Origin of the sequence: Pedobacter caeni, assembly GCF_900129215.1 — a bacterium.
Classification (GTDB): domain Bacteria; phylum Bacteroidota; class Bacteroidia; order Sphingobacteriales; family Sphingobacteriaceae; genus Pedobacter; species Pedobacter caeni.
The window spans coordinates 57,672-288,357 of record NZ_FQUQ01000007.1; the positions used below are offsets into that span (position 1 = coordinate 57,672).

Annotated in this window: 219 protein-coding genes and 1 tRNA gene (2 of these 220 only partly in view); 101 read left to right on the forward strand and 119 right to left on the reverse strand. The window is 41.0% G+C overall.

Features of this window, described 5'->3' with window-relative positions; translation table 11 throughout:
* From BUC20_RS29125 to BUC20_RS29135, 3 genes are all read right to left on the reverse strand, one after another.
* On the reverse strand, nucleotides 1-219 hold the 5' portion of the coding sequence (locus tag BUC20_RS29125; protein WP_073236894.1) for a radical SAM/SPASM domain-containing protein. 1,074 nt of this gene lie to the left of the window's left edge; the window shows 219 of its 1,293 coding nt (coding positions 1-219); the start codon lies at nucleotides 217-219; the stop codon falls past the left edge of the window.
* Nucleotides 220-315: 96 nt separating this feature from the next.
* A complete protein-coding gene (locus BUC20_RS29130) occupies nucleotides 316-507 on the reverse strand; it encodes a hypothetical protein (RefSeq protein ID WP_143166967.1) in 192 nt (63 codons plus the stop codon).
* Between the two features lie 100 nt (nucleotides 508-607).
* On the reverse strand, nucleotides 608-3,037 hold the full coding sequence (locus BUC20_RS29135; RefSeq protein ID WP_073236900.1) for a TonB-dependent receptor: 2,430 nt from the start codon (nucleotides 3,035-3,037) through the stop codon (nucleotides 608-610).
* Between the two features lie 335 nt (nucleotides 3,038-3,372).
* Here BUC20_RS29135 and BUC20_RS29140 point away from each other — a divergent pair, with 335 nt between their 5' ends.
* The 8 genes from BUC20_RS29140 to BUC20_RS34355 all read left to right on the forward strand — a co-directional run bounded on the left by BUC20_RS29140 (nucleotide 3,373) and on the right by BUC20_RS34355 (nucleotide 12,099).
* Nucleotides 3,373-3,579 (forward strand): hypothetical protein, encoded by a 207-nt coding sequence (locus BUC20_RS29140; protein WP_073236903.1) that lies wholly within the window; start codon nucleotides 3,373-3,375, stop codon nucleotides 3,577-3,579.
* An 8-nt stretch (nucleotides 3,580-3,587) separates the two neighbouring features.
* Nucleotides 3,588-3,770 carry a hypothetical protein gene (locus BUC20_RS29145; RefSeq protein WP_073236906.1) on the forward strand — a complete coding sequence of 61 codons (183 nt, stop codon included), beginning with the start codon at nucleotides 3,588-3,590 and terminating at the stop codon, nucleotides 3,768-3,770.
* A gap of 26 nt (nucleotides 3,771-3,796) precedes the next feature.
* Nucleotides 3,797-6,100, forward strand: coding sequence for a peptidase domain-containing ABC transporter (locus BUC20_RS29150; RefSeq protein ID WP_073236909.1), 2,304 nt, complete (start codon nucleotides 3,797-3,799; stop codon nucleotides 6,098-6,100).
* A gap of 10 nt (nucleotides 6,101-6,110) precedes the next feature.
* Nucleotides 6,111-6,836, forward strand: a complete 726-nt coding sequence (locus BUC20_RS29155) for a hypothetical protein (RefSeq protein WP_073236912.1) — start codon at nucleotides 6,111-6,113, stop codon at nucleotides 6,834-6,836.
* Nucleotides 6,837-6,878: 42 nt separating this feature from the next.
* Nucleotides 6,879-9,953 carry a lantibiotic dehydratase gene (locus tag BUC20_RS29160; protein WP_073236915.1) on the forward strand — a complete coding sequence of 1,025 codons (3,075 nt, stop codon included), beginning with the start codon at nucleotides 6,879-6,881 and terminating at the stop codon, nucleotides 9,951-9,953.
* A 1-nt stretch (nucleotide 9,954) separates the two neighbouring features.
* On the forward strand, nucleotides 9,955-11,058 hold the full coding sequence (locus tag BUC20_RS29165) for a sensor histidine kinase (protein ID WP_084529414.1): 1,104 nt from the start codon (nucleotides 9,955-9,957) through the stop codon (nucleotides 11,056-11,058).
* Nucleotides 11,051-11,803, forward strand: a complete 753-nt coding sequence (locus BUC20_RS29170; RefSeq protein WP_073236921.1) for a LytR/AlgR family response regulator transcription factor — start codon at nucleotides 11,051-11,053, stop codon at nucleotides 11,801-11,803. Before BUC20_RS29165 ends, BUC20_RS29170 begins: the two co-directional genes overlap by 8 nt.
* 161 nt (nucleotides 11,804-11,964) lie before the next feature.
* On the forward strand, nucleotides 11,965-12,099 hold the full coding sequence (locus tag BUC20_RS34355) for a hypothetical protein (RefSeq protein ID WP_262497442.1): 135 nt from the start codon (nucleotides 11,965-11,967) through the stop codon (nucleotides 12,097-12,099).
* Between the two features lie 108 nt (nucleotides 12,100-12,207).
* Here the strand turns inward: BUC20_RS34355 and aceA are convergent, their stop codons facing one another.
* Together aceA and aceB are read right to left on the reverse strand one after the other, a co-directional pair.
* Nucleotides 12,208-13,485 (reverse strand): isocitrate lyase, encoded by a 1,278-nt coding sequence (gene aceA / locus BUC20_RS29175; protein WP_073236924.1) that lies wholly within the window; start codon nucleotides 13,483-13,485, stop codon nucleotides 12,208-12,210.
* A gap of 39 nt (nucleotides 13,486-13,524) precedes the next feature.
* Entirely contained in the window at nucleotides 13,525-15,240 is a 1,716-nt protein-coding gene (aceB, locus tag BUC20_RS29180) for a malate synthase A (RefSeq protein WP_073236927.1), read from the reverse strand.
* 101 nt (nucleotides 15,241-15,341) lie between these two features.
* Between aceB and BUC20_RS29185 the strand changes: the two genes are divergently transcribed.
* Both BUC20_RS29185 and BUC20_RS29190 read left to right on the forward strand, forming a co-directional pair.
* Nucleotides 15,342-16,820: an XRE family transcriptional regulator gene (locus BUC20_RS29185; RefSeq protein WP_073236929.1), complete on the forward strand. Its 1,479-nt coding sequence runs from the start codon at nucleotides 15,342-15,344 to the stop codon at nucleotides 16,818-16,820.
* 6 nt (nucleotides 16,821-16,826) lie between these two features.
* Complete coding sequence (locus BUC20_RS29190; protein WP_073236932.1) at nucleotides 16,827-17,522, forward strand: hypothetical protein; 696 nt, start codon at nucleotides 16,827-16,829, stop codon at nucleotides 17,520-17,522.
* A gap of 99 nt (nucleotides 17,523-17,621) precedes the next feature.
* Here the strand turns inward: BUC20_RS29190 and BUC20_RS29195 are convergent.
* From BUC20_RS29195 to BUC20_RS29205, 3 genes are all read right to left on the reverse strand, one after another.
* Nucleotides 17,622-17,709: transfer RNA gene (locus BUC20_RS29195), tRNA-Ser, on the reverse strand.
* A 47-nt stretch (nucleotides 17,710-17,756) separates the two neighbouring features.
* Nucleotides 17,757-19,187, reverse strand: a complete 1,431-nt coding sequence (gene pyk, locus BUC20_RS29200) for a pyruvate kinase (RefSeq protein ID WP_073236935.1) — start codon at nucleotides 19,185-19,187, stop codon at nucleotides 17,757-17,759.
* Between the two features lie 138 nt (nucleotides 19,188-19,325).
* The gene (locus BUC20_RS29205; RefSeq protein WP_073236938.1) at nucleotides 19,326-19,745 is read right to left on the reverse strand and encodes an IPExxxVDY family protein; all 420 of its coding nucleotides are present in this window, start codon (nucleotides 19,743-19,745) and stop codon (nucleotides 19,326-19,328) included.
* A gap of 158 nt (nucleotides 19,746-19,903) precedes the next feature.
* Between BUC20_RS29205 and BUC20_RS29210 the strand changes: the two genes are divergently transcribed.
* From BUC20_RS29210 to rnc, 3 genes are read left to right on the forward strand one after another with little or no spacing between them, the layout of a single operon-like run.
* Nucleotides 19,904-20,140, forward strand: a complete 237-nt coding sequence (locus tag BUC20_RS29210) for an acyl carrier protein (RefSeq protein ID WP_008241990.1) — start codon at nucleotides 19,904-19,906, stop codon at nucleotides 20,138-20,140.
* A gap of 28 nt (nucleotides 20,141-20,168) precedes the next feature.
* A complete protein-coding gene (fabF, locus tag BUC20_RS29215; RefSeq protein WP_073236941.1) occupies nucleotides 20,169-21,422 on the forward strand; it encodes a beta-ketoacyl-ACP synthase II in 1,254 nt (417 codons plus the stop codon).
* Between the two features lie 60 nt (nucleotides 21,423-21,482).
* Nucleotides 21,483-22,211 (forward strand): ribonuclease III, encoded by a 729-nt coding sequence (rnc, locus tag BUC20_RS29220; protein ID WP_200801097.1) that lies wholly within the window; start codon nucleotides 21,483-21,485, stop codon nucleotides 22,209-22,211.
* Nucleotides 22,212-22,216: 5 nt separating this feature from the next.
* Here rnc and BUC20_RS29225 read toward each other — a convergent pair whose 3' ends face one another.
* Nucleotides 22,217-22,930: a hypothetical protein gene (locus BUC20_RS29225; protein ID WP_073236944.1), complete on the reverse strand. Its 714-nt coding sequence runs from the start codon at nucleotides 22,928-22,930 to the stop codon at nucleotides 22,217-22,219.
* Nucleotides 22,931-23,174: 244 nt separating this feature from the next.
* On the opposite strand from BUC20_RS29225, the gene BUC20_RS29230 reads away from it, so the two are divergent.
* Genes BUC20_RS29230 through nadD form a run of 3 tightly spaced genes read left to right on the forward strand, consistent with a single transcriptional unit; the run spans nucleotide 23,175 to nucleotide 25,191 of the window.
* Entirely contained in the window at nucleotides 23,175-24,038 is an 864-nt protein-coding gene (locus tag BUC20_RS29230; protein ID WP_073236947.1) for a YicC/YloC family endoribonuclease, read from the forward strand.
* Between the two features lie 6 nt (nucleotides 24,039-24,044).
* The gene (gmk, locus tag BUC20_RS29235) at nucleotides 24,045-24,617 is read left to right on the forward strand and encodes a guanylate kinase (RefSeq protein ID WP_073236950.1); all 573 of its coding nucleotides are present in this window, start codon (nucleotides 24,045-24,047) and stop codon (nucleotides 24,615-24,617) included.
* Nucleotide 24,618: 1 nt separating this feature from the next.
* Entirely contained in the window at nucleotides 24,619-25,191 is a 573-nt protein-coding gene (nadD, locus tag BUC20_RS29240; protein ID WP_073236952.1) for a nicotinate (nicotinamide) nucleotide adenylyltransferase, read from the forward strand.
* Here nadD and BUC20_RS29245 read toward each other — a convergent pair.
* Nucleotides 25,188-25,901 (reverse strand): SAM-dependent methyltransferase, encoded by a 714-nt coding sequence (locus tag BUC20_RS29245; protein WP_073237619.1) that lies wholly within the window; start codon nucleotides 25,899-25,901, stop codon nucleotides 25,188-25,190. The genes nadD and BUC20_RS29245 overlap by 4 nt on opposite strands.
* 297 nt (nucleotides 25,902-26,198) lie before the next feature.
* Between BUC20_RS29245 and BUC20_RS29250 the strand changes: the two genes are divergently transcribed.
* Nucleotides 26,199-27,593, forward strand: a complete 1,395-nt coding sequence (locus tag BUC20_RS29250) for a DUF6600 domain-containing protein (RefSeq protein WP_073236955.1) — start codon at nucleotides 26,199-26,201, stop codon at nucleotides 27,591-27,593.
* 115 nt (nucleotides 27,594-27,708) lie between these two features.
* A complete protein-coding gene (locus tag BUC20_RS29255; RefSeq protein ID WP_073236957.1) occupies nucleotides 27,709-29,289 on the forward strand; it encodes a peptide chain release factor 3 in 1,581 nt (526 codons plus the stop codon).
* Nucleotides 29,290-29,339: 50 nt separating this feature from the next.
* Here the strand turns inward: BUC20_RS29255 and BUC20_RS29260 are convergent, their stop codons facing one another.
* Nucleotides 29,340-30,593 (reverse strand): pyridoxal phosphate-dependent aminotransferase, encoded by a 1,254-nt coding sequence (locus tag BUC20_RS29260; protein ID WP_073236958.1) that lies wholly within the window; start codon nucleotides 30,591-30,593, stop codon nucleotides 29,340-29,342.
* Nucleotides 30,594-30,619: 26 nt separating this feature from the next.
* Nucleotides 30,620-31,951, reverse strand: a complete 1,332-nt coding sequence (argH, locus tag BUC20_RS29265; RefSeq protein ID WP_073236961.1) for an argininosuccinate lyase — start codon at nucleotides 31,949-31,951, stop codon at nucleotides 30,620-30,622.
* 182 nt (nucleotides 31,952-32,133) lie between these two features.
* Here argH and BUC20_RS29270 point away from each other — a divergent pair, with 182 nt between their 5' ends.
* Nucleotides 32,134-35,016 carry a S9 family peptidase gene (locus BUC20_RS29270; RefSeq protein WP_073236964.1) on the forward strand — a complete coding sequence of 961 codons (2,883 nt, stop codon included), beginning with the start codon at nucleotides 32,134-32,136 and terminating at the stop codon, nucleotides 35,014-35,016.
* A 52-nt stretch (nucleotides 35,017-35,068) separates the two neighbouring features.
* Here BUC20_RS29270 and BUC20_RS29275 read toward each other — a convergent pair whose 3' ends face one another.
* The 10 genes from BUC20_RS29275 to BUC20_RS29320 all read right to left on the reverse strand — a co-directional run bounded on the left by BUC20_RS29275 (nucleotide 35,069) and on the right by BUC20_RS29320 (nucleotide 45,217).
* Entirely contained in the window at nucleotides 35,069-36,136 is a 1,068-nt protein-coding gene (locus BUC20_RS29275; RefSeq protein ID WP_073236967.1) for a M20 family metallo-hydrolase, read from the reverse strand.
* Between the two features lie 6 nt (nucleotides 36,137-36,142).
* Nucleotides 36,143-36,961 (reverse strand): pyrroline-5-carboxylate reductase, encoded by an 819-nt coding sequence (gene proC / locus BUC20_RS29280; protein ID WP_073236970.1) that lies wholly within the window; start codon nucleotides 36,959-36,961, stop codon nucleotides 36,143-36,145.
* A 46-nt stretch (nucleotides 36,962-37,007) separates the two neighbouring features.
* On the reverse strand, nucleotides 37,008-37,796 hold the full coding sequence (gene argB / locus BUC20_RS29285) for an acetylglutamate kinase (protein ID WP_073236973.1): 789 nt from the start codon (nucleotides 37,794-37,796) through the stop codon (nucleotides 37,008-37,010).
* Nucleotides 37,797-37,886: 90 nt separating this feature from the next.
* The gene (locus BUC20_RS29290; protein ID WP_073236975.1) at nucleotides 37,887-38,849 is read right to left on the reverse strand and encodes a Rossmann-fold NAD(P)-binding domain-containing protein; all 963 of its coding nucleotides are present in this window, start codon (nucleotides 38,847-38,849) and stop codon (nucleotides 37,887-37,889) included.
* A complete protein-coding gene (locus BUC20_RS29295; protein WP_073237622.1) occupies nucleotides 38,846-39,982 on the reverse strand; it encodes an aspartate aminotransferase family protein in 1,137 nt (378 codons plus the stop codon). The genes BUC20_RS29290 and BUC20_RS29295 overlap by 4 nt, the downstream gene beginning before the upstream one ends.
* A 70-nt stretch (nucleotides 39,983-40,052) precedes the next feature.
* On the reverse strand, nucleotides 40,053-41,024 hold the full coding sequence (gene argC / locus BUC20_RS29300) for an N-acetyl-gamma-glutamyl-phosphate reductase (RefSeq protein ID WP_073236978.1): 972 nt from the start codon (nucleotides 41,022-41,024) through the stop codon (nucleotides 40,053-40,055).
* The gene (argG, locus tag BUC20_RS29305) at nucleotides 41,014-42,207 is read right to left on the reverse strand and encodes an argininosuccinate synthase (protein WP_073236981.1); all 1,194 of its coding nucleotides are present in this window, start codon (nucleotides 42,205-42,207) and stop codon (nucleotides 41,014-41,016) included. Before argG ends, argC begins: the two co-directional genes overlap by 11 nt.
* A 13-nt stretch (nucleotides 42,208-42,220) precedes the next feature.
* Nucleotides 42,221-42,928, reverse strand: a complete 708-nt coding sequence (locus BUC20_RS29310; protein ID WP_073236984.1) for an N-acetyltransferase — start codon at nucleotides 42,926-42,928, stop codon at nucleotides 42,221-42,223.
* 375 nt (nucleotides 42,929-43,303) lie between these two features.
* Nucleotides 43,304-43,873, reverse strand: a complete 570-nt coding sequence (locus BUC20_RS29315; protein ID WP_073236987.1) for a hypothetical protein — start codon at nucleotides 43,871-43,873, stop codon at nucleotides 43,304-43,306.
* Nucleotides 43,874-44,014: 141 nt separating this feature from the next.
* On the reverse strand, nucleotides 44,015-45,217 hold the full coding sequence (locus BUC20_RS29320; RefSeq protein WP_073236991.1) for an NAD(P)/FAD-dependent oxidoreductase: 1,203 nt from the start codon (nucleotides 45,215-45,217) through the stop codon (nucleotides 44,015-44,017).
* A gap of 130 nt (nucleotides 45,218-45,347) precedes the next feature.
* Here BUC20_RS29320 and BUC20_RS29325 point away from each other — a divergent pair, with 130 nt between their 5' ends.
* The 4 genes from BUC20_RS29325 to BUC20_RS29340 all read left to right on the forward strand — a co-directional run bounded on the left by BUC20_RS29325 (nucleotide 45,348) and on the right by BUC20_RS29340 (nucleotide 49,314).
* On the forward strand, nucleotides 45,348-46,508 hold the full coding sequence (locus BUC20_RS29325) for a M28 family metallopeptidase (RefSeq protein ID WP_073237625.1): 1,161 nt from the start codon (nucleotides 45,348-45,350) through the stop codon (nucleotides 46,506-46,508).
* 124 nt (nucleotides 46,509-46,632) lie between these two features.
* Nucleotides 46,633-48,168, forward strand: a complete 1,536-nt coding sequence (locus BUC20_RS29330; RefSeq protein ID WP_073236994.1) for a DUF4394 domain-containing protein — start codon at nucleotides 46,633-46,635, stop codon at nucleotides 48,166-48,168.
* Nucleotides 48,169-48,306: 138 nt separating this feature from the next.
* Nucleotides 48,307-48,612, forward strand: coding sequence for a YbaB/EbfC family nucleoid-associated protein (locus BUC20_RS29335; protein WP_073236997.1), 306 nt, complete (start codon nucleotides 48,307-48,309; stop codon nucleotides 48,610-48,612).
* 24 nt (nucleotides 48,613-48,636) lie between these two features.
* Entirely contained in the window at nucleotides 48,637-49,314 is a 678-nt protein-coding gene (locus BUC20_RS29340) for a metal-dependent hydrolase (protein WP_073236999.1), read from the forward strand.
* A gap of 134 nt (nucleotides 49,315-49,448) precedes the next feature.
* On the opposite strand, the gene polA is transcribed toward BUC20_RS29340, so the two are convergent.
* Complete coding sequence (polA, locus tag BUC20_RS29345) at nucleotides 49,449-52,262, reverse strand: DNA polymerase I (RefSeq protein WP_073237002.1); 2,814 nt, start codon at nucleotides 52,260-52,262, stop codon at nucleotides 49,449-49,451.
* Between the two features lie 229 nt (nucleotides 52,263-52,491).
* Between polA and BUC20_RS29350 the strand changes: the two genes are divergently transcribed.
* Complete coding sequence (locus tag BUC20_RS29350; RefSeq protein WP_234994622.1) at nucleotides 52,492-53,157, forward strand: hypothetical protein; 666 nt, start codon at nucleotides 52,492-52,494, stop codon at nucleotides 53,155-53,157.
* A 14-nt stretch (nucleotides 53,158-53,171) separates the two neighbouring features.
* Here the strand turns inward: BUC20_RS29350 and BUC20_RS29355 are convergent, their stop codons facing one another.
* Genes BUC20_RS29355 through trmB form a run of 4 tightly spaced genes read right to left on the reverse strand, consistent with a single transcriptional unit; the run spans nucleotide 53,172 to nucleotide 55,100 of the window.
* Entirely contained in the window at nucleotides 53,172-53,732 is a 561-nt protein-coding gene (locus BUC20_RS29355; RefSeq protein ID WP_073237019.1) for a DNA-3-methyladenine glycosylase I, read from the reverse strand.
* A 4-nt stretch (nucleotides 53,733-53,736) separates the two neighbouring features.
* Nucleotides 53,737-54,078: a carboxymuconolactone decarboxylase family protein gene (locus BUC20_RS29360; RefSeq protein ID WP_073237022.1), complete on the reverse strand. Its 342-nt coding sequence runs from the start codon at nucleotides 54,076-54,078 to the stop codon at nucleotides 53,737-53,739.
* A 23-nt stretch (nucleotides 54,079-54,101) separates the two neighbouring features.
* Complete coding sequence (locus tag BUC20_RS29365) at nucleotides 54,102-54,428, reverse strand: MGMT family protein (protein WP_073237025.1); 327 nt, start codon at nucleotides 54,426-54,428, stop codon at nucleotides 54,102-54,104.
* A gap of 21 nt (nucleotides 54,429-54,449) precedes the next feature.
* Complete coding sequence (trmB, locus tag BUC20_RS29370; RefSeq protein WP_073237028.1) at nucleotides 54,450-55,100, reverse strand: tRNA (guanosine(46)-N7)-methyltransferase TrmB; 651 nt, start codon at nucleotides 55,098-55,100, stop codon at nucleotides 54,450-54,452.
* A 95-nt stretch (nucleotides 55,101-55,195) separates the two neighbouring features.
* Between trmB and BUC20_RS29375 the strand changes: the two genes are divergently transcribed.
* Nucleotides 55,196-56,122 (forward strand): GDP-L-fucose synthase family protein, encoded by a 927-nt coding sequence (locus tag BUC20_RS29375; RefSeq protein ID WP_073237031.1) that lies wholly within the window; start codon nucleotides 55,196-55,198, stop codon nucleotides 56,120-56,122.
* 225 nt (nucleotides 56,123-56,347) lie between these two features.
* Complete coding sequence (locus tag BUC20_RS29380; protein ID WP_073237034.1) at nucleotides 56,348-57,280, forward strand: hydrogen peroxide-inducible genes activator; 933 nt, start codon at nucleotides 56,348-56,350, stop codon at nucleotides 57,278-57,280.
* A 72-nt stretch (nucleotides 57,281-57,352) separates the two neighbouring features.
* Here BUC20_RS29380 and BUC20_RS29385 read toward each other — a convergent pair whose 3' ends face one another.
* The 3 genes from BUC20_RS29385 to BUC20_RS29395 all read right to left on the reverse strand — a co-directional run bounded on the left by BUC20_RS29385 (nucleotide 57,353) and on the right by BUC20_RS29395 (nucleotide 58,851).
* Complete coding sequence (locus BUC20_RS29385) at nucleotides 57,353-57,958, reverse strand: superoxide dismutase (RefSeq protein ID WP_073237036.1); 606 nt, start codon at nucleotides 57,956-57,958, stop codon at nucleotides 57,353-57,355.
* 83 nt (nucleotides 57,959-58,041) lie between these two features.
* Nucleotides 58,042-58,515 (reverse strand): nucleoside deaminase, encoded by a 474-nt coding sequence (locus tag BUC20_RS29390; protein WP_073237039.1) that lies wholly within the window; start codon nucleotides 58,513-58,515, stop codon nucleotides 58,042-58,044.
* On the reverse strand, nucleotides 58,516-58,851 hold the full coding sequence (locus BUC20_RS29395; protein ID WP_073237042.1) for a tRNA-binding protein: 336 nt from the start codon (nucleotides 58,849-58,851) through the stop codon (nucleotides 58,516-58,518).
* A gap of 182 nt (nucleotides 58,852-59,033) precedes the next feature.
* On the opposite strand from BUC20_RS29395, the gene BUC20_RS29400 reads away from it, so the two are divergent.
* Nucleotides 59,034-59,696, forward strand: a complete 663-nt coding sequence (locus tag BUC20_RS29400) for a hypothetical protein (protein WP_200801099.1) — start codon at nucleotides 59,034-59,036, stop codon at nucleotides 59,694-59,696.
* Here the strand turns inward: BUC20_RS29400 and BUC20_RS29405 are convergent.
* Nucleotides 59,693-60,301 (reverse strand): hypothetical protein, encoded by a 609-nt coding sequence (locus BUC20_RS29405; protein ID WP_143166968.1) that lies wholly within the window; start codon nucleotides 60,299-60,301, stop codon nucleotides 59,693-59,695. The two genes, BUC20_RS29400 and BUC20_RS29405, sit on opposite strands and share 4 nt — an antisense overlap.
* 463 nt (nucleotides 60,302-60,764) lie before the next feature.
* Between BUC20_RS29405 and BUC20_RS29410 the strand changes: the two genes are divergently transcribed.
* Both BUC20_RS29410 and BUC20_RS29415 read left to right on the forward strand, forming a co-directional pair.
* Nucleotides 60,765-61,400 carry a LysE family translocator gene (locus BUC20_RS29410; protein ID WP_073237051.1) on the forward strand — a complete coding sequence of 212 codons (636 nt, stop codon included), beginning with the start codon at nucleotides 60,765-60,767 and terminating at the stop codon, nucleotides 61,398-61,400.
* A gap of 30 nt (nucleotides 61,401-61,430) precedes the next feature.
* The gene (locus tag BUC20_RS29415; RefSeq protein ID WP_073237054.1) at nucleotides 61,431-62,615 is read left to right on the forward strand and encodes a class I SAM-dependent rRNA methyltransferase; all 1,185 of its coding nucleotides are present in this window, start codon (nucleotides 61,431-61,433) and stop codon (nucleotides 62,613-62,615) included.
* On the opposite strand, the gene BUC20_RS29420 is transcribed toward BUC20_RS29415, so the two are convergent.
* Nucleotides 62,612-62,869: a DUF6814 family protein gene (locus tag BUC20_RS29420; protein ID WP_073237057.1), complete on the reverse strand. Its 258-nt coding sequence runs from the start codon at nucleotides 62,867-62,869 to the stop codon at nucleotides 62,612-62,614. The two genes, BUC20_RS29415 and BUC20_RS29420, sit on opposite strands and share 4 nt — an antisense overlap.
* 10 nt (nucleotides 62,870-62,879) lie before the next feature.
* Nucleotides 62,880-64,409 carry an MFS transporter gene (locus BUC20_RS29425; RefSeq protein WP_073237060.1) on the reverse strand — a complete coding sequence of 510 codons (1,530 nt, stop codon included), beginning with the start codon at nucleotides 64,407-64,409 and terminating at the stop codon, nucleotides 62,880-62,882.
* 202 nt (nucleotides 64,410-64,611) lie between these two features.
* Between BUC20_RS29425 and BUC20_RS29430 the strand changes: the two genes are divergently transcribed.
* Entirely contained in the window at nucleotides 64,612-65,511 is a 900-nt protein-coding gene (locus tag BUC20_RS29430; protein WP_073237062.1) for a bestrophin family protein, read from the forward strand.
* Between the two features lie 5 nt (nucleotides 65,512-65,516).
* On the opposite strand, the gene BUC20_RS29435 is transcribed toward BUC20_RS29430, so the two are convergent.
* The 6 genes from BUC20_RS29435 to BUC20_RS29460 all read right to left on the reverse strand — a co-directional run bounded on the left by BUC20_RS29435 (nucleotide 65,517) and on the right by BUC20_RS29460 (nucleotide 71,175).
* A complete protein-coding gene (locus BUC20_RS29435) occupies nucleotides 65,517-66,572 on the reverse strand; it encodes a nucleoid-associated protein (RefSeq protein ID WP_073237065.1) in 1,056 nt (351 codons plus the stop codon).
* A 9-nt stretch (nucleotides 66,573-66,581) separates the two neighbouring features.
* A complete protein-coding gene (locus BUC20_RS29440) occupies nucleotides 66,582-67,361 on the reverse strand; it encodes a TerC family protein (protein ID WP_073237068.1) in 780 nt (259 codons plus the stop codon).
* A 100-nt stretch (nucleotides 67,362-67,461) separates the two neighbouring features.
* Nucleotides 67,462-68,775 (reverse strand): hypothetical protein, encoded by a 1,314-nt coding sequence (locus BUC20_RS29445; protein WP_143166969.1) that lies wholly within the window; start codon nucleotides 68,773-68,775, stop codon nucleotides 67,462-67,464.
* The gene (locus BUC20_RS29450; RefSeq protein WP_073237070.1) at nucleotides 68,772-69,302 is read right to left on the reverse strand and encodes a hypothetical protein; all 531 of its coding nucleotides are present in this window, start codon (nucleotides 69,300-69,302) and stop codon (nucleotides 68,772-68,774) included. The genes BUC20_RS29445 and BUC20_RS29450 overlap by 4 nt, the downstream gene beginning before the upstream one ends.
* A 2-nt stretch (nucleotides 69,303-69,304) precedes the next feature.
* Nucleotides 69,305-69,850 (reverse strand): RNA polymerase sigma factor, encoded by a 546-nt coding sequence (locus BUC20_RS29455; RefSeq protein ID WP_073237073.1) that lies wholly within the window; start codon nucleotides 69,848-69,850, stop codon nucleotides 69,305-69,307.
* A 185-nt stretch (nucleotides 69,851-70,035) separates the two neighbouring features.
* Nucleotides 70,036-71,175, reverse strand: coding sequence for an agmatine deiminase family protein (locus BUC20_RS29460; protein ID WP_073237076.1), 1,140 nt, complete (start codon nucleotides 71,173-71,175; stop codon nucleotides 70,036-70,038).
* Nucleotides 71,176-71,457: 282 nt separating this feature from the next.
* Between BUC20_RS29460 and aspS the strand changes: the two genes are divergently transcribed.
* Nucleotides 71,458-73,203, forward strand: a complete 1,746-nt coding sequence (gene aspS / locus BUC20_RS29465) for an aspartate--tRNA ligase (RefSeq protein ID WP_073237078.1) — start codon at nucleotides 71,458-71,460, stop codon at nucleotides 73,201-73,203.
* A gap of 81 nt (nucleotides 73,204-73,284) precedes the next feature.
* On the opposite strand, the gene BUC20_RS29470 is transcribed toward aspS, so the two are convergent.
* From BUC20_RS29470 to BUC20_RS29500, 7 genes are all read right to left on the reverse strand, one after another.
* Nucleotides 73,285-73,728, reverse strand: a complete 444-nt coding sequence (locus BUC20_RS29470) for a hypothetical protein (protein ID WP_073237081.1) — start codon at nucleotides 73,726-73,728, stop codon at nucleotides 73,285-73,287.
* On the reverse strand, nucleotides 73,712-74,095 hold the full coding sequence (locus BUC20_RS29475; RefSeq protein WP_073237084.1) for a phage holin family protein: 384 nt from the start codon (nucleotides 74,093-74,095) through the stop codon (nucleotides 73,712-73,714). Before BUC20_RS29475 ends, BUC20_RS29470 begins: the two co-directional genes overlap by 17 nt.
* Before the next feature lie 22 nt (nucleotides 74,096-74,117).
* Entirely contained in the window at nucleotides 74,118-74,384 is a 267-nt protein-coding gene (locus BUC20_RS29480; protein WP_073237086.1) for a YtxH domain-containing protein, read from the reverse strand.
* A 59-nt stretch (nucleotides 74,385-74,443) separates the two neighbouring features.
* Nucleotides 74,444-75,490, reverse strand: coding sequence for an AI-2E family transporter (locus BUC20_RS29485; protein ID WP_073237089.1), 1,047 nt, complete (start codon nucleotides 75,488-75,490; stop codon nucleotides 74,444-74,446).
* Nucleotides 75,491-75,496: 6 nt separating this feature from the next.
* Nucleotides 75,497-76,897 carry a sigma-54-dependent transcriptional regulator gene (locus tag BUC20_RS29490; RefSeq protein WP_073237092.1) on the reverse strand — a complete coding sequence of 467 codons (1,401 nt, stop codon included), beginning with the start codon at nucleotides 76,895-76,897 and terminating at the stop codon, nucleotides 75,497-75,499.
* Nucleotides 76,898-77,071: 174 nt separating this feature from the next.
* Nucleotides 77,072-77,854, reverse strand: a complete 783-nt coding sequence (locus BUC20_RS29495; RefSeq protein ID WP_073237094.1) for an enoyl-CoA hydratase/isomerase family protein — start codon at nucleotides 77,852-77,854, stop codon at nucleotides 77,072-77,074.
* A 3-nt stretch (nucleotides 77,855-77,857) separates the two neighbouring features.
* Entirely contained in the window at nucleotides 77,858-78,277 is a 420-nt protein-coding gene (locus tag BUC20_RS29500; protein ID WP_073237097.1) for a cobalamin B12-binding domain-containing protein, read from the reverse strand.
* Between the two features lie 80 nt (nucleotides 78,278-78,357).
* On the opposite strand from BUC20_RS29500, the gene BUC20_RS29505 reads away from it, so the two are divergent.
* Nucleotides 78,358-80,019, forward strand: a complete 1,662-nt coding sequence (locus BUC20_RS29505; protein WP_073237100.1) for a glutamine--tRNA ligase/YqeY domain fusion protein — start codon at nucleotides 78,358-78,360, stop codon at nucleotides 80,017-80,019.
* Between the two features lie 81 nt (nucleotides 80,020-80,100).
* Here BUC20_RS29505 and BUC20_RS29510 read toward each other — a convergent pair whose 3' ends face one another.
* Nucleotides 80,101-80,880, reverse strand: a complete 780-nt coding sequence (locus tag BUC20_RS29510) for an N-acetylmuramoyl-L-alanine amidase (RefSeq protein ID WP_394334175.1) — start codon at nucleotides 80,878-80,880, stop codon at nucleotides 80,101-80,103.
* Nucleotides 80,881-81,072: 192 nt separating this feature from the next.
* Between BUC20_RS29510 and BUC20_RS29515 the strand changes: the two genes are divergently transcribed.
* Both BUC20_RS29515 and BUC20_RS29520 read left to right on the forward strand, forming a co-directional pair.
* The gene (locus tag BUC20_RS29515; RefSeq protein WP_073237102.1) at nucleotides 81,073-82,755 is read left to right on the forward strand and encodes a dipeptidyl-peptidase 3 family protein; all 1,683 of its coding nucleotides are present in this window, start codon (nucleotides 81,073-81,075) and stop codon (nucleotides 82,753-82,755) included.
* A gap of 255 nt (nucleotides 82,756-83,010) precedes the next feature.
* Nucleotides 83,011-85,449, forward strand: a complete 2,439-nt coding sequence (locus tag BUC20_RS29520; protein ID WP_073237105.1) for a TonB-dependent receptor domain-containing protein — start codon at nucleotides 83,011-83,013, stop codon at nucleotides 85,447-85,449.
* A gap of 3 nt (nucleotides 85,450-85,452) precedes the next feature.
* On the opposite strand, the gene BUC20_RS29525 is transcribed toward BUC20_RS29520, so the two are convergent.
* The 8 genes from BUC20_RS29525 to gltX form a co-directional block, all read right to left on the reverse strand.
* Complete coding sequence (locus tag BUC20_RS29525; RefSeq protein WP_073237108.1) at nucleotides 85,453-85,821, reverse strand: response regulator; 369 nt, start codon at nucleotides 85,819-85,821, stop codon at nucleotides 85,453-85,455.
* 17 nt (nucleotides 85,822-85,838) lie between these two features.
* A complete protein-coding gene (locus BUC20_RS29530) occupies nucleotides 85,839-86,402 on the reverse strand; it encodes a chemotaxis protein CheB (RefSeq protein WP_073237111.1) in 564 nt (187 codons plus the stop codon).
* A complete protein-coding gene (locus BUC20_RS29535; RefSeq protein ID WP_073237114.1) occupies nucleotides 86,402-87,223 on the reverse strand; it encodes a CheR family methyltransferase in 822 nt (273 codons plus the stop codon). Before BUC20_RS29535 ends, BUC20_RS29530 begins: the two co-directional genes overlap by 1 nt.
* A gap of 6 nt (nucleotides 87,224-87,229) precedes the next feature.
* Nucleotides 87,230-87,598, reverse strand: coding sequence for a response regulator (locus BUC20_RS29540; protein ID WP_073237116.1), 369 nt, complete (start codon nucleotides 87,596-87,598; stop codon nucleotides 87,230-87,232).
* A 27-nt stretch (nucleotides 87,599-87,625) separates the two neighbouring features.
* On the reverse strand, nucleotides 87,626-91,222 hold the full coding sequence (locus BUC20_RS29545) for a response regulator (RefSeq protein ID WP_073237119.1): 3,597 nt from the start codon (nucleotides 91,220-91,222) through the stop codon (nucleotides 87,626-87,628).
* A gap of 17 nt (nucleotides 91,223-91,239) precedes the next feature.
* Nucleotides 91,240-92,364: a hybrid sensor histidine kinase/response regulator gene (locus tag BUC20_RS29550; RefSeq protein WP_073237122.1), complete on the reverse strand. Its 1,125-nt coding sequence runs from the start codon at nucleotides 92,362-92,364 to the stop codon at nucleotides 91,240-91,242.
* A gap of 223 nt (nucleotides 92,365-92,587) precedes the next feature.
* The gene (ypfJ, locus tag BUC20_RS29555; RefSeq protein ID WP_073237125.1) at nucleotides 92,588-93,427 is read right to left on the reverse strand and encodes a KPN_02809 family neutral zinc metallopeptidase; all 840 of its coding nucleotides are present in this window, start codon (nucleotides 93,425-93,427) and stop codon (nucleotides 92,588-92,590) included.
* A gap of 72 nt (nucleotides 93,428-93,499) precedes the next feature.
* Nucleotides 93,500-95,008 (reverse strand): glutamate--tRNA ligase, encoded by a 1,509-nt coding sequence (gltX, locus tag BUC20_RS29560; protein ID WP_073237127.1) that lies wholly within the window; start codon nucleotides 95,006-95,008, stop codon nucleotides 93,500-93,502.
* Between the two features lie 90 nt (nucleotides 95,009-95,098).
* On the opposite strand from gltX, the gene BUC20_RS29565 reads away from it, so the two are divergent.
* The 6 genes from BUC20_RS29565 (at nucleotide 95,099) to BUC20_RS29590 (ending at nucleotide 98,932) form a co-directional block, all read left to right on the forward strand.
* Complete coding sequence (locus tag BUC20_RS29565; RefSeq protein ID WP_073237130.1) at nucleotides 95,099-96,316, forward strand: sensor histidine kinase; 1,218 nt, start codon at nucleotides 95,099-95,101, stop codon at nucleotides 96,314-96,316.
* Entirely contained in the window at nucleotides 96,294-96,800 is a 507-nt protein-coding gene (locus tag BUC20_RS29570) for a DinB family protein (RefSeq protein WP_073237132.1), read from the forward strand. Before BUC20_RS29565 ends, BUC20_RS29570 begins: the two co-directional genes overlap by 23 nt.
* Nucleotides 96,800-97,225: a hotdog fold thioesterase gene (locus BUC20_RS29575; RefSeq protein WP_073237135.1), complete on the forward strand. Its 426-nt coding sequence runs from the start codon at nucleotides 96,800-96,802 to the stop codon at nucleotides 97,223-97,225. The genes BUC20_RS29570 and BUC20_RS29575 overlap by 1 nt, the downstream gene beginning before the upstream one ends.
* Before the next feature lie 225 nt (nucleotides 97,226-97,450).
* Nucleotides 97,451-97,810 (forward strand): DUF6249 domain-containing protein, encoded by a 360-nt coding sequence (locus BUC20_RS29580; RefSeq protein ID WP_234994623.1) that lies wholly within the window; start codon nucleotides 97,451-97,453, stop codon nucleotides 97,808-97,810.
* A 58-nt stretch (nucleotides 97,811-97,868) separates the two neighbouring features.
* Nucleotides 97,869-98,450, forward strand: coding sequence for an RNA polymerase sigma factor (locus BUC20_RS29585; protein ID WP_073237141.1), 582 nt, complete (start codon nucleotides 97,869-97,871; stop codon nucleotides 98,448-98,450).
* Between the two features lie 5 nt (nucleotides 98,451-98,455).
* A complete protein-coding gene (locus tag BUC20_RS29590; protein ID WP_143166970.1) occupies nucleotides 98,456-98,932 on the forward strand; it encodes an anti-sigma factor family protein in 477 nt (158 codons plus the stop codon).
* Nucleotides 98,933-98,999: 67 nt separating this feature from the next.
* On the opposite strand, the gene BUC20_RS29595 is transcribed toward BUC20_RS29590, so the two are convergent.
* Genes BUC20_RS29595 through BUC20_RS29605 form a run of 3 tightly spaced genes read right to left on the reverse strand, consistent with a single transcriptional unit; the run spans nucleotide 99,000 to nucleotide 102,324 of the window.
* A complete protein-coding gene (locus BUC20_RS29595) occupies nucleotides 99,000-99,554 on the reverse strand; it encodes a DUF2911 domain-containing protein (protein ID WP_073237146.1) in 555 nt (184 codons plus the stop codon).
* A gap of 30 nt (nucleotides 99,555-99,584) precedes the next feature.
* Nucleotides 99,585-99,767 (reverse strand): hypothetical protein, encoded by a 183-nt coding sequence (locus BUC20_RS29600; protein WP_073237149.1) that lies wholly within the window; start codon nucleotides 99,765-99,767, stop codon nucleotides 99,585-99,587.
* A gap of 55 nt (nucleotides 99,768-99,822) precedes the next feature.
* Nucleotides 99,823-102,324 carry a bifunctional glycoside hydrolase family 9 protein/polysaccharide deacetylase gene (locus BUC20_RS29605; RefSeq protein ID WP_073237152.1) on the reverse strand — a complete coding sequence of 834 codons (2,502 nt, stop codon included), beginning with the start codon at nucleotides 102,322-102,324 and terminating at the stop codon, nucleotides 99,823-99,825.
* Nucleotides 102,325-102,453: 129 nt separating this feature from the next.
* Between BUC20_RS29605 and BUC20_RS29610 the strand changes: the two genes are divergently transcribed.
* The 5 genes from BUC20_RS29610 to BUC20_RS29630 all read left to right on the forward strand — a co-directional run bounded on the left by BUC20_RS29610 (nucleotide 102,454) and on the right by BUC20_RS29630 (nucleotide 109,829).
* A complete protein-coding gene (locus tag BUC20_RS29610) occupies nucleotides 102,454-103,080 on the forward strand; it encodes a TetR/AcrR family transcriptional regulator (RefSeq protein WP_073237155.1) in 627 nt (208 codons plus the stop codon).
* Nucleotides 103,070-104,383, forward strand: coding sequence for a TolC family protein (locus BUC20_RS29615; protein WP_073237158.1), 1,314 nt, complete (start codon nucleotides 103,070-103,072; stop codon nucleotides 104,381-104,383). Before BUC20_RS29610 ends, BUC20_RS29615 begins: the two co-directional genes overlap by 11 nt.
* 21 nt (nucleotides 104,384-104,404) lie before the next feature.
* Entirely contained in the window at nucleotides 104,405-105,448 is a 1,044-nt protein-coding gene (locus BUC20_RS29620) for an HlyD family secretion protein (RefSeq protein ID WP_073237161.1), read from the forward strand.
* 4 nt (nucleotides 105,449-105,452) lie between these two features.
* A complete protein-coding gene (locus BUC20_RS29625; RefSeq protein ID WP_073237165.1) occupies nucleotides 105,453-107,000 on the forward strand; it encodes a DHA2 family efflux MFS transporter permease subunit in 1,548 nt (515 codons plus the stop codon).
* Between the two features lie 240 nt (nucleotides 107,001-107,240).
* A complete protein-coding gene (locus BUC20_RS29630) occupies nucleotides 107,241-109,829 on the forward strand; it encodes a phosphoenolpyruvate carboxylase (protein WP_073237168.1) in 2,589 nt (862 codons plus the stop codon).
* Between the two features lie 385 nt (nucleotides 109,830-110,214).
* On the opposite strand, the gene BUC20_RS29635 is transcribed toward BUC20_RS29630, so the two are convergent.
* The 6 genes from BUC20_RS29635 to BUC20_RS29660 form a co-directional block, all read right to left on the reverse strand.
* Nucleotides 110,215-110,799, reverse strand: coding sequence for a carboxymuconolactone decarboxylase family protein (locus BUC20_RS29635; RefSeq protein WP_073237634.1), 585 nt, complete (start codon nucleotides 110,797-110,799; stop codon nucleotides 110,215-110,217).
* Nucleotides 110,800-110,877: 78 nt separating this feature from the next.
* Entirely contained in the window at nucleotides 110,878-111,423 is a 546-nt protein-coding gene (locus BUC20_RS29640) for a peroxiredoxin (RefSeq protein ID WP_069378343.1), read from the reverse strand.
* A 139-nt stretch (nucleotides 111,424-111,562) separates the two neighbouring features.
* Nucleotides 111,563-113,929, reverse strand: coding sequence for a S9 family peptidase (locus BUC20_RS29645; protein ID WP_073237171.1), 2,367 nt, complete (start codon nucleotides 113,927-113,929; stop codon nucleotides 111,563-111,565).
* A complete protein-coding gene (locus BUC20_RS29650; protein WP_084529416.1) occupies nucleotides 113,930-115,669 on the reverse strand; it encodes a M14 family metallopeptidase in 1,740 nt (579 codons plus the stop codon). It abuts the gene before it with no gap.
* An 11-nt stretch (nucleotides 115,670-115,680) separates the two neighbouring features.
* Nucleotides 115,681-117,324 (reverse strand): M14 family metallopeptidase, encoded by a 1,644-nt coding sequence (locus tag BUC20_RS29655; protein ID WP_073237636.1) that lies wholly within the window; start codon nucleotides 117,322-117,324, stop codon nucleotides 115,681-115,683.
* 107 nt (nucleotides 117,325-117,431) lie between these two features.
* A complete protein-coding gene (locus BUC20_RS29660) occupies nucleotides 117,432-118,646 on the reverse strand; it encodes an FAD-dependent oxidoreductase (RefSeq protein WP_143166971.1) in 1,215 nt (404 codons plus the stop codon).
* 143 nt (nucleotides 118,647-118,789) lie between these two features.
* Between BUC20_RS29660 and BUC20_RS29665 the strand changes: the two genes are divergently transcribed.
* The gene (locus BUC20_RS29665) at nucleotides 118,790-120,190 is read left to right on the forward strand and encodes an aldehyde dehydrogenase family protein (RefSeq protein WP_073237179.1); all 1,401 of its coding nucleotides are present in this window, start codon (nucleotides 118,790-118,792) and stop codon (nucleotides 120,188-120,190) included.
* Nucleotides 120,191-120,199: 9 nt separating this feature from the next.
* Here BUC20_RS29665 and ygiD read toward each other — a convergent pair whose 3' ends face one another.
* The 5 genes from ygiD to BUC20_RS29690 form a co-directional block, all read right to left on the reverse strand.
* Nucleotides 120,200-121,027 carry a 4,5-DOPA-extradiol-dioxygenase gene (ygiD, locus tag BUC20_RS29670; protein ID WP_073237182.1) on the reverse strand — a complete coding sequence of 276 codons (828 nt, stop codon included), beginning with the start codon at nucleotides 121,025-121,027 and terminating at the stop codon, nucleotides 120,200-120,202.
* An 87-nt stretch (nucleotides 121,028-121,114) separates the two neighbouring features.
* Nucleotides 121,115-121,687: a YceI family protein gene (locus BUC20_RS29675; RefSeq protein WP_073237185.1), complete on the reverse strand. Its 573-nt coding sequence runs from the start codon at nucleotides 121,685-121,687 to the stop codon at nucleotides 121,115-121,117.
* Nucleotides 121,688-121,770: 83 nt separating this feature from the next.
* A complete protein-coding gene (locus BUC20_RS29680; RefSeq protein ID WP_073237188.1) occupies nucleotides 121,771-122,586 on the reverse strand; it encodes a hypothetical protein in 816 nt (271 codons plus the stop codon).
* 6 nt (nucleotides 122,587-122,592) lie between these two features.
* Nucleotides 122,593-123,129 carry a heavy-metal-associated domain-containing protein gene (locus tag BUC20_RS29685; RefSeq protein ID WP_073237190.1) on the reverse strand — a complete coding sequence of 179 codons (537 nt, stop codon included), beginning with the start codon at nucleotides 123,127-123,129 and terminating at the stop codon, nucleotides 122,593-122,595.
* 101 nt (nucleotides 123,130-123,230) lie between these two features.
* Complete coding sequence (locus BUC20_RS29690; RefSeq protein WP_143166972.1) at nucleotides 123,231-123,629, reverse strand: HYC_CC_PP family protein; 399 nt, start codon at nucleotides 123,627-123,629, stop codon at nucleotides 123,231-123,233.
* A 93-nt stretch (nucleotides 123,630-123,722) separates the two neighbouring features.
* On the opposite strand from BUC20_RS29690, the gene BUC20_RS29695 reads away from it, so the two are divergent.
* Genes BUC20_RS29695 through BUC20_RS29710 form a run of 4 tightly spaced genes read left to right on the forward strand, consistent with a single transcriptional unit; the run spans nucleotide 123,723 to nucleotide 127,473 of the window.
* On the forward strand, nucleotides 123,723-124,451 hold the full coding sequence (locus BUC20_RS29695) for a peptidylprolyl isomerase (RefSeq protein ID WP_073237196.1): 729 nt from the start codon (nucleotides 123,723-123,725) through the stop codon (nucleotides 124,449-124,451).
* 32 nt (nucleotides 124,452-124,483) lie between these two features.
* Nucleotides 124,484-125,254: an exodeoxyribonuclease III gene (locus BUC20_RS29700; RefSeq protein ID WP_073237199.1), complete on the forward strand. Its 771-nt coding sequence runs from the start codon at nucleotides 124,484-124,486 to the stop codon at nucleotides 125,252-125,254.
* A 3-nt stretch (nucleotides 125,255-125,257) separates the two neighbouring features.
* Nucleotides 125,258-126,502, forward strand: coding sequence for an imidazolonepropionase (gene hutI, locus BUC20_RS29705; RefSeq protein ID WP_073237201.1), 1,245 nt, complete (start codon nucleotides 125,258-125,260; stop codon nucleotides 126,500-126,502).
* A complete protein-coding gene (locus BUC20_RS29710; protein ID WP_073237204.1) occupies nucleotides 126,502-127,473 on the forward strand; it encodes a formimidoylglutamase in 972 nt (323 codons plus the stop codon). Before hutI ends, BUC20_RS29710 begins: the two co-directional genes overlap by 1 nt.
* Nucleotides 127,474-127,665: 192 nt before the next feature.
* Here BUC20_RS29710 and BUC20_RS29715 read toward each other — a convergent pair whose 3' ends face one another.
* The 7 genes from BUC20_RS29715 to BUC20_RS29745 form a co-directional block, all read right to left on the reverse strand.
* Nucleotides 127,666-128,235, reverse strand: coding sequence for a 5-formyltetrahydrofolate cyclo-ligase (locus BUC20_RS29715; RefSeq protein WP_073237206.1), 570 nt, complete (start codon nucleotides 128,233-128,235; stop codon nucleotides 127,666-127,668).
* 198 nt (nucleotides 128,236-128,433) lie between these two features.
* Nucleotides 128,434-128,994, reverse strand: a complete 561-nt coding sequence (gene efp, locus BUC20_RS29720) for an elongation factor P (RefSeq protein WP_073237210.1) — start codon at nucleotides 128,992-128,994, stop codon at nucleotides 128,434-128,436.
* A gap of 157 nt (nucleotides 128,995-129,151) precedes the next feature.
* Complete coding sequence (locus BUC20_RS29725; protein ID WP_073237213.1) at nucleotides 129,152-129,766, reverse strand: ABC transporter ATP-binding protein; 615 nt, start codon at nucleotides 129,764-129,766, stop codon at nucleotides 129,152-129,154.
* A 10-nt stretch (nucleotides 129,767-129,776) separates the two neighbouring features.
* Nucleotides 129,777-130,562, reverse strand: coding sequence for an acyl-ACP--UDP-N-acetylglucosamine O-acyltransferase (gene lpxA / locus BUC20_RS29730; RefSeq protein WP_069378326.1), 786 nt, complete (start codon nucleotides 130,560-130,562; stop codon nucleotides 129,777-129,779).
* The gene (locus BUC20_RS29735) at nucleotides 130,559-131,971 is read right to left on the reverse strand and encodes a bifunctional UDP-3-O-[3-hydroxymyristoyl] N-acetylglucosamine deacetylase/3-hydroxyacyl-ACP dehydratase (RefSeq protein ID WP_073237215.1); all 1,413 of its coding nucleotides are present in this window, start codon (nucleotides 131,969-131,971) and stop codon (nucleotides 130,559-130,561) included. The genes lpxA and BUC20_RS29735 overlap by 4 nt, the downstream gene beginning before the upstream one ends.
* Nucleotides 131,971-133,044: a UDP-3-O-(3-hydroxymyristoyl)glucosamine N-acyltransferase gene (gene lpxD, locus BUC20_RS29740; RefSeq protein ID WP_073237218.1), complete on the reverse strand. Its 1,074-nt coding sequence runs from the start codon at nucleotides 133,042-133,044 to the stop codon at nucleotides 131,971-131,973. Before lpxD ends, BUC20_RS29735 begins: the two co-directional genes overlap by 1 nt.
* Nucleotides 133,045-133,165: 121 nt before the next feature.
* Nucleotides 133,166-134,389 carry an HD domain-containing protein gene (locus tag BUC20_RS29745; protein ID WP_073237221.1) on the reverse strand — a complete coding sequence of 408 codons (1,224 nt, stop codon included), beginning with the start codon at nucleotides 134,387-134,389 and terminating at the stop codon, nucleotides 133,166-133,168.
* A gap of 104 nt (nucleotides 134,390-134,493) precedes the next feature.
* Between BUC20_RS29745 and porX the strand changes: the two genes are divergently transcribed.
* From porX to BUC20_RS29765, 4 genes are all read left to right on the forward strand, one after another.
* The gene (porX, locus tag BUC20_RS29750; protein WP_073237224.1) at nucleotides 134,494-136,050 is read left to right on the forward strand and encodes a T9SS response regulator signal transducer PorX; all 1,557 of its coding nucleotides are present in this window, start codon (nucleotides 134,494-134,496) and stop codon (nucleotides 136,048-136,050) included.
* A 77-nt stretch (nucleotides 136,051-136,127) separates the two neighbouring features.
* A complete protein-coding gene (gene tsaE, locus BUC20_RS29755) occupies nucleotides 136,128-136,544 on the forward strand; it encodes a tRNA (adenosine(37)-N6)-threonylcarbamoyltransferase complex ATPase subunit type 1 TsaE (protein WP_073237226.1) in 417 nt (138 codons plus the stop codon).
* Nucleotides 136,545-136,606: 62 nt separating this feature from the next.
* Nucleotides 136,607-137,833 carry an alanine dehydrogenase gene (locus tag BUC20_RS29760; RefSeq protein ID WP_073237228.1) on the forward strand — a complete coding sequence of 409 codons (1,227 nt, stop codon included), beginning with the start codon at nucleotides 136,607-136,609 and terminating at the stop codon, nucleotides 137,831-137,833.
* 6 nt (nucleotides 137,834-137,839) lie between these two features.
* On the forward strand, nucleotides 137,840-138,526 hold the full coding sequence (locus tag BUC20_RS29765; protein WP_073237231.1) for a M15 family metallopeptidase: 687 nt from the start codon (nucleotides 137,840-137,842) through the stop codon (nucleotides 138,524-138,526).
* On the opposite strand, the gene BUC20_RS29770 is transcribed toward BUC20_RS29765, so the two are convergent.
* The 3 genes from BUC20_RS29770 to BUC20_RS29780 are packed head-to-tail and all read right to left on the reverse strand — an operon-like array spanning nucleotide 138,521 to nucleotide 141,391.
* Entirely contained in the window at nucleotides 138,521-139,027 is a 507-nt protein-coding gene (locus BUC20_RS29770; protein WP_073237234.1) for a phosphoglycerate mutase family protein, read from the reverse strand. The genes BUC20_RS29765 and BUC20_RS29770 overlap by 6 nt on opposite strands.
* Nucleotides 139,024-140,055 (reverse strand): aminotransferase class I/II-fold pyridoxal phosphate-dependent enzyme, encoded by a 1,032-nt coding sequence (locus BUC20_RS29775; protein ID WP_073237237.1) that lies wholly within the window; start codon nucleotides 140,053-140,055, stop codon nucleotides 139,024-139,026. The genes BUC20_RS29770 and BUC20_RS29775 overlap by 4 nt, the downstream gene beginning before the upstream one ends.
* Entirely contained in the window at nucleotides 140,042-141,391 is a 1,350-nt protein-coding gene (locus BUC20_RS29780; RefSeq protein ID WP_084529422.1) for a D-alanyl-D-alanine carboxypeptidase/D-alanyl-D-alanine-endopeptidase, read from the reverse strand. The genes BUC20_RS29775 and BUC20_RS29780 overlap by 14 nt, the downstream gene beginning before the upstream one ends.
* Before the next feature lie 29 nt (nucleotides 141,392-141,420).
* Between BUC20_RS29780 and BUC20_RS29785 the strand changes: the two genes are divergently transcribed.
* The 3 genes from BUC20_RS29785 to BUC20_RS29795 all read left to right on the forward strand — a co-directional run bounded on the left by BUC20_RS29785 (nucleotide 141,421) and on the right by BUC20_RS29795 (nucleotide 143,960).
* The gene (locus tag BUC20_RS29785; protein ID WP_073237240.1) at nucleotides 141,421-142,671 is read left to right on the forward strand and encodes an aspartyl protease family protein; all 1,251 of its coding nucleotides are present in this window, start codon (nucleotides 141,421-141,423) and stop codon (nucleotides 142,669-142,671) included.
* 62 nt (nucleotides 142,672-142,733) lie between these two features.
* On the forward strand, nucleotides 142,734-143,672 hold the full coding sequence (locus BUC20_RS29790; RefSeq protein ID WP_073237243.1) for a hypothetical protein: 939 nt from the start codon (nucleotides 142,734-142,736) through the stop codon (nucleotides 143,670-143,672).
* Between the two features lie 96 nt (nucleotides 143,673-143,768).
* Nucleotides 143,769-143,960: a cold-shock protein gene (locus BUC20_RS29795; RefSeq protein ID WP_008241764.1), complete on the forward strand. Its 192-nt coding sequence runs from the start codon at nucleotides 143,769-143,771 to the stop codon at nucleotides 143,958-143,960.
* A 64-nt stretch (nucleotides 143,961-144,024) separates the two neighbouring features.
* On the opposite strand, the gene BUC20_RS29800 is transcribed toward BUC20_RS29795, so the two are convergent.
* Nucleotides 144,025-144,822 carry a glycerophosphodiester phosphodiesterase gene (locus BUC20_RS29800; protein ID WP_073237246.1) on the reverse strand — a complete coding sequence of 266 codons (798 nt, stop codon included), beginning with the start codon at nucleotides 144,820-144,822 and terminating at the stop codon, nucleotides 144,025-144,027.
* Between the two features lie 123 nt (nucleotides 144,823-144,945).
* Here BUC20_RS29800 and BUC20_RS29805 point away from each other — a divergent pair, with 123 nt between their 5' ends.
* The 5 genes from BUC20_RS29805 to BUC20_RS29830 all read left to right on the forward strand — a co-directional run bounded on the left by BUC20_RS29805 (nucleotide 144,946) and on the right by BUC20_RS29830 (nucleotide 156,128).
* Entirely contained in the window at nucleotides 144,946-148,257 is a 3,312-nt protein-coding gene (locus tag BUC20_RS29805; protein ID WP_073237249.1) for a DUF4175 family protein, read from the forward strand.
* 10 nt (nucleotides 148,258-148,267) lie between these two features.
* Nucleotides 148,268-148,708 carry an rRNA maturation RNase YbeY gene (gene ybeY, locus BUC20_RS29810; protein ID WP_073237642.1) on the forward strand — a complete coding sequence of 147 codons (441 nt, stop codon included), beginning with the start codon at nucleotides 148,268-148,270 and terminating at the stop codon, nucleotides 148,706-148,708.
* Between the two features lie 745 nt (nucleotides 148,709-149,453).
* Nucleotides 149,454-151,313, forward strand: a complete 1,860-nt coding sequence (locus tag BUC20_RS29820) for an ABC-F family ATP-binding cassette domain-containing protein (protein WP_073237254.1) — start codon at nucleotides 149,454-149,456, stop codon at nucleotides 151,311-151,313.
* A 1,180-nt stretch (nucleotides 151,314-152,493) separates the two neighbouring features.
* Nucleotides 152,494-154,356 carry a tRNA uridine-5-carboxymethylaminomethyl(34) synthesis enzyme MnmG gene (mnmG, locus tag BUC20_RS29825; RefSeq protein WP_073237257.1) on the forward strand — a complete coding sequence of 621 codons (1,863 nt, stop codon included), beginning with the start codon at nucleotides 152,494-152,496 and terminating at the stop codon, nucleotides 154,354-154,356.
* Nucleotides 154,357-154,499: 143 nt separating this feature from the next.
* The gene (locus BUC20_RS29830; protein WP_073237260.1) at nucleotides 154,500-156,128 is read left to right on the forward strand and encodes an Ig-like domain-containing domain; all 1,629 of its coding nucleotides are present in this window, start codon (nucleotides 154,500-154,502) and stop codon (nucleotides 156,126-156,128) included.
* A 3-nt stretch (nucleotides 156,129-156,131) separates the two neighbouring features.
* On the opposite strand, the gene BUC20_RS29835 is transcribed toward BUC20_RS29830, so the two are convergent.
* The gene (locus BUC20_RS29835) at nucleotides 156,132-156,641 is read right to left on the reverse strand and encodes a gamma carbonic anhydrase family protein (protein ID WP_073237262.1); all 510 of its coding nucleotides are present in this window, start codon (nucleotides 156,639-156,641) and stop codon (nucleotides 156,132-156,134) included.
* A gap of 3 nt (nucleotides 156,642-156,644) precedes the next feature.
* Complete coding sequence (nadB, locus tag BUC20_RS29840; RefSeq protein ID WP_073237265.1) at nucleotides 156,645-158,231, reverse strand: L-aspartate oxidase; 1,587 nt, start codon at nucleotides 158,229-158,231, stop codon at nucleotides 156,645-156,647.
* Nucleotides 158,232-158,631: 400 nt separating this feature from the next.
* Here nadB and nadA point away from each other — a divergent pair, with 400 nt between their 5' ends.
* Together nadA and thiL are read left to right on the forward strand one after the other, a co-directional pair.
* Nucleotides 158,632-159,624, forward strand: a complete 993-nt coding sequence (gene nadA / locus BUC20_RS29845; protein ID WP_073237267.1) for a quinolinate synthase NadA — start codon at nucleotides 158,632-158,634, stop codon at nucleotides 159,622-159,624.
* Between the two features lie 67 nt (nucleotides 159,625-159,691).
* Nucleotides 159,692-160,732 carry a thiamine-phosphate kinase gene (gene thiL, locus BUC20_RS29850; protein WP_069378305.1) on the forward strand — a complete coding sequence of 347 codons (1,041 nt, stop codon included), beginning with the start codon at nucleotides 159,692-159,694 and terminating at the stop codon, nucleotides 160,730-160,732.
* Here the strand turns inward: thiL and BUC20_RS29855 are convergent.
* Both BUC20_RS29855 and BUC20_RS29860 read right to left on the reverse strand, forming a co-directional pair.
* Nucleotides 160,727-162,049, reverse strand: a complete 1,323-nt coding sequence (locus BUC20_RS29855) for a DNA recombination protein RmuC (RefSeq protein ID WP_073237645.1) — start codon at nucleotides 162,047-162,049, stop codon at nucleotides 160,727-160,729. The genes thiL and BUC20_RS29855 overlap by 6 nt on opposite strands.
* Nucleotides 162,050-162,110: 61 nt before the next feature.
* Nucleotides 162,111-163,250, reverse strand: coding sequence for an NAD(P)/FAD-dependent oxidoreductase (locus tag BUC20_RS29860; RefSeq protein ID WP_073237270.1), 1,140 nt, complete (start codon nucleotides 163,248-163,250; stop codon nucleotides 162,111-162,113).
* A gap of 86 nt (nucleotides 163,251-163,336) precedes the next feature.
* Between BUC20_RS29860 and BUC20_RS29865 the strand changes: the two genes are divergently transcribed.
* A complete protein-coding gene (locus BUC20_RS29865) occupies nucleotides 163,337-164,032 on the forward strand; it encodes a zinc metallopeptidase (protein ID WP_073237272.1) in 696 nt (231 codons plus the stop codon).
* Here the strand turns inward: BUC20_RS29865 and apaG are convergent.
* Together apaG and dusB are read right to left on the reverse strand one after the other, a co-directional pair.
* Nucleotides 164,029-164,415, reverse strand: a complete 387-nt coding sequence (gene apaG, locus BUC20_RS29870) for a Co2+/Mg2+ efflux protein ApaG (protein WP_073237275.1) — start codon at nucleotides 164,413-164,415, stop codon at nucleotides 164,029-164,031. The two genes, BUC20_RS29865 and apaG, sit on opposite strands and share 4 nt — an antisense overlap.
* A 34-nt stretch (nucleotides 164,416-164,449) precedes the next feature.
* On the reverse strand, nucleotides 164,450-165,457 hold the full coding sequence (dusB, locus tag BUC20_RS29875) for a tRNA dihydrouridine synthase DusB (protein WP_073237278.1): 1,008 nt from the start codon (nucleotides 165,455-165,457) through the stop codon (nucleotides 164,450-164,452).
* Nucleotides 165,458-165,510: 53 nt separating this feature from the next.
* On the opposite strand from dusB, the gene BUC20_RS29880 reads away from it, so the two are divergent.
* From BUC20_RS29880 to BUC20_RS29890, 3 genes are read left to right on the forward strand one after another with little or no spacing between them, the layout of a single operon-like run.
* Entirely contained in the window at nucleotides 165,511-166,446 is a 936-nt protein-coding gene (locus BUC20_RS29880; protein WP_073237281.1) for a CPBP family intramembrane glutamic endopeptidase, read from the forward strand.
* Nucleotides 166,415-166,627, forward strand: coding sequence for a putative signal transducing protein (locus BUC20_RS29885; RefSeq protein WP_200801101.1), 213 nt, complete (start codon nucleotides 166,415-166,417; stop codon nucleotides 166,625-166,627). Before BUC20_RS29880 ends, BUC20_RS29885 begins: the two co-directional genes overlap by 32 nt.
* A 14-nt stretch (nucleotides 166,628-166,641) precedes the next feature.
* A complete protein-coding gene (locus BUC20_RS29890; RefSeq protein WP_073237286.1) occupies nucleotides 166,642-167,451 on the forward strand; it encodes a phosphatidate cytidylyltransferase in 810 nt (269 codons plus the stop codon).
* Between the two features lie 319 nt (nucleotides 167,452-167,770).
* On the opposite strand, the gene BUC20_RS29895 is transcribed toward BUC20_RS29890, so the two are convergent.
* Nucleotides 167,771-167,983: a DUF3820 family protein gene (locus tag BUC20_RS29895; RefSeq protein WP_200801108.1), complete on the reverse strand. Its 213-nt coding sequence runs from the start codon at nucleotides 167,981-167,983 to the stop codon at nucleotides 167,771-167,773.
* A 12-nt stretch (nucleotides 167,984-167,995) separates the two neighbouring features.
* Entirely contained in the window at nucleotides 167,996-171,337 is a 3,342-nt protein-coding gene (mfd, locus tag BUC20_RS29900; RefSeq protein WP_073237292.1) for a transcription-repair coupling factor, read from the reverse strand.
* Between the two features lie 113 nt (nucleotides 171,338-171,450).
* On the opposite strand from mfd, the gene BUC20_RS29905 reads away from it, so the two are divergent.
* The 5 genes from BUC20_RS29905 to BUC20_RS29925 all read left to right on the forward strand — a co-directional run bounded on the left by BUC20_RS29905 (nucleotide 171,451) and on the right by BUC20_RS29925 (nucleotide 175,689).
* A complete protein-coding gene (locus tag BUC20_RS29905) occupies nucleotides 171,451-171,777 on the forward strand; it encodes a DUF2752 domain-containing protein (protein ID WP_073237295.1) in 327 nt (108 codons plus the stop codon).
* Nucleotides 171,770-172,129, forward strand: coding sequence for a TM2 domain-containing protein (locus BUC20_RS29910; protein WP_084529424.1), 360 nt, complete (start codon nucleotides 171,770-171,772; stop codon nucleotides 172,127-172,129). Before BUC20_RS29905 ends, BUC20_RS29910 begins: the two co-directional genes overlap by 8 nt.
* Nucleotides 172,130-172,211: 82 nt before the next feature.
* Nucleotides 172,212-173,309 carry a Nif3-like dinuclear metal center hexameric protein gene (locus BUC20_RS29915; RefSeq protein WP_073237298.1) on the forward strand — a complete coding sequence of 366 codons (1,098 nt, stop codon included), beginning with the start codon at nucleotides 172,212-172,214 and terminating at the stop codon, nucleotides 173,307-173,309.
* Nucleotides 173,309-174,052 carry a zinc ribbon domain-containing protein gene (locus tag BUC20_RS29920; RefSeq protein WP_073237301.1) on the forward strand — a complete coding sequence of 248 codons (744 nt, stop codon included), beginning with the start codon at nucleotides 173,309-173,311 and terminating at the stop codon, nucleotides 174,050-174,052. The genes BUC20_RS29915 and BUC20_RS29920 overlap by 1 nt, the downstream gene beginning before the upstream one ends.
* 140 nt (nucleotides 174,053-174,192) lie before the next feature.
* Nucleotides 174,193-175,689, forward strand: a complete 1,497-nt coding sequence (locus BUC20_RS29925) for a tetratricopeptide repeat protein (RefSeq protein ID WP_073237304.1) — start codon at nucleotides 174,193-174,195, stop codon at nucleotides 175,687-175,689.
* 1 nt (nucleotide 175,690) lies between these two features.
* On the opposite strand, the gene BUC20_RS29930 is transcribed toward BUC20_RS29925, so the two are convergent.
* The 5 genes from BUC20_RS29930 to rsfS all read right to left on the reverse strand — a co-directional run bounded on the left by BUC20_RS29930 (nucleotide 175,691) and on the right by rsfS (nucleotide 180,956).
* Nucleotides 175,691-176,527: a lipoprotein gene (locus BUC20_RS29930; protein ID WP_073237306.1), complete on the reverse strand. Its 837-nt coding sequence runs from the start codon at nucleotides 176,525-176,527 to the stop codon at nucleotides 175,691-175,693.
* 84 nt (nucleotides 176,528-176,611) lie between these two features.
* Entirely contained in the window at nucleotides 176,612-177,694 is a 1,083-nt protein-coding gene (locus tag BUC20_RS29935) for a 3-oxoacyl-ACP synthase III family protein (RefSeq protein ID WP_073237309.1), read from the reverse strand.
* A 66-nt stretch (nucleotides 177,695-177,760) separates the two neighbouring features.
* Complete coding sequence (locus tag BUC20_RS29940) at nucleotides 177,761-178,405, reverse strand: LutC/YkgG family protein (RefSeq protein WP_073237312.1); 645 nt, start codon at nucleotides 178,403-178,405, stop codon at nucleotides 177,761-177,763.
* A 56-nt stretch (nucleotides 178,406-178,461) separates the two neighbouring features.
* On the reverse strand, nucleotides 178,462-180,552 hold the full coding sequence (gene ftsH / locus BUC20_RS29945) for an ATP-dependent zinc metalloprotease FtsH (protein WP_073237314.1): 2,091 nt from the start codon (nucleotides 180,550-180,552) through the stop codon (nucleotides 178,462-178,464).
* Nucleotides 180,553-180,581: 29 nt separating this feature from the next.
* Nucleotides 180,582-180,956: a ribosome silencing factor gene (gene rsfS / locus BUC20_RS29950; protein ID WP_073237317.1), complete on the reverse strand. Its 375-nt coding sequence runs from the start codon at nucleotides 180,954-180,956 to the stop codon at nucleotides 180,582-180,584.
* A gap of 41 nt (nucleotides 180,957-180,997) precedes the next feature.
* Between rsfS and BUC20_RS29955 the strand changes: the two genes are divergently transcribed.
* From BUC20_RS29955 to pfkA, 4 genes are all read left to right on the forward strand, one after another.
* Entirely contained in the window at nucleotides 180,998-181,777 is a 780-nt protein-coding gene (locus BUC20_RS29955; protein WP_073237320.1) for a biotin--[acetyl-CoA-carboxylase] ligase, read from the forward strand.
* On the forward strand, nucleotides 181,774-182,223 hold the full coding sequence (locus BUC20_RS29960) for a protein-disulfide reductase DsbD N-terminal domain-containing protein (RefSeq protein WP_073237322.1): 450 nt from the start codon (nucleotides 181,774-181,776) through the stop codon (nucleotides 182,221-182,223). The genes BUC20_RS29955 and BUC20_RS29960 overlap by 4 nt, the downstream gene beginning before the upstream one ends.
* Before the next feature lie 231 nt (nucleotides 182,224-182,454).
* Complete coding sequence (locus BUC20_RS29965) at nucleotides 182,455-184,176, forward strand: protein-disulfide reductase DsbD family protein (protein WP_073237325.1); 1,722 nt, start codon at nucleotides 182,455-182,457, stop codon at nucleotides 184,174-184,176.
* The gene (gene pfkA / locus BUC20_RS29970) at nucleotides 184,169-185,152 is read left to right on the forward strand and encodes a 6-phosphofructokinase (RefSeq protein ID WP_073237651.1); all 984 of its coding nucleotides are present in this window, start codon (nucleotides 184,169-184,171) and stop codon (nucleotides 185,150-185,152) included. Before BUC20_RS29965 ends, pfkA begins: the two co-directional genes overlap by 8 nt.
* 62 nt (nucleotides 185,153-185,214) lie before the next feature.
* Here pfkA and BUC20_RS29975 read toward each other — a convergent pair whose 3' ends face one another.
* Together BUC20_RS29975 and BUC20_RS29980 are read right to left on the reverse strand one after the other, a co-directional pair.
* Nucleotides 185,215-185,535: a YbjQ family protein gene (locus BUC20_RS29975; RefSeq protein ID WP_073237328.1), complete on the reverse strand. Its 321-nt coding sequence runs from the start codon at nucleotides 185,533-185,535 to the stop codon at nucleotides 185,215-185,217.
* A 56-nt stretch (nucleotides 185,536-185,591) separates the two neighbouring features.
* A complete protein-coding gene (locus BUC20_RS29980) occupies nucleotides 185,592-186,125 on the reverse strand; it encodes a 5' nucleotidase, NT5C type (protein ID WP_073237330.1) in 534 nt (177 codons plus the stop codon).
* Between the two features lie 163 nt (nucleotides 186,126-186,288).
* On the opposite strand from BUC20_RS29980, the gene BUC20_RS29985 reads away from it, so the two are divergent.
* From BUC20_RS29985 to trmD, 3 genes are all read left to right on the forward strand, one after another.
* Nucleotides 186,289-186,876, forward strand: a complete 588-nt coding sequence (locus BUC20_RS29985) for a 30S ribosomal protein S16 (protein ID WP_073237333.1) — start codon at nucleotides 186,289-186,291, stop codon at nucleotides 186,874-186,876.
* A gap of 113 nt (nucleotides 186,877-186,989) precedes the next feature.
* Entirely contained in the window at nucleotides 186,990-187,517 is a 528-nt protein-coding gene (rimM, locus tag BUC20_RS29990; protein ID WP_073237335.1) for a ribosome maturation factor RimM, read from the forward strand.
* Nucleotides 187,518-187,531: 14 nt separating this feature from the next.
* Complete coding sequence (trmD, locus tag BUC20_RS29995) at nucleotides 187,532-188,209, forward strand: tRNA (guanosine(37)-N1)-methyltransferase TrmD (protein ID WP_073237338.1); 678 nt, start codon at nucleotides 187,532-187,534, stop codon at nucleotides 188,207-188,209.
* Here the strand turns inward: trmD and BUC20_RS30000 are convergent.
* Complete coding sequence (locus BUC20_RS30000) at nucleotides 188,206-188,562, reverse strand: hypothetical protein (protein ID WP_073237341.1); 357 nt, start codon at nucleotides 188,560-188,562, stop codon at nucleotides 188,206-188,208. The two genes, trmD and BUC20_RS30000, sit on opposite strands and share 4 nt — an antisense overlap.
* Nucleotides 188,563-188,685: 123 nt before the next feature.
* Here BUC20_RS30000 and BUC20_RS30005 point away from each other — a divergent pair, with 123 nt between their 5' ends.
* The 5 genes from BUC20_RS30005 (at nucleotide 188,686) to BUC20_RS30025 (ending at nucleotide 192,590) form a co-directional block, all read left to right on the forward strand.
* Nucleotides 188,686-188,991 (forward strand): hypothetical protein, encoded by a 306-nt coding sequence (locus BUC20_RS30005; RefSeq protein ID WP_073237344.1) that lies wholly within the window; start codon nucleotides 188,686-188,688, stop codon nucleotides 188,989-188,991.
* A gap of 189 nt (nucleotides 188,992-189,180) precedes the next feature.
* Complete coding sequence (locus BUC20_RS30010) at nucleotides 189,181-189,483, forward strand: hypothetical protein (protein ID WP_084529428.1); 303 nt, start codon at nucleotides 189,181-189,183, stop codon at nucleotides 189,481-189,483.
* A 187-nt stretch (nucleotides 189,484-189,670) separates the two neighbouring features.
* The gene (gene rplS / locus BUC20_RS30015; protein ID WP_008241658.1) at nucleotides 189,671-190,018 is read left to right on the forward strand and encodes a 50S ribosomal protein L19; all 348 of its coding nucleotides are present in this window, start codon (nucleotides 189,671-189,673) and stop codon (nucleotides 190,016-190,018) included.
* A 184-nt stretch (nucleotides 190,019-190,202) separates the two neighbouring features.
* Nucleotides 190,203-191,429: a Glu/Leu/Phe/Val dehydrogenase dimerization domain-containing protein gene (locus BUC20_RS30020; RefSeq protein WP_073237347.1), complete on the forward strand. Its 1,227-nt coding sequence runs from the start codon at nucleotides 190,203-190,205 to the stop codon at nucleotides 191,427-191,429.
* 9 nt (nucleotides 191,430-191,438) lie between these two features.
* The gene (locus tag BUC20_RS30025; protein ID WP_073237349.1) at nucleotides 191,439-192,590 is read left to right on the forward strand and encodes a mechanosensitive ion channel family protein; all 1,152 of its coding nucleotides are present in this window, start codon (nucleotides 191,439-191,441) and stop codon (nucleotides 192,588-192,590) included.
* Nucleotides 192,591-193,229: 639 nt separating this feature from the next.
* On the opposite strand, the gene BUC20_RS30030 is transcribed toward BUC20_RS30025, so the two are convergent.
* Genes BUC20_RS30030 through BUC20_RS30040 form a run of 3 tightly spaced genes read right to left on the reverse strand, consistent with a single transcriptional unit; the run spans nucleotide 193,230 to nucleotide 196,693 of the window.
* Nucleotides 193,230-193,889 (reverse strand): phosphatidylserine decarboxylase family protein, encoded by a 660-nt coding sequence (locus tag BUC20_RS30030; RefSeq protein ID WP_073237352.1) that lies wholly within the window; start codon nucleotides 193,887-193,889, stop codon nucleotides 193,230-193,232.
* Between the two features lie 53 nt (nucleotides 193,890-193,942).
* Complete coding sequence (gene hpt, locus BUC20_RS30035; RefSeq protein WP_073237355.1) at nucleotides 193,943-194,500, reverse strand: hypoxanthine phosphoribosyltransferase; 558 nt, start codon at nucleotides 194,498-194,500, stop codon at nucleotides 193,943-193,945.
* An 18-nt stretch (nucleotides 194,501-194,518) separates the two neighbouring features.
* Nucleotides 194,519-196,693, reverse strand: a complete 2,175-nt coding sequence (locus BUC20_RS30040) for a transglycosylase domain-containing protein (RefSeq protein WP_073237358.1) — start codon at nucleotides 196,691-196,693, stop codon at nucleotides 194,519-194,521.
* Nucleotides 196,694-196,810: 117 nt separating this feature from the next.
* On the opposite strand from BUC20_RS30040, the gene BUC20_RS30045 reads away from it, so the two are divergent.
* From BUC20_RS30045 to BUC20_RS30055, 3 genes are read left to right on the forward strand one after another with little or no spacing between them, the layout of a single operon-like run.
* Nucleotides 196,811-197,887: an Mrp/NBP35 family ATP-binding protein gene (locus BUC20_RS30045; protein ID WP_200801103.1), complete on the forward strand. Its 1,077-nt coding sequence runs from the start codon at nucleotides 196,811-196,813 to the stop codon at nucleotides 197,885-197,887.
* 36 nt (nucleotides 197,888-197,923) lie between these two features.
* Nucleotides 197,924-198,169 carry a NifU family protein gene (locus BUC20_RS30050; protein ID WP_069378271.1) on the forward strand — a complete coding sequence of 82 codons (246 nt, stop codon included), beginning with the start codon at nucleotides 197,924-197,926 and terminating at the stop codon, nucleotides 198,167-198,169.
* 53 nt (nucleotides 198,170-198,222) lie between these two features.
* Nucleotides 198,223-198,864 carry a peptidase associated/transthyretin-like domain-containing protein gene (locus BUC20_RS30055; protein WP_073237361.1) on the forward strand — a complete coding sequence of 214 codons (642 nt, stop codon included), beginning with the start codon at nucleotides 198,223-198,225 and terminating at the stop codon, nucleotides 198,862-198,864.
* Here the strand turns inward: BUC20_RS30055 and def are convergent.
* The 5 genes from def to BUC20_RS30080 all read right to left on the reverse strand — a co-directional run bounded on the left by def (nucleotide 198,861) and on the right by BUC20_RS30080 (nucleotide 203,467).
* Nucleotides 198,861-199,418, reverse strand: a complete 558-nt coding sequence (gene def / locus BUC20_RS30060) for a peptide deformylase (RefSeq protein WP_073237363.1) — start codon at nucleotides 199,416-199,418, stop codon at nucleotides 198,861-198,863. The genes BUC20_RS30055 and def overlap by 4 nt on opposite strands.
* A gap of 18 nt (nucleotides 199,419-199,436) precedes the next feature.
* Nucleotides 199,437-200,666: a M16 family metallopeptidase gene (locus tag BUC20_RS30065; RefSeq protein ID WP_073237366.1), complete on the reverse strand. Its 1,230-nt coding sequence runs from the start codon at nucleotides 200,664-200,666 to the stop codon at nucleotides 199,437-199,439.
* A 73-nt stretch (nucleotides 200,667-200,739) separates the two neighbouring features.
* A complete protein-coding gene (locus BUC20_RS30070; protein WP_073237368.1) occupies nucleotides 200,740-201,243 on the reverse strand; it encodes an HmuY family protein in 504 nt (167 codons plus the stop codon).
* Between the two features lie 68 nt (nucleotides 201,244-201,311).
* On the reverse strand, nucleotides 201,312-202,490 hold the full coding sequence (locus BUC20_RS30075) for a hypothetical protein (RefSeq protein ID WP_073237371.1): 1,179 nt from the start codon (nucleotides 202,488-202,490) through the stop codon (nucleotides 201,312-201,314).
* Nucleotides 202,487-203,467, reverse strand: coding sequence for a DUF2157 domain-containing protein (locus tag BUC20_RS30080; protein ID WP_073237374.1), 981 nt, complete (start codon nucleotides 203,465-203,467; stop codon nucleotides 202,487-202,489). The genes BUC20_RS30075 and BUC20_RS30080 overlap by 4 nt, the downstream gene beginning before the upstream one ends.
* 161 nt (nucleotides 203,468-203,628) lie before the next feature.
* Here BUC20_RS30080 and htpG point away from each other — a divergent pair, with 161 nt between their 5' ends.
* The 4 genes from htpG to BUC20_RS30100 all read left to right on the forward strand — a co-directional run bounded on the left by htpG (nucleotide 203,629) and on the right by BUC20_RS30100 (nucleotide 208,520).
* Nucleotides 203,629-205,518: a molecular chaperone HtpG gene (gene htpG / locus BUC20_RS30085; RefSeq protein ID WP_200801104.1), complete on the forward strand. Its 1,890-nt coding sequence runs from the start codon at nucleotides 203,629-203,631 to the stop codon at nucleotides 205,516-205,518.
* Between the two features lie 187 nt (nucleotides 205,519-205,705).
* The gene (locus BUC20_RS30090) at nucleotides 205,706-206,413 is read left to right on the forward strand and encodes a DUF4397 domain-containing protein (RefSeq protein WP_073237377.1); all 708 of its coding nucleotides are present in this window, start codon (nucleotides 205,706-205,708) and stop codon (nucleotides 206,411-206,413) included.
* A 187-nt stretch (nucleotides 206,414-206,600) separates the two neighbouring features.
* Nucleotides 206,601-207,170, forward strand: a complete 570-nt coding sequence (locus BUC20_RS30095) for an RNA polymerase sigma factor (RefSeq protein ID WP_073237380.1) — start codon at nucleotides 206,601-206,603, stop codon at nucleotides 207,168-207,170.
* 63 nt (nucleotides 207,171-207,233) lie between these two features.
* Nucleotides 207,234-208,520, forward strand: a complete 1,287-nt coding sequence (locus BUC20_RS30100) for a hypothetical protein (RefSeq protein WP_143166973.1) — start codon at nucleotides 207,234-207,236, stop codon at nucleotides 208,518-208,520.
* Between the two features lie 13 nt (nucleotides 208,521-208,533).
* Here BUC20_RS30100 and BUC20_RS30105 read toward each other — a convergent pair whose 3' ends face one another.
* Genes BUC20_RS30105 through BUC20_RS30115 form a run of 3 tightly spaced genes read right to left on the reverse strand, consistent with a single transcriptional unit; the run spans nucleotide 208,534 to nucleotide 210,514 of the window.
* Entirely contained in the window at nucleotides 208,534-209,151 is a 618-nt protein-coding gene (locus tag BUC20_RS30105; RefSeq protein ID WP_073237386.1) for a hypothetical protein, read from the reverse strand.
* Complete coding sequence (locus tag BUC20_RS30110) at nucleotides 209,141-209,647, reverse strand: RNA polymerase sigma factor (protein ID WP_073237388.1); 507 nt, start codon at nucleotides 209,645-209,647, stop codon at nucleotides 209,141-209,143. The genes BUC20_RS30105 and BUC20_RS30110 overlap by 11 nt, the downstream gene beginning before the upstream one ends.
* A 3-nt stretch (nucleotides 209,648-209,650) precedes the next feature.
* The gene (locus tag BUC20_RS30115; protein WP_073237390.1) at nucleotides 209,651-210,514 is read right to left on the reverse strand and encodes a TraB/GumN family protein; all 864 of its coding nucleotides are present in this window, start codon (nucleotides 210,512-210,514) and stop codon (nucleotides 209,651-209,653) included.
* A 239-nt stretch (nucleotides 210,515-210,753) separates the two neighbouring features.
* Between BUC20_RS30115 and BUC20_RS30120 the strand changes: the two genes are divergently transcribed.
* The gene (locus BUC20_RS30120) at nucleotides 210,754-212,880 is read left to right on the forward strand and encodes a M3 family metallopeptidase (protein ID WP_073237393.1); all 2,127 of its coding nucleotides are present in this window, start codon (nucleotides 210,754-210,756) and stop codon (nucleotides 212,878-212,880) included.
* 113 nt (nucleotides 212,881-212,993) lie between these two features.
* Here BUC20_RS30120 and BUC20_RS30125 read toward each other — a convergent pair whose 3' ends face one another.
* Complete coding sequence (locus tag BUC20_RS30125) at nucleotides 212,994-215,144, reverse strand: S9 family peptidase (protein ID WP_143166974.1); 2,151 nt, start codon at nucleotides 215,142-215,144, stop codon at nucleotides 212,994-212,996.
* An 86-nt stretch (nucleotides 215,145-215,230) separates the two neighbouring features.
* Here BUC20_RS30125 and BUC20_RS30130 point away from each other — a divergent pair, with 86 nt between their 5' ends.
* The 5 genes from BUC20_RS30130 (at nucleotide 215,231) to BUC20_RS30150 (ending at nucleotide 218,755) form a co-directional block, all read left to right on the forward strand.
* Nucleotides 215,231-215,815: a TlpA family protein disulfide reductase gene (locus BUC20_RS30130; protein ID WP_073237410.1), complete on the forward strand. Its 585-nt coding sequence runs from the start codon at nucleotides 215,231-215,233 to the stop codon at nucleotides 215,813-215,815.
* A 179-nt stretch (nucleotides 215,816-215,994) separates the two neighbouring features.
* Nucleotides 215,995-216,390, forward strand: coding sequence for a hypothetical protein (locus tag BUC20_RS30135; protein WP_073237666.1), 396 nt, complete (start codon nucleotides 215,995-215,997; stop codon nucleotides 216,388-216,390).
* A gap of 31 nt (nucleotides 216,391-216,421) precedes the next feature.
* On the forward strand, nucleotides 216,422-217,018 hold the full coding sequence (locus BUC20_RS30140) for a penicillin-binding protein activator LpoB (RefSeq protein WP_073237412.1): 597 nt from the start codon (nucleotides 216,422-216,424) through the stop codon (nucleotides 217,016-217,018).
* A 25-nt stretch (nucleotides 217,019-217,043) separates the two neighbouring features.
* Complete coding sequence (locus BUC20_RS30145; protein ID WP_073237414.1) at nucleotides 217,044-218,480, forward strand: COG3014 family protein; 1,437 nt, start codon at nucleotides 217,044-217,046, stop codon at nucleotides 218,478-218,480.
* Nucleotides 218,481-218,518: 38 nt separating this feature from the next.
* Entirely contained in the window at nucleotides 218,519-218,755 is a 237-nt protein-coding gene (locus tag BUC20_RS30150) for a hypothetical protein (protein WP_200801105.1), read from the forward strand.
* Between the two features lie 3 nt (nucleotides 218,756-218,758).
* On the opposite strand, the gene BUC20_RS30155 is transcribed toward BUC20_RS30150, so the two are convergent.
* The 9 genes from BUC20_RS30155 to ruvX all read right to left on the reverse strand — a co-directional run bounded on the left by BUC20_RS30155 (nucleotide 218,759) and on the right by ruvX (nucleotide 226,711).
* Nucleotides 218,759-220,297: a YifB family Mg chelatase-like AAA ATPase gene (locus BUC20_RS30155; RefSeq protein WP_073237417.1), complete on the reverse strand. Its 1,539-nt coding sequence runs from the start codon at nucleotides 220,295-220,297 to the stop codon at nucleotides 218,759-218,761.
* A 116-nt stretch (nucleotides 220,298-220,413) separates the two neighbouring features.
* A complete protein-coding gene (gene ffh, locus BUC20_RS30160) occupies nucleotides 220,414-221,754 on the reverse strand; it encodes a signal recognition particle protein (protein WP_073237419.1) in 1,341 nt (446 codons plus the stop codon).
* Nucleotides 221,755-221,838: 84 nt separating this feature from the next.
* The gene (locus BUC20_RS30165) at nucleotides 221,839-222,834 is read right to left on the reverse strand and encodes a DUF3078 domain-containing protein (RefSeq protein ID WP_073237421.1); all 996 of its coding nucleotides are present in this window, start codon (nucleotides 222,832-222,834) and stop codon (nucleotides 221,839-221,841) included.
* 71 nt (nucleotides 222,835-222,905) lie between these two features.
* Nucleotides 222,906-223,241, reverse strand: coding sequence for a hypothetical protein (locus BUC20_RS30170; RefSeq protein WP_234994626.1), 336 nt, complete (start codon nucleotides 223,239-223,241; stop codon nucleotides 222,906-222,908).
* Nucleotides 223,238-223,990: a phosphoheptose isomerase family protein gene (locus tag BUC20_RS30175; protein WP_073237425.1), complete on the reverse strand. Its 753-nt coding sequence runs from the start codon at nucleotides 223,988-223,990 to the stop codon at nucleotides 223,238-223,240. Before BUC20_RS30175 ends, BUC20_RS30170 begins: the two co-directional genes overlap by 4 nt.
* 49 nt (nucleotides 223,991-224,039) lie before the next feature.
* Nucleotides 224,040-224,939, reverse strand: a complete 900-nt coding sequence (locus tag BUC20_RS30180; protein WP_073237429.1) for a glucosaminidase domain-containing protein — start codon at nucleotides 224,937-224,939, stop codon at nucleotides 224,040-224,042.
* A complete protein-coding gene (locus tag BUC20_RS30185) occupies nucleotides 224,939-225,625 on the reverse strand; it encodes a glucosaminidase domain and LysM peptidoglycan-binding domain-containing protein (protein WP_073237432.1) in 687 nt (228 codons plus the stop codon). The genes BUC20_RS30180 and BUC20_RS30185 overlap by 1 nt, the downstream gene beginning before the upstream one ends.
* 3 nt (nucleotides 225,626-225,628) lie before the next feature.
* Nucleotides 225,629-226,264 (reverse strand): O-methyltransferase, encoded by a 636-nt coding sequence (locus BUC20_RS30190; RefSeq protein WP_073237435.1) that lies wholly within the window; start codon nucleotides 226,262-226,264, stop codon nucleotides 225,629-225,631.
* A gap of 30 nt (nucleotides 226,265-226,294) precedes the next feature.
* Nucleotides 226,295-226,711 carry a Holliday junction resolvase RuvX gene (gene ruvX / locus BUC20_RS30195; RefSeq protein WP_073237438.1) on the reverse strand — a complete coding sequence of 139 codons (417 nt, stop codon included), beginning with the start codon at nucleotides 226,709-226,711 and terminating at the stop codon, nucleotides 226,295-226,297.
* A gap of 50 nt (nucleotides 226,712-226,761) precedes the next feature.
* Between ruvX and BUC20_RS30200 the strand changes: the two genes are divergently transcribed.
* Genes BUC20_RS30200 through BUC20_RS30210 form a run of 3 tightly spaced genes read left to right on the forward strand, consistent with a single transcriptional unit; the run spans nucleotide 226,762 to nucleotide 229,824 of the window.
* The gene (locus BUC20_RS30200; RefSeq protein WP_073237441.1) at nucleotides 226,762-227,910 is read left to right on the forward strand and encodes a DNA polymerase III subunit; all 1,149 of its coding nucleotides are present in this window, start codon (nucleotides 226,762-226,764) and stop codon (nucleotides 227,908-227,910) included.
* 2 nt (nucleotides 227,911-227,912) lie between these two features.
* Nucleotides 227,913-229,352 (forward strand): PSP1 domain-containing protein, encoded by a 1,440-nt coding sequence (locus BUC20_RS30205; RefSeq protein ID WP_084529430.1) that lies wholly within the window; start codon nucleotides 227,913-227,915, stop codon nucleotides 229,350-229,352.
* Nucleotides 229,345-229,824 (forward strand): gliding motility lipoprotein GldH, encoded by a 480-nt coding sequence (locus tag BUC20_RS30210; protein WP_073237447.1) that lies wholly within the window; start codon nucleotides 229,345-229,347, stop codon nucleotides 229,822-229,824. Before BUC20_RS30205 ends, BUC20_RS30210 begins: the two co-directional genes overlap by 8 nt.
* Before the next feature lie 10 nt (nucleotides 229,825-229,834).
* On the opposite strand, the gene BUC20_RS34490 is transcribed toward BUC20_RS30210, so the two are convergent.
* Together BUC20_RS34490 and BUC20_RS30220 are read right to left on the reverse strand one after the other, a co-directional pair.
* The gene (locus BUC20_RS34490) at nucleotides 229,835-230,020 is read right to left on the reverse strand and encodes a DUF6266 family protein (RefSeq protein ID WP_073237449.1); all 186 of its coding nucleotides are present in this window, start codon (nucleotides 230,018-230,020) and stop codon (nucleotides 229,835-229,837) included.
* A 130-nt stretch (nucleotides 230,021-230,150) separates the two neighbouring features.
* Nucleotides 230,151-230,686, reverse strand: partial view of a UDP-N-acetylmuramoyl-tripeptide--D-alanyl-D-alanine ligase gene (locus tag BUC20_RS30220; RefSeq protein ID WP_073237452.1) — the 3' end only. 766 nt of this gene lie beyond the right edge of the window; only the last 536 of its 1,302 coding nucleotides appear in the window; its start codon lies beyond the right edge, outside the window; the stop codon is at nucleotides 230,151-230,153.

Below are 230,686 nucleotides of genomic sequence, written 5' to 3' on the forward strand. Positions count from 1 at the left end.
TTCATTAGCGTCATCAGTCACAATATATCTGTCTTCGAGCAGCTTCTGAAAGAAAGTAGGGTGATAATTCCCAAGACCGTCAACATCATTTTCAGCTACAGCCGCTTTATATAGATCGACCAATGCAGGCTCTAATAAAAGTACGCTATTCGTTAAAGTATTGTACAATATGTGACTATTGTCAATCAGGAGAAAATGGTTAAAAAGACTATTTTTCATAATGATGAGATTTAAGATAGAAAGGGGGAAAACGCAATCCCCCTTTAAATTGATAAGTAGATGGTTTGCAAAAAAGAATCCGTTGAAACAACAGGACTAGGAACTGCAACCTGCTACCGAGTTCGGGCCACATCCAGTGTTTTTAGTGTTACATGGCACATTGATGTCATCAATAGGCGCAAGATGGTCAATGTTAGCACTTGCGAATCCACCAGTTAACTGGTCATTTTCAGTCTCAGAAACGCTTTGTAATTCATCTTTCAGTACATCCAGTACTTTCTTTTTCATTGAGTTTTTGTCAGTTCCCATTTTGTTGGTTGTTTAGATTGTCCTTACTCTTTTCAGGGTTTTCAGGGTTCCCCTTTTTATAGGTATAAAATTTGGTTTATTACATTCTGCTTTTTTCGTCGTTATTTCCTCCGGTAATTTTCTGGACTTTTACTTTTTTTCCAAGACGGAAATTATAAGTCAGTTGTATAGAGAATCTCCTTGTTGTATATTTTTGTCTTTCTGTCAGGTTAAGGCTTCCTGATATGATTTCGTAATCATTTCTGCTGGTATTAAAAACATCGGTTACCAATGCTCTGGCAATAAACTTTTTGTTAAAAAAGCTGTTGCTTAATCCGAGATCGATATAATAACTAGGGACAAATACCTGATTGGAGGTATTGTATTTAGATTGATAGAGTCCCGAAACCTCTAACCGGAGGTCTTTATTGAGGCTTACATTCTGTGTAGTTTTTCCAGAGAAGACCGTTCTTCTGCTTTCACCGGAATCAAAATCAATAATATTTTTATAGACCATCACATTATTGATCATACTCCACCATTTTGCCACCTCAACAGGAACATAAAGGTTTAATCCCAGATATTTCTGACTCGATAAATTCTCCCAACTGTAATTTGCGACGAGGTCTCCGGGTTTATTGCTGAGCAAATACTGAGCAAAAACACCCTTTGTCTGATTTGCGAACAGGCTTAAGCTATATCGGCTCTTATAGAGATAGGATAAATTGAATGAGTGAATAAACTGAGGGTTTAAATAAGGATTTCCAGAGATATAGGTATAATCATCTACACGCCACTCAAATGGATTAAGGCTATTAAATGAGGGTCTGTCCAGTCTTCTGCTATAATTGAATGATAAGGTATTCTTATCATCAAGTGCTCTTTTCAGAAACAAGGAAGGAAATAAATTAAAGTAACTACGGTTATGGGTTTCTCCGGATGTAACAGATGAACCTTTTGTCCTTGTACTTTCAGCACGAAGCCCTACTTGAAAACTTGTTTTTCCCAGACGGAAGCTATACTGGCCATAAGCCGCAGCAATTTGCTCCTTATATTGAAAAATATTACTTCGCTCCGGATCATTTACAAACCCGTCTGTTTTATAATATTCATAGAGGACATTGTTCCGGGTATTTGTCACCGTAAACTTAAGTCCAAATTTCAGCTTCCCTCCATTTTTAAATGCTTTAACATAATTTGCTGCTGCATTATAATTGTCAATTTTTACCGGAACATTGTTGCGATAAAGGGAGTCAAAAAGTGGGGCATTTTGCTGGTCTGTATAATGTGAAAGGAAATCACCCCGGCCATTTCTTTTTGCTGTGGTATAGTCAGAAATTATACCGAAAGATGAGCCAAGCGTATCTATTTTCAAATCATAATTGAATGATAAAGTATAAATCTTATTGTCATTTCTGGTTAGAAAATCGCCTTTGATATTATTGAATTTGTTGTTTAAAGGGTCGTTCAATACCGCAATAGACTTAGCACCTGCATCCGATTTATTATTATTACCATTAAATTCAAGACCTATATATTGATTTTTGGAAATGTCATAAGCAGCCCCCAACCGGAAATTATTTGCCCTTGTGGCTGTAATGGTATTGATATTGGTTTTATAGGTTAGCTGTTCCTGAAACCGGTTATCTTCCAGCTCAGTTCCAACTTTACTCTTTGTGTAATTATGGCTCCCATAGAGTTGCCAGCCTTTATATCCATAATTTAATTGCGCCGAAGTATTATATGAGGGATTTTTAGGTGTCATTGCCCCGATGCCTATTGTTCCATCGAGCCCACCTACACGTTGCTTTTTAAGGATCACATTAATCAATCCGCCACTACCTTCTGCTTCAAATTCGGCTCCTGGATTAGGGATAATTTCTATCGACTCGACCTCTTCAGAACGAAGGTTCGTCAAATAATTTTGAACCTGATCTCTGCTTAAACGCAGTAACCTTCCATTCACCATTATTTTAGTCGCCGTATTCCCGTTAATACCAATGGAGCTACCCATTGTCATTACTCCCGGAGCATAATTCAGTAATTCAAATGTTCCCCGGCCTGATGCCAGAACACTTTCAGAAACATTCAATACATAGCGGTCAATTTTTCGGCTAACCAGTGGTTTTTTTCCGGTTATTTTCACTTCACCTAGCAACTTTGAATCCGGAAGCAGCTGAATTTTACCCAGGTTGGTATCCATATTAACTGTGATTTCCCTGGAATAGGTTTTATAACCGACTAAACTAACCTGTATTCTGTAATCCCCTGGAGTAACATCGAGTTGAAACGAGCCATTTTCATTACTTTGTGCGCCTTTAAGAGGTTTATCACCTAAAGCAGGATTAAAAAGATATACAGAAGTAAAAGGCAATGTAACCCCCTTTTCATCGTATATAATACCTTTGATTTTTAACGCTCCATCCTGACCAAAACCAGGTCCAAAAAAACCACATAACATCAGTAAACAGATGCAGTACCTGATCTTCCCCGAATAAAATGCCATATGGTTATTTGCTGTCAAAATCATATATCGAATGTAGCAGAGGAGTCAGGAGTCGTAAATTTTTTTAGACAAAGACACCCGGTTTTTCGACGAAGATTACCTCATTTAACCATGTGATTGAATTTTAGTGTAAAAACCTTTACAGATCTCCTTTTCGTTGGAAAAAACAGCGCTAAATTTGTCGAACGAGGCTTTCAGGATTCTGGCAGCAAATTTCCGTCGAAAAAGAGCCCTACTTCGTCTAAAAAAATACCTTCTTTTTTTTTTCTGCCTTAATTTCAATAATCAATGTCGGTGTTTTGAAGTGCTGATAAAATCTGCATGTCAATTCAGACAATGAAATCTAAAACGCTTGAAGTATGAAAAATTTAAAAGATTGGTTTAAAACAAAAAAGATAAGACTGGAAGATTGCTCTTCATTTGAAATGGATAAAGAACAATCAGATCAATTTTTCGGAGGATTTAAGGAATATAAACCCCCTATTTATGAGCATGAAAGTCCTGGGAAAACTCAAATTACAATCAGTGATTTGTTCATGGAAACAAATTTAAATACCCTTAAATAACTAAAGCTATGTCAAAAGAAAAAAAAAAAGAGAAACCCCTTATCAACAGTGATGAAAAGTTAAAAGCTTTCGGGATCATCAAAGAAGATGACAATGATGATATTGAAATTGACGGAGAACAGGCTACTGGCGGTAAAGATACTACAGTAGATACCCACTGGCCTACAAGACCAACCGGTGCAGGAATTTAATTGCATTTAAATACATCCAAAATAGCATGGCATTCAGAGGTAAGAAATTCAAATTTCACAGGCAGCTTGACTACATGGACTGTGGACCAACCTGTCTAAAAATGGTATCGGAGTTCCATGGCAAGGATTATTCTTTGGATTTTCTTCGTGCGAACTCTTTCATCACTAAAAATGGGGTAAGTCTACTTGGTTTAAGCGAAGCCGCCGAAAAGATTGGGTTTAAAACCTTAGTTGCCAAGGTAAGCTATAAGCAGCTAACCGAACAGGTTCCTCTTCCCTGCATCTTACACTGGAATCAGGAACATTTTGTTGTGTTGTATGACGTAGAGAAAAAATCCTTTTTTCGGGGCACAGAAAAGCTAACACTTGGTGATCCCGGTCATAACCTGGTCAAGGTAGAACGCGAAGTTTTTGAGAAATGCTGGATTAGCGCTTCAAACGACAAGGGAGTAGCGCTACTGCTTGAGCCAACACCTGACTTCTATAAAAACATTGATGAGTCTCCAAAGAGCAAAGTTGGTTTTGGATTTTTATTCCAATACTTAAAACCTTATAAAAGGTACTTTTTTCAGATTTTCTTAGGTATGTTCCTGGGCAGCCTGATCAGCATGTGTTTTCCCTTTCTAACGCAGAGTCTGGTTGATTTCGGTGTAAACAGGAAAAATTTAAGTTTTATCCATCTGATTTTATTATCTCAGCTATTGCTGTTTTTAGGTAGCATCGCTGTTGACCTGATCCGAAACTGGATACTTCTTCATGTCAGCACCAGGATCAGTATTACCATTATTTCCAATTTCCTCGTTAAGCTGATGAAGTTACCTATCAATTTTTTCGAGTCAAAGAATGTCGGAGACATTACACAGCGGATCAATGATCATCATCGGATTGAAACTTTTCTGACGGGTTCCACACTTAGTACGCTCTTTTCAGTCATTAATCTGATTGTCTTTTCCTTTGTCCTTGCCATCTACAATGTAAAACTCCTGCTCATCTTCGGGGTAGGCAGCTTGCTCTCCATTCTATGGATTTCCATTTTCTTAAAGAAGAGAAAGCACATTGATTATGCAAGGTTTCAACGCTCAAGAGAGAATCAGAATAGTCTGTATGAAATCATTACCGGCATGCAGGAAATTAAACTTTACAATAGTCAGCGGGCCAGACGTTGGGAATGGGAGCGAATACAGGCAAAACTTTTTAAAGTTAATATAAAGAGTCTCGCACTTGATCAGTATCAGGAAATTGGCTCTTCCTTTTTCACGCAACTTAAAAATATTATTATTTCTTATTCCGCCGCTGTATTGGTCATTAACCAGGAAATATCTCTGGGTGTGATGTTAAGTATTTCCTATATCGTTGGCCAAATGAATGGTCCATTAGCCCAAATCATTCAATTTATCAGGAGCATCCAGGATGCCAAAATCAGCATGGACAGGTTAGCCGAAATCCATAACAAGCCAGAGGAAGAAGCCAGTGAAGATCTTGTTGGCGATAATGAGAACGAAATAGCGCATGTTTACAACGGTGCGGATCCCGATGGGGTTTACTTCAATCACAGTCACTTTTTAAATAGCATGAAAACAGATTCCGGAGATGGAATTACAATTTCAAATCTATCTTTCAGGTACGGATCACCCAAAAGTCCCTTGATTCTGAAGGACATCAGCATGCACATTCCAAAAGGAAAAATCACAGCAATTGTAGGCGCAAGTGGAAGTGGCAAAACGACTTTGATGAAGCTGTTATTGAAATTCTATCCCCCTTCAGAAGGAAATATCTTCATAGACGGGCTAAATATAAAAGACATTTCGGCACAACTATGGCGAAATAACTGTGGAACAGTAATGCAGGATGGTTACATATTTTCAGATTCAATTGCCAGAAATATTGCCGTTGATGGGGAACGCATTCAGGAAGAGAGACTCTACGATGCCATCAGGGTGGCTAATATACAGGAATACATTTCCAAATTACCCCTGGGCTTTACCACCAGAATAGGAAACACCGGCTCTGGTTTGAGTGGAGGGCAAAAGCAACGTCTTTTCATTGCCAGAGCAGTGTATAAAGATGCAAAATATCTTTTCTTTGACGAAGCAACCAGTGCACTTGATTCAAATAATGAAAAAGTGATTATGGAAAATATGGAGCAATTCTATCAGGGAAAAACCGTGCTTATTGTGGCTCATCGCCTGAGTACAGTAAAAAATGCAGATCAGATTATCGTAATGAAAGATGGAGAAATTGTAGAACAAGGAAGTCATTATGAGCTTGCTGATCAAAGGGGTTATTATTACGAGTTGGTAAAGAACCAGCTGGAGTTAGGAAACGCTTAAGAAAAAGAACATGCCAAACGAAAATCAACCACTGGAGATCAGAAGTAATGAAATGGAAGAAATAGTTGGACAAGTTCCACACTGGATTATTCGTTGGGGGATATGTGTGCTGTTTTCAGTAGGAATCATCGGCTTTATCATCACAAAATATGTAAGCTTTCCAGACATTCTTGCCGCCCAGGTATTGGTACAAGCCAAACAACAACCAGGAAAAGTAACGGTCAGGAGGGAGGATGCCCAACAGGAGTTCAAGCTATTGATCAAAGAGGGGCAACAAGTGACCATCGGAGATACCCTTTTAATCCGTAGAGATACCAAAACAAATATCAACTATCCTATCATCACTCCAATGGAAGGAAAAATTTACATCTCCTACGGCATCGATGAAAAAAATACGCTTGACTATGTGATTTGGGTCGTACCAAAAACCTCCAGTTTCGATATTAAAATAAAATACAGTAACAGAGGGGCGGGAAATGTAAAGACCGGACAAATCGTAAAAATTAACCTGTATGATTATCCGAATAGTCAATATGGCTTCCTGGAAGGTAAAATCACCAGCATACTTCCGGTACAACTAAATGAGCAGCATCAGGCTTATGTTAAGCTGGAACACACCAAATTAATCACTTCCAACAATATGGAACTTCCAATCTTATCTACGATGCAGGGAGATGGAGAAATTTTATTAAATGACAGAAGTATCTTTCAACGAATTTTTGGAAGTATATTGTAATTTTATAAGAATGTAGAATTGAATATATTTTAAATCTGACCAATGTATCAACACTTTGGAAAAGCAATCATTAGAACCCCCTTGTTTACTTATCATGACCTGATCCGTCCGGATAGTGATCAATCATTTGATTTTGAACATCTGTTACAAAAAAAATTAAACGATCCATATTTTATGGAAGCCTTATATTGGGCTTCTCCCGGCCTCTATTCACTTTCAAAAGACCTGCAAAAAAACCTGATCAAAGACGAAAAAAAAAAAGACCGGCTTTTGCATTCTTTAAAAAAATACATCATCAGGGCAGGAAGCAGAAGTACTCCCTATGGGATATTCGCGGGTTGTGATATTGTTGAGATCAATTCTGAGGGATCCTCTTCTTCGGAAAAAAGAAGTAATCTGACTCTTTCCAGAAAGATCAGACCGGATATGAGCTTACTGGTCAACCTGGTTGAACATATCAAAACCAATTCTACCATCTGGCCTTATTTAAACTACCGGATAAACAACTCTCTTTATACTGTTCAAGAGACTTTTCGGTATATGGAGTATCGCATAAACGAAGGACAAAGGGAATATCAATTGAATGCCATTGAACGATCACCTGTTCTGGATAAAATATTAGCCAATGCCCGCAACCAATCCCTTAAAATAAGTGATTTCTTTCAGCTGATTGGTAATGACAGTGACGATCAGGAGAAATCCGTATTTATAAAAGACCTTATTGAGATGCAATTTCTAGTCAGTGACCTTGAATTGGAAGTGACAGGAAACGAACAATTGAATAAACTGAAAAACCAGTTAATACAGCTTAAAAAAAACGATGTTGATGTCGATGAGTACCTCAACCTCATTGAAAATCTGGAAAATGTTATTGATAAATTTGAACGTGCTCCGATTGGGGTAATTCCTTTCAGGGAGATTCATCTGTTAAAGCATCAGCTGGAACAGATGAAGATTCCGATCGACAAAGATTCAATAATACATGGAGACTTACTAAGGCCGGATGAAACAGGTATTAAGCTATCAGAAGCGCTAATTGAAGAGCTCTTACAAGCGATAAAAGCATTTAGTAAATTATCTGCGAAAACACCTTTTTATGAAGAACAACTTAAGCGTTTTAAAACTGCATTTATTGAAAAATACGAAACTCAGGAAATTCCGCTTTCCGAGGTTAGTGATATGGAAATGGGCATTGGATTTCCAACGATAAACGGGATTGGCAATATTGCTCACAACCCTTTCACGGAGCAGATTAAAGGGCCGGTTTTCCAGGACAAAACTGAAGTAAAATACAAGTGGCATGACTTCCTTCAAGAGAAAACCAGTCAGGCTGAACAGGCAGGCCAGAGAGGGATCGTACTAACTGATAAAGATCTACATCCATTTAAGGATAAAACATCCCTTCTGGCGAACACCATCTCCCTTCTTTTTTCCATATTACCAGATGGACAGATATTACTACAGAGCGTCGGAGGGTCAACTGCAAACAGTTTATTAGCCCGTTTTGCTTATCTATCACCTGAAATAAATAGCTTATCTAAGCACATTTCAGAGAAAGACATTAAACTTTCAAAAGAAGCTATATTAGCCGAAATTGTTCATCTACCAGAAGGCAGGGTAGGAAATGTTATCCGAAGACCTATATTAAGTCCTTATGAGATTCCTTTTCTTGCTAAATCAGGACTGGAAGATAAAAACCAAATTCAATTAGATGATCTCCTGATTTCCGTCCAGTATGACCAGGTTGTTTTACGTTCTAAAAGACTAAATAAGCAGATCATCCCACGATTGTCTTGTGCTCACAATTATAGTTTAAGTCAGCTATCTGTCTATCAATTACTCTCTGCATTACAACATCCAGGGAAACTTGGTTTTCAAGTCAGTTGGGGTACATGGGCCAGCAGCAGAAAGTTCCTACCGAGAATCTCTTATGGAAAAGTGATATTGCAACTGGCAAAATGGAACTTTAAACCTCAGGATTATGGCTTTATTCTAGAAGATGGAGATCCAGTGTGTAGCCTAAGGGAATTTTTAAAAAAATGGTCTGTTCCAAGATACATTGCAATAAGTGATGGTGACAATGATCTGTTCCTGGACATTGAAGAACAAGATTATCTGGATATTTTATTGGAAGAGCTAAGAAAAAAGAAATCCTTACGATTTGTGGAATGGCTTTATTTTGGCGATCAGCAGCAACCAATTGAAAAAACCTATGTAAATCAGTTCATTCTGCCGCTCTACAGGAATGAAGCCACACCAAAATCTATACCTGAGTTCTTTGATGACACCAGGAAAGACAAATCTATTATCAGAAGCTTTCCTCCAGGTAGTGATTGGGCATATTTCAAAATCTATTGTGGAGCTTATATTTCTGATTATATATTAACAAAAAAAATAGCTCATCTGAGCAAAAGCCTGTTGCAGGACCAATTGATTGACAAATTTTTCTTTATTCGCTACACCGATCCCAATTATCACATTCGCTTCAGGGTACAAATGAAGGAGTCTCTGTCTTCAAATTGGGGAGAAGTAGTAAAACGCACCTACCAGACACTTGAACCATATACCACCTCCAGAACAATATGGAAGATCCAACTTGACACCTATCATCGCGAACTGGAACGGTATGGAAGTGACGACATAGATGCTACCGAAGATTTATTTTTCCATGATTCCATGCTGTATTTTAAGCTACTGGAGGAGGAATCTTTCCATACGGATGATACTGTACGCTTATTAACTGCACTTAAAAACATTGATAAATGGCTAATTTTGTTTAAACTAGACCTTCAAGCAAGGATTTCCTTCACAGAACAAATGGCTCAGGCCCTGCTTAAAGAATTTGGAAATGAAGTCAAAGTAAAAATAGATATGCAATACAGAGAAATGAAACAACAGGTTGGAAGCTTTATAGCCAGCGATCAATTCGAAGATCTATTTCATATTCGGGATAAAATGATTGCTGAAGATTTGCCAAGGGAGAATCTGGCAAGTTATATACATATGAGTATCAACAGATGGTTTAAATCTGATCAGAGGTTGATGGAACTCATTTGTTATACCTTTTGTGCAAAATACTATAAAACCCAGACGAATCACCATACTTTTCGAGCATAGGATGAATAACCCTAATAAGTACTCCATTTATCCAAATCTATGGGCCAGAATCGGTCTCCATCTGCTCCTATGGCTATTGCTATATATTTTTACGATGATCATTTGCAAAGGTACTTTTGCGATCGGAATGCTAAGCGCTCCTGTTTTGCTGTATAGCTTGATTTTATCATTTGTAGTGATCTGTAATCATTACTTCCTATCCTATATCACCCTTCCTTTTCTTGAAAAAAGAACGTGGTTATGGACTGTCCCTTTACAGTTGGTTATGGTTTATATTTTCTCTGTAACTGTAATTATTCTATCCATAGCTTTTATTGCAAAATCGTTCCCCGAGTATCCGACATTAAAACTGCAAAGTGAGAGGTATTATCTTTATAACTTCGCTAACATCTTTAATTACAAATCATTTTCCTGGTTTATATCCTTTACACTTTTCTTCAACATACTTTCCTTTTTATTGAAGTTCGCAAAGAATTATTATGAAACAAACCAGGACAAGATCTCACTGATAAAAGAAAAAAATCAGATGGAGTTAAACTTTTTACGCTCTCAGATTCAGCCACATTTTTTATTTAACACTTTGAATAACATCTATGGATTGGTCATTGAGAATCAAAAAGCAAGTCAGTCAATCATTAAATTATCCGACTTATTACGATTCTCCTTATATGAAAGCAGTCAGGGGGAAATTTCACTTCAAAGGGAAATTTCATTTCTAACAGATTATATTATTTTAGAACAAATCCGCCATAAAGATGACCGGGTGAACATTGAATTTGATTTTGACAACATCGAAGAAAAATCGATAAAAATAAAGCCATTACTACTGGTGAATTTCATCGAAAATGCATTTAAGCATGGGGTAAATGCAAATATAAACTACTCCTGGGTTAAAATTATTTTGACCTCAAAAAAAAATGTTGTACATTTTACCATAGAAAATAATAAGCCGAAAAAAAAACATCCGACAAAACAGGAAACCGGCGTTGGCCTGAGGAATGTTCGCAGACGATTAGAACTGGAATATCCTGAACGTTATGATTTGAGTATTAAAGAAACATCGGAAGTCTATGAAGTTAAATTAACCCTGAGAATTAATGAGTGATCACATGACCGTTATTATCGTTGATGACGAACCAATAGCACAAGACATTATTGAGAAATTTGTAGGCATGGTCCCTTACCTGAAATTGATCAAAAAATGCGACAATGCTATTGAAGCGTTAAATGACATTCAGAAGTTTAAACCGGATCTGGTTTTTTTAGATGTACAAATGCCAGAAATGACAGGACTGGAAATGCTGAAAATTCTTCGCCACAACAGTTCCTTTATCGTCATTACAACGGCTTTTCCTCATTTTGCTATTGATGGATTTAACATGGATGTTACCGATTATCTGTTGAAACCCATCCCATTTGAACGATTTTTAAAAGCTGTAAATAAATGCTACGATTTTTTTAAGTTAAGTAAAGGTTATCATGACCATTCAGAACCCCCGATCACACCAACCGCTCCAAACAATGCCAAAACCTATATTTTTGTTAAAGAAGGAAAAAAATTAGTTCAGGTCTGTGTAGAGGACATCGTCATGGTAAAGGCGCTGAAAGATTACATGGAGCTTTTCCTGATTGATCGTAAAGTCATTGTACACATTACAATGGCCAAACTGGAAGAAATCCTCACTCCCCCACTATTCATTCGTGTAAGTCGTTCTTGTATTGTAAGAAAAACCTCCATCAAATCTATTCAGGACCTCCATATGGAAATCGACCTGAAATCTGAAGAAAGAATTGTTATTGGCAATACCTATTGGGAAGCCTTAAGATCCAATTTTAAAGAACTTTTCTAGACCCCAGAAGCTCCAATATTTTTCTATTTCAGAATAGAAATTGATATTTTTTGCAGTTTCATCGAAAAAATAACTCATTCCGTCTAAAAAATATTCCGCTTTCCAAATCGTCATCTATATTAGTATTAAACCTATTAGTATAAACCAAAAAACAAATGATTATGGAAAGTTCAAAATTACTCATCAAGAAAAAGATAGTATTTAAGCCTGCTACTAAAAATGCGACAAAAGGAAAAGTCAATTTTTTTGATACGACGACTACCATCCTTCCGCCTACCAGTACCACTCAGATATAATACAATAACGTAAATCCTGCATTAACGAGTAACTAAAATTAATCCTCATCCCTATTTCCAAAAGGCCTGGTTATGAATCCATAATCAGGCCTTCCTTTACACTGATTGTCAATGGAATTGTGCTGTTTCCGTACTGTCTTTCATCGCCATAGTTGAGGCTGTTCCCTGTTGCACTGTACTCTGTACACAGTCGAAATAACCGGTTCCAACGAAACTCTGATGTTTCACCGCTTTAAATCCATGTTCCTGCAATGCAAACTCCCTTTGTTGCAACTTAGAGAAGCCAGCCATCCCAGTTTGCTTATAAGATTGGGACAACTCAAACATAGACGTATTCAGGGCGTGGAATCCTGCCAGTGTAATGAACTGAAAACGATAGCCCAATGCAGCGAGGTCTTCCCTGAATGTTTCCATTTCCAGCTCGGTCAGGTGTTTACTCCAATTGAAAGATGGTGAACAATTATAAGCCAGCATTTTCCCCGGATAAACTGCATGGATAGCCTCTGCAAATTCCCTTGCAATAGTCAGATCAGGCTGAGAAGTTTCCATCCAGATCATATCAGCATATGGCGCATAGGATAACCCACGGGAAATACATTGCCCGAGCCCATTTCTTACCGTGTAAAAGCCTTCATTGGTGCGTTCTCCGGTAATAAATTCCTGATCCCTGACATCGATGTCAGAAGTGATCAGATTTGCTGCTTCTGCGTCGGTACGTGCAATGATAATGGAGGAAACATTCATCACGTCCGCAGCCAGCCTTGCGGCAATTAATTTATTAATGGCTTCCTGAGTTGGAACCAATACTTTTCCGCCCAAATGCCCACATTTTTTTGCTGAAGACAACTGATCTTCGAAATGAACTCCTGAAGCCCCTGCTTCGATCATTGCTTTCATCAACTCAAAGGCGTTTAAGTTGCCACCGAAACCGGCTTCCGCATCCGCAATAACCGGAGCCATCCAGTCTTTTGAATTATCTCCGTTTACAGAATCGATCTGTTCACAGCGTAATAATGCATTGTTAATTCTTTTCACCACATCAGGTACTGAGTTCACCGGATATAGGGACTGATCCGGATACATTGCTCCAGAGGAATTTGCATCAGCAGCAACCTGCCAACCACTCAAATAAATCGCGTCTAGGCCTGCTGCGACTTCCTGCACAGCCTGATTTCCTGTCAGGGCACCCAAAGCGGCAACATAAGATTGTGCTTTCAGTTTTTCCCATAATTTCTCTGCCCCGTTTCTGGCCAAAGTATATTCAATTTCTACTTTGCTACGCAATTTCAAAACTTCTTCTGCGGTGTAAGGCCGGATGATCCCATCCCATCTCGGGTTGGTCTTCCATTCGGTAAATAGTCGGGTTGCTTTAGGATCTGTTCCCATGATGGTTGATTTTTAGGTTAACATTTACATTGATTTTTTTTATACGTTTATTATTTTTTCTTCAGGTATCAGGAAGGTAGCTGTACTGCCATTTGTGCTCAGTTCTTCTTCGCAAACTTTTCTTTCATCGCTGGAAAGGATGAGTTCATAGCCTGGCAGGGTTAAAAAATCAACCCATTTATCCTGAACAATCAGTTTATTGAAAATGCAGATTGCCTGAACGTATTGACCATCCTGATAAGCTTTACTTCCTACCGTGCTTCTGATTTGCTCAATCTCATCATCCCTCATATCCTCATACAAAGTATGGTTGATGACCCTGCCATCGGCCAGTTTCGCTTTATTTTGCAACCATTGCCATATCTGCGCCCTGCAAATTTCTGCGGTAGCTGCGTCTTCCATCAGGTTGTGTATGGCTGCGGCACCATTTCCACGAAGCCAGCTTTCGAGGTACAGAATTCCAACGTTGATATTCTGTCTTAACCCTTCTTCGGTTATTGTTCCTTCCGGCAATGCGAGTAATTCATCTGCTGTACAAACAAAATCTTCCCGTTTTATATGGAGCTGGTTTGGCGTTTTCATGCCTGCATCAAATATTTCTTTAGCAATGGTAACCAACCCGGGATGTGCAACCCAGGTGCCATCGTGGCCATCGGTGACCTCCCTTAGTTTATCTGCTTTTACTTTTTTTATAGCGGCTTCATTAGCCAGTTCATTGTTCTTTATTGGAATTTGTGCCGCCATCCCTCCGATCGCATGCGCGCCACGTTTATGGCAGGTCCGTATCACCAACTGTGTATATGCCCTCATAAACGGGACAGTCATATTTACCTGTGAACGGTCAGGAAAAACATATCCGGGAACATTTCTGAATTTCTTAATGAAAGAGAAAATATAATCCCACCGCCCGCAGTTCATTCCTGCAGAATGGTCTCTCAACTCAAACAGGATTTCATTCAGCTGAAACGGGGCAAGAATGGTTTCTACCAATACCGTTGCTTTGATGCTTCCATGAGTCACACCACAATATTCCTGTGTGAATACAAATACATCATTCCAAAGTCTGGCCTCTCTATGGCTTTCCAATTTGGGCAGATAGAAATATGGTCCTGTTCCATTTTGCAATAGTGTTTTGGCATTATGGAAAAAGTAAAGTCCAAAATCCAGTAAACTTCCACTGATGGCTTCGCCATTAATTTCAATGTGTTTTTCTTCTAAATGCCAGCCTCTTGGGCGAACGAATAAAGTTGCAGTGTGCTCATCCAGTTTGTATTCTTTTCCATTATCCGGATTGACAAAACGAATGGACCGGTTAATGGCATCCCGTAAATTGATCTGGCCATCGATAATATTCTCCCATTTTGGGGAATTACTATCCTCAAAATCCGCCATAAAAACATTAGCTCCGGAATTCATTGCATTGATGATCATCTTACGATCAACCGGGCCGGTAATTTCCACACGACGGTCCTGAATATCTTCCGGTATGGGAGCAATCTCCCAGTCGCTGTTTCGGATTTCCATCGTTTCCGGAAGAAAGCGGGGCTTCCATCCGGCATCAATTTTTTGCTGCACTACATCTCTTTCTTTTAGCAGGGATTTGCGGTGCACATTAAACTGGAGGTGCAATGCCTTAATAAACTGCAGTGCATCATCCCCAAGTATTTCCTGATAAGCTTCCTGGAACGGAGCTTTAATGGTCATGCCTTCCGGGGCATGGTTCCATTTGCTGGGGTGGTTCATAATTGATGTCATGGTTGTAAGTTTTATGCAAGATACGGATTATTCTCAATTAGCGAAATATTCGCTAATATTTTTTTTTTCGTTAACCAGGTTCTTTTTCCTACTTTAGCCATATGATAACCGACAATGATAGCGTACGTCTAATTTTAGGACTGAAAGTCAAGGCTTTAAGACAAGAGAAAGGACTCTCTTATCAGCAGCTAGCTGAAAAAACAGGCATGTCACTCTCTTATGTACATGATATTGAGACTGGAAAAAAGTTCCCAAAAGCCGATAAAATACTCTCATTGGCAAAAATTCTGGGTGTTGATTATGATTATCTGGTGTCATTAAGAGCCAACAAAAAACTACAGCCGATTATAGATCTGATCAATTCTGATTTTATAAATGCAGTTCCATGGGACCATTTTGGACTCACTCCGGCATCACTTTTAGATCTTTTTTCGAACACCCCCGATAAAGTAACAGCCTTCATCAGTACACTTCTTAAAATCTCCAGGAGTTATCAGTTATCAAAAGAAAATTTTTACAATGCAGCGCTTCGCTCTTATCAGGACCTTCATGACAATCATTTTGAAGAGCTTGAAGACGCAGTAAGAAACTTCAGGGAGGAATATAAATGGGACGAGGACCTAAAAGCAGAAACTCCCCTGCTTGAAGGCATTTTAAACAAAATAGGAATTCAGGTAAACCGCAAGCGGATGAACAGCATGGAAGCCCTGCAGGGACTCCGTTCTTTTTACGCCAAAACCAGCAAAACATTTTACATCAATAAGGGCATGAGCCCTGCGCAGGAGAAGTTTTTACTGGCCAGAGAAATCGCTTTTCAATACCTGAACATCACCGAAAGACCCTATGAAACGATCATACAGCACAGTGACTCCTTCGACATCATGCTCAACAACTTCAAAGCTTCTTATTTTGGGGTAGCCCTGCTGATGCAGGAAGAAAAGTTCGTAGAAGATGTAAAACGGATCATGATGCAGTCAAAATGGGATGATAAGGCATGGCTAAACCTATGGACCGAGTATGAGGTTACCCCTGAAATGATGGTGCAAAGGCTGACCAATGTCTTGCCAAAACACTTCAGCATTGATCAGCTTTTCTTTTTGCGCATTTCGGGAGATGTTAAAAAAGATGAATTTGAGATCACGAAAGAGTTACACCTCTCCCAATTGCATAACCCCCACGCCAACGCCAGACATGAACATTATTGCCGCCGTTGGGTATCGATCAATTCCCTAAAACACACCGCCAATCTGCTGAACGCAAAAAAATACAAACACCCGATTGTGGAAGCTCAAATTTCTCAATATTGGCAAACACACAACCGGTATCTATGCATTTCCATTTCAAAACCAACAGGAAAAGGGAATGAGATGATTAGCGTAACCCTTGGGTTGTTGATAGATCAGAAGCTTCTTCAGGCCATGTCATTTGTAAATGACACTGCTATTCCAGTAAAAACAGTACACACCACCTGTGAACGCTGTGGAATCATGGACTGCATGGAAAGAGCTGCTCCCCCAACTGAAATCCTGAAAGAACAAAAACAGGAAAAAATCAATAACGCCCTAAAGCAGCTCCAATAACAAAGAATGATCTCTTACAAATCCATCCTGTTTTCATTAGTACTCTTTACCACAATTTCAATCGTAAACGCCCAAAGCAAGGCCATATTTAAAGAAAACTTCAAAAAAGACGATCTTCAGAAACACTGGTTAAGCCTCAACGGCAGCTGGGAAGTCAAAGACCAGACGATCAGGGGGAACAAGGACGCAAATTGGGCCATTCTACTCTGCAATAAGCCCCTTCCTGAAAATTACATCCTGACCTTCTCTTCTCTGGTTGAACCCGGGGCCTATTTATTTGAAGTAATGCTGAACATCAACCGTGAGCGCTTTCTTGGCATCTTGCTCAATCAATTTGAAAACAGGGTCGCAATTGAAGATCGGGGCCTGTTTGCCAATCTGGATATGCCGGGAAGTTTGATACATAGCGTGGGGCATATTGGCACCATGCCAAAAGTATCAAGGCCAAAAGTGCATACCTGGCAAGACTGGAAAATACAAAAAGCAGGAAATGAATTTTTTGTATGGATAAACGATGAAGCGATTACTTCTTTTAAAGATTCCTCTGGTTTTGTTAAAACCAGAGGGCAATTTGGCTTTGCAGTCAATGGCAAAGCTTCGATTAAAAACATAGAATTAAGAAAACTAAGGGAAGAAAGCGCTCTTCCTCCGGGGAATTTTAAAGGAAAACCTCTTATCAAACCTTTTTTTGTTTTTGAGTAGCCGGGAAGAAAAAGCGTTTCATAAGTCTCCTTCTGGAAACAAAAAAGGCTTCAAACAGAAATGTTTGAAGCCTTTTTTATCGCGTTTTGCTAAAATCTGCGGAGAGAGAGGGATTCGAACCCTCGATACCCTTTTGAGGTATACACACTTTCCAGGCGTGCTCCTTCAACCACTCGGACACCTCTCCTTTTTGCGGATTGCAAAAGTAGAAAAAAAATTGAATGCTACAGCATTTTAATCAATAACTGTAATTTTTAACATATTGGTTTTTCCTTTTCTTTCCATTGGAATAGCCGCAGTGTTAATGATCACATCACCTTTTTTGATCATTTTATGCTTTTTAAGCAGGTTATTTACGTCCTGAATGGTTTCATCAGTGCTTTCAAATTTATCGTAATAGAAGCCCTGAACACCCCATAATAAGCTCACTGTATTTAACAATGCAAGATTACTTGTAAAAATATAAGTTAATGCTTTAGGTCTGTGGCTTGAAATTTCAAAAGCAGTATATCCGCTTAAAGTCATTGACACAATACCAACCGCATTTGTTTGTTTCGATAAGAAGCATGCCGTATCACAGATTGCATCGCTCAGGAAGCTCTCAGACTTCGGTTTAAGGAACTTTTCAGGGTGGAACGGATAGTTGTTCACTTCAATGTTCTGGATGATTTTCTGCATGGTCTCAATAACGATCAGTGGAAATTCACCTACTGAAGTTTCACCACTTAACATCACTGCATCTGCACCATCAAGAACAGAATTGGCTACGTCATTTACCTCAGCACGTGTTGGTCTTGGCGTAGTGATCATACTTTCCAGCATTTGAGTCGCAATAATCACTGGTTTTGACGCTGCTCTACATTTCTGAACGATCATTTTTTGTAACAATGGAACTTCTTCCATCGGCATTTCCACTCCGAGGTCACCACGGGCAACCATAATTCCGTCCGATACAGCAATGATCTCATCAATGTTAGCAATTGCCTCAGGTTTCTCAATTTTAGCGATTACGCGGGCTGTTTTACCTCTTTGTTTGATGATATCTTTCAGTTCTACAATGTCTTCTGCATTACGAACAAAAGAAAGTCCGATCCATTCTACATCGTTTTCGAGAACGAATTCTAAATTTTTACGATCCTCCACGGTAAGAGAAGGGATAGAAACTTTAGTATTTGGAAGGTTTACCCCTTTTCTTGAAGTCAGAATTCCGCCATGAACAATTTCACAAACCACCTCATCAACAAGGTTAGTTTCAATCACACGCATCTGCAGTTTACCATCATCCAACAGGATAATTTCACCTGCTTTTACGTCCTTTGGAAAGGTATCATAAGTGATGTAAATACGTTCTTCGTTTCCGATACATTCTTTGGTTGTAATGACCGTTCTGTTTCCGTTAACTAAATGAATACCACCATCTTTCACCATTCCAATCCTAATCTTAGGTCCTTGTAAATCAGCAAGAATACCTACGTTATAATTGTGTTTTTTATTAAGACTGCGGATGGTATCTAGGACCTCCTGGTGATCTGCCTGAGAACCGTGAGAAAAATTTAATCTGCATACGTCGAGTCCGGCGTTAAACATGCTAAATAAAACTTCTGGCTTAGCTGAAGCAGGACCGAGTGTCGCTACGATTTTTGTTCTAGAATGAAATGGTTTCATTTTGGTTATTTAAATTTATATGGACCAACAAAATGAAGGTTTTGATGTCTAAAACCGATGTTGGCCTGGTTATTAATATTTTTTTTCTGATGTTGTAAAATCAAATATAGTGTATTTAATACACCTTCAATATAAAATTTACATTACCAAATTTTCACGGGACCTTAACTTACGCGGATCTATCTGCGCAGCTACCTGAATATCAGATAGTTTATTTAATCCTGCAAGAATAAAATTAAGGTCTTCTTTGTCAATATACTGATGAATAATCATAAAAAAATCAACTTTGTTCATTTCAGGAATTAAAAATCCTTCAGCGTTTCGGTTATTGATGATGTAATACTCAATTTCACCCTGTTCCACAAAAAAATAATACTTGGAAAAAGCCAGCGGATTTTCATCAATATTGAAGTAAACCTCGTGATCATCAATCTTTTCGAAGTCAAAATTCAGACTGGTATTGATTTTATGACAGAGCACATAATCCTTCAAAGAAGCCGTAATTGCGATTAAAACGAAGTCAAGATCCAGGGATAGTTTTAAATAAGTTTTGTTCAAAACACGCTTTTTTAGGGAAATACAAAATTATAAAACTAATTTTACATTGATGTTCAAAATAAAAACATTAAAATTGGAAGAGAAATAAAAACATTTGAAATGTGTAAATATTTATTTTTCTTTGCACTGAATTATTTAACCATTAAATTATAAACATTATGTCTGATATTGCTTCAAGAGTTAAGGCTATTATCGTTGAAAAATTAGGTGTGGATGAAAACGAAGTTACACCAGAGGCTTCTTTCACTAACGACTTGGGTGCGGATTCTTTAGATACAGTAGAACTTATTATGGAGTTCGAAAAAGAATTCAATGTAGCGATTCCTGATGATCAGGCTGAAACTATTGGTACTGTTGGTCAAGCAATTGCTTACTTAGAGAAAAACGTTAAGTAAAAATACGGTCTCCGTATAATCCGTATAAATGGAATTAAAAAGAGTAGTAGTTACAGGGTTGGGTGCGCTCACTCCAATTGGCAATACGATCCCGGAATTCTGGGATGGTTTGCTGAATGGCGTGAGCGGCGCTGGCCCTATTACAGGTTTTGACACATCAAAGTTCAAGACGAAGTTTGCATGTGAACTTAAAAACTTCAACCCTGAAGATTTTTTGGATAAAAAAGAAGCCCGCAAGTTAGATCCATTTGTTCAATACGCTTTAGTAGCTACAGATGAGGCTGTAAAGGATGGTAATTTTGATTTTTCTCAACTTGACACCAACCGTATAGGCGTTATCTGGGGTTCTGGTATTGGCGGTTTTAAAACATTTCAGGATGAAATGAAGAACTTCTTTTTAGGCGATGGTACTCCTCGTATAAATCCGTTCTTTATTCCCAAAGTAATTATTGACATCGTCCCTGGCCATATTTCCATAAAATATGGTTTACGCGGACCCAATTTCGCTACCGTTTCTGCTTGTGCTTCTTCTACTAACGCCATGATTGACGCTTACAACTATATTCGTTTGAATATGTGTGATGTCATCATCAGCGGGGGTTCTGAAGCAATTATCAATGAAGCGGGAATCGGAGGATTTAATGCAATGCATGCCCTTTCGACCAGAAATGATGATCCGAAAACTGCATCCAGACCATTTGACAAAGACAGAGATGGATTTGTTGCCGGTGAAGGTGCAGGAACAATTATCCTGGAAGAACTGGAACATGCGAAAAAACGTGGTGCGAAGATCTATGCCGAATTAGTAGGTGGTGGAATGAGCGCAGATGCGAACCATATTACGGCACCCCATCCGCAGGGACTTGGTGCAAAAATGGTAATGACAAATGCTTTAAATGATGCTGGTATGACTACCGGAGACATTGATTACATCAACGTCCATGGTACTTCTACCCCACTTGGAGACATCTCTGAGAGCAGGGCAATCGTCGACTTGTTTGGCGAAGATGCTTACAAATTAAACATCAGTTCTACAAAATCGATGACAGGCCATTTACTTGGCGCTGCAGGTGCTATTGAAGCGATTGCTGCAATTCTTGCGGTAAAGAACGACATAGTACCGCCTACAATAAATCACTTTACTGATGATCCTGATTTTGATCCTAAATTGAACTTTACGTTTAATAAGGCTCAAAAACGTACCATCCGTGCTGCACAAAGCAACACTTTTGGCTTCGGCGGACATAATGCATCTGTGATATTCAAAAAGTACGAAGAATAAGAATTAGTTTCTGTATAAGGAGACTATTTGCTTAGTCTCCTATAATTTTTGTAACAATTAATGCCATTATTCGACCTGTATAAGCTTTATTTTTCAACAGATAAGGTCTTTATAAAAAAGCTAAAAAACATTTTAGGCTTTGTTCCCGGAAATACTGTTTTATACAAAATGGCATTCAGGCACAGATCTGTGGCAAAAGTTCTGAAGAACGGTAGCAGAAGCAGCAATGAACGTCTTGAATTTCTGGGGGATGCTATCCTTGGCTCCGTCATCGCAGAATTGCTGTTTAAAAGCTATCCTTATAAAGAAGAAGGTTTCTTAACGGAAATGCGTTCTAAAATTGTAAACAGGGTAAACTTAAATCAGCTTGCGAGGAAAATGGGGTTTGACCAGCTTATGGTATTTGACCAGAAGGCAGTTAACATTCAAACCAAACACCATTCCATGCTTGGAGATGCTTTTGAAGCATTAATAGGTGCGGTATATCTGGATAAAGGATATAATTTCACCAAAGATTTCCTCCTTAAGAGGATTATTAAGCCCTATATCGATATCCATACCCTGGAACTGACTGAAACAAACTTCAAAAGTAAACTGATCGAATGGTGTCAGCGCCATGGAAAAGACATCTCTTTTGATATGGTACAAAACAGCGAAGGGGAAAGTGCGAAACTATTTACCATCAGTGCTGTTGTGGAAGGCGAAAGCTATGGACTCGGCCGCGATTACAATAAGAAAAATGCGGAAAAACTTGCCGCTGAAAAGGCTTGTGAAGCCTTATCGATTTAATCTTCCTATTTTTTTCTCAGGGTATCCGTGTATTTTTTGTAAGAATCTTTAATGTATTTTATGGCATCGTATTCTGCCCATTTTCTGGATTGCTCATAGTCAGGTCTGTAATCCAACATGAATTTTTCCAGGTCCTTACCTTTCAGGTCTACGGTATTCTGAATAAGGTATTCATTAAAAAAACCATCTACCTGGGTCTGCTTGATCTCATTGTCGTAATATCTTCCAAATCTTCTTGCATTTCCCGGTGTACGGCCAAATAACTCATAAAAAGCGGTCAGTGGCTGAAAAAAATAGGCCAATACAGGAGGTTTTCCCTGGTAAAAGGATCCGTTTCTTTTAAAATCTCTTTTGATGTCATTCAGTTCCTGCTTTTTCGACTGGCCTTGAATGTTCACCTCCCTCAATGTTGTTCCTCTGGATAAATATACGGACACATCTGCTGTTGTAAACACACCAACCTCTTCATCAGAAAATTCGCTTTTGATCACTAAAAGGCTATCCCCTACTGATGCCCTGATCTGAAATAACCCCAAATCACTGGTAGACACCGTAAATCCGTTTCTTTTATTTGTGACCTGCGCAAACTGTATCCGGTTATTAGTCCCACGCTCTTTTACCACCCCTCTAAGTAAAAATTCCTTCTGGGAAAAAGCATCTGGCGTAAAAGCAAAGAAAAACACAGCGAATGCCAGTGTCATGAGATAATGAGGCTTCATTTTATATAGATTTTTTGTAAACTTAACCAATGTTTTGCAATCAAATGAGTTAAAAAAAGTTAAAATAATCGCTAAAAAGGTCTGGTGCTATAACAATGTAAAGCTGAAAAAGTTACCTCAATTTTTCAATTCCACTGTAAATGTGGCATTAAAAAAACAAAATCCCGGGAGTTCTGTACCTCATTAAGCAACATAGGTTTAATCATTTTAACAATAAATTATATCTTTGCACATGATAAAATCAATGACAGGCTTTGGTCTGGCCTCTACTGATCATGAAAACGTTAAGTTTGCAGTAGAGATTAAGTCTTTAAACAGCAAGTTTTTAGAACTCAATCTAAAACTTCCAAGGGCTTTCTCCGAAAAGGAGTTGTTATTACGCAACGTCTGCAGCAAAGAAATTGAACGCGGAAAAGTCAGTGTTTCTATAAATATTGATCGTGGCGAGGAAAACCTTAAAGGGGCAACTATCAACGCAGCCTTATTGAGTAAATATTACAAGCAACTTGAAGCGATTAATGTTGATTTGGGTGCCAATTCAACTAATCTTTTGCAGGCAGTATTGACTTTTCCTGAGGTGATCAGTTATCAGGAAGAAGAAGTAAATGAAAATGACTGGGATATTTTATACAGCACTTTCAATAAAGCACTGGAAAACTTCAATCAGTTCAGGCATACAGAGGGAAATGTTTTGAAAACAGACCTCGAACTGAGAATTAAAAACATACTGCAGTTTTTTGCACAGATAGAGGTTCTGGAACCATTGAGAATCCCTCAGATCAGGACCAGATTGAATCAATTTCTTGAAGAAAACGTAGGTAAAATTAATGTGGATCAAAATCGCCTGGAGCAGGAATTGATCTATTACATCGATAAATTAGACATTACCGAGGAGAAAACGCGCCTGAAAAGTCACTGTGATTATTTCACCGAGACTTTAAAAAGCAAAGATGCCAACGGTAAAAAACTCGGTTTTATCTCTCAGGAGATTGGCAGGGAAATCAATACTATGGGTGCTAAAGCAAATGATGCACAAATACAACAATTGGTAGTAGGGATGAAAGAAGAGCTGGAAAAAATTAAGGAACAACTATTAAACGTTTTATAAGTACGCATGACACAAGGTAAACTCATTATATTTTCTGCCCCCTCAGGAGCAGGCAAGACCACTATCGTAAAACACCTGCTGAAGAAGTTTCCCACATTAAGCTTCTCTATATCTGCGACCACGCGTGAATCCAGAGGTGATGAAGAGCATGAAAAAGATTATTATTTCATCTCAAAAGAAGATTTTCTTCACAAAGTAGCCCATCAGGAATTTGTGGAATTTGAAGAAGTATATAACGGCACCTTTTATGGCACCCTGAGGTCTGAGATTGAAAGGATCTGGAACACGGGGAAACATGTTATTTTTGATATTGATGTAGAAGGCGGTTTACGTCTTAAACGTAAATATGAAGATGATGCCCTGGCTATTTTTGTTCAACCTCCTTCTTTAGAGGTCTTAAAAGAACGTTTAACCGGAAGGGGAACTGATAGTGCAGAAAAACTTCAGGAACGCTTTATAAAGGCGGAAAAAGAGTTGAACTATGCAGAGAAGTTTGATGTGATCCTTAAAAACTTTGAACTGGAAACCGCTTGCAAAGAAGCAGAGCAGCTGGTCGGAGATTTTATCAATAACAAGTAAAATGAAAACAGGGTTATTCTTTGGTTCATTCAACCCCATCCATATTGGTCACCTGATAATTGCCAACTATATGGCTGGCTTTACCGGGCTTAAAGAAGTATGGCTGGTGGTTTCACCACATAACCCTCTGAAGAATAAAAATGGACTGACGAATATGTACGACAGGCTGGAGATGGCTAAACTGGCCACCGAAACCTCCGATCATATTAAAGTTAGTGACATAGAATTTGGGCTGGCCCAACCCTCTTATACGGTGGATACCCTGGCTTTTTTACAGGAAAAATATCCTGGAAAGGAATTCGTTCTGATTATGGGTGCTGACAATCTCTCTTCCCTGAAAAAGTGGAAGAATTACGAGGTGTTACTCAAAAACTATGAGATCTATGTCTACCCGAGACCCGGAATTGACCTCAGTGAATGGGAAAATCATCCGGCGATCACCATTACAGAAACTCCTCAAATGGACATTTCTTCCACCTTCATACGCAAAGCGCTGAAGGAAGGAAGAAATGTTCAATATTTTGTGCCCGATAAGGTGCTGTCCTTTATGGACAATAAAAACATGTACCGTTAAGAAGGCCTGTAAAGCAGGAATATAGCCGGTTTTTTATGCAGATCAATCCGCTCTTTTCTCCAAAGTGCAACAGACTGTGTCTTGATATACTCTTCTTCCGCATTGATATTACATGCCACACAAAGCATCGCCTGTGGGGAACAATTCTTCAATACATCTTCCAGTAAATGATTGTTTCTGAAGGGGGTTTCTATAAATAACTGGGTTTGTTTCTTAGCTAAAGATTGCTGTTCCAGTTCTTTGATGCGTTTTCCACGCTCCACTTTATCAATGGGCAAATACCCATGGAAAGTGAAACTCTGTCCATTGAATCCAGACGCCATTAATGCCAGTAAGATCGAACTTGGCCCGACCAATGGAACGACTTTGATCCCTCTTCTATGTGCTTCTGCCACCACCTCTGCTCCCGGATCTGCAACCCCCGGACATCCTGCTTCGCTCATTAAGCCTACATCTTTACCTGCATTTAACTCTTTGAAATATGGAGCTAATGAAGCGTTGCGCTGATGTTTGCCATAGTCATGGATGAGCAGCTCACTCTGCGGCAACTTCAGCCCGGCTTCTTTTAAAAACTTTCTGGCTGTTTTTTCATTCTCCACAATATAAGCATCTATTGCATTGATGGTATCGCCTAGAAAGGGTGTAAAAGATTTCTGAGCTGCGTTTTCTGCCAGAGGAACGGGGATAAGAAATAAAGTGCCTTTTTGCATAAATTTTGTTTTGTTTACAAAAGAAGAAAATAATTTCCTGGAAAGAGCAACTCTGCACATTTAATATTCCATAAAAGCCAGATCTCAACTCCGCCATCCGGCTTTTTTTAAATATTTTTTTCGCAAATTAGGTGTTCGCCAACAGATTAAATATCGGCATATTCCGCTCTTAAACCAATATAATTAGGCAAGACTGCATAATTGTAATGTAATATTTCCAAAGTAGTTTAAACTTTTGTCATTCTTTGGAACTCAAATTGTTATATAAAAAGCGTTAGGTAAATTAAACACACACAAATGAAAAATTTAATCAAATTACCGGCAATTGTGCTGGGGCTCATGCTCCTGATGACCGGAACCGCGCAGCGCGTTATGGCACAAGACGACGACGTTTCGCTCCAATCCTTCTATGATGAGCTTTCGCCCTATGGCACCTGGATCCAGGATCCTCAGTACGGATATGTATGGAGACCAGATGTAGAGCAAGATGATTTCAGACCTTATTATAGCAATGGACGATGGGCAATGACAGAATATGGCAATACCTGGGTATCTAATTATGATTGGGGCTGGGCTCCTTTCCACTATGGAAGGTGGGTGTACAACCGTTACAGACAATGGATCTGGATCCCTGATACCGTATGGGGACCTGCCTGGGTAAGCTGGAGAAGTGGTGGTGGATATTATGGCTGGGCACCAATGGGACCAAGCATAAACATCAATATCAATTTCGGCATTCCAGACAACTGGTGGGTATTTATCCCTCAGCGGAACATCTATTACGATAGTTTCCCAAGGTATTACTCCCGCAGAAATGTTACCATTATTCACAATACAACCATTATCAATAATACGTATGAAAGGAACAGACGTACTTATTATACAGGACCAAGAATAGATGATGTCAGACGTGCGACCAACAGAGATGTAACCGTTTACAATGTAAACAGAAGCAGCAGGGCAGGGAGAAGTGAACTCAGAGGTAACGACCTGAGCATTTACAACCCCAGAACCTCCAGGGCAGACAGAGGAAGCGTTCAGGCTCCCAGAACATCCGTTCGTGGGGAGGCAAACCTGACAAGGCCTAATGGCTCAGTTGCCACCGACCGTTCTTCCAGAGAAGGGCGTAATAACACCATTACGGATAGAAATAATAGCATAGAAGACCGTAACGGAAGAACAGACCGCAGAACGATTGAAGAAAGAAATTCAGCAGGTGGCCGTACAGAAAGGATCGATCGCCGTACTGAAGGACAGGTTAATCCTTCAAGAGATAACGGTACAACAAACAGATCTGATGGAAGAACTTCCAGAGAAAATGTCAGACCTGTAAGTCCTTCAGATAACAGGAATACTGAAGTAATGCCGGGAAGATCCGAACGCAGTTCAAGAGAAGGACGTCAGGAAAGGACTCAACCAATGCCTCAGGTTCAACCGAGCCCTCAACCGATGCCTGTCCAACCACAGGCGAGACCTCAGCGCGAGGAGCGAAGAGCAGAGCCTCAGTACAGACAAGAACGTCCACAACCTCAGCCACAACAGCAAAGGATGGAAAGACAAGAGCGTTCGCAACCCCAGGCTCAGCCACAGAGAATGGAAAGACAGGAAAGGCAAAGTGCCCCTCCTGCCCGCTCTGAAAGCAGGGGAAGCGGATCAGAGGGTGGAAGATCTTCAAGATCAGGAAGAGGTTAATCCCAGATTTCATATAAAAAACCGGTCATTTGATGGCCGGTTTTTCTTTTTAGCCCTCTTTTATATATTATATTTATCTTTGCAGCCTCATCAAGCACAACAGGCTTAATTCTTTATGATTCACCCAGAAATAGAAAAACGAAAAACATTCGCTATTATCAGTCACCCCGATGCAGGTAAAACTACACTTACAGAAAAGTTTTTACTCTTTGGAGGAGCAATAAACACGGCCGGAGCAGTGAAACGCAACAAGGCCAACCAAAGCAATACTTCCGATTTTATGGAAATTGAGAAGCAGCGTGGAATCTCCGTGGCTACTTCTGTAATGGGCTTTGAATATAGCGGCAAACGCATCAACATATTGGATACCCCTGGTCACAAGGATTTTGCTGAAGACACTTACCGTACCTTATCCGCGGTAGACAGTGTAATCCTGGTGGTCGATTGTGTAAAGGGAGTCGAGGAACAGACTGAAAAGTTAATGGCAGTCTGCAGAATGCGAAATACCCCCGTAATTATCTTTATCAATAAGATGGACCGGGAAGGAAAGGATGCCTTTGACCTGTTGGACGAGATTGAAAGCAAACTGAACATCAGCCTTTGCCCGCTTTCCTGGCCTATTGGACAGGGACATACCTTTAAAGGCGTATACAGCATCTATAACAAACACCTCAACCTTTTTGAGGCCGATAAAACAAAAATAAGTGCACCGGTTATTGAAGTCAGCGACCTGAATGATCCAAACCTGAGTAACTTCTTAAAGCCAAAAGAACTGGACGGATTAAAATCTGACCTGGAACTGGTAGATGGTGTATACGGACAGATCGATAAAAGCATGTACATTGAAGGTTTGCTTGCTCCGGTGTTTTTCGGCAGTGCCATCAATAACTTTGGTATTAAAGAACTACTGGATACTTTCGTTCAAATTGCGCCTAGCCCAAAAAGCAGGGAAGCAGAACAACGTGAAGTATTGGTAAATGAGAAGAACTTTACCGGATTTGTATTTAAGATCCATGCCAATTTAGATCCGAAACACCGTGACCGGATTGCCTTTCTAAGGATCTGCTCTGGTAAGTTTGAACGTAATAAGTTTTATTTCCATACCCGTCAGAACAAGAAATTGAAATTCTCCAATCCAATGGACTTCATGGCCAACGAAAAAAGCATCGTTGAAGAAGCATGGCCCGGAGATGTGGTGGGTTTATACGATAGTGGAAACTTTAAAATCGGAGACACCCTTACAGAGGGCGAACAGTTGCAATTTAAGGGCATTCCAAGCTTCTCTCCTGAAATATTTAAGGAAGTAGAGAACAGAGACCCACTAAGAACAAAACAGCTGGAAAAAGGCATACAGCAGCTTACAGAAGAAGGTGTAGCTCAATTGTTCACTGCGCAGCCAGGTAACCGTAAAATTATCGGTGCAGTAGGTGAGCTTCAGTTTGAAGTTATCGCTTTCCGTCTGGAACATGAATATGGTGCAAAAGCACATTTCCGGACCTTAAGTTACGGCAGGTCTAACTGGGTAACCTCTACGGATAAAAAGAAATTAGAAGAATTCCTGAAAAGGAAGCAACAACATATTGGAGAAGATAAGGATGGAAATCCGGTATTTCTTGCCGATAATGACTTCATGATCAATATGACCATGCGTGATTACCCGGATATTGAGTTCCACAAAACGTCGGAATTTAAATAAACAAAAAAGGCTGCCAGATCTGGCAGCCTTTTTTGTTGAATTGTATTTCTTTATTTCAATTTGCTCAACGCAGCTTTTATTCTTGGAATCATTTTCTGAATATCGCTCAGTGAACACCCGCCAACTGATGCCCGGAACCAGGCCACAGACTCAGCTGTTCCGAAAGCAGAGAAAGGCACTAAAGCTGTCTGTGCTTCTTTAATCAGGTAAAAATTAACATCTGCACTGTTTTTCAACAAGTCGCCGGACGGTGTGGTCTTTCCAATATAATCAATCTTAAGCGTCAGGTAAATTGCTCCCATCGGAACAACTGCATCCACTGCAAAACCTTCCGATTTTAATTCCTGAAATCCATTGTAAAGTGTGTCCAGACTTTCCTGAACCTGTTTTTTAAAAGAATTTAAAAACGAATCTACCAATTCATTGTTCTTAAAGTATTTAGCAACAGCAACCTGTTCAGCTTTCGGGGCCCAGGCACCGATATGCCCCAGCAATGCTTTCATCTTGCCTACAATCTTTTCAGGACCAAATGCCCATCCTACACGCACGCCTGTTGCAGACAAACATTTAGAAATCCCGTCAATATAGATCACATAATCTTTAAGCTCCGGACGTAGACTTACGGGATTGATGTGTTCTTTCCCAAAAGTCAGCAAGGAGTAGATCTGATCATACATGATGTACAATGGCTTTTCATCGACTCCCCTGCACTCATTTTCTTCAATCACCAAATCGCAGATTTCTTCCAGTTGCTCCCGGGTAAACATTGTTCCTGTAGGATTCAAAGGAGAACACAAAGCCAATAAGGTCGCACCTTTTAAATAAGGCTTTAACTGTGCCCCTGTTGGCATAAAGTTGTTCTCAACAGTAGTTTCTACCGCAATTCCTTTTGCAGAGGAAAGGTGACAATAGTGATTGTTGTTCCATGATGGTGCAGGATAAATCACTTTATCTCCCGGATCTACCAATGCCAGGTATGTTGCATAAATTAAAGGGCGCGAACCTCCGGCTACCAGGATATCCTGCGTGCTGTAAGAAAGGGAATACCTGTTTTTAAGCACCTCGACTACAGTCTCACGTAAAGCTAAAATGCCGTCTGCAGGAGGATAATTGGTATGGTTATGATGATAAGCATCAATAATTTCATCTCTTAATTCTGCCGGAATAGGAAAAATTGAAGGATCAAAATCACCGATGGTCAGATTGGCAATCTCGGCACCCTTTCGCTTCAGTTCATTTACTTCGTTTCCAATTTTAATGATCTCTGAGCCGATAAGTGTGTTTGCTAATACTGATACATTCATTTTTTTTGATTTATAATTATTAATGGTTAAGCCAGCAATTTTTCAATTGCAGCAGTAGTTTTCTCAAATTTAAACTGCGAAATGATCGCTTCCATCATTCCTTCAATCTCAGGGTTACACAAGTTTCCTATGCTTCCTTCATGAGTATGGTTTACTTTTGTAGAAGGTGAAAAGGTACCGTTCTCTATGGTTTCACCAACGATTTTATACGCTTCCCTGAAAGGAACTCCTTTTAGTGCAAGTTCATTCACTACTTCAACGCTAAATAGATAAGCATATTTTTTATCTGCCAGAATATCGTCTTTGATCCTGATGTGCTGCAACATATAAGTGGTCATTTCCAGGCATTCATTCAAAGAGGTAATTGCAGGAAAAAGGTTCTCTTTCAGCAACTGAAGGTCACGGTGATACCCTGAAGGCAAATTGGTTGTCATCATTGCGATTTCATTCGGCAGTGCCTGAATTTTATTACATCTCGAACGGATCAGTTCAAAAACATCAGGATTTTTTTTATGTGGCATAATGCTCGATCCTGTAGTCAATTCATCGGGAAAACTGATAAATCCGAAGTTCTGATTGATAAACAGACAAACATCCATTGCCATTTTTGCAAGAGAGGCTGCAAGTGAAGACATGGCCTGTCCCAGAATACGCTCTGTTTTTCCTCTGCCCATCTGCGCATAAACCACATTATAGTTTAGGTTTTCAAAGCCCAGCAATTGAGTGGTCATCGTTCTGTTCAGGGGAAAAGAAGAGCCATAACCCGCAGCAGAGCCTAAAGGATTCTTATTACAGATCTTGTATGCAGCAAGCATCAGTTCCATATCATCAACCAGACTTTCTGCATAAGCACCGAACCACAAACCAAAAGAAGAAGGCATTGCGATCTGAAGATGTGTATATCCCGGAAGCAATTTATCTTTATGCGTGTTGCTCAATTCAATCAACTGCGAGAAAAGAGCCGAAGTATTTCCCACCATTTCCTCAATACAGCTTCTGAAATAAAGCTTCAGATCTACTAAAACCTGGTCATTACGTGAACGTCCGCTATGGATTTTTTTACCTGCATCGCCAATACGCTGCGTGAGCAACCATTCAACTTGTGAATGCACATCTTCTACCGTATCCTCAATGGTAAATTTACCCGCTTCGATTTCTGCATAAATATTTTTTAGTTCTTTTTGGATATCCAAAAGCTCTGAAGCCGTTAGTAATCCAATACTTTCCAGCATTTCCACATGGGCCAAAGAGCCTAAAACATCAAATGCTGCCATTTGCAAATCCAGCTCTCTGTCTTTGCCCACAGTAAAAGTTTCTATATCTTTATTTACGTCTACGTTTTTTTGCCAAATCTTCATTTATCAATCTATGGTTTAGGCCCCTTAAGGGCTAAAGGTATTTTGCAAAAATACAATAATTACGATAGAATGAAGGATAAACCAACAAGCCTGTTAAAAGCAATCAAGTTGCATAATATTCTTGTTATAATGAAGATATATTCAGGTAAAACAATATTTTAGCATAAAACCCTCAAACTATAATGAAAAAGATCAAATACTCTCTTCTGCTGCTGCTCTTGCCTTTTGCTGCAAGCCTTCATGCGCAGCAAAAACCGGCATTGACCTGGAAAGATGTTTCCAAATGGAATTCGATCAGAGGCAATACCTATGCATTATCACCCAACGGACAATGGCTTTCCTGGGCAAAGGGTCCGGTGGAAGGTGATCTTCAAACCGTCATTCGTAAAATTTCTGACACCACAAACTTCAGTTATCCTATCGGAGCAAACCCATCAGGGGTGATCTATTCTAAAGATTCCAAATACGCAGCTTTTAAAGTTTCCGCTAAAGAAGCAGAAGTTAAGGCTGCAAAGAAAACCATGAAACCTCTTTATGATCAACTGGTCCTTGTTTCTTTGCCAGGAAATCGAAAAACAACTTTTGAAAAAGTAAAAGCATTCGGTTTTTCCGGAGAATCTCCGGAATGGCTTGCTGTACAATTTGCCGCTTCAGAAAACGCATCAAAGGATAAAGACGCTGCAAAAGGAACAGATCTTTTGTTGTATCATCTGAGCAGCAAAAAAAGCTATAACCTCGGAAATGTAGCCGAATATTCCTTCAACAAAACAGGAAGCATTCTCGCTTATACCATTGATGCAAATGGACAAAACGGAAACGGAGTGTTCATCAGGGACATGAAAACAGGTTTAATCACCGCACTTGAAAATGATAAGGCCAATTACAAAAGCATCAACTGGAATGAGAATGGAGATGCATTCGCCCTACTCAAATCCAATAAAAACGAACAATACAAAGAAGATGTGTTCACGGTAATCGGCATCAATAAGATTGCGGGAGAGCAAAGCAATAAAGTCTCTTATACAGGCATAGGCTTAAAGAACTTCCCCAAAAACATGGGAATCAATGGAAACGGCAGCCCTTACTGGTCTGAAGACCAAACCACTTTGTTTTTTGGAATCAATACGCTTGAAAAGAAAGCCGACAGTACTTCAAAAGACAAAGCAAAAGACCAACCGAAAGCAAAACCCGGTGTCAAAACTGATAGTCTTGCAAAGGGAAAGCCTGAGGCCAAACCCGCAGCCAAAGCCGATATAGAGAAACCAGATATGATCATCTGGAACTGGCAGGACAAACGCCTTCAGTCTGCACAGCAAACTCAGGAGATGAGAGACAAGAACTATAGTTACCTGAGTTCTTACCGTGTTACAGACCAGAAATTCAGTCAGCTGGCCGACAGCACTTTGAAAAATGTCATTGTGGCGCCAAAGAATTTATACGCCATTGGCTACGACGATTCCAATTATGAATTGATGACCAACCTTGACGGGCAAAACTATACCGACATCTACCTGATCGACTTAAAAACAGGCTCCAGGAAACGTATTTTTGAGAAATTCTACACACAATCAAGGGGCGGACTCAATTTTGCTCCAAATGGAAAATGGGCAAGTTTCAATAAGGATGGCGCTTTCTATAGCATCAACCTGGAAACCTTACAACAATACAACCTCACAGAAAAAATCAAAGCCTCCTTTGTAGATGAACTGGATGACCACAATGTACTTCAGCCCGCCACTCCAAATTTCGGATGGTCATCAGATTCCAGATATGTGCTCATTAGAGACAATTATGACCTGTGGCGCATCAGCGCAGATGGAAAAAATATAACCCCACTATCAGACAACGGGAAAGCTAAAAAACAAGAAGTACGAGACAGATTCTCCATTTATCCCAAAGAGAAAGGAACAGACCTGGGCAGGGATCAATATTTTACCATCTTCAACACCAGTACAAAAAAATCAGGGATTGGATTATTGGAAGCAGGGAAAACCAGTATCAAGCCCTTATTTATGGACGATAATACTTATGGAGCTTTTCAAAAAGCAACAGATGGAAATGTATTCGTTTATGGCAAACATAACAATGAAAAATCGCCGGAAATGTACGCTGCTGCTACGGCTAACTTAGCTAACGCAAAACAAATCACCAAAAACACCCCTGATCAGGAAAAATATGCCTGGTCTTCAGGAGTAAAGCTGCTCAACTATGTCAGCGCCAATGGAGATTCTTTACAGGCGACATTGTATCTTCCGGCAAACTATCAGGAAGGAAAAAGCTATCCGACAATCACTTATATTTATGAGCGCTTAACTGATGCAATGAATATGTATGTGATGCCGGCTTTCCCTGGTGGAGGGTTTAACAAATCCATGTATACCAGTAATGGCTATGCGGTATTGATGCCCGACATCAAATATAAACTCAACGATCCGGGCATGTCTGCAGTGGCTTGTGTGGTGCCGGCAGTGAAAGCTGCCATTGCAACGGGTGTAGTAGATGAAAAACGTGTCGCCATCCACGGACATTCCTGGGGAGGGTATCAGACTTCTTTCCTGATTACTCAAACCAATATTTTCAAAGCCGCAGCCGCAGGAGCACCGCTCACCAATATGATCAGTATGTACAGCCTCATCTACTGGAATAGCGGTGGCACCAATCAGGCCATTTTCGAATCCAGTCAGGGCCGCTTAACCCCAGGTTACTGGGACAATTGGGATGCTTTCTCCCGCAACTCTCCGGTCTATCATATCAAAAAAGTACAGACCCCATTGTTGTTATTGCACAACGATAAAGACGGAGCTGTGGATTATACACAAGGCATCGAGTATTATAATGGCTTGAGAAGGTTGAATAAACCCGTGGTCATGATCACCTACCGTGGAGAAAATCATGGTATTGCCAAACTACCTAACCGAAAAGATTATGCCGTCCGGATGATGGAATATTTCGATTACATGTTAAAAGATAAACCAGCACCAGAATGGTGGTCAAAAGGGGTTAACCGTTTAGATATGGAAAAACACCTGGAGGCAAGGGCTTTTGAAAAAGCAGAAGAGCAATAAAAAAAGGCGGCTGATCATGATGATCAGCCGCCTTTTCCATTAAATACTATGATTATTTTCCTTTAATCACTGGCTTTAACATCTCGATATAAAGCACGATTCCTTCTTCGATTTCATTTACAAAGACATACTCATCTGCCATATGGGAGCGGGCTGAATCGCCAGGGCCAACTTTTAACGAGGGAATACTCAACAATGCCTGATCTGAAGTCGTCGGTGAACCGTATGTGGTCCTCCCCAAAGCAATTCCCGACTGTACCAGCGGGTGAGCTTTGTCAATAGAAGAAGGTTTCAAACGTACAGAGCGGGGAGTAACTTCACAATCCACATTTGTCCGGATGATCTTTAACACTTCCTCATTGGTATAGGCATCGGTTACCCGGACATCTACGGTAAATACACAGGTTGCCGGAACGACATTATGCTGAGATCCTGCATTGATAATTGTAACCGACATTTTCAATGGGCCAAACATTTCCGAAACCTTAGAAAAACGGTAATTACGGAACCACTCAATATCTTTCAAAGCTTTATAAATCGCATTGTCTCCCTCTTCCCTTGCCGCATGACCTGCTTTTCCGGTAGAAACACAGTCCAGCACCAATAAACCTCGTTCTGCAATCGCCAGGTTCATCAACGTAGGTTCTCCAACTATCGCAAACTCCAGCGTCCCCAAATCCGGAAGGATGCATTCCAATCCATTGTTTCCGGAGATTTCTTCTTCAGCAGTTGTGGCCAGACAAATGTTGTAACTTAAACCCTTTTGCTCATAGAAGTAAAGAAAGGTCGCCACAAGCGAAACAAGGCATCCTCCTGCATCATTACTCCCTAATCCATACAATTTGCCATCTTCAACAGTTGGCGCGTAAGGATCGCGTGTATAGCCCGTATTTGGCCTTACCGTATCGTGATGCGAATTTAAAAGCAATGTGGGCTTCTTTGAATCAAAATGCTTGTTATACGCCCAGATATTGTTCAGCTTACGCTGTGTCTTTATATTACGTTGCTGCAAAAACTGTTCAATTACATCAGCGGTTTTGTCCTCTTCTTTACTAAAGGAAGAGATACCAATCAGTTGTTTCAACAGTTCTAAACTATCTTTTTGCAGTTGTTCTATCATAATTTTTTATTCTTTGGTATATAAAGCTCCGGCTTTTGCTGCCGATAGCTTGATGCCTTTTATCAGGGAGGAGCTAAATCCGTTATGCTCCATCTCATTTAATCCGGCAATGGTACAGCCTTTCGGCGAAGTTACTTTATCTATTTCCTGTTCCGGGTGGGATTGCATCTGCAAAAGCAGGTCCGCAGCTCCTTTAGCCGTTTGAACAGCCATTTTCAAGGCTTCATCTGCATGAAAACCAATCTCTACCCCACCCTGTGAAGCCGCTCTGATCGCACGTAAGAAAAAGGCAATTCCACAGGCACACAAAGCCGTTGCGGAAGTCATCAGGTCTTCATTGATCTTCACTACGGAGCCTACAGTTTCAAACATTCTGGTTACTTCCTCCATATATTCAGCAGAAGCGCTGTCTGTAGCAATACAGGTCATGGACTGTCCTATAGCAATCGCCGTATTGGGCATTGCTCTGATGACCTGCGTTTCTGCTCCGAGTTTATTTCTGATGTCAGCACAACTGACCCCGGAGGCTACAGAAATGAAAAGGTGCTTTTTGATGTCCACAGCCGGGCGAATCTGATCCAAAAGCTGGTTTAACTGCTGCGGTAAAACGGCAAGTACAATGACATCTGAAGCGGCAACAACCGCAGCATTGTCACTACTCACACCAAAGCCTTGTTCAGCAAAGGGGCTTAAATTGGCAATATTTCTTCTGGTTAAACTGATCTGACCGGGCAAAGCATAATTTGCTTTCACTAATCCTTTGGCCAAAGAAATGCCAATATTTCCGCTTCCTAAAATGGCGATGTTGCCGTTAAACTGTTTCATCTTCTATATGGTTTGGTTGTTATAATCGGGTGGTGTTCAAAGGTAATTAAATGATGAGTCTCGTTCCAAAACCCTGTTCATTAATTTGAGGCAGTTCATCTGCTTTACCAATATATACGGCAGAAACACCGCTTTTTATTGCTTCAAAGGCATTGTGTAATTTAGGGATCATTCCTCCTGAAACGACTCCTTCCTGCTTCAGGCCTTCAAACTCCTGCATCCTGATTTCAGGAACAAGAGAATTGTCGTCTTCAATATCCCGCATCACCCCTCTTTTCTCAAAACAGTATACCAATACCGTCTCATATAAAGAAGACATGGCCACCGCTACCGCGGAGGCAATGGTATCCGCATTGGTATTTAAGAGCTGGCTTTCGCCATCATGAGTAATCGCACACAAGACCGGTGTTAGTCCCGCACTAAGCAGGCTATCCAGCGTAGCTGAAGAAACCGAAGCCTCATCCAGGTCCCCGACAAATCCATAATCAATGTCTTTTACCGGACGTTTTACTGCTTTGATGATGTTTCCGTCTGCACCTGTTAAACCGATCGCATTACAGCCCTTTGCCTGTAGCTGAGCCACCATATTTTTGTTGATCAGTCCGGCATACACCATCGTTACGATCCTCAGGGTTTCTATATCTGTAATCCGGCGGCCATCCACCATTTTAGCCTCAACCCCCAAAGAAACCCCTAATTCTGTCGCAATCTTTCCACCACCATGAATTAAAATCTTATCTCCGGGAAGGGCCTTAAAGTCCAGTAAAAACTGATGCAGTTTCTCAGAATTATCAATTACATTTCCGCCAATCTTAATTACACTTAGTCTCTTCATTTTTACATTTTATAAATGCTGAGGCCTTCCAACAGAAGGTTCAGGTATAACAAAAAAGGGATGCTGGCTTTCAACCGGCATCCCTGTAATTTATAAACTTTCAAGTACATCTTTCAGTACTGCCTGCGCGGCCCACAGCCGGTTTCCGGCTTCCTGAATGACCAGTGAATTTGGTCCATCCAGCACTTCTGAGGACAGCTCCAGGTCGCGGCGAACTGGCAAACAATGCATTACTTTCGCATCATTGGTTACTTTTAACCGCTCATTGGTCAGCATCCATCCCTCAGGATAGGTGAGTACTTTTCCATACTCCTTATAGCTGGACCAGTTTTTCACATAGATGTAATCTGCATCTTTCAATGCCTCATCTATATTATGACTGATATGGGCACCCGGAGTGAAATCTTCGTTCAGTTCATAACCCTTAGGCTGCACAATGGTAAAATCCAGCATGCCTTCTGCCTGTGCCCTGCACATCCATTCAGAAAAGGAGTTTGGTACTGCCTGCGGCAATGCTTTGATATGTGGAGCCCAGGCCAATACAACCTTAGGCTTTGTTGTTCCTTTCCAGGTCTCTTTAATCGTTACCAGATCCGCCAGACTTTGCAAAGGGTGGCGTGTTGCGCTTTCCAGACTTACGACCGGAACACCACAATACTGGATAAACTTATTAAAGAAATCTTCATTATAATCCTCATCCCTGCTGATCAGCTTAGGAAATGAGCGTAAGCCCAATACATCACAATATTGTCCCATTACGGCTGCAGCTTCACGGATATGCTCTACAGTGGTACCATTCATGACTACACCATCCTGAGTTTCCAGTGCCCAGCCTTCTTTGTCCATGTTCATCACCATCACATTCATTCCCAAATTCAATGCTGCTTTTTGGGTACTCAGGCGGGTGCGCAAACTAGGGTTCAGAAAAACCAGCCCCAGGGTTTTGTTTTTACCCAGGTCCTGATGTGCATAAGGGCTTTCCTTTAAGGCCAATGCGGCGGCTACCAATTGGCTGATGTCTTCAACATCATTTACTGAAGTGAATTGTTTCATCTTTGATTTAGCGCAATTTTAAACTGATTTAAAAACTGATCTGCCTGATCTTTAGTTAAATTTAAAGCCGGCAAAAGTCTGATTACATTTGGTTTAGCTTCTCCGGTAAAAATATGGTGCTTAAACAACAGGTCTTTCTTTACATTGGCCAGGCTTTCAGGAAGTTCAATCCCGATCATTAAACCACGTCCACGTACTTCTGTTACCTCTTTAATTTTCCTAAGCTCCGTGATCAGGTAAGTCCCCACTTCTTCAGCATTTTTCATCAGCTGATCCTGATCCATAATTTCCAATACAGCCAATGCTGCTGCACAAGCGAGGTGATTTCCACCAAAAGTGGTTCCCAGCATGCCATGCCATGGCTTAAACTTAGGAGCGATTGAGATCCCCGCTACCGGAAAACCATTTCCCATTCCTTTTGCCATCGTATACACATCTGCATTTACACCTGCTTCATCATGAGAATAGAACTTTCCTGTTCTTCCATAACCACATTGTACACTGTCAGCAATGTATAAAGCATTGTACTGATCACAAAGGGAACGGATTTTTTGAAGGAAAGAAACTGAGGCTTCTTTAATTCCACCAACGCCCTGAATGCCTTCAATAATTACCGCAGCAACTTCATTTCCGAAAGCAGCAAAAGCCTGCTCCAATGCCGCCTCATCATTATGAGGAAGGAATATGATGTTGTCTGTTTCATTTACCGGAGCAATAATTTTAGGATTATCCGTTGCTGAAACAGCCAGGGAAGTCCTGCCATGGAAAGCACCTTTGAAAGCGATCACTTTTTTTCTTCCGTTATAGAAAGAAGCCAGTTTCAGCGCATTTTCATTGGCTTCAGCGCCAGAATTACACAAAAACAGCTGATAATCCGGTTTTCCAGATACCTTACCTAGTTTTTCAGCCAGCTCCACTTGCAAAGGAATCTTCACAGAGTTAGAATAAAAGCCTACTTTATTCAATTGATCGGTTACACGTTTCACATAGTGAGGGTGTGTATGACCGATAGAGATCACTGCATGGCCACCATACAAGTCTAAATATTCCTGTCCATCGGCATCCCAGACAGTGCTGCCGGCAGCTTTAACGATTTCTATATTGTTTAACGGATATACGTCGAATAAGTTCATTTTTTTAGCGATTGAATTGTTGATTAAAAGATTAAAACGGTTTCCGGAACAGGTCCGGGACAACAGGTCATTAAAATCCTGCTGCTTTAAGCGCCAGGCCTTGCCGCTCTTCCAGTCCAAAAATCAAGTTCATATTTTGTACTGCTTGTCCGCTGGCCCCTTTTAATAAATTATCAATGATGCTCACTACAAAAAGTTTGTTGCCATGTTTTTCTACATGAACCAATCCTTTATTCGTATTTACCACCTGTTTCAAATCTATATTCTTTTTACTCACGTGAGTAAAAGGATGTCCTTCATAATACTCCTCGTATAAGGTCTGTGCTTCTTCAGCAGTCAGGTCGCTTTCCACGTACATAGCAGCAAGAATCCCTCTGGTGAAGTCTCCGCGTTGCGGGATAAAGTTCAATACCTCATCAAAATTTGCATCCAGTTGTACTAAGGTCTCTCCGATCTCATTCAGGTGCTGGTGTTCAAAAGCCTTGTATACAGAAAGGTTGTTGTTACGCCAGCTAAAATGAGATGTTGCAGCCAGACTCTGTCCTGCACCTGTAGATCCCGTAGTCGCATTGATGTGCACTTCCTTTTTAAGCAATCCTTTTGCAGCCAGAGGCAATAAGCCCAACTGGATACAGGTGGCAAAACAACCAGGGTTAGCAATAAAGTTTGCTTTTTTTATGCGTTCGCGGTTCAGTTCAGGAAGCCCATATACCCAGTCCTGCCCTGCTGCTGCTTTCAATCTGAAATCCTGACTCAAATCAATGATCTTTATTCCTGCTGCAATAGGATTTGCTGCTAAGAACTTCTTCGCATCGCCATGTCCTACACATAAAAATAAAACATCGATATCATCAGATAATTCTCCGGTAAAACGCAGGTCCGTATCTCCCAAAAGATCTGTATGAACATCAGAGATCAGGTTTCCTGTATTGCTGTTGCTATGCACAAAAGCAATTTCAACCGAAGGATGGTTGATCAGCAATCGAAGCATTTCTCCACCAGTATATCCGGCACCGCCAATGATTCCTGCTTTAATCTTCATTGCTGTTCACTTTGTGCCAGATCATTACCTGGTTGCCAAAAATCTTAGAGAAACCTTTCACATCTTCACCGCTCCATGCGTTGTTCATCTCGCCATAGCTACCAAATTTATTGCTCATCAGGTCATGTGCAGACTCGATACCAATGATTTGGAAACGGTAAGGCAACAACTCTACAAATACCTTTCCGCTCACTGTTTTCTGAGTGTCTGCAAGGAATGATTCAATGTTACGCATGATCGGATCATGAAACTGACCTTCATGTAACCAGTTGCCATAAAAAGAAGCCAGTTGCTCTTTCCAGGAAAGCTGCCATTTGGTTAAAGTATGTTTTTCCAAAGTATGGTGCGCCTTGATGATAACCATCGGTGCTGCAGCTTCAAAACCCACACGGCCTTTAATTCCGATAATGGTATCTCCAACATGGATGTCTCTTCCAATGCCGTAAGGCTGTGCGATCGCCTGTAATTTCTGAATGGCAGCTACCGGAGCTAAAGTCTCTCCGTCAATACCTGTCAGCTCTCCTTTTTCAAAAGTTAGTTCCAGTTTGCGGGGCTCAGTTACAGATACCTGTGTTGGCCATGCTTCTTCCGGCAGGGTTTCATTAGAAGTTAAGGTTTCTTTTCCTCCTACTGAAGTACCCCATAAGCCTTTATTGATAGAGTATCTTGCTTTTTCAGCACTATATTCTACGCCATGAGCAGCTAAATATTCTATTTCCGCTTCGCGGGATAATTTCAAGTCCCTGATTGGGGTGATGATTTCTACATTAGGAATGATGATGTTAAAAATCATATCAAAACGTACCTGATCATTTCCTGCGCCTGTGCTTCCATGAGCTACATAATCAGCACCAATCTTTTTTACATAATTGGCAATCGCTGTTGCCTGGCTCACACGTTCTGCACTTACAGAAAGCGGGTAAGTTGCATTTTTCAATACATTACCAAATACCAGATATTTAATACAGCCATCATAATAATTGGCAGTTTCATCAACCACCGCATGAGAAGCTACTCCTAAGGCATAAGCACGTTTTTCGATCTCCTGAAGCTCTTCCTCAGAAAAGCCACCGGTATTAACGATCACAGAATGTACTTCCAGTCCACGGTCCTGGGCCAAATAAATACAACAAAACGAAGTATCTAAACCTCCGCTAAAAGCTAAAACAACTTTTTTCTTCATCTTAATATAACAGCTATTTAAATAAAAATGTAAACAATACTAACAACAGGGCTTTTAATCCCCCTTTACCCGAAGGTTTAGGTTTTAACACCAATCTTTGTTTGATGCGCATAAAGCGCTCGTACAACTTTGGTTTCTTCTCCAGTTCTTCTGCAAATTTCTTGGCGACATCATGCTTCTGTGTTGCAGGATCGTACAACATCGCTGTACACATGCAATTTTTCCGCTCTTTCATCGTCAGGATTTCAAAGTTCACACAACTCTGGCAGCCTTTCCAGAAATCTTCATCCTGTGTCAGCTCTGAATAGGTAACCGGCTCATAACCAAGATCAGAATTGATCTTCATTACCGCCAGGCCAGTGGTCAGGCCAAAGATCTTTGCCTTTGGATATTTCTGTCTGGAAAGTTCGAAGATTTTTTCTTTGATGGCATGTGCCAGTCCCGCCTTTCGGAACTTGGGACTAACGATGAGGCCTGAGTTGGCCACAAATTGTCCATGACTCCAGGTTTCGATATAACAAAAACCTGCCCAGGTTCCATCCTTATGGAAAGCAATAACTGACTTTCCGTCGGAAATTTTACCTGCAACGTACTCCGGAGAGCGTTTAGCGATACCTGTACCACGTGCTTTCGCCGATTCGGCCATTTCTTCACAGATTTCTTCTGCAAAGACACGATGTTCAGGAAGTGCAACCTGCACTATAAAATCGTTTATATTCATTAATAGGTTAACGAAAAAATAAATGTTCTGATTAATTGTTTTTTAAGAGGCAATCCTCTAAGGAAATGTGCTGAGTTGCTGCTCAGTGATTACTCAAATCCGTGGCGTGTAATTTTGCCGATTAGTCGTCACAAAAAATACGGGTCGCAAGCGTTCAATAAACAGACTTTCGGAAGCAATATTCTTTGCTTCTAAAATAGAAAGTTTATGTGTGATTTGCTTGATCATTTTCTGTGTCTAATAATTCTTTAAAATAGTTGAGGCGCAAAGGTTTAAATAAATATTGAGTTGTGCAATATGTTTTTAATTTTTTTACATTATTTGGTGAAAAATTGTTCAAAAAAAAACCTGCTGTTTACACAGCAGGTTTTCCGGTTATTTCTTTTCCTCTACCTTGAGGTCGACCGCTACCCTGGTCTGGTCCAGAAAGAGGCTCAGTTTCTTTGGTTTAGCATTGGCAGGAACCTTAAATGTCCATTCGGCTTCAGAAGTGGTTTCAGGTGATGGATTTGTAGATCCGTTTCCATTTGTTGCCGCTACAGAAGTGTTATTATCCAACTGTAATCTTGCATCAGTATAATTAATCGAGAAAAACAACTCCTTGCCTACCGTACTTTTGTTTGTTACGGTGAGTTTTATGGTCACTTCCATCCCATCGGCTTTTCCATCGGCGTCCTGTAAAGCCACCGCTTTACTCTCCAGAATCTTAACCAGTGCTTCACTCTTCTTCCCTAAAAGAGCAGAATCAGGAATTGCGGTAATGACATAGCTCAAGGGTTCATTTCCCACCGGAGCTGGTGTGGCAGAAGTAGCAGCAGGCTCCGTATTCTGGCTCACCGCAGTACTGTCTGTTGTCTCTCCGGTTTTTTTGTCTTTGTTTTTACAGGCTGCAAAACTAAGCATGCCCAGCGCGACAATTGATAATCTTAAAAATTGCTTGTTCATGGTTTGGTATTTTAGTTCAAAAATAGGTTTCACATTAAAAAATAACGGCACAAGATATTAAGTTTTCGTTATCTTTTTACCTGAGAAAATACGTATAAAATTCCAAAAACAAAAAAACATGATCAACTAACAAACAGCACTTTACCTGCCAAACCTAAAATAATGCGACAACAAACCTGGAGCACCATTGATCATCTCAGGAATGATGTCCATTCCAAGCACAGAAAAGGTAATTCCATTCCCTCCAAAACCCAATACAAAATAAGAATTTGGAAACTTCGGATGTGCTCCTATGTAAGGAAGTCCGTCTTTTGTTTCTCCAAAAGTCCCACACCAGCAAAAATCCTCAATAAACCGCAGCTCCGGCAAAAACTTTTCAACTGTTTTCAGCAATTTATCCCTTTTACGGCTTAGCAATGCATCTCTCCTCAACGCATTCCTAAAGTTTTCATCTTCCCCACCTACCAGCAAACGGCCATCAGCAGTTGTTCTCATATACAGGTAAGGTGCATCCGTATTCCAGAACAGGGTATCGGAAATTGAAGGGGATAAGGCCTCATTTTTTTCACTAACCATCGCATAAGTGCTTTTCAAGGTCACCACCTTATCCGGAAGCATTGCCTGAGTCTCATACCCGGTACAATAAACTATTTTTCCGGCTGTGATCACTGCCCCTGTAGCCATTTCGGCCAGTATCTTTTCTTTTTCGTATCTAACTTTCTTTAATTCCGTCTTATCAAAAACACGAAGCCCTCTTTTGGCATTGTAATGAAGCAGGTCATGGGCCAGGCAAAAGGCATCTACACTCCCACCCTCTGAAGACAAAATCCCCCCTTCAGTGAGCAGTCCATATTTTTGTTTAATCTCCTTTTTTTCAAGCCATTGGACGTTAAATCCAGCAAGTTTACGGGCATCGAACTCTTTTTTAAGCCATTTTACATCTTTCGACTTGCTCGCAAAATAAAGAGAATCCTTCTGCTCAAAACCACAGGGAGAATCAATCTCCTTTACGAGTTGCTGCAACCGATCTATGGAATCCCGACAGGCTTTATAACTGGCAACCGCCCCTTGCTCCCCAATCATCCCGATCAACTCATGCAAAGGCACATCGATCTCATACTGAAGCATAGAGGTGGTAGCGGAACTACTTCCGTTCGCAATTTCCCTTTTATCAATCAGGACTGTATCGTAACCCTTTTCTACAAACGAATGAGCCATCAATGCCCCGGTTATTCCACTACCAACGATGAGAATATCGCAGCTCAGATGATCCCTGAGAGAGGGGTAAGTATATAGTAATCCATTTTTTACCAGCCAAAACGGCTCATTTGAGCGAACATCCATATAAAGGGCTTAAGTGTATAAGTACTTCCAATAACAAGATTTTTACCCATCTGTTTTAATCATCAACAGATTTCAATTCTATATATTTACCAGTATCGGGTCCTCAAATGAGGAGTATATGTCCATTTCTATGAGAAAGCAACTCTTTATCTACTTCCTGTTCGCCTGCTTCGTTACCCTGAGCCAGCCTGTTTTGTCGCAGGATATTCAAACTGCAAGAACCTTGCTGGATACCCTGACTTCAAAAACAATGTGGGGACGGGGGTACACAAAAAATGGGATGAGCAAAGCAGCCGATTTTATCAGTGCTTCCTTTAAAGCTTACGGATTAAGCCCGATGGATGGAAAGACATTCAAACAATCTTTCTCTTATGCTGCCAATACCTTTCCCGGCAAAATGTCCGTCCGACTCAATGGAAAGGCCTTAGTTCCGGGAAAAGAGTTCATTGTAATGCCGGAGAGCAAGGGTAGTAATAGTCAGGGTAAATTGGTTCAGAAAGACAGCCTCACTTTTATCCAGCCCGAACAACGGATCATCCTTGCCCTGAAAGATAAGTTAACCTGGTCTGTTGCTCCCGAACAGGCAGACTATACCGGGATCGAAGTCCTCAAAACTGTGCTATCAGGCAAACCAACAGACATCGAAGTAAATATTGAAAGTCAATTTATACCGGAATTTCAGGCGGCAAATATCTGTGGCATCGTAAAGGGAACCTCAAAACCAGACTCTGTTCTGGTGCTTAGTGCCCACTATGACCACCTTGGAGGAATGGGTGCCAATGTTTATTTCCCCGGAGCCAACGACAATGCCAGCGGCATCTCCTTTTTAATGACTCTGGCAAAGTATTATGCCCGTCATCCCCAAGCTTACAGCATTGCATTTATTTGCTTCGCGGGGGAAGAAAATGGCCTCGCAGGATCGAAATATTTCACAGAACATCCACTTCTGGAGCTCAGCAAAATCAAATTCCTGACCAATGTGGATATGGTAGGCACCGGAGAAACGGGCATAACCGTCGTTAATGCCAGCATTCATCCCAAAGAATTCGCCTTACTTCAACAAATCAATAGCAAAGAAAAGTACCTCGTTAAAATAAACCCAAGAGGTAAAGCCGCCAACAGTGATCACTATTTTTTCACAGAAAAAGGTGTTCCGGCATTTTTTATTTATACCCAGGGAGGAATCAGTGCTTATCATGATATTTATGACCTTCCCAAAACCCTTCCCTTCACAGAATACAAAGACCTTTTCAGCTTGTTTCGCGATTTCTATAAGGGGTTGATGCAATAACAGAGAAAATCCTCAACTGCAATAAAAGGTCAACCTACCTAAACAAACCAATGGACTAAGGCAGAAAAACCAGATAGGAAAAGATTTCGTAAGTCAAATTAATTCCTAACAAAACCGCTTACCTATGAAAAATCTTAACTTACGAGACTTTCGTCTGCCAAAAATGTTGTTGATATTGTTCCTCTTAGGTGCAATGAGTTCTTGCAAAAAAGATAGAAATAACAACCCGGATCCTGAACAGCCTCTATCAGGTCCCGATCAGGAATTTTATGCCTTATCGAACAACAACCTTCTGAAATTTAACGCGAAGGATGTCAGCAAATCTATTTCTTCCGTTTCCATTTCCGGGTTACCAGCAAGTGAAAAGATGTTAAGCATTGATTTTCGACCGGCTACCGGAGAATTGTATGGAGTTAGCAACGCCAGCAAGCTGTATGTCATCCGATTAAATGGATCAGCAAGGGCAATTGGCACAGGGTTCAGTCCATCAATTAACGGTACAACTGCAAGCATAGACTTTAACCCAACTGTAGACCGGATCAGGTTAATTAGTAACACCGGACAAAATCTAAGGTTACACCCCGAAACGGGTATGGTAGCTGCAAGCGATGGCAACATCAATGGCGTTAGCAATGCAATTGTATCCGGAGCAGCTTACACCAATAATAAAGCCGGAGCATCTTCCACAACGCTATTCGATATTGACATCACATCAAAAAAACTATATAAACAAGATCCTCCCAACGATGGAAAATTAATCGAGATTGGTAGCCTTGGTCTCGAAATAGGCAGCAGCAGCAGCTTCGATATCTCCCCGGATAATACAAAAGCCCTGGTAGCCGGAACAATGAATGGCACTTCCAGTATTTACAGTATCAATCTGGAAACAGGAAAAGCAACCCTTGCTGGCAGGTTTCCCGCGTCGGGACCAATCGAAGGTATAGCAATCCCTACAGATCCGGTAGCCTATGCAACAGACAATGCTAATAATTTCTTAATCTTTAACCCAATGAGCCCCGCTGCTCTGGTTTCTAAACCAATCACTGGTCTGGCAAGCTTAGAAAGCATCGTTGGTATTGATTTCAGACCAGCAAACGGGCAAATCTATGCACTGAGCAGCTCAAGCCGCCTGTACACCGTCAATGCTGCAACAGGGGCGTTGACGCCAGTTGGTTCAGGAACACTAACCACTCTGCTGTTGGGCAACAGTTTTGGTTTTGATTTCAACCCTACCGTGGACCGCATCCGTATCGTCAGCAATACCGGACAAAATTTAAGATTACATCCGGAAACAGGTGCTGTAGTTTTCATAGATGGAATTCTGAAGCCAGGAAGTCCTTCCATAAGTGCGGCTGCATACACCAATAACTTTTTGGGAGCAACCGAAACCACCCTTTTCGATATAGACCATACCACGGATAAACTCTACAAACAAACTCCTCCAAATGAAGGCACATTAATTGAAATTGGAAGCCTGGGGATAAACGTAGAAAGTACAAACGGATTTGACATCGGCAGTACTTCAGGAATAGCTTATGCAATTCTTAGTGTCGGCGGGTCGAATAAAATATATACCATTAACCTAAGCACTGGTGCAGCATCCGCTATTAGCGACTTTCCAAAAACAATCACTGCGATGACTGTAGGTTTAGGACTATAATACATCTCAACTGCTTATGATCAAAGCCATGTCCTCTGGGATATGGCTTTTTAGCTATAAATCTTTTAACAATTCTATTTCTTTAAACCAATTTGCCTTAATTTCGTTTAATCATATAACAAGTAACAAAAGACAATTATGTTCGATAAACTGATGGCCGCACAACAAAAGGCCGAGGAAATAAAAAAAAGATTAGATACAGTATCTGTATTTGCCGAAGTAGAAGGCGGTGCCATTCGTGTGACAGCTACTGCCAACAAAGCAATTACTGCGATTGAAATCGAAGAAGAGTTTTACAAAAATGCAGACAAAGAAGAAGTCGAAGAACTCCTTCTTACTGCCATTAATAAAGCTCTTGCCCAGGCAGAGGTAGTTTCAGCAACAGAGATGCAGGCAGCTACAAAAGATATGCTGGGTGGTCTTGGTGGAATGTTCGGTCAATAGTTTTAACCCTTAATTTTCATCATCATGAAATATACCTATTATGGACAATCCTGCTTTCTACTGGAAGCAGAAGGCAAAAAGTTTCTCTTCGATCCTTTTATCTCTCCAAATACACTGGCTAAAAATATAGACATCAGCAGCATTGAAGCTGATTATATCCTTGTCAGTCATGGTCATGGTGATCATGTTGCCGATCTGGTAACAATTGCAAAACAAACCAATGCATTGGTAATTGCGATGCCAGAGGTTACCCATTGGGCGGAAACACAAGGCGTAACAAACCTGCACCCGATGAATTATGGTCCTCATAAATTTGAATTCGGTAAGCTAAGAATGGTTTGGGCTGCTCATTCCAGCTCTATGCCCGATGGAAGCTACGGCGGAAATCCTGCCGGCTTCGTTCTGGAAACAGGCGGAAAGACCATTTACTTCGCAGGAGACACCTCATTGACCCTAGAAATGAAGCTTCTGGCAGACTTATATAACCTGGACTATGCGGTACTTCCTATTGGTGGAAATTATACCATGGATGTAGATGATGCCTTAATCTCCACCAAATACTTTGAATGTAATAAAGTAATCGGAGTTCACTACAATACCTTTCCTGTCATAGAAATCGACACAAAAGAAGCCATTGCCAAATTCGAAAGAGAAAACAAACTCTTATTACTCCCAGCAATCGGAGAAACAATTGAGCTTTAAACAGGAAATAAATCCTCTTTCTTTATCACCCATCCAAGGAGGAGCAGGATTTAAAAAAAATCATACATGCTAAGAGATTCCAGAATCGAATAGTATGTATGATTTTTTAAGTAATAACGGTAAGATCCGAATACCTAGTGTGCTTCCAGCCAGTTAACTCCTTCACCAATCTCTACTTCAATAGGTACAGTCGTCTTGATCGCTGTTTTCATCCGATGTGAAATGATCTTCTTCATTGCTTCGACCTCTGTCTTCAGCACATCGAACACAAGCTCATCATGCACCTGCATGGTCATTTTTGATTGTAAGCCCTGATCCTGAATGTCTTTATGAATATTTATCATGGCCACCTTGATCATATCTGCTGCAGAGCCCTGTATCGGTGCGTTAATTGCATTTCGCTCCGCAAAACCGCGTACCGTCTGATTTGCAGAATTGATGTCTCTCAGATACCTTCTCCTTCCTAAAATGGTTTCTACAAAACCGTTCTCACGGGCAAAGTTCATCGTATCGGACATGTATCGTTTAATTCCCGGATACTGGGTAAAATACTGTTCAATGATCTCCGCAGCTTCTTTTCTTGGAATGCCCAGGTTCTGGGAAAGGCCAAAAGCAGACTGACCATAAATGATCCCAAAGTTTACCGCTTTTGCATTCCTTCTCTGATTGGAAGTTACTTCTTCAATTGCAATTCCATATACCCTTGCTGCTGTTGCTGTATGAATATCGATCCCTTTACTAAAAGCATCCAGCATATTCTCTTCCTTGCTGATGTCAGCAATGATTCTAAGCTCTATCTGAGAGTAATCCGCAGAGAGTAAGACATGGTTTTCATCTCTTGGAATAAATGCCTTACGCACCTCCCTGCCACGATCGCTGCGAATCGGAATGTTCTGTAAGTTCGGGTTATTGGAACTCAGTCTTCCCGTTGCTGCTACTGCCTGATTATAGCTCGTATGTACCCTTCCTGTCTTAGGATTTACCAACAATGGAAGCGCATCAACATAAGTAGACTTCAACTTCTGTAACTGTCTGAAATCCAATATATCCTGTACAATATCGCTCTTATGTGCTAATGCCAGCAATACATCTTCTCCGGTCTGGTATTGTCCTGTCTTGGTTTTCTTGGCCTTAGGATCCAGCTGAAGTTTATCAAACAAAACTTCTCCCAATTGTTTTGGAGAAGCCAGGTTAAAGGTAACACCACATTTATCATAAACATTTTGCTCAAACTTCCTGATGTCTGTTTCCAGTTCTTTAGAATAGTTGATTAATGTCTCTATATCAATTTTAACCCCTTCTTTTTCAATATCAGCCAGCACATAGACCAGCGGATTTTCTACATCTCTGGCCAGCTCTTCTGCATTCAACTCTTTCAGCATTGGTCTGAAAACATTGGCCAGTTGTAAAGTAACATCTGCATCTTCCGCAGCATAATCTACGACCAGTTCTACCGGAACATCCCTCATATTTCCCTGATTCTTTCCTTTTGGTCCGATCAGTTTGGTAATGGACACCGGAGTATAACCTAAATAGTTTTCCGATAAGACATCCATATTGTGTCTGGTGTCCGGATCAATTAAATAATGGGCAAGCATGGTGTCAAATAACTTCCCTTTTACAGAGATGCCATACCATTTCAAAATCAGGATATCGTATTTAATGTTCTGTCCGATCTTAGCGATCTTTTCATTCTCCAATACAGCCCTGAACTCTTCTAAAATTGGTTGGACTTCCTCTATATTGGCAGACAAAGGAATATAATACCCTTCTCCTTCTTTCGTACTAAACGACAAACCGACCAATTCGGCAAGGTTTGCATCCGTACCTGTAGTTTCAGTATCCATGCAAATACTCTCCTGTTGCTGCAGGTGTCCGATCAGTGATTTCCGAAGTTCCGCAGTATCCACCAGGCGATAATCATGTGGCGTATTTTCCAATGTTTTCGATGGTGCAGACTCCTCAAATAAAGATGGAGGAGCTACAAAAACAGTCGTTTTCGCTACCGGCTGCTCTACAGCATTCCCGAAAAGATCGATTTGCTGAGATCCTGTTCCTTTAGCTTCGTTTACACTAAATCCTTCTCCAAAGACGCGTTTTCCAATCGTTCTGAATTCCAGTTCTGCAAATAACGGCTCCAGCAATTCCCTGCTAGGCTCTTCCAGGATCAAAGTATCCGGATTAAATTCTACAGGGACATCGAGAATGATGGTCGCTAATTTTTTAGAGATCAGTCCCTGCTCTGCGAAGTTTTCTACATTTTCTCTTTGTTTTCCTTTCAGTTCATGGGAATTGGCAATGATATTCTCCATTGAACCATATTGTTTGATCAGCGACTTTGCTGTTTTTTCTCCGATTCCGGGGATTCCGGGAATGTTGTCTACCGCATCTCCCCATAAGCCAAGGATGTCGATTACCTGGAGCACATTTTCAATTTCCCATTTTGCCAATACCTCAGCAACACCCAGGATTTCCATTTCATTGCCCATCCTGGCGGGCTTATAAATAAAGATATTCTCTGACACCAGTTGCGCAAAATCCTTATCAGGAGTCATACAATATACCTGAAAACCTTGTTTCTCCCCTTCTTTAGCCAGGGTACCAATGATGTCATCGGCTTCAAATCCATCTTTGGTGATGACCGGAATGTTAAAGCCTTCAATCAGCCTGAAAACGTAGGGCAATGCTGCGGAAAGATCTTCCGGCATGGCCTGTCTATGTGCTTTATAGGCTTCAAAATCTGTATGTCTTTCTGTGGGTGCTTCTGTATCAAAAACCACAGCAATATGACTTGGTTTTTCTTTTTTGAGCACTTCCATTAAGGTATTGGCAAAACCCATTACCGCCGATGTGTTGATGCCTGTAGAGGTAAACCGGGGGTTTTTACTCAATGCAAAATGCGCCCTGTAAATGAGCGCCATGCCGTCAAGAAGAAAAAGTTTTTTCATTGGAATATATTGTTTTTTAATCGATTAAATGTTAAAATTCCATGAAGCGGAAACGAGCTTTTCATTAAAAAGCAAGCTACTGAATGCTCTCCGTAATGCAGATTACACCCAACGCTTTAGTGGCTTCGGATAAAGGTACTAATACTTAAATAATTGTTTGGCATTATCCATAACAACAACAAATAAATTCCGTTATTTGAGCATGATGAGTGCCATAAAAAAAATTACGATGCTCTTAATGTTGCTGATAGGCGGTATTGGAGTCAAAGCACAGGACATTGTGGTCATTTCGCCGGGAAATTTCCTTCGGGGAACCATTCAGGCGACAGACTATGCCAGCGTGGTCCTGACCAAAGAGGATGAATCCGTAGTTCAATACAGGGCCACTGATATTCAGGAATTTGTATGGAATGGAGAAACTTACGTCAGTAAGCCGATCGTGATCAAAAAGAAAATGGAACACCGTTTCTTTAAAATTCTGGAGCTGGGCGCGGTTAACCTTTACGCAATTGGAGGAAGTACAGGCGTGGACATTCCCGCACCTAAAAGACGCCGCATCACTCCAAGCATAGGTATTGGTGCCGGAAGCGGTGGTTTTGGAGGAGTGGGTGTTGGCGGAGGAATCAGCATTGGAGGAGGCCGGAACCGTGAAGAAGCACCTGTAAGGCGGGTAATGCCTACTGCATTTTTTCTAGAGAAGGTAGGAACCGGCCCTATGTCAGAACTCCCTGTTGAAAGCGGAAATTCTGAAGGAAAGAACCAGCACATCAAAAACATCCTGTTACAAAAGCTAACCAATGACGAAGATCTGGCCGAAAGAATAAAGGCCACAGAAAGCTTTGATGGAAAGCTGATCAGGGCCTTTGTGACTGCTTATAATGCCGTGCATAAATAACGCGGCTATAAAATTTATTTGCTGATACAGCCTTCAATATGGTCATTTACCATACCTGTGGCCTGCATATGTGCATAACAGATCGTTGTTCCAAAGAACTTAAATCCTCTTTTTTTCATGTCTTTGCTGATCGCGTCTGAGATTTCAGTGCGTGCAGGGACATCTCCCAAAGAAGCCCTGGTATTTACGATTGGTTTCCGGTCGGGAATAAAGCCCCAGATATAATCGGAGAAAGAGCCAAATTCCTTTTGTATGGCAATAAAAAGCCGGGCATTATTAATAGCTGCTTTCACCTTCAGCCGGTTCCTGATGATTCCCGTATCGTTCATTAAACGTTCTTCATCAGCCTCCGTAAAAGCCGCAACTTTATCCACATCAAAATCAGCAAAAGCTGTTCTGTAGCCATCCCTTCTTCTGAGGATGGTAATCCAGCTGAGTCCCGCCTGGGCACCCTCAAGAATCAGAAATTCGAATAAGATCTTGTCATCATAGACCGGCTTTCCCCACTCTTCATCATGGTATTTTATGTATTGCGGATCGGTGCCACACCAGCCACATCTGATTGTCTCTGTCATAACCTTAAAGACTAAGTTCGTCCCAATATTCTACTGCCCTTCTATAATGGGGAATCACAATAGAACCTCCAACCAGGTTCGCGATCATAAAGACTTCATTGATCTCTGCATTGCTCACTCCTTCATTGAAACATTTTTCCAGGTGATATTTAATACAATCGTCGCAACGCAATACCATAGAAGCCACCAGCCCCAACATTTCCTTGGTCTTTACATTCAAAGCCCCTTCTGCATAGGTTGTGGTATCCAAAGCAAAAAATCTCTTGATATTGGTATTGGAGGTTTCCATAATCCTATCGTTCATTTTGGTCCGATAGTCGTTAAATTCTTCTACTAATTTCCCCATATTTTTTATACTAATTGTCTTTTTTATAACTCCAGCAAAGGATCCCAAAGCAAGGCCCTGAAATTTTGTACTTTATCATTTTTAACTGTTATTCCCTCGGCTTCGAGCAATTCCTGCATCAGCTCCGGGGTCTTGAAGTGGAATTTTCCGGTAAGCAATCCGCTGCTGTTTACGACCCTGTGGGCAGGTATTGGGGGATGTGCTGCACATGCATTGCTCATTGCATAGCCTACCATACGGGCAGAACCACCGGCACCCAAACTTTTGGCAATCGCCCCATAAGAAGAAACCCTCCCCTTGGGAATCAGCCTTACCAATTCGAAAACCTGGTCATAAAATGATTGTTCCATACTTCGGTCTTTTAACGGTTTTTATTCAAAAGAGAACTGAATATAGTTAATGTTTTTATCGTGTTTAAGGTAAATCCGCTCATAATGTGTTTTAATCTTCAAAACGTCATCGTAGAACTCAGAAGTATAAAGATGGTCCGTCTTTTTATGGCAAATTAAATTCAACTCTTCTACTTTTTCGACCGTATAAGCATATAGCCCATCGTTGTCTGTTTTCAGGTTAATTTTACCTCCTGGCTTCAGGAAGGTCTTATACATATCCAGAAAGCGGTTGTAGGTCAGTCTTTTCTTTTCCCTGCTGTCCTGAGGCTGAGGATCAGGAAAAGTGATCCAGATCTCATCTACTTCCCCTTCTCCGAAGTATTCGGCAATATCTTCTATCTGAATCCTCAGAAAGGCCAGGTTATTTATATTTTCGTCTACTCCTGTCCTTGCTCCTCTCCAGATCCGGTTTCCTTTAAGGTCAATTCCTATGAAGTTCTTTTCCGGAAAAAACTTAGCCATGTTTACCGAGTATTCGCCTTTACCACAAGCCAGTTCCAATACGATTGGTGCTTCATTCTTAAAATGTTCAGCGGCCCATTTGCCCTGCAGGACCTTTCCTTCTTCCATCTGGTATACATTGGCAAAAGTATCTATCTCTGCAAATTTTCTTAATTTATCTTTACCCACTACTAAAATATTTTTATGCAAAAATACAATTAAATCAGTCTCTTAAAGATGATGCCAACTATTTCGTATTTTTGCAGGTATAATAGAATCTCTAAGTGGAAAAGAACGCAAAAATATATGTAGCAGGTCACCGGGGTATGGTAGGCTCTGCAATTTACCGCAAACTGGTTAAGGAAGGATATACTAACCTACTTACCAGAACATCATCTGAGCTTGATTTACGCAATCAGCAAGCTGTAACCGATTTCTTTGAAGCCGAAAAGCCGGAGTATGTATTCCTGGCTGCAGCTAAGGTGGGCGGAATTGTTGCGAATAATACCTACAGAGCCGATTTCCTTTTTGAAAATCTTTCCATACAAAACAACGTCATTCATGAATCTTACAAGACTGGCGTCAAAAAGCTGATGTTTTTAGGCTCCAGCTGTATTTATCCTAAGCTGGCCCCTCAGCCATTAAAAGAAGAATACCTGCTTACCGGGTTACTGGAAGAGACCAATGAGCCATATGCCATTGCAAAAATTTCAGGAATTAAGATGTGTGATGCCTACAGGGCACAATACAATTGCAATTTCATTTCAGTAATGCCGACCAATTTATACGGATATAACGACAATTATCATCCACAAAACTCTCATGTTTTACCAGCATTGATCCGTAAATTTCATGAAGCCAAAGAAAATGGCTCAGCTGAAGTAATCATCTGGGGCTCCGGATCTCCGCTAAGAGAATTTCTCTTTGCAGACGACCTGGCAGAAGCCTGCTATTTTCTGATGCAAAACTATAATGAAGGGGGCTTTCTGAATATCGGAACCGGGCATGACCTCAGCATTAAAGACCTTGCATTACTGGTAAAAAAAGTAATTGGATTTGAGGGTGAGCTGACTTTCGACAGCAGCAAACCAGATGGCACACCAAGGAAACTAATGGATGTATCTAAGCTACATGAGCTTGGCTGGAAGCACCATATCGAATTGGCAGAAGGCATTCAACTTGCCTATCAAGACTTCCTGAGCAAACATTAGATTGCCACAAAAAGCGCTGCTCATACCTGCGTAACGGTCCTGTTTAACATAAAAGATCCTCCAAATATCTGCAGGATCTTTTATGTTATTGGCCATTCCTAAAAAACATTCTCTATAAACCGCTACATCAACTTTCGAAGTATCGTATCATACTTTTTGACACAAACTTTAAAACTATCATAGTTTAAATTGATACCTTTGGTAAAGTAAATAAACTTTAACTATATGACCTTAGTTCAACTGGAATACATCGTCGCAGTAGATACCTACAGAAGCTTTGTTGGTGCCGCAGAAAAGTGTTTTGTGACCCAGCCAACCCTGAGTATGCAGGTGCAGAAACTGGAAGAAATGCTGAATGTAAAAATTTTCGACCGCAGCAAACAACCCGTTATTCCTACTGAAATTGGTGCCCAGATCATTGAACAGGCCAGATTGGTGCTTCAGGAAAGTCAGAAGATCAAAGAGATCATCAACAGTCAGCAGCAGGATGTGGTAGGAGAATTAAAGGTCGGTATCATCCCCACAGTAGCACCGTACCTTCTTCCCAGGGTAATTTCCGGGATGATGGAGAAGTTTCCGGACCTCAAGTTACTGATCTGGGAGTACACGACAGAAGACATCATCCACCATCTGAAGACAGGTGTATTAGACTGTGGCATATTGGCTACCCCTCTTGCCGACAACAATATCTCAGAACTTCCGCTTTATTACGAGAACTTCGTCACCTATATCAGTAAAAACAGCAAACTGTTTAAAAAGAAAACCATAGATGCCAATGACCTTGAGGATGAAAACATCTGGTTGTTAAATGAAGGACATTGCATGCGTTCACAGGTATTAAATATCTGCCGTTCTACCAAAGACAGCCGTCTGCAGGGCTTAACCTATAACACCGGAAGTGTAGAAACACTGATCCGCATGGTGGATGTAAACAATGGCGCAACCCTCCTGCCCGAATTGGCATTAGCGGAACTCAGCAATAAGCAACTCAGTAAAGTCCGCTATTTCAGGTCGCCTGAACCGGTCCGGGAAATCAGTTTGGTGACCCATAAGAATTTCATAAAAAAAAGAATGCTCAATGCATTAAAAGAAGAGATTCTGGCCATCATTCCAAAGACAATGAAGCAGAAGAAGAGAAAAGATGTAGTTGGTCTTTAAAGCGCATAAAAATCATTAAACAAAGAAGGCCTGTGAGTTCATCACAGGCCTTCTTTGTTTATTGTCGCTTAATTATGCTTTTTTGAAGCGTTCAGCAACAGCATCCCAGTTTACAACATTCCAGAAAGCTGAAATATAATCAGGACGTCTGTTTTGATATTTTAAGTAGTAAGCATGTTCCCATACGTCCATACCCAATACCGGAGTACCTTTAACTTCAGCAATATCCATTAACGGGTTGTCTTGGTTTGGAGTAGAAGTAACCGCTAATTTTTTATCAGCAGTAACGATTAACCAAGCCCATCCTGAACCAAAACGGGTTGCACCAGCTTCAGCAAATTTAGTTTTGAAATCTGCAAAAGATCCAAAAGCAGCATTGATTGCTTCTGCCAATTCTCCTTTAGGCTCACCACCTTTATTAGGCGCAAGAACTTCCCAGAATAAAGAGTGATTATAGTGACCACCACCATTGTTTCTTACTGCTGCAGGAAACTTAGAGATGTTTTTAACGATTTCTTCGATGCTTTGGCTAGCTTCTGGCTTGCCTTCTAAAGCTTTATTTAAGTTGGTAACGTATGCCTGGTGATGTTTACCGTGGTGAATTTCCATGGTAAGTTTATCAATATGCGGTTCTAGTGCATCTGTTGCGTAAGGTAACGCAGGTAATTCAAAAGCCATATTATTTTATTTTAAGGTTAAAACTTATTTCTAACACAAAGATAACATTCAAACGTTAATTTTTGTTCAATACTTTGTCAAGTTTAGCCTCTTTTATTCGCAAAAAAACGCGTCATAAGGGCTCCGCATTCTGTTGCCAAAACACCGCCTACCAGTTCCGTTTTCGGGTGAAGCAATTGACTGTTTTTAGAGGTAAAGCCTCTTTTTGGCTCCGTGGCACCATAAACGAGCCTGCCGATTTGTGTCCAATAGCTGGCTCCTGCACACATCACACATGGTTCAATTGTCACATATAAAGTACAATCTTTTAAATATTTGCCGCCTAAAGTTTGTGAAGCCGCAGTAAAAGCCTGCATCTCTGCATGGGCAGTCACATCATTCAGCTGCTCGGTAAGGTTATGCCCACGGCCAACAATCCGTCCTTTGCAAACCACGATTGCTCCGATTGGAATCTCCTCTGAATCGTAGGCTTTCTGTGCCTCCTGCAAAGCCAGTCGCATATAATGCTCATCTTCAGCAACAGGGCTGTTTTCTTCTGAAAAATTATAATAACTCATCTAAACCAATTTACTGCCATTTGGCACAGTACCATTTAAAGCGGTCAATACAATATCTCCGTTTTCATCTGCAAAGCCTGTTACCAGGAATTCAGACATAAATTTTCCAATTTGTTTTTTAGGAAAGTTAACGACTCCAACAATCTGTTTTCCTACCAATTCTTCTTTTGAATAGTGTTTCGTGATTTGAGCACTACTCATTTTTACGCCAAAATCGCCGAAATCCACTTTCACTTTGTAGGCGGGCTTTCTTGCTTCCGGAAAATCGAAGACCTCCAGGATCGTCCCTGCACGAAGTTCGACTTTCTCAAAATCATTCCAGTTTATTTCTTCCATGCGCTAAAATTACAACTTATCTGCAAAATTCCATCTTTTATCCGGATCCTGGCACTCGATTAAACACAAGTCAATAGATGCCGTATCCTTTATACTTCAGGAGTCATCCTGCTTTTTTTAAGCTAAGAAATGAGTAGAAAAATGAAACTGCTTTAACTAAATTTGACCAGAAAGATTTTCAAATGATGTGGTACGATAAGTTAAATTTTTACAGCAAGGAAGCTGGTTTGGACGTTATTCCTGAAAGTGATTTCTTTTCCAGGTCACTTAGTGAAGAAGAGATCACACGGTTTCCACACCTTCTGGAACTACATCCTGATTTTCAGGATCCGACACATTTCCCTGTTCCTCCAGTACTTCATTTACCTGAAGAACTCGCCGGGCTTCTGAGTTTTTCGAACGGAGGGGCAATTATTAATGGTGAAAGAGAATTCGGTTATTTTTCCTTGCAGGAGATTCGTTACTACTATTTTGCTTACGGCTTTCCAAAATACCTGCCTGATTTTTTGCCTGTGGCATTTAATGGTGGCGGGATATTTTATGCTTACGACTTTAGCACTGCAGGGCGCTTGCCCATTGTTGCAGTAGCCTCGGGTAATCTCTCTGAGGAGGATACTGTTCTACTGGGATATTCCCTGGAGGAGGTTTTGGCGAAATCACATAACATTGAGGAAGATATGGACCAGCTTTATCCAATCCGGGAACTCAGTGATAAAGAAAAAGCACATGCAAAGCTTCTTTGGGAACTGAAAACACTGAATGAAGATAAAAACAATGGAAAAGTTGATCTTAAAACTTTTCTCCTGGCAAAAAAAAGGATTGAAGCAGAAATAAAAGCACTTTAAGGTTTTCGCCTGATTGATTCCCGATCCGGGTTCAGCGGGTAACTTTTTACCACATCACGCCAGGGTGTTGTAAATTTTAGTATTAAACTATCAGGGGTTTCTTTTATGATCCGGACTTCTTTAATCGTCTCATAACCGATCTTTAAATTGGGATTCCTGATTAAATCAGCATTATCATTGATAATTACTTCTTCCAAAAGCCCTTTGTTTTTTATGATCTGCAGAAATGGTCTGGTCACCATGCTATTCACGAGTTGAACCCTGTATCTATTATTTTTGACAGATAAGTCATCTGTCTTTCCTGCACCAGTGATTACCATCAGAATAAAAGTACCGCTCAAAACAAGAAAGGCAGTACTGGTTATCAGCACCCCCAGATATATTTTCGTCCAGATCTTTTTCCAAAACAGGCAAAGTACAACGATGCTGCCTGCTGTCCATAGCCAAAATAAAATCCGATCACTCCAATACCCGGCAAAACTCATCTTTTGATAAAGGATAAGCCAGATATCTGTTAATAACAGCAACGTGATCAAACAGTAAGTCAGGAGGACTTTTCTATGAACAGGTGGCATTACTGAGGGTATTTCGACTTCTGGGTTCATCGTTAGGCTTACTTATATTATCATTGCTTGTTTCCTGCAATTAGTCCACTCCAATATTAATAGCATTTAAAACTAGTGTTTTTTTAATTCTGTCAACATAAATCCGATTTACGCTCCATTTTTTTAAGGTCAAAGACGGATATAACAAATTCCTGATTGATGTTTACATTAATCTGTTTACGCTGAGGGTACGCTCTGTCCGTTCCTGCCCTGAGTTTACATAAGAAAGTTTTTCAAGAGAGAAAAATGAGTATGAAAAACGAACGTCCAAACAAAGGAAAAGGCGAAGCCTATACAGACCGGTTCCCAGATCCTTCCGAAAGAGAAGAATAAAAGGTTCAAAATTTCGATTTAGTCTATATTCCTAGATTGGGATTCTCCTGATTTTCTCTATTTTTGATCCTAACCGCTTTCTCCTGAATAATTTACACCTGACCCGTCAACACCATTAAACAGCTATAAAATGATCCCTCTTAAAGAAATCTCCTATTTTGCATTGGCAGCGCTTGTACTGGTGATCAGTCCCGGCCCGAATATGATTTATTTGATCTCCCGTTCGATCACTCAAGGTCGAAAATCGGGACTAATCTCTCTGGCAGGGATCATGTGTGGTTTTCTTTTTCACATCATTCTCGTCTCTTTTGGACTTACAGCGGTTCTTTTTGCCGTACCTTTTGTGTATTCGACCATTAAAACATTAGGGGTATTTTACCTGCTATACCTGGCATATCAGGCCATTAAACCCAATGGGAAAGGCCTTTTCGAAACCCGGACCGACCTCGCCAATGATAAACCAGCCAAATTGTTTAAAATAGGGATCCTCACCACCGTCCTTAACCCCAAAGTGGCTGTATTTTACCTGTCTTTCTTTCCTTATTTCATCAAACCTGAATACGGTTCTGTATTTCTTCAAAGCTTACAATTGGGCATTACACAGGTCAGTATCAGCTTTACGGTCAACTTTCTAATCGTTTTAACCGCAGCTCAGGTTTCCTTATTTTTTGCAAAAAACCCGACCTGGGTAAAAATTCAGAAATGGTTTATGGCCAGTGTACTGCTGGCTTTGGCATTAAAGATGGCCGTCAGTAAGGAAAAGTAAAAAGAACATTGTTTTTTCTAACTTTGCAGCATGATTGATGTAATACTTAAAAAAGGAAAAGAAAAGGCTGCAATGCTACACCATCCCTGGATTTTTTCAGGAGCAATTGATAAAATTAAGGGCAAGCCATTGAATGGTGAAATTGTGAAGGTTTGTGCAGCAAACGCCGAATTTCTTGCTTATGGGTATTACAACGATCAGTCAAGGGTAGCATTGAGGTTAATGGAATGGGAAGAAAGTACCACCATTGATAAACAATGGTATCAGGAGAAACTCCGGAGTGCCATCGCTTCGAGAAAACACCTCCTCAACGAAGATACCAATACTTGCCGCCTGGTCTTTAGCGAAGCAGACTTCCTTCCGGGTCTGATTGTAGATCAATATGCAGACTTCCTTTCCCTGCAAATCTTAAGTGCAGGAATAGAAAATGTAAAAGAAGAAATTATTGCCCTTTTAAAAGAAGAGTTAAATCCAAGAGGAATCTTCGATAAAAGTGATGCAGGTGCACGGAAACATGAAAACCTGGAAGCAACACAAGGCTTACTTTGGGGAGAAACGCCTCCGGAATTTATAGAAGTAAGAGAAAACGGAATTGCCTACCACATCAATATCGCTGACGGACAGAAGTCCGGTTTTTACTGTGATCAACGTGATAACCGAGAGATTCTTGCTGCATATTCCAAAGATAAAAATGTGCTGGATTGCTTCTGCTACAGCGGTGGTTTCAGCTTAAACAGTCTAAAACATGGTGCAACGCATGTAACCAGTGTAGACAGTTCTGCCCTTGCCATTGAAACGCTAGCCCATAATCTGGAATTAAACGGATTTGATGCTACCAGACAACAGAGCATTCAATCTGATGTTAACAAACAACTGCGTACATTTAAAGAAGAAGGAAAGAAATTTGACATCGTGGTCTTAGATCCGCCTAAATATGCGCCTTCCCGTTCGGCTTTAGACAGGGCTGCAAGAGCTTATAAAGACCTGAACAGACTTGGTATGCTTTTACTGGAAAAAGGTGGCATACTGGCTACTTATTCCTGTTCTGGCGCCGTAGATATGGAAACCTTCAAACAAATCATTGCCTGGGCCGCTTTAGATGCAGGTAAAGAAGTACAGATCATCAAGCAGTTTCATCAGCCGGAAGATCACCCGGTGAGGCTTTCCTTCCCTGAAGGAGAATACCTTAAAGGCTTATTGTTAAGAGTACTTTAACCTTTGGGTTCTTCGGAACCGGATGGCAATTGATCATATTCCCCTTTCAGCGCATAATAGCCAAAAATTACCAGGCCAGCGCTGATCGGGATAAAAATGAATAAAATAATTCCCCATTGGAGCGCTGTATTGGTCTTCTGCACGCCTTCCGCTGCCAGACCAACCTTTTCGTAAGCCTGCAAAAACATAAAGATAATAGAGGCCGGGCCAAGTATCATCCAAAGTAATCCTAATCCTTTTTTCAATCCGTTCATAATTTTTTATTTAGGCTTCTGTTTCAACTGGTTTTTTATTGGAAAGGTAAACCGCACCAATGATAAAGCTCAGGCTGGCGATTCCAATGGGATACCATAATCCCGATAAGGGAGTAGATCCCGAGAAACTGGCGATCAGCGTTGCGATAAAGGGAACAAGACCACCAAATACCCCATTTCCGACGTGATAAGGCAAAGACATCGAAGTATATCGGATTTTAGTTGGGAAAAGCTCCACCAAAAATGCCGCAATAGGCCCGTAAACCATGGTCACCAATAAGATTTGGAAAAAAATCAGGGCCACAAATTTCCAGAATACCATGGTCGATAATTTTTTGTCCTTGAACTGATCCGGCTGCAAGGCAACAGGTTTTCCTTTTTCTTCAAATTTGACATGTGACTGGATCTTTTGATAAGAAGCCCCGGACAATAGGGTCACGGTAGCACTGGTGGAGATCAGGCTATCGGATTTTCCTTCAATTGGCGTTCGGGTAACCACAGCGTCAGAAACCGACTGAATGTCCTGCTGTGTGACTTTAGTAAAATCGGTATCATCCAGAAAGATCTGATATATTGGTCTGTAGAAAAGAATGCCAAGCAACATTCCTGTTAGCATAATCCATTTTCTCCCCACTTTATCACTCCAGGAACCAAAGATCACAAAAAATGGGGTTGCAAAAGCAATTCCCCAAAGCAGAATATACCTGGAATCATTAAAATCAACCTTACAGGTATTTTCAATAAAAGATTGCGCATAAAACTGACCGGTATACCAGATCACCCCCTGGCCCATTGTGGCACCAAAAAGCGCCAGAAGCACCATTTTAAAATTCGCTTTGTTATTGAAACTCTCCTTTAAAGGATTTTTTGAGACCTTCCCTTCTGTTTTTAATTTGGTAAACATTGGGGATTCATGCATTTTCAAGCGGATATAAATAGAAACACCCACCAACAGAATGGACAACAGGAAAGGAATTCTCCATCCCCAATCCGCGAATGCAGAGGCTCCCATCAGATTTTTAGTCAATACAATCACCCCCAAAGAGAGGAACAATCCCCCTGTTGCTGTTGTCTGAATCCAACTGGTGAAAAATCCTCTTCTATTTCCAGGGGCATGCTCTGCAACATAGGTTGCTGCTCCCCCGTATTCCCCTCCAAGCGCTAATCCCTGCACCAGACGCAAAATCAGCACCAATATCGGTGCAGCATATCCGATACTTGAATAAGAAGGGATCAGACCGATTAAAAAGGTAGAACCACCCATTAAGACCAGCGTGAGTAAGAACGTGTATTTACGACCGATTAAATCGCCCAGGCGGCCAAATACCAGTGCACCAAAAGGCCTGACAATAAAGCCAGCTGCAAAAATCGCCAGCGTATTGATCAGTGCCGAAGCTCCTGCGTCTGCCGGAAAGAGCTGCGCCCCGATAATCGTGGCCAGACTGCCAAAAATATAGAAATCATACCATTCTATCAGTGTCCCCAGGGAGGAGGCACCAATGACTTTGAAAATACTGTTTTTTTGTAGTTCCTGGCTCATACGTTAAGGGAATATTTGGCTTCAAAAATAAATCTACTATTTATTCCCAATTATCCCTCAGGCCTTTACAGAAAAAAACAAACAGGCAATAGAAACAGCCGGAGAAATAAAATCAGAAACACCGGAAAAGATATTTTAAACGAAGCAAACAATTAAGCCCTTTTGTTTGTAAATTGAAATCAAAACATCAACCTCCATAACTATGCTCATTGCACAACACATCAAACTCAGCAGGATACTGATCAATACCTGGCAAGTCGACCTGATCATGATCGTCTCCTGTACGGTCACTTACTTCGCAAGAGAGTTTTTAATTACACATAATCTGGACATCCCTGCAATTATCCCCAGTGTTCTGGGTACTGCAATTGCCTTCTTTATCGGATTTAACAACAACCAGGCTTATGACAGGTGGTGGGAAGCCCGAAAAATCTGGGGAATGCTAGTGAACGATTCCCGTTCCTGGGCCAGAAGCCTGATCAATTATGTAGATGAACACGAAGATTCAAAACCCATCATCAAAAAGATGATTTGCAGGCATATTGCTTTTTTATACACCCTGAAAGGTGCACTACGCAATTATGATGACAATGTGTATAACAAATACCTGACAGAAGAAGAGCTATTGGAGATTCAACAGCACAAGAATATGCACAATGCGATTTTGAATATCCAATCACGCGACCTGCAAATGCTCTCCAAAAAAGGATATATTGATGGTTTCCGCTTTATGGAACTCAATGAGTTACTAGTCAACTTCTCGAACCAAATGGGCATGTCCGAGCGGATTAAGAACACGATATTTCCCACTACCTATACTTATCTTACCAAAGTATTTATCTGGCTGTTCGTTGTTTCCATCACACTTGTGATCAGCTCTTATGTAGAATATTGGTCGATCTTTATCGGCTGGTTGCTCGGATTCGTATTTGTCTCTACCCAGATTAACGGAATGCAGCTGATTAACCCTTTTGAGAACAATTCTGCTGCGATTCCTTTAAATCAGATCACAAGAACCATAGAAATTAACCTGTTGGAGATGCTCGGAGAAAGCGATATCCCCGAGCCTGTAAAGCCAATTAATGATGAGTATGTCCTGTAAAAGGACTACTCTTCTTCTCTGAAATATACTTTATAATAATTCATGGACTTGTCGTCATCGAAGCCTTTTTCGATGAGTTCCTTATCCCCATGAATATAGATATGAAAGTTTTTATCCAGCTTTAAGACACTTTTGTATACCCTTGCCTGTTTTTTCACAGCAGCGCCGGAAATGTCAAAGGTATCTGCAATAGGGGTATCAAACTCTTCCTCAAAGTTCTTTTTATAGCTTTTAAAAGACTCTATCCCTTCAGCATTACCAATCACTTCATTTGAAAATTCCTCCAGGTCAAAGCTTTCTTTCTCCTTGAAGTATTTCATAGACTTGTTCAACAGGTCGATTTTATCTGCTTTTGAAATGTCAAACTCCTGATCCAGCTTTTCGGTCACAAAGTTTTTGTAGACGCCCAGAACGCTGCTGGTCTGGTTAAAGTTATCGTTTCTGATCTTTAGCTTTAAAAATTCATCTTTCCAGTATACCGCTTCTGCACTTCTGTTGGTCTGATCGATAACCGCCACACGGTACCCTTCTTCCTTATCGGTATTAAAAATCAGGCAACCTTTGTCCAGTTTATTGATGTTAATGGCATCTTCTTCGTACCCCAGACCAAAACCACCTTCCTCAGGATAGACCTTCAGGAAGGACTCTTTTGTCTCAGATTTAAAAATCCCTATGGCATCATGAAGCTCACCTTCAATTTGCACATTTTCAAAATAAGCAAGGTATAATTCTCCCGGTTTAATCTTTGGATGGCCGGAAACATCATACAGATACTTGGCCATTTCTATGCTGTTTTCATGAAAAGTCATCCCATCTTCAAAGATTCTGGCAGCAAAATGATAGACTTCATTCAGATTCAGGTCGTTGTTAGGATGAAAGAAACGGTACACTTCATTCACTTTGGCATAAGGTCCAAGAAAGTACTGCTGTAATAAATTACTCAGCATATTGTCTTTGATTGGAATTGACTTTTCAGACAATACATAGAACTCATCCTGAGATTTGTTCCCAATACGGTGTATCGATAGTTCGGCCAGAGAGGCCTCAAAAAAAGAAATCATACGGTATTTTTACTTGTTTTCGTGCGGGGTATTTCTTAGCTCAACAGATTTTTTGCCTTTTTTCATTTTCAGGTTCAGCATTTCTACCAATACCGAGAATGCCATTGCAAAATAGATATAACCTTTAGGAATATGCTGATCTAAGCCTTCGGCCAGTAGCGAAACTCCAATTAATAACAGAAAAGATAAAGCCAGCATTTTTACTGTAGGGTGCTTATTTACAAAGTCACTGATTGCTGATGCAGACACCAACATGATTCCGACAGCGATCACCACGGCAGCAATCATGATCTCGATATGATCAGCCATTCCCACAGCAGTGATTACAGAATCCAGAGAAAACACCACATCAAGAATCAGGATCTGAATGATAATTCCAATGAAAGAATGGACCTTTCCTTTTATACCAGCCTCTTCATCACCTTCCAGCTTCTGGTGGATTTCATGTGTACTTTTATAGATCAGGAACAACCCACCAATAATGAGGATAAGGTCCCTTCCGGAGATCGCCAGTTTTTCCAGCCACCCGGCATTACTGATGCCAATCCAATCGCCTACATTAAACAAAGGGGCAGTCAGTTTCATGACCCAGGTAAGGGATAACAAGAGTAAAACCCTGGTGATCATGGCCAGCGCCAAGCCCACCTGACGGGCTTTTTTCTGTTGCTCTACAGGAAGTTTTCCTGCAAGAATGGATATAAAAACAATATTATCAATTCCCAGAACAATCTCTAATATCGTTAGGGTAAAGAGCGATATCCAGGCCTCAGGACTACTTAAAAGTTCCATTTTCTAAAAATAAATCAAGTCGCTAAGATATAAAAAAAAGCTTGCTGAATTGATCAACAAGCTTTCTCCTGATTTTATTTTTTGAACGAAAACAGTTCTTTTAATTAAAGGATACCGTGCCGTAATCAGCTTTAATGCTGATTTTAGCTCCTCCTCCATTTCCGATCTTACCGCTATATTGTTTGGTATTGTCATCATCACTAATGGTCCTGGAAGATGCCGGGCCAGGTTTAAATCCACCATAACTGGTCCTCACATCAAAATCTGCATGATAACCGCTGCCAAAGCCTAAAGAAACACCAGCATAATCCGCATCAATCATCAGATTTCTGCATCCCGATGTAACCTGATCTATAATCAATTTATTATAGGCGACTTTGAAGGTTCCATCGCCTTTCAGACTTCCCAGTTTAACGTTAGCATACTGACCTTTAATCACGAGCTTATTCACCGATGTGATCGAGATGTTGTTATACTGCTGCTTAATCGTTGCATTTCCATTAATCGTACCTATCGTCACATTAGCATATTGCGCATCTAAGTCCAGGTTATCAACTGAACCCAGGTTCAATCCCTGCCCATATTGCTGTTTAATAGTTGCATTTCCTTTCACCTTTTTGATGTTTACTCCAACATACTGCGCGTTCAGGTCCAATGTTCCCACTGTTCCAATGTTTAATCCCGAACCATATTGCTGCTTAATCGTAGCCACATTAACTTCTTCCACATCTGCTTTACCGTATTGAACGGAAATGTAATTGTTATTGCTGTTCAGGCTTCCCGCAGTAAAATTCCCATATTGAACCTTTGCATATAAAGGTCCGGAGAAATTGCCCATCGTCATGTTTCCATATTGAGTACTCATCGATAAGGAATTTGACGCCGGCATATAGACCACATAATTCACCTTAATTTCTCTTTTCCAAACGACTTTTCCATTCCGGACACGGCTTCCATAGTTACCGTCACGGTTTCCCATAATGGTTCTGAAGGAGACCACATCTCCGGTTTTCCCAGCCTCAATACTCGTTTCATCAAGTAAACGCTGTGCATCGCCATCCTGACTGCTATAGGCTTTAATCTCTACATCAACCTTAACCTCTCTTTTATCCCAGATCCTGATCAGCACATCTCCATATTTGTTGCTCAGGTTCAGTTTATCGCTGGCATCCATAGGAAAGGATTTAGAAAAAGTCTTAGACCTTGCCGGATCATTCTGATCATCCTGAATGCCTTCCTGAGCCTGATCCAAGGGAAGCGGTTCAGGAGAGATTGGTGCGGTCTGCAAATCTGTCCTTACCGGAGCCACTACAGCAAGTTTCGGGCCCTTGCTTCCTTCCCACACACTCGATTGCGCCTGAGCGAAATTTGCAGCCAATCCCAGGCTAGCCAATCCCAAAATTAATTTTTTCATATCTGATTGTCCTCTTTGTATTGATTCACTTCATTGATGATAGACAGCTGCTGATTGATCACCTGCAACTGAAGCTCCAGATTTTTGACCATTGCTTTTACCACCACTTTTTGATTTGGACTATTTTGCAGTTCTTTTTTTAATTGTTCATAGTCCTTGTCTAACTGCCCCAAATCCGCACTAAAACGGGCATACAACACTGGGTTTTTCTTTGCATACACCTGCAAACTGTCTTTTTTTTCCTCGATCAGGCTGGCAAACTTCAATTCTTTCTTTCCATACACCGGATTGATGTCTGCGATTTCCAGCTCTTTATTGCGGTCACGATAAGTATAGATAAAAGTAACCGTCATGATCAGGATCAAGGACGCAGCTATACCTAACCACAATGGCATTGCCGATTTTTTTTTTATTTTTTCTTTATCCAGTGCAGCGTCTATCCTGCCCCATAACTGGTCTGATGGTGTTTTAAAATCAAACTCCTTCTTGTGTTCTTTAATGTACTCTTCAATACCCCTATTATTCATCTTTATACTCCTCTCTTTACTAATAAGCTATTTAATTTTATTTTTGCACGCATGTACTGAGTGCGGGAAGTTCCCTCAGTGATCTTCAGAATATGAGAGATCTCTTCATGGTCATACCCTTCAAAAAGATAAAGCGTCAGCACCACACGGTACCTGTCTGGAAGTTGTGTAATCGCCTCCCGGATCTCTTCTACTTTCCATTGCAGGTCTTCCTCATCATTTTCCGTTTCATCCGCCACATCCACCTGTTCAATATTTACAAACTCCACTTTACGTTTGCGGAGATAATTGATGGATTTATTGATCACGATCTGCTTTAGCCAAAGGCCGAAAGTAGTATCCCCTCTAAAACTTTCTATCCGCGTAAATGCGTCTAAAAATGCTTCCTGTAAAACGTCTTCTGCCTCATCATCAAAATTGACGATCCTCAATGCTACGTTATACATAGCCTTAGCATACAATTTGTAGATTTCAAATTGTGCTTTCCGGTTTCCCTGCCGGCACTCGTTCACGAGTGTTACGTGTTTATCAATGTATACAGTTTCCAATGTTTTCCAGTTCGCTATAAATGACAATTGATTTTTTGAAACGTTGCATCAAAAACAAAAATATTTTTAATATCTGCTTTTATTGCCGAAAAGACAGGTATTGCCAGTTCCAAATGTATTGAAACAGGCACAAGAACAAGTATTATATCTCAGGTACAGCCCGGAATTGTCTGGTCTGTGTTTTATCACCTGGGTTGTTGTTGCGTAACGCAATGAATCATCCCGCCATTGGCATATAAATTCCTTACGTCAATCCCCACAACTTCCCGGTTTGGATATAACTTCTGAATGATGGCATTCGCGACCGCATCATTCCGATCTTTATAATTTGGCACCAAAACGACATTATTAGCAATATAATAATTGACATAAGAGCCTGGATAGTCCAGTTTTTTGCCATAAGCCGTAGTTACATTTTCTGAAGTTAGGGGTAGCTTGACAAAATTGTATTTCTTCTTGTTTTTATTTGTCGACTGATACAGTTTATTGATGTCATTCTGAGGGACCTGCCATTCCAGAAGATCATCCGGGCTCATGGTCACAATTGTGTTTTTATCTCCAAATCTGGCAAAACCATCAATGTGCATATCTGTAATCTCCAGGCCAGCCTTGCCTTCCAGCCAGATAAAATTGGTTACCCCGTAATATCTGGTAAATATCTCCTGCGCTTTTGCCTGACTCATTCCCGGGTTTCGGTTCTTATTCAGAATCGCGCTTTTTGTAGCCATCATCGTTCCATTTCCGTCAATTTCTACTGCCCCTCCTTCATTGATCATGACCTCGTTCAAATCCAGGTATTTTTTATGCTGATCATTGGCAATCCTCTCTGGTATCTCATCACAATTTTCAAATTCTGCCTTTTTGCCCCAGCCGTTGAAACCCCAGTCTTCAATCACCAAATTCCCCTTGTTATCTTTCGCGTAAATTGGCCCATTATCACGCACCCAGACATCATCAGTCTTATAGATTTTAAAATCAATGTTTTTCAGGGAGATTTTATCTTCCGCCAACATTTCCCTTACCCTTTCTTCTTCCTCTTCATCATATACGATCAGATGTACTTTTTCCCCATCAGAAAGTGCATGGGTCATCTCAATCCAGGCATCATCCAGCCGGTCTCTGTAAGCTTCACCATACTGATACTGATGCGGCCACTGTAACCAGGTCCCTTCATGCGGCATCCCCTCTTCAGGCATTGTATATAATACCTGAACGGGCTTCTTGTCTGCTGCATTCTCTTCTGTAAAAAGAGCTGTGGGACCGGATATTTCTACCCCCGAATAACAAAGAGTAACAAAAAAAGGCAATACATACAATGATTTCATAACCTGAAGATTAAGTAAATTTCACGAAAGTACAACACAGATTTATTAAATCTGTTTCAGTAAAAATACTCAAAAACAAGGAATACCAATAAGCTCATTTAAAAAGGATTACAGACTCCATTTGCAAAAAGATCAGGCTCCATTAAAACAAAAAAATACGCCCGTAAAAATCCGGAAAGGCCAGAATGCCAGCCAGATATTTTCAATATACCAAGCTAAATTCAATACAGGTTGAAATATCCGGTTCAAAATCAATATTTTTGGGACTTAATACTTTTAATAATGTTAAGAACAACTACTTGCGGAGCTCTAACCATTGAGAATTTAGGCGAAAATGTAATCTTGTGCGGCTGGGTACAAAAATCCAGGGATTTAGGAGGAATGACTTTTATTGACATCCGCGACAGATACGGAATCACCCAACTGGTTTTCAATATGGACGACAACCGGGAATTATGCGAGGCAGCACGTAGCCTGGGCAGGGAATTTGTAATTAAAGCCAGCGGACTCGTTGTAGAACGCTCTAACAAAAACCTGAAAATGCCTACGGGTGAAGTAGAAATCAAAATCACTGCATTGGAAATACTAAACGCAGCGAAATTACCTCCATTCATGATCGATGATGAAACTGATGGTGGTGATGATTTGCGTATGAAATACCGTTACCTGGATTTACGTAGAAATCCGGTGCGTAACAACATGGTTTTACGTCATAAAATGGCTCAGGCAGTTCGTCGTTATTTAGATAACCTGGACTTTATTGAAGTAGAAACTCCGGTATTGATCAAATCTACTCCGGAAGGTGCAAGGGATTTCGTGGTACCAAGCAGAATGAACGAAGGACAGTTTTATGCCCTTCCTCAGTCGCCACAAACGTTCAAACAATTGTTGATGGTATCTGGTTTCGACCGTTACTTCCAGATTGTAAAATGCTTCAGAGATGAGGATTTACGTGCCGACAGACAGCCGGAGTTTACTCAGATCGACTGTGAGATGTCTTTCATCGAACAGGAAGATATTCTGAACACTTTTGAAGGCCTGATCCGTACTTTATTCAAAGACATCAAAGGATTTGACCTCCCGGAAGTACCAAGAATGCAATATTCAGATGCCATGCGCTTTTACGGTTCCGATAAACCGGATACCCGTTTTGACATGCGTTTTGTTGAATTAACAGAGCTGGTTAAAGGAAAAGACTTCCCTGTATTTGACAATGCAGAACTCGTAATCGGGATCAATGCCACCGCTTGTGCATCTTATACACGTAAGCAACTGGACGAACTGACAGACTTTATCAAACGACCGCAAATCGGCGCAACAGGCCTGATTTATATGAGACATAACGAAGATGGCTCATTGAAATCATCTGTAGATAAGTTCTATAACGAGGAGGAACTGAAAAAATGGTCTGCAGCATTGAATACCCAACCCGGAGATTTAGTGTTGATCATGGCAGGAGTACAGGATAAAGTACGTAAACAACTGAGTGAATTGCGCCTGGAAATGGGTACACGATTAGGGTTACGTGATAAAAATAAATACAGTGCACTTTGGGTACTTGATTTCCCGTTATTGGAATGGGATGAGGAATCAGAGCGTTATCATGCAATGCACCATCCTTTTACTTCTCCAAAACCGGAAGATATTGCCTTATTAGACACCAAGCCAGGCGAAGTAAGGGCAAATGCTTACGATATGGTGGTAAATGGTACGGAAATCGGTGGGGGTTCTATCCGGATCCACGACAGAACTTTGCAGGCCCTGATGTTTAAGCATTTGGGATTCTCTCCGGAAGAAGCTCAAAAACAATTTGGCTTCCTGATGGATGCTTTTGAATTTGGTGCTCCTCCACATGGTGGAATCGCCTTCGGTTTCGATAGGTTATGTTCTATTTTCGCAGGATTAGACAGCATCCGTGATGTGATCGCCTTCCCTAAAAACAATTCAGGAAGAGATGTAATGATCGATAGCCCTTCTACCATTGACGAGAAACAACTAAATGAACTAAAAATCAAAACAACGGTTTAATCATCATTGCCCGGAGCTAAACCGGGCAATGGTTAAATGTTCAGACATAAAAAAAGGAAGCTTCAGGGCTTCCTTTTTTGTTTAATAGGTTTCACTATCCGGCGGAATGCCGTAATCCACCTCAAGCGGATCTGTATTTTTATTTTTCTTCGATTTGCTGAACCAGGATTTAACAGAATTGAATATCGCAGACAAATGCTCTGCGTCCAGCGACTTTCCTACTTTACCTGAAGCCAATCCCACCAAGGCCTTAGTTACGATGCCAGAGCCTCTGAAAAAGGTGCTGTTCATCACCAAAGGAAGGATCAGCGACATGACTTTACTACTGATGTTAAACTTATCGTCTATTTTAAGAAATGCAGATGGAGTGGCGTACTTTTTAATAAAAGCACCTACCGTAAACTGATGAAGGTATTTCTTAGAATCGCCAACCAATGCATCTCCTTTAAAACGATATTCCGCCTTAAGTAAGCGCACCTGTTGGTGAAGGTCTTCCAGGTTATTGATGTTATACTTTCTGTTCATCTTCTTCTTCCTTATCCGCTAATTTATTGAAATAGCGCTTGATTGCAAAGTTAACAATGGCCTTTTCAATATATTTTTCTTTCGTAAAATAAACGATGGTGGCCAATAAGATATAGATCAGAGCAACACAGCCAAAACCTCTTGTATAGCTACCCAGAACGTCTGATAAAAACAGGGCTAAAGTAAAGGTTCCGAACAGGAAAGCCAGCAGGAAACATATCGCAACGGTGGCATTGGTCACCATATCAGCAAACATCTTAGAACCCCGTTCTACCAGGTACAGCCGGGTATATTCCAGCCGGGTATTCACATATCCCTTTGCGTCCTCTACCAGGTCCTCCAGATCTTTTTCTTTATTTTCCTGCATTATCTTTGGTTTTAGGGGTAATTTATGCGTGTTCTACATCATCAGCAAACTCTTCTTCAGTCTGACGAAGCTTATTTTTTACAGAACTAACCACTTTATCTTTCAGGCTGCTCAGGTTATTGATCTCATCTGCGGCTTTGTCTTTAATAGAATCTCCAAGATCCTTTAACGACTGGCTCAATTTATCTCTTGTTTCACTTCCTTTTTCCGGAGCAAACAGTAATCCCAATGCCGCACCTGCAGCTAAACCGGCCAATAGCCCAATTAATACTTTTGAATTATCATTCATGACATTTAAATTTTGTGTTTAACATTTCCTTTATTGACTCTGGAATATAATGATTATAACTATTCCTGTTCAGAAATTGTTTTAATTCTTTCCAATCTTTCGGATGCCATTGCGCTGGTTTCATATATTTTGATCAGCAATATGAAGTATGACAGTAGCAGCGGACCGAAGACCAGACCTAATATCCCAAATAAGGGTATACCAATAACTACGCCAATTACTGTTATAATGGGGTGAATGTTGCCAACTTTTTTCGCAATCATAAAACGAAGGACATTGTCGATATTGATAATGACCACAAAACCAAAAATCAACATGGCCCAGGCGGCAAAATTATTTCCATTGGCCATTTGCAGCAATGCTGCGGGAACAAAAATCACAGGAGGCCCCAGAACCGGGACAAAAGAAATAAAAGTGGTCATTACACCCCAAAACAAGGGATCGGAGTAACCAAGAACATAAAAGGATAAACTCACTAATCCACCTTGCACCACTGAGATCAGGCCCTGTCCAAGCACATTTGCATAAGTAGTATTTCGCATTTCTTCCGCAAAGCGATAAGCATTCTGTTCACGGAAGGGCGCATATTTTAATAAAGAGCGCTCGAATTTCTCTCTTTCCACCAACATAAAATACAGCAGAAAGTACATGATCAACAGCCCCAAAACGATATTAAAGGCACCCGAAATCAGGGAAGGAAAGAGTTCTGTAGCCCAGGTTCCTGCTTTTTTCAGCCCATCCTCTACCAAGTTCTGGAAATCACTCCCGACCGGAACAAGGTGTTTCACTTTGAAAATCAGGTTCTTAAAATAGATATGATCGCTCTGCAGTTCAGCGATTTTTTCGATCACCATCGAGCTTAATGCGTAGAAAGGGAGGATAATGACCAGCACGGAGACAAATAAAAGCAGAAGAGCGGCAAGTCGTTTATTCCATTTTTGCTCTTCTGCCAGATATAAGAATGCCGGTCTCAAAATCGTATACAATACCAGGGTCCCTAAAATAGAACTAAAGATCCCCTGTAAGGAATAAGCGATTAAACACCCCAGAATGATGATGATCAGCAGGGTAATGTTATTCCTTTGTTTGTAGGTAAATAATGACATTGGCGCTTAGGTTTCCAGATTAATCGCCCTCATTTTATTATACAGCGTTTTCCTGTCGATATTCAGGATTTTAGCCGCTTTGGTTTTATTAAAATTAACTTCTCTCAATACTTTCAGGATCGCTTCGTACTCTGCTTCCAGAGCCGCGTTTTTCAAGTCCCTGGGTTTCTCGGTACGCGAGATAGAACTTTCCATAGCGGAAGCTTTCGCATAAGTAGAGATCTCCAGAGGAAGGGCCTTTAATTGAATTTCCTGTGTTTCGGTGAGCAATGTTGCCCGCCTCACCACGTTCTTTAACTCCCTCACATTTCCAGGCCAGTTATAAGTCAGGAAACATTCTTCTACCTCTTCGGAGAAACCCTGAACATTTCTGCTCAGCTCATGATTGGCAACCTCCAGAAAAGTATTGGCAAAGACCATAATGTCACGTCCACGCTGACTCAATGGCGGAAGTGCAATAGAGAATTCGTTAAAACGATGGTATAAATCTTCCCTGAACCTGCCTTTTTGAATGGCATTTGTCAGGTTTTCATTTGTGGCCACAATGATCCTTACATCCAGATCAATTTCTTTTGTGCTACCTATTCTCTTGATTTTACGTTCCTGTACTGTCCTCAATAAGGCCGCCTGGATTTCATAGGAAAGGTTTCCCACTTCATCCAGAAAGAGTGTTCCTCCATTGGCCATTTCAAAATGACCAATCTTGGTATAAAGAGCTCCTGTAAAGGATCCTTTTTCATGTCCAAAGAATTCGCTGCCTGCAAGCTCTTTTGTTAAAGAACCGCAGTCCATCGCTACAAATGGATTGTTTTTTCTTGGGCTATTTAAGTGAATGGCCATCGCAACAGATTCTTTTCCTGTTCCGCTTTCACCGGTCAGGATTACGCTGTATGCAGTTGGTGCCACCAACTGGATCTGCTTGAGCAGCTCTTTGGATGCCGTACTTTGTCCGGCAACGAAATTATCCGTCTGGTTATAAATCTGCTTGCTTCCCTTTTGTTTTGGTGCTTCAGCCGGCGTTTCAGCCCTATTCTCGTTTAAAGCGGTTTGGGTATCGATCGCCTTATTGATCGTATTTAATATTTCATCCGGATAGAGCGGCTTGGTGATATAGTCATAAGCCCCAAGCTTGATCAGTTCTACTGCCAGTTTAATATCAGAATAACCCGTTATGATAATAACACCGGTACCTGGATAGCTTTCCTTAATCTTGATTAGCATCTCCTTTCCGTCGGTATCCTCCAAACGATAGTCACACAACACCAGGTCGTAACTTTCCTTTGCCAGATATTCCATCGCGGAAACACCGCTTGTAGCTGTTGAGACACTAAATGAATTTCGGGTCAAAAATTTAGATAGTAATAAACCAATGTTTATTTCATCATCAACAATTAATATTTTTCTCATAGGGAAATAAAATAGTTTACTGCAAAATAATAGATAAATATAAATACATTTTTTAGTATGGGAAATATTTTCTACACTTTTAAATCATCTGGCCTATAAAAAGGTCAGTTTTTATTTATAACAAAAGCCCATCGAACAGTGTTCAATGGGCTTTAAATACGGTATAAACAGGGCTTATTTACCCAAAAACGCAGGTTTCCTTTTTTCTAAAAAAGCAGTAGTACCTTCTTTAAAATCATTTGTATCAAAACACTTACCAAACTCTTCGATTTCTGTTTCGAATCCATTTTCATCAAAAACAAGCGAGGAGTTTACTGCTCTGATGGCACTGGCAATTGCCAATGGTGCGCGTAATTTTATTTTTGCCAGAATTTCTTCCACTTTAGACAAAAGCTCCGCTGCAGGAACAGTATAATTTACCAATCCTATTTTTTCGGCATGTGCTGCAGTAATCATATCTGCAGTAGTGATCATTTCAATTGCACGGCCTTTACCAACAAGCTGCGTTAATCGCTGTGTGCCTCCATAACCGGGTATTAAACCCAATGATACTTCAGGCAAGCCCAGTCTGGCGTTTTCTGATGCCACACGAATATGACAGGCCATAGCCAGTTCCAGACCACCACCTAAAGCAAATCCATTGATTGCGGCAATAACCGGCTTAGGGCAATTTTCGATGGCATCAAATACGGTATTTTGTCCGTTTCTGGCCAAAGCCTCCCCTTGCTCTCCACTGTAGGCTGCAAATTCAGAAATGTCTGCCCCGGCAACAAAAGCTTTTTCTCCTGCTCCGGTCAGCAATACTGCCCGCACCTCATCACTACTGCTGGCAAAGGCAATCGCATCTGCCAACTCTGTTAATGTTTCTTTATTTAAAGCATTTAGCTTTTGCTCCCTGTTGATGGTTACATAAAGCACTTGTGCCCTTATTTCTGATAAGATATTCTGATATGCCATAATCTAAAAATTTCTGTTTTCGACTACCCAGCCTTTGATATAGTTTACGATGGTTTCCATGGTGGTACCTGGTGCAAACAATTCACCCACTCCAATATCCTTGAGCTTCTGCATATCGCTTTCCGGGATGATTCCACCACCAGTGAGTAATACATCTTTGACTTGTTTCTGCCTCATGATGTCCACTATTTTAGGAAAGACGGTCATGTGAGCCCCGGATAAAATAGATATCCCAATCGCATCGACATCTTCCTGTAAGGCCGTGTTTACCACCATCTCCGGAGTCTGACGCAAGCCGGTATAAATCACCTCCATTCCTGCATCTCTCAGTGAGGTTGCTATTACTTTAGCCCCTCTGTCGTGCCCATCCAATCCAACTTTAGCCACTAAAACCCTAATGGGCCTGTTTAATGTCTTGCTCATAAAATATACGAATAGTAGGCTGTAAATGTAAGTAAATTAGCGCTTTTATGTTAACTTTGAAGACTAAATTTACAGTTTTTATGAGTGAGGAAAGATCATTGAACTTTATTGAGGAGATCATTGAGAACGATTTAAGCAGCGGAAAATATGAAACGTTAATTACCCGTTTCCCGCCTGAACCCAATGGATATTTGCACATCGGACATGCGAAGGCCATCTGCCTGAACTTTGGTCTGACCAAAAAATATGGTGGCTATACGAACCTTAGGTTTGATGACACCAACCCGATAACAGAGAAAACCGAATACGTAGACAGCCAGCAGGAAGACATTAAGTGGCTTGGCTTCGAATGGAAAAATGAGCTTTATACCTCAGATTACTTCGATACTTTATACGATTTTGCCGTTAAACTGATCGAAAAAGGCCTCGCTTATGTAGATGACAGCAGTGCTGAAGAAATTGCAGCATTGAAAGGTACGCCTACTGAAGCAGGAAAAGACAGCCCATACCGTTCCCGCAGCATTGCAGAAAATCTGGACCTTTTTGCCCGCATGAAAGCAGGCGAATTTGCCGATGGCACCCGTATTTTAAGGGCTAAAGCGGATATGTCCAGTCCGAATATGATCATGCGCGATCCGATTATTTATCGCATCAAACATGCAGAACATCACCGCACAGGAAACAAATGGTGCATCTATCCGATGTATGACTTTGCACACGGACAAAGTGATAGCCTGGAAACGATTACCCATTCCATTTGTACCCTGGAATATGTGTCTCACCGGGAATTATACGACTGGTTTATCGAACACCTGGAAATTTTCCCTTCCAAACAATATGAATTTGCCCGTTTAAACCTTTCTTATACTGTAATGAGCAAAAGAAAGTTGCTGCAACTGGTAAATGAAGGTGTGGTAAGCGGATGGGATGATCCCCGCATGCCTACCATCAGCGGTTTAAGAAGAAGAGGATATACTCCGGAAAGCATCCGTGAATTCTGCGAAAGAATCGGGATTGCAAAAAGAGAAAACCTGATTGAACTTAGTTTGCTGGAATTCTGTGTTCGTGAACACCTGAATAAAACAGCGAATAGGGTAATGGCCGTATTGGATCCGATTAAGCTGATCATCAGCAATTATCCGGAAGGACAGGAAGAAATTCTTCATGGAGAAAATAATCCTGAAGCAGAAGATAAAGGCGGAATCAGAGCAATTCCTTTCAGCAATGAATTGTGGATTGAACGCGAAGATTTCATGGAAGAGCCTGCAAAAAAATGGTTCAGATTAGCTCCTGGTGCTACCGTAAGACTGAAACATGCTTATATCGTGAAATGTGAAGACTTCCGTAAAGATGCAGAAGGAAATGTGACTGAAGTTCATTGTACCTATATCCCTGAATCTAAAAGCGGTGAAGATACCAGTGGCATCAATGTCAAAGGAACCATTCATTGGGTAAGTACGAAACATGCGAAAAGCGCAGAGATCAGAACCTACGACCGTCTGTTTACAGTAGAATCTCCGGATGCTGAAGAAGGGGACTTTAAAGATTATCTGAATCCAAATAGCGTTGACATCATTAAACAAGCTTATATAGAGCCTTATTTAGCAAACGCAGATGTCGATTCCAGGTATCAGTTTATTAGAAAGGGATACTATTGTGTAGATAAGGATTCTACTCCTGAACATCTGGTATTTAACCGTACAGTCGGGCTGAAAGATGCCTGGGCAAAAGGAAATAAATAAATTGCTGGAGTATTTATAAAATTAAAAGACCTGATCAGTATAGGTACTGATCAGGTCTTTTAATTTAAACGAATCAGAAGATTACAGGTATTTCGTATATAAATTATATAAGATCAGCTTGTCTGTTGGTGTGAGTACCGGAGAGATATCGGTTTGCACAAAATGAATCTTAAAAGCAACCGTTGCTGAAGCAAGGTTACTCACATCATACCCCATCACCCTTAGTGCGAGCTCTGCATTAAAATCTACAGGGGGCATTTTCAGCACATCATCATACCATAAGCCAAATCCTTTTTTAGCTAAAACCTTCCATGGGAAGTTCAAGGGATCGATTTTTCGTCGTGGCGCAATATCTGAATGACCGATAAAATTGGCAGTAGGGATGTTATATCTTTTCTTCAGCGCCCCCAGGAGCTCTACCAAACTTCTCAGCTGAGCATCTGCAAAGGGTTCTTTTCCATTATTATCCAGTTCAATTCCTATAGAAGAGGAGTTTAAATCCGAGTCATTGCCCCATTTTCCAACACCTGCATGATTTGCCCTTAAATAGTCGTTTACCATCTGTACCACTTTTCCATCTCTTCCAACCACATAATGTGCACTCACTCCGGCCTTCTTATTGATAAAAGTTTTTACGGTTTGGTTCAACGAATCCTGCGCAGTATGGTGTATGATGACAAAATTAGGTCTGCGGATCCCAAAGTTAACAGAACCGATCCAGGACTGAACAGAAGGGTCTAAGGTGGCGACGGTCTGGTTGACCGGAGGCGTAGCCTTTACCATTTCTGCAAAGCCACTGGCCTGATCTTTATATATTTTATTCGTCGCTGCATATTTACCCGAGGAGCATGCCGCCAGCATGAACACCGAGAAAATAAACACGCCAGCTCTTTTAAATTTGCGGGGTTGTATCATAATCGAAGTTATAGAAGTGGTGAAATTACTATTTTTTACTAATTTAGTTGCCATCTTATTATCAGATCAATAAAAGGAGAGCGACGAAAATGTCTGTATTTGATGTAGCTTTGCTTCGATAAAAAACAAAAAATCAATATGAAAAACTTAAGCAAATTAACGCTTATTATTGCCGGATGTGCCCTTGTGACAGGAATTTCTTCCTGCAGCAATCCCCAGGGAAACACCACAACCTCAACTAAAGAAATCAATTCCAACGAAGATAGCTTACAACGCTATGTAAATGACCGGATTGCGATTTACGAAAAAGTGAAGTTAAGCACCAACTTAAACGAACTATCAGCAAATGAACGTAAGATTTTGCCTTTATTGATCCAGGCCGCCCAAATCATGGACGAGCTATTCTGGAAACAGGCATACCCTCAGCGTGACAGCTTATTAAGTACCATAAAAGATGAAAAAACAAAAGCTTTTGTATGGATCAATTATGGCCCATGGGATCGCTTAAACGGAGATAAACCATTTATTGCAGGGATTGGTGCTAAGCCGGATGCGGCCAGCTTCTACCCTGCAGGAATGACGAAAGCAGAGCTGGAGAAATCAGATGTAAAAGACAAACTCGGTCAATATTCAGTGGTAAAAAAAGACAGTACCGGAAAACTAACCTCTATTCCTTACCATGTATTATATGCTTCAGAGCTGCAAAATGCCTCAGCTTTGCTTAAACAGGCAGCATTACTTGCAGAAGATGCCGGTTTTAAAAAATACCTGAACCTACGTGCAGATGCGTTGGTTTCTGATGATTATACCGCCAGCGACTATGCCTGGTTAGATATGAAAACGAACAATCTGGACATCATCATCGGCCCGATTGAAAATTATGAAGATAAATTGTTCAATGCCAGGGCTTCTTATGAGGCTTATGTATTGGTAAAGGATAAGGTATGGAGCAAACGTCTTGCAAAATATGTGAGCATGTTGCCTCAATTGCAGGAAGGACTTCCTGTAGATGCGAAGTACAAAAAAGAAAAGCCAGGAACAGACTCGGAATTAAATGCTTATGATGTGGTTTATTATGCCGGAGATTGTAATGCCGGGTCAAAAACCATCGCTGTAAACCTGCCCAATGATGAGATCATTCAACAAAAGAAAGGAACAAGACGTTCGCAATTGAAAAATGCCATGAAGGCAAAGTTTGATAAAATCCTTGTTCCCATCGCGAAAGAACTGATCGATAAAGACCAACAGCAGTACATTAATTTCGATGCCTTCTTCTCCAATGTGATGTTCCATGAAGTTGCCCACGGATTGGGAATCAAAAAAACAATTACAGGAAAAGGTTTTGTAAAAGAGGCTTTGCAAGAACAATATTCATGGCTGGAAGAAGGTAAAGCAGATGTTCTGGGCCTGTATATGGTGACCGGATTACTTAAAAAAGGAGAACTGGAAGGCGACATCAAGGCTTTTTATACGACTTACATGGCTGGAATCCTTCGTTCAGTAAGGTTTGGTGCCGCAAGTGCCCACGGAAAAGCCAATATGCAATGCTTCAACTTCTTTAAAGAAAACGGAGCGTTCATCCGCAATGAAAACGGAACCTATAAAGTAGATTTTACCAAATTTGAAACAGCAATGAACAAGCTGGGTAAATTAATCATTACCCTTCAGGGTAACGGCGATAAAGCTGCAGTAGAGAAAACGCAAAAAGAAAAAGCGATCATCACCGCCGAGCTTCAAAAAGATTTAGACCGCCTGACTCAAAAAGGCATTCCTGTAGATGTGATCTTTGAACAGGGAGTAGACGTTCTTGGCGTAAAATAATCCAGCAATCAAAATAAAAAAAAAGGCCTTCAGCATAGCAATATGCTTTAAAGGCCTTTTTTTTATCTGCTGTTTTTATGCGAAAAATGTAGAAAAACTCAAAAACCTGTAACCTTTAACGGGTCTTATCGTCTTATATCCAGAAGTAACAGGAAAACATCCGTTTTCAAACAGCCCTGATTTTTCTTCATTCAATGGAGTGTAATTTTACGCTATTGGGATTTTCTTGCGCTTCTTTTAACCGGACCAGAACTCATGAAAACACTTTATTTAAACCTGCTTTTTCTTTTTATCTGCTCAGAAATGACCTTCGCACAGGATAGTGCAGTTCAAGCAACGATTAATGGGATCGTCACCGATGAACAGAGAAAACCATTGGATTATGCCACTGTCGTCTTGTTTAACCAGACAGACTCTTCTCTTGTAAAATCAGTCGTTACTGATGCTTCGGGAAGGTTTAGCTTTCTGCAAATCAATCCTGGTAATTATTATGTAAAGTCTTCTCTGATGGGCTATTCTACTTCAAAAAGCCCTCTTTTTAAGATAGACGCAAAAAGCGCTAATATCACGCTCCAGGACCTTCAGTTAAAGTCTGGCAGCAAAGACCTCACTGAAGTTAAGATCACCGCTACAAAGCCTTTATTTGAGCGAAAAACGGACAAGCTGGTGATGAATGTAGAGAACAGCAGCTTAATGACCGGAAGTTCCGCTTTGGAAGTGCTTCAAAAAGCTCCTGGTGTAACGGTAGATCAAAATGACAACATCTCCATGCAGGGTAAACAAGGTGTGATGATCCAGATTGACGGAAAACAAACTTACATGAGCAATACGGATGTCAGCGCCTTGTTGAGGAGTATGCAAAGCTCACAAATAGAAAGCATTGAGCTGATCACCAACCCTTCCTCAAAGTACGAAGCTTCAGGAAATTCAGGTATCATCAACATTAAAACCAGAAAGAGTAAAAATGGCGGGACCAACGGAACGGCTTCCGGAACACTTGGGTATGGTAAACATTTAAATGAAAATGCCAGTCTGAACCTAAACCACCGGACAGAGAAAATAAACCTGTTTGGTAATTATAATTATGGGGCATCAAAAAGAAATTCAGAGTTGAATATCGACCGCATTTCTGGCCAGGATGCTTCAAAAACCTACTTTTCACAATCCTCCACCGGTCTTCGCAAGAACAGCAGCAACAATTTTAAAGCAGGAATGGACATTTTTCTGAATAAGAACAACACCCTTGGCTTTTTATTTAATGGATATGCCAACAGTTCAGCTGAGCTCACCGACAACAATACCTGGATCGGCCCTTCCTTTAGTACACCTGATTCCGCGATTCTTGCCAACAACGATATCAGAAGTAAATATCGGAATTATGCCTACAACCTGAACTACAAGTCTGTTCTGGACACTGCAGGACAAGAAATTACTGCTGACCTGGACTATTCCCGTTACCACTCCAGCGATAACTCCAATTACATCAACCGGTTTATTTATGCCAACGGAACTGAATTAAGACCAACGGGCTTTCTCAGAAACCAAAGCCCTTCAAGAATTAACATAAAAGCTTTAAAAGTAGATTATACCCTGCCAATCAGCAAAACGTTAAAATTAGAAACGGGTATAAAAAGCAGTTCCGTGAAAACGGATAATAACTTTATTGCGGAAGAGCTTAAAGGGCTTGAGTGGCAAAACGACAAGCTCCGCAGCAACCAGTTTATTTATGACGAGAACGTCAATGCTGCTTATTTCAACCTCAGCAAGCAGTTTAAAAGCACCAATGTTCAACTGGGATTAAGGGCAGAACAGACCAATTCAAAAGGCAATTCCATCACAGAAAATAAGGTCACCAAAAGATCGTATCTGGACTTTTTCCCAAGTGTTTTTATCAACCAAACCTTAACTAAAGATCAAACCATAGGTGTATCCTACAGCAGAAGGATAGATCGCCCGAGTTATGATGACCTGAACCCATTCATCTATTATCTGGACCAGTACACCTATAATCAGGGAAATCCTTTTCTTAATCCACAGTACACGCATAATTTTGAAGCAAACTATACCTTTAAGCGCTACTCCCTTAGCCTGAACTACAGTCTGGTGAAAGATGTGATCATGCAGGTCCTATTGCCTAATGAAGAGAAAAAGGCACTTTTCCAAACGAATGAAAACCTTGCTAAGAACATCGTGTATGGCGCTAATCTTAATGTCCCTGTCAACATCTTTAAATGGTGGCAAACCAATAATAACCTCAACGTTTTCCATTTAGAATTCAGCTCCCCTGATCTTGCAGGAAAAGCCCTGAGTACCTCTAAAACCTCTTTTACCATTAAGTCACAACATACTTTCATCATCAATCCCGATCTGAATGCAGAACTAAGTGCGAGATATGAGTCTCCCCTCGATTACGGTACATTGTCTATTGGAGAACGTCATGGCATTGATGTCGGGATCAGCAAGTCGCTGATGGATAAGAAAATTAACATCAAACTGGCTGTCAGTGACGTCTTTAATACACAAGAAACAAGACTGGGCAGCACTTATCCGGGACTCAGCTATCAGCTTTACCAGAAAAACGAATCAAGGATCGCCAGAATTACACTGTCCTACAAATTTGGCAAAAATGAGCTTAAGCCCGCAAGAAGAAGAACAACCGGAGTAGAAGAAGAAAAAGGAAGACTGAAAAACTAAAGATTATAAACCCAGATGCTTGTTGATGATATTCTCCAGTTCCTGAATATCAAAAGGTTTCGACAAATACCCATCAGCCCCTGCTTGTTCGGCCAATGACTTCACATCGTTGTTGGCCGTAAAATAAATAACCGGAATGCTTTTTAAGGTTGGGTGGCTTTTCAACTCCCTCGTTGCATCAATTCCGCCAACATCCGGCAGCCAGTTGTCCATAAAGATGATATCCGGCATATAAGCCATCACCTGGTCAACGATCTGATTGGATGTTGATGATGTATTAATCTCAAATCCTGCATCTTCCAGAATGATGGTACATAACTCCAGTATATCGGCATTATCATCAAATACAAAAACCTTTTTTGAATTCCCCATGTATTGTTTTTTATAATCTATCGCAGTAAATTTATAAATTCTGCGACATCTTCAATGCGTAAAATACGATCTATTTCTACATGCTTTTTTGCCTGTTCAGGCATATAGGCTACCTGGGCAGAATCAGGATCCTGAATAACCGCCTTCCCAGCCCATGCTTTCACGGTTTTTAGTCCTTTTACCCCATCTGCGTTTGAGCCGGAAAGCAACAGACAAACCAGGTTACTTTTATAGGCTTCGGCAGCAGTTTGAAAGGTTACATCAATTGCAGGCCTGGAATAATTCACTTTTTCGGAATAATCCAGCGAAAATGTCCGGTCCATTTCTATCAATAAGTGATAGTCTGAGGGCGCAATATATATTGTTCCGGCAACAATTTTCTCCTTCTCATCGACTTCTTTCACAATGAGTTTTGTTCTGGAAGAAAGTAAATCCGGCAATAAGGAATCCGCACCATGTTTTCTGTGGATTACAATCACAATGGGAAAAGGAATATCCGGGCGGATATCAGGCAGCACCCTTAACAGTACATCCAGACTTCCCGCAGAACCTCCCACAATAAATGCTTCACATTTCCCCATTAGCTAACTTTCCTCCATATTTTATTGGCTGGCAATCGTTTATATTTTTTATTGATCTGCGAAAATTCTATCGTCTCTTTAGTTCCCAATGCCAGGTAGCCCAGGTCTTCAAGACTTTCATCAAACAATCCGAGTACATTATTCTGAAGATCGCGGTCAAAATAGATCAGGACGTTCCTGCAAAGGATCAGCTGAAATTCATTAAAGGAATGGTCCGATACCAGATTGTGCGTAGAAAAAATGATTTTCTGTTTCAGTTCTTCATCGAACTTTGCCAGAGAGTAGTTGGCGCTGTAATATCCGGAGAAATCCATTGTTCCGCCTGAGGCAATATAATTCTCTGAATATTGTTTCATTTGTCCTAAAGCAAACATACCCTGAGCTGCTTTTTCCAGCACAGATGGGTTTAAATCTGTTGCATAGATCAGCGATTTGTGCAGCAGGTTCAGTTCCTTTAAAACGATGGAGATGGAATACGCCTCTTCTCCGGTTGAACAGCCCGCCAGCCAGATCCGGATAAAAGGATAAGTCCCAAGCTTTGGAAGGACCGTTTCCCTCAGTGTTTTAAAGAATTGAGGATCCCTGAACATTTCCGTCACGTTTACAGTAATCTGCTCTACAAATCGTTTAAAATAGGTTGGATCATTATTTACTTTATACCGGAATTCGGCAAAACTCAGCGATTTATCCAGGGAATACAGCCTGATGATTCTTCTTTTTAAGGAAGCTCTAGAATATCCGGTAAAGTCGTACCCATATTGCTCCAGAAGATCTGAAAGCAGGATTTCGACTTGTTCATCATTCACAACGGGTAATTCCAAATCTGATTAGATATACTGGGTAAGTAATTTTGTTAATTCCTCTACATTGATTGGCTTGGAGACATAACCAACGGCTCCTGCATTGATACAACGTTCTCTGTCGCCAACCATAGCCTGGGCAGTCACAGCGATGACCGGGATATCTTTCAGCTCCGGATGGCCATTCATTTCAGCCATGGCCTGATACCCATCCATTCCAGGCATCATCATGTCCATCAATACCACCGCTATTCCTTTTTCATTTTTCAAAAGGTCGAGACCTTCTTCTCCTCCGGTTGCAGATACACATTTGTATCCTTTTGCTCTTAATACTGCGGACAGGGCAAAAATGTTCCTGTTGTCGTCGTCTACTATTAATATTTTGCTATCGGCCATATATTTAAAATACGGTGAATATTCTGTTTAAATCTTATCGTAAAGCCAAACCCTGAGTAAAGAAATCAACTGATCGATATCTACGGGTTTGGAAATGTAATCGGAAGCACCTGCGGCAATGCATTTCTCACGGTCTCCCATCATTGCTTTGGCAGTAACAGCCAAAACAGGCAAATGTTTGTAAGCATTGATCTTTCTGATTTCTCTTGTGCTTTCATATCCGTCCATCTCCGGCATCATCATGTCCATCAGCACAATATCTACCATTGGATTTTCTTTAAGGATCTGGAGCGCTTCTTTTCCATCCGTTGCCGCCAGCACTTTCATTTTATGCTGTTCCAAGGCTTTGGTGAGGGAAAAGATATTCCGGACATCATCATCCGCAATCAGTACCGTTTTATTATTCAGCACCTCATAAAGCCCTCCAAGCCTGTCTGAAATCGGTTTTTTAGTCTTCCCTTCAGTTTGTTTTTCTTCTACCAGATGTAGAAAAAGCCCAGCTTCATCTAAAATACGCTGATAAGAGTGGGCTGTTTTTACCACTATAGAATCGGCATATTGTTTAATTCTGATTTCTTCTCCTTTGGACAGGTTTTTACCTGTAAAAATGATGATCGGCAAATTTTCCAATCCTTCACTCTTTTTAATCGTCTCCAGGGTTTCGTAAGCATTTTTGTCGGGAATACCCATGTCCAGAATGACACAGTCTACCTCTTTTTTATGGAGTGCACCGATACTTTGTCCCACATTATTGACCACCTCAGTCTGAATGTTGTAATTACTTAAAAAATAACTCAGCGCTTCTGCATGCTGCTTATTTTCTTCTACAATCAATACCTTTTTCGGAGAGCGGCTCAACGCATCTTCCAGTTTCTGGAAAATATTCTTCATTTGTTCCAGTGCGACCGGTTTATTGATGAAGTCAACCGCTCCTTTCAACAGGCTTTCCTTTTTCACTTCCAGAGAAGACATGATGTGTACCGGGATAGGTTTGGTTGCCGGATTAGACTTCAGCTCTTCCATCACCTGCCAGCCATCTTTAACCGGCAATTGGATATCCAGCAATATGGCTAAGGGTCTATAACGGTTTGCCAGCTCGATTCCAACATCTCCCCTAACTGCCACGATGCCTTTATAGTTTCTTTTTCGGGTAAAACTTAAAAGTGTTTTGGCAAAATTGGTGTCGTCTTCAATGATCAGGATAACTTTATCCCCAGCCTGAATTTCGTGCCTGTCATCTTCAATTTCCTGAGGGATTTTATCCACCGTAAACCGCTCTTCCGGCTCTTCGGTTACTTTTTCCACATAAGGGGCCGGAGGGATCAACTCCTCTTCGGGGCTATGGCTGATGGCGTCCGATTGGCTAACTGGTAAGGTCAGGGTAAACTCACTTCCAACATGCTCTTTACTACTCAGGTCAATTTCCCCTCCCAATAGCTTGGCCAGCTCTCTGCTGATCGACAGTCCGAGTCCTGTGCCGCCAAAATTCCTGCGGGTAGAACCATCAGCTTGCTGAAATGCTTCGAAAATAAGACCTTGCTTATCGGCAGGAATTCCGATTCCGGTATCCGTAACTTTAAACAACACAAATTTATTTGTGTCATCTTTTCTGATCGTCAGGCTCACTTTTCCCTTACCCGTAAATTTAATTGCATTGGAAAGCAGGTTTTTCAGCACTTGTTCAAGCCGCATCTTATCGGTATGAATGTTTGGCAGGTTTTCTTCTACCTCCACAATCAGCTGTAATTTTTTGTTTTCTGCCACAGGTGCAAAAAGAGAACGCATGTCTGTGGAGACTTCGCCCATCGTCACTTCTGCAAACTCCAGCTTCATTTTTCCGGCCTCAATCTTAGATAAATCGAGAATTTCATCAATCAGCGCCAATAATCCCTGACCGGAGCTCTGGATCACTTCTGCATATTCAATATATTCCGCATCCAGATCTTTATTGTCAGACATCAGCTTGGAAAGCAAGAGTATGGAATTTAATGGTGTCCTTAGCTCATGAGACATATTCGCCAGGAATTCCGATTTGTATTTCGTGCTTTGTTCCAGTTGCTCAGCCTTATGCTGAATGTCCATGTTTCTTTCCTGGATCAGTTGATTCTTTTCTTCCAGTAAACTGGTCCGTTCTTCCAGTTCCTGGTTGCTTTGAAGCAATTCTTCCTGTTGTACCCTCAGTTCTTCTTCAGAGGTCTGGATCTTTTGGGTTTGTGCTTCCAGCTCCGCATTCAGTCCTTCCAGCTCACTATGTTGTGCTTGTAATTCCTCGGCCTGTGCCTGGGTTTCTTCCAGAAATTCCTGGAGTTTTTTACGGTTTTGGGACACATGAACCGCAACTCCGATATTCGTTGAAATGTTATGTAAAAACTCCAGTTGCAAGGGGCTAAAGGTATTTAAAGACCCTAATTCTATAACGCCAACCACCTGTTCATTACGAAATACAGGCACAGCAACTACGTTCCTGGGCCTCGTATGGCCTGCGGCATAACTGATCGTTAACTCCTCATTGGGAATGTCATTGATCAGGATCTGTTTTGCCGATTTCCAAACCTGTCCGGCAAGTCCTTCTCCAAGCTTCAAGTTGCTTTTTTTCTCTTGTTCCAACAGGGCATAACCTGCGATTAAATCCAGATGAGTGTCTTCTTCTAATAGATAAAAGGCCGCAACGTGGCTCTTGGTATGTATAACTATACTTTCTAAAATATCATTTGCGAGTTCAGGGACGCTTTTTTCACCCACCATCTGATCATTCAGATTTGCAATTCCTGATTGCAGCCATTCTTTGTCTTCTAAAAGGGCAAAGGAATATTGTAAAGATTCTGCCATGGAATTCAGTGAAATGGCCACCTTGCCTAAATCATCTTTCTGATCCTGGTCCAGTCTGACATGGTAATCTCCTTTAGAAATCTGCGCGGCAAGATCGCGGATCATCTTTACCCTCCGCTCAATTTCTTTATTGATATTTTTTAGATCATCTTCCAGCTTCAACCGCTCATTGAAATCTGTAGAAACCCTGCGGTAAAAGAAGATGGTAATCAGAATTGCTAATATGGCCGCAAAAACAATGAGAATCGGGGTATAACCCGCCAGCTTATTTAAATCAGCAGTACGGTCTTCGAGCAGACGTTTTTCTTCGGTTTCCATGCTCTTGATAACTGCGCGGGCACTATCCATATAACTTTTGCCATTCAGTAACTCTGCAACGGTTACGTTTCCACCACGTTTTTTAATGGCGATGGTTTCTTCAAGAATACTTAAGCGCTCTTTGATGAGTTCATTCAGCTTAACTACATTTTTTTGCTGAACAGGGTTATCCTTTGTCTGCTCTCCAACGGTTTCCAGTAAGGTCAATGATCGCCCTTTGGCCCCATCATAAGGATCTAAAAACACCTTGTCGCCAGTCAGCAAAAAACCACGCTGCCCGGTTTCTGCATCTTTTAAAGTAGAAATCACCTCTTCCAGTCCATCGATAACTTCATTGCTATGTTTAACCATCTCTGAAGTCCTGATCAGGCTTCTGATGCTATTGTAGGAAGCGAGCGAACTGATGAACAGTAAGAGCAATGACAGGCCCAATCCAACGCGCAGGTTTCCTTTTAAAGATTTTTGCTTATTTTGCATACTAAGGGTTTGTAATTTTAATCCGCCTCGGATGTAGCGTATAATGGAATACTAAAATAAAATTCTGAACCTTCTCCCGGGGCACTCCTGACTCCAACTTCACCATCGTGTCTTCTGATAATCTCCGCTGAAATATAAAGGCCAATTCCCAGTCCCTGGAAATGGATGGCTGTCTCTTCTACCCTATAAAACTTTTCAAATACATTCTTTTGCTGATCGGCATTGATCCCAATTCCAAAATCTTTAACTCCTACATAAATGTGTTCTCCCCGTTCTTCCACCTTGATATGGATCTCGTCGGTACCAGGAGAATATTTAATGGCATTGGTTAAAAAGTTAATGATGACTTGTTCTATCCGCATTTCATCTGCACAGATTTCCCTTTTGGCGGTCCCTGTTTTGATGATTTTAAATTCCGGATTTGACTGATGGATGATCTCAGTGACGCTATCCAGCAAGGTATCCATCATAAATGGCTGTTTGTTGAATTTCAGTTTGCCACTTTCGATCTTTGAGATGTCGAGCAGATCTGTGATCAGCTCATTGAGCTTTTCCAGTTGCACCTGGGCTTTCACCAGATGTTTTTTTAAAGTAGGAACATCACCTTTATCAATGCTCCTTTCCAGCAATTGCACATATCCTTTGACACTGGTTAGCGGGGTTTTCAGTTCATGACTGGCGATACTAATGAATTCATCTTTTTTCCGCTCTGCCTGTTTACGGAACTCAATCTCATCCAGTAATGCTTTCTGAATTTCGATCAATTTCCGGCTTTGTTCATAGATGCGGTAAAAGGTTTTCACCTTCAGGAGCAAAATGTCCATATCTACCGGCTTCGTGATGTAATCAAGCCCTCCGGAGGAATACCCCTTGGTAATAAATTTATTTTCGGTATTTGCCGCGGACAGAAAGATGATGGCTGTTTCCCGGGCTTTACTATAGCCCGATATCGCTTCTGCAACCTCAAATCCGTCCATTCCCGGCATTTGTACGTCAAGAATAATCAGTACATATTCATTTTTCAGAACTTTCTTTAAGGCCTCTTCTCCTGATGATGCGGTATCTACTTCAAAATTATTTTTCTCCAGAACCTTTTTTAGTGAAATCAGGTTCTCGGGGGTATCATCTACAATTAGTATCATTATTAGAAATAAATAAGGCCGCTGAATCTCTCAGTTGCCAATGCATAATTGTGCAATAGTTTAATGCTAAAGTTATACAAGTTTGAAGAATAAAAGGTGATCAACGCCCTATTATATCAAAAAACTTGCAAATAGCTTGCAGCTCTTTTTCAAAATAAACGCATGAGGGGCTATTATATGATTAGAAATCGATCCCGCTGGTCGTTTTATTTGAAAACGGGATTTAAAGCTGACTGGAATTAAAGGTATCCCCTTGTTTGATGTCGCCGGATTCAAAACCTTTCTTAAACCAGAACATTCGCTGAGCAGAGGTTCCATGTGTAAAAGCATCAGGCACAACTTCTCCCTGGGCTTGCTTTTGCAGTTTATCGTCGCCGATCGCATTTGCAGCAGTCAAAGCTTCATCAATGTCTCCTTCTTCCAGTCTGAAATCTTTTAAATTTTGTGCGTGATTAGCCCAAAGTCCGGCAAAGAAATCTGCCTGCAGCTCCAGTTTAACAGATAAACGGTTGTATTCTTTTTCACTGATCTGCCCCCTCATCCGCTGCATTTTTTCTGAGATGCCAAGCAGGTTCTGGACATGATGTCCTACTTCATGGGCAATGACATAAGCCTGGGCAAAATCACCCGCAGCTCCAAAACGGTTTTGTAAATCCTGATAGAAACTCAGGTCGATATATATTTTATGATCTCCGGGGCAATAAAATGGTCCTACTGCAGCGCTGGCATTTCCACAAGCTGAAGAGACACTATTTGTAAACAATCTCATGACTGGCTTCTCGTAAGTTTTGCCCATCTCAGCAAATTGCTGTTCCCAAACCAGATTCGTAGATTGCAATACACCATTTACGAACTTCCCTTCTGCATCTGTGGGATCACCTTTTTTTATCTCTTGCTGCCCGACTCCTTCCAGTGGCAACTGACTAACTAATCCGGTCAGGTCCTGCCCAAAAAACAGTCCAACGACCACAACCAGGATACCTATTCCACCACCGATCATCCCACCGCTAGGTTTACCCCGTCCATCTTCAATATTTCCACTTCCTTTACCGAACCACTGCATATAAATTTCGTTTAAATTGGTTTACAAAAATCTGGGACAATTGTTATACCAATTTAAACGAAAAATCCCGGATTATTCAAATGCAGTTAATGCATTCTTTATTCTTTGGGTCGTTTCTTCAGCACCTAATGCAACCGCAATATCGAATACCCCAGGTCCGAATTTACCGCCAACCAACATGATTCTAAATGGTAGCATCAGCTCTCCTGGCTTGAAATTATGCGCTGTAGCGAGCTCTTTGAACTTTTCTTCCAGTTCCACTGCTGACAAACCTTCGGAAATCAATGCGGTGTATTCGTTAAAAAACACTCCTTTTTCTACGGTCCATTTTGGCTTTACCGCAGGTAAATCATATTCCTGAGGGGCAATAAAAAAATATGCACTTTGTGGAATAAAGTCTGTTAACAGGTGGCAACGATCTTTAATCAGGTCAATGACCTTCCCAAGATAGGCATCGTCTTTAATCTCTGTCCCCTGAGCAGCAAAAGCATCTTTTACGATGGGTAATAGCTGCATGGCGTCACTCTGTTTAATCCATTCGTGGTTGTACCATTTGGCTTTTTCAAAGTCGAACTTTGCGCCTGCTTTACTGATACGTTCTACAGAGAATTTCTCTATTAAATCGGCCATAGAGAAGATTTCCTGGTCCGTTCCGTCATTCCAGCCCAGCATGGCCAATAAATTCACAAAAGCTTCCGGCATAAAGCCAAGCTCCTTAAATCCTTTAGTAAGATCTCCGGTTTTAGGATCAGTCCAGTTTTGCGCGTAAACAGGGAACCCAAGGCGGTCACCATCACGTTTGCTCAACTTTCCATTTCCATCAGGTTTCAGGATTAAAGGTAAATGTACCCATTGAGGCATCACATCTTCCCAGCCCAGGTACCTCCAGAGTAAAATATGTATCGGAGCAGATGGCAACCATTCTTCACCTCTGAAGATGTGACTGATTTCCATCGCTTTATCATCAGCAACAACAGCCAGATGGTAAGTTGGCATTCCATCTGCTTTTAGTAAAACCTTATCGTCAACAAGATTGGTATCAAAACTAACATGACCTCTGATCAGATCCGTGAAGGAAACCAATTCGTTTGCAGGCATTTTTATCCGCACAACATGAGGGGTATTTGCTGCTAAAAGTGCCGCAACTTCCGCCTCAGTTAAAGTCAGTGAGTTCCTCATTTCTCCACGGGTAGCCAATCCATAAGTAAAATTAGGGATCTCTTTACGTTTGGTATCCAGCTCTTCCGGGGTATCGAAAGCGTAATAAGCATAGCCATCAGCAATCAGCTGGTCTGCATATTGTTTGTAAGTAGATTTACGCTCGCTCTGACGATAGGGCTCAAAAGCACCTCCTGCCTGCGGACTTTCATCGGGCGACATGCCACACCATTTCAGACAAGAAACAATGTACTCTTCTGCACCTTCTACAAAGCGCGTCTGATCGGTATCTTCTACCCTTAAGACAAAAGTTCCATTGTGTTTCTTAGCGAACAAATAATTAAACAAAGCGGTACGTACACCACCCAAATGCAACCCGCCTGTTGGGCTGGGGGCAAATCTTACTCTTACTTTCTTTTCCATAATTACGATTTGCAAAGATATATTTTTTACCGCGTTACCTTTCTATTCATCAATCTTTGAATGCTATTTTGTAATTTGCCCTCATAACTTATGAATCCATACGAAAAAAAACGCCGCTGGAAATTCTTCTTACTCTTCTTTGCCATCGTGATTGGCACTGCATCTGTTTTATATAGCGACTTTTTTGTAAAAAAAATGGAACGTGAAGAGCGGATGCAATTTCAGCTATATGTAAAAGTAACGGAGAAGACTATGGCGATGTACGATGATGAGAATACAACAGACCTCATCGACCTGATTCGTACCAATACCAAATTACCGATCATCATCGTCGGTTCGGAAGGGAATATCCTTACTTATCAGGGCCTGGACTCTACCAAAACCAATTATGATCTTCAAAAAAAAGATGGAAGAATCTATGATCCGGCTTATTTTGTCAGGGAACTGAACACCATGAAGGAACAACATCCCCCTACTCCGATTATAGGCCTGGATGGCAGCAGGTGGTATATTTATTATAAAGACTCTCCCACATTAACCCAGCTACGCTATTTCCCCTACATACAGTTAGGCGTTATCGGCTTATTCTTACTTACAGCTTATGTAGCTTTCAGCTCAGCAAGAAAGGCCGAACAGGATCAGGTATGGGTGGGGATGGCCAAAGAAACAGCGCATCAGCTGGGAACCCCGATTTCTTCCCTCATGGCCTGGGTAGAATTGATGAAATCCCGTTTTAATGCAGAGGACGATCCACTGATAGCCGAAATGGAGAATGACATCAAGCGACTCGAGGTCATTACGGACCGCTTTTCTAAAATCGGCTCCAAACCTATGGTAGAAGATCATGTGGTTTATACTGTGATCTATAATTTTGTAGAATACTTCAAACTTCGCACCTCAGATAAGATCATCTTCACCATTACCGGAGATGAACAGGTCCGGGCATTACTCAATGTCCCTCTTTTCGATTGGGTAATTGAGAATCTGTTAAAAAATGCAGCAAATGCCATTGAGAATGAAGGATCAATTACCATTAACATCATTGAAAACCTCACTAAAGAGGAAGTATTTATTGATGTGACAGATACCGGAAGGGGCATTGCCAGATCAAAATTTGATGCCGTATTTCAACCTGGATATACCACAAGAAAGCGCGGCTGGGGTCTGGGACTATCCCTGACTAAAAGGATTATCGAAAATTATCATAACGGACAGATCTTTGTCAAAGATTCCGAACTGGAAAAAGGGACAACTTTCCGAATCATCTTAAAAAGCAGCATTACCTATGAACCGACCTCAAACACATGAGTATCCCGCATGGGCGGAAACTTACATCAGTAAAGTCTCAGGAGATGATATTCTGGGAATATTAGAAAAGCAAGCCACAGAATTCCCTGACTTTCTTAATGACCTGATTGAAAAAGCTGATTATGCTTACCAGCCTGGCAAATGGACGGTTAAAGAAATGGCCGGACATATTATTGATACAGAACGGATTCTTGTTTATCGTTTAACCTGTTTTGCCAGGGCAGAACAACATGCTTTACCCGGTTTTGACGAGGATGATTATGTTGCAAATGCGCATTTTTCTGACCGTAGCCTGCTTAGCCTCTCAGAAGAATTCTCCTTACTCAGAAAAGCAAATATGTACCTCTTTAAATCCCTGAACGAGCATGAACTGGACAGAAGCGGAACGGCTTCAGATCGTCAGATTTCCGTAAGGGCACTTTTATTTGTGATCGCGGGTCACCTGATGCACCACATTATGATTCTTAAAGAAAGGTATATCTGATGTGGTTCTCAGCATTTACCCCGACACAACTAAACGACCGGCCAAAAAATCATTTGGGAGGCCTGCTGGACATACAATTTACAGAAGTTGGCCCTGACTTCTTAACGGCTACCATGCCTGTGGATGAACGGACACATCAACCTGCCGGAATTCTTCACGGAGGCGCCTCTGTGGTACTCGCAGAAACACTTGGAAGCATCGCTTCCTACATGTGCATCGATCCGGAAAAATATCAGGCTGTAGGCCTGGAAATTAATGCCAACCATTTAAGGCCCGTCAAAAGCGGTCTGGTTACCGGAATTTGTAAGCCCTTACATATTGGGGCAAAAACCCATGTCTGGGAAATTAAAATCTATAATGACAAGGGAAAAATGAATTGCATCAGCCGTTTAACAGTTGCCGTAATTTCAAAACCTCAAGGATAAAACCGGAAAATCCGGTTTTATTGTAATTTATTTTATATCTTTTTTTGCTCAAATTATTGTGCCAGATCTCTCCTGATTGCCATTTAAGCCCTTACCTCTCTTTCTTTTTAAGCCTAAATTCTTTTTTTTTCAAAAGGCCTGTAACCTGATTGATTCTCATGTGGTCATAGCTTACAGAACATCAGTTCAGATAAACGGATCTTTAACAATTAAATAGAAAATAAAATGGGACCAGAAGTAATCGTACCGGTAACAATGTTTGTATGTACCACTGCCTTAGTGTTCGGCCTTAGGTACATGTCTAATAAAGAAAAGATGGCAATGATTGAACGTGGTTTGGAACCTAGCTTCAAACCAAGGGCCAGTGCCCCGAAACCTTTCGTCAGCTTAAAATTTGGCTTACTGTTGGTCGGTTTAGGCTTAGGCTTATTGATTGCACTCTTCACAGTAAGAGCAACAGGTTTAGATGATGATGAAGGAGTTGCAGTTTATTTTGGATGCCTGAGCATCTGTGGAGGTTTAGGATTAATCCTATCTTATGTAGTAGAGAAGAACTGGTTGGACAAACAAAAAGACCTCAACTAGCTTTCTCCTTAACAAACCTACAAACCTCTCTAAAAAAGACGCGCGTCTTAAAAAATATATGCAGCAAAAGCAATCGGATATCGATTTAATTACTGAAGTCCTGGCAGGCAATACCTCGGTATACTCCGAATTGGTAAAACGTCATCAGCGCTTTGTATTTACATTGGCCATGCGTTTCTCCAAGAACAGAGAAGATGCAGAAGAGATTGCACAGGATTGTTTCATTAAAGCCTACCGTGCCCTGGGAACTTATAAACAAACCGCCAAATTTTCTACCTGGTTGTATACCATCACTTATACCACTTCCATGAGTTTCTTACGCAAGAAACGTGTGGATGTACAATCTATTGATGCTGAGGACAGCCTCATTCAACTGGAAAATCACATTTCCGACTTTAACGCAGACAGCGTTGAAAAAAAATCGGGATATGTATACCTTAATCAGGCGATAGCCTTATTATCTGCTGATGATGCGAGCATCATTACCTTATTTTACCAGGGAGAACAAAGCCTGGAAGAAATCGGGAAAGCCCTGAAGATGGAAAGTAATACCGTGAAAGTAAAATTACATCGCGCCAGGATCAGGTTAAAAGAGAAATTACAATATTTGTTAAAAGATGAAGTAAAGGAGTTATTATGATAACGATGGAAGAAGAAATCTGGGATTATATTGATGGCAACAGCAGCCCTGAGCAGGCCCTTGCCATACAGGCTAAAATAGCCAATGACCCCGCTTACAGTTCTTTATACGAAGAGCTTCTTGCAATTAATGACCAGATGAACGGGCTTGATCTTGAGGAACCTTCTATGTCCTTCACCAGAAACGTGATGGACCAGGTAAAACTGGAAATCGCCCCCGTATCCCTGAAAACAAAGGTAGATACACGGATCATTTATGGCATTGCTGCATTTTTTATCCTTGCCATAGTCTCCATACTCGGCTATGTACTGAGCAACACGACCTTTACTTTCCCGGAAATGAAATTTAACATGGGCTTCCAGATGGAGCAAATTGACTTCGGAAAGTATGTAAGTCCTACATTTATAAAGATATTCCTTTTTGTGGACCTGTTACTGGCCCTGGCCTTTCTGGACAGCTACCTAAGGCGCAAAAGAGCCTAAGCAAAATCAGCTTAAATACAAAAGGCCCGGTAAATGATACCGGGCCTTTTACATATTTTATATTTTTCTATTTGACAGTTACCGGAAGTTCAACTACCGTTTTATCCCATGCAATCACCAGGTTAGCCCCTTCAGATTGAGGTGTAAAAGTCATAGACAGGGCTTCTACCGGCTGAGGTAATGTTTTAACAGGCACCTCTACCCTTACCACGTCTTTTGCTTCATTGTAGGTATAAGCACCCCAACGATCGGTTTGCTTATTAACGATCATTACCCATTTGTCTTTTTCCGGAATGGCATATAAGCTATAAGTACCTGCCTTAATCTTTTTTCCGCCAATCACTACATTTTTGAAGAATTTGATTTCGGTACATTCATTCGCTCCTAATCTCCATATCTTTCCATATTGTTCCAATACACCAAAGATTTCACGTCCTTTTCTGCTTGGTCTGGAATAAACTACTTTAATTGAAGGGCTGGAATCATCTTTTACTTTTGCCGCATTTAAGGGGAAATAAACGATGTCTGCCGGACTCGGGTCTAATGCCGGAAGTTTCATCTCCTGTGCCTGGGCAAAGGTAGAAATCAAGGCAAAAACAGCTATAAAGCTTAGTTTTTTCATTAAAAAAAAGAGTTATACGATAACCGGGAATTAATATTCGCGTCCTTTAACAATACCATTTAAGAAAATAGCACCGAAAATAAATCCGATAATACCTCCTAAAACAGACCATAGAAAGCCGCCTGAGATTATTGCTGCAGTCAAAATGCCGAAAACCAGGCCTAAAACGTAATAAACCCAATCAAAACTGTTGTTCTCTTCTTGTTTAGTCATCTTTTTAATACTTAGGCCCCAAAGATATTGATTTATTTCAAAATAGAAAGCAACACTACCTTAACAAATCAGGAACACTGACCAATTGATACCCTTTTTCCTTTAGATACAGAATCAACCGCTCCAGATGGGCGTAAAATTTATCTTTCCTTTTTTCATCCGTTCCTACATGGATCAATAACATGAACCCATTTAAAGAGGCTTTCTTTTCATAATCTACAATGGATTGATAAATTTCTTCAGTTCCCAGATATCTTGTCCCCATTTCCGGCCAGGTATAATCAGCATTAGACCGTGTTCCCGGAGAATAATTAATCAGTGTCAATCCCATTTCCTTTGTCCAGTTGCTGATGGTCTGGTTGTACCATTCGTAAGGGGGCAAAAAGAATTTAGCCTGAGTCTGAGGAATACCAAACCTCGCCATTGCCTCATAATTGGCTTTCAGGTCTTTTTCAAATGTAGCCTGATCAATGAGTAAGTGGCTTCTGTCTTTCCAATCAGCATACAAAAGATGTTCATTAGAATGTGCCCCAAGGTAATGCCCTTGCTGATGTATTTTTTTTATGTCCTCGCTAAATCCCGGATTATTATAAAATGAACCTGTAAAAAAGAAAGAGCCCTTCACATGATTTTTTTCCAAAACCTGTCTGATTTGACCTAATCCATCCGCAAATTCATGTCCGGTGAATACCAGGGCCAATTCTTTTTTTGAACTGTCTCCCCGGATAATTGCCCCCTGATCAGTTTTAAACCTGGGATTTTGGGAAAGCGTTCTGTGATCATATGCTGCCAGCAGGTAGACCAGTGAAGCGGTTCCATCCATCGTAGGCTCATTGGTACTATAATCACCAAAATCGTCATGATAAACCGCCAGGTCCGACTGAAATGCCGCATACTCATCCTCTTCGTATAGTTTAATTCCAATCAGGTTCTTATAAATACTTCCATAAACCGGTCCGTCTACCAATCCTCCGTCCAGTGGATAATTATGCAAATGACTAAATGCGGAATGTGGGTTTTCCGGAGTATCTCCCCATTCCGGCAAACCATAAACCATAGATGTCCCCCAGGGGTTGCAACCAAATAACCAGTCAAAATTTGCCTGAGCGAACTCTTCATAAGTTTCATCTCTGCTGGCGTTAACATACAAATAGCTTTGAATTGCAAAAGAGGCTGTCAGGTTGTTTGAGCACCATATAAATGGTATTCCTCTATAAAAAGCATTGTTTTTTGCCTTATTCCATACGCGTTCAATGCCTTCCTTGTAATATCCGGTAAGCAGTTCTCTTTTTTCCGGATCGTTCTTTATGGCTTCATAATGTCCAAAATTGTGAAACGGATACCATTGGTAATGTCTGGCTGTATCCGCTCCCATCCAGGGACTTACTTTTTCTCTTCCGGCATATTCCAGTGCCTGTTTACGGTATTTTTGCTGAGCGGTTTCCTGATAAAGCATGGCCGCAGCCAGTTCCATATCATCAGACCAATTGTCTTCTTCATAAAAATAAGGTGCCCGATTAGGTGCAGTCTGCTGTACCCCCAGTTTTTTCAACCCCAGAAGATACGCGGACTGCGACTTATCAAGGAGCAATTTGGCATATTTTTGATCTTTCCGGCGAAAAATACCGCTCCCCAGAGCAAAGGCACTGCTGAATTTACCGGCAATTGAAGCCACACCATTTGACCTGTTTTTAAACTTTCCAAGCCCCTGAGCTTGTCCATTGGCAAAATAAACGGGTCTTTCAGCTCCCTTACCATATGAAACGTTATCCTTATTCGGCAAACGTAATCCACTATGGTCCCTGTCGTCTGCAATCTGATGAAACAACCAGTCTTTTTTAGGATGCATTTTGAGCAGCCAATCCAGACCCCATCTTGCCTCATCCAATACATCTGCCTGCCCATTCTTTCCTGATAAACCATTGTGCTGATATCCATCGTCAAAAACATCGGGGAAATCCCGGTAAGCAGCCAGCAGGTGATAAGTTGCATTTGCTGAAGTAGTGGCATACTGTAAATAATCGGAAGCATCATGCCAGCCTCCACTTACATCTATATGTGTACTGTCGGGCATAGGTCCATACATCGTATACCCGTCCCTGGTATGACAACTGTCTTTCAGGTAAGGGTTAAATCCGCTCCTCTGCTGTCGCAGGTAGCGTAAAGCAAAGTCCGCAGCATGACGGTATACTTCATCATTAATGATCAGCTCCGGAGATTCCACATCCCCTGTTCGAATCACATAACGTCCGGGCTGTTTAAATTCGCTAAAATTCAGGCGGCATGAATTCTTAAAAGGACCGTATGCTCCGTAACATCTGACCGATTTTGAACTGAAAACGATCTTGCCTTTTTCTTTGTCCAGAATCTGAAAACTTTCAGGTATCTTTTCTGTTTTACTAAGCCAGACCGCTACTTTTTTCGATTCTTGCTGATACCCTACAAGATTTATTCGGATCCATGTTTCTTTTTCCTTTTGAAAAGATTTTCTATGAGAAGAAAGGAGAATTAACGAAATAAAGCCACAACAGCAGCATAATAACCACTTATTTTTCATACAAACCTATTTTGTTAGCTTTTTTAAAAATACATAATCTGTCAGCATTTGGTAAATTAATTGGGGAGATCTTCAGAACACCATAAACTAATCAATCGATTGATTAATTTTGTCGCGTCAAATTTAAGAATGGAAAAAATAGATAAAAAGGCGAACATCCTGGAGGCGGCTGAAAGGCTGTTTACAGAGTTGGGTTACGAGGGGACTTCTACCCGTCAGATCGCAAAAGAATCAGGGGCAAACATGTCTATGATCAACTATTATTTTGGATCAAAGGAAGGTGTATTCATGGAAATCATGTCTCAACGAATAATTGATTTCAATAATCAGCTTACCAGCATCAGTCAGGATAAGCTCTCAGGAATGGAAAAGCTGCTCAAAGTGATCGAAGGTTATGCCAAGCGCATCTTATGCAATCATGGTCTTCACAAAATGATGCATCGGGAACTCTCTCTTTCTCAGCGACCTGAAATGTTTTTAAAAGTAAAGAATACCATAGCCAGCAACCTTATTGTCATTGAACAAATCATTACTGATGGCATTGAGGATGGCAGTTTCAGACCTGTAGATGTACGGATGCTGATTGCCACCCTGATGGGAACAATTAGTCATGTGGCCATTTCTCCTTCAAAAATTACTTATGGAACCAGCCTGGACATCAATAATCCGGAAGACAGAGATCTCATTACCGTCCGTCTGATCGCCCATTTGAAAGATCTTCTCACTATGTATTTAACACCCCAAAATGATAAGTAGAATTAAATTAAGTGCCATAGCATTGCTCCTGCCGGGCATGTTATATGCTCAAAGCACAAAAAATCTGAGCTTAACCGAGGCCATACAGCTCGGTGTGGAGAACAGTAAGAACCTGAAGCGTTCCCAAAACAAGATCGACGAGTCTGTGGCCAAACTCAATATGGCTAAAGACAATGCGCTCCCAACGGCAGAAGCTTCATTTCTTTACAACCATGCTGAAATTCCAACCAATCAGCTGAGCATAGGCGGGGCAAACCCAATACACCTTCCAAACCGTGCAGATGCATTTGTGGGAACCCTGGGCGTTAAAGAACTGATCTATGGCGGTGGAAAATTAAGGTATGCAGAGGAGTCTACCAGACTGCTTACTGAGGTTGCGCGTCTGGATGCAGACAAAGACAAAGAGGAGATCAGCTACGCGGTCATCAACACTTACTATTCCCTGTTTAAAGTTCTTCAAAGCAAAAAGGTGGTTGCCCAGAACCTGGAATCTATCGCCAGTCAGCTGAAACAGGCAGAAAGATTTTTCAGCCAGGGCATCGTGACTAAAAACGACGTATTGAGGTTCCAGCTCCAGCAAGCCAACGTTTCCCTGACAGAAATGGAGATCGAAAACAACAGAAAAATCCTCAATTATAATCTGGACATTCTCCTGGGCATTAATGAAGATACAGAGGTTGTTCCGGCAGATCCTAATGACAACCTTAAAAGTGTAGGCCCCCTAACCGGTTACCTGGACATTGCCCTGGCCAATCGCCAGGAGATGAAGCAGTTTGACATCAGAAATAAAGTAGCAGATGTAAACATCAAATCAGTAAAGGCGAATACCTTACCTACTGTGGGTGTGGGTGCGGACTTATATTACATTAACCCAAGTGGCAAATTTATTCCTCCAACCAATCAGTTTATTGTGCCCATGACACTTTCGGCTAACGTTTCCTGGAATATAGGAACCCTTTGGACCAACAAACACAAGATCACTGATGCGAAGATTCAACAAAAGGATGTCGAGTTTCAAAAAGACATCTTTTCCGATCAGGTGAAAACGGAGATCAACAGAAATTATCAAAACTATCAGCTGGCTGTAAATAAGATTAAGGTGCTCGAGACTTCTATTGCACAGGCAACAGAGAACGACAAATTGCTGGCTTCCAAATATAAAAACAACGTTGCTTCGGCGATCGACAGAATCGACGCAGAAACACTGTTGTACCAGGCAAAGATCAATCTTGAATTGGCAAAGGCGGATGCCGGACTGGCCTATTATACTTTATTAAAATCCACAGGAAAAATTTCCCAATAAAAAACCTTAATACAAACTCCAATGACAACTGAAAAGAAAAAAAAGAATATAGTAATCCCCATCATATTAGCGGTATTAATCATAATTGGGGCCGTATTTGGTATCAAAGAATACATTTATTACAGCAAACACGTAGATACTGACGATGCACAGATCGATGGAGATATCAGTCCTGTGGTAGCCCGGGTTGGCGGATATGTCAAAGACATCAATTTTGAAGAAAACACGCTTGTAAAAGCCGGAGATGTGCTGGTTAAGCTGGATGACAGCGATTATAAGGTAAAACTGGAGCAAGCTCAGGCAGGTCAGCTGGGTGCAAGTGCAGGCGTTGGGGTTTCCCAGTCGCAGATTGCCGCTACTGCAGCAAATACCAGTACTGCCAAAGCCAATATTGAAGCTGCAAGGGTAAAACTTTCACTGGCACAGAAAGATTATGCACGTTATGCCAACTTAGTAAAAGACGGATCGATTACACAACAACAATTCGATCAGGCAAAAGCACAAAAAGAATCTGCTGAAGCTGCTTTCGCTGCTGCAAATGATCAATATACAGCAGCAGTAAAACAAGTAGGAACAACTCAATCGCAGTTGGCTGTAAGCCACAATGGAGTAACTCAACGCCAGTCGGATGTGGATTTTGCGAAATTGCAATTGTCTTACACAGATATCAAAGCCCCTGCAACAGGAATCGTTTCTAAAAAGAATGTTCAGAAGGGACAACTGGTACAGGCCGGTCAGTCGTTATTTTCCATTGTTAACGACAACAGCATTTATGTAACTGCAAATTTTAAAGAAACCCAGTTAGAGGACATCAACCCTGGTTTAAAGGTAAAAGTAGAAGTAGATGCCTATCCAAACGCGGATGTACAGGGGGAGGTTTACAATTTCGCACCAATTACAGGAGCAAAAGGATCCCTTCTTCCTCCGGATAATGCCACTGGTAACTTCGTGAAAGTTGTACAACGTGTTCCGGTAAAAATTAAGATCACCAACGCACCAAAAGATATTCTGGCCAAACTACGTCCAGGAATGAGTGTTAAGGTTTCGGTATCTACAAAAGATTAAAAAAATGGCCGAGAAAGGTTTAAAAAAATGGGTTATCACGTTTACGGTGATCACGGCCTCGCTATTGGAGCTGATCGATACCACCATTGTAAACGTTGCTATACCTCAAATACAAGGTAACTTAGGTGCAACCCTTGAGGATGTCGCCTGGTTGTCTACCGGTTATGCGGTTGCCAACGTAATTGTCCTGCCCATGTCGGGTTGGCTGGGCAGCCGCTTCGGACGAAAAAATTATTTCCTCTTTTCCATCATCCTCTTTACCATCGCCTCCTTCCTCTGCGGTAATGCCACCAACCTGGAAGAGCTGATCGCCTTCAGGATCCTGCAAGGGCTTGCGGGAGGTGGATTGATCTCCACAGCACAGGCAATCTTAATTGAAACCTGGCCGCGTGAGGATGTAGGTATTGCCACGGCTTTATTTGGATTGGGAGCAGTAGTTGGTCCGACGGTAGGTCCCACTATTGGTGGTTACCTCCTGGAAATCAGTTCATGGCCATGGATATTTTACGTAAACATCCCGATAGGGATTCTCGCGGCTTATTGTACCTATGCTTTTGTCAGGGAAACGCCTAAGGACGGAAAAGGAATGCCGGTAGACTGGTGGGGAATTGTACTTCTTGCCCTTGCAGTAGGAAGCTTGCAAACGGTACTGGAGAAAGGAGAAAGTGAAGACTGGTTCGCCACTCCTTATATTACGGCCCTTGCGGTGACTTCCGTACTGGGAGTCTTACTTTTCATCTGGAGAGAACTGAGTACAGATCATCCAATCGTGAATTTTAAGATCATGAGACACCGGAGCTTTTCGGTGGGAATGTTCACTTCCTTCATTTTAGGCTTCGGTTTATACGGTTCAGTATTCGTATTCCCGATCTTCTGTCAGAATCTATTGGGTTTCTCTGCCTTACAAACCGGAGAGCTCCTGTTCCCGGGTGGCCTTTGTACGATTGTGATGATGCCTTTCATTGGGATTATGCTGAAGAAAAACGTACCTGCGCAGTTTATGGCTACAATCGGGATGTTTCTTTTCTTCGTATTCTGTTCCATGCTGAGCAAATCTACATTACAATCCGGAACCGGTGATTTCTTCCTGCCATTGGTGATCAGAGGTGTCGGTATGGCACTATTATTTGTTCCATTGACAACCCTGGCCATTCAGGACCTTAAGGGTGCTGAAATCGGACAAGGATCTGGTCTGAACAACATGATGAGACAACTGGGCGGTTCCTTTGGTATTGCCGCTTTAACGACGCTGATCCACGTTCGTCAGGGCTTTCACCGCAGCAATTTACTTGTTAATGTGAATGAATATAACCCGGCATTTACGGATAGGTTTAATGGCTTTATCCATAACTTCATGGCAAAAGGATACAATTATCTTGATGCTAAAGTTCTGGCCACTAAAGCCATCGAAGGCACAGTCACAAAACAAAGTTTATTGCTCACTTATAGCGATGCTTACTGGGTCGCAGGATTGGTGTTATTGTGCTCAATTCCGCTGCTATATTTACAGAAATTCAAGAAGAATGTCGCCATTCCGGCAGATGTCCACTAATTAAAACGGGCGTTAGGATTTATCCTGACGCCCGTTTTACCCAAAAAAATAACAATTAATTTTACTTCATTTGTGGCCCTGGGCCTCAAAATCCGCACATACTTTTAAAAGGGTTTGTTTAACCTCTATAAATCTAAGATACAGAATTCTGCGAAAAAATTCAAATTAATTAATTGAGTCTTTTCGCAGTTTTTTGGATCATTTTTGGTACTTTAAGCTCGAAAAAATGATCCATATAAAATGATGCAGAAACAACGCGCAAAAGGTCAGAGAGAATCTGTTTTTAACAATGAAGTTGTATCCAGATTTGAACTTTATAACAGCCTTTTCCTTACCCTTCCCTTCTACAAAGTAAAAGACACCGGAACCCTACTTCCATTATTCATTAAATATTGTGAAGACGGTGTCAAGAATCACGAAACGCCGGCAGGAATCATTAATGCATTTTTTGAAAAGTATACTCAGCATAATTCTAAGAAAGACATTATCGATTTGCTTTTCCGCTTCATTCAATATATCGAACGTCAGGTCGTATTGTTTGATGCTGTTGAAGATGCCTCCTTCAATAAACTAAATGCAGATGAAGAACACAGTGCTTTATTGGTTTATCTGAAGAAGGGAATTGACAACAAAGCCCTGAACGAAAAAATAGAAAAATTAATTGACGAGTTTTCTCTACGCCTGGTATTAACAGCCCACCCCACCCAGTTTTATCCCGGAAGTGTGCTGTCGATCATCACCGATCTGACCTCGGCGATAAAAACCAATGATATTTCCACCATCAACCAATTGTTGCAGCAACTGGGAAAAACGCCGTTTTTCAATAAAAAATCACCTACCCCGGTAGATGAGGCGCTGAGCCTGGCCTGGTACCTGGAGAACGTGTTCTACTTCGCCGCAGCAAATATTCAATCAGAAATTGATCAAAGCCTAAACGACTATAACCTGGAATCCAAAAAGATCATAGAACTGGGCTTCTGGCCTGGAGGAGATCGCGATGGAAATCCAAATGTACATACAGACTCGACCATTCAGGTGTCTAAAATGCTTCGTCAGATACTCTTCAGGTGTTATTACAGGGATTTCAGAAACCTGAAACGCCGCATCACCTTCAGAGGAGTAGAAGACAATATTTCCCTGGTTCATGATGTGCTGTACAAAAATGCTTTTGATCCCAATATGGAGACCGAAAACATCGCCGATTTCTTAATAGAAAATCTGAATAAAATAAAAACCACCCTTGTAGAAGACCATGACGGCTTATTTTCTGACCTGGTTTCAGACCTGGTGCGTAAGGTAGAGCTGTATGGCAGTCACTTCGCCTCACTGGACATCAGACAGGACAGCAGGGTACTGAGAGATGTTCATGCCTATTGCCGCAACAACAAACCCATCAACGCCTTATATCCTGAAAACTACGATACCCTGAGCGAAGAAGAAAAAATCAAAGCCCTCGTATTTAAAAGTGCAAAGGTCAATTACACGGAACAACCCGGTTCTTTAACAAAAGATACGCTGGAAACCATTGCAGAGATCAAACAGATCCAGCAAAGCAATGGGGAGATGGCCTGTCACAGGTTCATCATCAGTAATTGTCAGCAGGCCAGTGATATTTTACAACTGATGGAACTGTTCCTGTGGAACGGATGGACAGAAGAAGATCTGAGTATAGACTTCGTTCCTCTTTTTGAGACTGTTCATGACCTTGCCGATGCTGCACAAATTATGGAAACGCTATACAGCCACCCTTTCTATAAAAAGCACCTTGCCAACAGAGGCGGGAAACAACACATCATGCTGGGCTTTTCTGACAGTACCAAAGATGGTGGTTACTTAATGGCCAACTGGTCTATTTTTAATGCAAAAGTAGCGCTTACAACTACCGCTGATAAACACAACATACAACTGGCTTTCTTTGATGGCCGAGGCGGACCTCCCTCAAGAGGAGGGGGCAAAACCCATCGTTTCTATTCCTCTATGGGGAAAGAAATTGCCAATAAAAATATTCAGTTAACGATTCAGGGGCAAACGATCAGTTCTCAATACGGTTCCATCGATAGCGCGGAATTCAATATGGAACAGCTGATCAATGCAGGGATTTCTGCAGGAATCAAAGAAAAACACAACATCCTGTTAGACCCCCTACATAAGAACTTATTAGATGAAATGGCTACAGAAAGCTACGAATCCTATGTTTCTCTTCGTAAACATCCTTTATTTCTGAGCTATCTGGAGAAATTTTCCCCTTTAACACTGCTTTCCAAAATTACCATCAGCAGCAGGCCCGTAAAACGAAATTCAGGAGGCTCTTTAAAACTGGAAGACCTGAGGGCAATTAGCTTTGTAACCGCATGGAGTCAGTTAAAACAGAATATTCCCGGTTTTTATGGAATTGGAACCGCATTAAAAAACCAGGAAAAACAAGGCAACTGGGATAAAGTCGTTAAGACCTATCAGGAATCCGGATATTTTAAAACCATTATCGACAATTGTATGATGTCGATGAGCAAAGCCGATTTCGCCATTACTGCCCATTTTGCAAACGACAAAGAGTATGGGGCTTTCTGGAAAATGCTTTATGATGAATTTGAGCTATCTAAGACGCTCTTATTAAAGCTGTCCGGACATGAGACCTTAATGGAGAATTACCCGGTTGAGAAGCGCTCTATTTCCGTTAGGGAGAAGATCGTACTTCCATTGGTCCTGATCCAGCATTACGCCTTAGAACAACTGCAGACCGAAGTCACAGAGGAAGAACAACAATCTCTGGAAAAACTATCCATCAGGACCGTCTATGGCATCGTAAATGCTGGTAGGAATCTCGCTTAACTTATAAAAAAAAGGAACTACTCTTTTCATCCCCGAATCTTTGCTGAAGGGCAAATATTCGAATGTCTTCGAAGGGTAGTTCTTTTTTATAAAATCCTGCTCCATCGGTTGGGGGCTAGCTAAAGGTAAAATCCGGGGACAGCAGATTAGTAAGTTAATACAAAGATCAAGCAGATATATCCATCAGAACTATGCTATGAAATTTTTAGGTTAGGCCGCTTCCAAAGGAACTTCATTTCACAAAAAAAGAAGCGTTCTATGAAAAGGCCTAGAAAATTTTGCGCTCCTTCAGCGTAAAAGATTTCAGCCTTTGAATAGTAATGCTTCTTTTTTAAGTAATACTTTTTTAGTGAAGACCGACTTATTCTGGCCTTAACGCGGAATACTAGTAAATCACTTTGCCTGCTGAGGTAACGATTGAGGCGATACGAACAGCATCAAACACTCTCTCTTCTGTTGCACCTAAAGCAAGGATAGATTTCTCATGTGCATTCACACACATTTCGCATCCGTTAACCGCTGATACAGCGATGCTCATCAACTCAAAGAACTCTTTCCCTGTAACAGGGCTGCTCATAATCTGCATGCGTACACGGGCAGGAATTTGCGTATATTTCTCTTTTCCTGTAAAGTGGCGGAAACGATAGAATACATTGTTCAATGCCAGTAATGAGGCACATCCTACTGCTTCAGCGATCTCTTCCGCAGTTGCTTCTTTCGTTACAGCCAGTTTTTCAAAGAAATCAGTAAGGACTTTGTTATTGTTATTTACAGCGATGCTTAAAGCAATCAGCGCGCATTCTTTATCTGTCAGGTGCCCTGAAGTAAAAGTACTGCTGAAATTTAGTTTTAAATCACGTACGTATCTGGAATTTCCTTTTTCTAAAAGGATCAGACTTTCATTTCTATAATCAGGCTCAAGGCCTACCAGGGCTAGTAATTCCTGGATGGTTTCTGTCACTTCGCTCATGGTATTCAGATTTTTTGGGTAAAAGAAATCCCTGCAAAAATGCATTTTACAGGGATTCTCATTATTTTGAACAGTAAATTATACAGTTAATGTTTCCTGACCTTTTTCCCAGTTGCAAGGACAAAGTTCGTCAGTTTGCAAAGCATCAAGTACTCTGATTACTTCTTTAACGTTACGGCCAACGCTTAAATCATTTACACTTGCCCAACGAACGATACCTTGAGGATCGATGATGAAAGTAGCACGGTAAGCGATTTTTTCATTTGGCTCTAAAATATCTAAAGCTTCAGCTAAAGATTTAGAAGTATCTGCTAACATTGGGAATTTCAAACCACGTAAATCATCATGGTTGTTTCTCCAGGCAGCGTGAACAAACTCAGAATCCGTAGATGCACCGATTAAGGTCGTATCACGGTCACGGAATTCGCCATAATTGTTGTTAAATTCAGCGATTTCTGTAGGGCAAACGAAAGTAAAATCTTTTGGCCACCAGAACATACAAGTCCATTGGTTGTTGTCGTTGATTAAAGAATCTGAAGTTAAAGTTTCGAATTCTTTACCTTTTTCTATGCTTACTACAGCGGTTTTCGAGAATGATGGAAATTGTTGACCTATATTTATCATAATGTTTTTTTTTCGTTGCACAAAGGTAAGGCTATATCCCCTCAAATGCAACCAAATTTAAGATATAACAGATACTTAATACTGATATACATATAGACAAAAACTATACTTCCATCATCCTCTTTTAGTTTCCCTCTATTTATTTTTTTAAGGTGGTTTCAAATAGCTTAAAGATCCTTTTATACTCATCCGTCCAGCCTGAAGGCTCTACAAAACCATGGTCTTCAACCGGATAAACCGCCAGTTCCCAGTTGTTTTTTCCTAATTCTATCAGCCTTTGGGAAAGTCTTACGATGTCCTGGAAGTGAACGTTCACATCAACCATACCATGACACATCAATAAATTACCTTTTAAACCATCCGCAAAATAGATCGGAGAACTGCGTTTATAAGCCAGTTCATCATTGTAAGGTTCATTTAAAATATTGGAAGTATAACCATGATTGTAATGCGCCCAGTCAGTAACCGACCTCAGCGCCCCTCCACTCGCGAAAACCTCCGGTTCGGTAAATAAGGCCATCAGGGTGATGAAACCTCCGTAGGAGCCTCCATAAAGGCCCACATGCTTAGGATTTACGTTGTACTTCTCTACGAGCATTTTCACACCGTCCACCTGGTCTGTGAGGTCCTTTCCGCCCATATGTCTGTAAATTCCTGTCCGGTGGTCTCTTCCATATCCTGAACTTGCGGTATAATCGATGTCAATTACCGTATAGCCGTTGTCTGCCAGCAAATTGTTGAACATATACTCCCTGGAATATTGGCTCCACCAGTAATGGACATTTTGCAAATATCCCGCTCCATGAACAAATACAACTGCCGGGCGGTTTGGATGCGGTTTTGCTGCAGGATAAACCCTGGCATAAACATCTGCTCCGTATCTGTTTTTGAAAGCAACCAGGTCTGGCTCTCTCCATTGATAAGAATTGAATTCTTTAGAAGAAGAGTTGGTCACCTGTATCGCTTTTGCGCCAGCTTTATTTGGCTGCAGGTATAATTCCCATGGTTTATTCATGTAAGAATGATTGATGGCCAGCCATTTCTCATCCGGAGAAAGGGTCACCTCGTTTCCTCCTTTCATATTGGTGAGCTGAACCAGGGCTCCTCCGTTTACATCAAGTTTGTAAAAATGGGTAATACCAGGATGCTCTTTATTACCGCTGATGTAAAAGGTCTTTTTATCTTTTGAAAGCTGTAGTTTTTGCACCTCCCACTTTCCTGAGGTCAGCTGTTTCTTTTCCCCGGTAGTGACATTGGCCAGGTAAAGATGGCTGTAGCCACTGGCCTCGCTTTGAAAATAGAAGCGGTTATTGTCTACCCAACCAATGTTTCTTGGCCCTATACCAGGACCACCAATCCAGGCCTCATCTCTCTGGCGATCGATGATGCTAAGGTTTCCTGTTGCGGCATCCAGTTTAAGGATCCAGAGGTCCTTATTATCCAGTGCATCAGCAACCAGAATTGCAGCAGTTCCTGACTCGTTCCAGAAAGGGCCACTTAAGTTTACCTGCCGGTCTTCATTCTTTTTCTTCCGTTCTTCCAGTTGTTTTGGATAGTCCTTTACATAATCGGGAAGGTCTTTGATCCCGGGAATCTGTTCGGTATGAACGCTATATACCGTATCCCGCTGCTGGTCGTAAATGAAGCTTTCATAAGTTGGCATTGGCTCTCCTACTTTTGTCCGGCCTGCAATGTCTTCAGTATATCCGGAGGAAGTCACGTAATTGGGAACAATCGTATTTGTAGCGCCTATAGGAGGGGTAATCAATTTATAACTGACATACCTTGCATCCGGACTGACGGTAACCCCTGACAAAAACTTTTCTCCCAGATAGAGCGCTCTCAAAGGTTTTTCCTTAGGATCATCATTCGTTTTATCAAAAATCCCTTTGGCCGGGTTATTTTCTTTATTTCTCTTTTTAATGATGTCAAACAGGTTCGCCTGGTCTCCTTTCAGCCAGATATCCTGAGCCAAAGCTTTCTTTTTATCAGTCGCTGCGGCCGGCTTTCCTTTTACAAAATTGGTAAGTTGACGCGTTTCATTGGTACTCAGGTCCAGTATAAACAAATTCTCTCCACGCTGAAACGCCACTTCCCCATTTCTAAGAAAACGGGCATTACTTTCTCTTTCCAGTGTACGCGTCAGGCGTTGCTCTTTCTTTGTTTTTGAGTTGTAGAGGTAAATATCACCATTTTTTTCTGCTATCCCCAGACTCCCATTACCGGAAAAGGTATAATTTATTCCGATTGCAGCCTCCTTGCTCTTTTCATCAGCCTTCTCTGTTTTTCCGGAAGAGACATTTACCTGATATCCTTCCACTTTTTCCTTATTCTCAGGATTCCAGTCGAAAAACACGGCCCTGCTGTCCGCCGCCCAACGGAAATTCGAGGGGGCTACACCAATCCATTTCTGGTCACGCATGATTTTCTCAACACTAAGTGGGGCAATTTGCTGTGCCTGTGCAGCGGTTCCTAAGAGCAGGAATAATGTTATTGATCTTTTCATTTAGTTTGTTTTTGAGGCCTGGCCTCCTTTTTTACTGGATACATTTACGGTAAACTTTGTCCCTCCTTTTACAATCCAACGGACGGTGACATACCCATTTCCCGGAATATTATCGACTTTTATATTCGCCACGTCTCTTTTCTGTTCCGTGCTGATGTTCAGGTCCCTGTTATTGACGATCATCGCTGCCACAACATTTCCCCCACTCAAAGAAATCACATCGGGAATTTCGATATTATTTTTGATATCCTGGCTGGAATGTGTCGGGATCATTCTTTCATTGGCAACAACTGCAGTTACCTGCGACAGCCCGCCTCCAAGCTCCTTTACTTCCAGTTCTGTGACTTTTAATTTTGGAGTATGGTAAGCATGATATACACTGAATGCCATATTCCTATGTGCATCACTTTCCAATAAAAATCCGGGGTGCAGCCTTGTGTAAGTCTTTTTGAAGCCTCCAATTTCTATATCCCCATACTGTGGGTGCTTAAAGGGGTGCCAGTCTACAAAAGCATCTTTCATCAACAGGTCCTTATCAAAGCTGTATTGCTGCGCCTGAGCCTGATTATTATCGGATTCTGTTTTATTATAAAGGGAATAATTGGTCCACAGCTCATTGGAAAAAGTGTAAATTCCCCTACCTCCATAAAACCAATCCAGCTCCCCTCCAAAAACAGAATACATGTCCTTATACACCACCAGATAGCGATACCCGGGAAGTAACTCTTCCCCTTTTTTTCCAAGTGCATCATATACCCGGGCATCCAGTGCGTTATAGGTGTCAACATCTTCTATTGCGCCAGGGCCCCTCAGGATCATGCCACCATTATTGTGGTAGGATTGAGCAGCTGCGATATTGGGATGTTTCATCGCGAACTCCGCCACTGCACGGTTTTCAGGAATAGAAAACGGGTATTTATAAGCTCCGGATTGTACATAATTTGGCTGCCAGTTCCATCCCCAATCGCGGTTTGGATCATAAAAACCTTCTCCATCCTCATTCACCTGTCCATCACCGTCATTATCGATTCCTTCCTGTCCAAGCAATTCATATTCACCCTGTTCATCCGCTCCAACCATGATCATCCTGCGGGAATCTGTTGCATCGGCCTTATACCGTCCGTTAACATTTTTCCTCCGCATCATCACAATATGGCCATCTCCATCCAGGTCATCAAATCCGTCTTCGTTTACCTCCCCATCACGGTCATTATCAACAGGCAGCAATCCGGATCGAGGAGAATGAGCCGTATTTGCCTTATGGATAAAATTATCTCTTGCATCCGGATTGATGGTAGGTGCAATATAGAAGGTCTTTTCTGCCAGTAAAGACTTCACTGCCGGATTTCCCTGCTGAAACATTTCCGCAAGATACCATGCCGTATAAAGTGCGAATTCTGCCCCCTGAATCTCATTAGAGTGGATGTTTCCATCAATATACATCGCAGGTTTATGGTCCGGGTTTCCATTTTTATGGTCTGTGATGGTCATCACCCAGAGGTCTTTTCCCTGGAACGATTTACCCATAGAGCCCAGTTTTACCAAATCCGGATGGGCCTGGGCCAGTTTCTTACAAAGGTCTGTTAACGCCGTATAATCGTAATACCGGTTCCAGCTGATGGGAACTTTCGGGTTCGACGGACTCCCCACCGCAGCGATAATATTTTCTGGTTTTTGAGCTTTAACTAATGTACTGCAAACCACTCCTGCAGCCATCAGCATTATATATTTCATTTTCATGGTTTGCAGAATTAGAGGGATACATCAATTGTTTTACTTCCTGAAGATGGGCTTCCTGCTTCGATACTTATTTTTCCGGAGCCTTTAATGAGCCAGCTCAGTTCCGTAAAACCTTTCCCTGGGATGACCTCCAGCAATTGGCTCTTTCTGCCACTGAGAACAGCCTGCCCGGTTCCTGTGTTTATTTTAACGGCAATTTTTTTCAGGAAATTGCTCTTTTCTCCGATTTTGGTTAAGGTTGGTAAAGTACCCATATTGATGACCTTTACCGAAACCCTGCTTAGTCCAGCATCTACCTTTTCTGTTTTAAGTCCGATCAGGTCAATCTGAGGGGCCATTGCAGCAAGAGAAAGCACAAAATCCGTGTGTTTTTTTACGATGCCCTCCACCATTTGATAAGGCGGGTTTGACAGCACAAAGGGATCCAGCCCCCCCACTTCTACTGTTTGTCCGGGGAAATCAGGATGTTGGACAACTTTCCATTCGGTAAAGGTATTGGTAATGCCTTTACTCTTTGCCCAACGCAGGTATTCTGCAGCAGGATCGTCTATCGCAAAGGCCTTTTGTTTCGCCAGAGTATCCGGTTTTACTTTGGGCACCCACCATCCTGGCGTACTGAAACTCAGACGTCCATAATGGAAATACGCCCATTGAGAAAAATCACCGCTCTCTGCGGATGTCTTTGGTGCATCCTTAGCGCCAATCATCTTATTGTATTTTTCTGAGACCAATGTATTTACCTTTGCATCAGCTTCTGACCAGCTGCTGATAATTCGTTTGGATAATCCTGCCTGATTGACCTGCACTGGCCATGAAAGGTTATTTTGGGGACCAAATGTAACCACAGCATATACATTAAAAGCATCATAAAGGAAATCAAACAAGGCTCTGTTTTCCAATTCAGAAACAGCAAATTCACCTGCTCCGGGTATAAAATTTTTATAGTTGTAACTCGAGTTTCTATTAAAATGAACCCCTTCAGCCCCATCCTCATTAAAAATGCCATCCTGATCATTATCCCGCCCTTCCTGCATAAAGAGATACTGCCCTGTTTCCCCTTTTGAAGGATCTGCAGGAATCAGAGAACGGGGTTCCTCCGGATTTATTCTAAATGTGCCACTTGGGTCTGCAATCCGCATCCAGCTGATCTTTCCATCACCATTCAGGTCATCAAAACCATCTTCTCCCGTTTTACCATCACGGTCTCTGTCCAGCTGCCTGGAATTTCCGCTTCTTGAATACTTTACTTTTGCAAAGTACTGCTCCGACGCATCCGGACTCATATTTGGGAACACATAAAAGGTCTGTTTGTTCAGGAGGGTTTTGACGCTGTCTGTTCCTGACGCAGCCAATAACTGCTCCGCAAATCCGACAGCCATTTCGACTCCAAGCAAATGGCTTCCTTCCACCCCGCCGACTATCGCAATGCCAGGCTTTTGTTCCGTTTTTCCGGACCCTATAGTGAGCATCCAAACCTCTTTTCCTGAAGCAGTTTTGGTTAATGTCCTGGATTTAACCCAGGAAGGGTATGTTTTGGAAAGCGCTGTGATTCTCTGCGCAAGGCGGTCGTTACTGCTGTAGTCTGCTTGTGCAAAAGCCATCTGCTGACCAGCAAACAAGAGCAGAAACCCGTTTAAAAGGTAAAGTTTCTTCATACTGAGGTTTAGGTTATTCTGCAATTTATAGAAAAAAGAAATCACATAAACCAAAGCACAACAAGGTTTTATAAATGTTACATGCCCCTTAAAACAACAGGATTTTTTTACCTTACCACCCGGCCCTTCTGATCAACATTTACATTAAACGGATTTAGATAATCATAAACCAATACTGAAAATTCCCTGCGTGTAATGTTGCGCGATGGCTCAAATTCTGTCGTAAAACCATAATTCATTTTCCATCGCTTTTTTACCTCAGACAAGGTGTTTTCCGGAGATTTGTTGCCGATCTTACAAACCAGGTCCAGGGTAGAAGAAATGGTCATTTGTGCATCCTTATGGTCATCAAACCAGATTTGTGCTTTATAGAAATATTCTTTGACCACCGCTTTGATCTCTTCCGTAGTTACGTTTCTGTTCGGTTCAAAATTTAACTGACCAGAAGAAAAATCTCCTTTCAGAAACCCGGACAAACCAACAAACTGTACTGCCTTCCAATTGCTGTCTGTATTCAGCACATCTTTAAATGGCATAACCGCCAACCTATACCCGATCAACTCTCCCTGGATTTTCTTAAGGTTAGATTGAGAAGTCTTTAAATCAAAAAATGCGGCATAAGCAGCTGTTGCTCCTGCAGCTTGCCCGGCAGCAATGCTTTGCTGATCAGGGTTCAATGCCACTATATTTTCTTGTCCGGGTATCAATAAATCGTACAATGAGAGGATATTTGTACTGGAATTATTCATAAAAAAACCAGAGGAAACACTTGTTCTGTACAGGTTATCCGGATAATTTAACCCTTTCCATTGGACCTCTTTCATTTTCGGTAACAATAAGGCCTCGTTTACTTTCCCTGAAGCATCTGCATGAACCAATACTGCTGCCCGGATGGTCCGCCCATCGTTCAACTGAATGCTCCAGCCCCCTCCCGCTCTTTTCAGCTTAGACCATTCTTTTGTTCTGATAATCGTCAGGTTTTTAGTGCTGTCGGCCCAGGTTTTAATCACGGCATTGGCACTTGTCTGATCCACATACACTTTGGTTGTGTCTTTTATCCCCTTCGCTTTCCTCATTCTTTTGAGAAATTCTCCTTCCAGACCGGAAGACAGGTTTTTATCCAGCGGATGTATTTCGCTGAGTTCAAAGTCCCGGTCCTCCATTAACAGGATGGTTTTCACTCCTGATATTGCCGACTGAAAACCTGCTCCCAATGCGTTATTTCCGTTCCCGATTACCAAAACCCCTGTTTTAACTTTCTGCCCATAACACAACTGAGCCATTAAAACCATCACAAAAACAATAACCCTTCCTTTTTTCATTCCTATATTTTTATTTTTCAGGCCCAATGCTGTTTAAGTCCGGGTCCGTTTCATTAATCTATAATTTTTTAGATGCGAAGAAAGCTTTCTTGTAGTATTAGATCGTTTCATTTTGTATATTTAAATAAACCTAAAGTCTTTCTATGATACAAACGATCAATTCCGTTTTTAAAGCTCAGCAAGCGCATAAATATACACTTAGAAATACGAATGCCACACAACGAATCAATAAATTAAGTGCATTGAAGAGTAGTATAGAAAAGCATGAAAAGGAGATTTATGCCGCGTTACAGAGTGATTTGCGTAAAAGTGAGTTTGAATCTGCGGTAACAGAAGTGATCTTCATCTATAGTGAAATTGACTTTGCCATAAAAAACTTAAGCAGTTGGATGGAACCAAGGAAAGTGGGTAAAACCATCACAGGTTTATTGGCAAAAAACAGAATTTATTATGAACCGAAGGGGGCTTGTCTGATTATTTCACCATGGAATTACCCCTTTCAATTGATGATGGCCCCACTGGTTTCAGCCATTGCTGCCGGAAATTGTGCCATTCTCAAGCCTTCGGAACTAAGTTCAGAAACCAGTTCTATTATCTGTAGGGTCATTGACGACTGTTTTACAGAAGAAGAGGTCTGTTGTTTTGAGGGGGATGCATCCGTTTCTACCATTCTCTTAAATCTTCCCTTTGACCATATCTTCTTCACCGGAAGCACTGAAATCGGTAAGGTAGTGATGGAAGCTGCAGCGAAAAACCTGACTTCAGTCACATTGGAACTCGGAGGAAAATCCCCTACCATTATTGACGATACTGCAGATCTTGAACAAGCCGCAGCGAAAATTGCCTGGGGAAAGCTAACCAACGCCGGTCAAACCTGTATTGCCCCCGATTATATTTTAATCTCCGCCACAAGGCAGGAAACTTTCATCGAACTGTATAAAAATGCAGTAACCCGGATGTTCTTTCTTGCTGACGGGAACATTGACCTCTCCAGCTATGCGAAAATCATCAATAAAAAACATTTTAAAAGAATTGAGGGCCTGATTGAAGATGCCCTGAGCAAAGGGGCTTCAATTCCCTTTGGAGGTAAAAAAGAGGCTTCCAGCCAGACCATATACCCCGCTGTACTGACCGGGCTTCCGGCCGATGCCTCGATTATGAAAGAAGAGATCTTCGGCCCGGTATTGCCCATCATCAATTTCCAGACAATTGAAGAAGCTATCGAAATCATAAACAGGATGAGTAAACCACTAGCCCTGTATGTCTTCAGTAAGGATAAAAAGAACATTCATCAGGTCATAAAGAATACCAGTGCAGGAGGAACTTGTGTAAACGATGTGCTCATCCACATCAGCAACCCAAAATTACCTTTTGGAGGGGTAAACGGCAGTGGAATGGGCAGCTGTCACGGGGAATTTGGCTTCAAAACCTTTTCTCACGAAAGAGCCGTCGTTTTTCAGTCCAGCATGGATATGAGCAAGATGATTTATCCTCCTTACGAGAAAAAAGGATGGGTTCTAAAATGGCTTAGAAAACTGATGTAAGCCCGGGTTTTAACCAATTCTTACCGAAGTCATGGTTAATGAACCCCCTACAGCCTTATCGTTAAAAAGGGACACTTCTTCCTGATCATTTTTCAAACCCAATGTATACATCAGGGGCAGATAATGTTCCGGTGTAGGAATTGCGAGCATCGCCTCCTTTCCTAAAGTTTGATAGGCCATCAATGGTTGATGCTGATCATTTAAAATGAGATTTTTAAATTTATCATTGATTTCCAGGGCCCAGTCGTATCCTCCGCCATTGATCATTTCCCAGCTCATCATCCGGAGGTTGTGTACCATATTTCCGCTTCCAAGGATCAGTACGCCTTTTCTACGCAACTCATACAGCTCCTTTGCCAAATCATAATGGTAACGCGCATCTTTTGTATAATCTATACTCAACTGAAGCACAGGGACATTGGCTTCAGGATACATGTGTCTAACCACTGTCCAGGCGCCATGGTCCAGCCCCCAGTCGTGGTCTAAACCTACATCAGCACTATGGATCAGCTTTTTCGCCTCTAAAGCCAGCTCAATGTTTCCGGGAGCAGGATATTCCACATCAAATAAGGCCTTTGGGAATCCTCCGAAATCATGTATTGTTTTCGGGAAATCCATTGCTGTGATGTGTGTCCCTTTGGTAAACCAATGGGCAGACACCACAATCACCGCCGAGGGAACAGGAATATCTTTCGCAACTGCTGCCCATTTTGAACTGAATTCATTGTCTTCAATTCCATTCATAGGGGAACCATGACCAATAAATAAAACAGGCATCAGGTAATCCTGGAATGGTAAATTCCGGCTAAAAGTATTAAACTGAGATAGATTTGACATGATCGTTTATTGAATTTTAAACAAGGTATGGGCGATGTAAACACTCCTGCTTACCATTGCCCTAACCCCATTTAAAATATGAATAGATTACTTGGCCTGGGCAAATTCAAGGTTTAAAGAGATTTTAATGTCTTTACCTACACCTGCACCTGTTGGGTCAAATTTGATGTTGTAGTCCAGACGGTTGATCGTGGTACTGGCTGCAAAACCAGCTTTTACGGTTCCTTGCTGATCTTTGGTCGTTCCACCAAAAACAACATTAAATTTCACATCTTTAGTTACGTCACGAATCGTTAATTTTCCGCTTAGCTCATAATTGTTTCCTTTTAATTTTTTGAAAGAAGTGCTCTCAAAAGTCATTTTAGGATACTTTTCCGCATTGAAGAAATCATCTGTTTTCAAATGATTGTCACGAGGTTCTACACGTGTATCTACACTGTTTACATCAATGGTAAAATTGATTTTAGCATCTGTTAAGTCTGCTTTAGCCGCTTCTACAGATCCATCAAATTTATTGAATGAACCATCTACAAAAGAGATTCCCATATGTCTTACCGAGAAATTCACGAAAGAGTGCATAGGGTCAACCGTCCATTTTGTTTGTGCGAAAGACGCAACGCTGATTGAAATGGCAACCAGGAATAAAAATACCTTTTTCATAATTTTATTTGTTAATGATTTACAAATCTATAACGAATAAGACCGCAGATTGTTGATGTATGATAAGAAATCAGTTTCGACACTTATTTCAGCACATTGAAGAAGTTAAATTCCACCCTTGCCAGGTACATATTCTTCGTATACCTGTTCGCCAGATTGCCTGCTACTTCAAAGCGATAGCCAAGATCAATCCTTGTTCTGCTATTGATCACCACCTGAACCGCCGGGGCAAGATCCAGATAAGACCTGCCATTTACAGGATTGGTTTTTCCCAGAACCTCAAAGTATAAATTGAAATTTGGCTGATTGTAATTTTTATACACGAAGGGCAATAACAGATAACCTGAAGACAGACTGTACCCCAACATCTGGTCCGGTTGTGGCATTCCGGGCAACTGCTTGCTATTTCGTTCAAAAGCCTTTGAATAACTCAATGTTGCCGACAAGGCCAGCTTATGAAGCAATTGTGTAAAAATCAATCCTCCCTGTAGCCCGCTATTGTCTCCTTCCAGGTTGATGTCTTCCGTATAAGTTGGTCTGCTGCTGCTACTGATCCGGCCAAATGCAGCAGCCCTGAAATGGCTCTTCACATCATCAATAGATAAAAACCGGTATTTTGCATATAAGCTCGCTCCTTCTGCTTTATAGCCTCCACCATTCATATCAGAGAAAAAACCCTGTGCATGAATCATCAGGTTCTTATTAAAGCCAACCATAAGCTCAGGAATGGTCCTGGTAGCAAAATCCGGGCTAAATACCCCTTCATTTGTAAGCCGTACCCCGATAGATTTTGCAGGCATATTGCTTGCCGGTTCGGAGAATACATAGAGCTCCTGTGAATGCGCAGTAATCCCCAAGGCCATGGCCATGGGGATCAATAATATTTTAAGAAATTTCATGCCTTCTTAAATGCTCAGGTGATAGATCCGGGTTTTCTTTCCGTTGATCAGTCCCGTTCCATCAGCATAGGATGCCAATTTAACCTGAGCAGCTTTTTTCTTAAAGGCTGAGCCGGAAATAAAGTTTTTGTCAACCACCGTTGCTTTTACAGCACCGTTTAAGACCTGACTTTTCGCATTTAAAAACTGATAAACATTAGTTCCCGCAGCGGCAAGGCCCTGTTCGTCTACTTTGGTATGGTTAAAGTTGAATACCGCTGTCAGGTTTCCAACAGAGAACCCCGCATCTTCCACTTTCTTTCTGATCTGGTCAATATTTACCGTTTTATCCTTTTTAAAGGTAATTGCAAACAGGTTTTTGTTTAAATCCGGTTCTATAGCGCCAATGAAGTCGAGGGTTTTTAAAGATTTTTCTGTGGCCTGAGAACACATGGAGCAGGTTAAACCTGTTACCTGAAGTTCAGCTGAAGAAATTTGTTGTGCAGACACCTTGCCTGCAAATAAAACAATTGATAATATGATTAAATTTTTGATCGTGTTCATGAGGATATAATTTATGCTTCTATTAGACATTTGACGTAATAACAGATACGTCAAGCACCATCACAGGGTATCCCTGCAACGGCAAACAAATTATTCCCGATTTAATTTCTGAACACGCAGTTGAAAGCGTGGAGGGAGAGCACCGAAGAAAGCGGCGGGGCCTTATTTTCGGCTTTACTGAACAGGTTCGGCAACAAGAGACGGAATGCTTCCGAGAGCGCCGGCCCTAAAAACAACTCCAGGCTAAAATCCTTAGGAACTGCAACTTTAACCCCTGCCTCATGGCTGTCTTTAACTTTAGCTTCTACCGAAGTGTCTTTACAGCAATTGCTGCTTTTCTTCATTTTTTCAGCCCCTTTACAAGCACCACATTTAGCAGTTTCGGTAAAGCGGACAGCGGAAAGCTTGCCCCCACAATAGTGCATATTCAATGCAATCCCGATGATACTCATCAGGTAAAATGCACATAGGCCCATTGTAAGTTTTTGTCGCAGCTTCATCTTTTGACAAAAATAAGCATAATTGTATGATAAAACGAGTCGCGCTTTTAATAAAGCAGATTTACCTTAACTTAGCCCTAAATATCAAGAATAATGAAGAGATTTTATACCCTGATCCTGTGTTTTTGCTTTAGTTTAACCTTTGCGGCAAAGCCAAAACATCAATATGTAAGAATAAAAACAGACATGGGAGAATGTATTGTGATGCTTTATAATGAAACCCCTTTACATAGGGACAACTTCCTGAAAATCACCAAAAAAAAGATTTATGACGGAACCTTATTTCATCGGGTAATCAAAGATTTTATGATACAGGGAGGGGATCCGGACTCCAAAAATGCAAAGCCCGGCGAAAAGCTGGGAAATGGGACAGTAGGTTATACCGTTCCCGCCGAATTCCGGGACAGTCTTTTCCATAAAAAAGGCGTGCTTGCCGCAGCAAGAGATAACAATCCGGAAAAAGCATCCAGCGGAAGTCAGTTTTACCTGGTTCAGGGGAAAAAATTCACCGATGAGCAGCTGGACAATGTAGAAACCAATCGTTTAAAAGCTAAAATCCCTGCCTACCAGAGAGAGGTTTACAAAACCATTGGTGGAACTCCTCACCTGGACAGAACGTATACCGTTTACGGAGAAGTTGTTCAGGGAATAGCGCTGATTGATAAGATCGCGGAAGTCAGTAAAGACGAAAATGACCGTCCGCTGAGTGATGTAAAAATGACCATCACAGTGTTAAAGCGCAGAGAAGCGAAGCGCCTCGAAAAAGAACTCCTGAAAGTTTCAAAAGAAACCGTCATCCAGGAAAATCAAATCGCTCAATAACCATCAATTATCCTCATAAAAAGAACATACGAATGAAAATTATATCCTATAACGTCAACGGGATCAGGTCTGCCACAACAAAAAACTTTATCGGATGGCTGCAAGCAACCGATGCTGACATGATTTGCCTGCAGGAAGTAAAAGCATTGCCTTCTCAGATTCCCGAAATCATTGGATTAATCGAACAATTGGGCTACCATCATTACTGGTTTCCTGCCGAAAAAAAAGGATATAGCGGTGTCGCTATTTTCAGCAAAATAAAACCCAATCATGTAGAATATGGTTGTGGAGAAGAGTGGATCGATAAAGAAGGCCGTATTTTAAGAGCCGATTTTGACACCTTCTCTTTAATGAGCTTATACATGCCATCCGGTTCCAGCGGAGACGACAGACAGGTTAAAAAGTACGAATGCATGCGTTTCTTCGATACTTATATTGAAAATCTGAGAAAGGAAGTCCCTAACCTGATCATTTCCGGAGATTATAACATCTGTCATACCGCAATGGACATTCACAATCCTAAATCCAATGCCAATTCTTCAGGTTTTCTTCCGGAAGAAAGAGAATGGATGGAATTGTTCCTGAACAACGGATTTATTGACACTTTCAGGCACTTTAATAAAGATCCCCATCATTATACCTGGTGGAGTTTCCGTGCAAACTCAAGGGCAAAGAACCTGGGCTGGCGTATTGATTACCATTTGGCAAGCCAACCGATGCTGGCACGCTTAAAGAATGTAATGATTCTTGCGGATGCCGTTCATTCTGATCACTGTCCTATTTTGTTAGAGCTAAACCCTTAAGCCATGTCTTCACTGTTAATCACCCATATCGGAACCCTTGTTGGACTTCATCCTAAAGAAACCCTCTTGCTTAAAGGACAGGAAATGGCAAGCCTTCCTCAGCTTCAGGATGCCTGGCTGCTTTGCAAAGATGGCCTGATTGAAGATTTTGGAAGGATGGACAAGTTACCGGCAGAATTGCCTAATGACCTGGAAACCACTTCTGCCAAAGGAGGCTTTGTATTCCCTTCCTGGTGTGATTCCCATACCCATATCGTCTTCGCCGCCCCCAGGGAGGAAGAGTTTGTGATGAAGATTGCAGGAAAAAGTTATGAAGAGATTGCAGCTGCTGGTGGCGGGATTCTAAATTCCGCAGGAAAGCTCCAAAAAGCCACAGAAGAAGAATTATTTGAAAGTGCCTCCATCCGTTTGAACGATATGATCAGACAGGGAACAGGAGCCATAGAGATTAAAAGTGGCTATGGTCTTTCGGTAGAAAGCGAATTAAAAATGCTTCGCGTCATCAGAAGGCTAAAAGAAAGCTTCCCTATTCCGGTAAAAGCTTCATTTTTAGCGGCACATGCCTTCCCTTTAGCGTATAAAAATGACCATGCAGGCTATATCTCTCTGATTATTCAGGAAATGTTGCCACAGATTGCTGCAGAAGGGCTTGCAGACTATATGGATGCATTCTGTGAGCAGGGGTTTTTCTCTGTAGAAGAGACGGATCAATTGCTCAGCGCCGCAGCAAAGTATGGATTACGCCCGAAGATACACGCCAACCAGCTCTCTGTATCCGGAGGCGTTCAGGTTGGGGTAAAACATCAGGCGGTTTCTGTAGATCACCTGGAAGCAACAGATGACGATGCAATTGCAGCCCTGGCGAATGGCAATACCATTGCAACACTATTGCCTTCCTGTTCTTTTTATCTGGGAATTCCATTTGCGAATGCCCGGGCCCTGATTCAGTCCAACGTGCCTGTCGCTTTAGCTACAGATTACAATCCCGGCTCTACCCCTTCAGGAAACATGAACCTGGTGGTATCCCTGGGCTGCATCAAACTAAAAATGTTGCCTGAAGAGGCCATAAATGCCGCCAGCTTAAACGGAGCCGCTGCAATGCAACTGAGCGGAGAAAGCGGAAGTATTGCAAAAGGAAAAAGGGCAAATCTGTTTATCACCAGACCAATGTCATCCCTCGCCTACCTGCCCTACAGCTTCGGACAAACACAAATTGAAACCATCATTCTAAACGGAAAAATCCAATAATGGAAGGCCTGAACATCTACGGAAAAGACGAAATTATGGCCCTTACCAGCCAGCGCGAAGGGGAAACTAAACTCGGAGAGAAAGTTCAGGTCATTTCGGCTCTTGACCAGTTAAAATCTTCTCCCGCCAGATTTGTATTACTGGGAATTCCTGAAGATATCGGCGTAAGGGCAAATCATGGGATTGGCGGAACTGCTACCGCCTGGCAGCCTGCACTCAAAGCGATATTAAATACCCAGAGCACCTCTTTCTTAACCGGACAAGAGCTACTGGTTCTGGGACACTTTTCTTTTCCGGATCCTGCAGAAACTGATATCAAATCCCTTGAAGACGCGGTTGTACAAATTGATGAGCAGGTATACCCTGTCATCAGGGAAATTGTTGAGGCCGGTAAAGTTCCTATTGTGATTGGTGGAGGGCATAACAATGCTTATCCGATGATCAAAGGGCTTTCACTTGCCCTTCAGCAGGCAGTTGATGTGCTGAATATTGATGCGCATGCCGACCTCAGACCTCCTGCCGGAAGACATAGTGGCAATGGCTTCAGTTATGCGCTTAAAAATGGTTTTTTAAAAAACTATGCCATTTTTGGACTTCATCAGAATTACAACAACACTGCAATTCTCGATCTGATCGCTGAAAATCCGAATATTCAGGCCATCTTTTTCGACGACCTCCTAAAGAACAATATCCCGGTTGTCGAACAACTGCAGCCCCTATTGAAAAATTTAGCTCCTGAAATCGGACTGGAAATAGACCTTGACTGTGTAGAAAATCTCTTGTCAAGCGCATTTACGCCTTCTGGCTTTAATATTAATGATGTCCGCAGGATAATCCTCAGTTCCGGAAAAAAAATCGCCTACATGCACCTTTGTGAAGGAGCGGTCATGCTGCAGGACGGCAGGCAAAGTGCAGGCACTGCAAAAGCAATAGCCTATCTTATTACCGACTTTATCAAGGCACAAAAATAAAAATGGGACTGTCCGGGACTGAGTATAGACGGGCTTGTGGGGGTTTGTGCCAGAGAAAAGCTGACAAAAATTGCGGAGATGAGGGTTAAGATGATCTTTTTCATAGTCGTTAATTTAAATTTCAACCAATGCCTGAAGATTAAATCACCCATACCTAGCGCTTATTGCAGCTTAAAGCTGCAAAAAACAGGCTTATGTTACAGGAAAGACATATATTTTATTTGGGGTAATGCATTTGTCTAACCTCACATCATGTTCATTTATATCATCAATCACATTTAGTTCATCAAAAAACGACAGGCCAATCTTCTGCGTGGATATCCCTTGCAAAAACCTGTCATAAAACCCTTTTCCATAACCGATACGGTATCCATTTTTATCAAATGCCAATAAGGGCACAATCACCATATCCACCTCTCCCGTATGAATTTTTGCCTTTTGAGGCTCCAGAATCTGGTAATCATTTAATTCCAGATCTTCCATTCCGTCATAGTAATGGTGGGTCATTAAAGCAGTGTCAAAATCGGCCTTTGGAACGATGATCTTAATTTCCGGGTGATGTGTACTCAGCCAGTCAATCATCAGAAAAGTATCCGGTTCTTTCTTCTGTTTAATGGGGAGAAATATATGGACAATTTTAACGCTGGAAAGGTCCAGTTTAGCAAACTGTTCAACCAGTTTAACACTAAGTGTGTGCAGCTCTTCAACTGATAACGACTGTCGCTGCTGCTGGGTTGTTTTTCTGATTTCTGATTTGTTCATTGCTTTACACTTTATGTTCAGGCTTAAGAAATGACCATTAAAGGAGCTTGAAATGTGCTTTATAAAGAATAAAGAGGGCAATCTGATGGTCCTGATGATCGGGAGCCAAGGTAAAAAAAAGCGGGTAAAAAAAGATGGCTTCGGGAACCACTCCGAAGCCACAATCAACCTAAACCTAAAACTAAACTATGAAAATTCTTATTTTACTCTTTCTATATAGTCACCTGTACGGGTATCAACCTTAACTTTATCGCCCTGGTTGATAAACATTGGGACTTTTATTTCTACTCCTGTTTCCACAGTAGCGTATTTTAATGCGTTTGTAGAGGTATCGCCTTTAACAGCGGGCTCTGTATAAGTAATCTCCAATTCAACATGCGAAGGTATCTGTGCCATAATTGGCTCTTCACTTTCGAATGCGATGATTACATTCATTCCTTCTTTTAAGAATTTAACACTTTCGCCGAACAATGTTCTTGGAATGTTAAACTGTTCAAAAGAAGTGATGTCCATTACTACCAAAAAATCGCCATCTTCGTATAAATACTGGTAATCATTGGTTTCAACACGACAAATTGTTACTTCTTCATCTGTGCGAAATCTGTATTCAACCAGTTTCCCGGTTTTAACGTTTCGCATCTTTGCCTGATAAAAAGCCCTCAGGTTTCCTGGAGTCCGGTGTAGAAATTCTTCTACTTGAATTAGTTCTCCGTTAAACCGAAGGATATTCCCACTTTTTACGTCTGATGCTTTTGCCATTTCATTTGAAATTGTGTCCGACCGTTTGGACCCTTTTTCGTGCCGCAAAGGTAAAGACTATTTATGGATTCTACAATAGTAATTTAAAAAAATATTTTATTTCTTGTTTTTCTTCGTTTAAACGCCATTCAGGGTAGATGACAAATATAAAAAAACGTTATTTATAATCCGTGATCTGGATCAAATGCTGACAAAACGAATACTCAACTTCCTGATTTGACCCTAAGATGACTAATCTTTTCTCAGTAAAATTGTCAATCAGGTCCAAATACCAACGCACTCCCTGCTGGTCAAGATTGGAAGTTGGCTCATCTAATAAAAGGATTGGGGTGTCTGCACAGAAAGCAAGGGCCAGCTTGGTCCGCTGTTTCATACCTGAAGAGAAGTATTTTAAAGCCTTGTCCTGCGACTTTGCAAGCCCGAGCAGCTCCAACACTGCATCTTTGCTCATATCGTTGTACAGCCCTTTAAATTTGAAATGGAAGTCTATGGTCTCTTCCAGTGTAAACTCTTCTATGAGGTCCAGGTATGGGGCAGCAAAACTCAGGTGTCTGTAAATGTCCTCAACGGGTACTGTTTTTTCTCCCTGATAGCTTATTGCTCCTTCCGAAGGGGATAAACTACCAAGGATTAAACTCAATAAGGTCGATTTGCCTGAACCATTCGGGCCCAGGATGGCATATTTTCCGGGAGCCTGGAAATCATAATCGAAATTTCGAAAAATCCACTCCTGATTAAACCTTCTCCCGGCCTTATTTAAGCTGATTTTCATTCATTCTCAATTAACTTCCTGAACCGAAGCCTTTCATCACACCACGGTTTGAGTTCCTGATGAAATCTACAATCTCATCACGGATTTCCGTTGGTGCAAATTCTGCTTCAATCATATCCAGGGCTTTAGTTACATTGTTATGCTTTACAAACAAAACCCTGTAAATCTCCTGAATTTCATTGATCTTCTCGGAAGAGAAACCTCTTCTTCTTAAGCCAACAGAATTGATTCCGGCATAAGAAAGTGGTTCACGGGCAGCTTTTACATATGGAGGAACATCTTTTCTTACCAATGAACCACCGGTTACAAAGGCATGAGATCCAACTTTTACAAATTGGTGAATCGCTACCAGACCAGCCAGTACGACATAGTTCCCAATAGTGATGTGTCCTGCAAGGGTGGTACTATTCGAAAAGATACAATGGTCACCCACTTCACAATCATGTGCAATATGTGAATAAGCCTGGATCAGGCAGTTACTGCCGATCACTGTCTTCCACTTATCTTTTGTACCCCTGTTTATGGTTACACATTCTCTGATCGTGGTATTGTCACCGATCTCTGCAGTAGTTACTTCCCCTGCAAATTTCAAATCCTGGGGAACACCTGAGATCACTGATCCGGGGAAAACCCGGCAGTTTTTACCGATCCTGGCACCATCCATGATGACAACATTTGACCCGATCCAGGTCCCTTCCCCAATTTCCACATCCTTGTGTATCACTGCAAAAGGCTCAATTACTACATTATCGGCAATTTTTGCCTGCGGATGTATATACGCTAAGGGTTGTATCATGATACGGTTTCGCTTTCTTTAACTTTTACAATTTGGGCCATCATTTCTGCTTCCACAACAACTTTTCCTCCCACCATTCCTACACCTTTCATTTGCGCAATGCCTCTTCTGATTGGCTCCATCAAGTCACATCTGAAAACGATGGTATCACCAGGTAATACCTGCGCCCTGAAGCGCACATTATCTATTTTCAAGAATAAAGTCAGGTAATTTCTTGGATCAGAAACCGTACTTAAAACTAAGATACCGCCTGTCTGAGCCATGGCTTCAATCTGAATCACTCCAGGAAAAACCGGGGCACCAGGAAAATGACCCTTGAAAAATTCTTCGTTCATGGTTACATTTTTAACGCCTACAACGTGTGTTTTAGACAGTTCTAAAATTTTATCAATGAACAAAAATGGTTGTCTGTGCGGCAGGATCTCCATAATCTGGACCACATCATAAAGTGGTTTTACAGATGGATCATAAACATGCTGTACTTTTTTATTTTTTTCTTTTTTGATTGCTGCTTTGATCTTTTTAGCAAAGGCTACATTCGCAGCATGCCCCGGACGGGCAGCCATGATATGTCCTTTTAAGTGAACTCCTACCAGGGCAAGGTCACCGATCATATCCAATAATTTATGTCTGGCAGGCTCATTTTGATACCGCAGCTCCATATTATTCAAAATTCCCTGAGGAGCAACTTCCATTGCACTCCGGTTAAAGATTTTTGCCAGGTGATCCAGCTCTTCTTTCGTCACTTCTTTATCTACGATCACAATGGCATTATTCAGATCCCCACCTTTAATCAGGTTGTTCTGAAGTTGATATTCCAGTTCATGAAGGAAGCAAAAAGTCCGGCAGGAAGCAATTTCTTTTTTAAACTCCGCAATGCTGGAAATACCGGCATGCTGACTTCCCAATACCGGAGAATTATAATCGATCATACAGGTAAACCTGTAATCATCTAAAGGCATTGCCACAATTTCGACTTTCCGGTCAGGTTCAGTATAGGTAATGTTATGAGGGATTTGAAAATACTCCCTGTCTACCTCCTGTTGCTCCAGACCTGCACTTTCCAATGCCTCCATAAATAAAACAGCACTACCATCCATAATAGGTGTTTCCGGCCCGTCAAGTTTCATCAACACGTTATCCAGGTCCATTCCGACCAATGAAGCCATCACGTGTTCTACCGTGCTGATACTCGCTCCATTCTGAGTAATCGTTGTTCCTCTTGCAGTATCTGTAACATTGTCACAATCAGCATCAACAATCGGGCTTCCAGGCAAATCCGTCCTCTGAAATTTAAATCCGTGATTTTCTGGTGCCGGACAAAAAGTAAGCGTCACATTCGCCCCGGTATGAAGGCCTACACCCTGTACTGAAACTTCGCTCTTTATAGTTTTTTGCTTAACATTCATTATTTTGCTATTGTACTGTTTTGTTCAATTATTGCTTTTAGTTCTGAGATTGTTTGCTCTAATGCCCCGATCCGCTTTTCAACGGCTGGCAATTGTTTAAATATCACTGAAGCCCGCATCCAGTCCCTTAAAGGCTGTGCAGGACTACCATGCCATTGCTTGTTTTCTTCAGATGTATTGAAGTTTATCCCTGCCTGAGCACCAATCTGGGTCCCTTTTGCCAGGCTAAGGTGACCTGCGATCCCTACCTGTCCGCCAACCACAGAGTTCTCGCCAAGCCTTGTGCTTCCGGAGATTCCTGTCTGCGCAGCAACAACGGTATGCGCACCAACATCTACGTTATGTGCAATCTGAATCAGGTTGTCCAGTTTGACCCCTTTTCTGATAAAGGTAGAGCCCATAGTTGCTCTGTCAATCGTGGTATTCGCACCGATTTCCACATCATCTTCAATCACAACGTTTCCGATCTGTGCGATTTTTGAATAGGTTCCATCTGGTTGTGGCGCAAAACCAAAACCATCACTGCCGATTACCGTATTGGAATGGATATTAATATTGTTCCCCATCACCGTCCTGTTATAAATCTTTACGCCAGGAAAAACCAGGCAGTTGTCTCCGATCTGACTGTCAGCACCCACAAACACCTGCGACTGAATTTTGGTTCCATCACCAATAACTACATTTTCACAGATATAGCTAAAGGCACCAATAAATACATTTTTGCCGATTTTTGCTGAAGGATGGATAAAACTGGGCTGTTCAATTCCAGACTGAACATTCATTTGGTTCACTACCTCATTGTACTTTTCCAATAAAACAGAAAAAGCGCTGTATGGATCCGCGACTTTAATCAGGGTGCTTTCAACAGCCTCAGCAGGAAAAAAATCGTTTCCTACAATAACAATTGAGGCTTTGGTGGAATATAAATAGCTTTCGTATTTTCGATTAGACAAAAAACATAAAGACCCAGCAGTACCATTTTCTATCTTAGAAAGTTCTGTTACTTTAGCGTTTTCATCGCCTTCAATGGTGCCATCTATAAATTCGCTTATCTGCTTGGCAGTAAATTGCATCGTACAAAGTTAAGTGTTAAATTGATATGAACAAATAAACCTATTTAGGTTATCATCCAATCATTAGATCAATGTAGAATCTAAAAACGGGATTAAAAGTTAATTATTTTGTTAAAAAATGCTAAATTATTCGGGGATAGCATAGTATGTGTTTGGTTACAGTCTTATCTAAGGATTCTAAGTTAGATAAATCTGATGCTTTTGCAATATCTATAATTGTGTTGTTTTTCAGTAAAATGTTGATATTCCCGCTTCCCGCGTTGTATGCACGGTTTTCGATCACATCGGTAAAAACAAAATAAGACACTTCATTTACACTTAGCTTCATCAGATCAGCAGTATTTTCCCTGATCCTCTGCAATCTGCCCTCATCAGGTGCTTCTGAACTGATCTCCACTTTATAAAGATTACGGCGGATAAACATCTGGCAAAGTTGAGCCAGGATGCGGTCCGGATGATCTGCCCAGACTTTTACTGAAGCAAAAATGTCCTGATCATCCAGTTTGGAAAACTGGGCCAAATGAATATCCGAGCTGAAAAACTCGGCTTCTTTCACCTCATTTGTCAGAAAATGCTGCAGCGCCGGGGTTGCAAAAAGCACCTCTCCATGTCCGGAAAGCTCTTTTGCCCGCTCCAGAATTTTGACCAGCAGGTATTCCCCTGCAACAACAGTTTTATGCAGATACACTTGCCAGTACATTAACCGTCTGGCAATCAGAAAATTTTCAATGGAATAAATCCCTTTTTCTTCAATCACCAGCTGATCATCCAGCACATTGAACATTTTTATAATCCGGTCAAAGCTAATGACACCCTCACTGACCCCGGTAAAGAAACTATCCCGGTTCAGGTAATCCATACGGTCCAGGTCCAGCTGCCCGGAAACCAGTTGCGCAAGGAATTTTTTATGATAATCACCTTTAAAGATATTGATTGCAGCACTTAGCCTCCCTCCAAATTCAACATTTAGCTTCTCCATCATCAGCATGGAAATGTCTTCATGTTTAATCCCGTTAACCAGGGTATGCTCCAATGCATGAGAAAAAGGACCATGCCCGATATCATGCAAAAGAATGGCGATAGTGGCCGCCTCCTCTTCTTCTTTACTCACCGAATGGCCTTTACTTCTAAGGACTTCAATGGCCAGACTCATTAAATGCATCGCACCTAAGGCATGATGAAACCTGGTGTGCAAGGCTCCCGGGTATACCAGATGGGTCATACCTAACTGCTTTATATACCTTAACCGCTGAAAGTAGGGATGTGAAATCAGATCAAATACTATTTCAGAGGGGATATTAATGAAGCCATATACGGGATCATTTATGATTTTCTTTTTGTTCAATCCTTAAAAATAAATTATACGGTACAAAAATTGCTATTTTTATCCATACTAAGAAAGGTAACTTTCTTTTTTAAAAGATTAATTTACATTATACAAATACAATAATGCAGGAAACCAAAATTTTATGGGCCGACGATGAGATTAACTTATTAAAACCACATATACTACTACTGAATGAAAAAGGATACCATGTTACCACCTTCACAAATGGTAATGATGCCCTTGAAGCCTTTGGTAAAGAGCATTTTGACCTGGTATTCCTTGACGAGAATATGCCAGGCCTGACTGGTCTGGAAACCCTTACTGCGATCAAAAATATAAGGAACGATGTCCCTGTTGTCCTGATCACTAAAAGTGAAGAAGAGAATTTAATGGAGGATGCCATCGGATCTAAAATTGACGACTATCTGATCAAACCAGTGAACCCAAAACAGGTTTTACTGACCATTAAAAAGATCATTGACAACAAACGTTTAGTCAGCGAAAAGACATCTATGGCTTATCAGCAGGATTTCCGACGCCTGGGAATGACACTCAACGACAAGCTCAGCTACGAGGAATGGGTTGAGGTATATAAAAAGCTTGTTTTCTGGGAGTTAGAGCTTGAAAAGCTAGACGACCCCCAGATGCATGAAATTCTGACCATGCAAAAATCAGAGGCCAATGCACAGTTCTCGAAATTCATCGAAGACAACTACCTGAGCTGGGTAAATGGTAAAGGAAAAGCGCCTTTACTTTCGAATGAACTCCTTAAGAAAAAAGCATTTCCACTGATCAACGGAAATAATACCCCGGTATTTTTCATCCTCATTGACAATTTAAGGTATGACCAATGGCGGATCATCAATCCCCTGATTACCGAGCATTTCCGGTTGGAAGAAGAAGACACCTATTCCAGTATTCTCCCTACCGCAACTCAATATGCGAGAAATGCGATCTTTTCCGGACTAATGCCTTTGGAAATGGAGAAACGATTCCCCGGACTATGGCAGAATGACGATGACGAGGGAGGTAAAAACATGCATGAGAGTGCCTTTTTGGCAGACCAGATCAAAAGAAGCTTACGTAAGGACTGTAAATTCAGTTACAATAAAATCCTGACCTATGATGATGGGAAGGCCCTGAATGACCAGATCAATAACCTGCTTCAAAATGACTTTAATGCCATTGTATATAACTTCGTAGACATGCTTTCTCATGCCAGAACAGATATGCAGATGATCCGTGAGCTGGCCAATGACGATGCCGCTTACCGTTCTTTAACCCTTTCCTGGTTTGAGCATTCTCCTTTAATGGAATTACTGAAAAAGATCGCTCAGAAAAAAGTGAAGCTGGTCATTACCACCGACCATGGGACCATCAGGGTAAAACACCCAAGTAAAGTGATCGGCGACAGAAATACCAATACCAATCTGCGCTATAAACAAGGCAGAAATCTAAACTACAATGCCAAAGAAGTGTTCTTAATTAAAAACCCTCATGAGGCACAGTTACCAAAGATCAATATCAGCTCGAATTATATCTTTGCAAAAGAAGACCGTTATTTTGTCTATCAGAACAACTATAATCAGTTTGTAAATTACTATAATGAGACTTTCCAGCATGGAGGGATCTCTCTGGAAGAAATGATCATTCCTGTGGCTACTTATAGCTCCAGGTAGAAAAAATTTACCAGATGAGGCCATCAACAAGCTTCGTCTGGTTTTAGAAAATTATAAAATAACATATTACTCTTTTGATGAACATTGAGGTTAATCACTTAGCAGACCTGGATCAGGCCGCTATCGATGTGCTGGCATTTGCTCCAGACGAACGCATCTTTATCTTTGAAGGTGAGATGGGTGCAGGAAAAACGACCTTTATAAAGGTTTTAGCCAAAGCCCTTGGGGTAACAGAAGTGGTATCCAGTCCTACATTTTCCATTGTGAACGAATATGAAGGAAAAGAAAGGAACATTTATCATTTTGACTTTTACAGAATCAAAAACCTGCAGGAAGCTTACGATATTGGCTATGAGGAATACTTCTGGTCGGACCATATTTGTCTGATAGAATGGCCTGAAAAAGTACAGGAACTACTCCCCGACCATTATGTCAAAATTGAAATTACCACCATCGGAGAAAATGAAAGAGTTCTGTCAATTTCCAAAATATAAATTCCAAATGTGCTTATTTTCAGGTATTTTGCTTAATTTCAATCCAAATATCAATAAATAAAATGGCTACAGGATTACGTGAAGGAATGGCCTCTATCGCTCAAAAAGGGCTTATACAGCCAAAAGAGACCTTGTCAGAAACAAATAAAAAAAACAACAGTCTGTACATTGGCATTCCTAAAGAGATTTCCTTTCAGGAGAATAGAATTGCATTAACCCCGCTGTCTGTGGCCTTGTTGATCAACAATGGTCATCGGGTAATTATTGAAAGCGGAGCAGGTGTCGGTGCTAATTTTTCCGACAACGACTATAGTGAACAGGGGGCAACCATTTCCTTTCATAAAAAAGAGGTATTTGAAGCAGACATCCTGGTAAAAATCGCTCCCCCTACTTTGGAGGAGATCGGGATGATGCACAAAGGACAGACCCTCATCTCAGCGCTTCAGATGGGAGGCCTTAAAGAAAATTACCTCAAAGCCTTACTGAATAAAAAAATCAATGCCCTGTGTTTTGAAAACCTTCGTGACGAAGGAGGTATTTTAAGCGTAGTCCGTGCGATGAGTGAAATTGTCGGCGCAACGTCAATTTTTATTGCAGCAGAATATTTAAGTACAGCGACCGGAGGAAAAGGATTGATGCTTGGCGGCTTCACCGGAGTCCCACCAACCGAAATTGTCATTTTAGGGGCCGGAACGGTCGGAGAATACGCCGCGCGTACGGCATTATCTCTGGGTGCGGAAGTAAAAGTGTTCGATAGCTCTATCTATCGCCTTAGAAGGCTCCAAAATAACTTAGGGAGCAGGGTGTTCACTTCGGTGATGCAACCTATCGTTTTAGGCAAGGCAATTACCACTTGCGACGTGGTGATCGGAGCCATCCGTGCAACACATGGCAGAAGTCCATGTATTGTCATGGAAGAAACAGTCGCCAGAATGAAACCCAACTCAGTGGTCATTGATGTGAGCATTGATCAGGGCGGATGTTTTGAAACTTCTGAAGTGACCAACCATAGTAACCCGGTTTTCCGAAAACATGAGGTGATCCACTATTGTGTTCCGAATATTGCTTCGAGAGTTCCTCGTACTGCTTCTTATGCACTGACCAATATTTTTGCACCCATCCTGCTGGACATCGGAGATATGGGTGGACTGATGGGGGTGGTCTGGAGCAAGCCCGGAATCCGGGAAGCATTGTACATCTATCAGGGACACCTTACGAATAAAGACCTGGCCAACATGTTTAACCTTCCATATAAGGACATTGAACTTCTGGTGGTTTCTAATCAATAAATCACCATGATCAAATCCCTTTTGTTGTTTTTACTCTGTTTCGGCTTTGTCTCTCTTTCTGCACAACATAAAAAAGTCCCGTCCGCCGCTATAAAAGTGATCCGTGACTATGATGTTTATCTGAAGAGCTGTGAGGAGAACCCGGGAAATGCGCTTCTGGAGCTTAAAAAAGAAATACCGGATCTCGTTTTAGATATCCGGTATGCCACGACCAACAACTTCATGAAGCTTGCCGTGTATAAACAGGCCCGGGCTTTTGCAAGAAAACCGGTCACCAATCAGCTAAAGCGCATCCAGAAAGAATTACGCAAAAAGGGTTATGGTCTGAAGATTTACGATAGTTACCGTCCCTACACTGCAACAAAGACCTTGTACGTTAAAGCCTCTGACAAAAATTTCGTCGCCAATCCGAAACAGGGATCAAGACATAACCGGGGCTGTGCAGTAGACCTGAGCCTGATTTACCTGAAAACAGGTAAAGATGTTCCTATGCCTACGCCATACGACAGCTTCTCCGCAAAAGCTGCTGCAGCTTATCCAGATCTTCCTGAATCCATTAAGAAAAACAGGGATTTGCTGATCCGGGTGATGGAAACGCATGGATTTAAAGTCCTCCACAATGAATGGTGGCACTTTGATTTTAAGGGTTGGAAGAACTACGACCTGATGGACATTCCCTTCGAAAAACTATAGCTTCCCGTAGTGCCTGTCTTTCACCACCACCTCGTTTCCTTTAATTTCCATAAGAAAAATATAGCTATACTCTTCTTCTGAAATCTCTTTTACGGATGATGAGCCTCCAAACGCAGCAATAATACCTAAAATCCGATTTGAATGCCCGCAAATCACCACGTTCTTTCCTTTATAATGGGTCAGGATGGTATCAGCCAAAGCCTTGTTGTTTTTTGAATCGTAAAGCTTTACCGGCAATTTCATTCGTGTCGCCAGCGGAGCCAGGGTCTCTTTAGTTCTTTTATAATCTGTGCTGAATAAGGCGCTGATCTTCTTTCCTTTCAGGTATTTCTCCAGAGCCACTGCTCTTTCCTTTCCGGCAACGGTTAGTTCAGGATCTTTCGCTGTTGGATCCTCCAGGTTCTTTTCGCCATGTCTGACGATCCAAATCCTGGTAGTTTCCTGTGCCCGCAGGCTTTGTACCGCACAAAAAATCAAAAAAACAAATAAAATACGCTTCATATTGATGAGATTAACTGGTTAATGTTTTCTTTAGTGTGCCAACTGCTCAATACCACCCTATTGATCGCCTGGCTATTGGGATCCGGATAAGGAAAAGAAGAAATCGAGATCTCTTTTTCCATCAGCCGGTCAAACATTTTCTCATCCGGATGGTGAAATACAGGAAATCCGGCTATATGTTTCCAATCCGAATTAATCTCCCTGGCAAAATAGCTGATTAATGCCATTAGTTTCTCCTGTTCTTCTTTATAAATATCTGCTGACTGCATAAAAGCAAATAGCCCTGCAGCAGCGGGTGGAGAAGCGCCCAGAAATTCATTACAGCTTTTTAGTGCTTTGATCACTTTTTCAGTCCCCAGGATAATCCCTGCATCCAGCCCCAACGCTTTGGCCATAGAAGCAACCACTATCACCTCCACCTGATTTGTTTTGGGGATCAGGTTAAAAATGCCTCTTCCTCTATCCAAAATACCTATTCCATGAGAATCATCCACGATTAAAACCACCTTTTTTCCAGGAAGGATTTCTTTGATAAAGGAAAAATCGTAGTGTTCAGGGAACAGATTGTTCAAAGAATTGCTGATCAATACCCAATCCTGCTGGTCACTATTGTTGATCCGGTTCAGGCTTTCTGTTGCCCACTGAGAGAAACTTCCCTTACTTGCCGGCTTCTGAGCTGTCCAAAGTGCCGGATGCGTTTCCGGCGCATATAACACCCGTTCAGGAGTAGAAAAAAAACGGACCGTCAGCTGAGCGGCAAGATAACCACTCGAACTGATGAGTGCTGCATCAGCTCCAAATTGCGCCGCAGCGTACTTTTCCGCTTCATCGTACAAGCCCAGTTGAATATTGTTATTTCGGCTGGTTCCGTTGTTCAGTCCAAATTTCCGGATCCCTTCAAGGTAGAACTTCAGAAAATCAGGATGTTGCGGGATTCCAAGATAAGCCGTCCCACCAAAATAGAGATATGGCTTTCCTTCCAATAAGATATTGGCGGAGAAAGGGCTATTCAGTTTAAAACTTTTCATGCACTCCCATTATAATCCTACCTATTTCGTTTCTGATTTTGCTTACCGGAGCGACAAAGTTGTTATTCATAAAGGAATAAATATATAGTTTTCCTTTTTTTGTCAGGATATATCCACTTTGGTTGTGAACATTCGATAAGGTCCCTGTTTTTCCAAAAACGAAGGGCGTATCTGTTTTTGGATAAGCATTTTTAAGGGTTCCCGATTTTCCCCCTGCGGGTAACAGATCAAAAAGTCGACCCCGGTCATTTACGTTTTTATAAATCAAGTCCAAAACCACCACCATATCTCTCGGTGTAAATAAGTTCATTCTTGATAAGCCAGAGCCGTCTACCCAGACTGCAGAATCCGGCAAATCCGACAAATAGGTCTTCAATACATATTGAATCGTCTTTTCTGTACTCAGTTCCTCTCCCAATTGATCCGAACAAACCAGTAAAAGCTGCTCTGCAATAAAGTTGTCACTGGGCTGCAGCATCGCCTTCAGCAAGGGATCCTTCGGCACATTATAAATCGTACGGGCATTTTCCGGCATTTTCATTTCAACTAAACCTACTGGTTTGTGCAGCGTATCAGAAAGTAATGTTAAAGTGGTAGAAAGGCTGAGTTTGTAAGGAATTTCCTGCGAGAATCCTTCCGGGATGCTTCCCTGAGGATAATGGAAGCTATTTTCCCCTGATTTTCTAAGGACATTAAAGGGTTTTTGAGTCCGGCCGCTGTCGACCACAAAACAGGCCTGAAAAGATTTAGGCAAGATTTGCAACTTCCCCTGCTTTGCCCTCACGCTGACCAGGTTATCCATCATGGGGAATTCATTGATTTCTGCCTGATAATAATCGTTATAATCGTCCCAGGACCATCCTTTACCATAAAAGGGCTCCTGATGTCTACCCGATGCAAGAAAAAGCTTCCGGTTCGTTGTTTTCAAAAATTGCCAGGCATTTCCCTGCTTCAATCTGCTTTGCAAAAAAGAAGGATCCCCGGTTCCCCAAAAGATCAAAGAATCATTCCTTTCTATATAACGAAGAGAAGGAATGGAGTCCCCGAGCATTTTTAAGGCTGCATAAAAAGTAAACAGCTTTGTATTGGAGGCAGGAATAAAATATTGATCCCCGTTTTCTTCAAATACCGGGACACCTTTAACAGGATCGTATAAAACAAACCCGACATGATGATCCTTTAAAATTTCCGACTGCTTAAAGTCGCGGTTAAGCTTTGTAGAAAGTCGTTTTTCAATGGAACAGGAACTGAATAAAAGGCCTCCCAGCACCAAATAAATGACCATCCTGCCTTTATTAAAAATATAACTTTTGTTTTTATCCTTAACCATCTCCATACTGAGCACTAATTTATTAAATTAGTTCAATGAAACCGTTGACGAGTGCTATAAAGTTGAGCTATTTAAAGACCTTTTTGATCTTTATGGCGTTTATGCTGATATTCCATACCGGGAATGCCCAGTCTTTCCAGTTCAGCGGCACACGACAAAAAGATGTGGTCAACTTTACATTGATTAAAAACCTGATCATTATTCCGGTATATATCAATGAAAAAGGCCCCTTTAATTTCATTCTGGATACCGGAGTCGGCCCGATGATCATTTCCGACCCCAGCCTTGCCGACAGCCTCAAGATCAAAGACCTGCGAACGATAAAAATCGCCGGCTTGGGAAAAGGCAATGAAATCGAGGCTTTTGTTTCCAGATCGATCTCCGCAACTGTGGGTAAATCCTTTATTGATCAGATCCCAACGGCAATCCTCAAAGAGGATCTTTTCAGGCTGTCAAGCTATGTAGGCATGCCCATTCATGGTCTGTTGGGCTATCACTTCTTTAAAAGCTTTATTGTAGAGATCAAATATTCTTCAAAAAGGATGATATTTTTTGTCCCTGAGCTGAACAGAAAAATCAAAGGCGAGCGCGTTCCCCTGGAAATGATCAATGATAAACCTTATGCCTTGATCAATATTGAATCTTCCGAACTTGGTAAGCTTCCGCTCAAAGTATTGATAGACAATGGGGCCAGTCATGCGGTTTCCCTGGAAATTCTCAATGAAAAACCTTTTCCGGTACCGGGGGCTTCCATTCCTGCAAACCTGGGCATGGGGCTGGGTGGTCCCATCAGCGGAAATATCGGACGCATCCCTTCCTTAAAAATCGGAACATTTGAATTGAAAAAAGTCCTCACTTCCTTTCCAAAATACGATGAGGTTGCAGGTAAAATTTTATTGAAGGACCGGAACGGAAATCTTGGTGCCGACATACTCAGCAGGTTTGATATTGTGTTCGACTATGCAGACAATAGCATGTATCTGAGGCGAAACAGCAATTTTAAACGCCCTTTCGAGCACGATATGGCCGGGATGGAAGTTTATGCTGACGGACCTAACATTGACCATTATTTCATTAGCAGGATCGAGCCGGGCTCGCCGGCAGAAATTAGTGGCCTGGAGCCCGAAGATGAGATTGCTTACCTCAATTTTGTTCCGGTAACCACCTACACCCTTACCGAGATCAACCGAATTCTAAGGGCTGGAGATGGGAAAAGTGTCATTATCACCATATTGAGAAAGGGTCAGCTTCACATAAAACTGTTAAAACTTAAACAAAGAATATAAACTCTCCCGATTCTTATACCTTTGTCTTTCAGTAGTTAATCCGATACCATTATTTTTTCTGCATGCCTAAAAAGTTCATTTTTATCCTTGCAATTGCGTTCAGCTTTTGCCTTAGTTGTAATTCCGTATCCAGAGAGGAGCAAAGAAAAAGCACCCGAACCTTATCCTTTGAATCCATTAAAGGCATCAAATATTACGAAGTCAAACGCCGGTTCAGCACTGGCCTGTCCTTTAACGAGATCGGCTTTCAGCAGGAACCAAGCTGGATCATTCAATTTCATTCCAATGATTCCATTTTAGCTTATAGTCCTCAGAAACTGAAAATGCAGGGCTTTCACTTGCATTATGATCATGGAGATGTCTATAATTTCGCAAAAGAATGGTTCAGAATCAAAAAAATCAGCAAAGACAGCGTATTGATGCAGCGCCTGCAGCTAACCGGAAGGGAAATTGCCAAAGACATTCGCTCTGATGTCAACATCACTTACTATTCGCAGGACTATATTGAAAAAACGTTAAAAACGACAGCAGAACAACTGCAAAGGCCAAGCCGGGCGGACAGCCTTTATATCCGGCAACTTTCAGAACGGTCCAACCGGAACCCGCATAACCGGGACAGTGCTTTTGCGGGCCGTCAGCCTGTTTCTTTCCTTCCATTGAGTGATATGATCAGCGCAGAGAAAATAAACACGGTAGACAAGCTGATTGGGAAAACAGAAGCCTATGATTACCTCTTTCCAAGGTACAGGATCCACATCAGCCGGGCTTACGCCGATTTCGGATATGATTTTTCAGTGGTCGTGGATGCCAAAGGAAAAATACACCTGGGGACTTTCCGATCGGCCCTTCCGGAAAACTACGAACCCCGTAAAAAAACACTCGAAGCCATCATCAACGTTTACCTGCAGAATCTTTTAAAAGTTACCCCGGGAAAGACACTTGGGATTCCTCATTCCAGTGAAATTAACCTTTCATTATCAGGCAGAAAGGGGACAAAATGACCGCTTACAAATTTATATTTACCAAAAAATGAAGCATTTGTATATTATTAAAAATATTCCGTATCTTGCACACTTAATTTATTAATAAATAATACAATGCAAGAAGGAACAGTAAAATTTTTTAATGTAACTAAAGGTTTCGGATTCATCATTCCAGCTAACGGAGATAGCGAAATTTTTGTACATTCAACAGGCCTTATCGATGAAATTCGTGAAAACGACAAAGTTGAATACGATGTTGAAAGCGGTAAAAAAGGGTTGAATGCGATTAATGTTAAAGTAATCTAGATTATTAAAAACATAATTGTACAGCATCGCGGACAACCGCGATGCTTTTTTGTTTAATAAGGAATTATTTTCTGGACTTAATCGTCTCAAATAACAGCTCTGGCTCATTGGTGGTGATAAACTCCACCTCATTGTCCAAAAGCCAGTTCATCTCATCTACGGTGTTCACCGTCCAGGCATTGAGTGTCAGCCCCAATTCTTTTGATTTTGCAAACCAATCCCCTTTTTTGTAAACTGAAAAGTGGTAATCTGCTCCGTAAAAGTGGTCTTCTTTCATTTTTTCCAGAGAAACATCCCCATTGAGATAAGCAACATTGGCCTTTGGCTGTAATACCAGGACCTCTTTAAGGATGTCATAACTAAAACTGATGTAATCCACCCAATGTTCTGCCTTCAGCGCTTTTACCAGGTCTACACTTTTTTTGGTCATCTGTAAATCACGTGCTGTACTGATTTTTGAGGGCTTTAACTCCAGAATCAACTTTGTTTTCTTTTGTTTCATCCCTTCTTTCAAATAGGCTTCTAAGGTAGGGATCTGCTCTCCGTTAGTCATCTTCTTTTCGAGCAATTGGGAGTAGGTAGAACCGGGAATGGACATCCCCAAAAATTCCGGGTCATGATTAATGACCAGAACACTATCTGAAGTCATGTGAACATCAAATTCAGAACCATAGCAGCCCAGCCTTACTGCTTCTTTCAACGATGCGATAGAATTCTCGGGCAGACCTTTCTTTTTCCAGGCCCCGCGGTGTGCGATTACCTTATTTTTATTCCAGGAAGAGGTGCTTTCCATAGGCTCATTTTTTAATCCGCTGGTAGAAACGATAGCCATCATCGTAATGGCCAGAATGGAGTTAGTCATGGTCGTAATTTTTAAGATTTCATACAAAAAACGCCATACCAGCGTTAATTTAATACTATTATATCGTTAATTTTATCAAAACCCATATTCATTCTTTACCTTTAAGATTCAGCTGGCTTTTTAATGAACGACAATTACGGGCTTTTAATTTCAAAAGTGAATGAATTTACGCAAAAGTTTTACCTCAATAAACTCTTGCGTGGAAGTATTTATGCTGCCGCAGTATTGTTGGCATTGTACCTTTTTCTGTTTCTGTTTGTCTATTATGCCCATCCGGGAACTACAGTAAAAACGATCCTCTTTTTTGCCTCTCTTGCGGTTTCAGTTTTCATTATTGGAATCTGGATCATCATCCCGGCGCTCTCCTATTTCAAACTCAGTAAAAACCTCAGCATTGAACAAGCCGCCACACTGATCGGGGAGCATTTTTTCAATGTTAAAGATAAACTGTTGAATACCCTTCAGCTAAAGGCCCTTGCGGATAAAAATCCGGAAAGCAATATGCTGATCATGGCTGGAATAGATCAGAAGATCCAGGAGTTAAAGCCGATTCCCTTTACCAGTGCCATTCAGCTCAATGAAAACAGAAAGTACCTGAAATATTTTCTGGCTCCCCTATCTGTTATCGTCCTGATCGCTGTTATTGCCCCTTCAATTTTAAAGGAAGGAACCAATAATTTTGTGCAGTACAACAAAGAAATTTTACCGAAAGCGCCATTTAACTTTGAACTGCTAAATCAGCGCTTATTGAGTTCTCAGGGCGATGACCTGACTTTAAAGCTAAAACTTACCGGAAATGAGATCCCTCAGGAAGTGTATATTTCTGATGGTCTGAACACTTACAAATTAGAAAAGGAAAACAACAGCCGCTTTCAATACACCTTCAAGAACCTTCAGAAAAACAAAGAAATCCGTTTTTCTGCCGGGGGATTCAGCTCTGTCCCTTACCTCATTGAAGTAAAGCCAAGGCCTTCTGTGATCGGGATGACTGCCCACCTGCGTTATCCGGCATACCTTGGCAAGAAAGAAGAAGTGATTTCCAATGCCGGCGACTTGCTTTTACCTCAGGGGACTGTGGTGACCTGGTCATTAAAAACAGAAAACAGTGACCAGCTCCTCTTCATGCTGGGACAGCAATCCCACCTGCTGTCTGCCCGGAATAATACTTTCGAATTCAGCAGCAGGATCCTGAAAAATACAGATTACCGGGTAAGCCCAAAAAACAAGTATATCAACAGCAAAGACTCTCTCGTTCACCAGATCGGTGTCATTGCGGATGAATATCCGAACATCTCTCTTACAGAGACCGCTGATTCTTTAAGTAGTAAAGCCCTCTATTTCTCCGGAAACATTTCAGATGACCATGGCTTTAGCGCGTTGAAATTCACTTATACGGTCTCTGAGAATGGCAAAATTAAAAGCAGGAGCAGTCAGTCTATTCCCGTAAAAAAGGCACAGCAGGAAAATGCATTCTTTCATTTCTGGAACCTCAGCCAGGCAGGAATTAAGCCCGGGCAACAGCTGGAGTATTATTTTGAAGTTTCAGACAATGATGGTGTAAATGGTCCCAAGACCACTAAATCTGCCATTAAAACATATGAGCTTCCTTCTCCGCAACAGGTGGCAGAGAAAATCAACCAGGGAAGTCAGGCCCTGAAGCAAAAGATGGAAAAAGCCATTAAGCTGGCCGGTACTGTTGAAAAGGAAAGTAAGAAGCTTGGAGAAACCCTCCTTGATAAAAAACAACTGAATTTCGACGATAAAAAACAAGTTCAGCAACTGCTGGACAAGCAAAAGCAGCTGGAAGAGGCCGTCAAAGAGATCAAAGAACTGAACGAAAAAAACAGTTTTGAAAAGGAAGAAAACAACGCATTAAAAGAAGAACTCATTGAAAAACAGAAAAAAATAGATGAGCTGTTTAACCATGTTCTGGACGAAAAAACCAAAGCTTTACTGGAAAAACTGCAGAATTTAATGGACCAGAACAATAAGGATCAGACGCAAGATGAGCTTTCCAAGATGCAGATGGATAATAAATCGCTGAAAAACGAACTCGACCGAATCCTGGAACTTTATAAACAACTGGAATTCGAGCAAAACCTTCAAAACAACATCGATCGTTTAAATGAGCTTTCTAAGGATCAAAAAGAGCTTTCAAAGCAAAGTAAAGATAAGAACAGCTCCATAAACGAATTGAAAAAACAGCAGGAAGAGCAACGTTCTGCCTTTGAAGAAATCAGAAAAGAACTGGATAAAATAAAGGAAAAAAACGAAGCACTGGAAAGGCCTAATCCTTTTCAGAATCCGGAAAAAGACGCGAAAGATATCCAGCAGCAACAAAAGGACAGTAAAGACAATCTGGATAAAAACAACCGTCAGAAAGCTGCAGAAAACCAGCAAAAAGCAGCTGAGCAAATGGAAGAAATGGCTAAAAAGATGAGCGATATGCAGCAACAGTCGGAGGAAATGGAAAACAACCTCAATGTACAGGAGCTGCGCCAATTGCTGGAAAATCTCTTAAAAACCTCTTTTGATCAGGAAAAAGTAATGCTTGACCTGAGAAAAATCAGCAGTAATGATCCGCTTTATACTTCCAATGTACAGAAGCAAAGGAGCATAAAAGACAATATGAAAACCATTGCCGACAGCCTGTTTTCATTGAGCAAAAGAGTCCCGCAGATCGAAAGTACAGTAAGCGAGGAAGTACAAAAGATCAATTTCAACATGGACAAAAGCCTGGAGAACCTTGGAGAACGGAATACCTCGGCTGCAAATAAGAACCAGCAATACACGATGACTTCCATCAACAACCTGTCGCTGATGCTGAATGAAGCCCTGGAACAGCTGCAAAAGATGAATAAGAATTCGAGTGGGAGTGGTAAGGGAAAGAAACAAAGCATGAAACAGTTGCAGCAAATGCAGCAACAACTGAATAACAACATGCAAAAGGCCCGCGAACAAATGCAAAAAAATGGCAACAAAGGCAGTGTTCCCAAAGGGCAGATGACGGAAGAATTTGCCAGGATGGCTCAGCAGCAGCAAATGATCAGAGAAGCATTGCAAAAGATCAACAGGGAAGACAATAAAGACGGAAAAGGTGGTCTGGGAAATCTGAATCAAATGATCAAAGACATGCAGTCGACAGAATCAGAACTGGTAAATAAGCGTCTGGAACAGGAAACGATGAACAGACAGAAAGATTTATTAACCAAATTACTGGACGCAGATCAGGCACAAAGGGAACAGGATCAGGATTCAAAAAGAGAAAGCAAAGCCGGAAAAGACCTGGCGCCTTCCTATCAAAAAATGCTGGATAAATTCAAGAAACTGCAACAAAACGAGACGGAATGGATTCAGAAATTACCTCCCAGCCTGAACTACTATTACAAAAATAAGATTGCAGAATATTTTAAATTGCTAAATTCGGCCCGATAATTCAATGATCATGAGCAAACCTGCAATTCATTTTTTCACCGAAGACCTTAGTTATACCCTTAAAAAGAAGACCATTCTTAAGGCCTGGATCAAGTCGGTCATAGAAAATGAGGGATATGCTTTACGGGAGCTGAACTTTATTCTATGCTCAGACGAATATTTACTGCGTATAAACCAACAATACCTGAATCATGACACGTATACCGACGTGATCACTTTTGATAACTCAGAAGAGCTTAAAATGATTGTTGGTGATATTTTTATCAGTCTGGAACGGATTCAGGAAAATGCAAAAGAATTTAAGCACACTGTTGCCGATGAATTATGCCGCGTAATGGCACATGGGACCTTACATCTGCTGGGTTATAAAGATAAGGGTAAGGCAGCAAAAACCCTCATGACGGAAAAAGAAGATTATTATCTGGCCACTTTGAAAAGCCAACAGCAATAGGTCCTTCGTCAGGTTTCATCTTATTTCTCTGATCATACAATCCCACTTCATGGCTGTTGATAGGAGTATACCGCCTGTTCGTCGAAGTTAATGCCATGATGGTCTAATGAATAACACTTCATTGAAACGTTTTCCATAAAACAGCGTCTTATGATCAAACCAATTCACCAAAACCGGATATCATGAAAACGACAATAAAAAAAATTATGATGGGCACTGTAGCAGTAGTCATCCTTACAGGAACAAAATTCGGAACAAAATCTGCAGAAAGAACCGCTCCTGTAATGCATGCGGTCAAGTAAGCTGACTTATTAATTCCCCTTACCTTAATCCCCCTACCCATTTCTTTTCATTTCAATTTGGCTAAAGAACACTAAACTAAAACCTTAGTTTAATACATCCCTGATTCTCTTTCACCTCAATTGCCCGCTTTGATCTGAATGCCCGTTTATATTCTACCTCAGCCTACATCCTGGCGACTGCAACTCTTAACTGACCTCTTCAGGAAACAACCCGGAGTGCTGCCGGCAATCACAAATCATAGGCTAAGCCCTCTCCGGTATCTCCCAAAAAAGTTCGGGAATGTCCAGCTTAACTGCCCTGATCAGATAAGGACCGGAGGAAGAACCAACATGGTCATGATTTGATAAAATACTTACATGTTCAATAGGCTCAACTATATACCAAAGAATTATTGCTTACTTTTGTAATAATTTCTTATCTAAAATATCGTTAAAAACAGACTTTGAGCACACTAATTGCAGCCGAAAACTTAGGCCATGCTTACCATGATGAATGGCTATTTAAAAATTTAACCCTGGGGATTCAGCCCGGACAGCGCGTAGCGTTGGTTGGTATAAATGGTGCAGGAAAAAGCACCTTATTGAAATTACTTGCCGAAAGGTTTTCTCCATTGGAAGGCAAAATTGTAAAGAACAAATCCGTTAAAATCGGATTCCTGGATCAGGAACCTTCCTTCCCTGACGGCTACTCAATAAGCGACTTTATCTTCTCTCTCGAAAACAAACAGCAACAGCTGATCAAAGAGTATGAAGAACTGATTGAAGATCCGAACCCGGATGAGAAAACATTAAACCGTTTGTATGAAGAACTCAGCGAGCATAACGCCTGGGAATATGAACACGAAATAAAAACGATTTTAAGCCGCATGGGAATCAATCATCTTCAACAGAAGATATCTACCCTATCCGGCGGGCAGAAGAAGCGTCTGGCGCTTGCTAAATTGCTGATAGAGGATCCTGAAATCTATGTATTGGATGAGCCAACGAATCACCTGGACATTGATACCATCGAATGGTTAGAAAAATTGCTGACTTCCGGCAACAAAACTATATTGTTAGTTACACACGACAGGTACTTCCTGGACAATGTATGTAATACCATCGTAGAGCTGGACAGGGGTAAAATCTACAATTATAATGGCAATTATGCCTACTTCCTGGAGAAGAAATCAGAGCGCGAGGCCGCAGACGAAAGCACCTTTCAAAAAAATAAGAATCTCCTGAAAAAGGAATTGGAGTGGATGAGAAGAATGCCTGCAGCACGTACAACTAAATCTCAGTCAAGAATTGATGCTTTTTATGATTTAGAGAGTAAAACAAAGCAAAGGTCTGATAATCAAAGTGTTACTTTAAATGTAAAGATGGCACGTCAGGGAAATAAGATCCTGGAACTAGACCATATCGGCCAGTCCTTTGATGAGAAAAATATCATTAATGATTTCTCCTACACTTTTAAGCGTGCCGACAGAATTGGTTTAGCCGGTAAAAATGGAACTGGAAAATCAACGCTATTGAATATCATCACGGGCTTCTTAACTCCTGAAAAGGGAAAAGTGAGTACTGGTGAAACTACCGTTTACGGATATTATAAACAAGGCGGTCTTGCTTTCAATGAAAAAGAAAGAGTAATTGATATTGTGAAATCTGATGCCGAATATATAAAAATGGCAGATGGTCAGACGATATCCGCATCGCAATTATTAACTCTGTTCCTCTTCCCTCCCAAGAAGCAACATGGCATGGTAGAGAAATTAAGTGGCGGAGAAAAAAAGCGGCTACACCTGATGAAGGTCTTAATGCAAAACCCGAATTTCCTAATTCTGGATGAGCCTACAAACGACCTTGACATTGATACATTAAATGTTCTTGAAGAATTCCTTGAGAATTTCCCTGGTGTATTAATTCTCGTTTCTCACGACAGGTACTTACTCGATAAAATGAGTGAGCAATTATTTATTATGGAAGGCAATGGAGAGGTGGCCATTTATAATGGTAACTATTCCGAATACAGGATTAGTTTAGAAACACAAAAGGATAAAGTTCCTGTAAAAGCTAAAGAAGCTCCTGTACAAACGACTCAGAGCAGCACCAAAAAATTAACATTTAAAGAGCAAAAAGAACTGGAAGATTCAGAAACAAAAATTGCTGAACTGGAAACAAAAATCCAGGAACTATCCAATGCCCTTTTAACAATTGATAGTGCAAACTATTTAGCCATTCAGGACACCTCAAAAAATATTGAAAAACTAAATGAAGAACTGGAACAGGTAACTGAACGCTGGTTGGAATTATCCGAAAAATAAATTCATCGTCTAAACCGTCCTTGGGTTTTTAGCTAAACCTTCAGGACGGTTTAAATAATCAGCCGCCTGCCAGCTTTCCAGCATTGATTCATCTCCGGCTTCTCCGAAAAAACATTTCAAACAAGAAATACGTTTAAATCGTCTCCGGATTAAAATCTAAATTATGATACTGGTGGATGAAGGGAAAATTTTAAACTGAATTTTCTTCGTTATCAAAAAAGAAAATCAAGGTATCCCCTACCCCAGCAGACAATTCAGGCGATCAAATAAAATCTCTTTTTTCAAAGATTCGCCAGAGCAAAAGAAATGGATTAAAAGCCTTTTACAAAAAGATGGGCTTTGCAAACAAAGCGACTGGAGTTTACTCCTCTCAACATAAAAAGATCAATTTTGATCTGATGACTGAAAAGCTAAATATTAAAGCGATCGTAAAAACAAATGCTTTTTTAGATTAGTAAAAACTTCATTTTTTTAAAGCAATTTTTAAAATCAGCCAGAACGGTCCATTTGGAAATTGCGATGTTCTTTTAATTATTGAAAATCAATTCCTTTTTTTAGGGCTGCTAGGTTTAGGAGATCAGTTAAAAGATTTCAACTCATGAAACCGTCATAAACATCCCGCTTACAAAAAGCACTGCTGATGAATTCATAATCGAGATGCCGGGTTAACGAGTTCCGGCTATGCTCAGGGAATTAAGATAAAGTCTGATAAAAATAATTGTATTCCAATGAAGCGATCATCAGCAGATCTTTTTACAAATAATGAATCCGGATCATGAATACCATAAAAAACAATAAATGTATCCTGATGAAACCAACATCACCAAACAATGCAAACAATAATGAACCAGGGCTTGAGTTCATTAAATACCCTTAGAAAAAATAAATATGTACTGATGAAACCATCATGATCTTACCGATCACACAACGAAATGAATACAAGATCATGATAGCTTCATAGCCGTTGAAAAACAAATGTATTCCAATGAAATAACAGAACGAATATTTAATCGTTCAATTGATACAAAACAACAAATTAAAAGAGCTCAAAATTAGCGCGTCTCCTCTAATAATTGACTAAATTTGACCATTGTTCCACGTGAAACAATTGGATTTAACAGAGCGCATGTAAAGCGTTCCACGTGGAACATAGATATAATGAGATATAAAAACACAGGTAATGTTTAAAGAATATGATGTTATAGTTGTAGGTGCCGGGCACGCTGGATGTGAAGCTGCCGCTGCCGCTGCCAATCTGGGATCTTCGGTATTGCTGATCACCATGAATATGGAAACCATCGCACAGATGAGTTGCAACCCTGCAATGGGCGGTGTTGCGAAAGGTCAGATTGTGAGAGAAATTGATGCAATGGGTGGGTACTCCGGAATCATCAGCGACAAGACTACACTACAATTTAGAATGCTTAACCTATCCAAAGGTCCGGCGATGTGGAGCCCAAGAGCTCAGAATGATCGCAAAAGATTTGCTGAAGAATGGAGACTTGCTTTGGAGCGCACACCCAATGTAGACTTCTGGCAAGACATGGTGAGTAGTTTAGTGATTAAAAACAACACGGTAATTGGAGTAAAAACTTCCCTGGGTATCGAGATCAAAGGCAAATCTGTTGTCCTTACAAATGGTACTTTCCTCAATGGCCTAATCCATATCGGAGAGAAAAAATTTGGAGGAGGCAGAACTGCGGAAAGAGCCGCAACAGGAATTACCGAGCAGTTGACAGAACTCGGTTTTGAAGCCGGCAGAATGAAGACAGGTACCCCACCCCGAGTTGACGGAAGGTCTCTGAATTATTCTTTAATGGAAGAACAATGGGGCGATGAAAATCCAGGACGATTCTCCTATACCAATGTAGAGCGTCCAACGGAACAGCGCTGCTGCTGGATCACCTATACCAATTCTGAAGTACACGAAACACTGAAAGAAGGTTTTGAAAAATCCCCAATGTTTACCGGCAGGATCAAAGGTCTCGGTCCGAGATATTGTCCTTCAATTGAAGACAAAATCAATCGCTTCGCAGAACGCGAAAGACACCAGATCTTTGTAGAACCTGAAGGATGGAATACCTGCGAAATCTATGTAAATGGATTCTCCACTTCCTTACCGGAAGACGTACAATACAGGGCACTCACACAAATTCCAGGCTTCGAGAATGCGAAGATGTTCCGTCCGGGTTATGCCATAGAGTATGACTATTTTCCACCTACCCAACTTGGTCTGACCCTGGAAACCAAATTAATCAGCAATTTGTTTTTTGCGGGCCAGATTAATGGCACAACAGGATACGAAGAGGCTGCTAGTCAAGGCTTTATCGCTGGAATAAATGCACACCAGAAAGTTAATGATCTCCATGAGCTAATCATGAAACGTTCTGAATCCTATATAGGGGTATTGATCGATGACCTGGTTACCAAAGGTACTGAAGAACCTTACCGCATGTTTACCTCAAGGGCTGAACATCGTTTATTGCTTCGTCAGGACAATGCAGATATCAGACTCTCCCCTATTGGCCATGAGCTGGGACTGATCAGTGATGAACGCCTGGATATTGTCAAACAAAAAGTAGCCAACTCAGATGCCATCGTTGCCTTTGCAAAAAAACAGGGTATAGAAATGACCGAAGCAAACGAAAAACTGGAAGCGCTTGGAACGAGCACACTGAATCAGAATGTAAAGATATTCAGCTTGCTTAGTCGTCCGCAGGTAGGCATAGAGGACATCAGAGAAATCAGCAAAAGCTTTAGAGACTATATCAGCACTTACGATAAAGAAACTGTAGAACAGGCAGAGATCAAAATTAAGTACGAGAGCTATTTTGAAAAAGAACAGGAGATTGTAAATAAAATGCAAAAGATGGAAGATAAAGACATCAATCCAAATTTTGATTATTCTCAATTGGTATCTTTATCCAAAGAAGCCAGAGAGAAGTTATTGAAGATCAAGCCAAGAACTTTGGGCCAGGCATCAAGAATTTCGGGAGTTTCGCCTTCTGATATATCAGTTTTAATGGTTCATATCAGTAAGTAAAATATAATAACTTGATAATGAATTAGTTAGAAACAAAATATTACACTTTTTAACTGACTCATTTAAAAGAGATATAAGAGAGTTTTAATTTTTTTTAATGCTATCTATCAAAAACAGTAATAAATTAAACACAGCGCATATAAATGGCCAAAAATAGCATTGTTTCGAACTTCCGGCTTTTTGCATCCCTCCTACTGCTAACTTCTTTGATTTATAGCTGTGCGAGCTTCCAGCAACCTCAGGGCGGACCCCGTGATACGACTCCACCCAAGGTTTTAAAAATGGAACCTAAAAATTTAACAACAAATTTTAAGGCAAAAAAAATCACAATAGAATTCGACGAATATTTTAAGCTTCAGAGTGAGTTCAAAGAATTTTCGATTTCTCCGGAACTGAAAATAGCACCATCTTTAAAAACAAAAGGAAAAGTTCTGGAGATATCTTTTACAGACAGTCTTGAAAAAAACACCACTTACACTTTAAATTTTGGTAAAGCCATTGCCGACATTAATGAGAGTAATGTACTCAAAAATTTTTCCTATGTTTTTTCTACAGGTCCAAAACTGGATTCCCTTAGCATCAAAGGAAAGATCACCAATTCAACTACAGGTGAACCCGAAATCGAAGCTGTTGCTTTTATTGTACCTATAGAAAGAGATACCATTGTTGGAAAATCCAGACCTTCCATCTATACCCTTACAGACAGTAGTGGTAATTATAGCCTGAACAATTTAAGGGAAGGCACCTATAAACTATATGCACTAAAAGAAAAAGGTGGTGATAAAATCTATCAGCAAAGCACAGATGAAATTGGCTTTTTAAAGGATTCGATTGTTCTGAAGCAAAATCTGGACACGATGAACATGAGTGTTTTCAAGGAGGATGCGACTGCATTCCGGATTCTTGACCGACGGATAAATGCAGACGGAAGCATTAGTTTTGCACTCAATCAAAAACTGAAAAAGCCTGAAGTTACCATCATGGAACCAGCTGCACTGGATGCAACAAAGTATACTAAATTTAGTAAAAACAACGACTCACTGAAGATGTGGCTAACAGATATGTCATTTGATTCAACTAAAGTAAGTCTGAAAGAACAGGGAAAATTACTGCAGTCCAGCACCCTCACCAGGGGTAAAAAAGAAACTTATAACCGGGTATTATCTGCTGCAGACAACCTCGAGGACCGTACTTTAAATCCTAACAAATCTTTAAAACTCACTTTCAATTTTCCGATCACCAGCGCCGATGCCAGTAAAATAACATTGCTGGAAGACTCGGTGGACAGAAAGAATTTTACCCTTGAAAAAGACAGTTCAGACTTTCTATCTTACTATATAAAGTATCCATGGCGTGTCAAGAAACCTTACCAGCTTAAGTTTGGAGCCGGTACGTTCACCGCCATATTTAATACGAAAAATAAAGAGTTTTTAAAGGATTTTAAACTTGGAAGTAAGGATGATTACGGGAGTTTAATTGTGAAGATTGTCCCTCCTGAAAAGAACAAAAGTTATATTGTTGAAATCATTGACGCCAACAAAAATGCGGTCAATACCATGGTCATTACCCAGGATACCACGGCAAGATTTGCAAATTATAAGGCCGGCAAATACTTCATAAGAATCATTTATGACAACAACAAAAACGGAAGATGGGATACCGGAAGTGTGGCGGAAAAGCGCCAACCGGAAAAAATCTGGAATGAACCAAAGGAACTCTCGATAAGAGCCCTTTGGGAAAGAAACGAAACCATTACGATTCCTAAAGAATAGGTATTACCTGAACCAGTCGGAATACATGATATAATTATCTGGTAATTTATTTAATAAAGCCCGTTGCTCTTCAGTAATGGGCTTTATTTTTTTTGCGGGAGTTCCGGCATAAATGTAACCTGTTTCGCAATGCGTATTTTCTAAAACAACAGCTCCTGCAGCAATGATACAATAGGGTTCCACTACCGCATTGTCCATAATAATTGCGCCCATACCCACCAAAATATGGTCTTTGAGGATACAACCATGAACGATCGCATTATGCCCTACAGAGACCCTGTTTCCGATCACAGTGGCAGCTTTCAGATAGGTTGCATGGATCACTGCCCCATCCTGTATATTACTATCATCACCGATCGTAATGCTGTTTACATCACCCCTGATCACCGCATTAAACCATACGGAGCAATTTTTACCCATTACAACGTCACCCACAATGGTGGCATTTGGGGCAATAAAACAATTCTCATCCCATTTAGGATGTTTATCTTTAACTGGTAATATAACTGGCATGATCTAAAAAATTGTATCTGTTAATTGTTCTGAATGGTTAGGATAATCGGTAGTAAAATGCAAACCTCTGCTTTCTTTTCTCGCCTTGGCAGACTTGATTACGATATATGCTACCTGGATGACGTTGCGCAACTCACAAAGTTTTACCGAAACTTTATTCGCTTTATAAAAATCTTCTGTCTCTTCATGAAGTAAAAACAGACGTCTCATCGCCCGGTCTAATCTAAAATCTGAGCGTACAATTCCTACATAATCACTCATTAATTTCTGAGTTTCCCTCAGGTTATGGGTCACTAAAATATCCTCATCTGTCTGGGTAACCCCATTGGCATCCCATTCCGGAATGTCATCTGGAATGACACTATTTTTAAAAACATTTACGGCATCCTGATAAATGCGGTGTGCAAAAACGGGTGCTTCCAATAGAGAATTTGAAGCCAAACGGTTTGCACCATGAAGCCCTGTGGAAGAACATTCCCCGCAAGCATATAAATTTTTGATCGAAGATCTGCCGTATTCATCTACCAAAATTCCGCCACACATATAATGAGCTGCTGGTGTAACCGGTATTAAATCCTTAGTCATGTCTATACCTATAGATAGACACTTGGCATAAATGTTCGGGAAATGAGCTAAAATATCGCTCTTTTTGCGATTGGTAATGTCCAGATAAACGAAGTCTTCTCCCGATTTTTTCATCTCAGAATCGATCGCTCTGGCCACAATATCTCTTGGTGCAAGGGAACCACGCTTGTCATATTCATACATAAATTCATCCCCGTTTTTCCTCCTCAACACTCCTCCGAAACCACGTACAGCTTCCGAAATCAGAAAGGCAGGATACTCTCCTGGATTGTATAAAGCAGTCGGGTGAAACTGAATAAATTCCATATTCCTTACTTTTCCTTTTGCACGGTACACCATCGCCATTCCATCTCCTGTAGCAATTACAGGGTTTGTCGTGCTGCTATACACATGTCCCGCTCCACCGGAAGCCATGATAGTCACATTAGCTAAGATCTTTTCCACATCGTTAAGCTCTGTGTTAAAGGCATATATACCGTAACAGTGGATATCTTCAGAACTCTTATCCACATGATGCCCCAAATGGTGCTGAGTAATTAACTCTAAACAGAAGTAATGTGTTAATATCTCTATGTTTTTGTTCTCATGAATCTGTTTTAATAACACACTCTCAATCTCGTAACCTGTGACATCTTTATAGTGCAAAACGCGGTGTTCTGAGTGTCCTCCTTCTTTTGCCAGGTCATAAACTCCCGTCTGATCTTTATCGAAATTTATCCCATAATCGATGATTTCCTGAATTCTTTGGGGCCCCTCTTTCACCACAATTTCCACTATCTCTCTGTCACACAGCCCATCTCCCGCAATTAACGTATCTTCGATATGTTTTTCAAACGAATCATCTTTATCCACAACAACAGCTACACCGCCCTGGGCATATTTTGTATTTGACTCATCCTCGTTTGATTTTGTAACGATTAATACCTTACCATGCTGAGCTGCTTTTAATGCAAAGCTTAAACCCGCAATACCCGACCCTATTACTAAAAAATCTACTTTTCTCATTGAATTAAAGCTATTTCCGTTACTTTGTTAACAACGTTGATATAATTGTTAATTTCTTGTCTAAACATTTAGAACAAATAATTTTGAATGTTTAAATCTAAGCTAAAAAGGCAATTTGCCACAATATTTTAAGTTATTTTTGAGCAACTTTGCATAGTTTATTAACTTTTTACACACACATTAAGAATAAACATATTTGTATGGATAAGTTTTGGAGGGAAAAAATATAATGCTGTAAATCAGGCAGTATTTATCATAAAAAAGTCACATAAATGTGGATAACTTATTAATAACTCAAATAATCGACTAAAAAAAAGTTTTTTACAAACGTTATTAACACACTAATAAACAATAGAAATCTATTTATATTAAATAATTATAATTTATTGAACTGTTGAAAATGGATACCTTAGAGGAATTAAATAGAAAAGGTTTTGTTGATGAAAAGATCGATCCGACACTTGATCTTTTTCTGGAAATCGAAAAATTAAAAAAAGAGAAAAACGCAATTGTACTCGCACACTACTACCAAGACCCTGATATTCAGGATATTGCAGATTACATTGGGGATAGTTTAGGCCTTTCGCAAGAAGCTGCAAGAACTGATGCCGAGGTGATTGTGTTTGCTGGAGTACATTTTATGGCGGAGACGGCGAAGATTCTTTCTCCTGACAAAAAAGTGTTGCTTCCGGACTTCAAAGCCGGCTGCTCTCTGGCTGATAGTTGTCCGCCACATTTGTTCAGGAAGTTTAAAGAAAAATATCCTGATCATGTAGTGATCACTTATGTGAATTGTACTGCTGAGCTGAAGGCTTTGAGCGATATTGTTTGTACCTCTACCAATGCGGTACAGATTGTAGAAAGTCTTCCGAAGGATACAAAGATCATTTTTGGTCCTGATAAAAATTTAGGTGCCTGGGTGGCTAAAAAAACAGGCCGCGATTTAGTCCTTTGGAACGGAGCCTGTATGGTGCACGAAATATTTTCAAGAGAGAAGATCACGAAATTGAAAGAACGTCATCCAAATGCCAAATTTATTGCCCATCCGGAATGTGAGGAAGCAGTATTACAAATGGCCGATTATATTGGATCGACCACAGGATTACTGAAATACAGCATCAATAGTGATGCACAGGAATTTATTGTGGCCACGGAAAGTGGGATCATTCACCAGATGGAGAAGGCAAACCCAACGAAAACCTTTATTCCTGCGCCACCAAATAATAGTTGTGCTTGTAATGAATGTCCGTATATGAAAAGAAATACCCTGGAGAAGTTGTATTTATGCTTAAAAAATGGCTCTCCTGAAGTAACTGTACCAGCGGATATCATTGTTAAAGCAAGAAAACCGATTGAAAGAATGCTGGAAATTTCCGCAGCATTGGGTTTATAAAAATTCTGCAGGATACAAATACCCCTGGGTATTGTAAAATGAGAAGAAAAATTAAGAAGATAAAAATATGTTTGAGAATAAAGAGCGTACCGATATTGCAGAACTTGGAGAATTTGGTCTGATTAAACACCTGACCGAAAATTTCAAGATCAGACATGAAAGCAGTATAAAAGGAGTTGGTGATGATGCTGCAGTATTGAGTTTTAAGGATAAAGAAGTGTTGATTTCTACAGATTTATTGCTGGAAGGCATCCATTTTGACCTGGCTTATGTACCCTTAATGCATTTAGGTTTTAAAGCTGTGCAGGTAAATTTGAGTGACATCTATGCCATGAATGGTATTGCTACTCAAATTACCGTTTCTATAGGGATTTCAAGTAAATTTCCCCTGGAAGCTGTGGAAGAAATCTATAAAGGAATAGACCTTGCCTGCAATAAATTCAATATAGATTTGATTGGCGGAGATACCTCCACCAGCAAACAAGGCTTAGTAATCAGTGTAACCAGTATTGGTTATGCAGAAAAGAAAGACATCGTCTATAGAAACGGTGCACAGGAAGGTGATCTTTTATGTGTTTCCGGTGATTTGGGAGGTGCTTATGTGGGATTACAGATTCTGGAAAGAGAAAAACAAATTTTTCTGGAAAACCCTAATATTCAGCCTGATCTGGAAGGAAAAGACTATATCATTGAACGTCAGCTGAAGCCTGAAGGACGAAGAGATATAGTAGATTTGCTTGCTCAAATGGAAATTATTCCTACTGCGATGATTGATGTTTCGGATGGTTTGGCCTCTGAAATCATGCACATTTGCCAGCAATCAGAAAAGGGATGTACCATTTATGAAGAGAAAATTCCAATTGATCCCATGACTTATGAAACTGCACGTGAGCTGGGATTAGATCCAACTGTTTGTGCGCTGAATGGTGGGGAAGATTATGAATTGCTGTTTACCATTAAGCAGGATGATTATGCCAAGTTAAAAAATGACCTGGACATCAGTATCATCGGACACATCACAGATAAAAATTCAGGTTGTAAAATGATTTCCAAATCCAGTGTTGTTCATGAATTGAAAGCACAGGGATGGAACGCATTTAAACTATAGGCCATCCTCTTCGGCCAGTAAAGGATCTAAAAATTTGGTGTCAATCTGCTTTGTAGCTTTGGCACCTAATTTTTTGATCTTTTCAGAAGTACTGGAAAGATTTCCAGTCCCGGTTGAAAGCTTATTCAAGGCTTTATCGTACGCATCCTGACTTTGTCTGATGTTGCGTCCAATACTTTCCATATCTGTTAAGAAACCTACAAATTTATCGTACATACTCCCGCTTAAACGTGCAATTTCCAGCACATTTCTGTTTTGTCTTTCCTGTTTCCAGATGCTGGCGATGGTGCGTAAGGTGGCCAGCAGCGTAGATGGGCTAACGATCACTACTTTTCTGTCCCATGCATAATTGAAGAGTTCTGCATCCTGTTGAACTGCAATGCCAAAAGAAGATTCAATAGGGATAAAAAGCAATACAAAATCCGGAGAGTTAATCTCATAAAGATCATGATAGTTTTTTCCGGAAAGGCCCTGAATATGGCTTTTTATGGAAATAATATGTTGCTTTAGATAAGTATCCCGGTCCTCATCATGCTCTGCCGTAACCAAACGTTCGTAAGCAACCAGGGAGACCTTAGAATCGACGATCACATGTTTATCATCCGGAAGGTCAATGATCACATCCGGTTGCATCCTGCTACCCTCTGAAGAGCTCATGCTGGTTTGTATCCGGTATTCCCTATCCTTAATTAAACCAGAGCGTTCCAGTACACGTTCAAGGATCACTTCGCCCCAGTTCCCCTGTTTTTTTGAATCTCCTTTAAGCGCTTTGGTCAGGTTATTTGCATCTTCCTGAATCTGCTTGCTTTGATCCATCAATTGGGAAATTACGCCTTTCAGGATGTTGCGTTCATCAGATTCTGACTTGTAAACTTTGTCTACCTTTTCTTCAAAAGCTTTGATGTTTTCTTTTAATGGATTTAAGATGATATCCAGATTGGTTCTGTTCTGCTCTGTAAATTTAGCTGTCTTCTCGTCCAGGACTTTATTGGCAATGTTTTCAAATTCCAGTTTGAAGCGTTGCTGCAGTTCAGTAATATATTGCTCCTGCTCTGCTTGTTTTTCTCTTTGAGCATTGACGGTTTCTTCAGCTTTGATGACCCTGCTGCGTTCGAAAAGAAAATTACTGCGAAGGTCATTCAACTCATCTTCCAGGCGCAATTTTTCTTCTTTCAGCCAGTTTACAGATTTTTGATGTTCCGCTTCCTTTAAATCCAACAGTGCAATGTGGTTATTATCTGCTGCCGGCTTTTTTAAATATAAGACAATTAGTGTTACTAATATTATGATCAATAAAATGATTATTGCTGTTTCCATGCTAATATTTTTATCAAAAGTCGAAAAATAAAAATGATCCTGCAAGTAGATTTAGCAAAAATTATAAGAAAGGCAAAATCAGATTTGCAGCATCTTCGCCAGTCTGACTCCCCATAGCAATCCCCATCCCATTGCACCTTACCGCACAAAAAACACCAGGCCGGATAGCTTTAACAATAGGATAAATATCATGACCAAAAGCCATGATGCCGCTCCAGCTCTGTTCAATTTTAAATGGGGTATGTGGTAGGATAACTTCTTTTAACAAAGTTTTAAGGGCATCCTGGATGAGTGTTGTACTTCCAAAGAGAGTGGTTTCTTCGCCCTTAAAATTCAGATTACGCCCACCACCAAGCAGTATCCTGTTGTCTATATTTCTAAAATAATAATAGCCTTTATCGTAATGGAAAGTACCTTTTATCTTTAAGTTTGGGATCGTGTTTGTAAGGATCACCTGACCCCGGCCGGGAACCACATCCAGGTCCGGAATCAGGTGTTTTACAAAAGCATTGGTACTCAGGAGTACGTGTTTGGCTTTAAAGTTTCCATGATTGCTAACCAGTACCTGATTATTTTCTTCTTCCCGAAGGTCATTAACTTCGCAATTGTTGTAAACCATCACACCGGAACCTGCTGCTTTTTGGATCAATGCTTTCATCATTTTTCCCGTATTTATCTGTGCTTCCAGCTGATTTTCTATTAAAACTTCTGTATCGGCCAATCCAAAAGAGCTGATTTTTGAATTGGCTGTTCTAAAGGTGTTTTCCTGGCCAACGATGTCTTTAATCAATTCATTAAAGTGGCTGATTTTGGATACACATAGCTCAGTCAATTGCTGATCTGTCTTTTTAAATAATTCATAACCACCATAATTATGATAAGAAAGTGAATCATCTCCTAATAGTTTACGTAGTTTCAACAGCCCTTTCCATCTCCTTTCTATCAGTTCATAAAGTAAGGCTGTACCGCTGTTTTTCTCTTGTTCTATCAATTCAGAAATACTCCCAAAACAAGCAAATCCGGCATTTTTTGTACTGGCACCAGAAGGTAAGAACCCCCTTTCAAGTATAGCTACACTTGCTTTTGGATTTTTAGATTTTATAGTGACTGCCGCATTCAGGCCCACAATTCCGCTACCTATGATGATCACATCATAAGTGAAGAAATGTTGCTTTTCCCAGTAAGATATGGAGGTTTTCATAACTTAAATTTATCATTATTTTTTAGGAGAGGATAAATTAGGCGCGCTTTTTGATTTGAATATTTTGAAAAACATACACTACGGAAATGGGAACTTATTTATTTTTAATAGTCCCGATATTACTTATTAGCATGTTCGTGCAATGGAAGTTTAGAAATAAGTTTTCAAAGTATACTGAAATGCACTTGAGTTCGGGATTTTCAGGAAAAGAAGTGGCAGAAAAGATGTTGCACGACAACGGCATCTACGATGTGAGGGTGATGAGCACTGATGGTCAGCTCTCCGATCATTATAATCCGGAAGATAAAACAGTCAATTTAAGTACAGATGTTTACCATGGAAGAAGTGTAGCAGCAGCGGCTGTGGCTGCTCACGAATGTGGACACGCCGTACAACAATCCAAATCCTACCATTGGTTACAACTGAGGACTAATATGGTTCCTGTGGTGAGTATATCGTCTACTTTATTGCAGTGGGTATTAATTGTTGGTGTATTGCTCATTGGATTCACCGGTAATCCTGTCGTATTGAGTATAGGAGTGGCAGGGCTGGCCTTACTTACCTTATTTAGTGTGATTGCCTTACCCGTTGAGTTTGATGCCAGCAGAAGGGCGCTGATCTGGTTAAAGAATAACAACGGGGTAATGCATACCGTAGAAGAAAACAAACAGGCCAAGGATGCACTTTGGTGGGCAGCCATGACCTATGTCGTTGCAGCTTTAGGCTCATTGGCCAATCTGATCTATTATGCCTCTATGTTATTTGGAAGAAATAAATATTAATTAAGCCTGTAAGGTACAATCAGGTTAAACTCAGGAATATCTACCGTAAAATCAGTATCATCCATCATACGGTGCATGAGGTAATTACCGCTCATGGCTCCCATATCTGTACTTAAATGACATCCTGATACATAAGTATGACTTTCACCAGGCTCCATTACGGGCTGAAGACCTACTACACCCTCTCCTTCTACTTCTCTCTCTGTGCCATTGGAATCAAAAATAAACCATTGACGTCTCATCAGTTGTATAGAATAATCTGATAAATTTTCAATAGTAATGCGGTAAGCAAACATAAAATGCTCATTGCCAGGATTTGAATATTCATCCTGATACATGGTTTCTACCGATATTTTGATCCCCTGTGTGATTGCTGTAACCATTTTTAACTTTTATTTAGGAAATGTTTTTCAAAAATCAAGCCATTTCACCATCGGGGTAAATATGCTGATATTTGTCTGCCACTTCGTCTAATATACTATGAATAATTTCAATGTTATCTTCTTTGACTAATAACATTCTATAGGGTTTAAAATCAGGAAGACCTTTAAAGTAATTGGAATAATGTCTTCTCATTTCAAACACTCCTACTTTGGGGCCTTTCCAGGCAATTGATTTCTCAAAATGCGTCCTGCATACATTTACACGCTCTTCTACAGTTGGGCCAGGCAGGATTTCACCAGTATTGAAAAAATGTCTGATCTCACGGAATATCCATGGATAGCCAATTGCAGCCCTTCCAATCATAATTCCATCTACTTCGTACTCCAACCGCCAATCTGCTGCTTTTTGAATGCTATCTACATCCCCATTACCGAAAATAGGAATTTTTATTCTTGGATTTCTTTTGATTTCGCGAATTAAGGTCCAGTCGGCGGCCCCTTTATACAATTGTGCCCTGGTTCTGCCATGAATGGTCAGTGCCTGGATACCAATGTCCTGCAGCCGTTCTGCCACTTCCTCTACATTTTTAGTGGTATCATCCCAGCCTAAACGGGTTTTGACGGTGACTGGTAAATGAGTTGCTTTTACGACTGCTTCAGTCATCTTTACCATTTTGTCTATGTCCTGAAGTAAAGCAGATCCCGCCCCGCGACAAGCCACATTTTTAACCGGGCAACCATAATTGATGTCCATCAGATCCGGACCAGCCATCGTTGCAATTTCTGTAGCTTCACGCATGTGGTCTATTTCGCTTCCAAAAATCTGGATGCCAATAGGACGCTCATATTCGAAAATATCCAGTTTCGCCCTGCTTTTTGCAGCATCCCTGATCAAGCCCTCAGAAGAGATAAACTCCGTATACATCATGTCCACCCCGCTTTGTTTACAAACAAAACGAAACGGCGGATCACTTACATCTTCCATCGGTGCAAGCAATAAAGGGAACGCTCCCAGATCAATATTTCCTATCTTTACAGACATTTTTCTATCTTCAAACCAAAATTCTAGGGACAAAGGTACAAATATTACAAATAATGAATTTGACAGAAAGCGAAAGACCTGAAAAAAGTCCTTACCTACAATTACTTAGCCTTGGTTTGTATGCCATAGCAGGTGTATTTGTAAGTTCAATCCTTGCCCTTGTGGTTTTATATTTTATGTACGGCGAGTTTATGAATTCGGATTGGCTGCTGACTACTGATCCAAAATTCGTATCGGTTAACCGGGTAATGATTTCTTTACAACAGATCGGATTATTTCTGGCCCCGGCCTTATTCCTCGCATTGGGGGAAGGAAAAAGAACAACTGTTTTTTATGGATTTAAACCACCAAAAACAACAATGGTCTTATTGGTCATTGGCATTATGGCTGTTTCTATGCCTATTCTGGAATTCAGTATGCAGCTCAATCAGAAAATGGTCTTGCCAGGGTTTTTGAAACCTCTGGAACATTGGATGAAAACTCAGGAAGATGCGGCAATGGCAACTACTGAAGCACTCTTAAAAATGGATCATATCGGCACTTACCTGCTTAATATTGCATTGATAGCAGTATTGCCAGCGGTGTCTGAAGAGTTAATGTTCAGAGGAGCAATCCAAAGATCATTGGGAAGAATGTTCAACAACCCTCATCTGGCAATCTGGGTGGCAGCTTTTGTATTTAGTGCCATTCATATCCAGTTTTATGGATTTTTACCGCGCTTTTTATTGGGAGCAGGTTTTGGCTATATTTATTTCTGGACGAAGAGCTTATGGTATTCCATCTTTGCCCATTTTTTAAATAATGCTTATGCAGTTACCGCAGCATGGTATATGCAAAAAAACAATATACCTTTGTCTGAATCAGATAAAACAACCTATTTTCAATGGTATGGTTATATCATCAGTGTGGTTTTAACCTTTCTGATATTTAAATATTTTAAAAATAAAGCATCAAAAGATGATGGAGAACAACTGGATAAAAGTTTTTAGTACTGAAGATGTTTTAGCTGCTGAAATTCTAAAACAAGGATTACTTGAGAGTGATATTGCTGCGGTGGTGATGAACCAAAGGGACTCTTCCTATCAAACCTTTGGAATGATCCATATTTTAGTACATCCCGATAATTTTGATAAAGCAGCCGCTTATATCAAAGAAAATAATATTGTTTAAAATACGCTATCAACATGAAGACCAGAGCAATTACCGCTTTCTTTTTTACCATTGTGATGTTAGGTTCCATGTTTCTGGGCCCTTATGTCTTTTCTGTATTTTACTTGTTGCTCAGTCTCGGCGCCTTGCTTGAATTCTTTAAACTGATTAAAACAGCAGGGATACGGCCACACCGTAATATTGCGTTAATTGCCGCAACACTGATCTTCCTGATGACTGCAGGTTATCATGTCTTAAAATTTGAAACTAAATTCTTACTCCTTTTAGTACCGCTGATCTTCTCTGTATTTATCAGTGAACTGTATAAAAAAGAAAAAATTCCCTTTGCCAACATCTCCTATACTTTTGTAGGATTTATGTATGTGACCGTACCTTTTTGTTTCTTTTATTCCCTTGGGTTTATTGGTCATGCTACGGAATATAGCTTCCATTTGCCATTGGCTTTCATGCTGATGCTTTGGGCAAATGATACCGGAGCCTATCTTTTCGGTTCTAAATTCGGAAAAACAAGGTTATTTGAACGCCATTCACCTAAGAAATCATGGGAAGGTTTTTTTGGAGGGATTTTTACGAGTCTTGTGGTTGCTTATGTCCTTTCTATTTTCTTCACAGAGTTGCCCATATGGGCATGGGGAGGAATGGCTATTCTGATTTCCAGCTTTGGAACCCTGGGGGATTTGGTCGAATCAATGCTTAAAAGAAGCCTTAATGCCAAAGATTCAGGAAACATCCTGCCAGGACATGGAGGTTTTCTTGACCGTTTTGATGGACTTTTGATTGCGGCCCCTGTCGTATATGCCTATTTATATCTTATTTTGTACTGAGCACTCAGGTAGAAAAGCTAAACTGAATTTAACCTTTGGTTAACCCTGGTTCGGGTTAAGTTAGGGTATGGTCCGGACTGAATCCAGAGCTACTCCATACCAGGTCCATACTGTGTCCGGCTTTTACCGTAAAAACGTGGACTTGACGTGGACTCACTGTGGACTTACCGTGGACTCAGTACAAGTCAATATCGGGCCAGGTACGGAGGATAATTCAACTTGGAAAAGGAAATGGTTAAGGCTTTTATTAATGAGGAATAGCAGGTGCTACGAGTAAGTGAATGTACGTGTTTGGAATAATATTTTCTTAATATAATTTTTACTTTCTTCTTAAGGGTTGTAATAAGTATTCCAGTCCATTTAACTTGATCTCGTATAAAGTACCCAGCATTTCTCCAAGCTTGCCCGGAGGGAATCCCTTGGTATGAAACCAGATCAGATACGATTCAGGAAGGTCACAGATGATCCTTCCTTTGTATTTACCAAAAGGCATCTGCATGGTCACCAGGTCATTTAATATTTGAGGATTCATCATCTTTATCGTTTATTTGGCAACCATACCCAGCATCTCTACTGCCTCATCCACTGTATTCAGGTTTTCAAAAGCAATGCGCAAAGAGTTTTTCACCTCTTTTAAGTTGCAGATCCGGGGGTGCATTTGTGCAAAGTGCAAAATTTGATTGAACATCGTGGAATCAAAAAAAGCAGATTGCTTATCTGCAATAAAATAGCCCCTTAATACCCCTTTTTTGAAGCTCAGTTTTTCGAAAGCCAGTTTTCTTGCCACCCATTGCAGACGCAATACGTTCAGCATGGTCTTTACAGGCTTTGGAACGGGTCCGAAACGGTCCTTTAGCGCACTTTCAAAGGTTTTTAGCTGTTCTTCGTTCTCCAGTTTGGAGAGTTCTGTATAAAGGTTATATCTTTCTGTAATATTGGTCACATAGTCATCAGGGATGAACAGTTCAAGATCAGTATCCACCTGTGTGAAGGTCACAAAAGGACGGGTAGGTTCATTTTTGAACAAATCCTTGAATTCATCTTCTTTCAGTTCCTGAATGGCTTCGTCCAGAATTTTGTGATACATCTCGAAACCTATCTCAGCAATGAAGCCACTTTGCTCCGCTCCTAAGAGATTTCCGCTACCCCGGATGTCTAAATCCCTCATCGCGATATTAAAGCCGCTTCCAAGGTCTGAAAACTCTTCTATTGCACTCAGCCTTTTTCTGGCTTCAGAGGTCAGGGTAGATAAAGGAGGACTCAGCAGGTAACAGAATGCTTTTTTATTGGATCGTCCTACCCTGCCCCGCATCTGGTGCAGATCACTCAGACCGAACATATGGGCATGGTTGATGATAATGGTATTGGCATTTGGAATGTCCAGTCCGGCTTCAATAATGGTTGTTGCAACGAGCACATCTTTCTCCCCGTTAATGAAATCCAACATGACATCTTCAAGTGCATCTCCATCCAGCTGACCGTGAGCAATACCTATCCGCGCTTTGGGAACCAGCCGCTGAATTAATCCTCCCAGCTGTGGCAGATCGTTTACCCGGTTATGGATAAAAAATACCTGTCCGCCCCGGTCCAGCTCAAATTGTACGGCTTCCTGAATCAGTTTGTCATTAAATACATGAAGTTCTGTATTCACGGCCTGTCTGTTAGGTGGTGGCGTACTCATGATGGAAAGGTCCCTGGCTCCCATCAGAGAGAAATGCAAGGTCCTTGGGATGGGGGTTGCCGTTAAGGTTAAGGTATCCACGTTTGCCCTCAGTACCCTCAGTTTTTCTTTTGAGGTTACCCCGAATTTTTGTTCCTCATCAATGATCATGATGCCCAGGTCTTTGAATTTTACATCTTTACTCAACAGGCGGTGCGTGCCAATGATGATGTCGACCTTTCCTTCTGCCAGTAAGGCAAGGGTATCCTTGATCTGTTTATTCGTTTTAAAACGGTTGATATAATCGACATTACATGGAAACTCTTTTAAACGGCCTGAAAAGGTCTTAAAATGCTGTAAAGCAAGGATGGTGGTTGGCACCAATACTGCCGCTTGTTTTCCATTGGCAACCGCTTTAAAGGCCGCTCTGATGGCAATTTCTGTTTTTCCGAAACCAACATCTCCACAAACGAGTCTGTCCATTGGATGAGGTGCTTCCATGTCTCTTTTCACGTCCATGGTTGCTTTTTCCTGATCAGGAGTATCCTCATAAATAAATGAAGCCTCCAGTTCAGTTTCCAGATAACCATCCGGATCAAAGGCGGTACCTACCTGGGTTTTCCGTAAAGCATAGAGCTTAATCAGGTCCCTGGCGATGTCTTTAACTTTTTTTTTAGTAGTTTTTTTGAGCTTGTCCCAGGCCTCGGTCCCCAGTTTATTCATTTTGGGTGGGGTTCCCTCCTTACCGCTATATTTTGCAATGCGGTTCAGGGAGTTGATGTTGACATATAAAAGGTCATTGTCTGCATACACCAGACGGATCATTTCCTGGGTTTTGCCATTTACTTCTACTTTTTCCAGACCGGCATATTTACCAATCCCATGGTCAATATGTGTGACAAAATCGCCAGGCTTAAGGTCTCTTAATTCCTTTAAGGTAATGGCCTGACTGCGCTGATATCCTCTTTTTAACTTGTATTTGTAGAAACGGTCAAAGATCTGGTGATCGGTATAAAATGCAACCTGTTGCTCTGCATCTAGAAAACCTTCTCTAAGCGGAATGTTGACCGGAGTAAACTTTGCGGTCTTATCTATGTCGTCCAGAATGGCATATAAACGTTCTGTCTGTTTTGGAGAAGAACTAAAAATATAATTGTGGACCCCTTGTTTCTCATTCTCTTTTAAGTTGTGAATGAGCAGGTTGAAATCTTTGTTGAAGGATGGTTGCGGCTTGGTATCAAAAGAGAAAACATGGTCTGTTTTATAGAAAAACTGTTTTCCAAATTCCACAAGAGCGAAATCATGGACCATATCTGCGAGCATTTTTTCATCTGTAAAGGCGAATTTGGGATCTATCCAATCCTGATTTTCCTGTTTTTCTTTTGCCGGAAGTGCTCTCCAGAGCTCTACGGCTTTTTTATAACCGCCTTTGACGATGTCAAAACTAAATTCTACATCTTTAAACCAAAGCTGTGTATCTTTTTCTATATAATCTAACAGGCTGATATTGCTTTCTGTCAGGTATTTTGATTGTACATTAGGAATGATGGTCAGATTTTTTACATCCTCTACAGAAAGCTGACTTTCGATTTCGAAGGTGCGGATGCTTTCTACAATATCCCCGAAAAATTCTATCCGGTACGGGAGATCATGGGAGAAAGAAAAGATATCGACAATTCCTCCCCTGATAGAGAATTGGCCGGGTTCGTACACAAATTCTGTACGTTCGAAGGCATAATCAATGAGAAATTCATTGATAAAATCAATTCCAAGCTTTGCATTCAGACCAATTTCCAGGGTGTTTTTCTCTAAGACAGTCCTGTTGATGACCTTCTCCGCCAAAGCTTCAGGATAGGTTACAACGATTTTTCCATACTCTGAGTTGTGATTGAGTTCATTGAGTACCTCTGCCCTGGCAAGGACATTGGCCGTATCTACCTGCGTAAATTCAAAAGCTTTACGGAAGGAGGATGGGAAAAGCAGGACCTCTTTGTCGAGGATACTTTCCAGATCGGCCATAAAATAAGAAGCTTCTTCCCGATCCGGGAGAATAAATAAAAGGGGCTTGTGTAACAGGAAATAAGTAGCTATTGCAATTGTTGCATCAGCAGAACCAACTAAACCTTTTAGCTGAAGTTTGTTACCTTTGCCCGCGTTGAGGGCTTTTGCCAATGCTACAATGCGCTCATCTGTTTTGTATCTATTAATCAGGTCGCGGATGTTCACTATGCAAAGGTAAGATTTATGATGAGCATAAATGTAACAAAGTACCTATTAATCAATCTAAAATAAAAAAGGATCGTGGAACCGGATGGTTCAGTATAAAAGAAAGCCTATAGATGAAAATGATACACCGCATACCTGTTGAACTGATCTTTTGGATCACGGCTTTGGTATTGCTGGCAACAGCAGAACCGGTACAACATGGGCATGTTCATCATTTTACACTTTGCCCATTGGCAAATATGGGTTTTGACTGGTGTCCGGGATGCGGAATTGGAAGAGCAATCACCCATCTTTTCCATGGAAATGTAAGGGAGAGCCTGGAACAGCACTGGTTTGGAATTCCGGCACTGATGATCATTTTTCATAGAATAGTAGAGTTGGTTAACAGAAGAATAATTAATAACAGAAAATTAAAATATAAGGAGGAAAGATATGTTTGATTCACCATTTATGTCATTGCCGGGTATCACACCCCAGGAATATTCGTACTTGCAGACTGCAACTACAGGATTTAGTGAACAACAATTGAGGGGATTTTTAATGATCTACGGAAGTAAAAGAAGAAATCCGGATGATATGGTACTTTATTGTATCCTGGGATTTTTTGTTCCCGGATTGCCCCGTTTCCTTGTCAACCAGATTGGAATGGGAGTTTTGTACTTCTTTACTGTGGGTTTATGTTTTATAGGAACGATCATCGACCTTGTAAATCACAAAAACCTGGCTTTTGAGTACAACCAGCGTATGGTTTTCGAGAGCCTGCAAATGGTGAAAATGGGAAATCTTCAATAAGCATATTTTTTAAGAATGGCCGGTGCAGGAATTGTACCGGCTTTTTTGTGAATAGGGATTTCAAATTGTAAATTTACCCCTTATGAGGTTATCCATTTTAATAAAACATCTGGAAGAGTTTGCTCCGCTGAACTATCAGGAAGATTATGACAATTCAGGTTTACTGATCGGTCAGCCTGAAATGGAAATCCATGCTGCACTGGTGGCATTAGACTGCACTGAGGCCATTGTGGATGAAGCCATTGAACAGAACTGCAATCTGATCATTACCCATCACCCCATTGTATTTAAGGGACTTAAAAAAATTACCGGAAAGACTTATGTAGAAAGGGTAGTTCTTAAAGCCATTAAAAACAACATCGCATTATATGCGATTCATACCAATCTGGACCATGTTAAGCATGGGGTAAATGGAGTGATTGCGAAAAGACTTGGCCTGAAAAACGCCAAAATCCTTAGCCCGAAACGATCTCTGTTGAAGAAACTGGTGACTTTTTGTCCCGTTACCCATGCGGAAGAACTAAGAAATGCTTTATTTGCTGCGGGAGCAGGGCATATTGGAAATTATAGTGAATGTAGCTTTAATGCCAACGGAACCGGGACTTTTAATGGAAATGAAGATACCGACCCTTATGTAGGAGAACAGGGCCTTCGTCACCATGAGCAGGAAATCAGGATTGAAACCGTATTTACGGTACAGGATGAAAGGAAAATTTTACTGGCTTTATTAGAAAATCATCCTTACGAGGAAGTGGCTTACGATATTTATCCCCTGGAAAATAAGCTGGATACAGTTGGTGCAGGAATGATTGGCTGGCTGGAAGAAGGCCTGGAAGGGCGCGCATTTCTTAACTTGCTGAAAGACAAGATGGATGCTGTAGTGATTCGGCATACCCGATTGTTGCCAAAAAGGATCCGGAAGGTCGCGGTTTGCGGGGGATCAGGAAGCTTTTTGCTAAAAGAAGCGATTGCTGCCGGAGCGGATGCATTTGTGACTGCTGATTTTAAATACCATGAGTTTTTTGATGCAGATGAAAAATTAGTCATTGCAGATATCGGACACTTTGAAAGTGAACAATTTACATCTGATTTGTTGATAGATATTATTCAAGAAAAATTTCCTAACTTTGCAATCCGTTTAACGGAGCATAACACAAACCCCATAAATTATTTCATTTAATGGAACAAACTGTAGAGCAAAAGCTAAAAGCTTTATACGAATTACAAACCCTGCATACTAAGATCGATAAAATACGTCAAATCCGCGGTGAATTACCAATGGAAGTGGCAGATTTAGAGGACGAAGTTGCTGGCCTGGAAACACGTATACAAAAATTCAAAGGCGAATTGGATGATACTGAAGATGCCATTGTAACACGTAAAAATATGATCAAAGAAGCTCAAAACTTGATCAAAAAATATGAGACCCAGTTAAAAGATGTTAAAAACAACCGTGAGTACGATGCCTTAACTAAAGAGGTAGAAATACAAACGCTTGAGATCCAGGTTTGCGAGAAGAAAATCAGAGAGTTTGGTTTTGATATTGCAACCAAAAATGAGGTTTATGAGAAAGCACTAGCTGATTTAGAGTCAAGAAGAAAAGATCTTGATATCAAAAAAGGAGAGTTGCAGACCATTACTTCTGAAACGGAAAAAGAAGAGCAGGCATTGGCTAAAAAATCTGAAAAAGCAGAAACTCAAATCGAAGAAAGGCTTTTAACAGCTTACAACAGATTAAGAGGAAATGCAAATAACGGATTGGCTGTAGTAACGATTGACCGTGATTCATGTTCTGGATGTTTTAACCAGATCCCACCTCAACGTCAGCTTGATATTCGTCAACGTAAAAAAATCATTGTTTGTGAGCACTGTGGAAGAATCCTTGTTGATGAGGCACTTACACTGGAAGTTGTTCCTGCATAACAATAGACGATCGCATAGAAAGAAGGCTGGATGAAAATTCCGGCCTTTTTTATGCCTTGATTTTTTCCATCTTTTTAAAACATAGTTAAGTAACTTGCGTTATGTTTTTTTAATCTTTTAACAGACCGATTTGATCCCATATGCCTAAAAGAAACCTTTCTTTCTCTAAATATATACTGCTTGCGCTCTTCCTGATCTGTCCTTTTTCTCTTTTTGCCAATTTTGATTTCAATGCCAACTGCCTGAGGGCTTATCAGAATATTTTCGAGCTGAAACTAACTACAGCGAAGGCGCTGATTGCAAATGAAAAGAAAACAAATCCCAATAATGCGATTATTCCTTTACTGGAGAATTATATTGATTATTTTCATTTGCTCACCACGGAAAGTAAGGCTGATTTTGATAAACTAAAAGATAATAAATCAAAAAGACTGGATCAGATCGAAGGAGATGATAAAACATCCCCTTACTATTTGTATGCCCAGGCAGAAATCAATTTGCAATGGGCGTTAATCAGAGGGCGTTATGGAGAATATTTTACCGCAGCAAGAGAGATAAAAAAGGCAAATGGCCTGTTACAGGACAATACTAAAAAGTTTCCGGGTTTTCATTTGAACGCTAAAGGGCTCGGGGTGATCAATGCCTTTCTGGGTAACTTGCCGGATGGAATGCTGAAAAGCACGCTGGCTACGTTTGGAATCCGCGGCAACCTGCAAACAGGGATGAATATGCTGGATAACCTGGCAGAAAATCTTCCTAAATCAACTTATGAGCCATTTTATGAAGAAGTCATCTTTTACTATGTGTTTGTGTTAAATGACATTGCACACAGCCCCAATGCCTATCCGAAAACCATGAAATATACGGCACGTATTGCAGATAGCAGCTTGCTGAAAGCATATTTGCAGGCTTCGGTCTGTGCCAAAACGGGGCATAATGCGGAAGCCATACAGATTTTATTAAACAGGCCATCGGGAAATTATTATGAATCCTTCCCCTATCTGGACCTTTTATTGGGGACAGCAATGCTCAATAAACTGGATTACTCCGCTACCACTTACTTTAACCGGTTTTTACAACATAATAAGGGCGTAAATTACATTAAAGACGCGAACCTGCACTTGGCTTGGTCTGCATTGTTAAAAGGCGACACGGGCGCTTATTCTGCGTTTATAGCCAAAGTGAAGAGCGGCGGGTATACTTATCAGGAAAAAGATAAGCAGGCTTTGAATGAGGCGAACTCTCCCACTCCTGATGTGACACTGTTAAAAGCAAGACTATTCTTTGATGGCGGATATTATAGCAAAGGTCTTGAGGTGCTGTCAGATAAGAAAGAAGAAGATTATGCGGCAGGAAGAGATCGTGCAGAGTATCATTACCGACTGGGCAGGCTAAATGATGAACTGGGCAAAGAAGAAGCTGCATTGGCCAATTACCAGCAGGCGATTAATTCGGGGAAACAGCTTAAGTATTATTTCGCAGCCAACTCTGCCCTGCAAATGGGAAAGATCTATGAGAAGCAGAAGAATTATGCAAAAGCAAGACTGAGTTTCAACACAGCGATTCAAATGAAAAATCATGAATATGAAAGCAGTATTGAAACTCAGGCAAAAGCAGGGTTAAATCGTATAAAATAGCTTAATTGGTTTTTTTATCCTTCTTATTTGTACTTGAATCCAGGGCTGCAGCGCCGACAATAAGTGCCGCAATACCAACGCCACCCATTGTTTTTCCATAACCCGTGCTTTCTGAATAATAGAAAATATTACCAGGATTGCCTTCCATTATATACATATGTTTTGGGTTGACACCCATTTTAACCAGATTGGAGATATAGAAATCCTGGCCTAAGGAAAAATTCTGTTGTTCGTTCCCTTTCAGGGTATAAAAGCTGAGGTAGCTCTTAAAGTTCAAAGGACTGTTTTGTAAATTAAAGGAGGCTTGTTTTGCCCAGATTCCCTCCCGGTTGTTAAGGTCAATATAAGTCTTTTGGTATAAGGTGTCAGCAATTGATTTATAATTGATTTGTGCCAGTTTTAGCGGAATTTTGGTGATACGGGATCTTGGAGGGATAAAGCTGATTTCTTCGGGCAAGGTGGCCGTTCCGTAAATCGTAGCATCATAACTCGATGTTTCCAGATTGCCCTGAGGAAATACATTTACAGAACTTCCGGATAAATTAGCCTTAAATGGGATCTGTTTTCCTAAATAACTGGTTGCCCTGTCTCCTTCTATCAAGGCAGATTTTTGCCAGTTCACATAGAGCGGTTCATTAAGTTTGTTGTAAAATTCAATGCTGATAGGGGCATTAACTCCATGAAAATTATAAGTAATGCTGAGCGTATCATTTTCAAACAGAAACTCTCCCGTGGCTTCCTTTTTTTTCGTATTGGAGCTTTCCAGGGTACTTACATAATATCTGGAGCAAGAGCTCAGCAGTGCTATTGCGCCAAAAAGAACGATTAATTTTTTCATAATTTCATTGGTTTGACTTATGGGTTAATCAAATTTAATGAAAAAACACTATAATTTTAATCGTTCACAGATAATTTTTTCAGACTAAAACCGATAGACAAAAGCATTGATGTGCATTCCTGCTCCTACAGAAGCAAATACCGCATAATCTCCTTTATTGATCTGATAACCATTTACATTTCCTTTCCAAACCAGGTCAAGTAAAGTTGGAACCGTGGCTACAGAACTGTTCCCAAGCCAGCAGATGGACATCGGAACCAGGTTGTCCGGAACTGAATCTATATTATAGAGTTTGAAAAGGCGCTTCATAATGGCATGGTCCATCTTGCCGTTTGCCTGATGAATAAAGACAATTTTGATGTCTTTGATGTCTATTTCTGCTTTATCAATTGCTTTTTTTACCACTTGAGGGACATTGGTCACTGCAAATTCATACAGCTTGCGGCCATTCATCTTTAAATAGGCATTGCCATTCGTTTCTGCAGGATTGTTACTTCTCCCCATGGTGAGTAAAGACCCGAAATTAACGGCATAAGTTTGCGTTTTATGGGCAATGATTCCCAAGTCTTCTGCTGAGCTCTGGGCTTCAAATATGACGGCTGCGGCTCCATCAGAAAAAATCATGGTATCTCTGTCGTGCGGATCTGTAATCCTCGAAAGGGTTTCCGCTCCGATCACCATTACCCTCGAGGCGTCTCCGCTCTGCAAAAGATAATTGGCCTGAATGGCTCCCTGTACCCAGCCAGGACAACCAAAAATCAGATCGTATGCCACACAGTCCGGGTTTTCAATCTGAAGCATCTGCTTGATCTTAGCGGCAAGTGAAGGCAAAATATCCATCCTGTTGCTCCCTAGCTTCACATCACCAAAATTGTGGCAAAAGATGATATGATCAATACTTTCCTTATCTATTTGTGCATGATCAATGGCACGTTGCGCAGCGATTGCTGCAATGTCACTATTGGTTAAATGATCATCGATGTATCTTCTTTCCTTGATTTCGGTGATCTCGGTAAATTTATTCACGATCTCATGAATATCCTTGTCAAGGATTACTCCGTTATCATAAAATGTAGAATTCAAAAAGGCGTCACCTGAGATGATATTTTCTGGAATATAACTGCCAGTACCTATAATAACTGAATGTAAGTTTCTTTTTTCGCCCATTTTGAACCGTATACTGATTTGGTGTACAGTATAAAATTAGGATTAATTAATTGAAAAATAAAACGATTAAGAAAAATCGTCGATTAAAAATACAAATAATTCCTTAGGTCCGTGTGCACCAAGCACCAGTGTTTTTTCAATATCAGCGGTTCGGCTGGGTCCTGTGATTGTACTGATCATGGAAGGGAGCTGATCTGCATATTTGTTTTTGATGAGCTTAAAAGCATCCTTTAGATCCAGGACGAGCTGTCCGGTTCTTGCAATGACAATATGGTGGTGAGGAAAGATGCTTAACCTTCTTCCGGCTGCATTTTCATTAGAGACCATTACAGAGCCATTACGTGCAATTAAAGCTTCGCATAGTGTTATTCCTACCTCTGCTAGTTCAAAGTCTTTGTCGGTCTGGTAAAAAGGGAATTCGTACTCAGATAAGAGTTGTTGCAATTCAGGTTCCCAGCAATAGATTTTTCTCCAGTTGAATTTATCGGCGAGCTGCAGGATGTTTTCAATGAAATCCATTCCATTTTCGCAATAAATGAAATTCCCTGAAACGTTTGTCAGCTCTTCAGCAAACAGGATTTCGAGCAGTTCATCGTTCTTGGGATAGAGTGGGGTATCTTCCAGATTGGGATAAGGATTGTCGCGCTTTTCTAAAAGGGCTTTCCTTATCTTTTTTAGCATTAGTTCCTTAGAAGATCTGTTTTCTTGCATAAAAAAAAGGATTGGCCGGTTATTCCTAAAGAATAACCGGCCAATCAAAAATGGGTTTAAGATTCTGTTTGAGCAGGGCTGGTAGGGGCAGCAATGTCGGTTGCTTCGCCAATACCATTGTGTAATAACCCTTCGGCAGCAGGTTTCTGATCACCTGTTCCATTTACAAACTCGTCGTAAGTGGTACGGTTATCAAAAGGACGTTTGCCTAAAATCTCTTCCAGATCAGCCTGGAATAAGATCTCTTTTTCCAATAGCTTCTGAGCTAATTTCTCTAAGCCATCTCTTTTATCTGTTAAGAGTTGTTTCGTTCTGATGTAGACTTCTTCTACCAGTTTACGAACTTCGATGTCAATCAGTTCTGATGTTTTTTCTGAGTAAGGCTTATTGAAGTTGTATTCATTCTGAGGATCATGGAAAGAGACGTTACCGATGGTACTGTTCATTCCATAAATGGTCACCATGGCGTAAGACAACTTCGTGATGCGTTCCAGATCGTTCTGTGCACCGGTTGAAATCTTACCAAACACGATGTCTTCAGCAACTCTTCCGCCCATGGTCATACACATGCCATCTGTTAACTGCTCTGTAGTATACAGGAACTGTTCTTTCGGAAGGTACTGTGCATATCCCAATGCAGCAACACCACGAGGTACAATTGATACTTTTACCAAAGGATCTGCATGTTCAAGGAACCATCCTGCAATCGCATGGCCGGCTTCGTGATAAGCTACTATTCGTTTCTCTTCAGGAGAGATGATCTTATTTTTCTTTTCTAATCCACCAATTACGCGGTCAATTGCGTCCTGGAAATCCTGCATGTCTACAGATTCTTTGTTACGTCTGGCCGCAATTAAGGCTGCTTCGTTACACACATTGGCAATCTCAGCACCAGCAAAACCCGGAGTTTGTGCGGATAGTTTCTTGGCATCCACCACTTCGTCTGTCTTGATGGGTTTCAAATGCACTTTAAAGATCTGCTCACGACCTACTAAATCCGGTTTGTCAATAGAGATCTGTCTGTCAAAACGGCCTGGTCTTAGTAAAGCCGAGTCTAATACATCCGGACGGTTGGTTGCCGCAAGAATGATAATTCCTGAATCAGTACCAAATCCATCCATCTCTACCAATAACTGGTTCAGTGTGTTTTCGCGTTCATCGTTTCCACCCATCATGCTGTTTTTACCTCTGGCACGGCCAATGGCATCAACCTCATCAATAAAGATGATACATGGGGCTTTATCTTTCGCTTGTTTGAATAAATCACGTACACGTGATGCACCTACCCCAACAAACATCTCTACAAAGTCTGAACCCGATAAAGAGAAGAAAGGAACCTGAGCTTCACCAGCAACGGCTTTGGCCAACAAGGTTTTACCTGTACCCGGGGAACCCACCAATAGTGCTCCTTTAGGAATTTTTCCTCCCAGGTTGGTGTATTTTTTAGGGTTTTTAAGGAAATCGACAATTTCCATTACCTCTTGTTTTGCTTCTTCCAGTCCGGCAACATCATTGAAGGTAACGTTTACCTGGCTTTCTTTATCAAAAAGGGTTGCTTTAGATTTTCCGATATTGAAGATCTGTCCGCCACCACCACCAGCGCCACCACCCATGCGGCGCATAATGAAGATCCAGAATCCGATAAATAAGAGTACCGGAATAATTACGGTAAAGAACCAGGAGTTAAATGTACTTTGTCTGGTTTCTTTTTCTGCAAGGATCTGCTGATCCGGAGGCAGGTTTTTCTGTGATTCCCTTAATTGAGTATCTAAGGCATCCATGGAACCCGAAGTGAAATATACGGCAGGTCCGTTAGCAGTGCCAAAATTGTTTTTACTGATGTATTTTTTGTACTTCTCTGTGTTGAGCCTGTCTTTCTTAATGTAGACCTCCACTTTTACCAGATCTTCATGTTTATAGGCAACCAGTTTTTCAACGTCACCAGGTAAAAGCATCTGAGTTTCGAAAGTACGGTAAGTAACGTCTTTAGTTGTATCGGCGCTAAATAAGAATTGCAGTAAGATCAGACCTAAAATAATAGCCGCATAAACCCAGAAGATATTGAATTTAGAGCCTTTTTGAGGCTTCTTCGGGATATTCGGGATTCTCTTAATTAATTTAGGTTTTGTATTTGGGTTCTCTTTCATCTTGAGTCAAAAATGTTTTGTGTAAATGATTAGGCGCTTTGATAGCTTGTAGACTGGGCATCACCCCATAAGTCTTCAATTCCATAAAAGTCTCGCTTTTCAGTTTTAAATATGTGAACTACAATATCGAAATAATCCAGGATGATCCATTCTGCACTATCGAGGCCTTCTTTTCTCCATGGATTGGTTTGGGTGCTTTTATAGATTTCATCTTCTACGCTATCGGCAATAGCCTTTACCTGTGTGGTCGAATCTGCGTTGCAGATGATAAAGAAATCAGAAACAGAACTGTTAAGTTCCCTTAGGTCTAAACGCACAATATCATTCCCTTTTTTTTCCTGTATGCCATGAACGGCTATCTCTGAGAGGTATGTAGAAAGGTTTACAATTTTCTTTTTTACCATTAAAATGTTTTAGTTTTGATAAACAAATATACAATCAACACTTGCAAAATAACACTTTTTCAACATTATTTGTTGGTCAAAATCTTATCAAATTATTAGAGGTTGATTCTACCAATAACTTTTTAAAAGTGTTGGTGTCAAATTCCGAGCCATTAACAGAAGGAACTGTTATTATGGCAGATAAACAATTTGCAGGCAGGGGTCAGCAGGACAATGTCTGGCATGCTGAGCCAGGATTGAACCTCACTTTCAGTCTTTTTCTAAAGCCTTCATTTTTGCCGGTAGGGAAGCAATTCCTGCTTAACATGGCCGTAAGCATTGGTATTCGGAATGCTTTACAATCTTTTGTAAAGGAAGGAATCAGGATTAAATGGCCCAATGACATTTACTTTGGAGATCAAAAGATGGGTGGGGTGCTCATTGAAAATATCCTGTCCGGATCGACCTATAAAGCGGGTATTGTCGGGATTGGCATCAATGTTAACCAGGATCGTTTTGATCCGTCCAAGCTTAAAAGCGCGACTTCCCTGAAGGAAATTTTACAACAGGATGTTAATTTAATTGAGCTATTAGCAGAAATTTGCAGTCATATTGAAAAGCAATACCTCCAATTGAAGGCTGGAAGTTACCAGCAACTGATGGATGACTATGTCAGCGGGTTGTATAAATTTAATGAACCTGCAGCTTACCGCCAAAATGGCGAGGTTATTGAAGGTAGGATCATTGAAGTTACAGAATCCGGCTTACTTGGAATCCTGACAAATGGAGAATTGAAGCATTATAATTTTAAAGAAGTAGAATTTTTAAACTATACACCATGAAAAAAATCAGTCTGATATTGGCATTTGTACTATTTACGGTAATCGGAGCGACTGCTCAGATTCAGAAACCGGTAACCTGGTCTTATGCGGCAAAGAAAATAAGTAAAACAGAAGCAGTGGTTTACCTGAAAGCAAATATGGAAGAAGGATGGCACATCTATTCTCAGAACCTGAAGCCCGGAGGTCCAAGTAAAACTGTTTTTTCTTTTGCTTCCTCTAAGGATTATAGTCCGGTAGGAAAAACAACAGAACCGAAGGCAACGACTTATTTTGATGAAAACTTTAAAATGAATGTGAGTTATTTCGGTAATCAGGTGGTTTTTCAGCAAAAAGTGAAACTGAATAATGCCACGGCTACTGTGAAAGGAACAGTGGAGTTTATGGTATGTAATGATAAACAATGTTTGCCTCCTGATGAGGTTAGTTTTAACATTCCTGTAAAGTAGCACACAGGCATTTAGCCTTAAAAAGAGCGACGGGAAATCCCTGCCGCTCTTTTTTTGTGGGGAATAATTTAGAAGAGTTATCGGCCCAGCGTAAAAATATAGGGTTAAGGCCCATATTGACAGCTTTAAATAAAAAATAATACCTAATTTCACGCCCTTATCATAAAAGCGATGGAGATCGTGGATCATCATCAATTTATAATGAGCACATTAGAAAATAACATGACACGAATGAAAAAAGGACTTTTAATGTTGGGATTTTTGATGCTTTTCATGGCAACTTTTTTCTCAAACAGCTTTGCCTTGGTACAAAAACCGGATTCGGCAGCAACTGAGGAAGAACTCGTTTTTACAGAAGTAGGTTCAGCTCAGGACAGTGCGGCAAACAATATTGTAAAGGACACGACAAAAAAAGAAACTGTAGTTGATCAGGCCGCAGAAAAACAGCAGGCGGCAGCAGTTTCGACCACCTCATCTGCCACCTCTGAAAAAGATAAAACGCTTTGGGAAACATTCATTGCCGGTATTTTAGGGGGATTTATTGCCTTTTTGATGCCATGTATCTTTCCTATGGTGCCTTTAACTGTAAGCTATTTCACGAAAAGAGCGGGTAGCAGGCAAAAAGGAATTGGACAGGCATTGATCTATGGGGTTTCCATTATCGTGATCTATGTGGCTTTAGGTCTGTTGATCACCCTTCTTTTTGGTTCTGCCAAGTTAAATGAGCTCAGCTCCAGTGGCTGGTTTAATTTCTTCTTTTTCATTTTACTGGTTGTTTTCGCCATTTCATTCTTTGGTGCTTTTGAAATCACTTTACCAAGCTCATTGGTGAATAAGATCGATCAGAAAGCGGATGATAGTAAAGGACTGGGCGGAATATTTTTTATGGCTGCTTCCCTGGCTTTAGTTTCCTTCTCCTGTACGGGACCAATCATTGGAACATTACTGGTTCAGGCGAGTTCTAAAGGCGAAATCCTTGCCCCGGCAATCGGGATGTTCGGATTTGCGTTGGCACTGGCCCTTCCTTTTACCTTGTCAGCAATATTTCCCGGATTTTTAAGTGCAATGCCTAAATCTGGCGGATGGCTAAATAGTGTAAAGGTTTGTCTGGGCTTCCTGGAGCTTGCACTGGCTTTAAAATTTCTTTCCGCAGCAGACCTGGTATGGCATTGGGAGTGGTTTGACCGGGAGATCTTCCTGTCGTTATGGATCATTATTTTTATCCTGATGGGGATTTATATTCTCGGTAAGATCAAGTTCTCTCATGATAGTGATGTTCCTTATGTCTCTGTTCCAAGGCTGTTTTTTGCCATTTGTTCCTTGTCATTTGCCGTTTATCTCATCCCGGGATTGTGGGGTGCACCAGTAAATATCCTTAGCGGAATTGCTCCGCCAATGAATACCCAGGATTTTATTTTAAATGGAAACGGCGCTTCTGCTTCTGCCAGTCCTTCCGGATTTCCTGCCACAGTAAAATATAGTGAAACCCTGAAACCACCAGTGGGATTCAATTCTTTCTTCGACCTTGATGAAGGTTTGGCCTATGCTAAAAGTGTAGGTAAGCCTGTACTGATCGATTTTACAGGACATGCCTGCGTCAATTGCCGCAAAATGGAAGATAAGGTCTGGATTGATAAAGAAGTAGGAAGACTGATCAAAGAAGAATATGTGTTGATCCAGCTTTATGTGGATGAACGGAATATAAAAATGCCGAAAGAGAAAGTTCATTATTCTGAAGTACTGCGGACAACCACAGACGACCTTGGGAGATGGAATGGTGATTTTCAGGCCACAAAATATGTATCAAATTCTCAACCGTTTTATGTATTGGCAGGGTATGACCTGAATCCGCTTGTGAAACCACAAGGTGCTATTTTTGATGCAAAGGAATATGCTGCATATTTACAGAGTGGTTTAGATAAATTTAAAAATGCTGGAAAACCAAATGAATAAGATTAAAAATATAGGAGTATTAACTTCCGGTGGTGATGCCCCGGGGATGAATGCTGCCATTAGGGCAGTGGTTAGAGCGGCAATCTATTATGATTTGAAAGTTACCGGCATATTGAGAGGATATGAAGGCTTGATTCATGGTGATTTCATTGAAATGGACCGGAAATCTGTGGCCAATATCATCCAGCGTGGTGGTACCATTTTAAAAACAGCCAGAAGTGATGCCTTCCGTACCAAAGAAGGACGTGAAGAAGCACACCGTCAGCTGCTGAAACAGGGAATTGATGCCCTGATTGTAATTGGTGGCGATGGTACTTTTACCGGAGCTCATTTATTGACTACTGAATTTAACTTCCCGGTGGTTGGTTTACCAGGAACGATTGACAATGACCTGGAGGGAACAGACTTCACCATTGGATATGATACGGCCATCAATACGGTAATTAATGCAGTTGATAAGATCCGCGATACTGCGGAATCTCATGACCGCTTGTTTATTGTAGAAGTAATGGGACGTGATTCCGGGCTGATTGCTTTAAGAAGCGGAATTGGCGTTGGTGCAGAAGCGATTATGATCCCTGAAGCGAATATGGGGGTTGAAGGCCTGGTTACCAGACTGGAGACCGGACGTAAGGATAAGGCTTCAAAAATTATCATTGTAGCAGAAGGAGATGAAATCGGAGGCGCATTTAATGTAGGAGAGGTGCTGAAAGAGAAATTTCCGCATTATGACATCCGGGTATCTGTATTAGGACATATACAACGTGGAGGAAAACCGAGTTGTATGGACCGCGTGCTGGCCAGCCGTTTAGGTGTTACCGCGGTTGAAGGCATTATTGCCGGTCAGTCGGGGGTAATGGTTGGACAGAAAAACCGTGAAATACTTTTCACTCCTTTTGACCATGCAATTAAACATATTGATGCGAAAGAGATTACCCCGGCCTGGTTGAAGCTGGTGGAAATACTTTCCTTATAAACCTAAAAAGAAAGGGACCTGCAAATCAGGTCCCTTTCTTTTTTATTTAATGATAACGGCTTTTATTCAATGATGACCGCAGTTCCTGTTGCTGCAACCATAAGCATGCTGCCGCCGCTCCCTACGGTTTCGTAGTCCAGGTCTACTCCAATGATCGCATTTGCGCCCATTGCTGCTGCATATTGCTGCATCTCGTTGATTGCTGTATTTTTTCCTTCTCTTAATACCTCTTCGTAAGAACCGGATCTACCCCCAACGATATCTCTGATACCAGCAAAAAGATCTTTAAAAATATTGGCGCCAATTATGGTTTCGCCGCTTACAAGGCCAATGTATTTGACTACTTTTTTGCCTTCTATAGAGTTTGTTGTTGTAATTAGCATGTCGTTTTATTTTAAGATTTGATGCTCTTTACCCGTAAATGTTACAGTTCCGGGCACTAATTTGCTTCGGGACCTACTAATTTGTCAAGGACCTGTTGCCAGTTGTCTACGCGTTCGTAATCGGTTAGTAATAAGTTGTGCGGGGAACTGAATAGTAATTTACGGCCTTTAAAGCCGATGAAGTTCTTTGCCCTGTCGTCTATCATGACATCCACATCTACGATCTTATTGCCGCAAAACATAATGTTCTGCCAGGTGATAAAAGGGAAGTGTTCTGCCAGCCAGTCCATTTTATCTTCGAGAGAGTTGCGGAATTCGGTTGCTGCAGAAACAATATATACCTCGTGGTGCTGTTGTAATTTCTGTACGGCTTCCACACTTCCGGGAATGAGGGGAAGGTCGCGGAAAAAGCCCTTTTCATTGATATAATCGAACCATTTGTGATTGGCATGCTCAGGGACATGATGATAAATTTCGTTTCCAGGTTCAGGAATAAGGTCTAATGGGACTCCGTAGTCCCGGTGGTATAGTTTGATAAATTTGCTTAAAGGATCAGCTAATACTTCATCCATGTCTATTGCTATTCTCATAATGGTATCGGTTTTAGCCAAATATCTTTAATTCGGCCTGGACTTATGTTAACTGAATTTAAAATTATTGCATCTTGCTAATCATTAGTATTTTACTTACTTTTGCAACCCCGCAAGCATGAAGCTCCGGGAACTATGTTGAATACATAAACTATAAAAAGAAATGGCAACTAAAATCAGATTGCAAAGATTCGGTAAAAAAGGAAAACCTTTTTTCCACGTAGTGGTAGCGGATTCCCGTTCACCAAGAGATGGTAAATTCATTGAGCGTTTAGGTTCATATAACCCAAACACCAATCCTGCAACCATCGAAATCAATTTCGAAAAAACATTAGACTGGGTTAACAAAGGTGCTGAGCCTACGGATACTTGTCGTGCTATCCTTTCTTACAAAGGTGTTTTATACAAAAAACACTTAGAAGGTGGTGTTAAAAAAGGTGCTTTAACAGCAGAACAGGCAGATGCTAAATTTGCAGAGTGGTTAAGTGCTAAAGATGGTCAGATCGAAGGTAAAAAAGACAATTTAACTAAGTCTAAAGACGAAGTTAGAAAGGCTGCATTAGCTGCTGAAGCTAAGAAAAATGCAGACCGTGCAGCAGCTTTAGCAATCAAAAATGCTCCTGTAGCAGAAGAAGTTGTTGAAGAAGAAGTAGTAGCGGAAGAAGCAACAGAGGAAACTCCGGTAGCTGAAGCAGCTCCTGCAACTGAAGAAGCTCCTGCAGCTGAAGAGAACAAAGAAGAGCAAGCATAATATTTTTGTTATTCTGAATAATAGCGAAGAATCTTTCCTGGGAATGTATTCTTCGCTATTTTCATTTAATAACAAATTGCTTTTATACGTGTGAGATATTAAGGAATACAATTATGAAGATTGAAGAGGCATTTTATATTGGTTATATCACCAAGACAAAAGGATTAAAAGGAGAGGTTCAGTTATTTTTTGAATACGATGAGCCTGAATTGCTGGAACTGGATGTCGTTTTTGCTGATTTTAATGGGAAAATGGTTCCTTATTTCGTTTCTACTTATAAACTACATACCAATAACACCGGAAACTTCTATTTTGATGATGTAGATCATATAGATAAGGCTCAGCCCTTACTCAGAAAAAAAATCTATTTGCCATTGACAAAGATGCCGGACCGTTCCAATGATGAATTTCATTATGAGGACCTTAAGGGCTACCTTGTTTCTGATGAAGTTCACGGGGAGCTTGGAGAGATCCTGGAAGTGAATGAATACCCTCAGCAATTCGTAGCAACGGTATCTTACCGTGAAAAGGAAATCATGTTTCCGCTGAATGACGACATGATTGTGGAGATTGATGAGGAAGAAAGCATTCTGAGAGTTCATCTTCCTGATGGTTTGATCGATCTTTACCTCGAAAATTAAATTATCTTTGCCACATGCGTTTTGACATCATATCTGTTCTACCTGATTTACTGGAAAGTCCATTTGCCCATTCTATATTGCAGCGTGCGCAAAAAAAAGGAATTGCAGAAATCGTTGTGCACAACCTGAGGGATTACTCGACAAATAAACAAAAAAGCGTTGATGATTATCCCTATGGCGGGGGAAGTGGGATGGTGATGTCTATTCCTCCTTTTGCCAGGTGTATTGAACAGTTAAAAGGCGAGCGTGAATATGACGAAGTCATTTTCATGAGCCCTGATGGGGTCACTTTTAACCAGACCATTGCCAATGAATTGTCGGGGAAAGGGAATGTGATCATTTTGTGTGGACACTACAAGGGGATAGACCAGCGTATAAGGGATTTGTTTGTGACCAGAGAGATTTCCATCGGAGATTACGTTTTGTCTGGTGGAGAGCTTCCTGCGGCTGTTCTTGTAGATGCGATTGTGCGGTTGATTCCGGGAGTTTTGAACGATGAAACATCAGCGTTGTCTGACAGCTTTCAGGGAGAGTTGCTGGATGCTCCTGTGTATACCCGTCCGGCTGACTGGAACGGACATAAAGTTCCTGATGTGCTGTTGAGTGGGCATGAGTTGAAAATAAACGAATGGCGACATGAGCAGGCCTTGCTGAGGACACAGCAGCGCAGGCCCGATTTGCTGGAAGATTAGCCCTTCTTCAGCAAAGCAATAATAACTTCCTTATCTTTTATCTGCTCTTTCAGTGCGGCAGACATTTCTTTGCAGTTTTTCAGGCTGTTCTTTAAACTGCTGTATTCATTTTTTGATTCTGCGGTCAGATTTGAACTCTCCTCTGTTTTGTAGGGCTTGTCCCCGGCATCAAAGAAGGTGTAGGGAGATACTTCTAAAAATCCAGCTACCCTGTTAATGTCTCTGTATTTGATAGATTCATTTTTAAGGGCGAGTTTCAATCCATCTGAAGTCATGTCCATTTGACGAACAAGCCAGGTGAATGGCCTTTTCTTTTCCTTAAGGATTGCTTTAACAACGGCGTATATATCCATAAAAAATTAGGTGTATTTTATATATTCGATAAAATAATCAGTATATTAGTCATAAAAAATTGTGCATTATTTGTCATGATTTTGATAAACATACACATTTAATAATATTTTTCATAAAAAGTTATGACTGAAAGCTCTAAGAAGTACAAAATCAATGATTATTTGAATCGGCTCAACATTAAAGAGTACCGGTTGGCTGTACAAATTATTCCCAAAATTTTAGGCGTTTCCCTAAATACTTTTCATAATTATCGGAATATTTTATGGAATAGCACGCAAGATATTCCTTATGAAAAAGTCGTGATGTTTGAGCAGCTTTTTGACATGAGGCCGGGAGAGTTGTTTAATCAGACGATATCGGTAAAAAGACTCAGAGATTTGTTCGAATCCGAGGTTTCATCGAAGACTGAGCAGATGGAGGGCCGCTGACCGGGGTTTATTTCTATTGTTCAATAATGTTCTCAGAAGTGCGTAAATTGTGTTAATTGGAAAATTATTATGTATAATCGATGCTTATACATATAATTGTATTGTGAATATTATTTTGTAAGAAATATTATATATTATTTGTCAACAAAAGATTATTTGTCAACGAAAATTGCAAAACCAGTTAAAATTATGGAAGAACCAAGGAAGTACAAGATTGAAGAAGAGATGAATAAACTGAATCTTAAAAATTATAAAGCAGCCAGCAGGGTGATCCCGAAACACCTCAAGATTGCTTTTAACACCTTTCACAATTATCGCAAGCTGCCTGTTAGCGGAAAGGCGGATATTCCATATGCGACGGTAAGGTTGCTGGAGGGTGTCTTTGGGTTAAAAGATGGAGAACTGGCGAATTACCCTATAGAAATGAAAACGCTCGATACTTTAATCAGGGAAGAGGCCCGCTGTCAGGGAGAAGATGAAAAAAAGATTTGAAATGATCTGGCCTTAAATACAAAGTTCAAAATAAATTTTGGGCAGAAAAGGCCGTTTCCGGGGATCTGATTGTGGAAATGTCAAAGAATGTGGAAAAAAATAAAAAACGCTTTTATTTCTAAAATAATTTTCCTAATATTGCAGTCCGATTTTAAACAACAAAAAGTCGGCTTAATAGCTTAAAATCATGGATTTAGTAAAATTTGTTGAAGAGCAGGTAATCGCAAAAAATGAGTTTCCTGCATTCAAATCAGGAGATACAGTGAGTGTTCACTATAAAATTCGCGAAGGTAATAAAGAACGTATTCAAATTTACCAAGGTGTAGTATTACAACGTAATAGTGTAGGTGCTAATGAAACGTTTACTGTTCGTAAAATGTCTAATGGTGTTGGTGTGGAACGTATCTTCCCTATCAATTCGCCTAATATCGCTAAAATAGAGGTTAATAGCCACGGTAAAGTTCGCAGAGCGAAACTATTCTACCTACGTGAATTAACTGGTAAAGCAGCTCGTATCAAATCTAAAAGAGTTTAATCTCTTTAGAAAAAGCATAATGGCCTTCCCGATCATATCGGGGAGGTTTTTTTGTTGGTATTTTCTATGATAAATATTTGGTGTCTTTTTGGATTAAGGGGATAAAAAATGTCGTTATGGCCGATGTTAAATGTAGTCAGGCTTGAGTACCTTTGAATCTGTAAGAACTAAAACCATATATTCAATGAAAGACCTGTTAAAAAAATTCGAAGAGAAAAGACCTGAAATTGTTTTTGAGTGGAAAGATAAAGAATCTGAAGCCGAAGGCTGGGTGGTGATCAACTCTCTGCGTGGCGGAGCAGCAGGCGGGGGTACCCGTATGCGTAAAGGCCTGGATAAAAGAGAAGTGGAATCCCTTGCAAAAACAATGGAAGTGAAGTTTACTGTTTCCGGCCCCCCGATAGGAGGTGCTAAATCCGGAATCAACTTCGACCCTGCAGATCCGAGAAAAAAGGAAGTTCTGGACAGGTGGTATAAAGCGGTGATGCCTTTGTTGAAAAGTTATTATGGTACCGGAGGAGATCTGAATATCGACGAGATCCATGAAGTGATCCCGATCACTGAAAATTACGGACTATGGCACCCTCAGGAAGGGGTCATCAATGGGCATTATCAGGCCAGAGAGAACGAACGGATCCATCAGATTGGCCAATTGCGCTATGGGGTTTCCAAGGTCCTGGAAGATCTCAATTACACTCCTGACATCAAAAGAAAATATAAGGTTGCTGATATGATCACCGGATATGGTGTGGCAGAGTCCATCAGACATTTTTATTACATCTGGGGTGGTAAAATTGCCGGAAAAAAGGTCATTATTCAGGGCTGGGGCAACGTTGCTGCAGCTGCGGGTTATTACCTTGCCCAGCATGGGGTGAAGGTTGTTGGCATTATTGACCGCGTTGGCGGGCTGATCAACAAGGAAGGGTTCTCACTGGAAGAGATCATTGATCTGTTTAATAAAAGAGAAGGAAATACCCTGGTATCTCCAAATCTGATTCCTTTTGAACAGGCAAGTAAAGAGATCTGGAACATTGGTGCGGAAATATTTGTTCCTGCGGCGGCTTCCCGATTGGTTCAGCAAGCAGAAGTAGATCAAATGATATCTGCAGGGCTGGAGGTCATCGCTTGTGGTGCAAACGTTCCTTTTGCAGATAAAGAAATCTTTTTTGGAAGCATTATGGAGCATGCCGATAGCCATGTTGCCGTCATTCCTGATTTCATTTCCAACTGTGGAATGGCAAGGGTTTTTGCTTATCTGATGCAGCGAAATGTGGAGATGAGTGATGATGCGATTTTTACTGATGCTTCCAATATCATTTACAATGCTATGGTGAACATCCACAAACAATCTTCAGCTAAGAAAGAATTGTCCAAAACCGCATTTGAAATTGCATTAAAACAATTAATATAATAATATAAGATGGACAGTCCGTTTTTTGAGCAAATATTCTGGGGAAACAGCATTAAAGATTACTGTGTTTTTGCAGGAATTTTACTATTTGGGGTGCTATTCAAGAAAATCATATCCCGCTTACTGAGCCTCTTGTTGTTTCGCTTGTTTAAAAAATTCGCCTCTGCAGTCAAGGACGATACTTTCGTTTCATTACTGTTGCAGCCGATTGCCTTTTTCATCAGTCTCTGTTCTTATTATCTGGCGATTAACCAATTAAAACACCCTTTAAATGTGGTGCTATTTGGCTATGCCAAGCAAATTGAAAAGACAAAAGAAACGGTACATGTTACACTCGGACAAGCAATAGATAAAGTCTTTCTCTTTCTCATTATACTCTCCGTTTTTTGGATCATATTGAGAATCATTGACTTTATTGCTCATGTATTGAAGTTTAAGGCCTCTCTTACCGCGGATCGTGCAGACGACCAGCTGGTTCCTTTTTTAAAGGAGCTCACCAAGACCATCATCTGTTTCTTTGGCTTTTTTGTGCTCCTTGGTTATGTTTTCGAAATCAATGTCCTCACGCTCATCACCGGCTTAGGAATTGGAGGTATAGCCATTGCCCTGGCGGCAAAGGAAAGCCTGGAGAACCTGATTGGTTCATTTACGATCTTCCTTGACAAACCATTTACAGTTGGAGATGTGGTGAAGGTTGATGGAGTCGAGGGAACGATCGATAAAGTAGGTTTTAGAAGCACCAGGCTGATTAGTCCGGATAAAACGACCATTGTCATTCCCAACAGGGCAATGATTGATGGTGTACTGGAAAATGTAACGAGAAGAGAGTTCCGCAGGGTAAATTTCTTCATTGGTATCACTTATGAAACGCCTGCTGCGAGCATAAAGGAGATTTTGGCTGCTGTAAATACTTTGTTAACTGAGCATCCTAAAACAACAGATGGTTTTGCTGTTTTTGATAATTTCGGTGATTCGGCTTTGAACATCCAGGTGGTATATCTGGTGCTGCAAATGCCACATAGCGAGTTTATCAGGGTCAAAGAAGAGATTAATTTTCAATTGATCAGGATTGTTCAGGAGTATGGTTCTGACTTTGCGTATCCAACGCAACGCGTAGTAGGAGAAGAGCCTCCTGCGGCAGCAGCTACGAGTGCTGGTTAAATGAAATTCTGAACTAAAAAAGACCGTTATTCTTTTCATCCCCGAATCTTTGCTGAAGGGCAAATCTTCGAATGTCTTCAAAGAACAACGGTCCTTTTTTTGAAATCCTGCTCCATTCCTGTAAAGCGTGTCACCTGATCAGCGTCTATTTGAAAAGCGTCCCATCATCAGTGTCTATTTATGACGTATGATGATGATGTGCAATGTTCAACACCAGATCAGTGGCCATTTGAAATTGTCATATGATCAGTCTCGGTTTATAACGCATGATGACACAGCGCAATACTCATCAGCTGATCAGTACTCATTTGAAAAATGTCATATGATCAATATCTACTTATAATGTATTATAAGCGCAATGTTCAGCACCTGATTCTTCATTTACTTAGCTGAATTAAGTTTTTTTTGGAATGGTTTTGTCTGCTGGGTCATGGAACTTCATTTCCTCAAAAAAGAGGCGTTCTATGAAAAGGCCTAGAAAATTTTGCGCCCTTCAGCGCAAAAGATTTCAGCCTTTGAATAGTAATGCTCTTTTTGAGGACTCTTTAACACTTCATTCCCCTCCACCAGAAAACCGCGCATAAAAAAACCGGTATCTCTGAAAAACACCGGCCTTTTGAAAATAAAATATGATGTCGCTTAGCTTAGCTCTGCTAAGACCGTAATTCCGCCTTTTACAACCTGATTTAGTTCAAGGTTAACCTTAGTGCCCAATGGTAAAAAGATATCGACTCTGGAGCCAAATTTAATAAAACCGAACTCTTTATTTTGCTCTACTACATCACCTTCTTTTACATACCAGACAATGCGTCTGGCAAGCGCGCCTGCAATTTGTCTGAACAATACAGGAGTTCCGTTGGCATGTTCTACAACTACTGTAGTCCTTTCATTCTCTGTCGAGGATTTCGGATTCCAGGCTGCAAGGTATTTACCAGGATGATACTTGAAAAATTTCACTACTCCTGAAATCGGATTTCTGTTGATGTGTACATTTACCGGCGACATAAATATCGAAACCTGGAGTCTTTTGTCTTTAAAGTATTCTCCTTCTTGTGTTTCTTCAATAACAACAACCTTCCCGTCTGCAGGGCAGATTACTTTATTATCTGCGCTGGTAAATTGCCTGCTGGGGTTTCTGAAAAACTGTAGAACGATCAGGAATAAGACTCCTGAAAAAATATAAGCAAACCATCTTAACCATGTGATATCTGCAAATCTATAGTCAATGATCGCATTCAAGATGAAAATGAATAGTAATGATATTGCGATGGTGGTGTAACCTTCTTTATGTATCGTCATTGTTGATTAGGGTATTTGTTTATTTTCTGCAAAAGTGAGAAAAAATTATAACATTAAGGTAAAGGAGCGGTAACAGTTTTGGCCTTGTAGATATGGTTCAGGTTTCTGCCGAGCCCATTGTAATCCAGGCCATAGCCGACAACAAACTCATTTGCGACCTCAAAACCAACATATTCCAGCTCTTCGATGGGGGCTTTTAAGGCTTCCGGCTTCAGCAAAAGAGAGCAAACCTTAACAGAGGCAGGTTGTTGTTTGTAGACTTCTTTCAGGATGTAACCAAGGGTAAAGCCAGTATCCACAATATCTTCCACAAGGATGATGTCTCTGTCCTTAAGGTCAGCAGGTAGGCCAAATACTTCTTTAATCTCTCCGGTACTTTGGGTGTCTTTATAAGAAGAAACACGGATAAATGCCATTTCGCAAGGTAAGGTGATTTCTTTTACCAGGTCTGCCATAAATAGGAAACTCCCGTTCAGGACCCCAATAAAGATGGGGCATTTGCTTTCGTAATCTACATTGATCTGGATACCGATCAGACGGGTACGTTTTGCAATGTTTTCATTTTCCAGGAGTATTTCGAATTCCTTGTCTTCTATTTTAATCGTGTTCATATTCGTTTATACCAGCAGTTAGGAGTTTTCTTTTGATTGCTCCAGTTGCTTTTCTAGTTCTTTTTCTTTTCTACGCTGTTCTCTCCGTTCCTGTCTGAGCTGTTTTTTTGTTTTTTGAAGCGTATCTGTTTTTATGACAGGTTTGGAAGTGGTATCTTTTTTAGATCCACCACCAAAGATGCGGTCGAACAGGCTTTTAGACTCATCGTGCGTCTCTATTGCAGGAAGAGGATCATCATTGTCAAACGCCGTAGTATCAACAGTGGTAGAGTCGGGTAGTAAGTATTGTCTCAGGCCTGGTCTCAGTTGTACATTGTAAAAACCATATCCACTGCTGTCTGAAGGGGTCAGGCCGCGTTTGGCCATAATGTTTCCGATATACTTGAAATAAGGATAGAGGTAGTCTTTTAGTCCTCCGTCTCCCCTGAATTTGTAGAGGGCAATTTTTGGTCTGGGAACAATATTGGCTAGAAATATTCCTTCACCGATATTGAGGTCTGAAGGTCTTTTTCCGAAGTAATACCTGGTTGCTTCTCCGATTCCATAAATGTTTTGTCCCATTTCAATAATGTTGAAATAGACTTCCAGCATTCTGTTTTTGCTGATCAGGTGGTTATTTTCAATTAACCATACAATCAGGATTTCTTCTGCTTTTCTGGCGAGCGTTTTTTGCCTGCTGAGGAAAATGTTTTTAACCAGTTGCATGGAGATGGTACTTCCTCCCCTGACAAATTTTTTCTCTTTGAAATTTACCGCAAAAGATTTACGGATAGATTCCTGTACGAATCCTTTATGGGTAAAAAAGGATGGATCCTCAGAGGTTAATATCGCATTTTTGAAATTACTGGATACTCCCGAGAGGGGGGTAAAGTTTGGATTGGAAGGGCCGATAAGAATATCACGCATTGGCTTTCCTCTCTCATAAGGGGTATAGACAAAGTCTTTATTGATCTTCTGAAGGTTTGTTTTTCCCCATTTAAGGATTTTGAAATTACTTGGCGTTAGTCCGGAATTGAAGCGAACGCTATCCGGAGTAGCACTGTCCAGGTAAAAGTTAAGGTCGTATTTTACCTTTCCACTTACTTTTAAGCCATCCAATGATTCGAATAAACCCTGCGGAAAGGCATTCAGAACTTCCTGAGCATCTTGTTCCGGAGCCTGAATTTTCAGTTCATAAATCTTGTTCGGGGATAAGGTATATTTTACATATGGATGAAGGGTTGCTTTTTTCAGAAAGACGGTAGATGAGCTGTCCAGGGCTACATAATTAGGCCCGATGAGCATATCTGCATCAATTTTAGCATCAGGGATTACAATGTCATTGGAGGCTATTTTCGGATGGTTAACCATGAGGTTTTTAACTGACCAGGATCCTTTTATTTTGAAGTCATCTCCGCTGTAGTCTGCGCTTTTCATTTCCGTCCTGACAGTATCAAAACTGAATTTAGCTTTGAGTTTATGTTCCAGGTAGGGCAATTCTACTTTTTTATCGTCCGCAAAGAGCATCACATCAAGCTGTCTTCGGCCCGGTTTTACTGTTCCGTTGACATGCCATGTGGCAGCATTATCGTTGACCACGATACTGGATAGCAATTCCCCATCGTTTATCGTGGCTGTTGTGGTTAAGAACTTCAGCTTCGCAGTATCATTATCATTGACCAGAAGCATCAGGTCTTTTATTTCCATATTGTCAGGGATTTTATATAGAACCTGATTCAGGAGGTTGTGAGCAATATCGGCAAGGTCTGATTTGGTTTTCTTTTCCGTGTTTTTCTTTTTTCTCTTGAGAAAGAAGTCCAGGTTACTTAAAGAATCTTTAAATACCACATTCAGTTTTCCTTTATTCAGAATGATTTCTGAGAGTTTGACATTTCCGAAAATCAAAGGAAAAAGCTTGACGCCGACCGTAAAATCATCAATAGTAGAAAGGGTATCGCGGTCTTTTGGGACTACAGATATGTTTTTCATGTGTACTGTGCTCAGTCCGCTGAAACCAGATTCCCCGATTTTAATTTCAAGGCCATAGTCTTTGTCGGCTTTAGCAATTGCTTTGGCCATCATCGTTTTCAATAATGCCTCGCGTTTGCTATAAGCTATAAAACCACCAATAACGGAGAGCAATAGGAAAACCCCTAACACCCACGCGCCAATTTTCAGGTATTTTTTAGGGATGTTAATTTTTGGAAGATGCATGCTGTAAAATAGATAATAATTGCTAAACGTTAAACGCAAATGTTTATTTCGTGTTAAAATTACACTTAAAAAGCCTAAAGTCAATTAATTGTGGTCCTCTTTTGTTAATTTTGGCTAATGATAATTAGTCCAGAACAAGTTCTAGCCGCTCTGAGAAATGTTGAAGACCCTGATCTTAAAAAAGATCTGGTGACTTTGAACATGATCAAGGATTTGAAAATAGAAGATAAGAACGTGAGTTTTACCTTAGAACTCACTACTCCTGCCTGTCCGATGAAAGATATGTTGAAAAATGCATGTTATAATGCTGTAAAGCATTTCGTCAGCCAGGAAGCCGAAATAGAAATCAATATTACTTCGAAGGTCACCAAGCCGATGGATATCAATCAGCTCAAAGACATCCGCAATATTTTACTGGTTTCATCAGGGAAAGGCGGTGTTGGAAAATCTACCGTAGCCAGTAACCTTGCCATAGCACTTGCTGCTGACGGGGCGAAGGTAGGATTGATCGATGCAGACATTTACGGTCCTTCAGTTCCTACTATGTTTGATCTGGTGGGGGCTAAGCCCAGTGCCAGAGAAACTGAAGATGGAAAAACATTAATTCTTCCAATTGAAAAATATGGGATTAAGTTGTTGTCTTTAGGCTTTTTTGCAGATCCGGATCAACCTGTACCATGGCGTGGGCCGATGGCTTCAAATGCGGTTAAGCAATTGTTTAATGATGCAGACTGGGGTGAGCTGGATTACCTGGTGGTAGACCTTCCTCCGGGAACAGGAGATATTCATATTACCATTACCCAGAGTTTCCCGATTGCGGGTGCTGTAATTGTGACTACTCCTCAGCAGGTAGCCCTTGCAGATACCAGAAAAGGACTGGCGATGTTTAAAATGCCAAGCATTAATATTCCTGTATTGGGAGTAATCGAAAATATGGCTTATTTTACGCCTGAGGAGTTGCCGGATAACAAATATTATATCTTCGGTAAAGATGGCGGTAAAGAGCTGGCAAAGTCATTTGAGGTGCCTTTTTTGGGTGAAATCCCAATCGTTCAGGGAATTACGGAGGCCGGAGATAAAGGTGCCCCGATTGCATTGAATAAAGAAAGCAAGATTGCCGCTTCTTTTGCAGAGATTGCAGGAAAGGTTGCACAACAAGTGGCAATTAATAACTCGCTGACTGTTAATTGCTAAAAAATTACTATTTTTATACTTTAAAAAATTACCAAAATGGATTTAACACAACAAGTAGAGCAGGCACTGGAAACCATTAGACCATATTTAATCGCTGATGGTGGAGATGTTGCTATAGAAGAGATTACGGCGGATAATGTAGTTAAATTGAAATTATTAGGAAACTGCGGATCATGCAAAATGAGCTTCATGACCATGAAAGCTGGTATTGAGCAGGCGATTATGAAGGCTGTTCCACAGATTACTTCGGTTGTTGCCATTAACCTTGCGGAGCCGGTATAATTGTTTTAACACTATTTAACTAGCCGTTTTAATTAATACCGCTATTTTTGTATATGAAGTATTCACTCACCTTATTATTGCTTCTTTTCATTTCTTCTGCGTTTGCACAACAAACAACGGGAAGTAAGAAGTTGATTCAGTTTACCGGAATTATCACCGATGTAGACAGTAATACAGTGGTGCCTTATGTAACGGTAACCAATTTAACGAATAAAGGGCAACGGTATGCGGCCAATTATAAGGGGTATTTCTCTTTTATTGCACATCCGGGTGACACCATTCTTTATACTGCTGTGGGATACCGGGATCTACTCCTGTCTATTCCGACGCAGATCGACGATAGCAAATACACCGCAATGGTGAAATTAAAAGCTGAAATTATGAACCTCCCTACGGTCAGGGTATACCCATGGGCTACTGTAGAGGAGTTTACCCGGGATTTCATGGCCATGAAGATTGCTGATGATGATTTCTCCATTGCGATCAGGAACGTGTCGCAGGAGAGCATTTCAGGATTGATGCAAACCCTTCCGAGGGATGCGGGCGAGATCTCCGGAATCAACTTCAAGCTGAATCATGACCGGGCTTTAAACAAGAATATGGTGCAAACCAACCCGCTTTTAAACCCATTTGCATGGGGTAAGTTGATGCAATCCATATTCAAAGGGGATAAAAGCAGGAGCGAAGGGAATTAACGCCTTCTGCTCTGCTGTGGAAAACGCATTTTATAATCTGCCTTTACATTTCCTTTAGAAATCGCGTCAAGTTTACTTTTCAGCATTCTTTTACGTAATAAGCTCAATGTGTCAGTAAACAGCTTACCCTGGATGTGATCATATTCGTGTTGAATTACACGGGCAGGCATTCCTGTAATTTCTTCTTCATGCAGTTCCCAGTTTTCATCATAATAGCGGATTCTGATGTTGGGTTTACGCATTACATCTTCTCTGATATCGGGAATGCTCAGGCATCCTTCATTGAAAGCCCAGGGTTCTCCGGTTTCTTCCAGGATTTCGGCATTGATGAAAGTCCTTTTGAAAGCGTTTTCATCTTCGTCTGCTCCGGTATCAACAATAAACAATCTGATTGCTAAGCCAATCTGAGGAGCAGCTAAGCCAACGCCATGTGCATTATACATGGTTTCGTACATGTTGCTGATTAATTGTTTTAAATCCGGGTATTCCTGCTCAATAGGAGCACAAACCTTTTTTAATACCGGATCGCCATATGCTACAATAGGTAATTTCATAGTGCAAAAATACAAATATTACCCTAAAGGGTAAAAAGTTAAGGAGGTAAGATTACTTTCATCTAATATTTCATTGGCAATATTGGCCATATCAGTGGTAGTTACTGCCTGAATTTTGTTAAATACGGTTTGGAGGTCGTCAATTTTGTTGTAGTCTATGAGACTTTTAGCCATGGATATGATCAATCCAATTCTGTTTTCTTCGCCAAGGGCGATTTGTCCGATAAACTTATTTTTCGATTTTTGAAGCTGTACCTCTGTCAGGGGATGATCTTTAATTTTTTTAAACTCTCTGAAGATCAGAGAAAGTGCTTTATCCACTTTTTCCTGGTCGGTGCCAAAATATAAGGTGAAGATTCCGGTATCACTAAGCGGGCTGTAACCTGTTTCTATTGTATAGGCAATTCCATGTTTTTCGCGGATTTGCAGGTTTAAAATGGAACTCATTCCTGTGCCTCCCAGCAAATTATTGAGCAGGAGCAAACCCGTTTTATAAGGATGGTGCAAAGAATAAGCCTGAGCACCTAACATGGCATGTGCCTGCATGATGGGTTTCTGAAAAGAATGGGTCACTACAGGCGCCTTTTCCGGGACTATCCGGGAGTTGTTATGTAAGTTTTCTGGTATTTCAGCATAATATTTAGTACCAATCTTAACCACTTTATTTAAGGAATAGTTCCCTAAAACAGCGATGATCATCTTATCTGTATGATAGTTTTCTCTGATAAAATCATGGATGTCTTTCTTACTGATTTTATTGACGCTTTCCGCGCTGCCAAGAATATTTCTTCCCAAGGGGTGACCTGCAAAAACAAGGTCCTCAAAATCGTCATATATCGCCTCTTCCGGCTGATCCAGATAGGAGGTAATCTCATCAAGGATGACACTCTTTTCTTTCTCCATTTCATCCTCCGGGAAGGTTGAATGAAAAACGATATCGTGGAACAGTTCTAAGGTCCTGTCCAGGTAGGGATTGAGAAAAGAGGCATGGATGCAGGTATACTCCTTTGTCGTATAGGCATTGAGGTCTGCACCAACACTTTCCAGACGGTTTAAGATCTGGTTTGTATTTCTTTTCTCTGTGCGTTTAAAAATCAGGTGCTCAATAAAATGGGCAAGGCCGGCTTTTTCATCCTGTTCATCCCTGGAGCCACTATTTACAATAATGCAGGCATGAGATATCGCAGATGCAGAAGGGACATGAAGTAATCTGATGCCATTAGGCAAGGTGTGAACATTGTATTCCATCAAGCTGCAAAGATACGCAAGAAATAAGCTTCTGCAGGATAATATTTCTGTATCAATTTAAGGATTTACCTGCTTATTTGATGACCGAATACCTGAAGGTATAGAAGCCGGTCTCATTGTAATCCTCTTCGTCAAAGTAATAGCTTAAAATTTCCAGTTTGACATGCTTTCCTGCTGCGGTTTTAACCAGGATTACCTTACCTGGAATGGGGGTCAGGGCATGGCTTGCCATGTCGTAATTATACCAGCCATTGCCTGATCCTGTTGGAATCGCACTGCTGCTCTGGCTGTCTTTTTTATATCCGCTCTCCGGAGCTTTAACTACCTTATCAAAGGTTGTATTGCTTAAAATCTGGGCAGATACATTTCCTTTACTGTTGATTTTAATTGCTGTATTGTTGAAGGCGAGGTCCCACTTTTCTGTTTCTTTTACAATTTTTCCAGCTTCCAGGCTATAGAAAGTGGTTTTTGACTTGGCATCCAGATTTTTCTCTGTCTTTAAAACCTGAGCGTTAGCACTGAGGCCGGCAAATAGAAAAGCAGATACTAAGGATAGGGTATAGGAAGGTAATTTCATGTCTTTTTTTTACAAAGAAACAAACTATCTGGAACTATTCTAAATAACTGCAAAGATTTATTTTCTTTTTAAAAGTCTGCGCTTGATCCTCCTCCTCCGAAATTCCCTCCTCCCATTCTCGGTGTTTCAGGCGCAGCAGCAGGACCAGAAAAGGTTTCGCCGACAATAAGCGACTCTACTTTGATCTTATCCAGCAACTGATCGTCATCCAGTTCTTCATAAGTAAAGCCTTTCTTTGGCGTTTTCAGGTAGCGGATTACCCCATAAGATAAGGCCAGTAATCCTGCTCCAACCAGGGATAAAGCCCCTTCTATCGGCATGAGATGGTAATAATTTCTAAAGGTGAAGGCCGCAGCAGCAACCAGGATTAAACCGGAACGCAATAAGATCACGTCCTTTCGTTTGAGGCCCGAGGCGATGTAAACAAAAGGGAGCGCTATGGTCCAGGCCCAGAAGAACCATCCCAGAGGGATTCCTTCATCGCTTTTTAAAGGCTGGCTGATCATGCTTCCCATTTCTCTGACCACAAAGTAATTTCCCGCGGCATAACCCACAAGAAGAGAGAACACCTGCACTGCTATTAGACAGTTTTCATAGTTTTTATATTTCTTCAGGTAAACGCATAAGAAATATACTCCTGCGGAGACCAGTATGATCAAAAAAGGAAGAAAGGCTGTCGCATAGGGTCCGTAACTTTGAGCGCTGAAAAACAGGAACAATATTAAGGACAAAAAGGAGATCACCGCCATCAGCATGTCTGCAAACCGCAGGGCAAAATAACCCGCCAATATAAATGTGAAGGGACAGACCTGGCTTTCAAAAGAGTCGGAAAGGTTATGACGCCCGATTAGGCTCAGGTAGCCAATATAAGCAGCCAGGATAAGCCCTCCGGCAGTCCACATCAATGCATCGTCTACACCAGATCTGAAATGATGGTTTCTTTTGACGATTAATTCCAGCATGATATAGCTGATGATTCCTAAAAATAGCCAGTATCCAGGGGAGGTGATGAGGTCATTTATATCACTCAGCATGAGGCTGAGCAGTCCACCGGCAAAGCCCGTTATGATGTAGGTCAGGATGAAAAGACCAACCCTCATGAAAATATTAGGTGAATAAAAGCCCACCGGATACTTTTCTTCCAGGTGCTTTAATTCTTCAGCAGTAATGTCTCCCAGACGATGTGCTCTTTTTAACTGGTTCTGCAAATCTAAATTGTTCAGCCAGGTTTTGTTATAAATGATCATGAGGCTTTAATTTGCTTGTTTAAATAGATTAACAGACGGATTAGGGCAATGGCAGAACCAATAAAATACAGGCAGCACAGGTATATTGCAGCGATATCATTAATTGTAATGAAGCCTCTCACCATGATGATGCTAAAGGCGATATAGCTATAAAGAACTACGAGTAACAAAAAGTAGAATGATTTATGTTTCCTCGCGTCTGTATACAGGTAAAATGCCAGGGCAAAGAGTACCACAAGCCATAAAAATGAAAAGGGGGCATCGTAATGGTTAAAGTAACCAAACAACAAAGAGATAAATGAAATATGGATCCCGAAATGCAGGTAACTAAATCTGAAATGTTTTTTGAAATTGAAATATTCCGTCAGCTGACCAGCTGCCAGGAGTACCAGGCCCAGGATCAGGTAGGTGTAAATTACCGTTTCGTTGTCAAAGTTCCCACTGGAGAGGACCTGAGCGGGTGTAACCGACACCCCCATCCATATGGCGAGGTTGGCAATTCCCATACTGAGAATCCCAAGGTGGTCAAATTCATAAGCGACAAAAAAGAGCAGCAGCATAGGGATAAAAGTTGCCATGCCATAGTTCGTGCCGAAAACGGTGTACTGAAACTGTAAATAGCCGACGAAGGTTAAAAAGCTGAGGCAACCAAGAAGCAGGAGGTAATCAAAAAGAGAATTGGGCGATTTTACCAGTTCTCTGCTAAAAGGAGGACGGTGTTTAAGGCAATAAGCAAAACAACCGATGCTGATGGCTGCGATGATGGCCAGGATCACCTGATGGCCAATGGTGTCAATGTTCTTGTAGATGAGAATACCTAATCCGGTACTCAACAGCATGACACCCAGATATAATAAGGTTTTTAATTCCCAATGCAGGGAAAACAAGGGGTTTTGCTCCCTAAGGCGTATCTTTTCAAAAGAAGTGGCTGAAATAAAGTCTTCTTCTTTCAGTTTATCGTAATGCTCCGCATTCATAGGGCAGGAAATGTTTAATCATAAGATATTCAAGTATACGCAAAGATTTTGTTTCCCCGTGATCAATAAGGAATTTGGGTGTTAAACTGTCAATTTGACAAGAAAGTCGAATTGGAATAGCCATTGATAGGATCGCTATGTACTTAAAAATGAGTTAACATATGAGCATAGAAGAAAAAGGAACCATTTCCATTCACACGGAGAATATTTTCCCGATCATCAAAAAATTCCTGTATTCAGACAATGAGATTTTCCTGCGCGAGCTGGTATCCAATGCCGTTGATGCGGTACAAAAGATCAAACGTCTTGCCGCACTGGGACAATACAACGGAGAGCTGGGTAGCCCATTGGTAGAAGTTGCTGTTGATGCAGAAAAAAAGACCATTACCATTACTGATAATGGTTTAGGTATGACTGCTGAAGAGATTAAAAAATACATCAATCAGGTGGCTTTCTCTGGAGCAAGTGAGTTTGTAGAGAAGTTTAAAGACGCTAAAGATGCAAATGAAATCATAGGTAAATTCGGTTTAGGCTTCTATTCTGCGTTTATGGTCGCAGATTTGGTGGAGATCCAGACACTTTCTTATCAGGATGGTGCTGAGCCTGCCCGTTGGGTATGTGATGGCAGTACTGAATTTGAAATCAGTGCTGGTAACAGAGCTACCCGTGGTACGGAGATTACCCTGCATATTAATGCAGAATCTGAGGAGTTTCTAAGTAAAAATAAGCTGGAAGAGATTCTGGATAAATATGGTAAATTCTTACCGGTACCTATTAAATTCGGAACAAAGACAGAGCAAATTGCTGATGGTGAAGACGAAGAAGGAAAACCAAAAACAGTAGCTGTTGAGGTGGATAACATCATCAATACCACTAACCCGATCTGGACAAAGGCACCTGCAGATTTGTCAGACGAAGATTATCTTGCGTTTTACAAACAACTGTATCCTTTCTCTGAAGATCCATTGTTTTGGATCCACCTGAATGTAGATTATCCTTTTAACTTAACTGGAGTGTTATACTTCCCTAAAGTGAAGAACGATTTCGACATGCAACGCAATAAGATCAAGCTGTTCTCCCGTCAGGTATTTATTACCGATGAGGTAAAAGATATTGTTCCTGAGTTCCTGATGTTGTTACATGGTGTGATTGATTCGCCTGATATTCCACTGAATGTTTCCAGAAGTTTCCTTCAGGCAGACAGTAATGTTAAAAAAATCAACAGTTACATCACTAAAAAAGTAGCGGATAAACTACAGGAACTTTTCAATAAAGACCGTAAGGCTTATGAGGAAAAATGGGGTGATATCGGGTTGTTCGTAAAATACGGCTTGGTAAGTGAAGAGAAGTTTTATGATAAAGCGAAGGATTTTGCGCTATTGACCAATACTAAAAATGAGCACTTTACTTTAGGAGAGTACCATGATAAGGTAAAAGACTTCCAGACTGATAAAAATGGTCAGGTGGTTTATATCTACTCTAATGATCCTGCCAAACAGGATAGCTTTATTCAGTCGGCCAATAAGAAAGATTACGATGTTTTATTGATGAACTCGCCGATTGACAACCATTTCATCAATCATTTAGAGAACAAACTGGAAAAAACGCAGTTGAAACGTGTAGATTCAAGTGTTGCAGATAAGCTGATCGAAAAAGATGATGCGATTGAATCTGTTCTTACTGAAGAGCAGTCTAAAAAAGTGACTGAAATCTTTACAAAAGCAATTACCAAACCTGGAATGCAGGTAGAGGTGGTTGGTTTAAACCCGGAAGAATTACCTGTTACGGTAACCATGGATGAGTTTATGCGCCGGATGAAGGACATGGCTCAGATGGGTGGCGGAATGGGCTTCTATGGAAGTATGCCAGACAATTACAAGGTGGCCATTAATGGAAACCATAAGCTGATTGGTAAAATTCTTTTAACGGACAATGAAGAAGAGCAAAGCCTGCTTGCCAAACAAGCAGTGGATTTGGCTTTATTGGCGCAGGGAATGCTAACCGGAGCGGAATTAACTGCATTTGTGAGCAGAAGTGTAAATCTGATCTAAGAAATATTTTCTCTATGAAAACCCCGTTGCATTCTCATGTAACGGGGTTTTTTATGATCTGAAATTGAGGGTTGAAATGAAAACAAAGAAAAATTTAAGGGAACTGTAGCGTTTTTAAAGTGTATTACGTTTTAGGAAGAAAAAACAGAAATACACAAAATAATTTGTACACTTTAAAATTTTAATCATGGAAATTTCTAACAAACTTAAAAATATAGGTAAAGGATTTGTTGCCATTGTTGCCATCTCAGTTGCATTGTCTGCCTGTTCTAAAAGAAATGATCAGCCATCAATTATAGCTGCAGGTGTTTCTTTTATCAATGCGAGTCCGACAGTTAAAGAATTTGACATTTATATTGGAAGAGATCAATTGATGGCCGATGCATTCAAATACGGGATAAAGTCTGTCTACGTTGCGCTATACCCGGGAACCACTACCTTACGGATTACTGAAAGAGGAAAACCAACACTTCTTTTAACTAAAGATCAGACTTATCAATCCGGGAAACGTTATTCTACCTTTTTAATAGATACCGGAGCTAACAGATCCTTCTTAACTGTTGTTGATAAACTGGATAGCCCGGCTACAGATACGAAAGCAAAAGTTCGTTTCCTTAATTTAAGCCCGGATGCTCCAGCCTTGAGTTTAGCGGTTACAGGAGCTGCGGCCCCTTTATTCACGAATAAATTGTTTAAGGAATCAACCTCTTTTACTGACGTGGAGCCAGGAGATAATGTTTCTTTTGACCTTAAAGAGGCAGATGTCGTAAAAGCTACTCTGGCTGCCGGAAAGCTTGAAAAAGGAAAATTTTATACCATTTATGCCAAAGGATATAAAGGTAAATCAGATGGCGACCTCTTAAAGTTTGGCGCCAATATCTTTGTCGCACAATAGATACCCCCCAGGCCGGTTTCTTAGGAGATCGGCTTTTTTAAACGTTTAAGAAGAAATGATTAAATTTGCATTTTGACTCTTAGACAATGTGTTAGCGTATATTGAGATTGGAATTCTTATTCAATCTCTTTGTTTTATCCGTGTAAAGATGGAGAACTTAAAGAATCCTTAATTGTGTTAGAAAAGAATGCTCAAGTTTGAGGACGTATTAGCGGGGTGTTTGAAAAATGACAACAAGTGCAAAGAGGTGGTTTATAAATCATTCTATGGCTATCTAATGGGCGTGATTTTGCGATACGTTAATGATAAAAATGATGCTCAGGAGTTGATTAATGACAGTTTTATTAAGGTTTTCAAGAGCATTGGGCAGTTTGGTTTTCCAAAGGAGAAGGCTGATTTACAGAAAGCCTTTAAAGGTTGGATTGCGAGAATTTCTTCCCGGACGGCGATCGATTTTCTGAGAAGCAGACGGACTTATCTATATGTAGATGACATAGAGGAACAGCAACAGCCTCTTACAGAGCTCAATGCCATTTCACAGCTTAATGTGCAGGATATTATGAAACTATTAGGACAACTGCCTGAAACACACAAGCTGATTTTTAACATGTATGAAATTGAAGGGTTCTCGCATGATGAGATCTCAAAGATGTTGAATATACCGGAAAGCTCCAGCCGGGTTTACCTGACCAGAGCAAAGAATAAATTAAGGATGCTTTATTCAAAATCATTAATTAGTTCTTATGAATCCAACTAAATTAAACAATAGAGACCGTGCATCTTATCCATGCCAGATCCTGATAAATATAATGAAACAAGCATGAAACCTAATGAACATATAAAATTGCCTGAAGACGAGCTAATCACTCATATAAGGGAGAGTTTAATGGCTCATGAGGAGGAGTATGCCCCTGGAGCATGGGAGAATTTTATCCAGGAAAAGCCAAAGAAAAGAGGTTTACTCTTTTGGTTGGGTAGTTTAAGCAGTGCTGCTGCGGTTTTATTGATCGGATTCGGTTTGTTTTTTACCCTGAATAAAAATACGGTACCTAAAAATCCTGAGCTCAGTGTGATTAAACCGCTGCAAAAGGCCCCGGGTGTACCCGAAGCGGCTGATGTGAAGCCAAAAGAAGATGTAGAATCAGGACAGGAGGAACATTCGGTGGTAGTTGCAGGGCTGAATAGCAGCAGTACAGAGGCAGGTTTAGATTCTGGTTATCCTAAGGTGGCGATGGAAGGTCCGATAGAAGTGAAAACACCTGATCAGTATATTATAGCAGTTCCTAATGCAAAAAATGAAGTTGCCCTGAATTCAACAACTGTTAAACAAGGAGAAGTGGTTGTTCAGGAGCAGGTTGTTGCCCAGGTTCCACAGGCTGAGAAAAAAAGGAGCTTCCAGGAATTCCTGAATGAGGAGTCTAAACATAATGGAGCGGTCAAAAGAGATAACTCGGTATTAAAGAGACAAAGTAAATGGGAAATGGGGCTGGTTGTCGCTCCATCATTTGGAAACAATAAAGAATTAAATATGGGGTATGGTCTGAGTATGGCTTATGCTTTATCAGATAAGGTGTCCATTAGTTCAGGTGTTTCCTATAATCAGATGGGAGCTTCAAGGTCTATCGTAAATGAGAATCCACCTAATATGGCATTGAGTATGGACATGGGGGCAGGAATGGCTAAAGAAGAAAAGGAATTAAAATCTGTAAGCGCCCGTCTGCGTGGGATAGATATTCCACTTGAGCTTAAGTACCATTTGAGTAAAAAGCTGTACGCAAATGTCGGGGTGTCCGCTTTTGCAGTGATTGACCAAAAGCAACAAAATACATTCTTCGAAAGGAAGGTTGAGTCGCAGGGTTATAGTCTGGAAAGTGGATCTGCAAAAACGACCGTCTTGAATAGGACAGTTTCTGAAGAGGCACCTAAAGAGGAAGTTAAAAATGATCCTTATCTGGGTTTTTATAACTTCTCTGTGGGATATAAACAGAAGATTTCAAAAGGGAAATCATTTTCTGTTGAGCCCTTTGTAAAATTACCGATGAAAGAACTCAAACAGGAAAACCTGTACCTAATTGGCACAGGTGTGAGGTTGAAATTCGATTTTTAAGATTCGGTCTTCTCTATTGTTCTTCTTTCAACTCGCTGATAAGTGACTCTATTTCTTTTGCATACTTTCCATAATATTGATTTAACCATATGATTGCAAAGAAATGAACCATGGTGTAAATCGTCAGGGTTGTTAAGCCAAAAGCGATATAAAAATAGCCGGGCTCGTTGGTGATCACTTTTAGAAAGTAGGCATAATTGTCGTTTACAAGTATGATGGCCCCAAAAATCAGAAAAACCGGCAACAAGATGAAGTTAAACATCTTATAAAGCTCCATGTTTAGTTTCAGGTCATAATTCAATTCATACAGGCTGTCTTTGGTATTTAAAGAAGACGCTCCGATCTTTTTGTAGAATTTGTAAAACCGGATCAGGAAATATAAAGTGGTGATGACAAAAAGAATATATGCAGAATTAAAGGGGATTTTAAGTGCCGGAATGAGCTTGAAAAAGCCAGGAATAAAGGCGCTCATGAGTAAGGCCAGGATTTGAAATATGGCTTCTCCTCTCATGTTTTTTCTGAATTTGTCTAAAGGCATTTGTGCTTTCTTCAGACTCTGAATGTCTTTGGGGATTTCAATCGGCTGCTCCGATTCTTTATTCCATGCTGATTTTATATCGTCAAAATTCATAACCTTGTTTTTTTATAAGTTCTTTTAATTTATTTTTTGCCCTGTTGAGCTTAACCCTTGCGTTCCCTTCAGTAATCCCCAGATTCTCTCCGATTTCTTTGTGGGAATAGTCTTCCAGAAAGTAAAACATCAATGCTTTCTCAATTTTGTCCAGCTTTTGAAGTGCTTTGTAAAAATGTGCCAGTTGTATTTCTTTTGTTTCCGCCTCATCTGAAGGAATCTCTATTTCTTCTGCGATGATATTGGCATAAGTGTCCTGCTTGCGCTTGTCTTTCTTGAAAAATACGATTGCAGTATTTAAAGCAACCCGGTACATCCAGCTCGAAAACTTACTTTGATGGTTAAATGAATCATAAGATTTCCAAAGCTGGCAGATGATTTCCTGAAAAAGATCTTTCTGATCGTCTTCGTCGTCCATGTACATTCTGGAGATTTTATGTATCATTCCTTTATGGGATTCTATTTCTCTAAGAAATTCTTGCTCCTTTGCTTTCAAATCCTAGTTCATTACAGGTTTAACCGTGTATCCCTTTGCTTTTAATAGCTCCAATATTCCTTTTTTACCTGGTAAGTGCGCTGCGCCAACGGCGAAGAAAGCCGATTGTTTTTTCATCATTTCGGGCATTTTTTGTACCCAATTATTATTTCTTACCTCCAGGAGCCACTTGTCAGTGGCTTCACTGCTGAATTTTTTATGGTTCATTTCTGCCCCCACTTTAGTGATGTTTTCTTCTTTATAGGCAGCGATAACGGCACTGAGCATGGCTTTGTACTCGTCAAACTGACTGATGTGAGTTACGATTACGGAGTCAGGGAAAGCTTTTCCTACATAATCCATTTGTGCTTTTGTGGTTTCTAATCCTCCTGTGCTCATGTTCTTCTGCTTTGCTAATTTAATAAAATCCATTTCATAAGATTTAGGGGTGCTGCAGGGTAAGGTTTTCGAAATAGCGATGGAATAAACTGTAGAGAGACTGTATTGATCCAATGCCTTTAGGGGGATTTTTGTTTTGAGCTTTAAAATGGAATCGACTGTATTGTATTGACCGGGACTCAATGTTTTGCTCAGCAAGGTTCCCGTGTTGCCTGCTTTTTGAAGCGCTGCCATTTCATTTGGATCGTTGTAATCAATTTCCAAAATCAGTTTTTCTGTTTGATCAAAAGTTCTCGTTATTTTTTCAGGCATTCTAAAATCGTTTTCGCAGATCATATGAATTGTTCCGTAAATATAGGACGGCTTGGCCAGGCCTTTGCCTGTTATTTCCCAAAGCAAGGAGTTTTCCAAAGGTTTCTTTTGAGCGTTTACGCTGTTGCTAAAAGTCGTAGCCAGTAAGAGGGTAGTTAGCGTTAATATCGTTTTCATGTTTAGGTTGGGTTTAATCTTTTTTATATTCAATTAGTATCAGCTCTTCTAATTCGTTACAGTATTTTTTAATCTTTTCAGTGAAAGGCTGATAAGGCGCTTATTTGGCGTTTAAATGCGGTTTTTCGATATTGTTGCAACAATGATACTTTTATTCATGAGTTGAGCTGAGCTAAAGAATTATCTTTGCAGCAGCTCATCTGAGCAGAAGTTTACGGAATCAATACTCATCTGAAGAAATGAAATTAAAGAAAGGAATCCCATCAATGATCTTAGTTTGCGGAATGCTGCTGATTACTGATAAGACGGTAATGGGCCAGAATACGAATCCATTTATGGAAGAGTACAATACTCCTTATGGAGTCCCGCCATTTGATAAAATTAAGACTGACCATTTTGTTCCCGCTTTTCAGGAAGGAATGAAGCAGCAACAGCTGGCAGTAACTGCAATTTACAGACAGCGCTCCTTACCGACCTTTGGAAATACCATTGAAGCGTTGGAAGGAAGCGGGAAATTACTCAATAAGGTGAGTACCGTGTTTTTCAACCTGAGTTCAGCGAATACTTCAGCTGAACTGGAAGCCATATCGAAACAAATGGCGCCGGAGTTGTCCAAACATAACGACGACATTTACCTGAACGCAGATTTGTTTAAAAGAGTGAAGGCTGTATATGACAAGAGTGCCGGATTAAAGCTCAATGTGGAGCAAAAAAGGTTACTGGAAAAAACCTATAAAAGTTTTGTGCGTAGTGGGGCGAATCTGACCGAAGCACAGCAGCTCAAAATGAGAGCAATTAATAAAGAATTTTCTCTGCTCACTTTAAACTTTGGACAACATCTTTTGGCCGAAGTGAATGGCTTTGAGCTCCTGATCGATAAACAAGCTGATCTTTCCGGACTACCGGAATCCGTAAAAGCTGCTGCGGCCCAATCTGCCAGACAAGCGGGAAAAGAAGGGAAATGGCGGTTTACGTTGCATACCCCAAGCGTAATGCCCTTTTTACAATATTCGGAAAACCGTGCATTGAGAGAAAAGATCTATAACGCTTATATCAACCGTGGCAATAACAATGATGCCAACGACAATAAAAAGATCATTTCAAGAATGGTGGCTTTGCGCGCCGAGAAGGCCAGCCTTTTAGGCTATAACAGTCATGCTGACTTTGTATTGGAAGAAAGCATGGCGAAATCTCCAAAAGAGGCTTACGACCTGTTAAACGGACTTTGGGATGCGGCCTTGCCAGTAGCCAAGCAAGAGGCTACTGACATGCAGAAAATGATGGATAAAGAAGGGCGGAATGAAAAGCTGGAAGCCTGGGACTGGTCTCATTATGCAGATAAAGTGCGTAAAGAAAGATACAATTATGACGCAGAGGAATTAAGGCCGTATTTTAAGCTGGACAATGTGAGGGAAGGCTTTTTTAAAGTGACGAACAGGTTGTACGGCATCACTTTTACTGCACTTAAAGATGTTCCGGTTTACCATCAGGATGTAACGGCTTACCAGGTGAAGGAAGCTGATGGCACGCATATCGGTGTCATCTATATGGACTTCTTTACGCGTGCATCTAAACGTGGTGGTGCCTGGATGACCTCTTATGCGACGCAGTCTTATCAGGATGGCAAGCGGGTTCCCCCTGTTGTTTCCATTGTCTGCAATTTTTCCGGGCCCAATGGCGATGAACCAGCGCTGTTTACAGGAGACGAGGTTACGACATTCTATCATGAAATGGGGCATGCCCTTCATGGGTTATTGTCTAATGTAAAATACAGAAGCCTTGCTGGAACTTCAGTTCCCCGCGATTTTGTAGAATTACCTTCACAGGTGATGGAGCATTTTGCCTTTGAGCCTGAAGTACTTCAGTTTTATGCAAAACACTATAAAACGGGTGCTATTGTTCCTCAGGAGCTGATCACAAAGATGAAAAATGCCGGGAAGTTCAATCAGGGCTTTGAAACGGTAGAATACCTTGCAGCTTCCCTGCTTGATATGGGTTTTCATACCATTCCGGTTGGAAAAGAAATAGATGCGATAAAATTTGAAACTGCAGAAATGAACAAGTATGGTCTGATTAGTCAGATTGCACCCCGTTACAGAAGCACCTATTTTCAGCACATCTTTGCTTCCGGTTATTCTGCTGGTTATTATAGTTATATCTGGTCTGCTGTATTGGACAGTGATGCTTTTGCTGCCTTTAAAGAAAGCGGAAATATCTTCGATCAGGGGGTCGCTAAATCTTTCCGTAAGCATGTACTTGAAAAAGGAGGGACAATTGAACCTATGGATCTTTACAAGGCTTTCAGAGGTAAAGAACCAGATATGAAACATTTGCTAAAAGACAGAGGTCTGGATAAAGCGCTTTAAAATTGTTGATTTTATAAGAAAAGGGAATGTTTCGTTTTTTTATCATAAAAATGCCCCCAAAAAGTGTCTGACTTTTTGGGGGCATTTCATTTTAGATATCTCCGGTTTTCTTTTTATTTGTTGATGCCTTCCAGTGCAAAGAGGAAGGCGTAGTTTAAAGCAACGTCTTTCAGGTAGTCAAATCGGCCTGAGGCGCCACCATGACCGAAGTCCATATCTGTTTTCAGCAAGAGGATGTTTTTATCTGTCTTGGTTGCCCTGAGTTTTGCCACCCATTTTGCCGGTTCAAAATACTGAACCTGACTATCATGAAGACCGGTTGTTACCAACATGTTCGGGTAAGCTTTCTTTTCTATGTTTTCGTATGGAGAGTAGCTCTTCATATAATCGTAAGCCGCCTTTTGTTTAGGATTTCCCCATTCATCAAATTCATTGGTGGTAAGCGGTATGCTTTCATCCAGCATGGTATTGATCACATCCACAAAAGGGACCTGTGCAATAATTCCATGCCACATTTCAGGAGCAATATTTATAATTGCACCCATAAGGAGGCCACCCGCGCTACCGCCTTGGGCATAAAGGTGTGCTTTTGATGTAAATTTCTGATCAATGAGGAATTGGCCACAATCAATAAAGTCTGTAAAAGTGTTTTTCTTTTTCATGAGCTTTCCATCTTCATACCACTGACGGCCCATCTCCTGTCCGCCTCGGATATGTGCAATCGCATATACAAAACCACGGTTTAAGAGGCTCAGCCTGCTGCTGTTAAATCCGGGATCAGTGCTAGAGCCATAGGAGCCATATGCGTAGAGCAGCAATGGGGCATTCCCATCCTTTTTAAGCCCTTTTTTATAGACCAGGGATATGGGAACCTTCGTGCCATCTTTTGCTGTCGCATAAAGCCTCTCTGATGTATAATCTTCTTTATTGTAACCACCAACGATTTCCTGTTGTTTCATCAGCTTTTTTGCCTTCGTATCCATGTTATAGTCATAGGTAGAGGAAGGAGTGGTCAATGATGCATAAATGTAACGGAGTGTTTTGCTGTTATAATCAGGATTAGCGCCCACCATTGCGGTATAAGTTGGTTCTTCAAAGGCGATATTATACTCTGGTCCGCCTATTGTTCGTACACGAAGTTGTGTAAGTCCGTTTTTACGTTCAGTAACGACCACATGAGTTTTGAATTCATCAACTCCCTCCAGTAAAACGTCCTGGCGGTGAGGAATAACCTCTTTCCAGTTTTCCATGCCGGTTTTATCCAGCGGGCATTCCATCAGACGGAAATTTTTAGCTTTCCAGTTGGTGAGGATCAAAAATTTGTCTTCCAATGGAAAGGCCTCATACAACATGTCTTTTTGTCTTGGTTGAAATGATTTAAAAGGCTGGTCCGGTGTACTGGCATCCAGCATTTTCAGTTCATTGGAAAGGGTGGCCTGAGAATAAATGAAAATGTATTTTCCTGATTTTGATTTTCCCACACCAATGTAGTTAGACTTGTCTTTCTCCTCATACACTGTTAGGTCTTGTTTGGGGTCGCTGTTCAACTGATGTTTCTTTATTTTTTCACTCAGCAAGGTAACTTCATTCTTAGAAGTGTAAAAAATAGTTTTATTGTCCAATGCCCAAACAGGATCGCCTTGTGTATTGGGGATCGCATCTTTGAACAAGGCTCCTGTTTCCAGGTTTTTGATGTGAATTACATATTGTCGTCTCGATACTTTGTCGACCCCATAAGCCATCATTTTATTGTCGGGGCTGATGGTGAACCCTCCTGCCTGGTAATATGGCAAGCCTTTAGCCTCTTCATCCATATCGAGCAGTATTTCTTCTTTTGCTTCCAGACTACCCTTTTTCCTGCAATATTTAGCATATTGTTTTCCTTCTTCAGTTCGGGTATAATAGAAATAACCATTTCTAAAAACGGGAACGGACTCATCTTTTTCTTTCACTCTGCCTTTCAGCTCTTTAAAGAGGTCTTCCTGTAGTGTTTTGGTTCCACTCATCATGGTGTCCAGATACTTGTTTTCTGCGGTCAGGTAGTCTACGACTTTGCTGCTGTCTTTTCCCTTTTTGAAATAATCGATCATCCAGTAGTAGTTGTCGGTTACCGTATCTCCGTGAAGGGTTCTGACGAAAGGGTTTACTGCTGCAACGGGTGCAGCCGCATCCGGCCATTTATAACTTTCCATTTTGTGCTCTTTGTTTGTGCAGGACAAAGCTACGCCGAGTAGCAGTAATCCTGGAGTAATTTTTTTTATCATACGCTGGTCAGGTAAAGTCTTGTTCTTCTGCAAATTAGAATTTATTCTTTAATTTGCGCTTGCTGCAGTGTAAAAAATTTAGTGAAATGAGAAAGATGTTCAAAAGGAGTAACGTAGTTAATGGGATATTCGTGATTTTGATTCTGGTGGTTCTTTTTGTTCCTTCAGCGAAAGCAGTCATGATTCAGGGCTTAATGGAGATCGGGCTTTTTAAGCCGGATACCAGTGCGGAGCCGAGAGGGTTATTGCCTGCCGAAGGTTTATCCGGTATCCGCTTTAAGGATGCCTCAGGAAAAGAGATTGATCTCGGTGATTTGAAAGGCAAGGTGGTCTTCCTGAATTTTTGGGCAACCTGGTGCCCGCCTTGTCTGGCTGAAATGCCTTCGGTAAACAAACTATACGAACAGTTTAAGGGAGATAAAGAGGTGGTTTTTATCCTCGTAGATGCAGACAGTGATTTTAAAAAAGCACAGAAATATATGGATAGAAAAGCATATGGGCTACCTGTTTATGCTGCGGCAAGCAGTATTCCGGAAAGTTTATTTGCAGGAGCATTGCCTACAACTGTTGTTTTTGATAAGGAGGGGCGTGTTTCTTACCACGGATCCGGGGCTGCAAATTATGCGAGCACAAAATTTATAGACTTTATCAGGAAATTAAAGGGGAATTGATTTAACATTTTTTAACTTTAAAATGGCAGAGATGAAACGGCAAGGTCATATCTTTGCATTAGAAATTGAGTAATTTTGCTTTGAGTTAAATACTTAAGAATGAACCGAGCATAATCTTAGTGCAATTATGGCATAGATTATGTAAGATCCATCTGACAGATAAAATAAAAAATACACAGATGAAACGGAATTTGATTATTGTCGCAAGTTGCATCGCAAGTCTAGTTTATTCGACGATTGGAAATGCACAAACTCCGGTACTGGTTGAAGATCAGAACCCAAGATATCAGGAAAGCAGGGCTAAGTATATAGAATTAGCCGACTCACTGACCCGTACTCAGGGCACTACTGTCCAGAATACTTACAAAGCATACGATTGGTACACCGCAAGGGAAGAACGCCGCAAACTACGCAGGGAAAGGAATTATAATAATAGCTGGTATAATCCTTACTATTATGGCAATTCTTTCTATTCTCCTATTGGTCTTTCTTTAGGATTCGGATATAGTAATTATGGCTATGGAAACCATGGTTATGGCAACTGGGGACATCACAGAGGGTGGAACCGCTGGTAAAAAACAACGTTAGAAATTTATATTTAAAAATATGCAGTTTAAAAAAATAATAACCCTTGCGGCTATTGCAGTTTCCGGAATGCTGATCATCAGTTCATGCTCCAGACAAGTTACACGTGTAAATACAGACGAAACAATTGACATCAGTGGAAACTGGAACAATAGTGATTCGAGACTTGTAGCACAGGAAATGACTCAAACGATTCTGACTGGAAAATGGTTGCCTGATCACCTGGAACGTAAACAAGGAAAGAAACCTGTGGTTGTAGTTGGTGTGGTGAACAATAAAAGTCATGAACACATCGATGCAGAAACCTTTGTTAAGGATGTAGAGCAGTCTTTCATTCAGAGTGCCCGTGTGAGATTGGTTCAGGGAGGTAAAAAAAGAGAAGAATTACGTGCAGAAAAAGCAGATCAGCAAGACAATGCTTCTGTATCTACGATGAAGAAATTCGGATTGGAAAACGGTGCTGATTATATCCTTCAGGGATCTATTAATTCCATTGTGGATTCACACAAAAGGAAAAAGGTCGTTTATTATCAGGTGAACCTGGAGCTGACCGATATTCAGACCAATGAAGTAGTTTGGATCGGAGATAAAAAGATTTCTAAATACGTTAAAAATTAGTCTGGCTTTTCAGGCTAAATGTAATATGGTTAATACGAGTAAGCATACTTTTAGAGCATCACTTCTTTTGGGGTTGATGCTCTTTCTTTTTAGCTGTTCCAGCTATAATGACATGATTGGGCCATATTATAAACAGGTTTCAACGGGTAATTATACTGAGGCGATTAAAGAGCTGGATAAAAACAGCTTATTGAAGAAGCCAAGGAACAAATTGCTTTTTCTGATGGAGAAAGGGAAGACGAGCCACTTGGTTGGGGATTATGAAAATAGTAACCGTTACTTTAATGAAGCCGATCAGCTCCTGGAAAACGGGATGGGCGGTGCAATGGATGCAGTGGTAGGAACGCTGGTAAACCCGATGAATCAGGTTTATAAAGGGGAAGATTTTGAAAAGTTCATGATTCATTATTATAAAGCTTTGAATTATGTTTACCTGAACCGTACTGAAGACGCAATAGTGGAAGCGAGAAGAATCAGTTTGCAATCTCAGGAGCAGGGAGATAAGTTCAATAATAAAGAGAACCGCTATTCCAAAGATGCTTTTTCTTTAATGCTCCAGGGATTAATCTATGAACACGACGGGGATGTAAACAATGCTTTTATTGCCTACCGTAATGCTGCTGAAGTCTATCTGAATAGCAAAGACCATACTTATTATGGAACTGCAATGCCGGAAGGTTTAAAGAAAGACCTGCTGAGAACTGCGGATGGAATGGGCTTTACCGCCGAGCTTCAGCGTTTTGAAGGGCTGTTTAACCTTAAATACACCAGAGAAAAAGCTCCTGAAGGCGGAGAACTGATCTTCTTTTGGGAAAATGGACTGGCTCCGGTTAAGCAACAGGAAGAATTCTTCTTTTCCCTGATTAAAGGGAGTGACGGAGGTTTATTTTTTACCAATGTTGGAGGGACAATTATCATCCCCTTTAACAATAGCTATGGAAACAGCAATGATTTCAATGCCAGCTCTATACAGAGTTTAAGGGCTACCTATCCAAAATATGTTGCCCGACCGCCTTTCTATAATACGGCTACCTTGAGTAACGGAACAAATACGGCAAATTTTGAGAAAGCTGAAGATATCAATGAACTTGCCTTTAAGACGCTCGATCAGCGTTTTCTAAAAGAGATGAGTAAGGTGCTCACACGTCTGGCGGTTAAGAAAGCGGCTGAATATGTGCTGAGGGAAAGCGCCAAAGGAACCGGGAAAAACGGGAAAGACAATTCACTTCTGGAAGGTCTTGGTCTGGGCGTACAGCTGTATAGTTTGCTCTCTGAAAAGGCTGATACCAGAAACTGGCAATCCTTACCTGCTCATATCAGTTATACCAGAATTCCGCTGCAAAAAGGAGCAAATACGATTACGCTTAACTTAAAGGGAGCAAACGGAAGTAACGAAACGAAAACAATAGAAGTAACCGGGACAGGAAAGCTGCAGTTTTATAATTACTCAACGTTGCGGTAGTTCGCGGTTAAAATTAATAAACCATACAATCAATAGATATGCAAGAGCCTTTTGACATTCAAATAGGAGACATTAGTTATGCTGTCTTTCCGGAAGGAAACGACACTTATGTGATTTTTAAAGAAGGTAAAGAATATACCCACATCCAGAAAGATACAGACCTTCAATGGCTGAAGCTTGATCCTGAGACTGCTCTTCCGCTATTTGAAGTTGACGAAGAGATCAATAATATAGGCAGGGAAATCCTGGCTTTTCAACCTGAAGAAGAGGAATAGACTTTATGAAGCCCAGCTGTCGCGGTCCAGGCTGCGATAGTGGATGGCTTCTGCCAGGTGCTCCGGTTCAATCTCCTTACTTTCTGCCAGATCGGCAATCGTTCTTGCTACTTTTAAAATGCGGTCGTAAGCCCTTGCTGATAAACCTAGTTTTTCCATAGCTTTCTTAATCAGTTCCCTCCCTTTTTTGTCTATAATACAGACCTTTCTGACCATATTCGGGCTCATTTGCGCATTACAATACAAATCCGCTTTCCCCAGAAACCGAACCGCCTGAATCGACCTTGCAGCAATTACCCTTTCCCTGATCTGCTCGCTTTTCTCTGTGATGCCTGAGGAGGAAAGTTCTTTAAAATTTACCGGAGTAACTTCTACATGAAGGTCTATTCTGTCAAGTAATGGGCCGGAAACTTTATTCAGGTACTTCTGTACCATACCAGGGCCGCAAATACATGCTTTTTCCGGATGGTTGTAAAAACCACAAGGGCAGGGGTTCATAGAGGCGATCAGCATGAAGCTTGCCGGATAAGTAACGCTGAGCCTGGCTCTGGAGATGATGATGTTCCGGTCTTCGAGGGGTTGACGCATCACTTCCAGCACACTTCTTTTGAATTCCGGCAGTTCGTCCAGAAAAAGTACCCCATTATGGGCAAGTGAAATTTCACCAGGCTGAGGTTGTGCTCCTCCTCCCACAAGCGCCATATCAGAAATAGTATGGTGAGGACAGCGATAGGGCCGCTCTGTCATGAGTGCATCCAGGGCATTGAGCTTTCCTGCCACTGAATGTATTTTAGTTGTTTCCAGCGCTTCCTGTAAGCTTAAAGGGGGCAGTATGGTTGGCAGTCTCTTAGCCAGCATTGTTTTTCCTGCTCCTGGTGGGCCAATCAGGAGCAGGTTGTGCCCTCCGGCAGCGGCAATTTCTAAAGCACGTTTGATGTTATTCTGTCCTTTTACATCAGAGAAATCATATTCATAACTATTCTGGTGCTGTATAAACGTATCTTCTGAGTTGACAAATACCCGTTGTGGTTTTTCCTGACCATTAAAGAAGGCAACGACCTCCATGAGGTTCGACATGCCGTAAACGATGAGTTCAGAAACAATGGCTGCTTCTCTGGAATTGTCTTTAGGAAGGATAAAACCTTTGAATCCTGCGGCTTTTGCCTGTATGGCAATGGGTAAGGCTCCCCTGATGGGCTGTAAGCCTCCATCTAAAGAAAGCTCTCCCATAATGAAATATGCTGCGGTTTCCTGACTTTCAATCTGACCTGATGCCGCGAGAATGGCAATAGCAATTGGAAGGTCATAGGCTGAGCCTTCTTTTCTGATGTCGGCAGGAGCCATATTGATGACAATTTTTTGCCTGGGCATTTTTAAACCTGCAGATTGAATTGCGCTTTCTATTCTCCGAAGGCTTTCCTTAATGGCATTGTCAGGGAGGCCCACAATATGGTATTTATTCCCGCCTCCAATGCTGACTTCAATCGTGATCGTTAAGGCATCGACACCAAAAACAGCGCTTCCATAGGTTTTTACCAGCATATACAAAAGGGTTTATGCCTAATCTATATCCAATTGCGATAACTTGGTAATTTTTTGGAAAATAAAAAAGCCCGGCTTTGAAAAACCGGGCCAGTATCCTATCCTGATGAAATGCCTTACATTCTTCCCTGAGGCATTTTAGGCATGTTTTTCATCATTTTTGCTGCTGCAGCAGGATTAGAGAATTGCTTCATTACTTTACGCATGTCTTCAAACTGTTTGATCAGCTTGGTCACATCCTCAATTTTATTTCCTGAACCTTTGGCAATCCTTGCACGTCTGCTTTGTTGAATGCTATCTGGATTTTCGCGTTCGTATTTCGTCATGGATTGAATGATGGCCTCTACATTTTTGAAGGCATCATCTTCGATCTCTACGTTTTTCATCATTTTGCTGACCCCCGGAATCATGCCCATCAGATCTTTCATGTTACCCATTTTCTTGATCTGCTGAATCTGGCTATAGAAATCGTTGAAATCGAATTTGTTCTTGCGGATTTTCTTTTGGAGCTCTGCTGCTTCTTTCTCATCGAACTGCTGCTGTGCACGCTCAACAAGGGAAACCACATCACCCATACCCAGGATACGTGAGGCCATCCTCTCAGGATAGAATACATCCAGGGCCTCCATTTTCTCACCGGTACCGATAAATTTGATCGGTTTGTTGACTACTGATTTAATCGATAGTGCAGCACCACCACGGGTATCACCATCCAGTTTGGTTAAAACCACCCCGGTAAAGTCTAACCTGTCGTTAAATGCTTTTGCTGTATTAACCGCATCCTGTCCGGTCATGGCATCAACAACAAACAGGATTTCGTGCGGTTTAGTATGTTCTTTTACGGCGGCGATTTCGTTCATCATTTCCTCGTCTATTGCTAAACGACCGGCCGTATCTATGATAATTACATTGTTGTGCTGTTTCTTTCCTTCTGCAATACCTTCCAATGCAATGGCAACTGGATCTTTAGATCCGATGTTGGCATAAACAGGAACTCCGATTTGCTCTCCTAAAATCTGTAACTGATCCACAGCTGCCGGACGGTAAACGTCGCCTGCCACCAATAAAGGTTTTTTGCCTTTACTTTTCAGGTAGTTGGCCAGTTTTCCTGTGAAAGTCGTTTTACCGGCACCATTCAGTCCGGCAATCAGTATGATTGTTGGGTTTGTTTTAAGGTCTAACTCTGTCACTTCACCACCCATTAAGGCAGTCAGCTCATCGTTCATTACTTTGGTCAGCAACTGACCCGGAGAAACAGCCGTAAGTACATTTAAGCCCAGCGCTTTTTCCTTTACCTCATCGGTGAAGCTTTTCGCTGTTTTGTAATTTACGTCGGCATCCAATAAAGCTTTACGGATTTCTTTCATGGTTTCTGCCACGTTGATCTCTGTAATACTGCCTTGTCCTTTTAAAACTTTAAATGCACGGTCTAGTTTATCCTGTAAATTTTCAAACATTTTCTTTAATGCTTAGTGTTCAATTTTTTGTAAAAGCCAAAGTTATTAATTTTGGCCGAATCAGATGGGAATATTTGTAAAGTATTAGCGTGGGAAGACAAACATCACGCCGAGTGCAAGTGTCTGACTCCCTTGTATACTTGGGTCGGTATCCTTGTCCATAAGCCCTATGCCACTTAAAGAGACATTCATGAGTCTGTTCAGCTTAGAAGTCAGCGTAACATCGAGACGATGGTCTATGTGAATCAATGGCCTGTCGTAAGGAATAAACATCTGATATCTTGCTTTCAAAGTGGTGTTCGTGAAAATTTCTTTTTCAAAATTGCTCACGATCTGGAAAGCGAGCTCGTTTCTGAAGGTCTTACCAGAGTCGACCCCAAATTTGGGGTTCTTATCTATAAATATGCTTTTATCTAATACAAAAGTCTGCTTTGCTGTACCTGTACCAATTCTTGTAGAAAAGTACTTGTTGGGCTTGTACTCAAAACCCATGGATTCTGTCAGATAACCCGGAGCCATAAAACCGGAAATTTGGGTAGGAATTTCAACGCCATCCTTCATGTCATACTTGAAACCTTTGTCAAACTGGGATTCAAAGTTTATGGACGCAAAGAAATACCAGTTTTTCGACATCTGTATTGCAGCCTTGTTATCCCAGAAAATCCTGTCCCTGGTTTTCTTTTGTAACTGGTCCTTATTTTTGACTTTCCCATATTCGAGAATGATCTCACTTACGTAGCTATAATTCTCTTTGCTGTATTCTGCTTTATAGTTGACCAATCCACCCACAGCAAGGGAATTTACTCCACCACCTTTCCAGTTATTTGAGAAAGTAGCCTGGTTTACATTGATTCCTATTGCAGTTTTTGTTTTCCAGTAATTCACTTTTGCATCGACAACGACAGGAGAAAGTGTTACCGGCCTGAAAATCAGGGTTCCTGTGCGGGAAGGTAAGGGACTACGTTTCAGTTTGATGTCTAAACCTTTAGTATCAATTGGAATGGTATCTACTTCCTGAGCAGACAAGGTGTTTATGGATACGACAAAAACCAATAAGAAGCTGGCATAAAAAATCTTCATTCCTACAAAGAAAAACAAAAATGTTGCTTATTAAAAGTTTAATAGCAAACTAATTGCAGAATGACAGGGAATTAGGCCTTTTGAGCCCGGTAGCTGAACCAGGAGAAGAACTTTCTGTGGGATAAATAGTTCAGGTTATTTTCGTTGGCATAGGCTTCTCTTTCGAACCGGATGTTAAAATAGGCCAGATAATGGTTTTTAAAACGAATCAGATTAATCAGATAATTCAAGGTATAGAGCAGGTAAAATGGAAGAATCAGCAATTCCAGCTGCTGGCGGAGGTGAATGCGTTCATGGTTGACCAGGGTCTTGTTTGCCTTTTGATGTTTGTTCTGTAAAATGATAAAGGGAAAGATGGCCATTGCATTGGCCGACAGACGGGGGTATATCAAAAAGAAAAACCTCAAAACTGGTCAATGGTTAGTTTCGGCAATTGCTGCAACCTGAAAGCTGCGGGATTTCGCTTATAACTGGCATAACTGTTTCTGACAAAGACGATAAAAGCATAATCGGAGGCAGTCAGGGCAAACTGATAGGTTGGACGGTATTGCTGCATAAAATCTGCTGTTTCAGAATCACTGATATGCAAGGTTCTTTTTACGTAATCCGGCTTAAAGCGGTAGTCAATGATCGCTTCTTTATAGTCTCTTTCGAGAATCTTCTGAAGGTGTCTTGCATTTTTTCCATCCCTGCTGAGGAGGTTGTAAATGGCATCAATGCCCAGCCCTGCACCACCCATACCGAGGTTGAGCAGGTCTTTAGCTTTTCCTTTATCCAAAGCGTATTTAAACTCTTTTAAAGACTTTTCATGACGCTCCCGGGGAGTCTGTTTATCACCGATAATGGCCACCTCTCTCAGGTTGATCCCCAGTGATTTCAATTGGAAATAGACTGCCTTCTGGCCTTTGTATACAATGGTGTCCAGCGCATAGCCCTGCAATACCGCGAATAAAGTATCCCCGACAGCAGCTTTTATGGCAAATTCGCCTTTTGGTGTATTGTAAATGCCCTCATCATTGGTGGAATTATAGATGTACACTTTTGCCAGACGGAGTTTGGATTCTTTGTCCACTACAAAGCCCTGTACGCCTGAATTCTGAGCGAAAAGTTTAAGGCTCAAAAAAGAACACAATAAGAGTAAACCTAAATACTTCATGAGCCTACAAAATTACAAGATATCTGTATCTGCAGATTAAATATTAACATTATTTAACTAAGACCAGCTTTTGTCCGATTTTGATCCCTTCTTCCGTAAGGTTATTTAACATTTTTATGTCTTCTATGCTGATGTTGAACCGCTTGGAAAGGTTATAAAGCGTATCCCCTTTTTGAACGGTGTATCCTTTTTCTGCAGGGGCAGCAGGGACTACAGAACCAATAACTGTTGGTTTTGCCGTTGCAGAAGTGTCTGTTGGTGTAGTGATCACCTGTTTTGAAGGTGGGGTTGCTACCGGGGTAAATTTTTTCTTTTCCTCAGGAATATTGGCATTGATCTCTGAAAAGATCTTATCCTCCCTTTTCAATTTTTCTTTTTCTGACTCAGATTGGTCATACTGATTCAGCTGATACTTTTCTATCATACTGATCAGCATTGTTGGATATCTTGGGTTGGTGGCGTAACCAGCCTGTTTTAATCCATAGGCCCAGTTTTTATAGTCGTTTTTATCCAATTCAAAGAGGAAGCTGTAACGTTTTCTTTTGAGAAAGGTAGAGTGGTCTTTGTACGATTCCCGCGCATCTTTATACACCCTGAAGCAATCATTACTTTGATCATCATCTTTATAATAAGCTTTCCCTTTCCATTCAGAGGTACATTTGATCCCGAAATGGTTGTTCGCATATTTGGCCAGGCTACTGTTTCCACTGCCGGATTCGATGATGCCTTGTGCAAGGGTAATACTTGCCGGAATTCCATACGCATTCATTTCCTCAATTGCTACCGCTTTGAAGGTTTCAATATAGTTTAATGTCGTGTAAGAAGGGATATTTGGATTTGCTTTATTTGCAGCTTTCTCTATTTCCTTATTGTTTCTGCTGTATTTTTTCGTCTTACAGGCAAAGAACAAAGGGATCATCAAGGCAAGGAGTAGTATTCTTCTGTTCATTATAGTTTAATTTTTTGTCCGGGTTTCAGGTTTGCATTCGTCAACCCGTTCTTTTTCATGATGGCTTTGGTCGTGGTGTGGTTCCGTTTTGCAATTTTACTCAAATTATCGCCAGTTCTAACAGTATATCTTTTTCCTGAAGCGCTGCTCCTGGATTTTTTTCTGGTTCTCGCAGGAGCAACAATAGGAGGTTCTTCATAATCGGCTGGTCTTTCATCATACTGATAAAGTTCATATTTACGGATGAGGCCAACTACCTGCGAAGACCAGGAGCGGCTCCTGGCATATCCTCCACGCTGTATTCCCCTGGCCCAGCCACGATAATCATATTGATCATATTTATCAAACAAGGGACTAAAGGTGGACCGGCTTTTGAGAAATTCGATAAAGTGATCATAAGATTCTTCTATCGTAGTGTAATCGCGGTAGGAAGAGCGGATTTCGGTGTTCGTATTCGGTCCTTTAACACCAAAATGGTTGTTCATATAACGGGCAATTTTGCTTTGTCCGGCTGCAGATTCATGAATGGCAACCGCCAGAATAATGCTTGCCGGAATGTGGTGTTCCCTCATGAGTTCCTGTGCATAAGAGACCCGCTCTGCAATATAATCGTCCGTACTCTGGGCCTGGGCAGCAAGACTTATAAAAGTGATACTGAGCCAAAACCACAATAGTTTTTTAATCATATTCTATTTTTTTCTGATGATAAACAAGCCATCCCTAACCGGAAGGATCATTTTTTCTACACGGTTGTCTGCCGCGATTTTATCATTAAATGTAGTAATATTTTTAGTGTCTTTATCTGGATTGGCCTGGAGGACTTTTCCGCTCCAGAGTACGTTATCGACGATGATGAGCCCGCCTGGCCTTACGCTGTCGAAAATAAGGTCGTAATAAGTGCCGTTGTTCTTTTTGTCTGCATCAATAAAAACCAGGTCAAACGTTTCCTGGAGTTCCTGGAGGGTTTTTGTGGCATCGCCAAGAAGGTATTTGATTTTCGCAGCATCCGGAGATTGAGCGAAATTGCGGCGGACCATTTCTTCCAGCTCTTCATTGATGTCCAATGTATAAATAATGCCTTTTTCGGTTAATCCTTCTGCCAGACAGATGGTTGCGTATCCGGTAAAGGTGCCGATTTCTAAAATCCGGTCCGGATTGATCATTTTGCTCAGCATGCTCAATACTCTTCCCTGGTAATGTCCGGAAAGCATTCTTGGCATGAGCACTTTCAGGTTGGTTTCCCTGTCTATCTTTTGGAGTAACTCCGTTTCCGGCTCACAATAATTGAGCAGCAATTGCTGCATGTCTTCATTAATCAGGCTCATAGTTATTTTTTAAGCATTCTTATCGTTGTTCTATAAACGGGGCTGTTCCATGAAATATTGCAGAATGATGGTGGCTGCAATGGTATCTACCCGATCTTTATTCTGGCGGTCCTGTTTTTTTAAACCACTCTGCATGATGGCTTGATGGGCCAGCTTAGAGGTAAAACGCTCGTCTATCCAGAACTGAGGGATGTCGGGGAAGTTTCTTCTTAAGATTTTAGCGAATCCTTTCACATGCTGAGCAGAATCGGATGGGGAGCCATCCATTTGTTTGGGATCTCCGATTACGAAGGCTTCGACCTGCTCGGTTAAAAAATACTTCTTCAGGTATTCGATGATATCTTTGGGATGTATGGTGTCCAGTCCTGTGGCAATAATTTGCAAAGGGTCTGTTACGGCGATTCCGATCCGCTTGGTTCCATAATCAAAAGCTAGAATTCTAGGCATAAATGCAAATATGCAAATCAATAATCTAAAAAATTGTTATTTTGCACCAAATGCAATTTAAAGACATCATAGGGCAGGAACAGATTAAGGCGCAACTGGTACAAACAGTTGCCGAAAACAGGGTGAGTCATGCTCAATTGTTTTTATCAAGCGAAGGGAGTGGTGCTTTGCCTATGGCCATCGCCTATGCGCAATACATCAACTGCCTTGATAAGCAGGTTGATGATAGCTGTGGTGTCTGTTCGTCTTGCCGGAAATACGAACGGTATATTCATCCGGATCTGCATTTTTCTTATCCTTTTTTCGCTTCAAAAGATGCCCGTATCGCTGTTGATGTATTGGACGAATGGCGGAGCATGTTGCAGGAAGATGTTTATTTTGATATGGACATCTGGCGTTCTAAGTTGAATGCGGAGAATAAACAAGCCAATATCAACATTGCAGAATGTCATGATATTATAAAAAAATTAAGCTATAAAGCTTTTGAAGCAGAGACGAAAGTGCTCATCATGTGGCTTCCTGAATACCTGGATAAAGAAGGGAACTCTTTGTTAAAGATCATCGAAGAACCACCTAAAAACACCTTATTTCTATTGGTCGCCAATAACCAGGAGCAGATCTTATCAACACTGTTGTCCCGGACCCAGATCGTTAAAATTCCTAAGCTTTCTCATGCAACGATTGAGCAGTACCTGATGGAAAAACATGGTATGCCGGAAGAGCGGGCTACAGAATATAGCTTTCTGGCCGATGGAAATCTGATCGAAGCGAAACTGTTGGTGGCAAATACGCAAAATGAAAATGCCGATAAATTTGCGGAATGGTTAAGGATGGGTTATGGCAACCGGGTATTGGACCTGACCGTTTTTGTAGACCAGGCCGCGGGATGGGGAAGAGAAAATCAAAAGAATTTTTTAAAATACGGAATTAACTTTTTAAGAGAATGTAGTCTCTTGCTGAGCGGTGCCGAAGAACTGGTGAAACTGCCTGCAAGAACCTTAGACACGGCAAAAAAGCTAAGTAACCATGTGCTCGACCTGGGGATGGCAGAAGCGATTATTGAGGAGTTGGAACGTGCCCATTACCATATCGAAAGAAACGCAAACCCTAAAATTCTGTTTTTAGATGTATCTTTACAATTGGTAAAAATAATTAAGTTTAAAACGTTCCCGAAAGGGACTCAATATATATACAATTAAATATGGGATGTGGAAGTTGTTCTACAGGTGGCGGTTGCGCCCCCTCGGGCTGCAAAAGTAATGGCTCATGCCTTACCGGAGGCTGTCAGAAATTAGAAGTTTACGATTGGCTGTCGAATTTAGATATGCCCTCAAATTATATACCTTTTCAAGTAGTAGAAGTTAAATTTAAAGGCGCCAGGAAGGAATTTTTCCTGAACAATGAGAATATTTATCTTGAAATTGGAGAGTTGGTGGCCGTTGAAGGACCTACCGGCGGTTACGATATAGGCCATATTTCCCTGACAGGAGAACTGGTTCGTATGCAGATGAAACGCCGGAAGACACCTATCGATCAGGTGACCCGTAAAATTTACAGAAAAGCTACAGAAGCTGATGTAGAGAAATGGAAAATCGCTAAAGGACTGGAATGGGAAACCATGCATAAAGCCAGAACACTGGCTTTAGACCTTCGCTTGTCGATGAAAATCAGTGATGTGGATTATCAGGGTGATAAAACCAAAGCGACTTTCTTTTACACTGCTGAAGGCCGTGTGGATTTCCGGGAACTGATCAAGAAGATGGCAGAAACTTTCCGCATCAGGATTGAAATGCGTCAGATTGGAATGAGGCAGGAAGCGGGCAGACTTGGCGGAATCGGTTCTTGTGGCCGTGAGCTGTGCTGTTCTACCTGGTTGACGAACTTTAAAACGGTGTCTACAGCTGCAGCAAGGTATCAGAACTTATCGTTAAATACTTTAAAACTTGCCGGACAATGCGGAAAGTTGAAATGTTGCTTAAACTACGAGCTGGATACTTACCTCGATGCTTTAAAGGACATCCCTGACCGTGTAGAGAACCTGCAGACGGAAATCGGCGTTGCCCGTCACCAGAAAACAGATATTTTTAAGAAATTAATGTGGTTTAGTTATCCGAATATGGAAGACTGGATTCCTCTAAAAGTGGACCGTGTAAAAGAAATCATGGCCATGAATAAGAAGGGATTAAAACCAAATAACCTGAAAGAGGAAGCAGTAGAACTGGTCCCTACAACAGTGATTGAGAAGACACCGGATTATGAAAATGTGGTTGGACAGGACAGCTTAACGCGCCTGGACGATAAGCCTAAAAATAAAGGAAACCGCAACAATAACAATAAGCCGGGGGGGAACCGTAACGGGGAACCAAGAAATAACAACAATGCGAACAGAACTGAAAGACCGGCTAAACCGGGACAACAGGGAAGGGGCCGTCCGGAAGGAAATAAGAATCCGGGAGCTGGTCAGACTACACCTAAAGGACAACCTAAGGCGCAACCTGCTACTACAGAAGCTCAGCCTAAAGCACAGAATCCTGCAGCAGCGGCTCCGGCCGATGGTACCGCTCCAAAACCGAGCAGGAACAACAGGAACAGAAATAACAACCGTAGAAAAAAACCAACGGATAAGCCTAAAAATGAATAATTTCAAAGCATTTCTATTGCTTTCTATTGGTATCACAATCACTCTTTTTAGTGGTTGTGATACCAATAATGTAATTGATAATAACATTTCTATGCCCTCCAGAAACTGGAGTTATGCCAATAAGGTAAAGGCTGTGGTCGACATTACAGATGCCGGCAAAACCTACAATGTTTATTTTAAGCTACGTCATACTGCAGATTATGGGTATTCCAATATTTTTGTCTTGTTTCATTTACGTGAAAGCGGACAAAAGAAGCAAAGCAGACGTTATGAGTACCGTCTTGCACAGCCTGACGGGCAATGGAATGGCTCAGGCTCCAGCAATTTGTATACCTATACTTTGCCACTATTAACCAATTATAAGTTTCCCAAAGCGGGAAAATATGAGTTGGAAATAGAACAAAATATGCGGGATAACCCGCTGAAAGAAATCAGTGATGCAGGAATTAAGGTCTCTGCATTATCAAAATAATCCCTTTAAATTACTGTTTGCCCCAAATAGGCATATGGGATTGTCTGGATCTGTCTGCGGACACAAAAGCAATATACACTTCGTATCTTAGTCCTTTTTCTGTCGGTACATGAAGAAGATCGTTTCCGGTTTTTCTGAACTGGCCTGTAATGGTATGGTAAGCCTGTTTGTTAGTTACATTATAGGCCAAAAGCATGGCCTAAATAAATGACTCCGAAACAGTTTTCTGGCTGCTCCAACCAGGACTTTGTCTGAAATTATGACGCTCTTTGCAGCAGGTACGGCATGGATTTGAAAAGAAACCTCTGGCAGGCACCGAAGAATCTTTAAAGATAAGGAAGCAACCGCTCCAGGGCCATCCCCCTGGATCCTTTTAGTAAGATCAGGCTGTCACTTAGCAGCTCCTTTTCAAGAAAAGCCTGTGCTTCTGCTGGTGTATGGAAAAAATGACCCCTGTGCTGTTTTTTGGCCTCGTAGAAGTCTTTCCCTATAAAAATAAGGGTTTCTACATTTGTTTTCTCTGCTTCGGAAACGATGAGCCGGTGTTGTTCCGGAGATTCCTTTCCAAGTTCAAACATATCTCCGATGATGGCTACTTTTCTGCTTGCACTAAGGGTATTTATATTGGCCAGTGCTGCGGTCATACTGCTTGGGTTTGCATTGTAAAAATCACATATAACAGTGTTTCTCTCGGTTTTTGTCAGCTGTGAACGATTGTTTTTCGGCTGATAACCTGATAATCCTTTATTGATTTGGTCTGGACTAAGGTCAAAAAACTCAGCAAGGGATATCGCAGCGAGGATATTTTCAAAATTATAGGATCCGGTCAGGTTCGTACTGGTCTGATGATCTCCCTGTTTGT

Excerpts from the sequence above, each read along its gene's own strand:
- BUC20_RS30210 (WP_073237447.1), top strand. The coding sequence starts at position 229,345 with ATGAATAATTTCAAAGCATTTCTATTGCTTTCTATTGGTATCACAATC.
- BUC20_RS30010 (WP_084529428.1), top strand. The coding sequence starts at position 189,181 with ATGGAAGAACCAAGGAAGTACAAGATTGAAGAAGAGATGAATAAACTG.
- argH (WP_073236961.1), bottom strand. The coding sequence starts at position 31,951 with ATGAAGATTTGGCAAAAAAACGTAGACGTAAATAAAGATATAGAAACT.
- BUC20_RS29270 (WP_073236964.1), top strand. The coding sequence starts at position 32,134 with ATGAAAAAGATCAAATACTCTCTTCTGCTGCTGCTCTTGCCTTTTGCT.
- BUC20_RS29630 (WP_073237168.1), top strand. The coding sequence starts at position 107,241 with ATGATGCAGAAACAACGCGCAAAAGGTCAGAGAGAATCTGTTTTTAAC.
- BUC20_RS29865 (WP_073237272.1), top strand. The coding sequence starts at position 163,337 with ATGGGAACTTATTTATTTTTAATAGTCCCGATATTACTTATTAGCATG.
- BUC20_RS29770 (WP_073237234.1), bottom strand. The coding sequence starts at position 139,027 with ATGAAGCGTATTTTATTTGTTTTTTTGATTTTTTGTGCGGTACAAAGC.
- rsfS (WP_073237317.1), bottom strand. The coding sequence starts at position 180,956 with ATGGTAAAAAAGAAAATTGTAAACCTTTCTACATACCTCTCAGAGATA.
- BUC20_RS29710 (WP_073237204.1), top strand. The coding sequence starts at position 126,502 with ATGGAAGGCCTGAACATCTACGGAAAAGACGAAATTATGGCCCTTACC.
- BUC20_RS29515 (WP_073237102.1), top strand. The coding sequence starts at position 81,073 with ATGAAAAACTTAAGCAAATTAACGCTTATTATTGCCGGATGTGCCCTT.
- BUC20_RS29130 (WP_143166967.1), bottom strand. The coding sequence starts at position 507 with ATGAAAAAGAAAGTACTGGATGTACTGAAAGATGAATTACAAAGCGTT.
- rplS (WP_008241658.1), top strand. The coding sequence starts at position 189,671 with ATGGATTTAGTAAAATTTGTTGAAGAGCAGGTAATCGCAAAAAATGAG.
- BUC20_RS30025 (WP_073237349.1), top strand. The coding sequence starts at position 191,439 with ATGGACAGTCCGTTTTTTGAGCAAATATTCTGGGGAAACAGCATTAAA.
- BUC20_RS29625 (WP_073237165.1), top strand. The coding sequence starts at position 105,453 with ATGGCCGAGAAAGGTTTAAAAAAATGGGTTATCACGTTTACGGTGATC.
- BUC20_RS29780 (WP_084529422.1), bottom strand. The coding sequence starts at position 141,391 with ATGGAGATGGTTAAGGATAAAAACAAAAGTTATATTTTTAATAAAGGC.
- BUC20_RS29795 (WP_008241764.1), top strand. The coding sequence starts at position 143,769 with ATGCAAGAAGGAACAGTAAAATTTTTTAATGTAACTAAAGGTTTCGGA.
- BUC20_RS29635 (WP_073237634.1), bottom strand. The coding sequence starts at position 110,799 with ATGAGCGAAGTGACAGAAACCATCCAGGAATTACTAGCCCTGGTAGGC.
- BUC20_RS29660 (WP_143166971.1), bottom strand. The coding sequence starts at position 118,646 with ATGAAAAAAGGAAGGGTTATTGTTTTTGTGATGGTTTTAATGGCTCAG.
- BUC20_RS29230 (WP_073236947.1), top strand. The coding sequence starts at position 23,175 with ATGACAGGCTTTGGTCTGGCCTCTACTGATCATGAAAACGTTAAGTTT.
- BUC20_RS29470 (WP_073237081.1), bottom strand. The coding sequence starts at position 73,728 with ATGAACAGAAAGTATAACATCAATAACCTGGAAGACCTTCACCAACAG.
- BUC20_RS29140 (WP_073236903.1), top strand. The coding sequence starts at position 3,373 with ATGAAAAATTTAAAAGATTGGTTTAAAACAAAAAAGATAAGACTGGAA.
- htpG (WP_200801104.1), top strand. The coding sequence starts at position 203,629 with ATGAGCATAGAAGAAAAAGGAACCATTTCCATTCACACGGAGAATATT.
- BUC20_RS30055 (WP_073237361.1), top strand. The coding sequence starts at position 198,223 with ATGAAGTATTCACTCACCTTATTATTGCTTCTTTTCATTTCTTCTGCG.
- ybeY (WP_073237642.1), top strand. The coding sequence starts at position 148,268 with ATGAGCAAACCTGCAATTCATTTTTTCACCGAAGACCTTAGTTATACC.
- BUC20_RS29385 (WP_073237036.1), bottom strand. The coding sequence starts at position 57,958 with ATGGCTTTTGAATTACCTGCGTTACCTTACGCAACAGATGCACTAGAA.
- BUC20_RS29155 (WP_073236912.1), top strand. The coding sequence starts at position 6,111 with ATGCCAAACGAAAATCAACCACTGGAGATCAGAAGTAATGAAATGGAA.
- BUC20_RS29420 (WP_073237057.1), bottom strand. The coding sequence starts at position 62,869 with ATGAACGGATTGAAAAAAGGATTAGGATTACTTTGGATGATACTTGGC.
- BUC20_RS29830 (WP_073237260.1), top strand. The coding sequence starts at position 154,500 with ATGGCCAAAAATAGCATTGTTTCGAACTTCCGGCTTTTTGCATCCCTC.
- ffh (WP_073237419.1), bottom strand. The coding sequence starts at position 221,754 with ATGTTTGAAAATTTACAGGATAAACTAGACCGTGCATTTAAAGTTTTA.
- BUC20_RS29835 (WP_073237262.1), bottom strand. The coding sequence starts at position 156,641 with ATGCCAGTTATATTACCAGTTAAAGATAAACATCCTAAATGGGATGAG.
- polA (WP_073237002.1), bottom strand. The coding sequence starts at position 52,262 with ATGAAAAAACTTTTTCTTCTTGACGGCATGGCGCTCATTTACAGGGCG.
- BUC20_RS29165 (WP_084529414.1), top strand. The coding sequence starts at position 9,955 with ATGAATAACCCTAATAAGTACTCCATTTATCCAAATCTATGGGCCAGA.
- BUC20_RS29260 (WP_073236958.1), bottom strand. The coding sequence starts at position 30,593 with ATGAATGTATCAGTATTAGCAAACACACTTATCGGCTCAGAGATCATT.
- BUC20_RS30130 (WP_073237410.1), top strand. The coding sequence starts at position 215,231 with ATGAGAAAGATGTTCAAAAGGAGTAACGTAGTTAATGGGATATTCGTG.
- BUC20_RS30080 (WP_073237374.1), bottom strand. The coding sequence starts at position 203,467 with ATGAATGCGGAGCATTACGATAAACTGAAAGAAGAAGACTTTATTTCA.
- BUC20_RS29250 (WP_073236955.1), top strand. The coding sequence starts at position 26,199 with ATGAAAAATTTAATCAAATTACCGGCAATTGTGCTGGGGCTCATGCTC.
- argC (WP_073236978.1), bottom strand. The coding sequence starts at position 41,024 with ATGAAGATTAAAGCAGGAATCATTGGCGGTGCCGGATATACTGGTGGA.
- dusB (WP_073237278.1), bottom strand. The coding sequence starts at position 165,457 with ATGTCTGTAAAGATAGGAAATATTGATCTGGGAGCGTTCCCTTTATTG.
- BUC20_RS29550 (WP_073237122.1), bottom strand. The coding sequence starts at position 92,364 with ATGATACTAATTGTAGATGATACCCCCGAGAACCTGATTTCACTAAAA.
- pyk (WP_073236935.1), bottom strand. The coding sequence starts at position 19,187 with ATGAAACCATTTCATTCTAGAACAAAAATCGTAGCGACACTCGGTCCT.
- BUC20_RS29480 (WP_073237086.1), bottom strand. The coding sequence starts at position 74,384 with ATGAATGATAATTCAAAAGTATTAATTGGGCTATTGGCCGGTTTAGCT.
- BUC20_RS29330 (WP_073236994.1), top strand. The coding sequence starts at position 46,633 with ATGAAAAATCTTAACTTACGAGACTTTCGTCTGCCAAAAATGTTGTTG.
- BUC20_RS30115 (WP_073237390.1), bottom strand. The coding sequence starts at position 210,514 with ATGAAAACGATATTAACGCTAACTACCCTCTTACTGGCTACGACTTTT.
- BUC20_RS29695 (WP_073237196.1), top strand. The coding sequence starts at position 123,723 with ATGAAGAGATTTTATACCCTGATCCTGTGTTTTTGCTTTAGTTTAACC.
- BUC20_RS29380 (WP_073237034.1), top strand. The coding sequence starts at position 56,348 with ATGACCTTAGTTCAACTGGAATACATCGTCGCAGTAGATACCTACAGA.
- BUC20_RS29965 (WP_073237325.1), top strand. The coding sequence starts at position 182,455 with ATGAAAAAAGGACTTTTAATGTTGGGATTTTTGATGCTTTTCATGGCA.
- BUC20_RS29855 (WP_073237645.1), bottom strand. The coding sequence starts at position 162,049 with ATGGAAACAGCAATAATCATTTTATTGATCATAATATTAGTAACACTA.
- BUC20_RS29315 (WP_073236987.1), bottom strand. The coding sequence starts at position 43,873 with ATGAACAAGCAATTTTTAAGATTATCAATTGTCGCGCTGGGCATGCTT.
- BUC20_RS29435 (WP_073237065.1), bottom strand. The coding sequence starts at position 66,572 with ATGATTTCTTTTTTTGAGGCCTCTCTGGCCGAACTATCGATACACCGT.
- BUC20_RS30105 (WP_073237386.1), bottom strand. The coding sequence starts at position 209,151 with ATGAATTTTGACGATATAAAATCAGCATGGAATAAAGAATCGGAGCAG.
- BUC20_RS29320 (WP_073236991.1), bottom strand. The coding sequence starts at position 45,217 with ATGGATGTTCGCTCAAATGAGCCGTTTTGGCTGGTAAAAAATGGATTA.
- BUC20_RS29760 (WP_073237228.1), top strand. The coding sequence starts at position 136,607 with ATGGCTACAGGATTACGTGAAGGAATGGCCTCTATCGCTCAAAAAGGG.
- BUC20_RS29135 (WP_073236900.1), bottom strand. The coding sequence starts at position 3,037 with ATGATTTTGACAGCAAATAACCATATGGCATTTTATTCGGGGAAGATC.
- BUC20_RS29525 (WP_073237108.1), bottom strand. The coding sequence starts at position 85,821 with ATGGGGAATTCAAAAAAGGTTTTTGTATTTGATGATAATGCCGATATA.
- ftsH (WP_073237314.1), bottom strand. The coding sequence starts at position 180,552 with ATGAAAGAGAACCCAAATACAAAACCTAAATTAATTAAGAGAATCCCG.
- def (WP_073237363.1), bottom strand. The coding sequence starts at position 199,418 with ATGAAATTACCTATTGTAGCATATGGCGATCCGGTATTAAAAAAGGTT.
- lpxD (WP_073237218.1), bottom strand. The coding sequence starts at position 133,044 with ATGCAATTTACTGCCAAGCAGATAAGCGAATTTATAGATGGCACCATT.
- BUC20_RS29925 (WP_073237304.1), top strand. The coding sequence starts at position 174,193 with ATGCCTAAAAGAAACCTTTCTTTCTCTAAATATATACTGCTTGCGCTC.
- BUC20_RS30095 (WP_073237380.1), top strand. The coding sequence starts at position 206,601 with ATGCTCAAGTTTGAGGACGTATTAGCGGGGTGTTTGAAAAATGACAAC.
- BUC20_RS29725 (WP_073237213.1), bottom strand. The coding sequence starts at position 129,766 with ATGAAAATCAGCTTAAATAAGGCCGGGAGAAGGTTTAATCAGGAGTGG.
- BUC20_RS29510 (WP_394334175.1), bottom strand. The coding sequence starts at position 80,880 with ATGCTGGCGGCATGCTCCTCGGGTAAATATGCAGCGACGAATAAAATA.
- aceA (WP_073236924.1), bottom strand. The coding sequence starts at position 13,485 with ATGGGAACAGATCCTAAAGCAACCCGACTATTTACCGAATGGAAGACC.
- BUC20_RS34355 (WP_262497442.1), top strand. The coding sequence starts at position 11,965 with ATGGAAAGTTCAAAATTACTCATCAAGAAAAAGATAGTATTTAAGCCT.
- BUC20_RS29440 (WP_073237068.1), bottom strand. The coding sequence starts at position 67,361 with ATGGAACTTTTAAGTAGTCCTGAGGCCTGGATATCGCTCTTTACCCTA.
- BUC20_RS30185 (WP_073237432.1), bottom strand. The coding sequence starts at position 225,625 with ATGATTAAAAAACTATTGTGGTTTTGGCTCAGTATCACTTTTATAAGT.
- BUC20_RS30005 (WP_073237344.1), top strand. The coding sequence starts at position 188,686 with ATGACTGAAAGCTCTAAGAAGTACAAAATCAATGATTATTTGAATCGG.
- BUC20_RS29680 (WP_073237188.1), bottom strand. The coding sequence starts at position 122,586 with ATGAAATTTCTTAAAATATTATTGATCCCCATGGCCATGGCCTTGGGG.
- BUC20_RS29335 (WP_073236997.1), top strand. The coding sequence starts at position 48,307 with ATGTTCGATAAACTGATGGCCGCACAACAAAAGGCCGAGGAAATAAAA.
- BUC20_RS29615 (WP_073237158.1), top strand. The coding sequence starts at position 103,070 with ATGATAAGTAGAATTAAATTAAGTGCCATAGCATTGCTCCTGCCGGGC.
- BUC20_RS29400 (WP_200801099.1), top strand. The coding sequence starts at position 59,034 with ATGATGTGGTACGATAAGTTAAATTTTTACAGCAAGGAAGCTGGTTTG.
- BUC20_RS29935 (WP_073237309.1), bottom strand. The coding sequence starts at position 177,694 with ATGGGCGAAAAAAGAAACTTACATTCAGTTATTATAGGTACTGGCAGT.
- BUC20_RS29980 (WP_073237330.1), bottom strand. The coding sequence starts at position 186,125 with ATGAGAATAGCAATAGACATGGATGAAGTATTAGCTGATCCTTTAAGC.
- BUC20_RS29545 (WP_073237119.1), bottom strand. The coding sequence starts at position 91,222 with ATGCAAAATAAGCAAAAATCTTTAAAAGGAAACCTGCGCGTTGGATTG.
- BUC20_RS29790 (WP_073237243.1), top strand. The coding sequence starts at position 142,734 with ATGCCTAAAAAGTTCATTTTTATCCTTGCAATTGCGTTCAGCTTTTGC.
- BUC20_RS30175 (WP_073237425.1), bottom strand. The coding sequence starts at position 223,990 with ATGAAGTATTTAGGTTTACTCTTATTGTGTTCTTTTTTGAGCCTTAAA.
- BUC20_RS29805 (WP_073237249.1), top strand. The coding sequence starts at position 144,946 with ATGAACGACAATTACGGGCTTTTAATTTCAAAAGTGAATGAATTTACG.
- BUC20_RS29295 (WP_073237622.1), bottom strand. The coding sequence starts at position 39,982 with ATGAACTTATTCGACGTATATCCGTTAAACAATATAGAAATCGTTAAA.
- nadD (WP_073236952.1), top strand. The coding sequence starts at position 24,619 with ATGAAAACAGGGTTATTCTTTGGTTCATTCAACCCCATCCATATTGGT.
- BUC20_RS29690 (WP_143166972.1), bottom strand. The coding sequence starts at position 123,629 with ATGAAGCTGCGACAAAAACTTACAATGGGCCTATGTGCATTTTACCTG.
- BUC20_RS29415 (WP_073237054.1), top strand. The coding sequence starts at position 61,431 with ATGATTGATGTAATACTTAAAAAAGGAAAAGAAAAGGCTGCAATGCTA.
- BUC20_RS29395 (WP_073237042.1), bottom strand. The coding sequence starts at position 58,851 with ATGGAAGAAATAAACTGGAATGATTTTGAGAAAGTCGAACTTCGTGCA.
- BUC20_RS29485 (WP_073237089.1), bottom strand. The coding sequence starts at position 75,490 with ATGTCATTATTTACCTACAAACAAAGGAATAACATTACCCTGCTGATC.
- BUC20_RS30190 (WP_073237435.1), bottom strand. The coding sequence starts at position 226,264 with ATGAGCCTGATTAATGAAGACATGCAGCAATTGCTGCTCAATTATTGT.
- BUC20_RS30090 (WP_073237377.1), top strand. The coding sequence starts at position 205,706 with ATGGAAATTTCTAACAAACTTAAAAATATAGGTAAAGGATTTGTTGCC.
- BUC20_RS29495 (WP_073237094.1), bottom strand. The coding sequence starts at position 77,854 with ATGGCATATCAGAATATCTTATCAGAAATAAGGGCACAAGTGCTTTAT.
- rnc (WP_200801097.1), top strand. The coding sequence starts at position 21,483 with ATGCCATTATTCGACCTGTATAAGCTTTATTTTTCAACAGATAAGGTC.
- BUC20_RS29245 (WP_073237619.1), bottom strand. The coding sequence starts at position 25,901 with ATGCAAAAAGGCACTTTATTTCTTATCCCCGTTCCTCTGGCAGAAAAC.
- BUC20_RS30050 (WP_069378271.1), top strand. The coding sequence starts at position 197,924 with ATGGATTTAACACAACAAGTAGAGCAGGCACTGGAAACCATTAGACCA.
- nadB (WP_073237265.1), bottom strand. The coding sequence starts at position 158,231 with ATGAGAAAAGTAGATTTTTTAGTAATAGGGTCGGGTATTGCGGGTTTA.
- BUC20_RS29765 (WP_073237231.1), top strand. The coding sequence starts at position 137,840 with ATGATCAAATCCCTTTTGTTGTTTTTACTCTGTTTCGGCTTTGTCTCT.
- BUC20_RS29325 (WP_073237625.1), top strand. The coding sequence starts at position 45,348 with ATGAGAAAGCAACTCTTTATCTACTTCCTGTTCGCCTGCTTCGTTACC.
- BUC20_RS29885 (WP_200801101.1), top strand. The coding sequence starts at position 166,415 with ATGATGGAGAACAACTGGATAAAAGTTTTTAGTACTGAAGATGTTTTA.
- BUC20_RS29580 (WP_234994623.1), top strand. The coding sequence starts at position 97,451 with ATGGGACCAGAAGTAATCGTACCGGTAACAATGTTTGTATGTACCACT.
- thiL (WP_069378305.1), top strand. The coding sequence starts at position 159,692 with ATGTTTGAGAATAAAGAGCGTACCGATATTGCAGAACTTGGAGAATTT.
- aspS (WP_073237078.1), top strand. The coding sequence starts at position 71,458 with ATGTTAAGAACAACTACTTGCGGAGCTCTAACCATTGAGAATTTAGGC.
- BUC20_RS29430 (WP_073237062.1), top strand. The coding sequence starts at position 64,612 with ATGCTCATTGCACAACACATCAAACTCAGCAGGATACTGATCAATACC.
- BUC20_RS29410 (WP_073237051.1), top strand. The coding sequence starts at position 60,765 with ATGATCCCTCTTAAAGAAATCTCCTATTTTGCATTGGCAGCGCTTGTA.
- BUC20_RS29160 (WP_073236915.1), top strand. The coding sequence starts at position 6,879 with ATGTATCAACACTTTGGAAAAGCAATCATTAGAACCCCCTTGTTTACT.
- BUC20_RS29350 (WP_234994622.1), top strand. The coding sequence starts at position 52,492 with ATGCTCTTAATGTTGCTGATAGGCGGTATTGGAGTCAAAGCACAGGAC.
- BUC20_RS29460 (WP_073237076.1), bottom strand. The coding sequence starts at position 71,175 with ATGAAATCATTGTATGTATTGCCTTTTTTTGTTACTCTTTGTTATTCG.
- BUC20_RS30155 (WP_073237417.1), bottom strand. The coding sequence starts at position 220,297 with ATGCTGGTAAAAACCTATGGAAGCGCTGTTTTTGGTGTCGATGCCTTA.
- BUC20_RS29445 (WP_143166969.1), bottom strand. The coding sequence starts at position 68,775 with ATGAAAAAATTAATTTTGGGATTGGCTAGCCTGGGATTGGCTGCAAAT.
- BUC20_RS29675 (WP_073237185.1), bottom strand. The coding sequence starts at position 121,687 with ATGAAAAAGGTATTTTTATTCCTGGTTGCCATTTCAATCAGCGTTGCG.
- ygiD (WP_073237182.1), bottom strand. The coding sequence starts at position 121,027 with ATGTCAAATCTATCTCAGTTTAATACTTTTAGCCGGAATTTACCATTC.
- BUC20_RS29620 (WP_073237161.1), top strand. The coding sequence starts at position 104,405 with ATGACAACTGAAAAGAAAAAAAAGAATATAGTAATCCCCATCATATTA.
- porX (WP_073237224.1), top strand. The coding sequence starts at position 134,494 with ATGCAGGAAACCAAAATTTTATGGGCCGACGATGAGATTAACTTATTA.
- BUC20_RS30125 (WP_143166974.1), bottom strand. The coding sequence starts at position 215,144 with ATGATAAAAAAAATTACTCCAGGATTACTGCTACTCGGCGTAGCTTTG.
- gltX (WP_073237127.1), bottom strand. The coding sequence starts at position 95,008 with ATGGAAAAGAAAGTAAGAGTAAGATTTGCCCCCAGCCCAACAGGCGGG.
- BUC20_RS30070 (WP_073237368.1), bottom strand. The coding sequence starts at position 201,243 with ATGAAATTACCTTCCTATACCCTATCCTTAGTATCTGCTTTTCTATTT.
- BUC20_RS29475 (WP_073237084.1), bottom strand. The coding sequence starts at position 74,095 with ATGCAGGAAAATAAAGAAAAAGATCTGGAGGACCTGGTAGAGGACGCA.
- BUC20_RS30000 (WP_073237341.1), bottom strand. The coding sequence starts at position 188,562 with ATGGATATATACGCCGTTGTTAAAGCAATCCTTAAGGAAAAGAAAAGG.
- ruvX (WP_073237438.1), bottom strand. The coding sequence starts at position 226,711 with ATGCCTAGAATTCTAGCTTTTGATTATGGAACCAAGCGGATCGGAATC.
- BUC20_RS29145 (WP_073236906.1), top strand. The coding sequence starts at position 3,588 with ATGTCAAAAGAAAAAAAAAAAGAGAAACCCCTTATCAACAGTGATGAA.
- BUC20_RS29505 (WP_073237100.1), top strand. The coding sequence starts at position 78,358 with ATGAGTGAGGAAAGATCATTGAACTTTATTGAGGAGATCATTGAGAAC.
- BUC20_RS29640 (WP_069378343.1), bottom strand. The coding sequence starts at position 111,423 with ATGATAAATATAGGTCAACAATTTCCATCATTCTCGAAAACCGCTGTA.
- BUC20_RS30140 (WP_073237412.1), top strand. The coding sequence starts at position 216,422 with ATGCAGTTTAAAAAAATAATAACCCTTGCGGCTATTGCAGTTTCCGGA.
- BUC20_RS29940 (WP_073237312.1), bottom strand. The coding sequence starts at position 178,405 with ATGCAAGAAAACAGATCTTCTAAGGAACTAATGCTAAAAAAGATAAGG.
- BUC20_RS29340 (WP_073236999.1), top strand. The coding sequence starts at position 48,637 with ATGAAATATACCTATTATGGACAATCCTGCTTTCTACTGGAAGCAGAA.
- BUC20_RS29930 (WP_073237306.1), bottom strand. The coding sequence starts at position 176,527 with ATGAAAAAATTAATCGTTCTTTTTGGCGCAATAGCACTGCTGAGCTCT.
- gmk (WP_073236950.1), top strand. The coding sequence starts at position 24,045 with ATGACACAAGGTAAACTCATTATATTTTCTGCCCCCTCAGGAGCAGGC.
- BUC20_RS30100 (WP_143166973.1), top strand. The coding sequence starts at position 207,234 with ATGAAACCTAATGAACATATAAAATTGCCTGAAGACGAGCTAATCACT.
- BUC20_RS29170 (WP_073236921.1), top strand. The coding sequence starts at position 11,051 with ATGAGTGATCACATGACCGTTATTATCGTTGATGACGAACCAATAGCA.
- BUC20_RS29895 (WP_200801108.1), bottom strand. The coding sequence starts at position 167,983 with ATGAATCCTCAAATATTAAATGACCTGGTGACCATGCAGATGCCTTTT.
- BUC20_RS29700 (WP_073237199.1), top strand. The coding sequence starts at position 124,484 with ATGAAAATTATATCCTATAACGTCAACGGGATCAGGTCTGCCACAACA.
- argG (WP_073236981.1), bottom strand. The coding sequence starts at position 42,207 with ATGAAGAAAAAAGTTGTTTTAGCTTTTAGCGGAGGTTTAGATACTTCG.
- pfkA (WP_073237651.1), top strand. The coding sequence starts at position 184,169 with ATGAATAAGATTAAAAATATAGGAGTATTAACTTCCGGTGGTGATGCC.
- BUC20_RS29985 (WP_073237333.1), top strand. The coding sequence starts at position 186,289 with ATGGCAACTAAAATCAGATTGCAAAGATTCGGTAAAAAAGGAAAACCT.
- BUC20_RS29645 (WP_073237171.1), bottom strand. The coding sequence starts at position 113,929 with ATGAAAAGATCAATAACATTATTCCTGCTCTTAGGAACCGCTGCACAG.
- ypfJ (WP_073237125.1), bottom strand. The coding sequence starts at position 93,427 with ATGCAGTGGTTCGGTAAAGGAAGTGGAAATATTGAAGATGGACGGGGT.
- BUC20_RS30020 (WP_073237347.1), top strand. The coding sequence starts at position 190,203 with ATGAAAGACCTGTTAAAAAAATTCGAAGAGAAAAGACCTGAAATTGTT.
- BUC20_RS30040 (WP_073237358.1), bottom strand. The coding sequence starts at position 196,693 with ATGCATCTTCCAAAAATTAACATCCCTAAAAAATACCTGAAAATTGGC.
- BUC20_RS30030 (WP_073237352.1), bottom strand. The coding sequence starts at position 193,889 with ATGACGATACATAAAGAAGGTTACACCACCATCGCAATATCATTACTA.
- BUC20_RS29915 (WP_073237298.1), top strand. The coding sequence starts at position 172,212 with ATGAGGTTATCCATTTTAATAAAACATCTGGAAGAGTTTGCTCCGCTG.
- BUC20_RS29735 (WP_073237215.1), bottom strand. The coding sequence starts at position 131,971 with ATGAATGTTAAGCAAAAAACTATAAAGAGCGAAGTTTCAGTACAGGGT.
- BUC20_RS29610 (WP_073237155.1), top strand. The coding sequence starts at position 102,454 with ATGGAAAAAATAGATAAAAAGGCGAACATCCTGGAGGCGGCTGAAAGG.
- BUC20_RS29225 (WP_073236944.1), bottom strand. The coding sequence starts at position 22,930 with ATGAAGCCTCATTATCTCATGACACTGGCATTCGCTGTGTTTTTCTTT.
- BUC20_RS29665 (WP_073237179.1), top strand. The coding sequence starts at position 118,790 with ATGATACAAACGATCAATTCCGTTTTTAAAGCTCAGCAAGCGCATAAA.
- BUC20_RS30180 (WP_073237429.1), bottom strand. The coding sequence starts at position 224,939 with ATGAACAGAAGAATACTACTCCTTGCCTTGATGATCCCTTTGTTCTTT.
- BUC20_RS29390 (WP_073237039.1), bottom strand. The coding sequence starts at position 58,515 with ATGAGTTATTATAATTTTTCAGAAGAAAACAGCCCTGTTGCTGAAGAT.
- BUC20_RS34490 (WP_073237449.1), bottom strand. The coding sequence starts at position 230,020 with ATGCTTTTGGCCTATAATGTAACTAACAAACAGGCTTACCATACCATT.
- BUC20_RS29425 (WP_073237060.1), bottom strand. The coding sequence starts at position 64,409 with ATGAGCCAGGAACTACAAAAAAACAGTATTTTCAAAGTCATTGGTGCC.
- BUC20_RS29275 (WP_073236967.1), bottom strand. The coding sequence starts at position 36,136 with ATGATAGAACAACTGCAAAAAGATAGTTTAGAACTGTTGAAACAACTG.
- BUC20_RS29905 (WP_073237295.1), top strand. The coding sequence starts at position 171,451 with ATGAAAATGATACACCGCATACCTGTTGAACTGATCTTTTGGATCACG.
- BUC20_RS29570 (WP_073237132.1), top strand. The coding sequence starts at position 96,294 with ATGAACCGACCTCAAACACATGAGTATCCCGCATGGGCGGAAACTTAC.
- argB (WP_073236973.1), bottom strand. The coding sequence starts at position 37,796 with ATGAAGAGACTAAGTGTAATTAAGATTGGCGGAAATGTAATTGATAAT.
- BUC20_RS30165 (WP_073237421.1), bottom strand. The coding sequence starts at position 222,834 with ATGAAGATTTTTTATGCCAGCTTCTTATTGGTTTTTGTCGTATCCATA.
- BUC20_RS30145 (WP_073237414.1), top strand. The coding sequence starts at position 217,044 with ATGGTTAATACGAGTAAGCATACTTTTAGAGCATCACTTCTTTTGGGG.
- BUC20_RS29685 (WP_073237190.1), bottom strand. The coding sequence starts at position 123,129 with ATGAACACGATCAAAAATTTAATCATATTATCAATTGTTTTATTTGCA.
- BUC20_RS29890 (WP_073237286.1), top strand. The coding sequence starts at position 166,642 with ATGAAGACCAGAGCAATTACCGCTTTCTTTTTTACCATTGTGATGTTA.
- BUC20_RS29575 (WP_073237135.1), top strand. The coding sequence starts at position 96,800 with ATGTGGTTCTCAGCATTTACCCCGACACAACTAAACGACCGGCCAAAA.
- BUC20_RS29190 (WP_073236932.1), top strand. The coding sequence starts at position 16,827 with ATGATCTCTTACAAATCCATCCTGTTTTCATTAGTACTCTTTACCACA.
- BUC20_RS29655 (WP_073237636.1), bottom strand. The coding sequence starts at position 117,324 with ATGAAGAAACTTTACCTTTTAAACGGGTTTCTGCTCTTGTTTGCTGGT.
- BUC20_RS29975 (WP_073237328.1), bottom strand. The coding sequence starts at position 185,535 with ATGCTAATTACAACAACAAACTCTATAGAAGGCAAAAAAGTAGTCAAA.
- BUC20_RS29255 (WP_073236957.1), top strand. The coding sequence starts at position 27,709 with ATGATTCACCCAGAAATAGAAAAACGAAAAACATTCGCTATTATCAGT.
- BUC20_RS29565 (WP_073237130.1), top strand. The coding sequence starts at position 95,099 with ATGAATCCATACGAAAAAAAACGCCGCTGGAAATTCTTCTTACTCTTC.
- BUC20_RS29490 (WP_073237092.1), bottom strand. The coding sequence starts at position 76,897 with ATGAGAAAAATATTAATTGTTGATGATGAAATAAACATTGGTTTATTA.
- fabF (WP_073236941.1), top strand. The coding sequence starts at position 20,169 with ATGGAATTAAAAAGAGTAGTAGTTACAGGGTTGGGTGCGCTCACTCCA.
- BUC20_RS29910 (WP_084529424.1), top strand. The coding sequence starts at position 171,770 with ATGTTTGATTCACCATTTATGTCATTGCCGGGTATCACACCCCAGGAA.
- BUC20_RS30200 (WP_073237441.1), top strand. The coding sequence starts at position 226,762 with ATGCAATTTAAAGACATCATAGGGCAGGAACAGATTAAGGCGCAACTG.
- BUC20_RS29800 (WP_073237246.1), bottom strand. The coding sequence starts at position 144,822 with ATGACTAACTCCATTCTGGCCATTACGATGATGGCTATCGTTTCTACC.
- lpxA (WP_069378326.1), bottom strand. The coding sequence starts at position 130,562 with ATGATACAACCCTTAGCGTATATACATCCGCAGGCAAAAATTGCCGAT.
- BUC20_RS29600 (WP_073237149.1), bottom strand. The coding sequence starts at position 99,767 with ATGACTAAACAAGAAGAGAACAACAGTTTTGATTGGGTTTATTACGTT.
- aceB (WP_073236927.1), bottom strand. The coding sequence starts at position 15,240 with ATGACATCAATTATGAACCACCCCAGCAAATGGAACCATGCCCCGGAA.
- BUC20_RS29210 (WP_008241990.1), top strand. The coding sequence starts at position 19,904 with ATGTCTGATATTGCTTCAAGAGTTAAGGCTATTATCGTTGAAAAATTA.
- nadA (WP_073237267.1), top strand. The coding sequence starts at position 158,632 with ATGGATACCTTAGAGGAATTAAATAGAAAAGGTTTTGTTGATGAAAAG.
- BUC20_RS29775 (WP_073237237.1), bottom strand. The coding sequence starts at position 140,055 with ATGAAAAGTTTTAAACTGAATAGCCCTTTCTCCGCCAATATCTTATTG.
- BUC20_RS30150 (WP_200801105.1), top strand. The coding sequence starts at position 218,519 with ATGCAAGAGCCTTTTGACATTCAAATAGGAGACATTAGTTATGCTGTC.
- BUC20_RS29960 (WP_073237322.1), top strand. The coding sequence starts at position 181,774 with ATGAAAAAAATCAGTCTGATATTGGCATTTGTACTATTTACGGTAATC.
- efp (WP_073237210.1), bottom strand. The coding sequence starts at position 128,994 with ATGGCAAAAGCATCAGACGTAAAAAGTGGGAATATCCTTCGGTTTAAC.
- BUC20_RS29530 (WP_073237111.1), bottom strand. The coding sequence starts at position 86,402 with ATGGGGAAATGTGAAGCATTTATTGTGGGAGGTTCTGCGGGAAGTCTG.
- BUC20_RS29920 (WP_073237301.1), top strand. The coding sequence starts at position 173,309 with ATGGAACAAACTGTAGAGCAAAAGCTAAAAGCTTTATACGAATTACAA.
- BUC20_RS29360 (WP_073237022.1), bottom strand. The coding sequence starts at position 54,078 with ATGGGGAAATTAGTAGAAGAATTTAACGACTATCGGACCAAAATGAAC.
- BUC20_RS29585 (WP_073237141.1), top strand. The coding sequence starts at position 97,869 with ATGCAGCAAAAGCAATCGGATATCGATTTAATTACTGAAGTCCTGGCA.
- BUC20_RS30205 (WP_084529430.1), top strand. The coding sequence starts at position 227,913 with ATGGGATGTGGAAGTTGTTCTACAGGTGGCGGTTGCGCCCCCTCGGGC.
- hpt (WP_073237355.1), bottom strand. The coding sequence starts at position 194,500 with ATGAACACGATTAAAATAGAAGACAAGGAATTCGAAATACTCCTGGAA.
- BUC20_RS29365 (WP_073237025.1), bottom strand. The coding sequence starts at position 54,428 with ATGGAACAATCATTTTATGACCAGGTTTTCGAATTGGTAAGGCTGATT.
- apaG (WP_073237275.1), bottom strand. The coding sequence starts at position 164,415 with ATGGTTACAGCAATCACACAGGGGATCAAAATATCGGTAGAAACCATG.
- BUC20_RS29500 (WP_073237097.1), bottom strand. The coding sequence starts at position 78,277 with ATGAGCAAGACATTAAACAGGCCCATTAGGGTTTTAGTGGCTAAAGTT.
- BUC20_RS30075 (WP_073237371.1), bottom strand. The coding sequence starts at position 202,490 with ATGATCATTTATAACAAAACCTGGCTGAACAATTTAGATTTGCAGAAC.
- BUC20_RS29450 (WP_073237070.1), bottom strand. The coding sequence starts at position 69,302 with ATGAATAATAGGGGTATTGAAGAGTACATTAAAGAACACAAGAAGGAG.
- BUC20_RS29355 (WP_073237019.1), bottom strand. The coding sequence starts at position 53,732 with ATGACAGAGACAATCAGATGTGGCTGGTGTGGCACCGATCCGCAATAC.
- hutI (WP_073237201.1), top strand. The coding sequence starts at position 125,258 with ATGTCTTCACTGTTAATCACCCATATCGGAACCCTTGTTGGACTTCAT.
- tsaE (WP_073237226.1), top strand. The coding sequence starts at position 136,128 with ATGAACATTGAGGTTAATCACTTAGCAGACCTGGATCAGGCCGCTATC.
- BUC20_RS30065 (WP_073237366.1), bottom strand. The coding sequence starts at position 200,666 with ATGGAATACAATGTTCACACCTTGCCTAATGGCATCAGATTACTTCAT.
- proC (WP_073236970.1), bottom strand. The coding sequence starts at position 36,961 with ATGAAACAGTTTAACGGCAACATCGCCATTTTAGGAAGCGGAAATATT.
- BUC20_RS29595 (WP_073237146.1), bottom strand. The coding sequence starts at position 99,554 with ATGAAAAAACTAAGCTTTATAGCTGTTTTTGCCTTGATTTCTACCTTT.
- rimM (WP_073237335.1), top strand. The coding sequence starts at position 186,990 with ATGAAGATTGAAGAGGCATTTTATATTGGTTATATCACCAAGACAAAA.
- BUC20_RS29520 (WP_073237105.1), top strand. The coding sequence starts at position 83,011 with ATGAAAACACTTTATTTAAACCTGCTTTTTCTTTTTATCTGCTCAGAA.
- BUC20_RS29185 (WP_073236929.1), top strand. The coding sequence starts at position 15,342 with ATGATAACCGACAATGATAGCGTACGTCTAATTTTAGGACTGAAAGTC.
- BUC20_RS29605 (WP_073237152.1), bottom strand. The coding sequence starts at position 102,324 with ATGAAAAATAAGTGGTTATTATGCTGCTGTTGTGGCTTTATTTCGTTA.
- BUC20_RS30135 (WP_073237666.1), top strand. The coding sequence starts at position 215,995 with ATGAAACGGAATTTGATTATTGTCGCAAGTTGCATCGCAAGTCTAGTT.
- BUC20_RS29785 (WP_073237240.1), top strand. The coding sequence starts at position 141,421 with ATGAAACCGTTGACGAGTGCTATAAAGTTGAGCTATTTAAAGACCTTT.
- BUC20_RS29860 (WP_073237270.1), bottom strand. The coding sequence starts at position 163,250 with ATGAAAACCTCCATATCTTACTGGGAAAAGCAACATTTCTTCACTTAT.
- BUC20_RS29290 (WP_073236975.1), bottom strand. The coding sequence starts at position 38,849 with ATGAAACAATTCACTTCAGTAAATGATGTTGAAGACATCAGCCAATTG.
- BUC20_RS30120 (WP_073237393.1), top strand. The coding sequence starts at position 210,754 with ATGAAATTAAAGAAAGGAATCCCATCAATGATCTTAGTTTGCGGAATG.
- BUC20_RS29650 (WP_084529416.1), bottom strand. The coding sequence starts at position 115,669 with ATGAAAATGAAATATATAATGCTGATGGCTGCAGGAGTGGTTTGCAGT.
- BUC20_RS29405 (WP_143166968.1), bottom strand. The coding sequence starts at position 60,301 with ATGAACCCAGAAGTCGAAATACCCTCAGTAATGCCACCTGTTCATAGA.
- mnmG (WP_073237257.1), top strand. The coding sequence starts at position 152,494 with ATGTTTAAAGAATATGATGTTATAGTTGTAGGTGCCGGGCACGCTGGA.
- BUC20_RS29150 (WP_073236909.1), top strand. The coding sequence starts at position 3,797 with ATGGCATTCAGAGGTAAGAAATTCAAATTTCACAGGCAGCTTGACTAC.
- BUC20_RS29715 (WP_073237206.1), bottom strand. The coding sequence starts at position 128,235 with ATGAACAAATCAGAAATCAGAAAAACAACCCAGCAGCAGCGACAGTCG.
- BUC20_RS29590 (WP_143166970.1), top strand. The coding sequence starts at position 98,456 with ATGGAAGAAGAAATCTGGGATTATATTGATGGCAACAGCAGCCCTGAG.
- BUC20_RS30045 (WP_200801103.1), top strand. The coding sequence starts at position 196,811 with ATGATAATTAGTCCAGAACAAGTTCTAGCCGCTCTGAGAAATGTTGAA.
- BUC20_RS29880 (WP_073237281.1), top strand. The coding sequence starts at position 165,511 with ATGAATTTGACAGAAAGCGAAAGACCTGAAAAAAGTCCTTACCTACAA.
- BUC20_RS29540 (WP_073237116.1), bottom strand. The coding sequence starts at position 87,598 with ATGGCCGATAGCAAAATATTAATAGTAGACGACGACAACAGGAACATT.
- BUC20_RS29310 (WP_073236984.1), bottom strand. The coding sequence starts at position 42,928 with ATGAATATAAACGATTTTATAGTGCAGGTTGCACTTCCTGAACATCGT.
- trmD (WP_073237338.1), top strand. The coding sequence starts at position 187,532 with ATGCGTTTTGACATCATATCTGTTCTACCTGATTTACTGGAAAGTCCA.